This is a genomic window from Kribbella sp. CA-245084 (assembly GCF_050942355.1).
Classification (GTDB): domain Bacteria; phylum Actinomycetota; class Actinomycetes; order Propionibacteriales; family Kribbellaceae; genus Kribbella.
In genome coordinates, this window is sequence record NZ_CP192053.1 from 5251511 (window position 1) to 5482196 (window position 230686).

The 230686-nt window shown below is 68.2% G+C and carries 202 protein-coding genes (1 of these 202 only partly in view); 90 read left to right on the plus strand and 112 right to left on the minus strand.

Going from position 1 to position 230686, the window contains the following annotated elements; translation table 11 throughout:
• The 3 genes from ACQPYH_RS25140 to ACQPYH_RS25150 all read right to left on the minus strand — a co-directional run.
• A protein-coding gene (locus tag ACQPYH_RS25140; protein ID WP_432875944.1) for an NB-ARC domain-containing protein crosses the window boundary here: on the minus strand, window positions 1-3177 show its 5' portion. The gene continues 222 nt to the left of window position 1, outside the view; 3177 of the gene's 3399 nt are visible here — the first part of the coding sequence; the start codon lies at window positions 3175-3177; its stop codon lies beyond the left edge, outside the window.
• A gap of 1154 nt (window positions 3178-4331) precedes the next feature.
• On the minus strand, window positions 4332-4832 hold the full coding sequence (locus ACQPYH_RS25145) for a hypothetical protein (RefSeq protein ID WP_432875947.1): 501 nt from the start codon (window positions 4830-4832) through the stop codon (window positions 4332-4334).
• A 348-nt stretch (window positions 4833-5180) separates the two neighbouring features.
• Window positions 5181-8606, minus strand: a complete 3426-nt coding sequence (locus ACQPYH_RS25150; protein ID WP_432875950.1) for an error-prone DNA polymerase — start codon at window positions 8604-8606, stop codon at window positions 5181-5183.
• Between the two features lie 236 nt (window positions 8607-8842).
• Between ACQPYH_RS25150 and ACQPYH_RS25155 the strand changes: the two genes are divergently transcribed.
• From ACQPYH_RS25155 to ACQPYH_RS25165, 3 genes are all read left to right on the plus strand, one after another.
• Entirely contained in the window at window positions 8843-9604 is a 762-nt protein-coding gene (locus ACQPYH_RS25155) for a GNAT family N-acetyltransferase (protein WP_432875953.1), read from the plus strand.
• Between the two features lie 2 nt (window positions 9605-9606).
• The gene (infA, locus tag ACQPYH_RS25160; RefSeq protein ID WP_130447465.1) at window positions 9607-9831 is read left to right on the plus strand and encodes a translation initiation factor IF-1; all 225 of its coding nucleotides are present in this window, start codon (window positions 9607-9609) and stop codon (window positions 9829-9831) included.
• A 71-nt stretch (window positions 9832-9902) separates the two neighbouring features.
• Window positions 9903-10238, plus strand: coding sequence for a hypothetical protein (locus ACQPYH_RS25165; protein WP_432875957.1), 336 nt, complete (start codon window positions 9903-9905; stop codon window positions 10236-10238).
• A 15-nt stretch (window positions 10239-10253) separates the two neighbouring features.
• On the opposite strand, the gene ACQPYH_RS25170 is transcribed toward ACQPYH_RS25165, so the two are convergent.
• Complete coding sequence (locus tag ACQPYH_RS25170) at window positions 10254-11693, minus strand: biotin carboxylase (protein ID WP_432875959.1); 1440 nt, start codon at window positions 11691-11693, stop codon at window positions 10254-10256.
• A gap of 53 nt (window positions 11694-11746) precedes the next feature.
• Complete coding sequence (locus tag ACQPYH_RS25175) at window positions 11747-12748, minus strand: serine hydrolase domain-containing protein (RefSeq protein ID WP_432875961.1); 1002 nt, start codon at window positions 12746-12748, stop codon at window positions 11747-11749.
• Between the two features lie 17 nt (window positions 12749-12765).
• On the opposite strand from ACQPYH_RS25175, the gene ACQPYH_RS25180 reads away from it, so the two are divergent.
• The 6 genes from ACQPYH_RS25180 (at window position 12766) to lysA (ending at window position 20059) form a co-directional block, all read left to right on the plus strand.
• Window positions 12766-13953, plus strand: a complete 1188-nt coding sequence (locus tag ACQPYH_RS25180) for a serine hydrolase domain-containing protein (RefSeq protein ID WP_432875964.1) — start codon at window positions 12766-12768, stop codon at window positions 13951-13953.
• 24 nt (window positions 13954-13977) lie between these two features.
• Window positions 13978-15003 carry an agmatinase gene (gene speB / locus ACQPYH_RS25185; RefSeq protein ID WP_432875967.1) on the plus strand — a complete coding sequence of 342 codons (1026 nt, stop codon included), beginning with the start codon at window positions 13978-13980 and terminating at the stop codon, window positions 15001-15003.
• Window positions 15004-15094: 91 nt separating this feature from the next.
• Complete coding sequence (locus tag ACQPYH_RS25190) at window positions 15095-16549, plus strand: amino acid permease (protein ID WP_432875970.1); 1455 nt, start codon at window positions 15095-15097, stop codon at window positions 16547-16549.
• Complete coding sequence (locus ACQPYH_RS25195; RefSeq protein ID WP_432875973.1) at window positions 16546-17457, plus strand: universal stress protein; 912 nt, start codon at window positions 16546-16548, stop codon at window positions 17455-17457. Before ACQPYH_RS25190 ends, ACQPYH_RS25195 begins: the two co-directional genes overlap by 4 nt.
• A gap of 2 nt (window positions 17458-17459) precedes the next feature.
• Window positions 17460-18815: a pyridoxal phosphate-dependent decarboxylase family protein gene (locus ACQPYH_RS25200; RefSeq protein WP_432875976.1), complete on the plus strand. Its 1356-nt coding sequence runs from the start codon at window positions 17460-17462 to the stop codon at window positions 18813-18815.
• Entirely contained in the window at window positions 18812-20059 is a 1248-nt protein-coding gene (lysA, locus tag ACQPYH_RS25205; RefSeq protein ID WP_432875979.1) for a diaminopimelate decarboxylase, read from the plus strand. The genes ACQPYH_RS25200 and lysA overlap by 4 nt, the downstream gene beginning before the upstream one ends.
• Here lysA and ACQPYH_RS25210 read toward each other — a convergent pair.
• Complete coding sequence (locus tag ACQPYH_RS25210) at window positions 20056-21501, minus strand: gamma-aminobutyraldehyde dehydrogenase (RefSeq protein WP_432875982.1); 1446 nt, start codon at window positions 21499-21501, stop codon at window positions 20056-20058. The two genes, lysA and ACQPYH_RS25210, sit on opposite strands and share 4 nt — an antisense overlap.
• Before the next feature lie 79 nt (window positions 21502-21580).
• Here ACQPYH_RS25210 and ACQPYH_RS25215 point away from each other — a divergent pair, with 79 nt between their 5' ends.
• Window positions 21581-23497, plus strand: coding sequence for a primary-amine oxidase (locus ACQPYH_RS25215; RefSeq protein ID WP_432875985.1), 1917 nt, complete (start codon window positions 21581-21583; stop codon window positions 23495-23497).
• A gap of 3 nt (window positions 23498-23500) precedes the next feature.
• Here the strand turns inward: ACQPYH_RS25215 and ACQPYH_RS25220 are convergent, their stop codons facing one another.
• Together ACQPYH_RS25220 and ACQPYH_RS25225 are read right to left on the minus strand one after the other, a co-directional pair.
• Window positions 23501-25645, minus strand: coding sequence for a transglycosylase domain-containing protein (locus ACQPYH_RS25220; RefSeq protein WP_432875988.1), 2145 nt, complete (start codon window positions 25643-25645; stop codon window positions 23501-23503).
• Between the two features lie 21 nt (window positions 25646-25666).
• Window positions 25667-31174, minus strand: a complete 5508-nt coding sequence (locus tag ACQPYH_RS25225; RefSeq protein ID WP_432875991.1) for a carboxyl transferase domain-containing protein — start codon at window positions 31172-31174, stop codon at window positions 25667-25669.
• 179 nt (window positions 31175-31353) lie between these two features.
• On the opposite strand from ACQPYH_RS25225, the gene ACQPYH_RS25230 reads away from it, so the two are divergent.
• Complete coding sequence (locus ACQPYH_RS25230; protein WP_432875994.1) at window positions 31354-32721, plus strand: FAD-binding oxidoreductase; 1368 nt, start codon at window positions 31354-31356, stop codon at window positions 32719-32721.
• Here ACQPYH_RS25230 and ACQPYH_RS25235 read toward each other — a convergent pair.
• A complete protein-coding gene (locus ACQPYH_RS25235) occupies window positions 32673-33557 on the minus strand; it encodes an NAD-dependent epimerase/dehydratase family protein (protein WP_432875997.1) in 885 nt (294 codons plus the stop codon). The genes ACQPYH_RS25230 and ACQPYH_RS25235 overlap by 49 nt on opposite strands.
• Before the next feature lie 23 nt (window positions 33558-33580).
• Here ACQPYH_RS25235 and ACQPYH_RS25240 point away from each other — a divergent pair, with 23 nt between their 5' ends.
• Window positions 33581-34744 (plus strand): pyridoxal phosphate-dependent aminotransferase, encoded by a 1164-nt coding sequence (locus ACQPYH_RS25240; RefSeq protein WP_432876000.1) that lies wholly within the window; start codon window positions 33581-33583, stop codon window positions 34742-34744.
• On the opposite strand, the gene ACQPYH_RS25245 is transcribed toward ACQPYH_RS25240, so the two are convergent.
• From ACQPYH_RS25245 to ACQPYH_RS25295, 11 genes are read right to left on the minus strand one after another with little or no spacing between them, the layout of a single operon-like run.
• The gene (locus ACQPYH_RS25245; protein ID WP_432876003.1) at window positions 34731-35462 is read right to left on the minus strand and encodes a sugar phosphate isomerase/epimerase family protein; all 732 of its coding nucleotides are present in this window, start codon (window positions 35460-35462) and stop codon (window positions 34731-34733) included. The genes ACQPYH_RS25240 and ACQPYH_RS25245 overlap by 14 nt on opposite strands.
• Window positions 35459-36580 carry a Gfo/Idh/MocA family protein gene (locus ACQPYH_RS25250; RefSeq protein ID WP_432876005.1) on the minus strand — a complete coding sequence of 374 codons (1122 nt, stop codon included), beginning with the start codon at window positions 36578-36580 and terminating at the stop codon, window positions 35459-35461. Before ACQPYH_RS25250 ends, ACQPYH_RS25245 begins: the two co-directional genes overlap by 4 nt.
• Window positions 36577-37590 (minus strand): Gfo/Idh/MocA family protein, encoded by a 1014-nt coding sequence (locus ACQPYH_RS25255; RefSeq protein ID WP_432876007.1) that lies wholly within the window; start codon window positions 37588-37590, stop codon window positions 36577-36579. The genes ACQPYH_RS25250 and ACQPYH_RS25255 overlap by 4 nt, the downstream gene beginning before the upstream one ends.
• On the minus strand, window positions 37590-38264 hold the full coding sequence (locus ACQPYH_RS25260; protein ID WP_432876010.1) for a ThuA domain-containing protein: 675 nt from the start codon (window positions 38262-38264) through the stop codon (window positions 37590-37592). Before ACQPYH_RS25260 ends, ACQPYH_RS25255 begins: the two co-directional genes overlap by 1 nt.
• Window positions 38261-39925, minus strand: a complete 1665-nt coding sequence (locus ACQPYH_RS25265; RefSeq protein ID WP_432876013.1) for an ABC transporter substrate-binding protein — start codon at window positions 39923-39925, stop codon at window positions 38261-38263. The genes ACQPYH_RS25260 and ACQPYH_RS25265 overlap by 4 nt, the downstream gene beginning before the upstream one ends.
• Window positions 39922-40962, minus strand: coding sequence for an ABC transporter ATP-binding protein (locus tag ACQPYH_RS25270; protein ID WP_432876016.1), 1041 nt, complete (start codon window positions 40960-40962; stop codon window positions 39922-39924). The genes ACQPYH_RS25265 and ACQPYH_RS25270 overlap by 4 nt, the downstream gene beginning before the upstream one ends.
• Window positions 40946-42994 carry a dipeptide/oligopeptide/nickel ABC transporter permease/ATP-binding protein gene (locus tag ACQPYH_RS25275; RefSeq protein ID WP_432876019.1) on the minus strand — a complete coding sequence of 683 codons (2049 nt, stop codon included), beginning with the start codon at window positions 42992-42994 and terminating at the stop codon, window positions 40946-40948. Before ACQPYH_RS25275 ends, ACQPYH_RS25270 begins: the two co-directional genes overlap by 17 nt.
• Window positions 42995-43972 (minus strand): ABC transporter permease, encoded by a 978-nt coding sequence (locus ACQPYH_RS25280; protein WP_130447444.1) that lies wholly within the window; start codon window positions 43970-43972, stop codon window positions 42995-42997.
• Between the two features lie 44 nt (window positions 43973-44016).
• Entirely contained in the window at window positions 44017-44961 is a 945-nt protein-coding gene (locus ACQPYH_RS25285; protein WP_432876023.1) for an aldo/keto reductase, read from the minus strand.
• Window position 44962: 1 nt separating this feature from the next.
• Complete coding sequence (locus ACQPYH_RS25290; protein WP_432876026.1) at window positions 44963-46426, minus strand: aldehyde dehydrogenase family protein; 1464 nt, start codon at window positions 46424-46426, stop codon at window positions 44963-44965.
• Window positions 46427-46439: 13 nt separating this feature from the next.
• Window positions 46440-47384: a sugar phosphate isomerase/epimerase family protein gene (locus ACQPYH_RS25295; protein ID WP_432876029.1), complete on the minus strand. Its 945-nt coding sequence runs from the start codon at window positions 47382-47384 to the stop codon at window positions 46440-46442.
• Window positions 47385-47506: 122 nt separating this feature from the next.
• Here ACQPYH_RS25295 and ACQPYH_RS25300 point away from each other — a divergent pair, with 122 nt between their 5' ends.
• Window positions 47507-48673: an ROK family protein gene (locus ACQPYH_RS25300; protein ID WP_432876032.1), complete on the plus strand. Its 1167-nt coding sequence runs from the start codon at window positions 47507-47509 to the stop codon at window positions 48671-48673.
• Here the strand turns inward: ACQPYH_RS25300 and ACQPYH_RS25305 are convergent.
• Genes ACQPYH_RS25305 through ACQPYH_RS25315 form a run of 3 tightly spaced genes read right to left on the minus strand, consistent with a single transcriptional unit; the run spans window position 48666 to window position 52488 of the window.
• Window positions 48666-50546 (minus strand): primary-amine oxidase, encoded by a 1881-nt coding sequence (locus ACQPYH_RS25305; protein ID WP_432876035.1) that lies wholly within the window; start codon window positions 50544-50546, stop codon window positions 48666-48668. The two genes, ACQPYH_RS25300 and ACQPYH_RS25305, sit on opposite strands and share 8 nt — an antisense overlap.
• Window positions 50547-50554: 8 nt before the next feature.
• A complete protein-coding gene (locus tag ACQPYH_RS25310; protein WP_432876037.1) occupies window positions 50555-51571 on the minus strand; it encodes an SIS domain-containing protein in 1017 nt (338 codons plus the stop codon).
• Window positions 51571-52488, minus strand: a complete 918-nt coding sequence (locus ACQPYH_RS25315; protein WP_432876040.1) for an N-acetylglucosamine kinase — start codon at window positions 52486-52488, stop codon at window positions 51571-51573. The genes ACQPYH_RS25310 and ACQPYH_RS25315 overlap by 1 nt, the downstream gene beginning before the upstream one ends.
• 155 nt (window positions 52489-52643) lie before the next feature.
• Here ACQPYH_RS25315 and ACQPYH_RS25320 point away from each other — a divergent pair, with 155 nt between their 5' ends.
• On the plus strand, window positions 52644-53384 hold the full coding sequence (locus ACQPYH_RS25320; protein ID WP_432876042.1) for an alanyl-tRNA editing protein: 741 nt from the start codon (window positions 52644-52646) through the stop codon (window positions 53382-53384).
• An 864-nt stretch (window positions 53385-54248) separates the two neighbouring features.
• Here ACQPYH_RS25320 and ACQPYH_RS25325 read toward each other — a convergent pair.
• Window positions 54249-54419 (minus strand): hypothetical protein, encoded by a 171-nt coding sequence (locus tag ACQPYH_RS25325; protein ID WP_432876045.1) that lies wholly within the window; start codon window positions 54417-54419, stop codon window positions 54249-54251.
• Window positions 54420-54522: 103 nt separating this feature from the next.
• Between ACQPYH_RS25325 and ACQPYH_RS25330 the strand changes: the two genes are divergently transcribed.
• A complete protein-coding gene (locus ACQPYH_RS25330) occupies window positions 54523-54918 on the plus strand; it encodes a hypothetical protein (protein WP_432876047.1) in 396 nt (131 codons plus the stop codon).
• Window positions 54919-54965: 47 nt separating this feature from the next.
• A complete protein-coding gene (locus ACQPYH_RS25335) occupies window positions 54966-56639 on the plus strand; it encodes a hypothetical protein (RefSeq protein WP_432876049.1) in 1674 nt (557 codons plus the stop codon).
• Window positions 56640-56743: 104 nt separating this feature from the next.
• Here the strand turns inward: ACQPYH_RS25335 and ACQPYH_RS25340 are convergent, their stop codons facing one another.
• Window positions 56744-57127: a DUF5997 family protein gene (locus ACQPYH_RS25340; protein WP_432876051.1), complete on the minus strand. Its 384-nt coding sequence runs from the start codon at window positions 57125-57127 to the stop codon at window positions 56744-56746.
• A 33-nt stretch (window positions 57128-57160) separates the two neighbouring features.
• Between ACQPYH_RS25340 and ACQPYH_RS25345 the strand changes: the two genes are divergently transcribed.
• On the plus strand, window positions 57161-57853 hold the full coding sequence (locus ACQPYH_RS25345; protein WP_432876053.1) for a LysR family substrate-binding domain-containing protein: 693 nt from the start codon (window positions 57161-57163) through the stop codon (window positions 57851-57853).
• A gap of 33 nt (window positions 57854-57886) precedes the next feature.
• Window positions 57887-58405 (plus strand): VOC family protein, encoded by a 519-nt coding sequence (locus tag ACQPYH_RS25350; protein ID WP_432876055.1) that lies wholly within the window; start codon window positions 57887-57889, stop codon window positions 58403-58405.
• 4 nt (window positions 58406-58409) lie between these two features.
• Here ACQPYH_RS25350 and ACQPYH_RS25355 read toward each other — a convergent pair whose 3' ends face one another.
• Window positions 58410-60377 carry a GMC family oxidoreductase gene (locus tag ACQPYH_RS25355; protein WP_432876057.1) on the minus strand — a complete coding sequence of 656 codons (1968 nt, stop codon included), beginning with the start codon at window positions 60375-60377 and terminating at the stop codon, window positions 58410-58412.
• A gap of 79 nt (window positions 60378-60456) precedes the next feature.
• Between ACQPYH_RS25355 and ACQPYH_RS25360 the strand changes: the two genes are divergently transcribed.
• The gene (locus tag ACQPYH_RS25360) at window positions 60457-61554 is read left to right on the plus strand and encodes an aldo/keto reductase (RefSeq protein WP_432876059.1); all 1098 of its coding nucleotides are present in this window, start codon (window positions 60457-60459) and stop codon (window positions 61552-61554) included.
• Here ACQPYH_RS25360 and ACQPYH_RS25365 read toward each other — a convergent pair.
• On the minus strand, window positions 61524-62120 hold the full coding sequence (locus ACQPYH_RS25365) for a TetR/AcrR family transcriptional regulator (RefSeq protein WP_432876061.1): 597 nt from the start codon (window positions 62118-62120) through the stop codon (window positions 61524-61526). The genes ACQPYH_RS25360 and ACQPYH_RS25365 overlap by 31 nt on opposite strands.
• Window positions 62121-62145: 25 nt before the next feature.
• Window positions 62146-63156, minus strand: a complete 1011-nt coding sequence (locus ACQPYH_RS25370) for a hypothetical protein (RefSeq protein ID WP_432876063.1) — start codon at window positions 63154-63156, stop codon at window positions 62146-62148.
• A 62-nt stretch (window positions 63157-63218) separates the two neighbouring features.
• Between ACQPYH_RS25370 and ACQPYH_RS25375 the strand changes: the two genes are divergently transcribed.
• A complete protein-coding gene (locus ACQPYH_RS25375; RefSeq protein WP_432876065.1) occupies window positions 63219-63824 on the plus strand; it encodes a TetR/AcrR family transcriptional regulator in 606 nt (201 codons plus the stop codon).
• On the opposite strand, the gene cpt is transcribed toward ACQPYH_RS25375, so the two are convergent.
• On the minus strand, window positions 63809-64345 hold the full coding sequence (gene cpt / locus ACQPYH_RS25380) for a chloramphenicol phosphotransferase CPT (protein WP_432876067.1): 537 nt from the start codon (window positions 64343-64345) through the stop codon (window positions 63809-63811). The genes ACQPYH_RS25375 and cpt overlap by 16 nt on opposite strands.
• Window positions 64342-65697 (minus strand): MFS transporter, encoded by a 1356-nt coding sequence (locus ACQPYH_RS25385; protein WP_432876069.1) that lies wholly within the window; start codon window positions 65695-65697, stop codon window positions 64342-64344. The genes cpt and ACQPYH_RS25385 overlap by 4 nt, the downstream gene beginning before the upstream one ends.
• On the opposite strand from ACQPYH_RS25385, the gene ACQPYH_RS25390 reads away from it, so the two are divergent.
• From ACQPYH_RS25390 to ACQPYH_RS25410, 5 genes are read left to right on the plus strand one after another with little or no spacing between them, the layout of a single operon-like run.
• A complete protein-coding gene (locus ACQPYH_RS25390) occupies window positions 65665-67605 on the plus strand; it encodes a potassium transporter Kup (protein WP_432876071.1) in 1941 nt (646 codons plus the stop codon). The genes ACQPYH_RS25385 and ACQPYH_RS25390 overlap by 33 nt on opposite strands.
• A 2-nt stretch (window positions 67606-67607) precedes the next feature.
• The gene (locus ACQPYH_RS25395) at window positions 67608-68456 is read left to right on the plus strand and encodes a DUF6597 domain-containing transcriptional factor (protein ID WP_432876073.1); all 849 of its coding nucleotides are present in this window, start codon (window positions 67608-67610) and stop codon (window positions 68454-68456) included.
• The gene (locus tag ACQPYH_RS25400; protein WP_432876075.1) at window positions 68437-69672 is read left to right on the plus strand and encodes an FAD-binding oxidoreductase; all 1236 of its coding nucleotides are present in this window, start codon (window positions 68437-68439) and stop codon (window positions 69670-69672) included. Before ACQPYH_RS25395 ends, ACQPYH_RS25400 begins: the two co-directional genes overlap by 20 nt.
• A complete protein-coding gene (locus ACQPYH_RS25405; protein ID WP_432876077.1) occupies window positions 69669-70229 on the plus strand; it encodes a dihydrofolate reductase family protein in 561 nt (186 codons plus the stop codon). Before ACQPYH_RS25400 ends, ACQPYH_RS25405 begins: the two co-directional genes overlap by 4 nt.
• Window positions 70230-70236: 7 nt before the next feature.
• Window positions 70237-70896, plus strand: coding sequence for a DinB family protein (locus ACQPYH_RS25410; protein WP_432876079.1), 660 nt, complete (start codon window positions 70237-70239; stop codon window positions 70894-70896).
• Here the strand turns inward: ACQPYH_RS25410 and ACQPYH_RS25415 are convergent.
• Window positions 70836-71450, minus strand: a complete 615-nt coding sequence (locus ACQPYH_RS25415; RefSeq protein WP_432876081.1) for a maleylpyruvate isomerase family mycothiol-dependent enzyme — start codon at window positions 71448-71450, stop codon at window positions 70836-70838. The two genes, ACQPYH_RS25410 and ACQPYH_RS25415, sit on opposite strands and share 61 nt — an antisense overlap.
• Before the next feature lie 87 nt (window positions 71451-71537).
• On the opposite strand from ACQPYH_RS25415, the gene ACQPYH_RS25420 reads away from it, so the two are divergent.
• The 7 genes from ACQPYH_RS25420 (at window position 71538) to ACQPYH_RS25450 (ending at window position 81859) form a co-directional block, all read left to right on the plus strand.
• Window positions 71538-72752, plus strand: a complete 1215-nt coding sequence (locus ACQPYH_RS25420) for a helix-turn-helix domain-containing protein (protein ID WP_130447418.1) — start codon at window positions 71538-71540, stop codon at window positions 72750-72752.
• Window positions 72753-72936: 184 nt separating this feature from the next.
• Window positions 72937-74766 (plus strand): PQQ-binding-like beta-propeller repeat protein, encoded by a 1830-nt coding sequence (locus tag ACQPYH_RS25425; protein ID WP_432876083.1) that lies wholly within the window; start codon window positions 72937-72939, stop codon window positions 74764-74766.
• Complete coding sequence (locus ACQPYH_RS25430) at window positions 74763-76691, plus strand: hypothetical protein (protein ID WP_432876085.1); 1929 nt, start codon at window positions 74763-74765, stop codon at window positions 76689-76691. Before ACQPYH_RS25425 ends, ACQPYH_RS25430 begins: the two co-directional genes overlap by 4 nt.
• A gap of 16 nt (window positions 76692-76707) precedes the next feature.
• Window positions 76708-77940, plus strand: coding sequence for a DegT/DnrJ/EryC1/StrS family aminotransferase (locus ACQPYH_RS25435; protein WP_432876087.1), 1233 nt, complete (start codon window positions 76708-76710; stop codon window positions 77938-77940).
• The gene (locus tag ACQPYH_RS25440) at window positions 77937-78665 is read left to right on the plus strand and encodes a hypothetical protein (RefSeq protein ID WP_432876089.1); all 729 of its coding nucleotides are present in this window, start codon (window positions 77937-77939) and stop codon (window positions 78663-78665) included. Before ACQPYH_RS25435 ends, ACQPYH_RS25440 begins: the two co-directional genes overlap by 4 nt.
• A complete protein-coding gene (locus ACQPYH_RS25445) occupies window positions 78659-79393 on the plus strand; it encodes an amidohydrolase family protein (RefSeq protein ID WP_432876091.1) in 735 nt (244 codons plus the stop codon). The genes ACQPYH_RS25440 and ACQPYH_RS25445 overlap by 7 nt, the downstream gene beginning before the upstream one ends.
• A gap of 501 nt (window positions 79394-79894) precedes the next feature.
• Entirely contained in the window at window positions 79895-81859 is a 1965-nt protein-coding gene (locus tag ACQPYH_RS25450) for a hypothetical protein (RefSeq protein ID WP_432876093.1), read from the plus strand.
• 29 nt (window positions 81860-81888) lie between these two features.
• Here ACQPYH_RS25450 and ACQPYH_RS25455 read toward each other — a convergent pair whose 3' ends face one another.
• From ACQPYH_RS25455 to ACQPYH_RS25470, 4 genes are all read right to left on the minus strand, one after another.
• Window positions 81889-82413: a GNAT family N-acetyltransferase gene (locus ACQPYH_RS25455; protein ID WP_432876095.1), complete on the minus strand. Its 525-nt coding sequence runs from the start codon at window positions 82411-82413 to the stop codon at window positions 81889-81891.
• A gap of 53 nt (window positions 82414-82466) precedes the next feature.
• Window positions 82467-82775 (minus strand): hypothetical protein, encoded by a 309-nt coding sequence (locus ACQPYH_RS25460; protein WP_432876097.1) that lies wholly within the window; start codon window positions 82773-82775, stop codon window positions 82467-82469.
• A gap of 62 nt (window positions 82776-82837) precedes the next feature.
• Window positions 82838-83455, minus strand: coding sequence for a CPBP family intramembrane glutamic endopeptidase (locus ACQPYH_RS25465; protein WP_432876099.1), 618 nt, complete (start codon window positions 83453-83455; stop codon window positions 82838-82840).
• Window positions 83456-83806: 351 nt separating this feature from the next.
• A complete protein-coding gene (locus ACQPYH_RS25470) occupies window positions 83807-84394 on the minus strand; it encodes a TetR/AcrR family transcriptional regulator (RefSeq protein ID WP_432876100.1) in 588 nt (195 codons plus the stop codon).
• 46 nt (window positions 84395-84440) lie between these two features.
• Here ACQPYH_RS25470 and ACQPYH_RS25475 point away from each other — a divergent pair, with 46 nt between their 5' ends.
• Window positions 84441-86843 carry a beta-glucosidase family protein gene (locus ACQPYH_RS25475; RefSeq protein ID WP_432876102.1) on the plus strand — a complete coding sequence of 801 codons (2403 nt, stop codon included), beginning with the start codon at window positions 84441-84443 and terminating at the stop codon, window positions 86841-86843.
• 43 nt (window positions 86844-86886) lie between these two features.
• On the opposite strand, the gene ACQPYH_RS25480 is transcribed toward ACQPYH_RS25475, so the two are convergent.
• Complete coding sequence (locus ACQPYH_RS25480; RefSeq protein ID WP_432876104.1) at window positions 86887-87843, minus strand: ArsR/SmtB family transcription factor; 957 nt, start codon at window positions 87841-87843, stop codon at window positions 86887-86889.
• A gap of 59 nt (window positions 87844-87902) precedes the next feature.
• Between ACQPYH_RS25480 and ACQPYH_RS25485 the strand changes: the two genes are divergently transcribed.
• The 3 genes from ACQPYH_RS25485 to ACQPYH_RS25495 are packed head-to-tail and all read left to right on the plus strand — an operon-like array spanning window position 87903 to window position 90557.
• Window positions 87903-89150: an MFS transporter gene (locus tag ACQPYH_RS25485; protein ID WP_432876106.1), complete on the plus strand. Its 1248-nt coding sequence runs from the start codon at window positions 87903-87905 to the stop codon at window positions 89148-89150.
• Complete coding sequence (locus ACQPYH_RS25490; RefSeq protein ID WP_432876108.1) at window positions 89089-89904, plus strand: ABC transporter ATP-binding protein; 816 nt, start codon at window positions 89089-89091, stop codon at window positions 89902-89904. Before ACQPYH_RS25485 ends, ACQPYH_RS25490 begins: the two co-directional genes overlap by 62 nt.
• Window positions 89901-90557 carry a hypothetical protein gene (locus tag ACQPYH_RS25495; RefSeq protein ID WP_432876110.1) on the plus strand — a complete coding sequence of 219 codons (657 nt, stop codon included), beginning with the start codon at window positions 89901-89903 and terminating at the stop codon, window positions 90555-90557. The genes ACQPYH_RS25490 and ACQPYH_RS25495 overlap by 4 nt, the downstream gene beginning before the upstream one ends.
• Here ACQPYH_RS25495 and ACQPYH_RS25500 read toward each other — a convergent pair whose 3' ends face one another.
• Both ACQPYH_RS25500 and ACQPYH_RS25505 read right to left on the minus strand, forming a co-directional pair.
• Window positions 90558-91637 (minus strand): LacI family DNA-binding transcriptional regulator, encoded by a 1080-nt coding sequence (locus ACQPYH_RS25500; protein ID WP_432876112.1) that lies wholly within the window; start codon window positions 91635-91637, stop codon window positions 90558-90560.
• Window positions 91638-91641: 4 nt separating this feature from the next.
• Complete coding sequence (locus ACQPYH_RS25505; protein ID WP_432876114.1) at window positions 91642-94002, minus strand: glycoside hydrolase family 3 N-terminal domain-containing protein; 2361 nt, start codon at window positions 94000-94002, stop codon at window positions 91642-91644.
• A gap of 268 nt (window positions 94003-94270) precedes the next feature.
• On the opposite strand from ACQPYH_RS25505, the gene ACQPYH_RS25510 reads away from it, so the two are divergent.
• From ACQPYH_RS25510 to ACQPYH_RS25520, 3 genes are read left to right on the plus strand one after another with little or no spacing between them, the layout of a single operon-like run.
• Window positions 94271-95620 carry an extracellular solute-binding protein gene (locus ACQPYH_RS25510; protein ID WP_432876116.1) on the plus strand — a complete coding sequence of 450 codons (1350 nt, stop codon included), beginning with the start codon at window positions 94271-94273 and terminating at the stop codon, window positions 95618-95620.
• The gene (locus ACQPYH_RS25515; protein ID WP_432876118.1) at window positions 95617-96558 is read left to right on the plus strand and encodes a carbohydrate ABC transporter permease; all 942 of its coding nucleotides are present in this window, start codon (window positions 95617-95619) and stop codon (window positions 96556-96558) included. The genes ACQPYH_RS25510 and ACQPYH_RS25515 overlap by 4 nt, the downstream gene beginning before the upstream one ends.
• Window position 96559: 1 nt before the next feature.
• Window positions 96560-97447, plus strand: coding sequence for a carbohydrate ABC transporter permease (locus ACQPYH_RS25520; protein ID WP_432876120.1), 888 nt, complete (start codon window positions 96560-96562; stop codon window positions 97445-97447).
• Here the strand turns inward: ACQPYH_RS25520 and ACQPYH_RS25525 are convergent.
• Genes ACQPYH_RS25525 through ACQPYH_RS25535 form a run of 3 tightly spaced genes read right to left on the minus strand, consistent with a single transcriptional unit; the run spans window position 97444 to window position 100050 of the window.
• Window positions 97444-98217 (minus strand): FAD:protein FMN transferase, encoded by a 774-nt coding sequence (locus ACQPYH_RS25525; RefSeq protein WP_432876122.1) that lies wholly within the window; start codon window positions 98215-98217, stop codon window positions 97444-97446. The two genes, ACQPYH_RS25520 and ACQPYH_RS25525, sit on opposite strands and share 4 nt — an antisense overlap.
• On the minus strand, window positions 98214-98663 hold the full coding sequence (locus ACQPYH_RS25530; RefSeq protein ID WP_432876124.1) for an FMN-binding protein: 450 nt from the start codon (window positions 98661-98663) through the stop codon (window positions 98214-98216). Before ACQPYH_RS25530 ends, ACQPYH_RS25525 begins: the two co-directional genes overlap by 4 nt.
• 4 nt (window positions 98664-98667) lie before the next feature.
• Entirely contained in the window at window positions 98668-100050 is a 1383-nt protein-coding gene (locus ACQPYH_RS25535; protein WP_432876125.1) for a ferredoxin reductase family protein, read from the minus strand.
• A 205-nt stretch (window positions 100051-100255) separates the two neighbouring features.
• Here ACQPYH_RS25535 and ACQPYH_RS25540 point away from each other — a divergent pair, with 205 nt between their 5' ends.
• Genes ACQPYH_RS25540 through ACQPYH_RS25550 form a run of 3 tightly spaced genes read left to right on the plus strand, consistent with a single transcriptional unit; the run spans window position 100256 to window position 106175 of the window.
• Complete coding sequence (locus ACQPYH_RS25540) at window positions 100256-102547, plus strand: HelD family protein (RefSeq protein ID WP_432876127.1); 2292 nt, start codon at window positions 100256-100258, stop codon at window positions 102545-102547.
• The gene (locus tag ACQPYH_RS25545; RefSeq protein WP_432876129.1) at window positions 102544-104397 is read left to right on the plus strand and encodes an ATP-binding cassette domain-containing protein; all 1854 of its coding nucleotides are present in this window, start codon (window positions 102544-102546) and stop codon (window positions 104395-104397) included. Before ACQPYH_RS25540 ends, ACQPYH_RS25545 begins: the two co-directional genes overlap by 4 nt.
• Before the next feature lie 17 nt (window positions 104398-104414).
• A complete protein-coding gene (locus ACQPYH_RS25550) occupies window positions 104415-106175 on the plus strand; it encodes an ABC transporter ATP-binding protein (protein ID WP_432894474.1) in 1761 nt (586 codons plus the stop codon).
• Here ACQPYH_RS25550 and ACQPYH_RS25555 read toward each other — a convergent pair.
• Window positions 106166-106570 (minus strand): (R)-mandelonitrile lyase, encoded by a 405-nt coding sequence (locus tag ACQPYH_RS25555; protein ID WP_432876131.1) that lies wholly within the window; start codon window positions 106568-106570, stop codon window positions 106166-106168. The two genes, ACQPYH_RS25550 and ACQPYH_RS25555, sit on opposite strands and share 10 nt — an antisense overlap.
• Before the next feature lie 3 nt (window positions 106571-106573).
• Window positions 106574-107440 carry a helix-turn-helix transcriptional regulator gene (locus ACQPYH_RS25560; RefSeq protein ID WP_432876133.1) on the minus strand — a complete coding sequence of 289 codons (867 nt, stop codon included), beginning with the start codon at window positions 107438-107440 and terminating at the stop codon, window positions 106574-106576.
• Between the two features lie 101 nt (window positions 107441-107541).
• Between ACQPYH_RS25560 and ACQPYH_RS25565 the strand changes: the two genes are divergently transcribed.
• The gene (locus ACQPYH_RS25565) at window positions 107542-108579 is read left to right on the plus strand and encodes a zinc-binding dehydrogenase (protein ID WP_432876135.1); all 1038 of its coding nucleotides are present in this window, start codon (window positions 107542-107544) and stop codon (window positions 108577-108579) included.
• A 160-nt stretch (window positions 108580-108739) separates the two neighbouring features.
• Here ACQPYH_RS25565 and ACQPYH_RS25570 read toward each other — a convergent pair whose 3' ends face one another.
• The gene (locus ACQPYH_RS25570; RefSeq protein ID WP_432876137.1) at window positions 108740-109684 is read right to left on the minus strand and encodes a quinone oxidoreductase family protein; all 945 of its coding nucleotides are present in this window, start codon (window positions 109682-109684) and stop codon (window positions 108740-108742) included.
• A 58-nt stretch (window positions 109685-109742) separates the two neighbouring features.
• Between ACQPYH_RS25570 and ACQPYH_RS25575 the strand changes: the two genes are divergently transcribed.
• From ACQPYH_RS25575 to ACQPYH_RS25590, 4 genes are all read left to right on the plus strand, one after another.
• A complete protein-coding gene (locus tag ACQPYH_RS25575; protein WP_432876139.1) occupies window positions 109743-110348 on the plus strand; it encodes a TetR/AcrR family transcriptional regulator C-terminal domain-containing protein in 606 nt (201 codons plus the stop codon).
• Between the two features lie 97 nt (window positions 110349-110445).
• A complete protein-coding gene (locus tag ACQPYH_RS25580; protein ID WP_432876141.1) occupies window positions 110446-112854 on the plus strand; it encodes a transglycosylase domain-containing protein in 2409 nt (802 codons plus the stop codon).
• 67 nt (window positions 112855-112921) lie between these two features.
• Complete coding sequence (locus tag ACQPYH_RS25585) at window positions 112922-115315, plus strand: hypothetical protein (protein ID WP_432876143.1); 2394 nt, start codon at window positions 112922-112924, stop codon at window positions 115313-115315.
• Window positions 115316-115376: 61 nt separating this feature from the next.
• Window positions 115377-116639, plus strand: coding sequence for an aminotransferase class I/II-fold pyridoxal phosphate-dependent enzyme (locus tag ACQPYH_RS25590; RefSeq protein WP_432876145.1), 1263 nt, complete (start codon window positions 115377-115379; stop codon window positions 116637-116639).
• Here the strand turns inward: ACQPYH_RS25590 and ACQPYH_RS25595 are convergent.
• Window positions 116630-117142, minus strand: coding sequence for a PaaI family thioesterase (locus ACQPYH_RS25595; protein WP_432876147.1), 513 nt, complete (start codon window positions 117140-117142; stop codon window positions 116630-116632). The genes ACQPYH_RS25590 and ACQPYH_RS25595 overlap by 10 nt on opposite strands.
• Window positions 117143-117299: 157 nt before the next feature.
• Between ACQPYH_RS25595 and ACQPYH_RS25600 the strand changes: the two genes are divergently transcribed.
• Entirely contained in the window at window positions 117300-117953 is a 654-nt protein-coding gene (locus tag ACQPYH_RS25600; RefSeq protein ID WP_432876149.1) for an excalibur calcium-binding domain-containing protein, read from the plus strand.
• Here the strand turns inward: ACQPYH_RS25600 and ACQPYH_RS25605 are convergent.
• From ACQPYH_RS25605 to ACQPYH_RS25615, 3 genes are all read right to left on the minus strand, one after another.
• Complete coding sequence (locus tag ACQPYH_RS25605) at window positions 117911-118789, minus strand: hypothetical protein (protein ID WP_432876151.1); 879 nt, start codon at window positions 118787-118789, stop codon at window positions 117911-117913. The two genes, ACQPYH_RS25600 and ACQPYH_RS25605, sit on opposite strands and share 43 nt — an antisense overlap.
• Window positions 118790-118826: 37 nt before the next feature.
• Window positions 118827-120278 carry a hypothetical protein gene (locus tag ACQPYH_RS25610; RefSeq protein WP_432876153.1) on the minus strand — a complete coding sequence of 484 codons (1452 nt, stop codon included), beginning with the start codon at window positions 120276-120278 and terminating at the stop codon, window positions 118827-118829.
• Window positions 120279-120362: 84 nt separating this feature from the next.
• Window positions 120363-121721 carry an NAD-dependent succinate-semialdehyde dehydrogenase gene (locus ACQPYH_RS25615; RefSeq protein WP_432876155.1) on the minus strand — a complete coding sequence of 453 codons (1359 nt, stop codon included), beginning with the start codon at window positions 121719-121721 and terminating at the stop codon, window positions 120363-120365.
• A gap of 143 nt (window positions 121722-121864) precedes the next feature.
• Between ACQPYH_RS25615 and ACQPYH_RS25620 the strand changes: the two genes are divergently transcribed.
• Window positions 121865-123952, plus strand: a complete 2088-nt coding sequence (locus ACQPYH_RS25620; RefSeq protein ID WP_432876157.1) for a M6 family metalloprotease domain-containing protein — start codon at window positions 121865-121867, stop codon at window positions 123950-123952.
• Here ACQPYH_RS25620 and ACQPYH_RS25625 read toward each other — a convergent pair.
• Window positions 123920-124558 (minus strand): histone deacetylase, encoded by a 639-nt coding sequence (locus ACQPYH_RS25625; RefSeq protein ID WP_432876159.1) that lies wholly within the window; start codon window positions 124556-124558, stop codon window positions 123920-123922. The two genes, ACQPYH_RS25620 and ACQPYH_RS25625, sit on opposite strands and share 33 nt — an antisense overlap.
• Before the next feature lie 9 nt (window positions 124559-124567).
• A complete protein-coding gene (locus ACQPYH_RS25630; RefSeq protein WP_432876161.1) occupies window positions 124568-126145 on the minus strand; it encodes a peptide ligase PGM1-related protein in 1578 nt (525 codons plus the stop codon).
• A gap of 174 nt (window positions 126146-126319) precedes the next feature.
• Here ACQPYH_RS25630 and ACQPYH_RS25635 point away from each other — a divergent pair, with 174 nt between their 5' ends.
• The 3 genes from ACQPYH_RS25635 (at window position 126320) to ACQPYH_RS25645 (ending at window position 129861) form a co-directional block, all read left to right on the plus strand.
• A complete protein-coding gene (locus ACQPYH_RS25635; RefSeq protein ID WP_432876163.1) occupies window positions 126320-128353 on the plus strand; it encodes a phosphocholine-specific phospholipase C in 2034 nt (677 codons plus the stop codon).
• A gap of 129 nt (window positions 128354-128482) precedes the next feature.
• Window positions 128483-128977 (plus strand): SigE family RNA polymerase sigma factor, encoded by a 495-nt coding sequence (locus ACQPYH_RS25640; protein ID WP_432876164.1) that lies wholly within the window; start codon window positions 128483-128485, stop codon window positions 128975-128977.
• Complete coding sequence (locus tag ACQPYH_RS25645; protein ID WP_432876166.1) at window positions 128974-129861, plus strand: hypothetical protein; 888 nt, start codon at window positions 128974-128976, stop codon at window positions 129859-129861. Before ACQPYH_RS25640 ends, ACQPYH_RS25645 begins: the two co-directional genes overlap by 4 nt.
• 14 nt (window positions 129862-129875) lie before the next feature.
• Here ACQPYH_RS25645 and ACQPYH_RS25650 read toward each other — a convergent pair whose 3' ends face one another.
• The 6 genes from ACQPYH_RS25650 to ACQPYH_RS25675 all read right to left on the minus strand — a co-directional run bounded on the left by ACQPYH_RS25650 (window position 129876) and on the right by ACQPYH_RS25675 (window position 138616).
• Window positions 129876-130763, minus strand: a complete 888-nt coding sequence (locus ACQPYH_RS25650) for an ABC transporter ATP-binding protein (RefSeq protein WP_432876168.1) — start codon at window positions 130761-130763, stop codon at window positions 129876-129878.
• Window positions 130760-131572: an ABC transporter ATP-binding protein gene (locus ACQPYH_RS25655; RefSeq protein WP_432876170.1), complete on the minus strand. Its 813-nt coding sequence runs from the start codon at window positions 131570-131572 to the stop codon at window positions 130760-130762. The genes ACQPYH_RS25650 and ACQPYH_RS25655 overlap by 4 nt, the downstream gene beginning before the upstream one ends.
• Complete coding sequence (locus ACQPYH_RS25660) at window positions 131565-132440, minus strand: ABC transporter permease (protein WP_432876172.1); 876 nt, start codon at window positions 132438-132440, stop codon at window positions 131565-131567. The genes ACQPYH_RS25655 and ACQPYH_RS25660 overlap by 8 nt, the downstream gene beginning before the upstream one ends.
• A gap of 5 nt (window positions 132441-132445) precedes the next feature.
• Window positions 132446-133540, minus strand: coding sequence for an ABC transporter permease (locus ACQPYH_RS25665; protein WP_432876174.1), 1095 nt, complete (start codon window positions 133538-133540; stop codon window positions 132446-132448).
• Entirely contained in the window at window positions 133537-135375 is a 1839-nt protein-coding gene (locus ACQPYH_RS25670; RefSeq protein ID WP_432876176.1) for an ABC transporter substrate-binding protein, read from the minus strand. The genes ACQPYH_RS25665 and ACQPYH_RS25670 overlap by 4 nt, the downstream gene beginning before the upstream one ends.
• A gap of 250 nt (window positions 135376-135625) precedes the next feature.
• Complete coding sequence (locus ACQPYH_RS25675) at window positions 135626-138616, minus strand: sacsin N-terminal ATP-binding-like domain-containing protein (protein WP_432876177.1); 2991 nt, start codon at window positions 138614-138616, stop codon at window positions 135626-135628.
• A gap of 70 nt (window positions 138617-138686) precedes the next feature.
• Between ACQPYH_RS25675 and ACQPYH_RS25680 the strand changes: the two genes are divergently transcribed.
• Window positions 138687-139481 (plus strand): SGNH/GDSL hydrolase family protein, encoded by a 795-nt coding sequence (locus ACQPYH_RS25680; RefSeq protein WP_432876179.1) that lies wholly within the window; start codon window positions 138687-138689, stop codon window positions 139479-139481.
• A complete protein-coding gene (locus tag ACQPYH_RS25685) occupies window positions 139478-140056 on the plus strand; it encodes a GNAT family N-acetyltransferase (protein WP_432876181.1) in 579 nt (192 codons plus the stop codon). The genes ACQPYH_RS25680 and ACQPYH_RS25685 overlap by 4 nt, the downstream gene beginning before the upstream one ends.
• Here ACQPYH_RS25685 and ACQPYH_RS25690 read toward each other — a convergent pair.
• From ACQPYH_RS25690 to ACQPYH_RS25700, 3 genes are all read right to left on the minus strand, one after another.
• Window positions 140053-140841, minus strand: coding sequence for a GNAT family N-acetyltransferase (locus tag ACQPYH_RS25690; protein ID WP_432876183.1), 789 nt, complete (start codon window positions 140839-140841; stop codon window positions 140053-140055). The genes ACQPYH_RS25685 and ACQPYH_RS25690 overlap by 4 nt on opposite strands.
• Entirely contained in the window at window positions 140838-141002 is a 165-nt protein-coding gene (locus ACQPYH_RS25695; protein WP_432876185.1) for a hypothetical protein, read from the minus strand. Before ACQPYH_RS25695 ends, ACQPYH_RS25690 begins: the two co-directional genes overlap by 4 nt.
• 73 nt (window positions 141003-141075) lie before the next feature.
• Window positions 141076-141570 (minus strand): MarR family winged helix-turn-helix transcriptional regulator, encoded by a 495-nt coding sequence (locus tag ACQPYH_RS25700; protein ID WP_432876187.1) that lies wholly within the window; start codon window positions 141568-141570, stop codon window positions 141076-141078.
• Between the two features lie 67 nt (window positions 141571-141637).
• Here ACQPYH_RS25700 and ACQPYH_RS25705 point away from each other — a divergent pair, with 67 nt between their 5' ends.
• Complete coding sequence (locus ACQPYH_RS25705; protein ID WP_432876189.1) at window positions 141638-142444, plus strand: hypothetical protein; 807 nt, start codon at window positions 141638-141640, stop codon at window positions 142442-142444.
• On the opposite strand, the gene ACQPYH_RS25710 is transcribed toward ACQPYH_RS25705, so the two are convergent.
• The 6 genes from ACQPYH_RS25710 to ACQPYH_RS25735 are packed head-to-tail and all read right to left on the minus strand — an operon-like array spanning window position 142383 to window position 148075.
• Window positions 142383-143099, minus strand: a complete 717-nt coding sequence (locus tag ACQPYH_RS25710) for a YqjF family protein (RefSeq protein WP_432876191.1) — start codon at window positions 143097-143099, stop codon at window positions 142383-142385. The two genes, ACQPYH_RS25705 and ACQPYH_RS25710, sit on opposite strands and share 62 nt — an antisense overlap.
• Window positions 143100-143102: 3 nt before the next feature.
• On the minus strand, window positions 143103-143423 hold the full coding sequence (locus ACQPYH_RS25715; RefSeq protein ID WP_432876193.1) for a hypothetical protein: 321 nt from the start codon (window positions 143421-143423) through the stop codon (window positions 143103-143105).
• A gap of 39 nt (window positions 143424-143462) precedes the next feature.
• Window positions 143463-144464, minus strand: coding sequence for a sugar phosphate isomerase/epimerase family protein (locus ACQPYH_RS25720; protein ID WP_432876195.1), 1002 nt, complete (start codon window positions 144462-144464; stop codon window positions 143463-143465).
• Window positions 144465-144476: 12 nt separating this feature from the next.
• On the minus strand, window positions 144477-145637 hold the full coding sequence (gene xylA / locus ACQPYH_RS25725; protein ID WP_432876197.1) for a xylose isomerase: 1161 nt from the start codon (window positions 145635-145637) through the stop codon (window positions 144477-144479).
• Entirely contained in the window at window positions 145634-146797 is a 1164-nt protein-coding gene (locus ACQPYH_RS25730; protein ID WP_432876199.1) for a Gfo/Idh/MocA family protein, read from the minus strand. The genes xylA and ACQPYH_RS25730 overlap by 4 nt, the downstream gene beginning before the upstream one ends.
• A gap of 18 nt (window positions 146798-146815) precedes the next feature.
• The gene (locus tag ACQPYH_RS25735) at window positions 146816-148075 is read right to left on the minus strand and encodes an ROK family protein (RefSeq protein WP_432876201.1); all 1260 of its coding nucleotides are present in this window, start codon (window positions 148073-148075) and stop codon (window positions 146816-146818) included.
• A gap of 159 nt (window positions 148076-148234) precedes the next feature.
• Between ACQPYH_RS25735 and ACQPYH_RS25740 the strand changes: the two genes are divergently transcribed.
• The gene (locus ACQPYH_RS25740; protein ID WP_432876203.1) at window positions 148235-149458 is read left to right on the plus strand and encodes a glycoside hydrolase family 71/99-like protein; all 1224 of its coding nucleotides are present in this window, start codon (window positions 148235-148237) and stop codon (window positions 149456-149458) included.
• Here ACQPYH_RS25740 and ACQPYH_RS25745 read toward each other — a convergent pair.
• The 3 genes from ACQPYH_RS25745 to ACQPYH_RS25755 form a co-directional block, all read right to left on the minus strand.
• Window positions 149455-150201, minus strand: a complete 747-nt coding sequence (locus tag ACQPYH_RS25745) for a hypothetical protein (protein ID WP_432876205.1) — start codon at window positions 150199-150201, stop codon at window positions 149455-149457. The genes ACQPYH_RS25740 and ACQPYH_RS25745 overlap by 4 nt on opposite strands.
• A 253-nt stretch (window positions 150202-150454) precedes the next feature.
• Window positions 150455-151252 (minus strand): dienelactone hydrolase family protein, encoded by a 798-nt coding sequence (locus ACQPYH_RS25750; RefSeq protein WP_432876206.1) that lies wholly within the window; start codon window positions 151250-151252, stop codon window positions 150455-150457.
• A 9-nt stretch (window positions 151253-151261) separates the two neighbouring features.
• Window positions 151262-151630, minus strand: a complete 369-nt coding sequence (locus tag ACQPYH_RS25755) for a YciI family protein (protein ID WP_432894477.1) — start codon at window positions 151628-151630, stop codon at window positions 151262-151264.
• Between the two features lie 163 nt (window positions 151631-151793).
• On the opposite strand from ACQPYH_RS25755, the gene ACQPYH_RS25760 reads away from it, so the two are divergent.
• Entirely contained in the window at window positions 151794-154664 is a 2871-nt protein-coding gene (locus tag ACQPYH_RS25760) for a S8 family serine peptidase (RefSeq protein WP_432876208.1), read from the plus strand.
• A 49-nt stretch (window positions 154665-154713) separates the two neighbouring features.
• Here the strand turns inward: ACQPYH_RS25760 and ACQPYH_RS25765 are convergent, their stop codons facing one another.
• Both ACQPYH_RS25765 and ACQPYH_RS25770 read right to left on the minus strand, forming a co-directional pair.
• Window positions 154714-156039: an amidohydrolase gene (locus ACQPYH_RS25765; RefSeq protein ID WP_432876210.1), complete on the minus strand. Its 1326-nt coding sequence runs from the start codon at window positions 156037-156039 to the stop codon at window positions 154714-154716.
• A 5-nt stretch (window positions 156040-156044) separates the two neighbouring features.
• The gene (locus ACQPYH_RS25770) at window positions 156045-156446 is read right to left on the minus strand and encodes a VOC family protein (RefSeq protein ID WP_432876212.1); all 402 of its coding nucleotides are present in this window, start codon (window positions 156444-156446) and stop codon (window positions 156045-156047) included.
• Between the two features lie 166 nt (window positions 156447-156612).
• Here ACQPYH_RS25770 and ACQPYH_RS25775 point away from each other — a divergent pair, with 166 nt between their 5' ends.
• A complete protein-coding gene (locus ACQPYH_RS25775; RefSeq protein WP_432876214.1) occupies window positions 156613-156969 on the plus strand; it encodes a YciI family protein in 357 nt (118 codons plus the stop codon).
• A 93-nt stretch (window positions 156970-157062) separates the two neighbouring features.
• On the opposite strand, the gene ACQPYH_RS25780 is transcribed toward ACQPYH_RS25775, so the two are convergent.
• On the minus strand, window positions 157063-158652 hold the full coding sequence (locus tag ACQPYH_RS25780; RefSeq protein WP_432876215.1) for an MFS transporter: 1590 nt from the start codon (window positions 158650-158652) through the stop codon (window positions 157063-157065).
• A 244-nt stretch (window positions 158653-158896) separates the two neighbouring features.
• On the opposite strand from ACQPYH_RS25780, the gene ACQPYH_RS25785 reads away from it, so the two are divergent.
• Entirely contained in the window at window positions 158897-159811 is a 915-nt protein-coding gene (locus ACQPYH_RS25785) for an aminoglycoside phosphotransferase family protein (protein ID WP_432876217.1), read from the plus strand.
• Between the two features lie 185 nt (window positions 159812-159996).
• On the opposite strand, the gene ACQPYH_RS25790 is transcribed toward ACQPYH_RS25785, so the two are convergent.
• Together ACQPYH_RS25790 and ACQPYH_RS25795 are read right to left on the minus strand one after the other, a co-directional pair.
• The gene (locus tag ACQPYH_RS25790; RefSeq protein ID WP_432876219.1) at window positions 159997-160653 is read right to left on the minus strand and encodes a response regulator; all 657 of its coding nucleotides are present in this window, start codon (window positions 160651-160653) and stop codon (window positions 159997-159999) included.
• Window positions 160650-161792: a sensor histidine kinase gene (locus tag ACQPYH_RS25795; protein WP_432876221.1), complete on the minus strand. Its 1143-nt coding sequence runs from the start codon at window positions 161790-161792 to the stop codon at window positions 160650-160652. The genes ACQPYH_RS25790 and ACQPYH_RS25795 overlap by 4 nt, the downstream gene beginning before the upstream one ends.
• 132 nt (window positions 161793-161924) lie before the next feature.
• Between ACQPYH_RS25795 and ACQPYH_RS25800 the strand changes: the two genes are divergently transcribed.
• The 4 genes from ACQPYH_RS25800 (at window position 161925) to ACQPYH_RS25815 (ending at window position 165421) form a co-directional block, all read left to right on the plus strand.
• Complete coding sequence (locus ACQPYH_RS25800; RefSeq protein WP_432876223.1) at window positions 161925-162824, plus strand: ABC transporter ATP-binding protein; 900 nt, start codon at window positions 161925-161927, stop codon at window positions 162822-162824.
• The gene (locus tag ACQPYH_RS25805; protein WP_432876225.1) at window positions 162821-163636 is read left to right on the plus strand and encodes an ABC transporter permease subunit; all 816 of its coding nucleotides are present in this window, start codon (window positions 162821-162823) and stop codon (window positions 163634-163636) included. Before ACQPYH_RS25800 ends, ACQPYH_RS25805 begins: the two co-directional genes overlap by 4 nt.
• Window positions 163637-163760: 124 nt before the next feature.
• Window positions 163761-165260, plus strand: coding sequence for a DUF4389 domain-containing protein (locus ACQPYH_RS25810; protein ID WP_432876227.1), 1500 nt, complete (start codon window positions 163761-163763; stop codon window positions 165258-165260).
• A gap of 2 nt (window positions 165261-165262) precedes the next feature.
• Entirely contained in the window at window positions 165263-165421 is a 159-nt protein-coding gene (locus ACQPYH_RS25815; protein ID WP_432876229.1) for a hypothetical protein, read from the plus strand.
• A 65-nt stretch (window positions 165422-165486) separates the two neighbouring features.
• On the opposite strand, the gene ACQPYH_RS25820 is transcribed toward ACQPYH_RS25815, so the two are convergent.
• Complete coding sequence (locus ACQPYH_RS25820) at window positions 165487-165648, minus strand: hypothetical protein (protein WP_432876231.1); 162 nt, start codon at window positions 165646-165648, stop codon at window positions 165487-165489.
• Between the two features lie 250 nt (window positions 165649-165898).
• Between ACQPYH_RS25820 and ACQPYH_RS25825 the strand changes: the two genes are divergently transcribed.
• Both ACQPYH_RS25825 and ACQPYH_RS25830 read left to right on the plus strand, forming a co-directional pair.
• On the plus strand, window positions 165899-166552 hold the full coding sequence (locus tag ACQPYH_RS25825; protein ID WP_432876233.1) for an alpha-ketoglutarate-dependent dioxygenase AlkB: 654 nt from the start codon (window positions 165899-165901) through the stop codon (window positions 166550-166552).
• Window positions 166553-167382: 830 nt separating this feature from the next.
• Complete coding sequence (locus ACQPYH_RS25830; protein ID WP_432876235.1) at window positions 167383-167589, plus strand: hypothetical protein; 207 nt, start codon at window positions 167383-167385, stop codon at window positions 167587-167589.
• A 139-nt stretch (window positions 167590-167728) separates the two neighbouring features.
• Here the strand turns inward: ACQPYH_RS25830 and ACQPYH_RS25835 are convergent, their stop codons facing one another.
• Window positions 167729-168208 (minus strand): hypothetical protein, encoded by a 480-nt coding sequence (locus ACQPYH_RS25835; RefSeq protein ID WP_432876236.1) that lies wholly within the window; start codon window positions 168206-168208, stop codon window positions 167729-167731.
• A gap of 150 nt (window positions 168209-168358) precedes the next feature.
• Here ACQPYH_RS25835 and ACQPYH_RS25840 point away from each other — a divergent pair, with 150 nt between their 5' ends.
• The 7 genes from ACQPYH_RS25840 (at window position 168359) to ACQPYH_RS25870 (ending at window position 175426) form a co-directional block, all read left to right on the plus strand.
• Window positions 168359-169615: an MFS transporter gene (locus tag ACQPYH_RS25840; protein WP_432876238.1), complete on the plus strand. Its 1257-nt coding sequence runs from the start codon at window positions 168359-168361 to the stop codon at window positions 169613-169615.
• Window positions 169615-170253 (plus strand): MSMEG_1061 family FMN-dependent PPOX-type flavoprotein, encoded by a 639-nt coding sequence (locus tag ACQPYH_RS25845; RefSeq protein WP_432876240.1) that lies wholly within the window; start codon window positions 169615-169617, stop codon window positions 170251-170253. Before ACQPYH_RS25840 ends, ACQPYH_RS25845 begins: the two co-directional genes overlap by 1 nt.
• A gap of 78 nt (window positions 170254-170331) precedes the next feature.
• Window positions 170332-171471 (plus strand): sensor histidine kinase, encoded by a 1140-nt coding sequence (locus tag ACQPYH_RS25850; protein ID WP_432876242.1) that lies wholly within the window; start codon window positions 170332-170334, stop codon window positions 171469-171471.
• 107 nt (window positions 171472-171578) lie between these two features.
• Window positions 171579-172493, plus strand: a complete 915-nt coding sequence (locus ACQPYH_RS25855; RefSeq protein ID WP_432876244.1) for an ABC transporter ATP-binding protein — start codon at window positions 171579-171581, stop codon at window positions 172491-172493.
• Window positions 172490-173254 carry an ABC transporter permease gene (locus tag ACQPYH_RS25860; RefSeq protein ID WP_432876246.1) on the plus strand — a complete coding sequence of 255 codons (765 nt, stop codon included), beginning with the start codon at window positions 172490-172492 and terminating at the stop codon, window positions 173252-173254. Before ACQPYH_RS25855 ends, ACQPYH_RS25860 begins: the two co-directional genes overlap by 4 nt.
• Window positions 173255-173276: 22 nt before the next feature.
• Window positions 173277-173963, plus strand: coding sequence for a response regulator transcription factor (locus ACQPYH_RS25865; RefSeq protein ID WP_130447346.1), 687 nt, complete (start codon window positions 173277-173279; stop codon window positions 173961-173963).
• Window positions 173960-175426, plus strand: coding sequence for a sensor histidine kinase (locus ACQPYH_RS25870; protein ID WP_432876248.1), 1467 nt, complete (start codon window positions 173960-173962; stop codon window positions 175424-175426). The genes ACQPYH_RS25865 and ACQPYH_RS25870 overlap by 4 nt, the downstream gene beginning before the upstream one ends.
• Here ACQPYH_RS25870 and ACQPYH_RS25875 read toward each other — a convergent pair.
• Window positions 175370-176581: an alpha-hydroxy acid oxidase gene (locus ACQPYH_RS25875; RefSeq protein WP_432876250.1), complete on the minus strand. Its 1212-nt coding sequence runs from the start codon at window positions 176579-176581 to the stop codon at window positions 175370-175372. The genes ACQPYH_RS25870 and ACQPYH_RS25875 overlap by 57 nt on opposite strands.
• A 74-nt stretch (window positions 176582-176655) precedes the next feature.
• On the opposite strand from ACQPYH_RS25875, the gene ACQPYH_RS25880 reads away from it, so the two are divergent.
• Window positions 176656-177357: a FadR/GntR family transcriptional regulator gene (locus ACQPYH_RS25880; protein WP_432876252.1), complete on the plus strand. Its 702-nt coding sequence runs from the start codon at window positions 176656-176658 to the stop codon at window positions 177355-177357.
• A gap of 147 nt (window positions 177358-177504) precedes the next feature.
• Here ACQPYH_RS25880 and ACQPYH_RS25885 read toward each other — a convergent pair whose 3' ends face one another.
• Complete coding sequence (locus tag ACQPYH_RS25885; protein WP_432876254.1) at window positions 177505-177951, minus strand: DUF6069 family protein; 447 nt, start codon at window positions 177949-177951, stop codon at window positions 177505-177507.
• Between the two features lie 134 nt (window positions 177952-178085).
• Between ACQPYH_RS25885 and ACQPYH_RS25890 the strand changes: the two genes are divergently transcribed.
• From ACQPYH_RS25890 to ACQPYH_RS25915, 6 genes are all read left to right on the plus strand, one after another.
• A complete protein-coding gene (locus tag ACQPYH_RS25890) occupies window positions 178086-179228 on the plus strand; it encodes a sensor histidine kinase (protein ID WP_432876256.1) in 1143 nt (380 codons plus the stop codon).
• Complete coding sequence (locus tag ACQPYH_RS25895) at window positions 179225-179884, plus strand: response regulator (protein ID WP_130449523.1); 660 nt, start codon at window positions 179225-179227, stop codon at window positions 179882-179884. Before ACQPYH_RS25890 ends, ACQPYH_RS25895 begins: the two co-directional genes overlap by 4 nt.
• Before the next feature lie 10 nt (window positions 179885-179894).
• Entirely contained in the window at window positions 179895-180560 is a 666-nt protein-coding gene (locus ACQPYH_RS25900; RefSeq protein WP_432876258.1) for a response regulator, read from the plus strand.
• 33 nt (window positions 180561-180593) lie between these two features.
• Window positions 180594-181019 carry a hypothetical protein gene (locus ACQPYH_RS25905; protein ID WP_432876260.1) on the plus strand — a complete coding sequence of 142 codons (426 nt, stop codon included), beginning with the start codon at window positions 180594-180596 and terminating at the stop codon, window positions 181017-181019.
• Between the two features lie 76 nt (window positions 181020-181095).
• Window positions 181096-181992, plus strand: a complete 897-nt coding sequence (locus tag ACQPYH_RS25910; RefSeq protein ID WP_432876262.1) for an ABC transporter ATP-binding protein — start codon at window positions 181096-181098, stop codon at window positions 181990-181992.
• On the plus strand, window positions 181982-182827 hold the full coding sequence (locus tag ACQPYH_RS25915) for an ABC transporter permease subunit (protein ID WP_432876264.1): 846 nt from the start codon (window positions 181982-181984) through the stop codon (window positions 182825-182827). The genes ACQPYH_RS25910 and ACQPYH_RS25915 overlap by 11 nt, the downstream gene beginning before the upstream one ends.
• A gap of 670 nt (window positions 182828-183497) precedes the next feature.
• Here the strand turns inward: ACQPYH_RS25915 and ACQPYH_RS25920 are convergent.
• From ACQPYH_RS25920 to ACQPYH_RS25935, 4 genes are read right to left on the minus strand one after another with little or no spacing between them, the layout of a single operon-like run.
• Window positions 183498-184769, minus strand: a complete 1272-nt coding sequence (locus tag ACQPYH_RS25920) for a glycoside hydrolase family 125 protein (RefSeq protein WP_432876266.1) — start codon at window positions 184767-184769, stop codon at window positions 183498-183500.
• Between the two features lie 7 nt (window positions 184770-184776).
• Entirely contained in the window at window positions 184777-186018 is a 1242-nt protein-coding gene (locus ACQPYH_RS25925; protein WP_432876268.1) for an ROK family transcriptional regulator, read from the minus strand.
• 12 nt (window positions 186019-186030) lie between these two features.
• Window positions 186031-187602 (minus strand): hypothetical protein, encoded by a 1572-nt coding sequence (locus ACQPYH_RS25930; protein WP_432876270.1) that lies wholly within the window; start codon window positions 187600-187602, stop codon window positions 186031-186033.
• Between the two features lie 37 nt (window positions 187603-187639).
• Entirely contained in the window at window positions 187640-188845 is a 1206-nt protein-coding gene (locus ACQPYH_RS25935) for a cysteine desulfurase-like protein (protein WP_432876272.1), read from the minus strand.
• A gap of 121 nt (window positions 188846-188966) precedes the next feature.
• On the opposite strand from ACQPYH_RS25935, the gene ACQPYH_RS25940 reads away from it, so the two are divergent.
• A complete protein-coding gene (locus ACQPYH_RS25940; protein WP_432876274.1) occupies window positions 188967-189926 on the plus strand; it encodes a DMT family transporter in 960 nt (319 codons plus the stop codon).
• A 122-nt stretch (window positions 189927-190048) separates the two neighbouring features.
• On the opposite strand, the gene ACQPYH_RS25945 is transcribed toward ACQPYH_RS25940, so the two are convergent.
• From ACQPYH_RS25945 to def, 4 genes are read right to left on the minus strand one after another with little or no spacing between them, the layout of a single operon-like run.
• Window positions 190049-191041, minus strand: coding sequence for a DMT family transporter (locus ACQPYH_RS25945; protein WP_432876276.1), 993 nt, complete (start codon window positions 191039-191041; stop codon window positions 190049-190051).
• Window positions 191042-191089: 48 nt separating this feature from the next.
• Complete coding sequence (locus tag ACQPYH_RS25950; protein ID WP_432876278.1) at window positions 191090-192496, minus strand: RsmB/NOP family class I SAM-dependent RNA methyltransferase; 1407 nt, start codon at window positions 192494-192496, stop codon at window positions 191090-191092.
• Window positions 192493-193425, minus strand: a complete 933-nt coding sequence (gene fmt / locus ACQPYH_RS25955; protein ID WP_432876280.1) for a methionyl-tRNA formyltransferase — start codon at window positions 193423-193425, stop codon at window positions 192493-192495. Before fmt ends, ACQPYH_RS25950 begins: the two co-directional genes overlap by 4 nt.
• On the minus strand, window positions 193422-193970 hold the full coding sequence (gene def, locus ACQPYH_RS25960; protein WP_432876282.1) for a peptide deformylase: 549 nt from the start codon (window positions 193968-193970) through the stop codon (window positions 193422-193424). Before def ends, fmt begins: the two co-directional genes overlap by 4 nt.
• Window positions 193971-194131: 161 nt before the next feature.
• On the opposite strand from def, the gene ACQPYH_RS25965 reads away from it, so the two are divergent.
• Window positions 194132-195601, plus strand: a complete 1470-nt coding sequence (locus ACQPYH_RS25965; protein WP_432876285.1) for a C39 family peptidase — start codon at window positions 194132-194134, stop codon at window positions 195599-195601.
• Window positions 195601-196728 carry a hypothetical protein gene (locus tag ACQPYH_RS25970; RefSeq protein WP_432894480.1) on the plus strand — a complete coding sequence of 376 codons (1128 nt, stop codon included), beginning with the start codon at window positions 195601-195603 and terminating at the stop codon, window positions 196726-196728. The genes ACQPYH_RS25965 and ACQPYH_RS25970 overlap by 1 nt, the downstream gene beginning before the upstream one ends.
• Before the next feature lie 21 nt (window positions 196729-196749).
• Here the strand turns inward: ACQPYH_RS25970 and ACQPYH_RS25975 are convergent, their stop codons facing one another.
• From ACQPYH_RS25975 to ACQPYH_RS25985, 3 genes are all read right to left on the minus strand, one after another.
• Window positions 196750-197292 carry a DUF1707 SHOCT-like domain-containing protein gene (locus ACQPYH_RS25975; RefSeq protein ID WP_432876287.1) on the minus strand — a complete coding sequence of 181 codons (543 nt, stop codon included), beginning with the start codon at window positions 197290-197292 and terminating at the stop codon, window positions 196750-196752.
• Between the two features lie 19 nt (window positions 197293-197311).
• Window positions 197312-197920 carry an HAD family hydrolase gene (locus tag ACQPYH_RS25980; protein ID WP_432876289.1) on the minus strand — a complete coding sequence of 203 codons (609 nt, stop codon included), beginning with the start codon at window positions 197918-197920 and terminating at the stop codon, window positions 197312-197314.
• A 113-nt stretch (window positions 197921-198033) separates the two neighbouring features.
• Window positions 198034-199056 (minus strand): Lrp/AsnC family transcriptional regulator, encoded by a 1023-nt coding sequence (locus tag ACQPYH_RS25985; RefSeq protein WP_432876291.1) that lies wholly within the window; start codon window positions 199054-199056, stop codon window positions 198034-198036.
• 96 nt (window positions 199057-199152) lie between these two features.
• Here ACQPYH_RS25985 and ACQPYH_RS25990 point away from each other — a divergent pair, with 96 nt between their 5' ends.
• Window positions 199153-200466, plus strand: a complete 1314-nt coding sequence (locus ACQPYH_RS25990; protein WP_432876293.1) for an MFS transporter — start codon at window positions 199153-199155, stop codon at window positions 200464-200466.
• On the opposite strand, the gene ACQPYH_RS25995 is transcribed toward ACQPYH_RS25990, so the two are convergent.
• Window positions 200399-201610 (minus strand): MDR family MFS transporter, encoded by a 1212-nt coding sequence (locus ACQPYH_RS25995; protein WP_432876295.1) that lies wholly within the window; start codon window positions 201608-201610, stop codon window positions 200399-200401. The two genes, ACQPYH_RS25990 and ACQPYH_RS25995, sit on opposite strands and share 68 nt — an antisense overlap.
• Before the next feature lie 65 nt (window positions 201611-201675).
• On the opposite strand from ACQPYH_RS25995, the gene ACQPYH_RS26000 reads away from it, so the two are divergent.
• Window positions 201676-202665, plus strand: a complete 990-nt coding sequence (locus ACQPYH_RS26000) for an ArsR/SmtB family transcription factor (protein WP_432876297.1) — start codon at window positions 201676-201678, stop codon at window positions 202663-202665.
• Window positions 202666-202668: 3 nt separating this feature from the next.
• On the opposite strand, the gene ACQPYH_RS26005 is transcribed toward ACQPYH_RS26000, so the two are convergent.
• The 3 genes from ACQPYH_RS26005 to ACQPYH_RS26015 form a co-directional block, all read right to left on the minus strand.
• Window positions 202669-204696: a primosomal protein N' gene (locus ACQPYH_RS26005; RefSeq protein WP_432876299.1), complete on the minus strand. Its 2028-nt coding sequence runs from the start codon at window positions 204694-204696 to the stop codon at window positions 202669-202671.
• Between the two features lie 230 nt (window positions 204697-204926).
• The gene (gene metK, locus ACQPYH_RS26010; protein WP_432876301.1) at window positions 204927-206120 is read right to left on the minus strand and encodes a methionine adenosyltransferase; all 1194 of its coding nucleotides are present in this window, start codon (window positions 206118-206120) and stop codon (window positions 204927-204929) included.
• A gap of 186 nt (window positions 206121-206306) precedes the next feature.
• The gene (locus tag ACQPYH_RS26015) at window positions 206307-207419 is read right to left on the minus strand and encodes a winged helix DNA-binding domain-containing protein (protein WP_432876302.1); all 1113 of its coding nucleotides are present in this window, start codon (window positions 207417-207419) and stop codon (window positions 206307-206309) included.
• Window positions 207420-207515: 96 nt separating this feature from the next.
• Here ACQPYH_RS26015 and ACQPYH_RS26020 point away from each other — a divergent pair, with 96 nt between their 5' ends.
• Window positions 207516-208427 (plus strand): GNAT family N-acetyltransferase, encoded by a 912-nt coding sequence (locus ACQPYH_RS26020; protein WP_432876304.1) that lies wholly within the window; start codon window positions 207516-207518, stop codon window positions 208425-208427.
• Window positions 208428-208443: 16 nt separating this feature from the next.
• On the opposite strand, the gene coaBC is transcribed toward ACQPYH_RS26020, so the two are convergent.
• The 7 genes from coaBC to ACQPYH_RS26055 form a co-directional block, all read right to left on the minus strand.
• A complete protein-coding gene (gene coaBC / locus ACQPYH_RS26025) occupies window positions 208444-209661 on the minus strand; it encodes a bifunctional phosphopantothenoylcysteine decarboxylase/phosphopantothenate--cysteine ligase CoaBC (RefSeq protein ID WP_432876306.1) in 1218 nt (405 codons plus the stop codon).
• 129 nt (window positions 209662-209790) lie between these two features.
• Window positions 209791-210093, minus strand: coding sequence for a DNA-directed RNA polymerase subunit omega (gene rpoZ / locus ACQPYH_RS26030; RefSeq protein ID WP_131514893.1), 303 nt, complete (start codon window positions 210091-210093; stop codon window positions 209791-209793).
• Window positions 210094-210095: 2 nt separating this feature from the next.
• A complete protein-coding gene (gene gmk, locus ACQPYH_RS26035) occupies window positions 210096-210719 on the minus strand; it encodes a guanylate kinase (protein ID WP_432876308.1) in 624 nt (207 codons plus the stop codon).
• Window positions 210720-210783: 64 nt separating this feature from the next.
• Window positions 210784-211098 (minus strand): integration host factor, actinobacterial type, encoded by a 315-nt coding sequence (mihF, locus tag ACQPYH_RS26040; protein WP_329000601.1) that lies wholly within the window; start codon window positions 211096-211098, stop codon window positions 210784-210786.
• Window positions 211099-211214: 116 nt separating this feature from the next.
• Window positions 211215-211589: a hypothetical protein gene (locus tag ACQPYH_RS26045; protein ID WP_432876310.1), complete on the minus strand. Its 375-nt coding sequence runs from the start codon at window positions 211587-211589 to the stop codon at window positions 211215-211217.
• Window positions 211590-211740: 151 nt separating this feature from the next.
• Window positions 211741-212124: a hypothetical protein gene (locus tag ACQPYH_RS26050; RefSeq protein ID WP_432876312.1), complete on the minus strand. Its 384-nt coding sequence runs from the start codon at window positions 212122-212124 to the stop codon at window positions 211741-211743.
• Window positions 212125-212132: 8 nt separating this feature from the next.
• Window positions 212133-213104 carry an EamA family transporter gene (locus tag ACQPYH_RS26055; protein ID WP_432876314.1) on the minus strand — a complete coding sequence of 324 codons (972 nt, stop codon included), beginning with the start codon at window positions 213102-213104 and terminating at the stop codon, window positions 212133-212135.
• Window positions 213105-213173: 69 nt separating this feature from the next.
• Between ACQPYH_RS26055 and ACQPYH_RS26060 the strand changes: the two genes are divergently transcribed.
• Window positions 213174-214034 (plus strand): LysR family transcriptional regulator, encoded by an 861-nt coding sequence (locus ACQPYH_RS26060; RefSeq protein ID WP_432876316.1) that lies wholly within the window; start codon window positions 213174-213176, stop codon window positions 214032-214034.
• Here ACQPYH_RS26060 and ACQPYH_RS26065 read toward each other — a convergent pair.
• From ACQPYH_RS26065 to pyrR, 9 genes are all read right to left on the minus strand, one after another.
• On the minus strand, window positions 214013-214966 hold the full coding sequence (locus tag ACQPYH_RS26065; RefSeq protein ID WP_432876318.1) for a DUF4037 domain-containing protein: 954 nt from the start codon (window positions 214964-214966) through the stop codon (window positions 214013-214015). The genes ACQPYH_RS26060 and ACQPYH_RS26065 overlap by 22 nt on opposite strands.
• A 132-nt stretch (window positions 214967-215098) precedes the next feature.
• A complete protein-coding gene (gene pyrF, locus ACQPYH_RS26070; RefSeq protein WP_432876320.1) occupies window positions 215099-215956 on the minus strand; it encodes an orotidine-5'-phosphate decarboxylase in 858 nt (285 codons plus the stop codon).
• Window positions 215953-216984 carry a quinone-dependent dihydroorotate dehydrogenase gene (locus ACQPYH_RS26075; protein WP_432876322.1) on the minus strand — a complete coding sequence of 344 codons (1032 nt, stop codon included), beginning with the start codon at window positions 216982-216984 and terminating at the stop codon, window positions 215953-215955. The genes pyrF and ACQPYH_RS26075 overlap by 4 nt, the downstream gene beginning before the upstream one ends.
• On the minus strand, window positions 216977-220279 hold the full coding sequence (carB, locus tag ACQPYH_RS26080; protein WP_432876324.1) for a carbamoyl-phosphate synthase large subunit: 3303 nt from the start codon (window positions 220277-220279) through the stop codon (window positions 216977-216979). The genes ACQPYH_RS26075 and carB overlap by 8 nt, the downstream gene beginning before the upstream one ends.
• Window positions 220279-221400: a glutamine-hydrolyzing carbamoyl-phosphate synthase small subunit gene (gene carA / locus ACQPYH_RS26085; RefSeq protein WP_432876326.1), complete on the minus strand. Its 1122-nt coding sequence runs from the start codon at window positions 221398-221400 to the stop codon at window positions 220279-220281. Before carA ends, carB begins: the two co-directional genes overlap by 1 nt.
• Window positions 221397-221888 (minus strand): hypothetical protein, encoded by a 492-nt coding sequence (locus tag ACQPYH_RS26090; protein WP_432876328.1) that lies wholly within the window; start codon window positions 221886-221888, stop codon window positions 221397-221399. The genes carA and ACQPYH_RS26090 overlap by 4 nt, the downstream gene beginning before the upstream one ends.
• Complete coding sequence (locus ACQPYH_RS26095) at window positions 221885-223177, minus strand: dihydroorotase (protein ID WP_432876330.1); 1293 nt, start codon at window positions 223175-223177, stop codon at window positions 221885-221887. Before ACQPYH_RS26095 ends, ACQPYH_RS26090 begins: the two co-directional genes overlap by 4 nt.
• A complete protein-coding gene (locus ACQPYH_RS26100) occupies window positions 223174-224109 on the minus strand; it encodes an aspartate carbamoyltransferase catalytic subunit (RefSeq protein ID WP_432876332.1) in 936 nt (311 codons plus the stop codon). Before ACQPYH_RS26100 ends, ACQPYH_RS26095 begins: the two co-directional genes overlap by 4 nt.
• Window positions 224106-224699, minus strand: a complete 594-nt coding sequence (gene pyrR / locus ACQPYH_RS26105; protein ID WP_432876334.1) for a bifunctional pyr operon transcriptional regulator/uracil phosphoribosyltransferase PyrR — start codon at window positions 224697-224699, stop codon at window positions 224106-224108. Before pyrR ends, ACQPYH_RS26100 begins: the two co-directional genes overlap by 4 nt.
• 205 nt (window positions 224700-224904) lie before the next feature.
• Here pyrR and bldD point away from each other — a divergent pair, with 205 nt between their 5' ends.
• Complete coding sequence (bldD, locus tag ACQPYH_RS26110; RefSeq protein WP_130449595.1) at window positions 224905-225420, plus strand: transcriptional regulator BldD; 516 nt, start codon at window positions 224905-224907, stop codon at window positions 225418-225420.
• Between the two features lie 261 nt (window positions 225421-225681).
• Here the strand turns inward: bldD and nusB are convergent, their stop codons facing one another.
• Both nusB and efp read right to left on the minus strand, forming a co-directional pair.
• Window positions 225682-226092 (minus strand): transcription antitermination factor NusB, encoded by a 411-nt coding sequence (gene nusB, locus ACQPYH_RS26115; protein WP_432876336.1) that lies wholly within the window; start codon window positions 226090-226092, stop codon window positions 225682-225684.
• A 36-nt stretch (window positions 226093-226128) separates the two neighbouring features.
• On the minus strand, window positions 226129-226662 hold the full coding sequence (gene efp, locus ACQPYH_RS26120) for an elongation factor P (RefSeq protein WP_238174252.1): 534 nt from the start codon (window positions 226660-226662) through the stop codon (window positions 226129-226131).
• Between the two features lie 159 nt (window positions 226663-226821).
• Between efp and ACQPYH_RS26125 the strand changes: the two genes are divergently transcribed.
• Entirely contained in the window at window positions 226822-227595 is a 774-nt protein-coding gene (locus tag ACQPYH_RS26125; RefSeq protein WP_432876338.1) for a hypothetical protein, read from the plus strand.
• On the opposite strand, the gene ACQPYH_RS26130 is transcribed toward ACQPYH_RS26125, so the two are convergent.
• Window positions 227592-228089: a MarR family winged helix-turn-helix transcriptional regulator gene (locus tag ACQPYH_RS26130; RefSeq protein WP_432876340.1), complete on the minus strand. Its 498-nt coding sequence runs from the start codon at window positions 228087-228089 to the stop codon at window positions 227592-227594. The two genes, ACQPYH_RS26125 and ACQPYH_RS26130, sit on opposite strands and share 4 nt — an antisense overlap.
• A gap of 73 nt (window positions 228090-228162) precedes the next feature.
• Between ACQPYH_RS26130 and ACQPYH_RS26135 the strand changes: the two genes are divergently transcribed.
• Both ACQPYH_RS26135 and ACQPYH_RS26140 read left to right on the plus strand, forming a co-directional pair.
• Window positions 228163-229068, plus strand: coding sequence for an EamA family transporter (locus tag ACQPYH_RS26135; protein WP_432876342.1), 906 nt, complete (start codon window positions 228163-228165; stop codon window positions 229066-229068).
• Between the two features lies 1 nt (window position 229069).
• Complete coding sequence (locus ACQPYH_RS26140; RefSeq protein WP_432876344.1) at window positions 229070-229672, plus strand: NAD(P)-dependent oxidoreductase; 603 nt, start codon at window positions 229070-229072, stop codon at window positions 229670-229672.
• A gap of 38 nt (window positions 229673-229710) precedes the next feature.
• On the opposite strand, the gene ACQPYH_RS26145 is transcribed toward ACQPYH_RS26140, so the two are convergent.
• Complete coding sequence (locus ACQPYH_RS26145; RefSeq protein ID WP_432876346.1) at window positions 229711-230436, minus strand: helix-turn-helix domain-containing protein; 726 nt, start codon at window positions 230434-230436, stop codon at window positions 229711-229713.
• Window positions 230437-230686: the final 250 nt, after the last annotated feature.

Genomic DNA, 230686 nt, shown 5'->3' on the forward strand with positions numbered 1-230686 from the left:
CGGACCATCGTGAGCGTTCAACCGCAGCCGGTTCATGCCGGTCGCAAACTCCCAGATCAGTACTGCCCCATCGGCGTCGGCCGTAGCCAGCCAACTGCCGTCCGGCGACGCCGTAACCGCGAGGACGTCGCTTCGGTGACCGGCCAGCTGCCGCTCCACCGCGCCAGTGTCGACACTCCAGATCACGACCATCGGGTCGCTCCCCGCGGTTGCCAGCCGCGTGCCGTCCGGCGACACCGCTACCGCGAACACGGAGCGTTTGTGACCGACGAGTCGACGGCGGATCTGCCTGAGGTCAGGGTCAAGGTTCCAGATCATGACAGTCGGATCGCTACCTGCGGTTGCCAACCAAGTGCCGTCCGGCGACACCGCCATAGCGTGAACCTCACCTTTGTGGCCTGTCAGTAGCAGCGGAAATAGCAGGCTTGGGCCGATTCTCCGTAGCCGTATCGTCAGATCGAAACCTGCGCCTGCTAGCCAGCTTCCGTCTGGAGTTACAACCAAAGCCTGCGCCGGCCCGACATGTCCTGCCAGGCTCGGCCGCAACTGGCCGTCGGCGGTATCCCAGATGCGTAGCCTCGAATCGAGGCTGCTACCTGCCACCCAGCTGCCGTCCGGTGCCACAGCTAACGCCACCAATGCGTCTTCACGGCCAGTTGGTAGCCTGCGATTGTCCACTGCGGTGCTGTCCCAGATCCGCACGATCGAATCGGCGCCTGCGGCGGCAAGCCAGATGCCGTCTGGTGAGACAGCCATCGACAACAATCGGTCTGCGTGGCCGGTCAGCTGGGTCTTCAATTCGCCGGTGGCAGCATCCCAGATTCGTACAGTTGGATCTCTCCCGGCCGAAGCTAGCCAAGTGCCGTCTGGCGAAATGGCCACCAGGAGTACATCACGGTCGTGACCACCCAACTCTCTTCTCAACTCACCAGTTGACGCGTCCCAAGTCCGCACAACCTCGTCACTGTCGCCGGTGGCCAGCCAGGTCCCGTCCGGAGAGATCGCCATCGCGAAAGCGCGGTGTCTGTGACCAACCAGGCGGTTCTTCCGCTCGCCGGTGGACGTATCCCACAGCTGCACCGTCTCATCGCTATCAGCCGTCACGAGCCAGGTGCCGTCCGGAGAGACCGCCATCGACAACAGTGTGCCGCCGTGCTCGGACAGGCGTTTCCTCAGTTCGCCGGTGGACACATCCCAGATCCGCACGGTCCCGTCTCTGCCGGCCGTTGCCAGCCAGTCGCCATCCGGCGAAATCACCACCGTGAATGCCTCGTGTTCGGGACCGACCAACGACCACATGTGCCCGCCAGTGGTCGCATCCCACATCCGCACCCCTCCGTCGCTGTCGGCGGTGGCCAGCCATCTTCCGTCCGGCGAGATCGCCAGCGCCAAAGCTTCATACTCGCCACCGCTTAGCACGTTGCGTAGTTCGCCTGTGGCGGCATCCCAGATCCGCAGTGTTCGATCGCTGCCGGCCGTGACCAGCCACGCGCCGTCCGACGAGATAGCTACCGCGCGGACTGAACCCTCGTGTCCAGAGAGACTGAGGCGCAGCGCGGGATCAGGAACGTCGGGTAGATGCCAGGTGTTGGTGAGTGATGGGTACTTTCGCATGCTGCCGAGGAGCGCAGCTTGTGGCCCCCAGTCAACATCGTCGCTGACACGGCTGTACAAGATGTCAATGAGTGAGCGCGGCGGATCAGTTGCCTTCAGCAAGTGCCCGATTTGCCTGACGAGCCGGGCGAGACGAGCACACCGCGGGCTGTCGATCCTGGCGAGGTCGGAGTACGGGCCAATCGGTCCGCTGTTCTCTAGCCGCGATGCCACCCAGCGCAGATCCGCGGCGACAGTCTCAGCCTCCGATCGCAGATCGGCTGCGAGAAGATGCTCAACTAGATGCTCGCGCAGATATCGAGCCGTGTGGGGCAGGCGCCACCAAGCCACTACCTGTTCGTGGGTTGCGCGGCCCCACTCGGGTGAATCTGCTAGCGGTAGCTCCGTCGCAAGAGCATCAATGAACATGCGCTGCATCCGGACGACCGTCGCTGCCCCGAGATCGTCGTTGAGATGGTCACGGACAACGTCATGCAAACTGATGACACCGCCATCGCTGGTCGGAGTCAGCGTCAGCAGGGCCAGGTCAGCAAGTCGAGCGCAGAGAGCTCTGCTGGCGGCGGGGCTCAACCTTCCGGTACGGCGCCATAGCGTGATCGTCAGAGACACGGGTATGGTTTCGTCTTCCACAAAGACCGCGAGTTCACTGAAGCGGGCATACTCGTCTCTAGTCAGCAGACCCGTGCTCGCCTGGATCGTCGCAGCTACCGCGTTGTTGCGCTGATCAGGATCCGAGATATCCAATTGCTGGGAGGCTGCACCGGTCAGCTCGTCCACCTGCAGCATTCCGTAGCGTCGCAGCTGATGCAATAAATCCTGAGATACAGTGGTGATATCGGTGGACGACTTCGTCTGATCGACCATGATTTTGTTCACCAAACGGAGCAGCAGCGGCCAACGGCCAATTTCCACCAACAGTTCGTCGACCACCCCCGGTGGTGGAGACATGGTGAGATCCGCCGTAAGTACCATGCGGGCTTGCTGCGAGGACATCTGATCGACCTCAATCGGGATCGCCTCACTCGACACCAGCGAATGAATCCGAGTGGTCACCAGACGCGCGCATCGACCAGCGACAGGGAATGCTTCCAGCTGATCGCTGAACCAGACATCGTCGAGGATCACGAGCCGACGAGGACCGACGGCCAGGACTGCGGCCAGATGCTCTGCAGCCTGCCGCACGTCGGTGAAAGGCTGTCCTCGCTCTGGATCGACTCTGCGCACCAAGTCGTTGACTTTCTCCACCAATGCACCGCGGCGCGCATCCCGACCAAGCGTCACCCAGTACACCCGTCCGCCGAACCGGCGAAGGGTCCTACGATCTGAGCGCACCAACCGAGCGATGGTGGTCTTGCCGAAACCCCCAGCTCCGTGGACAGCTGTCGTGATCCCCACTGTCGCAGGACCACGCGTCCGCAGTGCCTGGACGATCTTCGACAACTCGACCGGCCGGTCGATCACCCACGGCTCGGGCCGCTGTGTCGCCGGGACCAGCTGCGCGAGGTGACGCTCGTACGACCGCTGCGCCCACCACATCAGCAGGCCGGCGGCCGCTACCGCCACCGTCGCACCGAACGACCACCACCAAGGACTCCGCTGTATCAAGGGAAACCGATCAGCTGCACCTCCAGTTGCCACATTCACCGCAACCGCCAGTACGGTCCCGGCCGCAGCTACGACACCGCCGGCAATCGCAAGCAACAGAAGGCGCCACCTCCGCACCTTGCCCCCTCTCACGAAGACCACCTATCTAACCTCATACAGACAGACCCGTGAAGACGTCAAACGCGCGAAGTCTCGTCAGATGCCCGCCACGGGAAAGATGCCGCAGCGACTGATGGATTGGTGCCAAGAAATGGTCCTTGGAGTGCCACGTCCATCGCATCCGGACGATTTCCGGCCAACCTACCGATTTGTCCAGTCATGTCGACCGGATCGACATCGATGGCTGCGGACACCATACATCACACATCGACCGCTGGGCGCTCAAACCATTGCTTTGGTTGGAAGCATGCAACCGACCGAAGCGTCCGGCATGGCATCAACCCGGACGATATGACGGCTCAGCCGTTCGTCGTCGGGGCGTCACCTGTGACCGGCTCAGCATCATTAAGCCCGCAGGCAGCAAGCCGCGAAACATCAGGCGCGAGATAGCCCATCGTGTGATCCACAGGATTCAAAATTAGTCGAACAATTACGAGGTTAACTGCTCAGGCGAATCCGAGGTCCTTCAAGGTCAGATGCCGACATATCTTCGCGGCCGGACATGTGCCCCGAACATTGCAGTCGGCTCCTAATGTCCTCGCCTGGAACACGGACGGTGCGCACGTTTACCCGGCCATGCAGAATTGAGTATGTCACTTCCAAATTGCGCGTCTGGGGCTCGCCGGATCCCGTGGCGCTGCGGTGGTAGGCAAACCCGGCTCCCAGTAGGTCTGTCGACCGCCAACGCTTGGACCGGATGAAGAGCCACAGCGGCCTGTCGAAGGTCGGAGTAAGGCCAAACACGAAGCCCCACAACTACCAGCGAACCGGAAGCAGACCAACCGACCTTCAGGACGCTGCGCCTGACCGGTCTGCGGCCAGACGTCCAGCGAACGGTAGGAATGGCGTGAACGTTGGCCGAAGACCCAACAGTGCGTACGCCTTCGATGTAGTTGCCTGCAGTTGTGGTCCAGCGCTATATCGCTCGCCAGAATCTCAGTTCCGCGGAAGCCTCAACGTGGCACGAGTGCTACGACGGCGGCGATTGCGCTGACGACGGTGGCGATCAGCATCACCAGGTTGTAGGCACCGCGGGTGGCATTCGCTTCCCGGCTGGCCTTGTCGCGGGGCGGGCGCGCCGGTACCGGCATGGGTGAGGTGGCAGGCGCGGACCACATCATTCGAAACCGTTGCCCCGGATTCCGCCTACCGACTGTTGCGAAGATCGCGTCCCGCTTCCACCGGCCATGGTCCCGGCAACCACGGGCCTTCCCGCGGACGCTGCGATCACAGGGCTTGAGCCGCTGAGTCATGTAGTCGCACTTAGTCGGCATGAGGAACAAGAACCAGAACATCAAGACGGCCGGTACGCCGAAGATCCATGCGAGCAGGTTCTGCTTGGGTGGGTAGCTGTAGTAGGTGACCACGCCAACACAACTGAGCACGATCAGGTCGCCGACCTTTGTGGGCCGCCCCTTCTTCTTCGCCACCCGCATCACCCCCGGTCGCGTCATCACAGAGTGTAGTTGGTTGGCTGCTGGCCCTCCGGCGCTCGCGTGTCGCGGTCCACACGCAAGAGCGCCTGGCACTCCAACCTCACCGACTTCAGCGGGCAAGGTGAGCATTCCCTCTTTGCAGTCGAGCTCAAGGCCAGCACGTGCTGATGTTCGGGCGACCCATGTATCTGCGCCCATAGATCTCGTGATTACAGCTCGTCCGCGAAGCGTCCCCGTTCGGGCCACCAATTGCAGCTGCCCCCGCCGAACCCGCCCCCGCGGGCAACGCTCTGCGCGCCGCCGAAGGCGGCCAATAAGACAGCCGCCGCGAAGCGGTGTCCTTTCGTGGGTGGGCGGTGGTGTTGGTTAGCGGAAGTCTCGGGATTTGGTGCGGGCGGCTAGGGGGAGGCGTTCTAGGTGTTCGGCGGAGAGGTTGGTTACTTCGCCGGCGCGTTCTACGCGGCCTCGGATGATGAGGGCGGCGGCGTTGCGGGCTACGGCGGCGTGGTGGTGCCAGCAGCCTACGGTGATGACGATGTTGGCCATGCCGGTCTCGTCCTCGAGGTTCATGAAGGTGACGCCGGAGGCGGTGGCTGGGCGTTGGCGGTGGGTGACGACGCCGGCTACCCGGACGCGCGTGCCGTTGGGGGCTTCGCGGAGTTGGGCGGCGGACAGGATGCCTTCGGCGCGGAGTCTTTCGCGGACGCGCTCCATCGGGTGGCTGGTGGTGGTGATCGAGGTGGACCACAGGTCGGCCATGTCGGCCTCGATGTCGCTCATGCCGGGCAGCGTCGGCGGCGGACCGGCCGCGGTGATGCCGGCCAACTGGCCGGGGCGCTCCTCGGCTGCGCGGCCTGCTTCCCACAATGCCTGCCGCCGGTCGAGTCCGAAGCAGTCGAACGCGCCGGCTGTCGCGAGCGCCTCGACCTGGGCCGCGGTGATCCCGGTACGCCGGACCAGGTCGGCCATCTCGGTGAACGGCCCGCCCCGCTCCCGCTCCTCGACGATCAGCTTCGCGCCCTTCTCCCCCACCGTGCGTACTTCGGACAACCCGAGCCGGACCGCGAACACACCGTCCCGGCGATGCGCGGCGTTGTCGAACGGCGCCTTCGGATCGAACGGACCCACCAACGGCTGCGGGTCCGCCAGACAGTCCGGCGACCCGGTCGGACCGGTGCGCTCCTGCCCGTCGGCCAGGAACTCGAGCCCCGCGTCGACGCCCGAGAGATGCAGGTGCGGACGGCGTACTTCGACACCGTGGCGGCGGGCGTCGGCCACCAGGGACTGTGGCGAGTAGAACCCCATCGGCTGGGCCCGTAGCAGCGCGGCCAGGAACGCGGCCGGGTAGTGCAACCGCAGCCAGGTGCTGGAGTAGACGAGCAACGCGAAGCTGATCGAGTGCGATTCGGCGAACCCGAAGTTCGCGAACGCTTCGATCTTCTCGTAGATCTCGTCGGCCAGGTCGCCGGAGATCCCGTTGCCCGCCATCCCGGCGTACAGCTTGTCCTTCAGGGACGAGATCTTCTCGATGCCGCGTTTGGAACCCATCGCCCGGCGGAGCAGGTCGGCCTCGTCGCCGTCGATCTCGCCGACCGCCATCGCCATCTGCATCAGCTGCTCCTGGAACAGCGGCACGCCCATCGTCCGCTCCAGCACCGGTCGCAGCTTTGGGTGCAGGTAGGTGATCGGCTCCTCCCCGGTACGGCGGCGGATGTACGGGTGGACGGCGCCGCCCTGGATCGGGCCGGGGCGGATCAGCGCGATCTCGGTGACGAGATCGTAGAACCGTCGCGGTTTCAGTCGCGGCAGCGTCGCCATCTGTGCGCGGGACTCGACCTGGAACACGCCGACCGAGTCCGCCCGGCACAGCTGGTCATAGACACCGGCCTCCTCCCGCGGGATCGTATGCAGCTCCCACGACTCGCCGATCTGCTCACGGACCATGTCCAGGCAGTACTGCAGTGCGGCCAGCATGCCGAGGCCGAGCAGGTCGAACTTCACCAGCCCCATCCATGCGCAGTCGTCCTTGTCCCACTGCAGGACGGTCCGTTTCTCCATCCGGGCGTGCTCGATCGGCACCACCTCGCCGACCGGGCGCTCGGTCAGCACCATCCCGCCGGAGTGGATCCCGAGGTGCCGCGGGAACTTCAGCAGCTCGGTCGCCATCGCCACCACCTGCGGCGGGATGTCGTGCTCGGTCGAGGTGATCTCCGGACTCCAGCCGTCCACCTGTTTCGACCATGCGTCCTGCTGACCGACGGAGTACCCCAGTGCCTTCGCCATGTCGCGGACGGCGGACTTCGGGCGGTAGGAGATCACGTTCGCCACCTGGGCGGCGTTGTGCCGGCCGTACTTCTCGTAGACGTGCTGGATCACCTCCTCCCGCCGGCCGGAGTCGAAGTCGACGTCGATATCCGGCTCCTCGGCCCGGGTGGTGGCCAGGAACCGCTCGAACGGCAGGTTGTAGAGGATGCTGTCCACCGCGGTGATGCCGAGCGCGTAGCAGACCGCCGAGTTCGCCGCCGAGCCGCGGCCCTGGCAGAGGATCCCGTTGTCGTGCGCGAACCGGACGATGTCCTCGACGATCAGGAAGTACCCCGGGAAGCCCTTCTCCTCGATGACGTCGAGCTCCCGCTCCAACCGCTCATAGGCATCCGGCCGCTGCGCACGAGTCCCGTACCGCCTCGCGGCGCCGGCGAACGTCAGCTCCCGCAGCCACGACATCGGATCATGACCATCAGGTACGTCGCGCAGCGGCAGCTTCGGCTTCGCCCTCGCGAGGTCGAACGCGAGCTGGTCGGCCAGCGTCACCGAGCGCCCCACTGCCCCGTCGTACCGCCGGAAGCGAACCGCCATCTCCTCCCCCGAACGCAGGAACGCCATCCCGCTCGGCGGCAGCCAGCCGTCCATCGAGTCCAGGTCGCGCCTGGCCCGCACCGCGGCCAGCGCCGCCGCCAGCTTGTGCTTCGCCGGGGTCGCGTAGTGAACGTTGTTGGTGGCAACTACCGGAAGGCCGCGGTCGGCGGCCAGATCGGCCAGGATCCGGTTCCGCAGGGTGTCCGCGGGCAGGTGGTGGTCGATCAGCTCGACAACCACGCGGTCCTTGCCGAACAGCCCGGTCAGTCGATCCAGCTCACGCCCCGCGGCGGCCGGACCGTCGGCGTGCCCACCGAGCTCCAACGCCTGCCGGACCAAGCCTTTACGGCAGCCGGTGAGGATCAGCCAATGGTTGCGGCCAACATCAGCCAGCTCCTCCAGCACATAGACCGGCTTTCCTTTCTCCCCTCCGGCCAGTTGCGCCTCGGTGATCGCGCCGGCCAGCGTGTGATAGCCGTCCTGCCCCTCCGCCAGCACCAGCAGGTGACTGCCCTCGGGGTCGGCCACGCCGTTCTGCGGGCCGGTCAAACCCAGCGACAGCTCGGCACCGAAAACAGTCGGCATCGAGTACGCCGCTGCGGCCTCGGCGAACCGCGCGGCGCCGTAGAACCCGTCGTGATCGGTCAGCGCCAGCGCATGCAGCCCCTGGCGGACCGCGGCCTCGATCAGATCCTCCGGCTGGGATGCGCCGTCCAGGAAGGAGAAGTTCGAGTGGGCGTGGAGCTCGGCATACGGCACGGCGTGCTCGGGGCGGTGCACGGCGTCGGGGACATACGGCCCGCGATGCTGTGACCACGCCGGGCTGTCACCGCCGTCGCCCGTCACCGGCCGGCCGCCGTGGCTGCCCGGGCGGGAGCGGTCCGACAGCTTGCGCTCCAGCTCCGACCACTTGATCGGCGGATTGTTGTAGCCCATCGCACCCACCTCCCGTCGGGAACAAGACTAGAACATATGTTCGACAGCACGCAAAATGAGTGGCAGACGGGATGAGCGGATTGATACTTTGCCGTGGTCCGTGACACCACACCCGGAGGTGATGCCCCCATGAACGCTGCAGAGCAATGGGTGCTCCCCCTGTCGTGGTCACGGGCGGGCGACTGACATAGGTGTCAGCCGGGAGCGCCACGACAGGCTCCCGAAGGGAAACACCTATGAACACTTTGACGCTCTCGCGTGTCGCAGAGAATCAGTGGCACGCGATCGAGAACGATCTGGTCGTCGGCCGCGGACACGCTGCACGGCGGCTCGACGGCAGGACGTTCCTGAGCATCGACACCTGGCGCGACGCGGTCTTCGACCGGCTCGCCGCCGCAATGCTGGCCGATCTGGCCGATCAGGAGGCACCGCAGTACACCGTGGTCGACGAGACCGACCGCGATCTCACCGCCAACTGGGAACGCGCCGGATTCACCCGCGAACGTCGCGAGTCGGAGTTCGTCGTACCCACTGAGCTCACGCCGGTGGACGCGCCGTCCGGAGTGGTCATCACGACCGCATCCGAGGCTCCGCTGCGCGAGCTGGACCGCGCAATCCGCGCGGAGATCGAGGCGACCGTCGGCTGGCAGACGATGCCCGCGGAGGTGCTGCCCTGGCAGGGCGGCACGAGACCGCTCGACCCGTCGAAGTACATGGTCGCGGTGCGGGACGGTCGGTACGTCGGACTGGTCCGCGTGGCGACGATGACCCGGCGTCCGCGTATCGGGCTGGTCGCAGTACTGACCACTGAGCGGCGGCACGGCATCGCCCGCGCCCTGCTGACCCAAACCCTCAGCGGGCTGCATCAGGCCGGCTTCGAAGCGGCCACGGCGGAGGTCGACGAGACCAACACGGCCGCGCTGGCGCTGTTCGACAGGCTCGGCGCCAAACGCACAGGCGGCAGTCTGGAACTCATCAGCCGGCCGGGAAGGGTCTGATCATGCCTAGAACAGCAGGCGGCATCGAGGTCGAGGGCACCGTCGTCGAGTGCCTCCGCAACGCCAACTTCCGGGTCGAACTCACCAACGGCCACAAGGTCCTGGCGCACATCAGCGGCAAGATCCGCAAGAACTACATCAAGATCGTCCTCGAGGACCGCGTCCTCGTAGAACTCAGCCCCTATGACCTCGACCGAGGCCGGATCATCTTCCGCTACCGGAACTGACACCCATCTCACACACCTCCCGTCGACATCAAGACTAGAACATATGTTCGATCAAGCGCTAATCTGAAAACATGCTTGGTCGGTTTACGGTTCGCCCGGCCGACGACGGATCCAACGGGTTCGGCGTCTGGGACGGTGCGGTCAACGGGTGGCGTGCGACAGGGATCAATGATGAGGAGAAGGCCTACGAGTTAGCCTCCGATCTCGACGTCCAGTACGACGCCCACGGTCCACGTGCCGCCGACAAGGTCCGGCACGTGGACCCGGCGCAGCCGGTTCAGCGTGCCGCCTGGGCAACCGGCGAGCTGGACGTCTGGATCAACGACAACGGCCAGTGGCTGGGTCGGGTCCGGGACAAGGACGGTCACATCACCTGGGTCCCGGGCACCGACCTGCGCCCGCTATAGACCGCTATAGCCCGGCTACTTCACGTAGCTGATCGGCGTCACCGTCGGTGCCTCCGGCAGCGGTTCGGACAGGTAGTGCCCGCGGATCCCGTTGATGTAGTGCCGGCTCCGGTTCGTCAGACCGTCCGGCGTCTGCATCCGGCCTTTGGTCACCAAGATGCCGAGGTCGGCGCCCTTGAACCGATAGTCGCCCGGCCCGTACACGCGCAGGTAGAACGCCTCGTCCTCATGCGTGACGTCGTGCCAGTCGTTGGCCGCACCCGCGAATACCAGGCCGCCGTCCTCGGTCAGGTGCCAGGTGCCGGTGCGCGGCGCCTCGATGATCCGCTCGACCCGGTCGGTCGGTTCCTTCATGATCAGCTGCGCCCACACGTCGACCGCGGCCAGGTCGCGCCAGCGCTCGTTGATCTCCGCGACGTCGATCGTGTAGTCCGCGTCCATGAACTCGAGTAGATGGAACAGGAACAGCGGCACATCGGCGTACGCCCCGGCAGTCACGTTCGTCATCGACGACGCGCCCGAGATCCGCGGGTTCAGCTCCCCCAGGTAGACCTCGTCGGTGGCCAGGTCCACCAGTACGTCGATCTCGAGGAAGCCGAGGTACCCCTCGACCGCGAGCCGATCCCCCAGCCGTTGCACGTGCTCGATCGCGAGCGCCCGCTGCTCCACAGTCAGCGCCTCGGGGAACAGGTCGTTCCCGCACCAGCCGCCCTTGTACGGCGTGAGCTCCGGGTAGCCTGTGAGGTCGGTCATGAACGGCCCGACGATCGTGCCGTGCCGGGTGATGCAGGCCTCGACCGCGGCGGCCTTGTTGTCGATCCGCTTCATCACCTTCAGCTGCTCGCCGATGATGTCGGCGGCATGCTTCTCCCAGTCCTTCTTGCGGGCCAGGAAGAACGTCGTCTTGCCGGAGTCGCCGTACGGCGTCTGGACGACGAGGTCACGGCCGAGCCCCGCCGACTCGGCGAGCTCCTTCAGCTCCTTCCATGACGACGCCGTGCCGATCACGTTCGGCACCGACGGCGCGCCGGCCTCGTTGCCGAGCTGGGTGGTGACGATCTTCGAGTCGAGCCGCCGCCGCAGTTCGTCCGACGGCAGGATCAACTGATAGCCGAGCTCACGGCAGATGTCCTCGGTCTCGGAGTCGAAGAACACCATCACGATCATCGGCGTCCCGCCGCGCTTGCGCAGATACGCCTGTACCTCCGGATCGCGGAGCAGGTAGTTGTTGATCTCCTCGCCGGACTCGAACTCGACGTACGGCCGTTCCTTCGGCGCGAACACCCGCGGATGCGCGCCGTCCCAGGAGTCGTAGTAGACGACGTACTGGAAGTTCCGCACCCACCGGTCGATACCGAGCAGGTTGAACGCGGTCGGCCCGAAGAAGTAGATCGGCTGGGTGTTGGTCCGGAAGAACGTGCGGATCTCGGCGATCCCGTTCAGCTTCTGGTTCATCGCCCTCCCTCGACCTCCTCACAGTAAGGCGGGAACGGCGCGCTGTCATCGCGTCAGAGGATCGAGCTGCGCGGCCGCGGTGCGATCGCGTCGAACGTGCGCAGCGTGTCCTGCAGGTACGCCGGATGCTGGGCGTCGGGCCAGCTCGACAGCTTCACGCACACGGTGCGGGTACGCCGTCCGACGTACAGCATCTGGCCGTGGATCCCCAAGCAGAGCAGGACATTCCCGGACGGACCGGCGCGGAACCAGAACTGGTTGCGGTGCCACCCGCCGGGGAACGACGCCGCGGCCGGTGACGCCAGGAAGTCGGTCCGTGCCGCCGCGTCCACCGCCCACGCGCGCCGCGACCACTTCGGCGCGTCCAGCAGGAACAACCCGAAACGCACCACATCCAGAGCTGTCGCCGCCAGCCCGCCGTCGTGCACAGCGGTGCCCTGTGCGTCGGTCAGGAACTCCGCATCATGCTCCGCACCCATCGGCGCCCACACCAGCTCCGACACCAGTTGAGCCATCGATGTCTCACCTGCGCGCTCACACACCCACCCGAGTACGTCGGACTCCGCCGACCGGTACAGGAACCGGCTGCCGTGCGGCGCCTCCGCCTCCAGCTTGGTCAGGAACTCGTACAGCGGGTGCTTGTCCGCCAGCCATCGATCGAGCCGCCGCACGTCGGACGACGGGTCGCTGTAGTCCTCCACGAACCGTACGCCGCTACGCATGTCCAGCACATGCCGCACGGTCGCACCGGCGTACCCGCTGCCGGCCAGCTCCGGGACGTACGACGTGACCAGTGCGTCAAGCTCCAGCCGACCGCGCGAGACCAGGATCGCCGCCACACAGCCGACGACCGACTTGGTGATCGAGAACAGCGCCTGCGGCTGGTCGAGCACCCCGCCCGAGGCGAGTACGACGCCGTCGTGCGCGATCACGAACGCGTCGGTATGCGGGTCTGCCAGCGCGGGCAGCCCATCCAAAGGCCGTGACGGAAGCGCCCGCACCGGACCGTCCCCGCGGGAGACACGCTGGGTCGGCAGTGTGCCCGGCCAGAGCATGGTGCGATCGTAGTCGCATGGCGACCACCGACGACCGGATGACCGGCTTCCCGCCGTCGGACGAGTCACTCGTCGATCTGTCCGGCTGGCAGGATGCACCGAACGTCCGCTGGGCCTTCCGGCACATGCGCGAACTGATGCCGACGCACGCGATCCCCGGTGACCCGGAGTACGTCCGTCCGCTCCCCTCCGCGCTCGACCCGTCCGTCTGCACGACGCCCGTCACCCGCCTCGACGGCAGTACGGCGACCGCCGACGACGTGTGGGCCGACACCTGGACCGACGCGCTCCTCGTCCTGCACAACGGCACGATCGTCGACGAGCAGTACCTGTCCGGCATGACCCCGCACACGCCGCACCTGCTGATGTCGGTGAGCAAGTCGATCGTCGGCTGCGTCGCGGGCATCCTCGTGCAGCGCGGTGTCATCGACCCGGACGCTGCGGTGACGAAGTACGTGCCCGAGGTGGAGGGCAGCGGGTACGGCGGCGCGACCGTCCGGCACGTGCTGGACATGCGGACCGGCGTGGCCTTCCGGGAGACGTACCAGGCCGCTGACGCAGAGGTGCGCGTGATGGAACGGTCGATGGGCTGGCGTCCTCCGCAGGACGGCGATCCGGTCGGCGCGTACAACTACCTGACCACTCTGGGTACGGCGTCCGAGCACGGCGGACCGTTCACGTACCGGTCCGCCGACACCGACCTGCTCGGCTGGGTGTGCGAGCGTGCGACCGGGACACGGATGGCCGACCTGGTCTCGCGGCTGGTGTGGATCCCGATGGGCGCCGAGTGCGCCGCGGACATCACCTGCGACCCGGTCGGTACGGCGGTCCACGACGGCGGGATCTCCGCGGTCGCACGGGACGTGGCCCGCTTCGGACAACTGCTCCTCGACGGGCACATCGTCCCGCCCGGCTGGCTCGACGACGCGTGGCATCCGCCCGCCGACGTACGGGACGCCTTCGCGGGCACCGACAACGAGCCCGTCCTCCCGGGTGGGTGGTACCGCAACCAGTTCTGGTTCGTGCCCAACCATCGTGGCACAGCCCTTGTCTGCTTGGGGATTCACGGTCAGATGGTCTATGTCCACCGCGAGACCCGGACCGTCGGCGTGAAGCTGTCGAGCTGGCCGGACCCGCAGAACGCGTCGTACCTGATCGACACCCTGCGGACGTTCGCGGCGATCGGCGCGGCTCTGGACGGCTGATTGTTCGGATGCCAAACTCCGAAGATGAGCCGCTACGGTCAGCAGTTCGGCCCGGACTTCACGTTCCTCGGCGTCCCGGTCTGCGATCTCGACGACCCGGCGTCCTACGCGGACGCCCAGGTGGTGATCCTCGGCGCGCCCTTCGACGGCGGTACGTCGCACCGCCCCGGAGCCCGCTTCGGCCCGATGGCGATCCGGATGCGCGACTATCTCGGCCACGACGGATCCCGGCCGAGCCTCGCGCTGCGCACCGACGGCCTGGTCGACCTGAACGTCGTCGACGCCGGCGACGTCGAGATGTACTCCGGTGACATCGAGGTCGCGCTGCCCGCGCTCGAAGCAGCCGTGGAGAAGGTGACCCGTTCCGGCGCGATCCCGATCGTGCTCGGCGGCGACCACTCGATCGCGTTCCCGGACGCGAAGGGCGTCGCGAACGTGCTCGGCCACGGCCGGATCTCGATGCTCCACTTCGACGCGCACGCCGACACCGGCGACATCGAGTTCGGCTCGTTGTGGGGCCATGGGCAACCGATGCGCCGGCTGATCGAGTCCGGCGCGCTGCGCGGCGACCGGTTCCTGCAGATCGGTCTGCGCGGCTACTGGCCGCCACCGGACACGCTCGACTGGATGGCGCAGCAGAACATGCGCTCCTACGAGATGACCGAGATCGTGCACCGCGGGCTGAACGAGTGCCTGACCGAGGCGTTCACGATCGCCACCGACGAGTGCGACGGCGTGTTCCTGTCCGTCGACATCGACGTCTGCGACCCCGGCCACGCTCCCGGCACCGGCACGCCCGAGCCCGGGGGTCTGTCCGCGCGCCAGTTGCTGGACGCAGTGCGCCGGATCTGCCTCGAACTGCCCGTCGCCGGGATGGACGTGGTCGAGGTCAGTCCGCCGTACGACCACGCCGATATCACCGCCGCGCTGGCCAATCGCGTCGTACTGGAAGCGGTGTCGGCGATCGCCCGCCAGCGCCAGGACGAACGGGACGGGACCCGGTGGGATCCCGCCCAGCCTTTGTTAGGTAACCGACCAAAGTCGGTCTGACCTGTTCCCAGCACCGGCAGCCGAGTGCCACACTCCGAGGAGGATGGCAGGTGGCGGGGACGGGCGGGCACCTCCATCGAGGGGAGGCACCATGGCGATGACCGTGCAGCAACTGTTCCGCCGTAAGCCGGTTCCGGAGATGTCGCAGGAGAGCGGAACCGACACCGGCCAGAGCGAATTGGTCCGAACGATCGGCCTGTTCCAGCTCTCCATGTTCGGTATCGGCGCCACGATCGGCACCGGTATCTTCTTCGTTCTCGCACAGGCCGTGCCGGTCGCCGGGCCGGCGGTGATCTGGTCGTTCGTGATCGCCGGTGTGGTCGCCGGACTGACCGCGATCTGCTACGCCGAGCTGGCCAGTGCGGTCCCGGTGTCCGGTTCGTCGTACTCGTACGCCTACGCGACGCTGGGCGAGCTGCCCGCGATCGGTGTGGCCGCGTGCCTGCTGCTGGAGTACGGCGTGTCGGCAGCGGCGGTCGCGGTCGGCTGGTCGCAGTACCTGAACGAGTTGTTCGACAACCTGTTCGGCTTCACGCTGCCCGACAAGTTGTCCCAGGCGCCTGAACAGGGCGGCGTCTTCAACCTGCCCGCGGTCATCCTGGTCGGGCTCTGCACGCTGCTGCTGATCCGCGGCGCGAGTGAGTCGGCCAAGACCAACGCGGTGATGGTGTGCATCAAGATCGGCGTGCTGATCCTGTTCATCATCCTCGGGCTGAAGGGCTGGGACTCCAACAACCTGTCCGACTTCGCGCCGTTCGGCATCACCGGAATCACCTCGGCGGCCGGCATCATCTTCTTCTCCTACATCGGTCTGGACGCCGTCTCGACCGCCGGTGAGGAAGTCAAGAACCCGCGGCGAACGATGCCGCTGGCAATCTTGATCGCGCTCGTCACGGTCACCGGGCTCTACATCGTGGTCACGCTGGTCGCGGTCGCGGCCCAGCCGTCGGACCAGTTCCAGGACCAGGAGGCCGGGCTGTCGGCGATCCTGGAGAAGGTGACCGGATCGTCGTGGCCGGCCACGGTACTGGCCGCGGGCGCGGTGATCTCGATCTTCAGCGTCACACTGATCGTCATCTACGGGCAGACCCGCATCCTGTTCGCGATGGCTCGCGACGGCATGATCCCGGAGCTGTTCCACCGGGTGAACCCGCGCACCCACACCCCGGTGCCGAACACGCTGATCGTCGCCGTACTGATCGCGCTGCTGGCCGGGCTGATCCCGATCAACTTCCTCGCCGAGATGACCAGCATCGGCACGCTGGTCGCGTTCCTGGTGGTGTCGATCGGCGTCATGGTACTGCGCCGTACGCACCCCGAACTGCCGCGTGGCTTCAAGGTTCCGGGCTATCCGGTCACGCCGGTGCTGTCGATCCTGGGCTGTCTGTGGATCATCAAGGACCTGCGTGCGGTCACGATCTATGTGTTCCTGATCTGGCTCGCCGTCGCCCTGATCTGGTACTTCGTCTACGGCTTCAAGCACTCGCATCTCGGCCGGCACGAACACGTCGGGCTGATCCAGGACGAGGACGGACAGCAGCCATGACGATGATCGTCGGCTACGCCTCCGACGAGCGGGGCAAGGCCGCCCTGCACCTGGCCGGCATGCTGGCCAGGTCCGCGGGCGACGACCTGATCGTCTGCACCGTCGTACCCGCGCCGTGGGTGCCCGGGATGGCGCGGGTGGACGCGGAGTATCAGGACTTCCTGGCACAGAGCGCCGACCAGGCGCTCGAGCGAGCCCGGAGCTTTCTGCCGACCGACGTCCCCGCGACGTACGTCCGGCACAGCGCCCGGTCGGCGCCGGCCGGGCTGCTCGAGATGGCCGAGCAGAACGACGCCAGACTGATCGTTCTCGGGTCGTCGTCGGCCGGCGTGTTCGGGCACATCGCGCTGGGCAGCGTCACCGACCGGTTGCTGCACAGCTCGCATGTCTCGCTCGCGCTGGCCACCCGCGGCTTCCGCTGCCCCGGGGACCGCAAGGTGTCCCGGGTAACGGCGGCCTTCGGCGGCACGGAGACCGCCGAGGACTTGGTCCTGGCGGCGGCCTCGGTCAGTGCCGACGTCAACGCATCGTTGCGGATAGCAACGTTCGCGGTCTGGGCCCGGCCGGCCTACACGACCAGGCTGGGCACCGACTCCGAGGACCTGGTGATGCAGGAGTGGCGGTCCGAGCTGAACAAGACCGTGGCCGCAACGCTCGCACAGATCAAGGAGCACCCGGGCGAGGTCGAGACCGTGATCGGGTCCGGTACGACGTGGTCCGAGGCGATCGACGAGATCGGCTGGGAAGCGGGTGACGTCCTGGTGATCGGGTCGAGCGAGCTCGGGCCGGTCGCACGGGTCTTCCTGGGATCACGGGCGACCAAGATCCTGCGGCACTCCCCCGTCCCGGTGCTGGTGATCCCGCACCGGCGCGCCGAACAACTGGCCGAACAAGCTGAACAGGACTGACCATGCACGAGGTCGACCAAACCACCGAGCAGATGGTGCGCAGCGTCCTCGCGTACGCCGAGAACCGGCTGCGGATGAACCCGGTCCCGCTGGACAAGTCCACGATGCCCGCGCACGAGCTGTACGAACGGCTCGACGGGCTGATCCGGGACGCGCCCCGGCAGCCGGACGAGGTGCTCGGCGTCTACTCGTCGGTGATCGCGCCGAGCGTGATCTCGGCCGACAGCCCGCGCTTCCTCGGGTTCATCCCGGCCGCACCGACCAAAGCCAGTCTGCTGTTCGACATGCTCGTCTCGTGCGCCTCGATCCAAGGCATCTCGTGGCTCGAAGCGTCGGGTGCGATCGCGGCCGAGAACACCGTACTGCGGCTGATCGCCGACGAGGCCGGACTGCCCGCCGGCGCCGGCGGCTGCTTCGTCTCCGGCGGATCAGCGGGCAACCTGTCCTCGCTCGCGGTCGCCCGTGAGACCGCGAAGAAACGACTGGGCACCGATCGACGGCTCCGTGTGGTCGTCGGCACCGACGCGCACTCGTCGATCGTCAACACCCTGCGCCTGCTGGAAATGGACGCGCTCGTCGTCGACACACCCGACCACCGGCTGACCGCGGAGACGGTCCGGGCCGCGGTCGAGGCGGACCCCGACCCGTCGGACGTGGCCGCGCTGGTGTGTACGTCGGGCACCACCAACGCCGGCATCATCGACGACCTGGCCGGCTGCGGCGCGTTCGCGCACGAGCGCGGCTGGTGGTTCCACGTCGACGGCGCGTACGGCGGCTCCGGCATCTTCGCCCGCTCGCTGCGCCCGAAGTACGACGGTATCGAGCAGGCCGACTCGTTCATCCTGGACCCGCACAAGTGGCTGTTCACGCCGTTCGACTGCTGCGCCGTGCTCTACCGCGAACCCGAGCTGGCGAGGGCCACGCACACCCAGGACGCGTCGTACCTCGACGTCATCCACGTGTCCGACGGCGAATGGAATCCGACCGACTACGCCTACCACCTGACCCGGAGGGCCCGCGGTCTGCCGCTGTGGTTCTCGCTCGCGGTGTACGGCGTGGACGCCTATCGGGAGGCGATCGAGAAGGCGGCCTCGCTGGCGCGGGAAACGGCCGCGCTTGTCAAGTCGATGGAGCATCTGGAGCTGATCCGCGAGCCCGACCTCGGTGTCGTCCTGTTCCGCCGGGTCGGCTGGTCGGGCAAGGACTACGACGAGTGGGCCCGGCAGTTGCACGAGGACGAGGTCGCGTTCATCCCGCCGAGCAAGTGGGAGGGCGAGACGATCGGCCGGTTCGCGTTCCTCCATCCCGACACCACCCTGGACCTGGTCCGCGAGGTGCTCGCCCGGACGAAACCATGAGCGACCTCCTCGAGCTCTTTCCGGCCGGCAGCCGGCTCGATGCCGACGGCACCTTGATCGTCGGCGGCTGCCGCGCGGACGACCTGGCCGCCGAGTTCGGTACGCCGGTCCTCGTCGTCGCCGAGCAGGCACTCCGCGCCCGCGCCCGCGAGTACCGCGACGAACTCACCACCCGCTGGCCGAACTCACGCGTCGTCTTCGCGTCCAAGGCCTTCCCCAGTACGGCGATCCAGCGCGTGATGGTCGAAGAAGGACTCGGACTGGACGTCGCGGGCGGCGGCGAGATCCTGACCGCGCTCAAGGCCGGTGTCGATCCGGCGCTGATCGTCCTGCACGGCAACGCCAAGAGCGACGAGGAGATCGCGCTCGCGGTCGAGCGCGGCATCGGCCTGGTCGTGGTGGACAACGCCGACGATGTGGACCGGCTCGAAGCGACCGGTCGCCCGCAGGACGTGCTGGTGCGGATCATTCCGGGCGTCACCGCGGACACCCACGCGCATGTGCTCACCGGACACGAGGGCTCGAAGTTCGGCCTCGCCCCGGCGGACGCGGCCAGGTTGATCCAGCGGATAGAGCACAGCCCGCGGCTGCGGATGCGCGGTCTGCACGTCCACGTCGGTTCACAGATCCTCGACGTCGAGCCGTTCGCGGAGTCCGTCGCGCCGGTCGCCCGGCTCGGCGAGTTCGAGGTCTACGACCTGGGCGGTGGGCTCGGCGCGCGGTACACCTGGGCGGACAAGCCGCCGAGCGTGGCGGCGTACCTCGACGTGCTGATCGGCGCGGCGAAGCAGCACCTCCCCGCCTCAGCGCAGCTGATCATCGAACCTGGACGCAGCATGGTCTGTACGGCGGCGACCACGATCTACCGCGTCACCACGGTGAAACGCGGCGCGATCACGTTCGTCGCGGTCGACGGCGGGATGGGCGACAACCTGGAGGTCGCGTTGTTCGAGCAGCGGTTCGAGGCGGGCATCATCGGGCGCTTCGACGAACCTGGCGAGACCGTGACGGTGGTCGGCCGGCACTGCGAGAGCGGCGACGTCCTGGTCGACGGCGTACCGCTGTCCGATCCGAAAGTCGGCGACCTGCTCGCGGTGCCGGCGACCGGGGCGTACTGCTACACGATGGCGAACAACTACAACGGCAACCGCCGGATCCCGGTCGTCTTCGCGAACGACGGCGTCCCACGTCTCGTCGTACGGCGGGAGACGTGGGACGACCTCATGGCACGAGACGTGGATTAGCCCTCGAAGCCGTGATGGAGCATGACGTGCTTGATCCGCGTGTAGTCCTCGAGACCGTACATCGACAGATCCTTGCCGTAGCCGGAGTGCTTGAAGCCGCCGTGCGGCATCTCGGCGATCAGCGGGATGTGGGTGTTGATCCAGACGCAGCCGAAGTCGAGCCGGGCCGACATCCGGGCCGCGGTGGTGACGTTGGTCGTCCAGACCGAAGAGGCCAGACCGTACTCGCTGTCGTTCGCCAGCCGCAGCCCTTCGTCCTCGTCGGCGAACTTCTGCACGGTCATGACCGGACCGAAGATCTCGGTCCGGATCAGCTCGTCGTCCTGCTGCAGGTCAGCGACGATCGTCGGCTCGTAGAAGTACCCGCGGTCGCCGACGCGGTGGCCGCCGGTGGTCACCCGCGCGTGATCGGGCGCCCGCTCGACCAGGCCGGCCACGTGCCCGAGCTGGTTGGCGTTGTTGATCGGCCCGTACAGGATGTCCTCGTCGGCCGGGTCGTACCCGGTCCGCGTCGCCCGCGCCGCATCGGTGAGCGCGGCGACGAACTCGTCGTAGATCCCTTGCTGCACGAGCACCCGGGTAGCCGCCGTACAGTCCTGACCGCCGTTGAACAGGCCGGCCACCGAGATGCCTTCGATCGCGGCCGGGATGTCCGCGTCGTCGAACACCACCACCGGGGCCTTGCCGCCGAGCTCGAGGTGAGCCCGCTTCACGTCGGCCGCGGCCGCCATCGCCACGGCCATACCGGCCCGGGTCGAGCCGGTGATCGAGACCAGCTGCGGGACCTTGTGCTTGGTCAGCGCGGCACCGGTGTCGCGATCGCCGCAGACCAGGTTGCAGACGCCCGGCGGGAAGATCTCCTGCATCTTCTCGACCATCCAGTACGACGATGCGGGGGTCGTGTCGGACGGCTTCAGGACGACCGTGTTGCCGGCGGCCAGCGCCGGGGCGAACTTCCAGACCGACATCATCATCGGGTAGTTCCAGGGCGCGACCTGGGCGACCGGGCCGATCGGCTCGCGGCGGATCGACGAGGTGAAGCCGCGCATGTACTCGCCGGCCGACTTGCCCTCCAGCACCCGGGCGGCGCCGGCGAAGAAGCGGATCTGGTCGACCATCGGCGGGATCTCCTCCGACCGGGTCAGCGCGACCGGCTTGCCGGTGTTCTCGCTCTCGATCGCGATGAGTTCCTCGGCGCCGGCCTCGATCACGTCGGCGAGCTTCAGCAACGCGTGCTGCCGCTCGCTCGGCGTCGACCAGCGCCAGGTCTCGAACGCACTCGCCGCAGCCGTGAAGGCCTGATCGACGTCGTGTTCGTCCGAGTTCGGCGCGGAGGCGTACACCTCGCCGGTCGACGGGTTGACGATGTCCATCATCGCCCCCGACGCGGCGGCCTGCACCTTCCCGTCGATGACGTTGTGGAAGACCTTCTTGTCCGGCATGAGACCCATCCCTCCGCAGCAGACGATCCGTCCCCCAGTTCTCTCAATCTAAAGCTCACCCACTGACGAGGAGAAGGCCATGACTCATCAGGCGACCCATCCGCTCGAACCACTGGATGAGCACGAGTTCCGGCAGACGGCCGCGATCCTGCGCCGCGACGAGGAGCTCGGCGGGTCCTGGCGGTTCGCAGGGATCGAGCTGCTCGAGCCGGACAAGACGGCCGTGCGGGACTGGCGGCCCGGTGACGCCGTACCGCGAGCCGCGTTCGCCGTCCTCTGGAACCGGGCCGACAACCAGACCTGGGAAGCCGTCGTCGACCTGACCGGCGACCGGGTGGTGTCCTGGACTCACGTTCCCGGCGTGACGCCGAACTTCACGACCGACGAGTACCACGAGGTCGACGAGGCGATGCGGGCGCACCCGGACGTCGTCGCCGCCCTGGCCGCGCGTGGCATCACCGACCTGTCCCTCGTGCTGATCGAGGTCTGGACGTACGGGAAGGCGCTGATGCCGGAGAAGTACCGCGACCGCCGGCTCGGGTGGTGTGACATCTGGTACCGCGACACGCCGGAGAGCAACGCGTACGCGCACCCGGTCTCCGGTCTCAAGGTCGTCGTCGACGTGAACACGCTCGAGCTGCTCGAGCTCGAGGACGACCACGACCACGGCCAGCCCGAGGTCAACGCGGAGTACGCCCCCGGCCCGTGGACCGGGACGCTGCGCACCGATCTCAGGCCGCTGGAGATCACCCAGCCCGAAGGCGTCTCGTTCACGCTCGACGGCACCGAACTGCGGTGGCAGAACTGGAACCTGCGGCTCGGGTTCAACCACCGCGAAGGGCCGGTGATCTACCAGGTCGGCTACGGCGGCCGCGACATCGCCTACCGGATGTCGTTCGCGGAGCTGATGGTCCCGTACCGCGACGCCTCGTTCGACCACTACCGGCGTACGGCGTTCGACATCGGCGAGTGGGGTCTCGGGTTCATGACCACGTCGCTCGAGCTGGGCTGCGACTGTCTGGGCGAGATCCGCTACCTGGACGCCGTACTGCATGACACCCGCGGCGAGCCGTACACGATCAAGAACGCGATCTGCCTGCACGAGGAGGACAACGCCGTGCTGTGGAAGCACGTCGACCACACCAACGGCGCCGAGGTACGCCGGATGCGCCGGATGGTCGTGTCGTGCCACGTGACGGTCGCGAACTACGAATACCTCGTGTATTGGCGCTTCTACCAGGACGGCAACATCGAGTGCGAGGTCCGGGCCACCGGGCTGATGGTGACGACGCCGTTCGCCGCGGACGGTGCGCCGCCGCAGACGGGGACCGTGGTCGACAAGCAGACGTACGCGCCGTTCCACCAGCACTTCCTGGTCGCGCGGCTCGATCTCGACGTGGACGGCGACGGGAACACGGCGTACGAGGTCGACTCGCGCGCGCTGCCGGTGTCGGACAGCAATCCGTACGGGCTGGCCGTGGTCACCGATGCGACGCCGATCCGCTCCGAGTCCGAGGCTGCCCGGGACTTCAATTGGTCCACCCAACGATCGTGGAAGGTCGCGAACCCGAACCGGGTGAACGCGCTCGGCACCCATCCGGCGTACAAACTCGTCCCGAGCGCATCGATCCCGCCGCTGATGGACCCCGGTACGCCGCAGTTCCTGCGCGCGCCGATCATCGGCCACACGCTGTGGGTGACCCGCCACCACGACGAGGAACGCTGGCCGTGCGGCGACTACCCGACCCAGTCCAGCACCGACGACGGCATGACCCGGTGGATCGCCGACGACGAGTCGCTGGAGAACACCGATCTGGTCCTCTGGTACGTCTTCGGCATCCACCACATCACCCGGGTCGAGGACTGGCCGGTGATGCCCGCCGACACGATCTCGTTCTGGCTCAAACCGTTCGGTTTCTTCGACCAGAACCCGTCGATCGACGTACCGCCCTCGGTCAAGGCGGACGGGGAGGTCTGCCGGCACCACCCGGAGTGAGGCTCAGCGGGGAGCGGTGTTCGGCCTGGGCTTGGGGATCGGTTTCGTCCCCGGCTTCTTCCCCGAGTCGGGCGGCTTCGGGTTCGGGTTGCCGATCATCTTCTTCGGCGGGTTCACGAAGCGCTCGACCGGCAGGCCGCGGATCGCGCCCTGCATCGCCGATTGCCAGAGCGGGCCGGCGGTGCCGGAGCCGGTCGGGTCGGCGATGTCCACGCCGTTCAGCGTGTGCCGGAACATCAGGTTGGTGTACGGCAGGGTCGCGTCCGCGACGACCGCGGCGGCGGCGAGGTTCGGGGTGTAGCCGGCGAACCAGACCGCGAGGTTCTGCTGGATCGTGCCGGTCTTGCCGGCCATGTCGCGGGTGCCGAAGCGCAGGCGGCCGCCGGTGCCGCCCGGCATCATCACCTGGCTGAGGACCCGGTTGACCCCGTCCGCGACCGCACGCGGCAGCGCCTGCCTGCAGTCGAAGGCGGGACCGGGGATCGGCTTGCCGGAGTTGTCCCGGATCGACGTGACGACCAGCGGCTTGCAGTACTTCCCGCGGGCCGCGAACGTCGCGTACGCGTTCGACAGCATCAGCGGCGTCACGTACCCGACGCCCAGCGTCATCGACGCCACCTGGTCGAGCGGCTCGCCTGTCTGGCCGTTGTACACCCCGAGCTTGGCCGCGATCTTCGCGATCGGGCACAGCCCGGTCCGCTGCGACAACTGCAGGAAGTACGTGTTGGTGGAGAACCGCGCCGCCTCGACCATGGTCAGGTCACCGCTGTGCGTCGAGTTCTTCGGCTGGTACGTCGGATCGCGCGTATACCCCGTACAGGTCTTGAACTTCTTGTTCCGCAGGTCGATCTGCTCGGGCGAGTTGATCCGGTAGTCCATCGGGATGCCCCTGGACAGGGCCGCCGCGATCGTGAACGCCTTCATCGTCGAGCCGTTCTGGAACCCGCCGAACCCGCCGGCGTACGACTTCTCGACGTTGTAGTTGTAGTTCGTGTGATTGCGCCCGTTGCCGTACGGCTTGCTCTGCACCATCGCCTTGACCAGCCCGGTGCCCGGCTCGACCACCGTGATCGCCGCGACCGCGGTGTCGGTGCGCTTGCTGTGTTTGTCGATCGACGCCTGTGCGGCCGCCTGGATCCGCGGGTCGATCGAGGTCCGGATCAGCAGTCCGCCGGTCTTCAGGTAGTGGTCGCGGTCCTTCGGGGTCGCGCCGAGCGCGGGGTTGGTCAGCAGCTTGGCGACCACGTAGTCGCAGTAGAACGGGTACCGCGAGTTGGCGCAGCCGTTCGGCACCGGCTCGACCGTGGCCAGGTTGATCACCGGCGTCCGCAGCGCCTGGTTGGCCTGGTGGAGCGTGATCACGCCGAGTTCGAGCATGCGCTTGATCACGACGTCGCGGCGCGCCTTCGAGCGGGCCATGTCGTTGGTCGGGTCGTACCCGGTCGGGTTCTTCACCAGGCCGGCCAGCAGTGCCGCCTGCGGGAGCGTGAGTTTGTCGGCCGTGGTCCGGAAGTAGTGCTGTGCGGCCGCCTGGACGCCGTACGAGCCGTCGCCGAAGTTCACCAGGTTCAGGTACCGCTCGAGGATCTCGTCCTTGGACAGCTGGTCCTCGATCGCGATCGCGTAGCGCAGCTCGGCCAGCTTGCGTTCGTAGGTGACCGCGGTCGCCGCGGCGCGCTCCGCCGCGGTCCGGGCCTTCTCGACCAGGCTCATCTTGACGTACTGCTGGGTGATGCTCGACCCGCCCTGCTGCACCTCGCCCTCGGTCTGGTTGCGCAGCATCGCGCGCAGCGTGCCCTTCAGGTCGAGCGCGCCGTGGTCGTAGAACCGGGAGTCCTCGATCGCGACGATCGCCTTGCGCATGATCGGGCTGATCGTGCTCAGCGGGACCGGGACGCGGTTCTGCTCGTACAGCGTGGCGATCAGCGTGCCGTCCGCGGCCAGGATCCGGCTGCGGACGGCCACCGGATCGACCTCGAGCTCCTTCGGCAGGTTCTCGACGGACGCCGCGACCTCAGCCGATCCGCGTCCGGCGAACCCGGCGAAGGGCACCGCAAGCCCCGCCGCCAGGGCACCTGACAGCACGCTCACGCCGATGAACGTGATCAACGACCGAGCCCAATTGCGACCGCCCCTGCCGGTACGCATACCTCCAGGCTAGACGAGGGATCAGCTTCCGGGTACCCCGGAAATGATTGCCTCGATCAACTTTGGCCGCAATTCCCTTGCACTGATGACCGCATCGACCGATCCGACGTCACGCGCCCGCTCGATACTGTGCACGCGATCGAACTCGGTCGCGACCTCGCCCAGTTTCTCTGCCCGTACGACGGTTCGCACGTCGGCGAGCTCCGTCGCCAGCGCGGCCCGCTCCGCTCCGGTCGCCTCGCCGACCCGCTCGGCCAGCGTCGCGACCCGCGGATCCGCAGCGGTCCGCGCGTCGACCTCACCCGCGAAAACGACCGCGGCCGCCGGCGCGCCGCCGAGCACCGACGCGAACGAGCCCTCGACCGCGAGCACCGTCATGGACGGATTCAGCGATTTCGAGAACACCACGAACGCGCCGCCGTGGTACCGCGAGACGACGCAGAAAACGATCGGTCCCCGGAAGTTCACGATCGCGCGGCCGATCTCGGCGCCGTACTCGAGCTGGAGGTTCCGCATCGAGTCCGGTGATCCGTCGAAACCGGACAAGTTCGCCAGCACCACCAGCGGGCGGTTGCCGCTGGCCGAGTTGATCGCCCGTGCCACCTTCTTCGACGACCGCGGGAACAGCGTGCCCGCGGTGTAGGTGTCCGGGCCGTCGGTGGGAGGGAATCCCCGGCGCGGGACCGACTTGGACTCGATCCCGACCAGGCAGACCGGGAACCCACCGAGCCGGGCATCCTGCACGACCGCGGTATCGGCGTCGGCCATCCCGGCCCAGCGCTCCAGCATCGGGTGGTCCTGGTCGGTGACCGCCCGCATCAGCGTGCGGATGTCGAACGCCTTCTTCCGGTCCGGGTTCGTCGCAGGCGAGAAAATCTCGCCGACAGTCTTGAAGTCGCTCCCGGCCACGTCATGCGGGTACGGCGTGACGTCGCGATCCACCGGGTCCGACGTCGAGGCCCGGCGCGGACCGCTCTCCCCCGGCAGGACGTACGTGTGGTCGTAATGGGTCATCAGCACGTCGCGGGCCGCCTTCAGGTCGGGCGCCCAGTACTGCGCCTGGCCGTTCGGGCCCATCACCCGGTCGTACCCGCCGATGCCGAAGTTGTCCTCGGCCGACACGCTGCCGGAGAAGTCCAGCGTCTGCTTGCCGGTCAGCACCATCGCGCTGTCCGGCGTCATCACCAGGATGCCCTTGGTGTGCATGAGCATCGTCGCCTCGGCGTTCCAGTACGGCTGGGCGCCGACATTGATCCCCGCGACCACGACGTTGATCTCGCCGCCGTCCTGGGTGAACTCGACGATCCGCTTCAGCGCCTTCGCGACCCAGTCCATGTTCTCGGTGCCGGAGTCCATCGAGATCCGGGCGCCGGCCGACAGCGAGTACCACTCGACCGGCACGCCAAGACGTTCCGCCAGGTCGAGCGCCGCGATGATCCGCGAGCACTCCCCCTCGGCGACCGCGCCGAGCGCCATCGTCGGGTCGCCGCTCATCGCGACCCGGGTGACGCCCTCGGGGTACCGCTCGCTGGGCGTGGTGACGATGCCGACGATGATGCCGGCCTTGTTCAGGCCCTTCGGCCGCTCGACCGGGACCAGGTTGCCGGCGTCGTCGAGGTCGTGCTCGACGAACGAGCCGCCCTGGCCGGCGACCATCCCGCTGACCTCGTACGGGTAGATCGTGTTGCGTCGCCGGGACCGCTGCACCTTCTGGGCATAGTCGTCGAGCGGCATCAGCCGACCGGTCGGCGGCTGCTCGATCGACGTGACGACGCCCGAGCCGTGCTGGTAGTAGAACCGGGCCGCGACCGGGTTGATCGAGCCGTCCGGTGCGACGACGTCGCCTTGGACCAGGACTTCCTCGATCCCCGCGCCCGCGGTCATCGGGGCGATGTTGCGCTGCAACGCGGTCACTTCGTCGACCTGTACGTCGACCACCGGCCAGATCTGCACCCAGACGTGGTTCATGTCCAGCTTGGCGCCGGCGGCTCCGCGGGCCGAGCGGGCCCGGCGGATCGCCTCCAGGCAGTTCGAGATAGCGCGCTCGGCGTGCGGCAGCGACGTGACCTGGCCGTCCTCGTCCCGGACCACGGCGAACTGGCGGACCTGGGCCAGCGCGACGAGCCGCCGGTCGGCCGGGTTGTCCCGTGCGACGCAGTAGTAGAGCAGGACGTCCTCGGGTGCCTCGAGGCGGGTGATCCGGAAGTCGCGCAGCCGCCACAGGTTCAGGCGGCGGCCGACCATCGGGTGTACGCCGCGGACGTTGTCGTCCTCGGCCATCGACCCGCCGGCCGGGCGATAGGTGAAGTACGACACCGCGTGATCCAGTCCCGTTGCGACTGCGACCGAGATCCGGCGTACGCGCTGGGCGACCGGGAGGTCGGCGACCATCCGGCGGTACAGGTCGGAGGCCTCCTGCTGCGACTCGGGCAGGTCCGGGCCGTACAGGTACAGCTCGACGACGGCCTCGTGGCCAGCCGTGCGGGCGTCGACCTGCGCGGTCAGTGCGCGCGATAGGGCACTGTCGCGGTCGGCGAGCTCGGCCACCGTCCCGACCGTCGTGACCAGGTGGCTCGGACGGTCGTCGATCGAGTAGTCGGCGGTTGCGACCGGTCGTCCGTCGACGGCGAACTCCCGCAGGTCGTGCAGCTCGTACTCGCGGTAGTGCCGCCGGACGAGCACCTCGAGCATCGGCTCGCGGTCGCCCCAGCCGCCCGCGAGCCGCCGGGCGAGGAACCGGACGATCGGCTCCGGGATCGCGGCCAGCGCGTCGATCCGCTGCTGCCGGTCCGGCGCATCCGGATGCGCGGCCAGGTCGGCGACCTCGTCGCTCACCCCGGCGATGATCGAGGCGCGCTCGGCGTCGACCTGCGGCTGGTCGAACCAGCGGAACCGGACGCTCCGGGCCAGGTCACCGACGACCGGGAACCGCAGCTGCGTCGCCGGCACCAACCGGTCAAGCAGCTCGTGCACCGACTCGTCGAGCGGCGACTCAGGCAGCGGCTCGGCGATCCACCGCTGCAGCACGGAGGTGACCAGCACTACGTCGGGATTCGACCGCTGCTGCGCCAGGAAGATCCGGAAGACCGCCTCTTCCAGCTCAGGGCTCCGCTCCAACCCGGTCACGCCGTAGTTGCTCAGCACCCGCGTCAACCGGGCCTGGAACTCGGCCGGCAAACCGCCACGGTCCGGGTCGAGGCTCTGCAGGTAGGTGTAGAAGTACTCACGTGGGCTGTGGACGCGGTTCTCGATGCTCGTGTCCGTGCCGGCCGGACGGTTCCGGCTCAACTCGGCGAAGTCCGCGAACACGCTGAGCAGCTCGATCTCGGGCCCGACCGGAGGCCCAGCCTGCTGATGTGCGAGCTCGGACCGTGCGGCGAGGTAGTCGGCCAGCATGCCGCCCTCGTCCTGCGGGTCGATATCGAATCCGAGCAGCATGCTCCGCAGGTCGTCCAGCCCGCGCTCCACCCGCTCGGCCGCGGACTTCTCCCCCGTCCCGTTCGGCAGATCCAGCTGTACGCCGTTCTGAACCGGAGCCGCCTCCTCGGGGCTGTCGTCTGCCACCGGCTCCAACCGGAGCAGCGGCGCACCGGTCTCCACCTGGCTGCCGGTCGAGACCAGCAGCTCCTTCACGGTCGCCTTGAACGGCGCGTACAGCACCGTCTCCATCTTCATGCTCTCGAGCACGAGCACCGGCGCACCGGCCTCGATCTCGGCACCCGTCTGCACCGGCGTCGCGACCACCAGCGCGGGCGCGGGCGAACGCAGTACGCCGCCCTCGTCGCGGCTGACGCGGTGGGTCACGCCGTCGACCTCGATCAGGTGGACCGGGCCGTGCGTCGCGGTGACCAAGCGGAACCGCTGCCCGCCGACGACGAGCCGGCTCCGGTAGTCGTCCAGCCGCTCGAGCTCGGCGTCGACGATCTTCAGGTGCCCGTTGCCGACGCCGACCCGGAACCGCTCGGGGCCGATCCGGGCAACCGTCACCTGGTAGCTCGCGCCGCGCAGCTTGAGGTCGATCGCGCGACCGACCTCGTGCTGCACCTGCGGACGACCGCCGTGCGCGGTCTCCAGCAGCCGGGTCCGCTCGACGGCCTCGGAGTCCTCGTACCCCTCGATCGCCGCAGCGACCAGCGCGATCCCGGAGTGCCGGTGCGAGATCAGCCGGCCCTCGCCGCGGACCCGGTCGATCCAGCCGGTGTCCGCGCTGCCGTCGATGACCTCGGGCTGGTCGAGCAGCTCGAGGATGAAGCTTTTGTTGGTCGCACCGCCCTCAATCAGCACGGTCGTCGCCTGCATCGCGCGCCGCAGCCGCGCCAGCGCCTCCTCGCGGGTTCGCCCATACCCGATGATCTTCGCGATCATCGAGTCGAAGTCGGCGGGGATGCTGTCGCCCGCGCTCACCCCGGTGTCGACCCGGATCCCGGGACCGGCCGGAAGATCGAGTACGGCGATGCGCCCGGGCGACGGCGCAAAGTCGCGATCCGGGTCCTCGGCGTTCAATCGCGCCTCAACTGCGTGACCGCTCTCGGCCGGCTTGACGCCGTCGAGTCGGCCACCGGAGGCGACGTGCAACTGGGCCTTCACCAGGTCGAACCCGGTGGTCAGCTCGGTGATCGGGTGCTCGACCTGAAGACGCGTGTTCACCTCGAGGAACGCGAACGACTTCTCGCCCGGGTGGTACAGGAACTCGACCGTCGCGGCGCCCTTGTACCCGACCGCGAGCGCCAACCGCTCGGCGGAAGCCTTCAGGTCATCGACCTGCGACGCGGACAGCAGCGGGGACGCCGACTCCTCGATCACCTTCTGGTTGCGTCGCTGCACCGAGCAGTCGCGTACGCCGAGCGCCCACGCCGTACCCTGACCGTCCGCGATGACCTGCACCTCGACGTGCCGCGCGCCGGTGACGAGCCGCTCCAGGAACACGACGCCGCTACCGAAAGCGCGGGCAGCCTCGTCACTGGTCCGTGCGTACGCGTCGGACAACTCGTCTGCTGAGCGGACCACCCGGATACCGCGGCCACCGCCGCCGGCCGTTGCCTTGAGCATCAACGGGTAACCGATCCGCTCGGCCGCCGCCAGCGCGGCCTCCAGCGACTCGACCGCACCGCGGCTCCACGGCGCGACCGGTACGCCGACCTCCTCGGCGATCAGCTTCGACCCGATCTTGTCGCCGAGCTTGCGCATCGCCTCGGCCGACGGACCGATGAAGGTCACGCCGATCCGGTCGCACAGCTCCGCGAATGCGGGGTCCTCGGCAACGAAGCCCCAGCCGACCCAGGCCGCGTCGGCGCCGCTGTCGCGCAACGCCCGCTCGAGGACGGCGAGATCCAGGTACGGCCGGGCCGATGCCGGGCCGAGCGGGTAGGTGATGTCCGCCGCGCGTACGAAGGTCGCGGTCCGCTCGCCGTCAGTGAACAAGGCCACGGTCTCGATGGGGTCACCGCCTTCGGCGTTGACTTCCCGGACCGCATTGATCAGCCGCATGGCGGCCTCGCCCCGGTTCACAATCGCGATACGCTTGAACATCGACCGCCTCCGTGTCTCACCCTGCTTGTACAGAAGGGATCGCCCTCTGCTGGCACAGGTTTTCAGCCCAGGGCCGTTACCGTCGAGTCGGCCCCCCTTTCAGGCGTGTTCGAGCCCGTTTTCGAGCCTGACCCCGGCCCGGTGAAAGACTTCCGGGCAGTCGACGGAGGGGAAGCATCGTGTCGGATGAATTGATCGGCCGGCTACGGGGAGCGGTCGCGGGACCTGTGCTGGGGCGCGGGGACGACGGCTTCGCGGAAGAGTTGTCGGGGTTCAACCTGGCGGTTACACACAGTCCTGATGTGGTGGTCGGCCTGACGTCCGAGGACGACGCCGTGGCCGTGGTCCGAGCAGCCGCAGAGACCGGTACGCCGGTCCGCGTGCTGGCGACCGTGCACGGCGTACCGAACCCGATCCAGGACGGGATCGTGGTGACGACCTCCCGGCTCAAGGGCGTGACGGTCGACCCGGACACCAAGATCGCGCACATCAACGCCGGTTCGGTGTGGGCCGACGTCATCAGCGTCGCCGCGCCGCACGGACTCGCGCCGATCGCGGGCGCTTCCGACGTGGTCGGCTGCATCGGCTACACGCTCGGCGGTGGACTCGGGCCGCTCGCCCGGACCTACGGCTTCTCGTCCGACTGGGCTCGCAGTTTCCGAGTGGTCACCGCGAGTGGGCCGGTGACGGCCAATGCCACCGAGAATGCAGACCTGTTCTGGGCGTTGCGCGGCGGCAAGGGCGGGTTCGGCATCGTCACGGCGATGGACTTCGAGCTCGCCGAGCTCAGCACTCTGTACGGCGGATCGGTGTTCTTCGACGCGGAGCACATCGCTCCCGTGCTGAGCACCTGGACCGAGTGGACCAAGACGTTGCCGGAGAGCGCGAACTCGTCGGTCGTGATCCTGCGCCTCCCGCCGCTGGAGTTCATCCCGGCCCCGCTACGTGGCAAGACCGTGCTCAGCGTGCGGTTCGCGTCCGTCGGTGATGTGGCCGAGGGCAAGCAACTGTTCCAGCCGATCCGCGACGCCGGTACGACGCTGATCGACGCGGTCGGCGAGATGCCCGCGAGCGACATTCCGCTGATCCACAACGACCCGAAGGCGCCGACGCCGTCATGGGATCGCGGCATGATGCTCAACGAGCTGGACGCCGACTTCGTCGCGGCGTTCCTCGGGGCGGCCGGTCCGGAGCAGCAGATCCCGTTGATCGCGGTCGAGATCCGGCACCTCGGCGGCGCCACCGAACGCGACGTGCCCGGCGGAAGCGCGGTCGGCGGCCGCGGCGGGGCGTGCACGATGACGCTGATCGGCGTACCGGACCCGAGCCTGTTCGAAAAGGTGCTGCCGGCAACGGTTGACGAGTTGCTGGCCCCGCTGCGGCCGTGGATCTCGGCGGCGAACACGCCGAACTTCGCCGGCGGGTTCACGGTGCCGGGATCGTTCGAGGCGTCGTGGCCCGCCGAGACGTTCGCGCGGCTGGCCGAGATCCGGGCCGCCTACGACCCGGACACGCTCTTCCCGTTCGGTCCGCGCCAGGAGAACTGAGGTTCGTAGCCGAGCAGACGCCGCGCCTTGTCGATCGAGAGTAGCGTCTCGTTCGGCCCGAACGGCCGCTTGACCTCCACGCCGGGGAACACCTCGGCGAGCAGCTCCTCGTTCGGCCGGGACATCACGGTGTCGGCGTTCGCGACGATGAAGACGTCGGTCCCGGTCACGCCGTACTCGAGCGCCTTGCGGACTGCCTGTGCCCCGTCGCGGGCGTCGATGTAGCCCCAGAGGTTCCACTTGCGAGCCTGGGCGTCGGCGTCGAACGACGGGAAGCGGGCGTAGTCCTCGGGGTACATCACGTTGGAGAAGCGCAGCCCGATCAGCTTGAGGTCCGGGTGCCACCGGCACAGCTGGCGGGCCAGCTCCTCCTCCAGCGTCTTGACCAGCGAGTAGGTGCTGTTCGGCCGCGGCGGGTAGTCCTCGTCCACCGGCACGTACGGCGGGAACTCGTCGAACGGCAGACCGAGCACGGTCTCGCTCGACGCCCACACGATGTTCCGGACGCCGGCCCGCAGCGCAGCGGAGAACACGTTGTACGTCGCGGTCATGTTGTTGTGGAACGTCGCCGCGTTCGGCCGCAGACCCGGGGCCGGGATCGCGGCCAGGTGCACGACCGCGTCGACGCCGTCGTGCCGGTCGTCGATCCCCGCGATCGCCTCGTACGTCTGGCCGAAATCGGTCAGATCCAGCCGTGTCGACGTCACGTCAGCGCGCGCCGGAGGAGCCTGGTCGAGGGCGACCACGTCCCAGCCGTTGTCCGCGAGGTGGTCGACCACGGCGCGGCCCAGCTTGCCGCTGCTTCCTGTCACCGCTACCCGTGCCATGTTCTTCATCGTTGCAGATTAGGATTTGCCTTGTGAAACTTGCTCAGCGGATGGGACGACTGGGGACCGAATCGGCCTTCGAGGTGCTCGCCAAGGCGAAGGCGCTGGAGGCGCAGGGTCGCGAGATCGTGCACCTCGAGATCGGCGAACCCGACTTCGACACCCCGGCGCATGTGATCGCCGCCGCCCAGCAAGCCCTGGACAAGGGCTTCACGCACTACGTGCCGGCGCCGGGGATCCCGGAGTTGCGGACCACGGTGACGGAGTTCCTCGAGCGCACCGGCCGGATGCAGACCTCGCCCGACCGGGTGCTGATCACGCCGGGTGCGAAGCCGATCATGTTCTTCACGATCCTCGCGCTGTGCGAGGAGGGCGACGAGGTCCTCTACCCCGACCCCGGCTTCCCGATGTACGCGTCGATCGCCTCGTTCGCCGGCGCGAAGCCGGTGCCGGTGCCGCTGCGGGAGGAGAACGGGTTCGTCATCGACCCCGACGAGCTCCGGTCGCTGGTCACCGACCGGACCAAGTTGCTGATCCTCAACTCCCCGCACAACCCCTGCGGCAGCGCCTCCACCCCGGAGCAGCTGCAGGCGATCGCGGAGATCGCGATCGAGCACGATCTCGTCGTACTCAGCGACGAGGTCTATTGGGCCTTGCGCTACGACGGCCAGCACCACAGCGTCCTCGATGTCGACGGCATGCGCGAGCGGACGATCCTGCTCGACGGCTGGTCGAAGACGTTCGCGATGACCGGCTGGCGGTTGGGCTTCGGTGTGTTCCCGGAGCCGCTGGTCGAGCCGGTGACGCGACTGATGATCAACTCGGTCTCGTGTACGTCGGCCTTCAGCCAGTACGCCGCGATCGCCGCGCTCGAGGGACCGTGGGACGACGTCGACCGGATGCTGGACGCGTTCCGCGAACGGCGCGAGGTGATCGTGTCCGGCCTGAACGCCGTACCGGGTGTGTCCTGCGTCGAGCCCGGCGGAGCGTTCTACGCGTTCCCGAACATTAGCGAGCTCGGCCTGTCGGCATCGGACCTGGCTGATCGCCTGCTCGACGAGGCGGGCGTCGCGTGTCTTCCGGGCACGTCATTCGGTGTGTACGGCGAGAACCACCTGCGCTTCTCGTACGCGAACTCGGTGGAGAACATCCGCCGAGCCCTCGACGCGTTCACGGAACTCGTCACAGCGCGTTGAGATAGTCAAAGCTCTCGCGCAGGGCGGTCATCACGTCGGTGTCGCAATGGTCCAGCTCGACGATGTGCCAGGCGACCGACGGGTTCGCGTCGAGGATCGCCGGGATGTCCAGGCGGCCCTGCCCGAGCGCGACCATCGCGTCCTCAGCCGTCTTCGCCGGCCCGTCCCGGAGGTGCAGGAACCGGACCCTGTCGCCGTACTCGCGCACGACCGCAGCCGGATCCGCGCCCGCCACCGCCGCCCAGTACACGTCGAGCTCCAGCAGCACGTCCGGGCTCAGCCGCTCCTGCAGTACGTCGTACGCGCGTCGCCCGTCGGCCAACCGGGAGAACTCCGACCAGTGGTTGTGGTACGCGATCTGCATCCCGTACGCCTTCGCGTTCGCGGCGCCCTCGTTCACCCGCTCGACCCCGCGCGCGATGCTGTCCTCGGTGGCGAGCTCCTCCGCTTCGAGGCTCCACGCGAGCACCGGCGTGCCGAGCTCGCTCTGCTCGTCGAGGATGCGCCGCGCATCCGGTCCGGCCGGGAACGGCGCGTGTGAACTGAACAGCTCGAGTCCGAGGTCGTCGAGCAGTTGCCGGACGACGGTCGGCGACAGCTCGTGCAGCCCGAACGCCTCGACTCCGGCGTACCCCATCTCCCTGAGCTGCCGAAGTACTCCGGGAAAGTCGTCCAGCGTGAAGACCGACCAGAGCTGTACTCCAATCGGACGCTTCATTCGGGCAGGGAGAAGGTCGTGGTCAGCTCCTGCGCTTGACCGGTGCGCGCGGCCTCATCGGCCTTCAGCATGATCTCCAGGACGTGCCGGGCGTGCTCGAGATTCAGCAGCGGCCGCGTCCCGGAGGCGACACAGTCCGCGAGGTGATCGACCAGAACTGCGCGGTGCAGCCCGACCAACCGCCGCATGGGCGCATCGCCGTCAGGCATGTCCGGAGCGATCCAGCCCCGGAGTCCGCCGACCGCGTCCAGCCGGAAGATCTCCAGCGGCGGTCCGTCGCCGCCGAAGGGTCGTCCGCTGAGGTTGATCGTCCCTTCCCGGCCGTAGATCTCCAGCTTCGGCCCGCGGGCGGCGTTCACGTTGAACGTCCCGTCGACGACCGCGAACGTCGACTCGCCGAAGTCGAGCAGCATCAGCACGTTGTCGTCCGCGGTGACGTCGATCGTCTTCCCCTCGAACGGCCCGCCGCGAACCGTGCGGGTCGGCTCGGTGATCCCCGCGAAGGCGACCACCCGACGAGCCGGCCCGAGGATCCCGGTGATCTCGTGGATGCCGTAGACGCCCATGTCGAACAACGGCCCGGAACCCTTTTGATAGAACCACGTCGGGTCCGCAGGCCACGCTCCGGAGGCCGGCCCGCCGTGCGACGACCGCACCCGCGCGAACGCAATCTTGCCGATGGCACCTTCCCGGACCAGCCGGCGAGCCTCGGCCCGATCCGGATAGAGCATGTTGAACGGCGCGCAGACCACCGTGAGGTCGCGTTCGGCGGCAAGCTCACAGATCCGGTCGGCGTCCTCCATGCTGGTCGCGAGCGGCTTCTCGGTCGCGAGATGCTTGCCCGCAGCAAGGATCTGTGCACAGGTCTCACCATGTACCGGAATCGGCGTCAGGTTGACCACCGCATCCAGCTCGACGCCGTCCAGCATCGCCTCCAGACTCGTGAACGCGTGCGGAATGTCGAACCTTCCGGCGACAGTCTTGGCCAGATCAGGGACGACGTCTGCGATCGCGACGACCTCGGCCTTGTGCCGGATCGAGTCCAGGTTGGGCAGCACTCCCCCGCCCCCGGTGGCGATCATCCCCGCACCGAGTACGCCGATCCGCAACGGGCTCATGCCACCGCCTCCCGTACGGACTCGTAGAAGGCAAGGCAGGCCGCCAAGTTGTGCCACGCATCGTCGACAGTTGCGACCGGCTCAGCCTCTCCGTTGATGACAGCGGCCCAGTGATCGAGATCCGCCGCCTGATCATGTCTGCCCGGAGGCGCGACCTCCACCCATCCACTGAAGGGCTCGACCTCCCCACTGACCAGAAGCCGCCCTTGAATGCCGTCCATCCGTACGGCGCCACCGCTGCCGACGAGCGTGTAGCTGGACTGGAACCCGCCGTCCGGTGCGGTCCACGTGTTCTCCAGCGTGGCCACCGCTCCCCCGGCGAACGTCGCCGTCGCCACCCCGTAGTCCTCGACCTCGAGCTCGGGATGAGCGTGCTTGGCCGTCTGCCCGCTGATCGCGACGACCTCCTCGCCGAGGAGCCAGCGCAGCAGGTCGATCTGGTAGATCGAGTGGTCGACCCACCCGCCGCCGACTGTCCGCGCCGGGTCGACGAACCATCCCGGCGTGCGGTCGTCCGGCCATTGCGCCGGCAGCCCGGCCCAGGTCGTCATCGCCGCGCTGGTGAGCTGACCGATCCGGCCGTCCTTCACCCATTGCCGGAGCCACTGCGCGTTCGGACCCAGCCGCTGCCGCGACTCGGCCGGCAAGAACGTCACTCCCGAGCCGCGGACGGCGTCCATCACGCGCGAAGCATCCTCCAACCGGAGCGCCAGCGGCTTGTTCGCGATGATGTGCTTCCCGGCCTTGGCCGCGGCGACGCACACCTCGTGATTGAGGTCAGGGCTGACGAAACTCATCACCGCGTCGATCCCCGGATCATCCACCAGCGTGCGCCAGTCCGCCTCGACGCGGCCCACGTCGTACCGCTGGCCGACGTACGCGGCGCGGACCGGATCGGCGTCCCAGACGCCGGCCAGGCTCAGCCCAGCTCGCGCCCGTGTTCCTTCCGCGAGTGGAAGCGCCGAGTACCAATGGTCCACACCCACCAGGGCGACCCGAAGTTCCGTCATCAATCCTCCGTTGCTACCCACGCGACCGCGTTCGCGATCACCTTGCGTACTTCGGACTGCCGGTACACCGGGTACTGCTGATCACCCGGACTGAAGTAGAAGATCCTGCCGTTCCCGCGACGGAAACAGCACCCGCTGCGGAAGACGGCCCCACCACTGTAGGAGCTGATGAACACGAGCTCATCCGGCTCCGGCAAGTCGCACGGCTCGGCGTACAACTCGTCCATGGGGATGACGATCGGCGACGGCACCCCTTCGGCGATCGGGTGCCCGCGCTTGACCGTGTAGACCTGCTGCTCGTTGTTCGGCGCCCAGTGATCGAGGGCGCAGCTGGTGCCGAGCAGCTTGAGGCTGACCTTCGAATAGAGGGCCGAGTGGAGCAGGACGAGTCCCATGCCCTGCTCCACTCGCGCGATGACCCGGTCGACCACCTCGTCGTCGACCTGGTCGTTCGCGATGTGCGACCACCAGACCAGTACGTCGGTCTGCCGGACGACGCCGGCCGGCAGACCTTGCCCGGGCTGGTCAAGGGTTGCGGTGCTGACGACGGCATCGGGACCAAGCCCGGTTCTGATGCCGTCGGCAACCACCTCGTGAATGCCTTCCGGGTAGACCCGTTGGACACTCTCGTCCTTGCCCTCGTGCACGTTCTCGTTCCACACAGTTACTCTCATGCGGCCGGCTTCAACCGCAGTACGACGATCTCAGCGCCCGGTGTGTACGGCGCAGCCGGCGCGTACGGATCCTCCGCGGTCGGCCAACCCGTCACCTTCGCGGACCTGTACATGGCCCAGTCAACGGAGTACACGAGCGGAATGATCGGCGTCTTCTCGACCATGACACCTTGCAGACCGTGCAACGCCGTCAGCCGAGCGTCATCGGTCCCGGCGGACTGGTAGTCGGTCAGCAACTTCTGCGTAGCCGGGTCGTTGAACCGCTCGACGTTGGTCGTGGCGTTCGAACCGACCGGCCCGGACTGGCTGTTGTCGAGCCAGCCTTGGTACGCGACGAACGGCGAAGCGCCGGTGTTCGACGACCCGAGCGTCAGGTCGTAATGCCCCTGCGCGACGCGCTGCGACCAGTCGTCACCCGAGACGCCCTTGACGGTCACCGAGATGCCGACCGTCTTGAGTTGCTGGGCGATGATCCCGGAGCTGTTCATCCAGTCCTTGTAGCCGGACGGAACGGTCAGCGTCAGCGAGATCGGCTTCCCGCCCTTCTCGTAGATGCCGGACTTGTTCAGCGTGAAGCCGGCGCCCTCGAGCAACTGCTTGGCCTTCGCCTTGTCCTCGACGATCTGCAGATCCTTGTACTTCGGGTCGAGGGCCGAGTCGTAGTTCGGCAGCAGTAGACCCGTGGGTGTCTTCACCGGCGGGTTGAACGTGTACTGGCCGAGATCGCAGATCTGCTGCCGATCGAGGGCGGCGCTGATCGCCTGCCGTACCGGTAGCTCGCTCAACGGCCAGACAGTGTTGTTCGGCACCAGCGAGACGACGCCGGTCGGCGGGTACCAGAAGTGGTTGTCCTTGTTCTTGTTGACGAACTCCTTGTTGCTGCCGGTCGTGAAGAAGTAGTCCGCCCAGTCCAGTTCGCCCGACAACAGCTGGATGCCGGCCGTCTCGAAGCTCAGGCCGTGATAGTTCAGCTGCTGGACCTCGGGCTTGCCCGGCTGCCAGAACTTGTCGTTCTTGGTCAGCACCAGCAGCTGCGGGTTGTACGACTTGTAGACGAACGGCCCGGTGCCGATCGGATTCGGATCCAGGAACTTGGTCGGATCCGGTACGGCGGACCACTCGTGCTTGGACACGATCGGGGTCAACCCGGCGATCGCATACAGCTGGGTGAACGCCGGCGTCTTGAACGTCATCACGACCGTCTTGTCGTCCGGGGCGGAGACCGTCTGGAAGTCGACGCCGTTCACGTTCAACGCGGCGTACTTCTTGATCAGCTCGAAGGTGAAGACCACGTCGGCACTGGTGAACGCCTGGCCGTCGGACCACTTGACTCCGTCGCGGAGCTTGAAGGTGAGCGTCTTGTCCCCGTCGGACCATGTCCACGCCGTCGACAGCCAAGGATAGGTGCCGCCCTCCTTGAGGATGTTGAACTGGACCAGCGGCTCGTAGATCATGTTCACCGCGCTGTAAGCGTTCAGCGCGCTGGTCGGCAAGAACGGGTTGAAGTTGGCGGCCGGACCGCCGCCGGTCCCGGTGATCTCCAGGGTCGGCAACGAACCCGCCTTGGCCGGCGGCGCCTCTTCAGTGCACGCGGCGGCGCCCAGTGCGAGGGCGACCCCGGTGACAAGGCAGGCGATCGTTCTCCTACGTCGAATCTTCATGTCAAGTGCTCCTTGCTGGCTGCTGAGGAGGTCTCGGCGCTTGCGCTGTACAGCCAGCACCTCGTCCAATGGCCGGGGCGCAGCTCGGTTGTGCCGGGCGCCTCGGTGCGGCAGATGTCCATCGCGTGCGGACATCGCGGATGAAAACGGCAACCCTCGGGCGGGTTGACCAGGCTCGGCGGCTCACCCGCGTCGAGCAGCTCCGGATCGCGGCCGGCGCGATCCGGATCGGGGGCGGACGCGAGCAACAACTGGGTGTAGGGATGTGCGGGACGCTGGACGAGCTCCTCCGACGGCCCGCCCTCGATCACCCGGCCGGCGTACATGACGAGCGTCGTCGTCGCGAAGTACCGGGCCGAGGCGATGTCATGGGTGATGTAGAGCATCGCCAGGCCGAGCGACTTCACCAGGCCGGCGAGCAGGTTGAGGATGCCGAGCCGGATCGACACGTCGAGCATCGAGACGGGTTCGTCGGCGAGCAGCACCTTCGGTTCGGCCGCCAGCGCGCGAGCGATCGCGATCCGCTGGAGCTGGCCGCCGGACAGTTCGTGCGGGTACTTCGCCAGGTACTGCTCGGCCGGCGTGAGGTTGACCTGTTCGAGCAGCTCGACCGCCGCGGCCCGGGTTGCGGCCCGGTTCTTCGCGAGACCGTGCACCTTCAGGGGACGGCGCAGGTGATACGCGATGGTGTGAACCGGGTTCAGCGAGCCGAACGGGTCCTGGAAGACCATCTGGACGCGACGGACATGCTCCCGGAACAGCCGGCCCCGTGTCGCCCGTACGGTCGCACCTCCGATCGAGATCGTCCCGTCGGTCAGCGGGTAGAGGCCGGCCAGCAGCCGAGCCACTGTCGACTTGCCGGAACCGGACTCGCCGACGAGGGCGGTGACCTCTCCGGAGCGCAGCGTCAGCGAGACATCGTCGACGGCGTGCACGACCTCACCGCGGCCGCGCAGCCGCTGCCGGATCCGATGCACCGGGAAGTGCTTGACCAGACCCTGGGCCTCCAGGGCCGGCGTTTCAGAGCTGACCGTCATCGTCACTCCTCGGTTGTGTCAGCAAGCAGGCGACCTGGTGACCCTCTGTTGTTGCCAACAGCAACGGCATGGTCGTGGTGCAGCTCGCGATCGCCTTGCTGCACCGAGGTTGGAAGGGACAGCCGGGAGCGATGAACCGCAGGTCCGGCGGCGTGCCGGGGATGCCGGTCAGGACCTTGCGCGGTCCGTGCAGATGCGGGAACGAATGCAGCAGCCCGTCGCTGTACGGATGCTGCGGTGACCGGTACAGCTCCGTTGCGGAGCCGGTCTCGATGACGCGACCGGCGTACATGATCGCGATCCGGTCCGCGACTTCGATCAGCAGCGACAGGTCGTGGGTGATGAAGACGACCGCGAACCCGAGCTGCTCGCGCAGGGCCATGATCTGGTTCAGGATCTGGCGTTGTACGACGACGTCCAGCGCCGTCGTCGGCTCGTCGAGGACCAGGACGTCAGGCTCGAGGACCAGCGCCATCGCGATCAGCGCGCGTTGACGCATGCCGCCGGACAGCTCGTGCGGGTACGCGTCGGCGCGATCGGCCGGCAGACCGACCATCGTCATGACCTCGACGACCCGTGCATCCCGTTGCTGGGTGCTCATCCCGGGGCGATGCGCGGTCAGCGAGTCAGCCATCTGTACCCTCAGCGTCAGCACCGGGTTGAGCGAGTTCATCGCGCTCTGGAAGACGATCGCCAACTCGGCCCATCGGAACGCGCGCAGTTCGTCCGGCGACATCCGCAGTACGTCGACCGGCTCCTCGCCGCGCGGCCAGTAGTGGATCGAGCCGGACACGACCTCACCCGGAGGACGCAGCAGCCGGGTGATCGCGTAGGCCAGCGTCGACTTGCCCGACCCCGACTCACCGGCAATGCCGAGCACCTCGCCGCGACGCAACACCAGGTCGACCCCGTCCACAGCTTTCACCGCGCCAGGCCCGTCGCCGTAGTTCACATGCAGGTCAACCACCTCGAGCACCACGCCAGCACGCGCTCCCCCCACCCCCAGGCCGCCCGCCTCTGTCCCTCCCACGGCCAGGCCGCCCGCCTCGCTCCCTGCCACCGCCAGGCCGCCCGCCTTCCCCCCGCCCGTCCGCGCGGCCCCACGTCCCCCCTTCTTTCTTTCCTTCCTTTTCTGCACCCGGAGCCGAGGGTTCACGAACTCATCTATGCCGAAGTTGATCAGCGCGAGCGCCATGCCGATCAGGGCGATGCACAGCCCCGGCGGAACGAACCACCACCACGCGCCGGACTGCAGCGCCTGGTTGTTCTGCGCCCAGTAGAGGATGCCGCCCCACGACCAGGTGGTGACGTCGGACAGCCCGAGGAACGCGAGACCCGCCTGGGTCAGGATCGCGAAAACGATCGTGAACAGGAAGCTCGAGGCAACGATCGCGAACTCGTTCGGCAGAATCTCGAACAGGATGATGCGGATCGGGCGCTCACCGGTCGCCCGCGCCGCTTCGATGAAGTCGCGCCGCCGGATCGACAACGTCTGGGCTCGCAGGATCCGTGCACCCCACGACCAGCCGGTCAGACTGATGACGACCGCCACGGTCAGCGAGCCGCGCGTCGGTAGGTAGCCGGCCAGCACCACGACGAGTGGTAGCGCCGGGATCACCAGGAACACGTTGGCGAGCGCGGAGAACAGTTCGTCGGTCAGCCCACCGACGTACCCGGCTGTCAGTCCGACGAGCAGCGAGAGGACAGTCGCGAGGACGGCCGCGGTCACGCCGACGAGCAAGGACACCCGGGTCCCGACCAGCACCTGGGCGAGGATGTCCTGGCCGGTCTGGGTAGTTCCGAACCAGTGCGCGCTCGACGGCGGCTGCAGAATGTCGTTCGACAGCGCCGACGGATCCTTCCGCCAGAACACCGGGCCGAATGCGCCGGCGAGGACGAACACACCGAACATGACAAGTCCGGTCATCGTCTTCGCCGATCGCAGGCCGGCGAACCGGGAGCGCGTGGACGCCTTCGGACTCGGCTGTGCGGCCGGCTCCGGCACCGCGTCGGCTATGGCCTCAGCAGACATCTACGCCTCCACCCGGGTCCGCGGATCCAGCCAGACGTAGACCAGATCGGCCAGGAAGTTCGCCAGCAGGACGACGAACGTGATGATCAGGAAGATCCCTTGCATCAGCGGGAAGTCCTCGTTGATCACTGCCTGGTACAGGTTGTTCCCGATGCCCGGATAGCCGAAGACGATCTCGGTCAGTACGGCGCCGCCGACGACGAAGCCGAGCGACATCGTGAACGTCGCCACCGACGGCAGGATCGCATTCCGGGCCGCGTAGTTGAGCATCACCCTTCGCGGGGACAGCCCCTTCGCCTCGGCCAGTACGACGTAGTCGTCCGACATCGTCGTCACCATCATGTTCCGCATCGGGATCAGCCAGCCGGCGATCGAGGCGATCACAATCGTCAGCCCGGGCAGGATCGCGTGCTTGAAGGCGCTCGACAGGAACGCCCACGAGAAGTCCACCGACAGCCAGGACGAGTACCCGCCCGAGAGCGGGAACAGCCGCAGCTCGCCGCTCAGGACGAACAGCACGATCAGCCCGAACCAGAAGTACGGGATCGACGAGAAGAACGTGGTGACCGGCAACAGGTGATCCCACCGCGAACCGCGCTTCCAGCCGGCGATGATCCCCAGCAGCGTCCCGATGACGAAGCTGACCACCGTCGCGATACCGACCAGGACGATCGTCCACCACAGGCTGTCCATGATCACCGTAGAGACCGGCGTCGGGAAGAACGTGAACGACAGTCCGAAGTCGCCCTTGCTCAGATCCGCCAGATAGGTCCGGTACTGCGACCACATCGACTCGTCGTTCAGCCCGAACATCGCGGTCAGCGCCTCGGTGGCGCGCGGGTCCAGCCGGCCGCGGAAGCGGGACAGCAGCGCCTGCGCCGGATCCCCCGGCATCAACCGGGGAATCAGGAAGTTCAGCGTGAGCGCCGCCCAGGCCGTGATGAGGTAAAAGGCGAAGCGCCGAGCCAGATAACGCATTCGGTCCTCCCTGATAGCAACCGTTCATCGCTATGTTCGGTAGCTTAACAAACTCCCAGAACGTTGTCGATGGCCCGTAGTTCGGATTCGCCGGGCCGCCAACCGACAGCGTCGACGTTGGCGCGCAGCTGCGCCGGCGTACTCGCTCCGGCGATCACCGAGCCCACGCTGGGCTGCGCCGCCAGCCAGCCGATCGCCAACTCCAGCAGGGTGCGGCCGTTCGCTTCGCACCACTTCGTCAGGCGGTCGACCTGGTCGAGGCGCTCCTCGGTGACGAGGTGACTTCGATCCGCGATCCGCGATCCATCGGGCAACGGCTCACCACGGCGTACCTTGCCTGTCAGCATGCCTTCGGCGAGCGGGTAGTAGGGCAGGACGCCGACGCCGTAGTGCTCGGCGGCGGGCACGAGTTCGCACTCGACGTCGCGGACGAGCAGCGACCAGTTGTTCTGTGCGGAGATGAACGGCGTGAGCCCGTTCTCGCGGGCGAGATGATCCGCCTGCGCGAGCTCCCAGCCGGCGTAGTTCGAATGGCCGAGATAGCGGACCTTGCCCTCGACAACAAGTTCGTGCAGCGCCGCCAGCGTCTCGACGATCGGCGTGGCACGATCGGGCATGTGGATCTGGTACAAATCGATGTAGTCGGTGCGCAACCGGCGCAGGGATCCCTCCACCGCGCGCCGGATGTAGGCCCGCCCACCCTTGGCGCCGGCCGCGGGCCCGAATCCCAGGTCGACCCCGGGATGACCGAACTTCGTCGCCAGCACGACCTGGTCCCGCCGGCCCGCGAGCACCTCCCCCAGCACGCGCTCGGAGCCGCCGTCCGGACCGTAGATATCGGCGGTGTCGAACAGGGTGACGCCGAGGTCGATCGCGGTGTCCACGACCGACCGGCTGGCGTCGACGTCCATCCGGCCGCCGAAGTTCAGGCAGCCGAGGCCGACCACGGAGACGAGCTGGCCCGATCGTCCGAGCGCGCGGTACTCCATGTCAGTAGGGGTAGTGCGCCGGGCCGCCCGCAACGGTCAGCCAACGACGTTCGGTGAACTCGTCGAGGTTGGAGTCACCACCGGCACGCCCGCCGAGACCCGAATGCCCGGTCCCGCCGAACGGCGCCAGCGCTTCGTCCTGTGGTGTCGCATCGTTGATGTGCACCATCCCCGCGGACAGCTTGCGTGCGATCGCGAGGCCACGGCTCAGGTCCGCGCTGAGCACGGAGTCGACCAGCCCATAGCTGGTGTCGTTGGCGACTTCGAGCGCTTCCGCATCATCGTCGACGACCAGCACCGGCGCGATCGGCGCGAAGATCTCCTCGGTCCACAGCCGCATCCGGGGCGTCACGTCGACGACCACAGTCGGCTGGAAGTACGGCGCCGTACCGGATCCCCCGGTCACGATCCGCGCCCCTTCGGCGACGGCTTCGACCAGCAGTTCGTGCGCCCTGGTCCGTTGTCTCGCATTGATCATCGGACCGAGCCCGACCGACGGGTCAAGCGGATCCCCGACCGTGATCGCCTCCGCGCGAGCGGACAGGCCGGCGACGTACCCGTCGGCGATGTCGCGTTGGACGATGTGGCGGCCGGCGGTGATGCAGGTCTGTCCCTGGTAGTGGAAGCTCGACCAGGCTCCGATCATCGTCGCCTGCTCCAGGTCCGCGTCGTCGAGCACGATGAGCGCATTGTTGCCGCCGAGCTCCAGCGACACCTTCTTCAGCAGGCTCCCCGCGGTGGCAGCGATCTCGCGGCCGACCTTGGTCGAGCCGGTGAAGTGGATCATCGAGATGCCCGGGTGCTCGACCAATCGGCGACCGACCTTCTCCTCCCCCGGTACGACGTTCAGGATCCCCGCCGGAGCGCCCGCCCCAGCGAACAGGTCCGCGATCGCGAGCCCGCCACTGATCGGCGTCTCCGGCGACGGCTTGAGTACGACGGCGTTGCCGAGGGCGAGCGCCGGTGCGATCACCCGCATACCCAGTACCAGCGGGAAGTTCCACGGGGTGATGACGCCGACGAGTCCGACGGGGATCCGTTCCGACAATGAGAGTCGGCCGGCGTGGTTCGAGGCGAGCACCTCACCTACTGGGCGGGATGCCAGGCTTGCGGCCTCCATCAATTCGCTGCCCGCAGCGGAGATCTCGTAGTCCGCTTTCCCTGCAATACAACCTGTTTCACGGATCAGGAGCTCACGGAAGTCCGACGCACGGTCGGCGAGCACGGCTGCCACGGAGCGCAGTACGTCCGCGCGTTCGGCGTACGTCCGCTGTGCCCAGTCGTGCTGCGCGACAGTTGCTGCCTCGACCGCGTCGTCCACGTCGGACGGATCGGCGAGTCCGGCGGTCGCGAACACCTCACCCGATGCCTTGTCCCGGACGTCGATCCCGGCCTTGCCGGCCGGTTGCCGGAACTCCCCGTCGACGAACACACTCTGCTGCCACTGCTGGTCCTGGATCGTCACGTGCGTCTCCGTATCAGTGGTCGTTGCCGGGGGCAATCGATCGGACCAGCGCGGCCGCCTTGGCGATACCGTCGTCGTCCGGGAAGAGCGGATCGCCCTGCTCGATGCACAGGTCGCCGGTATAGCCGATCTCCACCACGCTGGCGACGAAGTCCTTCCAGAAGTCGACGCCGTGCCCGAAGCCGAGCGTGCGATGCACCCAGGTCTTGTCGGCCCAGGCCTGGCCGGCCACCGGGTTCAGTACGCCGGCCCGGTCCAGGTTCTGCGGCTTGAGCTGGCTGTCGTTCAGATGAACGCGATGCACTGCGGGGCCGAGGTACCGCACGGCGGCCGGGATGTCGATCTGTTGCCAGAACAGGTGACTCGGATCGACCAGCGCACCGACGGCCGGACCGACTGCGTCCCGTAGCCGCATCAGCGTGCGCGGATTGAAGACGACGCTGCCCGGATACAGCTCGAGCGCAACGCGTACGTCGTGATCGAAGGCGAAGGTCGCAGCCCGTTCCCAATACGGCAGGACCCGCTCCGACCACTGCCAATCGAGGATCTTCGCGAAGTCGTCGAGCGCCAGCATCGAGATCCAGTTGGGGTAACGCGCCTCCTCGGAGTCGCCCGGGCACCCGGCGAACTCCGTCACCGTGGGTACGCCGAGCAACGCGGCCAGCTCGACCGTCTTGTTGAACCGGTCCTGCTGACGCAGGGCCCGTCCGGCATCGGGATGCAACGGGTTGCCGTAGCAACCGAAGGCGCTGATCTCGAGACCGGCCGCCTCGACCCGGTTGAGCAGCTCCTTGCGCTGCCGCCCGTCGGCGAGCAGATCATCCAGCCGGTACTCGAAGGCGACGAACTCGCCGAACGTCCCGACCTCGAGGCACTGTACGTCCTGCTGGGAAAGGAAGGTGAGCGCATCGTCCAGCGCCCAACCGCGCAGACACTCCAGGAACACTCCGGTCTTCATCACAAGCCTCCTGGGCTTCAGTGTTCGGTAGATTAACAAACTCAGGCTGCCGCAGCAACAGCTTGTTCTTGCGTTAATATGGATAGGCTTTGCGTGATCACGTTCGATGTCAGGAGCCTGTTGTGAACCCAGCGCCGACGCCCCCGAGCCGACTGGACCTGCCGGAGAGTTCGCGCGGGGTGCTCCGGAGGCTGGCAACGCACGGGCCGGCGACCCGGCCGCAGCTCGCCAGGGTCCTCGGGCTCTCCCGGCCCACGATGTCGGCGGTCATGCCTGAGCTGATGAACCTCGAGCTGGTCAGCAGCGGAGGCTCCTCGCGCGGTGCCACCGGTCGCAGCGCCGTGCTGTACTCGCTGGCCGCAGGCGCCGGTCACGTTCTCGGTGTCGAGGTCGGCGCGACCCGTGCGCGCGTCGTCGCCCACTCGCTGGACGGCGAGCAGATCGCCGCACGGGAGGAGCGCATCTCGGCCCGCCGACGTACCATCACCGACGCTGCGGTCTCCACCACGATGGAGCTCTGCGAGAAGGTGCTGGCCGAGGTCGGCGACGGTCACGGTCCGCTGCGCGACGTCGTGATCGCCGCACCGACCAAGCCGAGCACGAAGCCGACCTCCGTCAGCACGAGCGGTCTGCAGCCCGACGGTGTCGAGCAACTCGCCGCCGCGTTTCCGGTGCCGGACGACGTACCCGTCATCGTGGAGAACAACGTCAACTGCGCCGCCATCGCCGAGCACCGCCTCGGCGCCGCGCAGAACCAGGACACCTTCGTCTATCTGCAGGTCGGCGTGAAGATCGGTCTCGGCATCGTGGTCGACGGCAAGCTGATGCACGGTGCGCACGGCGCCTCCGGCGAGGTCGCGATGATGCCGTTCCCCTGGTCGCCCGGCGAGGAGCCGACCCGCGCCGGCCTCGAGGAGTACCTCGGGTCCGAGGCGCTGATGGCCCGCTGCGCCGAGGTGTGGACCAGCGGCAACGGGCCCGTGCCGAAGGACGCGGAGGCCCTGTTCCAGGCCGCGGCGCGCGGCCAGTCGACCGCACGGCGGCTCGTCGATCAGCACGCCACCGATATCGGTCGCCTGGCCGTAGGCGTGATGAGCGTCCTGGACCCCGGCCTCGTCGTACTCGGTGGCGGCGTGGGTCAGAACCAGTTGCTCCTTCCCGGCGTACGGCGGGCAACGACCGCGCTGGCCTGGGACACCGAGATCACCGTCGGCGCCCTCGGCGAGCACGCCACGGTCCTCGGCGCTGTACACATCGCCATCACGCGGGCGCTGGACCGCCTTACCTGACTTGGTCATGGCAGTGCCCGCTCTCCGGCGCCGGGACGTCGAGCGTGGGGTTGCGATCGAAGAACCCTGACGGCCGCAGGGTGAATCCGCAGCGTTCGACCGGCATGACCGGCCAGTCCTCTGTGCGCGGGAAGTGCGTGGGCCCGAACGTGTGCCAAACGACGATGTCTTCGCCGTCGATGGCGCGGTCGGCCGCGATATAGCTGGGGAGTCCGGCGCCACCCGGATGCTGGTTGACGTAGTCACCCGCCGGATACCGCTCATCCGGGTCGTACTGCGTGACCCAGAGATGCTTGGTGGCGAACGCGGCTCGCCGGTGCAGCGTCGATGATTCAGCGGCGAGGAGCGGTGGCGCCGGCTGCGGATGCAGTGTGTACGCGGTCGGCCGTCCGAGCCGGTTGTTCTGCTCGGTGTTGACGATGCTCCAGACCCGGCCGCGTTCGGTGCTTGCCAGGCGGGTCGCGTCGGTCTCCTTCGACAGCCGGGTGATCGTTCGGGTCAGCGCATTGCCGTACGGATTGTCCGGCCCGATCGGCTGTCCTTGGACGTCGATCTCGTCGACCGCGTTCGTCGTCCCGTCCACCATCATGTCCAGCCGTACGCCGAACAGGTGTTGATGTGCCGGGGCGCCGAGCCCGGGTGCGACCTCCGCGCCGTACCGATAGTCCTGCGGGTAGCTGGAGGTCCAGATCACGCCGGTCAGCTTGATCTCCAGCTCGATCGTGCCGTCCAGGTACAGGTACCAGTAGTAGCCGTAGTCGTAGTTGCCGACCGTGGTGAAGAACGAGATCACCAGCCGACGCTGACGCCGCGTCTGGGACGATCCGTTGAAGATGTCGGTGTGCTTCCACAGGATGCCGACGTCCTCCTCGTGGATGCAGACGGCATTGCGGATCGTCTTCGGCCGGCCGTTGTCATCAGCAACGATCGCGTCCAGGTAGGAGATCTCCCCCAGGCAGTCGCAGCCGAGTTCGAGCGAGTTGGCGAACTTGCCGATCAGGTACTCGCCGTTGTCGAAGTACGTCTGGAAATAGCGCGCCGGTCCGGGATCGCCGTACGGGACGACCATCTCAGGGACCGAGGCGCGGTAGATCACCGGTCGGCCGTCGACACCGAGCTGGTGCAGGGTGAGGCCTTCACGGGCGTCGAAGCCGATGCGGAGCGACCAGTTCTGCCACTCCAGCAGGTGGCCGTCCAGGGTGAAGCTCGGCCCGTCCGGCTGGGTGATCTCGATCGGCTTCAGCGTGGTCCGCGGCTCGACGGCGGAGTAGTCACCGGACTCCGCCGGGATCGGCAGGTCGGCCTCGTCGATCAGCTGGTACACGCGCCCTTCGACCAGATCGACGTACGCCGCCAAGCCGTCGATCGGATGCGCCCATGCGAGATCCGACTCGTGCTCCTGGACGAACGCGAGCACGCGGACGATCCGGCGACCTTCCTCGCCGGCGTGCCCGTACCAGCCGGCCGTCAGCGGGCACACCCGGACCGTCGACGGATCTGTCACGCCACGACGCAGTACTGCCTTCTGCCACTCAGGGTCCGCGTGCACGATCTCGTCGACCCGGGCGAAGTCCTCGTCGAGAATCGGCAACTGCCCGTCCCGCGCAGGGTCGAGCGTCCGTTGCCGGATCACCTCACCGCGGCTGATCGACACCACCACATCAGCGAGCTCGCCGGTGGCGACATCGATCAAGTACGCCCGGATCCGGCGCTCGGTCGACGTACCGTCCAGGACCTCGCGCTTGGGTGGCTCTTCCAGGCCGACGTACGCGAACCGGGTGCTCGGCTTCAACAGGCCGGCATCGTCCAGTACGGCGCGTGCTGCTGTGTACTCGTCGGCCGAAACCGGGTCGAGCGGGTGACTGCTCGCCATCACGTCTCCTAGGTTCGGGCCGGCACCTTGGTGTCGTCCTGGTGATGGAGGAACCCGTCGATCGCCAGCCCGCGCAACCGTGCCATCTCACCAGCGAGCAACTGCACCGGCAGAATCTCGAGCACGGCACGGGACATGGTCGGTGCCTGGGGCACCATCATCACGACGAGGTTGTCCTCCTCGTCGACCGATGCCGGTGTCACCAGTACGGTCGGAATCCCGGCCCGCGCGAGGTACTGCGCAAGGGACACCTCCCGCCCGTCACCGATCAGCAGACACGCATTCGCCGACGGCCTCAGCGGCTCCATCGGACCGTGCAGATACTGATAGGTCTCGTACGTCGAAGTGCAGATCCTGGTCGACTCCCGGAGCAACAACGCGGCCTCAGCTGCTGCGGCGTACGATCCAGCCGCTCCGACGACGTCGATCGATTCGGCCAGGGCGAACACGGCCGCTGCCTCTGAGGCGGCCGAGACCTGACGGTCCAGCGTCCGGGACGCCAACTCAGGCAGGCGATGCCAGTCGTCACCATCGTCGCGGCCGACCAGGACATCGGCGAGCAGTCCACACGCCTGCAAAGTCGTCGTGTAGCCGACGGTGTAGACCCGGCTGTCCTCCCCCGCCTCCAGCGCCAGGATCGTATCGACGTGCTCGGCCATCGGGCCGTCCGGAACGTTGGTCAGTCCAAGCTTGGCGCCCATCGGGACCAGATCGGCGGCCTCGATCGTCTCGCGGCTGCGACCGCCTTCCGAGATGAACAGGTACGAATCCGCCGGCCCCGCCAGCAGACCCGAGCGAGCTAGCGCGACGGCATCCGACCCGGCCAGGTTGACCGCTCGCCGACCGTCGCGCGCCAGTCGGAAGACCAGGGCATTGCCGGCGTGGGTGCTTGCGCCCATCGACACCACGCCGAACGTTCCCTGCCGCCAGGCGTCGAGATCGAGGTCGTAGAGCTGCTTCCGTACGGCGGCGGCCGAACGCTCCAACGCCTGCGGCTGACCGGCGACCGCTTCGTAGTAGTCCATCAAGATCCCTTCAGTGCTGTCAGGCTGTCCCCGAGAGCGAGGGCTCCGAGGACCGGTGCACGATCAAGAAGGTGGACGGTCACGTCCGGGTGGCGTCCGCGCAGAGCAGCCACGAACGCGTCGTGCAGCCGGCGTTGCCCGAGCAACACGCTGCCTCCGGCAACAACCTGGTCGGCGGCGACACCGCGGTGCAGCAACCGATCGACGAGAGCGGCCAGTTGCCGCCCGGCTTCGCGGATGACTTCGGCGGCCAACGCCGACCCTTCGTCGGCGGCGTCGAAGATCTCGATAGCCCATTCGCCGAGCCACGCCGGCGAAGTCGAGGCAGTGACCGCCATCGCCAGTTGGGCGCCGTCGGTGGCCTCGAAGACGGTCAGGAGTCGGCGGCCCAGAGGATCGGCCGGCTCACCACTGTCCAGTTGGCCGAGCACTGCGCGTGCGGCCTCACGTACGAGTCCGGCCGCGCCGCCCTCATCGCCGAGAACCCAACCCCAGCCACCAGCGGTGACCAGTCGACCATCCATCCGCGCGACCGCGATCGACCCGGTGCCGGCGATCAGCCCGATGCCGTCGCGCTGGGCCGCGGCCGGGACGAGCAGCTCGGCATCGTTGACGACCAGGACACCGCCGACGAAGTACTGACGGAGGGCGGTCGCGAAGTCGTCGCACTGCTCGGTGCTGTCGCAGCCGTGCGCGCCGACGACGAGTGGGAGACGCAGCGCCTGCGGGCCGAGCCATTCAATGACGAGGCGGTGCAGGCCCGCCGCGTTGTCACGGAGCGAGTGCGTTCGCCACGTCGGCGTACTCACGGTCCATTCCTTCGTGACGCTCTCGCCGTACCCGAGCGCGAAGTGGGTCTTGGTGCCGCCGACGTCAACGCCGACGACCTCCCGCGGGTGGGGCGAGGCAGCTGCCATCGTTCGATCACCGAACCCTCGATTGGTCCTCAAGAGAGGAGAGCCCCATACCTGCAGACGTCCATCGCGGCGAGCGGTGTGTTGCCTTGCTCGCTATGTTCGGCAGCTTAACAAACTTAGGCGAGTGGCGACAAGGGTTGCTAGATTCGGGAGCTATGAGCGGCGAGGGGAATCAGCACGGGCACACGCATCGGCTGGATCTGGACGATGCGTCGGTGCGGGAGTGGGATGCGACGGTCGTCGGGGTGGATCCGGAGCGCGGGATCGTGCTCGACCGGTCCGCGTTCTATCCCGGTGGCGGCGGGCAGCCGCCGGACGAGGGCGTGCTGCTGTGGGGCGGCGTACGGACCCGGATCGTCGGGACGGTCCGCGGCGACGACCTCTATCTGGTGCCCCAGGACGGCGACCCGGTGCCGCCGGTCGGTACGGCGGTGCGTGGGGCGCTCGACGATGAACGGCGTACTCAGCTGATGCGGACCCACTCCGGGCTGCACGTGCTGACCGGGGTCGTGTTCCGCGACTTCGACGCGCTCGTGACCGGCGGGAACATGGAGCCACTGTCGGCGCGGATGGACTTCGACCTGGCCGAAGTACCGCCGGACTTCAAGGAGCGCGTCGCGGAGGCGGTGAACGCGGAGATCCGCACCGACCGCCGGATCACGGTCAGCAACCTGCCGCGCGAGGAGGCGTTCGCAATCCCGGACATCATCCGCACCGCGACGAACCTCCTCCCACCCGACATCGAGATCGTCCGCATCGTCGACATAGCCGGCCTCGACACCCAAGCCGACGGCGGCACCCACGTAGCCTCAACCGCCCTGATCGGCCACCTAGAAGTAGTCAAAATGGAAAGCAAAGGCAAAGGCTTCCGCCGCCTCCGAGTCAGAATCACCTGAACCAGAAGAGAAAAGAAGAGATAGAAGGGCAGTTGGGTGCACGGCTGGGTCCGGCGGTCCAGTGTCAGTCGGCAGGTGCTGTCCGGCCGTCCGGCGACCGAAGTCTCCGACTTCCCCCGGGAACTCAGGGCGCGCTGTTCGGTCGGCGCGCTTCGAGCGCTGGCGTCGTCGCAGGAGCCGGGCCTGGAGGCAACCTCGGACCTGGGCCACCGCTGGCTTCGGTCTCACAGGTGTTGGGGTCAAGGGTCCATCCCTCGGGTTTGGCCCCCCAGATCTGCAACTCGACAGGAGGTGTGATGGCGTCGGGCTCGATCTCAGACGTACGCGAGGACCCGGGGCCGGCCATTGGAGGCACACGTCCTGTCCAGATGCAGACCAACCAGCAGGATCACACAGACCCGGCAGATGCCCGACCGGCACTGCCGCTCCCCGGCAACCCAACCGTCCGCGCCACGGTCGGCTGGTTCGCCGAGTCGTGGAGAAGAGCCCCAAGCCGGTACGCCGAGTCGTGAACAGTGGCTGCAAAATATCGCCAGAACCCACGACTCGACGAACCCGACACCGGATCCGGCTGATGTCGGGGCAGGCTTGGTCTTCAAGCTCTTCCCAGCATCCCACCGCGCCCCCACCACGCGGACTCACCCAGCACTTCTGAATAACCCTCAGAGAAGAAAAGCAACCTAGTGTGGTGGTTGGCCTGTGCGGTCCACCGGACGTCTATCTGAGCGCCGACGCACGCCCAGAGGCTCTCCTTCGAACTTCGGGCCCCGGCTCCCAGGTCCTCGCCGGACCTCTGGAGCGGCTGATCGCCGAAGCCAACCACTACTAATTTCTCTTCCGTCTTTTTGATTCTTCTCAAGACCTCTAAGGCTGCTTCTGCTTCTGTTCGGCGGCTTGACGGCGGACCTCGGCTTGGGCGGCGCGTTCGTGTTCTAGCCAGTCGGCGCCTTGCACGACGCTGGCCCGCGTCCACGTCGAGCACGGGAATCCCGCCGCGCCCAACCGGTCCTCGCAGAGACTACTGACCTCGACCATGAGACCTGACCGCCTTGGCGGGGATACGTTCGCCTTGTAAACAAGGGGTTTTGGCGGTCGGGACGATTTGGCAGGCGCGCGATAGACAGGTAGAATCGAACACATGTTCGAGAACGATCTGAGTGAGCTCTCCACGGCCGACCTGCTCGAGTCCGCCGCCGAGCACCGCGCGATCGCCAACCAGGCCGATGCGCGGCTGCTGCAGCACGCCCAGATCTACGCCGACCGCTTCCACCCCTCCACCTGCCGCATCCGGCCCGGCCGCCGGACCTGTGACGGGCGAGAGCGGGCCGTCGTGTTGGGTGGTGACGGCTGCCCGCCGATCGCCGAGTTCGCCGTCACCGAGTTCGGCGTCATGCTCGGAATCTCACCGATGGTCGCACGCCAGTTCCTCGGCGAGGCGCTGGCCCTGCAGCACCGGTTCCCGTTCACCTGGGCCCGCGTCCAGTCCGGCGACGCCACCCCTGGAAAGCCCGCCAACTCGCCACGCTGTGCCTGAAACTGTCCGAACAAGCCGCCCGGTCCGTCGACCGGCGCGTCGCACCCTTGATCGACTCCATCACCCCGTACCGCCTGAACAGGATCATCCGCGCCGCCAAGGCTCACGCCGACCCCGACCTGGCCCGCGACGAGGCCGCCGAAGCGGCAAGCGAGCGTGGCGTGTTCGTCGGCCGCAGCGACAACCACGGCAACAAAACCATCTACGCCAAGGCCCCGGCCGGCGCGGTCATCCGCCACGACGCAACCATCGCCGCGATCGCCGAGGCGCTCAAGACCTTCGGCGACACCCGCCAGGTCCAACACCGCCGCGCCGACGCGATCGGCATCATCGCCGACCCTCGCTTCACCCAGGAACTCCTCACCCAAGCCCGCACGCACCCAGCGCCGACCACCACCCCGACCACCACCGCCCCAACGCCGTCGGCCAACACCGCCGCCTCCGCAGAACCCTCGCGCCCAGCCTCGACCCCTGGCAGGCGTTCGGCGAACACGAGCTCCGAAGCCGCCACTGGCCCGCACCCGACAGCAACAGACCCGCAAACGGCCGTCGGTACGCGATCCGCAAGAGCGGACTCGCACGTAGGCGCCGGCACGGGATCCGCGGCAGCGGGCTCGACGTCAGGTGCCGGCACGGGATCGGCGGCAGCGAGCGCAACCTCAGGTGTCGGCGCGCGGTCGGCGGCAGTGGACTCGCAGGTAGGCGTCGGCACGCGATCGGCGGCTGCAGGCCGCGGCGCGTTCGGTCGGCTCGACCGTTCGAGCGACGCGTCGTGTACGTCGGCGGACCCGGCACGCGGTGGCACTACGGCGTTCCCAGCAAGGTCGGCAAGCCCGTCGTACGACGGCCCGCACGACCACTCGAACGACACACCCTGTACGTCAGCGGACCGGGCACGCGGTGGCACTACGGCGTTCCGGGCGAGCCCGTCGTACGAACGCCCCGATGGCGGTGACGCCCGACTGGCTGAGTCGGTCGCTGACCCGGTCGAGCTGTGGGAACCTCCGTTGGCCGATGGCGCGGGACCGTACGATCCTGATCCGCCGAGTGATCCGTTCGACAGTCGACCGATCGAGTACATTCCCGGGCCGCGGACCGAGACCGACGAAGGTGTGCCGATGGATGCCGCCGCGCGACGGGCTCTCGACGCACGCCTTGCGCAGATCAAGCGAGACGCCCACACCAACCCCGCGAGTTCCAACGGTGGACAGGTGCGTCCCGGGCAGACCGAGGTCTTCGTGCACCTCACCGACCTGACGCTGGCCACCGGTAACGGGGTGCTGCGTGCCGAGGGGATTGGTCCGCTGCTGGCCGACCAGCTCACCGAACTTGTCGGGCACGCGCCGTACACCGTCAAACCTGTGATCGACCTCAACGACGCTGTGAGCGCCGACGCCTACGAGATCCCGACCCGGATCCGCGAACGGGTACGGCTCACCTACCCCGTCGAGCTGTTCCCCTACGGCACCCGCGAGACCCATCGCAGCATCGACCTCGATCACATCGAGCCCTACGACCCGTACGGCCCGGGCGGGCAGACCAGCACTCGCAACCTCGCGCCGCTCAGCCGGTTCGCGCACCGGGTGAAGACCCACGCCCGCGGTTGGGACGTCCGCCGCGTCGATGTCAAGACGCTGGAGTGGACCACACCGCACGGCTTCACATTCCAGGTCGACCCGACCGGGACACACCGCCTACCCAACCCCACACCCGACAGCTGACCCGAGCTACCCGGAATACCCGACCGCGCAGCTCGGTGATCTCGTCGTGGTCGAGCCCCGCTGGAGGACCTTCGGCTGTCCACTGAAACCAGCCGCTACTACCTCTAAGGCTTCTGCTGCTTCTGTTCGGCGGCTTGGCGGCGGACTTCGGCTTGGGTGGTGCGTTCGTGTTCTAGCCAGTCGGGGTTGTCGGCGCGGATGGCCTCGATGTCGTCTGTGGTCAGGGCCTCGGTGATGCCGGCTCGGGCCAGGCCGCTGATCGAGACGCCGAGCCTGGCGGCAACCACAGAACGTGGGTGCGGGCCGGTACGCCGGAGCTCCCGGAGCCACTCGGGCGGGTCGGTCTGTAGCGCGTTCAGCTCGTCGCGTGACACGACGCCCTCCTGGAACTCCGCCGGGGTGGCCGGGAGGTACACGTCCAGCTTCTTCGCCGCCGTCGAGGGCTTCATCGTCTGCGAAGTCTTCTGGGGTGCCTTGCGCGCTGTCATGACAGCAGGGTAACGCCCGGTAACCTGTGAGCCGTGACCGGATTCCGGCTGGGCTATGTTCCCGGCGTGACCCCAGCCAAGTGGGTCCGGATCTGGGCCGAGCGCCTCCCCCGCGTCCCGCTCGAGCTGATCCAGGTCACCGCCGCCGACGCTCCGGACCTGGTACGCCGTGGCGAGGCCGACGCGGTGCTCCTGCGCCTGCCGATCGACCGCACCGGCCTGCACGCCATCCCGCTGTACGTCGAGCAGACCGTCGTGGTGGTGCCCAAGGATCACGTGATCACGGCCGCCGAGGAGATCACCGTCGACGACCTGGCCGACGAGCTGGTGCTGCACGCGCAGGACGACGTACTCGACTGGGAACGACCGCCGGGGCGGCTGATCGAGGAACGGCCGGCGCGCACCGGGGACGCGATCGAGTTGGTTGCCATGGGCACGGGGCTGCTCGTCGTACCGCAGTCGTTGGCGCGGTTGCACCATCGCAAGGACCTGACCTACCGGCCGCTGACCGGCGTACCGGAGTCGCAGGTCGCATTGAGCTGGGCGGAAGCGGACGAGACCAGTGAGCTGGTCGAGCATCTGATCGGCATCGTCCGCGGCCGGACCGTCAACAGCACCCGCGGCCCGGCACCGAAGACGCCGAAGAAGGCGGCTCCGAAGAAAGCAGCTTCGGGCAAGAAGGCCGCGTCGAACACCCGGCAGCAGAAGCCACGACGCCGTCGCTAGTCTCAAGTTGAGTTCTCAACTACTATCGTGAGTATGGCGATCTTCCGGTTGAACCACGCGGTCCTGTACGTGCGCGACGTCGCGGCGAGCGTCGCGTTCTACCGAGACGTCCTCGGCTTCGGCTACACCGAGTCCGGTGACGCGATTCCGGGCGCGGCGTTCCTCCGGGCGCCGGGGTCGAGCAACGATCACGACCTCGGGCTGTTCCAGATCGGGTCGCAGGCGGGTTCGTCCGGCGCGGGCCGGACGACGGTCGGGCTGTACCACCTGGCGTGGGAGGTCGACACGCTCGGCGACCTCGAGGACCTGGCCGGCAAGCTGAGCGAGCACGACGCGCTCGTCGGCGCCTCGGACCACGGGACGACGAAGTCGCTGTACGGCAAGGACCCCGACGGGCTCGAGTTCGAGATCGTCTGGATCATCCCGGCCGACCTGCTCACCGACGACGACCGCAACAAGAACGGCATCGCCCGCCTGAACCTGGCCGCCGAGATCGAGAAGTACGGCCGCGAAGCCCGCAGCGGCGTAGGAATCTCCCGCACGCTCGCCTGAGGCGTCAGCCCACGATCTGCCCGGCGATCCGCAAGGAGTTGGCGAGGACGGTGAGGACTGGGTTCACGCCACCGTTGGTGACGTGGAGGGAGGCGTCGGCGATCCAGAGGTTGTCGTGGCCCCAGACGCGGCCGTTCGGGTTGGTGACCGAGTGGGCGGGGTCGTTGCCCATGCGGCACGAGCCGGCCTGATGTTGTCCGGTACTCGCGTGGCCCAGGCTGACGCCGCCGACAGCTGTCCTGAGAGCCCCTGCTTCCTCTAGCCAGGCCTTGGCCTTGGCGCTCATGAAGCCGTGCGCGCGGACGTCCTCCGGATGGATCGACCCACTGGTCACGACGACCGGATTGCCGAACCGGTCGACCACCGACGGATCCACGCGGACGCGCGACTCGGCCGACGACACCTCCTGGATCGGTCCGACCACGCGCAGCATCCGTCGTACCTCGTGCCGCATCGCCTGCTTGCTCGCCAGACCGCCGCGCGGGATGAGCCCGGCCCCGGTCAGATAGTCGTACGTCGCTGCGGGTGTCGGCACGAACTCGTTCGCGAGCATTCCGCCGCCGATGATCCCGTCGTTCCCGTGCCGGAAGTCGCAGGTCGCGATCGACGCACCCGGCCCGACGAGATCGACCACCTCGTCCTCGAACAGGCCGATCGCACCGGCGTACACGTGGGCCTGCAGATGCCGCCCGACCTGGTCCTGGTTGTTGCCGATCCCGTGTGGCTCGCCGTCGTGCGCGCTGTTCAGCAGCAGCCGCGGCGTCTCCGATGCACCCGCGGAGACCACAACCTCGCCGCAGGAAACGGTCCGACGCCACCCGTCGCTGGCGACCAACGCCACACCGGTGACACGGCCGCCCGAGGTGACCAGCCGCTCGGCCGTTGTCTCGGTGACCAGCGTGCAGTTGCCGGTCGCGAGCGCGGCCGGGAGCGCGGTGTTGTGTGTCCCGCCCTTCGCGTCGACCGGACAGGCGAAGCCGACGCACTGCCCACACCGCACGCAGCCTGAACGCCCTTGGTAGTCGACCGAGTTGATCAGCAGCGGTACGTCGAGAATCCCCCAGCCCAGCCGCTCTGCAGCCGCGGACAACAGCTCAGCCGGCCCGGTCCGCGGCATCGGCGGCATCGGCAGCGGGATCGATCGCGGCTCGTGCCACGGATCCGCCCCGCCACCGCTCACCCCGAACCGCTGCTCGGCCAGCGAGTAGTACGGCTCCAGGTCCTCGTACGAAATCGGCCAGTCGGCGAGCGCGCTCCCCTCCGGTACGCCGTACGTCGTCGCCATCCGGAAGTCCCGCGGCACGAACCGCCACGCCTGCGCGCCGTACACCCGCGTCCCACCGCCCACTGTGAACGCGTTGTTCCCCCACCCGCCATCGGGCGGCAGGACCTCACTGCGCACACCGTCCACGACCGAGATCCGCGGCCGCCCCGCCGGATCCGGATCCGTCAGCGCCGGCAGCCCCGCCACCGACCGCGGATTCCGCAGATGGTCGTGCGTGAGCGATTCCGTCGTCGGATAGCGCCCCAGCTCGACGACCAGCACCGACCGGCCCGACTCCGCCAGCACCTGCGCGGCCGCTCCCCCACCAGCACCCGAGCCGATCACGATCGCGTCGTACCGATCCGCCAGCGCCGACCGCGGCGTGATCGTCAACTCGGTCTGCACCGGCGAGAAGTCACCGGTCTGCCAACCGACCATCCCCCACGCCGCCGGCTCCGCGTAGTACCCCTGGGCCACCAGCCGAACCAGCCAGGCAGCATCCGCATCCGCCAGCACCGCATCGAGGTCCGGCACGGGCCCAGCCACCTCGAGGGCCCGCTCGACCCGCGGCTGCCAGTCCGGCCGATCCTCAGCCAGCACCCGCTCCACAAACTCCACCGCTCCCACCGCCGCCGGGTACTCATCCGCCGGTACGGCGACCTCCGCGAGCCGCTCGAGCACGATCCGTTGCTGTTCAGAAAGGGCCACGAACAAATCCTTTCACGCAGCACGCCAGCTCGCACAGTTTGTACTTGCCGGTCCATTTCTGCCGAGCAACGCTGTGGGCATGGCACTTGACGACTACTACTTGCTCGGGCGGTCGGGGCTGCGGGTCAGCCGGCTGGCACTGGGCACGATGAACTTCGGACAGGCGGGCTTCCACGCGCCGTACGGCAGGACCGAGGACGAGGCGGGGGCGATCTTCCGCGCCTACATCGATGCCGGCGGCAACTTCATCGACACCGCCGACTTCTACACCGCCGGTGAGAGCGAACGGATCCTCGGCCGGTTGATCGCCGAGGCGGGCGTGCGGGAGCGGATGGTGCTCACCACCAAGGCGACCAACAGCCTCGACTCCGGCGACCCGAACGCCGGCGGCAACAGCCGCAAGCACCTCATCCGCGCGCTCGACGAGTCCCTGCGCCGGCTCGGCACCGACTACGTCGACCTGTTCCTGCTGCACACCTGGGACCGCATCACCCCGATCGACGAGGTACTGCGGACCCTCGACGACCTCGCCCGCGCCGGAAAGATCCGGTACGCCGGCCTGTCCGACGTACCGTCCTGGTACGCCGCACGCGCGCAGACGCTGGCCGACGCGCACTCGCTGACCCCGATGGTCAGCCTGCAACTGCCGTATTCGCTGGCCGAGCGGGCGATCGAGACCGAGCACGTCCCGATGGCACAGCAACTCGGGCTCGGCATCACCGCGTGGAGCCCGCTCGCCGCGGGCTTCCTGACCGGGAAGTACCAGCGCGACGACGCCAAGCAGATGGCCGGCGAGGGCCGTCTCACCGGAGCCGGCGCGGCCGGACAGTCGTGGTCGGACCGGCAGTGGGAGCTGCTGCCGACGGTCCGGGACGTCGCGGACAAGCTGGGCGTGACGATGGCTCAGGTCGCGGTGAACTGGGCCGCCACGCAGCCTGGAATCGCCTCGGCGATCGTCGGCGCGAGCAATCCGAAGCAGCTCGAGTCGAGTATCGAGGCGCTCAGCTTCGAGCTACCGGTCGAGTTGCGGGCCGCGCTCGACGAGGCAAGCGCCGTACCGCCGGTGTCGGTCTATCGGATGTTCACGCCGGAGTACCAGAGCTGGCAGATCAACCCCGGCACGAAGGTCGCGGACAAGCCGGCCGGCTACCGACCGCCGGTGGTCAACTGGAGGTAGTCCAGGCAGAGGTCGAGGGCGTACTCCAGATGCGTCGACGAGCCTGACGACATCAGGATCACCACGCCGCCCTGGATCGCGGCGATCAGCGCGGCCGCAGCGCGGGCGGGATCCACGTCGGCACGGATCTCGCCCGCAGCCTTCATCTCTTCGATTCCGCGCTCCAGCCGGTGCTGCCATTGCGCAAGCAGCTTCCCGGTCACCGCCTGCGCCGCCGGGGTGTGCCGCCCGATCTCGGTGATGAGGACACCGAGCGGGCAGTGCACTCCCTGGCGCCGGTACTTCTCCACGACGACGTCACGCCACTCGGCCCAGGCGTCCCAGCTGGTCAGCTGCCCGAGGTGCGGCTCCTGGTCCTCGAGCACCTGCTCGGCCTCGCGCTCGGCGACCGCGAGCAGCAGCTGCTCCTTGCCTTCGGGGAAGTAGTGGAACAGCTGGCTCTTCCCCGTCCGGCTGCGCCGACCGATGTCGTCCAGCTTCACCGCGCTGATCCCACGCTCGCGGATCTCGGCAGCGGCGGCCGCCACGATCCTGTCCCGCGTCGCCGCGCCCTTCGCTGTCAGCACGCGGTCAAATGTACCCGCCGGTCCATCAGCTCCGGCCGGCGTTGAGCTCCGCGAGCTTGCCGAACACCTTCTTCGGCCGCCACTGCCCGTCGTCCCCGACCGCGACCAGCCCGTACGACGAGAGGTCGAGATCGTGCCGTGGATCGTCCTCGCGGTGCGGCAGCTCGAAGCCCGCGAAACTGAACCAGAACGCCGCCGCCAGCTCGATCCGGTCGAACTCCTCGACGAGCTCGAACAGATACTCCACTTGCTCCTCCTCGTCCCGCTCGTACGAACCGTTGATCACCGGCGGGTCGACGCTGCGGTCCACGATCATCCAGCCTGTCCCGCCGCGCTCGGCCGCGCCGCGGTACGCGCAGCAGCCGAACTCGGTGGCCACGACCGGCTTGCCCCACTTCGATCGCGACGCCAGTTCGTCGGCGAAGGTCGCCGCGTTGGCCGCGTCCCGGTACGCGTCGACGCTGACGATGTCGAACAGGTCCCAGTTCACGTCCTCCCACATGCCCGCCGCGTAGGTGATCTGGCCTTCGAAGACGTCACGAGCAGCTCCGGCCAACTGCGACTGCACCGAGCCCCACCGCTCGAGCCCGGCCTGCAGTTCTGTGAGCTTGGCCGGGTCGGTCCAGGTCGCCGGGTCGCCCATCAGCGCGAGCCGCTCCCCCGTCGTCTCGCCCGGCACGAAGCCCTTGCAGAACACGGACAGCTCACACCCGAGCACGAGTACGACGTCGCCGCGCGCCGACTGCCGCAGTACCTCGGCCTGTCCGGCGCAGTCGGTGAGGAACGCGACGAACTCGGACGGCTCGAGGTTCATCGGCATCGGCGAGAACCACAGATCCAGCCCTGCCGCCAACGCCGCCTCTCCCGCCACCACCAGCCGGTCGAGCTCGGTGCCCACCACTCGCACCGCGGGAGCATGCAGCTCGTCCGCGATCACCGCCATCTCGCGGCGTACCGCGTCGGCGTCGAAACGGTTGCGGGTACTGCGGCCGTCGTACCGCAGGCCGGTGTCGTAGTTCACCCCGATTGATTGCATGACCTTCAGCCTAGCAAGTGAACTCATACTCGGTACATCTTTTTATCCGGTATGGTTAAACAGTGCATCACCAGGGCCGCCGGGAGCGGAAGAAGGCCGAGCTCCGGACCCGGATCTCGGAGGTCGCGACCACGCTCTTCCTCGAGCGCGGCTTCGACGCGGTGTCGGTGTCCGAGGTAGCCGAGGCGGCGGACGTCGCGCGGCCGACCGTGTTCGCGCACTTCGCGCGCAAGGAGGACCTGCTCTTCGACCGCTACCCCGAGGCGGAGGCCCTGGTCGTTGCCGCGGTCAACGACCGCCCGGCCGGAACGTCCGCAGTCCAGGCGTTGTCCGATCTTCTGGTCGCGCTGGCCGACGAGGGCAACCCGCTGTCCACGATCCGCGGCACGTTCCGCCGCTTCTGGGAGGTCGTCGCCGAGTCCCGGGCCTTGCAGAACCGCGCCCGCGAGCTACTGCAGGAGATCGAGCAAGCGATCGCCGGAGCGATGGCGCACACCGGCGTACCCGATCCTCAGCTGACCGCCGCGCTCACGGTCGCCGCCTACCGCGTCGTCCATCTCGAGTCGGTACGCCGGATCTTTGCCGGCGACGATCCTGACGTCGTGGCTGCGGAGCACCGCGAACGCATCATCAGCGCGCTCGCCGTCGTCGATCAGGCCTTCAAGTAGGCGGCGATCGTGCGCGCGCAATCGACCGAGTCGGTGTGCGACGTGTCCACCTCGAGGTCGTACGTGATGCCCTGATGGACGATCAGCGCCTGTCCTTCGGCCATACCAGGTGGCCGGTCACCGCGCGCGAGTTCCCGTTGGGCCGCGATCGCCGGGTCGCAATGGACACCGACCCACAGCGTCTCGAGGTCGCCGATCGCGTTCCGCCAGCGCTGCTGCGAGGACGGACCGCCGAGGAAGACGTCGTCCATGACGACTCGGCCGCCGGCCCGGCACATCGCGACGATCCCGGCGGTCCACGCCGCCTCGAGGGAGCGGAAGGCGGACCCGACCGACACCTCGCCATCCGGACCGATCACGATCCCGTCTGGAGACCCTTCCAGCTTGGCAGGCAGCGCGTCGACGAAGTCGTCCACGCTGAACCCGAGCCACGGCTCGTCCAGCACCTCCTGCAGAGCCCGCACGATCGCGGTCTTCCCGGAACTGGAGCCGCCGTTGAGGATGATCAGTCGAACCGTCACGCCCGCAAGGCTAGAGGCTGATCCGGCGTCACTTCGACGGCTTTACGGCGAGCCAGCGCGAGGAACGGCACCGCGAGCACCTGGATCCCCGCCGCCAGCAGGTACGCCTGCCCGTAGCCCCACAGGTCCGCGGACCGGCCGAGCCCCGGCTGGATCACCACGCCACCGGCCGAACCGAGCAGGTTGTCGAACGACAGCACGGTCGCCCGCTGCGCCGACGGGATGTGACTGTTCAGGTACGCCTGCCGCACCGGCGTCATCGCGGCGAACATCGTGCCCCACACCATCAACAGACCCAGCGCGGCCCAGAACGACGTGACCAGCCCGATCAACGCGATCACAGCCGCGGACGTGGTGATCGCCCCGATCAGGATGACGATCCGGTCCCGGAAGATGCGCGCGACGTACGACGCCGACGCGCCGCCGGCGATCTGCGCACCGGCAACGATCCCGGCCGACAGACCCGCGATCCAGTACGAATCGGCGTGCCCGTACAGCTGCAGGAGATAGGGCTGCGCGGCGTAGAAGCCGTACACGCTGACACCGGCGGTGAACGGGCCGGCCAGCATCACCCAGCGCACCGGCGGATTCAGCAGCCCGTGCCGCAGCGACGCCCGGACGATCCCGCCCATCTCGCCGCGCACCGAGACCCGCGGTTTCGGCGTGAACCCGAGGTCGCGCATCGCCCGCCACGCCACCACGAAGGTGGCCCCGAGCAACAACGCGCGGACGACGTACGGCATGCCGAGATTCGTGACCTGGGCGAGGAAGCCGCCGCCGATCGAGCCGCCCATCATCGCGATCCCGCTCGCCACCTGCCCCTTGGCGAACGCCGCGTCGAGCGACCCGCGGTACCCGGTCGCGTGCAGCCCGTCGACCAGCCACGCCTCGGTCGCGCCGCTGAAGAACGTGAATCCGAGCCCGAGCAGCACCGACACCACCGCCCACAGTACGAACGGCGCATGCGCCCGCCACAGGAGCAGGTAGAGCAGCGTCGACCCGAACAGAGTGGCTGTGCCCAGAAGGTACGACGCACGCCGGCCGACTGTGTCCGCGATCACACCGGTCGGGACCTCGAACAGCACCATGCCGGCGGTGAAGAACGCGTTGGCCGCGAAGGCCTTCCCGATGCTCAACCCCGCGTCGAGCAGGAACAACGTGTTGATGCCCCAGATCATCGACGATGCACCCGTCGACACCGCGACCAGCGTCACGTAGGTCCGAAGTACCCGCTCCGGCGTCATGGTGTGTACCTCCTCCGTCGTCAAGAGGTACGTCGGAGTCGCGGCAACGGTCTCGACATCGGTATCGTCCGGGCCGTGACGATTCAGCAGGACGGCGCCACGAGCCATACGCCGAATGTCCACGACACCGTCAAACTCGCGGTGGTCGTCGGGGCACTCGGTGTGGTGTTCGGGGATATCGGGACCAGCCCGATCTACACGATCCAGACCGTGTTCAACCCCGAGGACCCGCACCCGGTGCCGGTCAGCGACTACAACGTCTTCGGGGTCGTCTCGCTGATCTTCTGGTCGGTGATGATCGTCGTCACGATCACCTACATCCTGCTCGCGCTCCGCGCCGACAACAACGGCGAGGGCGGCCTGATGGCGCTGATCACGATGCTGCGCCGCTGGGCCCGCCAGCACCCGGAACGCAAGGGCGCGGTCGTGCTCGCCGGTCTCGGCCTGTTCGGAGCGTCGCTGTTCTTCGGCGACAGCATGATCACCCCGGCCATCTCGGTCCTCTCGGCGGTCGAAGGCCTGAAACTCGTCGAGCCGTCGCTGGGCGAGTACGTCGTACCGATCACCGCGGTCATCATCATCATGCTGTTCGCGGTCCAGCGGCGCGGCACCGAGGCGGTCGGCCGGGTCTTCGGACCGGTCATGATCGTCTGGTTCGTGGTGATCGGGGCGTGCGGGATCGGCGGGATCGTCGAGCACCCGGGCATCGTGAAGGCGCTCTCGCCCACGTATGCGATCGGGTTCCTCACCGGGCATTTCCATATCGCGTTCTTCGCGCTGGCCGCGGTCGTGCTCTCTATCACCGGCGCGGAGGCGATCTACGCCGACATGGGGCATTTCGGCCGGAAGCCGATCTCCCGCGGTTGGTTCTTCCTCGTCCTGCCCGCCCTGGTGCTCAGCTACCTGGGTCAGGGCGCGCTGGTGCTGAAGGACCCGTCCAACCTGAGCGGTCCGTTCTTCCTGCTGGTCCCGGACTGGGCTCGGCCGCTGCTGGTCGTGCTGGCGACCGCGGCGACCGTGATCGCGTCGCAGGCAGTGATCACCGGCGCGTACTCGGTCGCGTCGCAGGCCGCGAAGCTCGGCTACCTGCCGCGCCTGCGGATCGCCCACACCTCGGCGACCACGGTCGGCCAGATCTACGTGCCCTGGATCAACTGGCTGCTGCTGGTCTCGGTGCTGACGCTGGTGTTCGCGTTCCGCAGTTCGGCCGGGTTGGCCTACGCGTACGGAATGGCCGTCACCGGCACGATCACCGTCACCACGACGCTGTTCCTGTACGTCGCGCACTACCGCTGGAACATCCCGAAGTGGCTGGTCGGCATCGGCGCGGCCCTGCTGCTCTCCATCGACCTGCTGTTCGTCGCGGCCAACCTGACCAAGATCATCCACGGCGCCTGGTTGCCGCTGCTGATCGCGCTGACCGCGTTCACGATCATGACGACCTGGCAACGTGGCCGCCAGGTCGTCACGGCCGAGCGGGAGAAGGCAGAGGGGTCGCTGCAGGAGTTCATCGACCAGCTCGGCTCGGGCACCATGCCCGTCCGGACAGTGCCCGGTACGGCGATCTTCCTGAACCGCGGCGGCGTCAGCACCCCGCTCGCGCTGCGGGCGAACGTCGAGCACAACCAGGTGCGCCACGAGCACGTGGTGATCGTCGCGATCCAGACCGAGGAGATCCCGCGCGTCCCCGAGGACCAGCGGGTGATGGTCAACGATCTCGGGTACGGCGATGACGGGATCACGCACGTCACGATCAAGTTCGGATACATGGAGTCGGCGGACGTCCCGAGCGCTCTGGCTCTGCTGGACCCGGCCGCGACCGAGGGCCCGCTCGATCTCGACAACGCGTCGTACTTCCTGTCGAAGATCGAGCTCCGCCGCGGCAAGTCCGCCACGATGGCCGGCTGGCGCAAACAGCTGTTCCTCGCCACGTCGCACATCACCGCGGACGCCGCGGAGTACTTCGGGCTGCCGCGCGACCGGACCGTCATCATCGGATCACATATCGAGCTGTAGCCGTGGACCAGACCTACGACGAGCTGGCGCCGGTGCCTGCACTGGCCGGTCTCGTGCGTACTGTCTGGATCCAGCGGACCGGGGCTGTCGCGTATGTGCAGCGCGACCTGCCGACGGGCGGGGTCGAGCTGCACTGCCCGATCGGCGGGGTGCCGCGGGTAGTGGGGCCGTTGACCCGCGCGCAGGTACAGGTGTTGCGGCCGCGGACCACGATCGTCGGGGTTCGATTCATGCCCGGGGCGGGGACGGCGTTGCTCGGCGTACCGGCTGATGAGCTGGTGGATCTCTCGGTGGAGTTGTGGGGTCCGTCGGCCGACGCGCTGGGGACTGTGGTCGCTTCGGCGGCGTCGCCAGAGTCCGCTTTGCTGGGTGTGCAGCAGTACTTGGTCGGGCAGGAGTTGCGGCCGGATCCGTTGGTTGCGGAGATGGTGCGGCGGCTGATGCCGTGGGATCCGACCGGGATCGCGTCGTTGGCTGACGATCTCGCGTTGTCGGAGAGTCAGTTGCGGCGCCGCAGTCTTTCGGCGACCGGCGTCGGACCGAAGACCTTGCAGCGGACGTTGCGCTTCCAGGGGTACCTGGCTCTCGCCCAGGCCGGCTACGGGAACGGTCTGGCCGACCTGGCCGCCGAGACCGGGTATGCCGACCACGCTCATCTCACCCGCGAATGCGTCCGGCTGACCGGTGTCACCCCGCGTGACCTGTTGGGGGCCAAAGCCGACTGTTGCGACTGCGGCCACGACCACTCCGCGTCGTACCGCCCGTTCCTGGCCGGCTGGTATGACCGTTTCCTTCAAGCCCAGTCGTCGCGACACCGTCTACCGTCACTCCATGGAGCTGATCGGCGCTGACGACCCGCGGTACGACGACCTCCGCCGGCCCGCTCTGCCGCAGTACCAGCACGTCCGCCCGTCGGCGATCGCTCGCTGCGGCTCCACGGAGGACGTGGTCGAGGCGCTCGCCTATGCACAGTCCGCTGGTCTGCCCGTCGCTCCACGCGGAGGCGGCCATTGTTTCGCGGGCAGCTCGTCGACCACCGGGCTTCTGCTCGACCTGTCGGGCCTGAACGCGATCTCCGCAACCGACCAGGTGACGACCGACTCCGGGGGCCGGGCGGCTGTCCCGTCGGCAACGATCGGGGCTGGAGCTCGGCTCGCTGCGGTCTACGACGGGCTGCACGAGTACGCGCTGACGATTCCGGCGGGGTGTGGGCCGACTGTTGGGATCGCTGGGCTGACGCTTGGTGGTGGGCTCGGGTTGCTGGGGCGGCGGTACGGGCTGACCTGCGATCGGCTTGTCGGGGCGACGGTTGTGCTTGCGGATGGTCGGGTTGTGGAGTGCTCTCAGGCGCAGGAGCCGGATCTGTTCTGGGCGCTGCGCGGAGCGGGTGGTGGTCAGTTCGGCGTGGCCACGTCGCTCGTGTTCGCCGCCGTACCGTCGCCGACCGCTACGCGCTTCACGATCACCTGGCCCCGCACCCACGCCGCCGAGGTGATCGCTCTGTGGCAGACCTGGGCTCCCGACGCGCCAGACACCATCACAGCCAGCCTCGCCGTGACTGCCGACGAGGTACGCGTCTTCGGCGCAACCCTCGCGCCCTTCGATCCCGGTCCCCTGAGCGGTCACGTCGAACTCCGCGACGGCCTCAGCTGGCCCGACCTCAAACGCAGCTTCTCCGACGAGGACGTTCAAGACGACCGCATCGTCTACAGCAAGTCCGAGTTCTTCAGCTCACCGCTCCCCCACGACACCATCACCGAACTGCTGACCGCCGGCTGCGAGCTCAACTTCACCCCGATGGGCGGCGCCTACAACCGCGTCCCTTCCGACGCAACCGCCTTCGCCCACCGCACCGAACGCTTCCTCCTCGAACACACAAGCACCAACCAACCCGCCGTACGACGCTCCTGGTCGATCGCCCACCCCCACGCCTCCGGCCACCTCTACCCCAACTTCCCCGACCCCGACGTCACCAACCCAACCGCCTACCACGCCGACAACCACATGCGCCTGCGAGCCATCAAACAGACCTACGATCCCCACCACCTCTTTGGAGACGTCAGATGATCGTGCTCTATATGACGATGTCGCTCGACGGGTACGTCGTCGGGCCGGACGACAGCATGGACGAGCCGATGGGCCGCGGCGGCTTCCGACTCTTCAACTGGCTCGACGACCGCAACTCCACCGGACCAAGCGGCCAGGTCTACCGCGAGGCACTCGCCACCGGCGCCGTCATCGCCGGCCGCCGCACCTTCGAACACGCCGCCCGCTGGCAGGGCGACCACCACGACGGCGTACCGATCTTCATCCTCACCCACCACGTCGACGAGAACGACGTACCGCCGGGAAGCGCCCGCTTCGTCACCGACGTAGCCGACTGCGCCGCCCAAGCGAAGGCCGCCGCAGGCGACCGCAACGTCCTGGTCCACGGCGCCGGCGCCGCCCAGTCCCTCCTCCAAGCCGGCCTCCTCGACGAACTGGAACTCCACGTAGTCCCCGTCCTCCTAGGCCAAGGCCGCCGCCTCTTCGACAACCTCCCCGCCACCACCACCGAACTAGAACAAGTCCGCCAACTCCCCACCCGAGACGTGACCCACCTCCACTACCGCGTCGTGAAATAGTCCGCGGATGGACGAGAAGGCGCAACTGCTCAAGCACCTCGACGAGATCCAGCAGTCACTGCTCTGGAAGGTGGAAGGGCTGAGTGACGCGGAGCTTCGGCGGCCGATGACGGACACCGGGACGAATCTGATCGGGATCGTCAAGCACCTGACCGGCATCACCTACGGGTACTTGGTCTCGGCGTTCGGGCGGGAGCGGGAGCCGTTGCCGATCGAGGACGACGAGGAGTTGTTCTTCGGGCTGGACCTGTGGGCGACGCCGGACGAGTCGACGGATGAGATCGTCGCCGTCTATCGGCGTGCATGTGCGGCGGGCGCGCAGGCGATCGAGGAGCTTGACCTCGACACGTCAGGCACGCATCACTCCGGTTCGACCGTCACGCTGCGGGAGATGGTGTTGACCGTGCTGCTGGACACCACTCGGCACGCTGGGCATGCGGATGTCGTGCGGGAGATGGTCGACGGGCGGGTTGGGAGTCGGCCCGGAGACCCGATGTCGCCGGACGATCCGGAGTACTTGCGGATGTACCGGGCGCGGATGACCGGCGAGATCGATCGGGAGACCTGGATGGCCTACGTGAAGGGTCGGCCCGACTGGCGGGAGGCTCAGAGCCAGGGTGGTAATGGCTCGGCTGGGCGGCCGTCGGAGGTGAGGACGTCTGAGTAGGAGCGGCCGGCTAGGTAGGCCGCGAGTTGCGGGAGGGTGGCGGTGACTGCGGGTACGTCGCCGCGTTTGGTGCGGATGTCTTTGCAGAGGGCTTCGAGGAAGTCGGGTGGGAGGTCGGCGAAGGTGATGCCGGTGCCGAGGTCGACGGCGTGGATCATGACCTCGCGGCTGCGCATCCAGGGAATGTCGGTGGCCGGGACCGGACGGCCTTGGGCGGTGCGGATCGTGGCGTTCCAATGCTCGGAGCTCAGCGCGGCCATGACCTCGTTGAGCGTCGCGGCAGACGAGTCGAACCACGTCCGCAGCTCATCGACCGGCCGGAGGGCACGAGCCTCGATGTCGGCGTTGCGGGCTTCGGGGGACGGGTACATCGGGCGTTCTTCGCCGGTGCGGGCCCAGTGGACGAGGTTGCCCAGGGCCTCGGCGTTGAGCGACAGATGGGCCGCGACATGCCGTCGTTTCCAGCCTGGTAGCGCCGATGGCGCGTCCAGGTCGATCAGTGCCTCGCGGCACTTCGCCGTACCCTCGTCGATCCAATCGTCAACCCGAGCCATGAGGGGAACGTAGCCGACGACGGCGCGGGTTCTTGCAGCGGTGGGGTGATGTAGTGAGACTGAGCCGATGAAGGAGGGGGTCCCGCCATGGTGACGTCGATCGGGGTGGTGGGACCGTCAGACCTGGTCACCTCCACCAGCCGGATCCTGAAAGGGCTGCGTGGGGTCGAGATCGTCCCGCTGCGGTACCGGCGGGAGACCGATACGCCGAAGGTGATGGCCAACGCGCCGGGCAGCGTCGACGCGTGGCTGTTCACCGGTGTTGTTCCGTACCAGATGGCCGCGGCGCAGGGCCTGCTCGACCGCCCTGCCGCACACGTCGAGTACACCGGCGCCACGCTCATGCGCGCCCTCGTGCAGCTGCTCAGCGAGGGGCGCGACGTCACCTCGATCAGCATCGACGTACTCGACGAGGCCGAGGTCCGCGAGACGTTCGACGAGGTCGGGCTGCCGACGAGCGGCGTACGCGTGCTGCCGTATCGCCCCGGGCTGAGCCTCGAGGAGATCCTCGCGTTCCACCACGAGGCCCGCGCGACCGTCGCGATCACCTGTCTGCGATCGGCGTACGAGAAGCTCCGGACCGAGCAGACCACGCTGCGGCTGGCCCCGTCGATCCACTCGGTGCGCAGCGCGGTGAACAGTCTGCTGCTCGTCCATGACGCTTTGCGCAGTGACGATGCGCAGATCGCCCTCGGCCTGGTCGAGATCTCCCCCGACGCCGAGAGCGCCCTGCGCCGCGAGGCCGGGTCGCTCGGCGGCAGCGTCATCCGGTACGACGACAAGCGGTGGCTGGTCATCGCGACCCGCGGACCGCTCGAGCAGGCGACCGCCTCGTTCACCGAGCTGGGCATGCTGACCCGGTTGAAGGAACAATTCGGACCAGTCCGGATCGGGTTCGGCATCGGCGGATCCGGCACCGAGACCGAGGCGTTGGCGCGCCGCGCCCTCGGCCGTGCGAGGACTGCGGGCCGTACGGCGGCAGTCGTCTCGCTGCGCAACGACATCGATCTCGTGCTCGTCGGCGGGGCAGCGCCACGGGCTCAGCAGCGGTCGAAGCTGCAACTGCTCGCCCAACGCGCCGGCCTCTCGAAGGCAACCCTCGAGCGCCTGCAGGAACTCGTCCACGCCACCCCCGAGGACGGTCTGACCACGCGCTCGGTCGCCGACTACCTCGGCATCCAGCCGCGTACGGCGCGCCGCGTCCTCAACCGCCTCGAACGCGCCGGCCTGGCCGATGCAACTGGCACCCAGCTCGGCACCGGAAGCGGCCGCCCGCTCGTTGTGTACCGCGTTCATCTCTGATTGTTACCCGAGCGGTTGACGCACTGACGCACGTCCGGCTAATTTCAGCCATGACCGTAATTCAGTGCGTACTGTCCCGGGAGGCCTTGTGGACAAGCGAATCGCACGGGGAATGATCGTTGCTCTGGTCATCTGCGCAGGACTGGTGTCCGTTTCGGCGCCAGCTGGCGCCTCTATTCCGGCTGTGACCGAAAGTCCAACGGTCACCAACCTCGGTCCGGCGTCCGCCGTGACCTCGACGAGCGTCGCCGAGCAGGTCGGCGACCGGATCTGGACCATCACCTCCGGCGTCTCGCCCGTCCAGGTCGGCGCGTTCGACCCGGTCAGCAAGACCGTCGACCGCAAGTTCTCGCTGCCGACCGGCGCCGGCGCGTGGGCGATGACCCACCTCGGCACCGACCTGTACATCGGCCTGTACACCCCCGGCGACGTCTACCGAGTCGACACCACGACCGGCACCGCGACCAAGGTCACCCAGTTCGGCTCGTTCATCTGGTCGATCGCCGCGACACCCGACGGCAAGATCGTCGCGGGCACCTACCCGGACGGCGCAGTCCACGAGTACGACCCGGCCACCGGCGCCACGAGGTCGTACGGCGCTGCCGTCGCCGGCGAGCAGTATGTCCGCAGCATCGCCGCCGACGCGACCACGATCTACGCGGGTGTCGGCACCAAGGCGCACCTCATCGCGATCGATCGCGCGACCGGCGAACGGCGCGACGTACTCCCGGCCAAGTACGCCGACCGCACCTTCGTCGCCACCCTCGCCCTCGACGGCACGAAGCTCGCCGCCAGCCTCTCCCCCACCGGGACGATGCTCGTCTTCGACACCGCCGACCTGAGCAACCCGGTCGAGGTCCAAACACCCGGCGGCGACCAGTACATCACCGCGATCACGATCGACGGCGCCGACATCTACCTCGGCACGCGCCCGTCCGGCACGCTCTACCGCTACCGCGACAACGCCCTGACCAGACTCGGTTCGCCGTACGACGGGGCGTACTTCAACCGGATCTTCGTCAACGGCTCGACGATCCGCGCCGAGCTGACCAGCCAGGTCGTCGACTTCGACGAGGCGACCGGTGAGTTCACCGGGACCGATCTCGGTCAGGCCGGTCTCCCGCCCGCGCCCGAGCAGGCGATGGCGATCGCCGCGACCCCGACCTCCGTGCTCGTCAGCGGCAAGGCCGGCATCCAGGTCCACGACCTCGCCACCGGCGCCAGCACGCGCACGTTCCTCCCCGGCGAGGCGAAGACGCTGACCCCGATCGGCCGAGACATCTACCTCGGCGTCTACACGCTGGCCCGTCTCTGGCAGATGAAGCCCGACGGCGCCGACCTGCACGAGCTCGGCCAGATCGGCAACGAGCAGACCCGCCCCACCGACGCCGCGTACGACGCCCGGTCGCGCACCTGGCTGATCTCCACCGAACCCGACTACGGCAAGTACGACGGCACGCTCGTCGAGCAGCATTTGAGCACCGGGCAGCGCGAGGTCCACCGCGGCGTCGTACCGCAGCAATCGGTCCGCTCGGTAACCACGACCGACGGCATCGCCTACTTGGGCGGCGCGACCCGGAACAGCCTCGGCACCGACCCGATCTTGCCCGAGGCAACCGTCGTCGCGTACGACCTGCGCCGCAACAAGACACTGTGGGAAACCGCTCCGCTCTCCAAGGCGCAGAGCTACAGCGATCTCGTCGTCTATCGCGGCCGCCTGTACGCGACCACCGACGACGGGCGGCTCGCCGTCCTCGATCCGCGCACCGGCAAGCTCGTCAACAGCGCCACGCTCGGCACGACCCAGAGCCGCCTCACGATCGCCCGCTCCGGCCTCTACGGCACCGACAACAACCGCGTCTTAAAGATCACGCCGGCCCTGACGATCACCACCGTGGTCGACGGCCTAGGCGCCCAGATCTACAGCTATCCGCTGATCACCACCTCCCCCAACGGCGACGCGCTCTACACGATCAAGGGCCGCGACCTCGTCCGTATCGGAGGACTCCGATGATCATCTCCCGCCGTACTGCGCTTGCCGGTGCGCTGGCAACCGGCGCCCTCACCACCCTGCCCACCACCGCCCACGCGGAGGACAGTCCCATCGACGGATCCACGCTGCCCACCGCCGGCCCCGCAGTCGTGACGGCCGCTGTCGTCGCGATGGCGGTCCACGCCGGCCACGCCTACCTCATCAGCCGCGGCATCGTGCCGCCCCGGCTGACCGAGATCGACCTGACCACCCGTCTGGTGACCAGGACCGTCGAGCTGCCGACCGGCGAAGGCGGCTGGGGTATCACTGTTGCCGGAGGCAAGGTCTACGCCGGGCTCTACCCCGTCGCCGACGTCTACTGCTTCGATCCCGCCGACGGCTCCGTGACTCACGTCGGGACGCTCGCCGGTGCCGGCGGCTTCGTCTGGGACATGACGACGGCGCCCGACGGACAGGTGTTCGCAGTCAGCTATCCCAACGGCGCCGTCTGGCAGATCGACCCGGCGACAAACACCCCGACCCAGCTCGGCGCGCCGGTGCCCGGGGCGCAGTACGGACGGTATGTCGGTGCCGCGGGCAACTACGTGTACGCCGGGATCTATACGCCGTCGCAGCTGGTCGGGTATGACCGGAGTACGAAGGTCTTCAAGGACCTCACGCCCGACGCGTCCCGCGGGCAGAACTTCGGCCCGTTCGCGGCGACGGACGACCGGATCTTCGTCGGCAGCAGCCAGGCGGTGGTCAGCATGGCGCTCGACGGCAGCGATGTCCGCAGTACGCCGCTCCCCGGCGGCGAAACGGGGGTCGACGCGATAACAGTCGCCGTTGACGGCACGGCATACCTCACCACGAGGACCTCCGGAACGGTCTGGAAGTGGGGGTCGGACGGGCTCATCGCGGTGGCGACGCCGGCGCCGCAGGACGAGCACCGCAAGCTCGAGTTCCTCGACGCGACGACGTTGCTCGGCGCGACGGGGTCCGGCGTGCTCTGGTGGCTGGACGTCGCCACCGGTTCGTTCGAACTGCTCGACCTGATCGATGCCGGGTTCACGCCCGCGCCGGACAAACCACAGTCGATCGTGCTCGGCGACCCGCACTTGTACGTCGGCGGTCACTGGGTGATCACCGAGCACGCCGGTGACACAACCCGCCGCCTCCGCGTCGCGGGCGAGGCGAAGACGCTCACCTGGATGCGCGGCGAGCTGTACTCCGCGCTGTACCCGAGCACCGAGGTCGTCCGCGTCAACCCGCGGACCAAAGAGGTCCACAGCTTCGGCACGATCGATCACGAGCAGATCCGTCCCTGGCAGGCGGCGTACGACGAGAAGTCCAAGCTGCTCGCCATCGCGTCGGCGCCCGGCACGGGAAAGCTCACCGGAGCCCTCACGCTGCTGGACGTGCGCACCGGCGAACTCGACGTGCACTACGGGATCCTGCCCGACCAGAGCGTGATGACGGTCTCGATCGTCGACGGCATCGCGTACCTCGGCGGAGACGTCGTGGGCGGTGGCGGCATCACGCCGACCCGCACCTCGGCAGCGATCGCGGCCTTCGACCTCTGCAGCCGCTCATTGCTCTGGACGGTCGAGCCCCTCGCCGGCGAGCGGTCCATTCAGAGCGTCGCCGTGCACGACGGGGTCCTGTACGGCGTACTCAAACGAACCAGCGGCGCGTGGTTCCGGTACGACCTGCGCACCAAGACCGTCGTACGCGGTGAGAACAAGCTGTCCGGCTACGGCCAGATCCACACTGACCGGACCGGCGTCTACTGTGAGACGAACTTCGGCGGGAACCTGTACCAGCTCGGCCCCGGCCCGGCGAAGCTGCTGGTGAACAACCTGGGCGACGGCTGGTACACCGTGCCGCAGCTGACCCCGGTCCGCGGCGCCCGGCACAGCGTGTGGGGTCTCGCCGACCGCGATCTCGTCCAACTACCGTTGCCCTAAGCAAAGGATTTCTGCGATGGAGAACAGTCAGCTCGCCCGGGACGGCGGTACGCCGGTCCGTACGGACCCGCTGCCGTCGGTGATGAACGCCAGCGGCCGGCGCTTCGGCGACGACGAGGTCAAAGCGGTCGAGCGGGTGCTCCGCAGCGGCATGCTGTCGGCCACCTGGGGCACCGAGGTGCCTGCGCTCGAGCTGGAGTTCGCCTCGCTCCTCGGCGCCGGGTACGCGGTCACCTGCAGCTCGGGTACGGCGGCCCTGCACTTGGCCGTCGCCGCCGTGAACCCCGCGCCGGGTGACGAGATCATCACCACGCCGATCAGCGACATGGGCACGGTGTTCCCGATCATGATGCAGAACGCCGTACCGGTGTTCGCGGACGTCGACCCGATCACCGGGAACCTGACGCCCGAGACGGTCGCGGCCGCGATCACGCCGCGGACCAAGGCGGTGATCGTCGTGCACTTGTTCGGCAAGCCCGCCCGGGTGCGCGAACTGCGGGAGCTGTGCGACCAGCACGGAATCCTGCTGATCGAGGACTGCGCGCAGGCGTACCTCGCGCCGGTCGGCGACTCGTTCGTCGGGCGGATCGGGCACATCGGCTGCTTCAGCCTGCAGCAGACCAAGCACATCAGCGCCGGCGACGGTGGCCTGACGGTCACCGACGACGCGCAGAAGGCCCGGCGGATGCGGCTGTTCGCGGACAAGGGCTGGCCGCGCGACACCGACGAGCGGACGTACCTGTTCCTCGCGCTGAACTACCGCATGACCGAGCTGGTCGCCTCGGTGACGAGAGCGCAGCTGAACCGGCTCCGTGGCGTCATCGAGGACCGTCGTACGGCGGCTCTCCGCGCGACCGCCGGGATCGAAGACCTCGCCGGCATCACGCCGCCACCCGACGGACACGACCACGTGTATTGGCAGTACCCGCTGATCATCTCCGAAGCGGCCGGTGACATGCGCGAGTGGGCCGCGGCGCTGACGACAGAGGGCATCCCGGCGAACGGCGGGTACCTGACCAGCCCGCTGTACGCCGCGCCCGCCGTCCGCGAGCGGATCACGTACGGCGACTCCGGGTTCCCGCTGCAGGACGTGTCGTACCCGGTCGGCCTGTGCCCGAACGCCGAGGAGCTGATCAACAACCGCCTCCTCGTCCTGCCCTGGAACGAGAACTACACCGAATCCGACGTCGACGACATCGTCGCCGCGATCCGCAAGGTGCACAAAGCCCTGGCCCGGGAGGCCTCATGACCGACACTCCCCTGCTGCTCGATTGCGACATCCTGGTCGGGCACGACGTCACGACGGGGCGGTGGGGCCGGCCCGAGAAGGTGCGGGAGGCGCTCGACGCGAGCGGGCTTTCCGGCGGGGTCGTGTCCGCGCTGCGGGCGGTGCACTTCGACGTACCGTCGGGGAACGACGAGGCACGGAAGGTTGCTGATGGCAACGGGTGGACGTCGTGCCCGGTGCTGGATCTGCGCGATCCGCTGGGCGCCGAGAAGGAGCTGGAGCGCCTGCTGTCGGGCGATGCTCCGCCGCGAGCGGTGCGGTTGGCGCCGACCGCCCAGAGCGTCGAGCCGAGCTTCCCTTCCTTCGGTCACGTCGTGCAGCTGCTGGTCAACGCCGGCGTGACGATCTTCACCGAGGGCGACGTACGCAAGGTCGGACCGGCGCTGCGCGGGCTCGGGGCGCGGGTGGTCTTCCTCGACACACACTTCTACTACCTCGGCGACTTCGTGATCCTGGCCCGCTCGGAGCCTGGCTTCCACACCTCGACCCGGATGCTGACCGGACCCGACTCGCTCGAGATCGTGGCCGCGGAGGTCGGCGCGGAGCGGCTCGTGCTCGGCTGCCGGACGCCGTTCCACGAGACCCGCTCGGTGGTTCGCCGGCTGCTGACATCCAAGCTCAGCCCGGACGAGATCGCGCAGGCCGGCAGCCGCAGTCTCAAGACCCTCCTGGAGCCCGCATGCTGATCGACGTACACGCCCATTGGGGTCCGTGGTTCTTCTCGATGGACACCGCGAGCATCGACGTCAACGTCGACCTGATCGACCGCTTCGGCATCGACCTCCAGCTGGTCTCGTCGATCGAGGGCATCGTGTACGACGCCCCGCTCGGCAACCGCTCCCTCGCCGAACAACTCCCGGTCGACGAGCGGCTGCGCGGCATGATCGTCGTCGACCCGCGCCGCCTCGACGAGGCCCGGACCGACCTCGACGTACTGCTCGCCGGGGACGGGAGGTCGCGGTGGGTCGGCGCGAAGATCCACAGCGAATACAGCCGTACGCCGATCAAGTCGCCCGCGATGCAGGCGGCGATCGAACTCACCACGGAGTACAGGCTGCCGACGCTTGTGCACACCTGGGGCGACACCGTGGTCGACCTCGCGGACGTCGCAGCCCGGGTGCCGGAGGCGCGGGTGCTCGCGGGTCACATGGGCGCGAACGGCTGGCCGCGGGTGCCCGAGGCGGCTGACCGATCCGACCGGATCTGGTTCGAGCCGTGCTGGTCCGCTCCGGAGGCAAACCGGATCCGCTGGATCCTCGACCAGATCGGCCCGAGCCGCCTGATGTTCGGAACCGACGCGACGTTGATCGACCCGTCGATCGCGCTAGGCGCCCTCGAGGCCGCCAACCTCACCCCCGCCGAATCCGACGCCATCCGCTGGCAGAACGCCACCACCCTCTTCGACCTCTCATAGGAAAGATCCGAGACTGAAGAAAGAGCAAAGAAGAGAACAGAGATTTAGAGTGGTGGTCGCCTTCGGTGACCGCCCGCAGGTTTGCTGTACTGCGTCGCGTGTCGGATAGACCTTGATCGACCGTGGCCGAAGAAGTGGAGTCGCGACGCGCTCGCCAGCCTTCGGTCTGCGCCGGCCGGCACCGTGAGCTGGCCTGTGGTCAGAGGTTCATCCAGGGGCCGCAGGGCACAGAGGCTGAGCGCCACCCCGCACGACGATGTCCTTTGCCCACGCTGAGGACGGATCCTGTCGCGCTGCGAACGATTAGCGGATTCGATCAACCGGCTCCGGCCCGGCAGAGGCCGCCGCCATCCACTCCTTGCCCACAGCAACGATCGGTGAAACGTCGGCCTAGATCCGCGCTGTAGCGGCGCAATCGCGTCGCAGTTCCCCTTGCAAATAGAGGGTTTCGCCGGTTGCGGCAATTTGGTGGACAGGCGTCGAGAGGGTAGAATCGAACACATGTTCGACACAGATCTGGAGATGCTGTCGACGGCCGACCTGCTCGAGTCGGCCGCCGAGCACCGCGCGATGGCCAACCAGGCCGACGCGCGGCTGCTGCAGCACGCCCAGATCTACGCCGACCGCTTCCACCCGTCGGTCTGTGGTGTCAGGCCCGGTCGCCGGACCGCCGACGGACGCGAGCGCGCGGTGGTGCTCGGCGGTGACGGCTGCCCGGAGATCGCGGAGTTCGCGATCTCCGAATTCGCTCTGATGCTCGGCATCTCCTCGACAGTGGCCGCCGGCTTCCTTGGCGAAGCGCTCGCGCTGCAGCACCGGTTCCCGCTCACCTGGGCCCGTGTCCTGTCCGGTGATGCCACACCGTGGAAAGCCCGCCAACTCGCCACGCTGTGCCTGAAACTGTCCGAACAAGCCGCCCGGGCCGTCGACAAACGCGTCGCGTCGCTGATCGACTGCATTACGCCCTACCGGCTGGACAGGATCATCCGTGCCGCCAAGGCACACGCCGACCCCGAACTGGCCCGCGACGAGGCCGCCGAAGCAGCCGACGAGCGGGGCGTGTTCGTCGGCCGCAGCGACCCCCACGGCAACAAAACCATCTACGCCAAAGCCCCCGCCGGCGCCGTCATCCGCCACGACGCCACCATCACCGCCATCGCCGAAGCCCTCAAAACCATCGGCGACACCCGCCACCTCCAACACCGCCGCGCGGACGCGATCGGCATCATCGCCGACCCCCGCTTCACCCAAGAACTCCTCACCCAAGCCCACAACCACCCCACCCCAACCACCACCCCGGCACCGGCACCGGCTCCGACGCCGACGGCCAACACCGCCGCCTCCGCAGAACCCTCGCGCCCAGCCTCAAGCCCTGGCAGGCGTTCGGCGAAGGCGAGCTCCGAAGCCGCGGCCGGCCCGCACCCCGCAGCAGCAGACCCGCAAACAGGCGTCGCCACGCGACCTGTAGACGCAGACGCGGTGACAGGTGTCCGCCCGCGGCCGGCGGCCGTAGGCGGCGACGCGTTCGGCCTGCCCGGCCGGTCGAACCACGCACCACGTACCTGCGCAGACCCCGATCTTGGCACCAACCCGGTGCGCGCCGAGAATCCGTCCTACGAACGCCCGGATGCCGGTGACGCCGACCTGGCCAGTTCCCTCCCTGATGCCTTCGCCGGTCCCATGGCTGAACCCGTCGAGTTGCGCGAGCCGCCATTGGCCGAAGGCGAGGGGCCGTACGATCCTGATCCGCCAAGCGACCCGTTCGACAACCGAGCACCGGGATACATCCCCGGTCCACGCAGCCAACCCGACCACGGCATACCCATGGACACCGCCGCCCAACGGGCCCTCGACGCGCGCCTCGCGCAGATCAAACGCGACGCCTACACCTTCCCCGCTGCCTACGCCAGCCCTGCCGGCCCCGCCGACCCCGCGCGTGGCGGTGGACGGGTGCGTCCCGGGCAGACCGAGGTCTTCGTGCACCTGACCGACCTCACCCTGGCTACCGGCACCGGAGTACTGCGTGCCGAAGGGATCGGGCCGCTGCTCGCCGATCAGCTCAGCGAGCTGGTCGGCCACGGCCCGTACACAGTGAAGCCGGTGATCGACCTCAACGATGCTGTCAGCGTCGACGCGTATGAGATCCCGACCCGGATCCGCGAACGGGTGCGACTCACCTACCCGGTCGAGTTGTTCCCCTACGGCACCCGCGAAACCCACCGCAGCATCGACCTCGACCACATCCAGCCCTACGACCCATACGGCCCCACAGGCCAGACCAGCACCCGCAACCTCGCACCGCTCAGCCGGTTCGCCCACCGGGTGAAAACCCACGCCCGCGGTTGGGACGTCCGCCGCGTCGATGTCAAGACGCTGGAATGGACCACACCCCACGGCTTCACGTTCCAGGTCGACCCCACCGGGACCCACCGCCAGACCAACCCCACACCAGGCAGCCGAACCTGAGGTGACCAGTGCGTTCGCCAACCGCGGCGTCAGGGGCCGGAGGTGAAGACGAGGATGTCGGTCTCGGGGCCGCGGAGCTCGGGCTCCTGCCAGCCGAGGTGGCGGTAGAACGCGATCGCGTCGTGGTTCTGGTTCCAGGCGAGGAGCCAGGCGCGGGAGCGCTCACGGGTGGCGGTTTCGAGCAGGCGGCGGGCGAGGCCGGTGCCGCGGGCGTGTTCGAGTACGCCGAGCTCGTCCACCTCGAACGCGCCGAGGAGGAGTTCGTCGACCTGCTCAGCGCCGATCCGGTCTCGGACGCTGCCGTACGACCGGTCGGTGCGGAACGGCGCCGGCGTCGTCCAGCCGGTCACGAACCCGGCGATCCGCCCGTCGCCCGTACGCTCGATCCACGCCTGGAAACCGTCCCGCTCGACGTCCCCTTCGAGGCGCTTGCGGAAGGAGATCCGGGTCGCCTCCGGATCCCGGTGCTCGAACGGCGGCCCGGTGAACACCTCGACGTACGCCGTCGTCAGTTCGTCCGCGATCTCCAGCAGGTCCCGCCCGTACGTCTGCACCGCTCCAACCTAGCGTCGGAGCGGTGCCTTCTGCGACCGGGTTGCAGGAACTGTCAGCTGGTCGGTGCCGGCTCGAGGTCCACCGCGGGTGCGGTGATCGTGGGGTCTGGCATGGAGGCGATCGTCTCGAGTTCGGTGCGGAACTGCGGCAGCATCCAGCGCAGCGGCTGGTCCAGGACGCGCGCGATGGTTGTCTCGTCGACCCGTAGCAGGTCGCCGATCCGGGCGAGCGCGTCCGGCTCGTCGGAGGCGGCGTACAGCAGGTGGACGACCTCGTGCCGGTGCGCGAACACAGCGAGCGCCGCGGCGGCCAGACCGGCATCGATTTCGGGCGGACTGGTGATTTCCCCGTTGACTGTCACGACAACCTCAACCCGTCAGGGCCCCAATCGGTTACGTGTCAGTCTTTACACTTGTCAAGTTTTCAACTGGGTAGCCAGGAAACCTTGCCCAGCAGGTACGTCGCGCCGATCAGCGCGGCGGTGTCGATCAGGGTGTGGGCGACCACGAGCGGCATGACCCTGCCCCAGCGGCGGTACAGCCAGGTGAAGATCACGCCCATGATCACGTTGCCGGCGAAGCCGCCGAGGCCCTGGTACAGGTGGTACGAGCCGCGGACGAGCGAGCTGGTCACGGTCGCGCGGCGTACGGACCAGCCGAGTTGGTCGAGCCGGTGGTTGAGGTAGCCGAGCACGATGACTTCCTCGAGTACTGCGTTCTGCGCGGAGACGGCGATCAGGATCGGGATCCGCCACCAGTAGTCCGGCAGCTGCGACGGGTCGACGGTCAGGTTGGCGCCGGTCGCATGTGCACCGATGTAGAACAGCAGGCCGGCGCCGCCGATGATTGCCGCGATCGCCGTACCGCGCCCGAGATCCCGCAGCCGGTCGCGCAGATCGAACCCGATCGTCCGCAGCGTCTCGCCACCCCGCGCGAGAAAGTGCCCTACGAGCGCAACCGGCACCAGCGCGGTCACGATCGCGAACACCTGCCAACTCAGATCCAACCAAGGCCGCCCCGGCGCCCGCGACCCCACGATCACCGCCGTCTGCCCACCGATCGGCTTCCCAGACGTCAAAACCCCCGCGAACGAAATAACCGCCGCCACCCCAGAAGCCCCGAGAGACAGGGCGAGCACAAGCCAGATCTCTTTGGAAAGCACCCGCCGGCTAACGCCGACGGGCGCAGGAGGAGCAGGCAGTCCACCAGCAGTCGCGGAAGCCGAGCCGACTCCAACCACCTGCGCCGACGGCGCACTCCCATCCGCCGACGCGGGGGACGAAGGCCCCGCCTGTCCGACTTCGGGCGCCGGAGGCGGGTGCGGGGTGGGGGTGGGGGTGGGGGTGGCGAGCTTGGCCGGGGTGGTGGGGTCTTCGGCTGGGCTCGTCATGGTTCAACTATCTCGCGTGGGGCCAGTCAGTAGGTCGAGGAGGTGGGTGAAGAGGTCTGCCGGGGAGGCGTCCAGGTCGAACTGCGATTGGATCTGGAGGCCGTCCGAGAGCGCGATCAGCAGGGCGGCGACAGTTTCTGGTTTGGCTGCTGGGTTGAACGTCCCGGCGGACTGGCGGGCGCGGATTGCTTCGGCCAGGGAGGCTCGGATCGCGGCGTAGCGGTCGACGAAGTAGTCGTGGGAGTTGTGGTCGGGGTCGCCGGCCTCGGCGGAGAAGGTTGAGTAGAGCTCGACCAGGCCCGGGACGGAGCCGTTGTGGCGGACGGCGGCTGCCAGGAGGTCGATCGAGTCGGCGACGTCGGCGAAGCGGGAGCGGTCTGCCTCGTCGCGGGCTCGTAGTACGGCCTCGAAGAGCTTCTCCTTGGAGCCGAAGTAGTGCAGCAACCCCGCCTCGCTGAGCCCGACCGCGGCGGCCAGTTCACGCGTCGACGTCTTCCGGTAGCCGTGGCGCGCGATCACCTCGAGCGCGGCCCGCAGGATCTCCTCCCGCTTCGCGACACCCTTCGCATACGGACCTCTGGAAGTTGCCATACCCAAAACCTAGCATCACTCGGTTTTCGCACGTACAGTCTTCGCCATGAACTTCGACGACCTGCTCGGCCGGCTCACCCTCGAGGACAAGGTCCGGATCCTCACCGGCCAGGACTTCTGGTCGACCTACGCGCTGCCCGCGATCGGCCTCCGCTCGATGGTGCTGTCCGACGGCCCGAGCGGCGTCCGCGGCCCGGTCTGGGACGAGCGCGACCCGTCGCTCAACCTCCCGTCCGCCACCGCCCTCTCGTCCTCGTGGGACGTCGAGATCGCGCATCGGTACGGCGTGGTCTCGGCCCTCGAGGCCCGCCGGAAGAACGTCGACGTCGTGCTCGGCCCGACGATCAACCTGCACCGTTCCCCGCTCGGCGGCCGGCACTTCGAGGCGTTCAGCGAGGACCCGGTGCTGACCGCGGAGCTCGCCGCGGCGTACGTCGCCGGCGTCCAGGAGCTCGGCGTCGGCGCCACCCCGAAGCACTACGTGGCGAACGACTTCGAGACCGACCGCTTCACCGCGAACGTCGTCGTCGACGAGCGCACGCTCCGCGAGGTCTACCTGCTCGCGTTCGAGAAGGCCGTGACCGAGTCGAAGGCATGGCTCGTGATGAGCGCGTACAACTCGATCAACGGCGCGACCGCCTCCGAGAACGACCTGCTCGAGACCCCGCTCAACACCGACTGGGGCTTCGACGGCGTCGTCGTCAGCGACTGGACCGCAGTACGCAGCATCGAGGCCGCCAAGCACTCCCAGGACCTGGCGATGCCCGGCCCGATCGGCGCGTGGGGCGACGCACTTGTCGAGGCCGTCCGTTCCGGCGACGTCAAGGAGGACGCGATCGACCGCAAGGTCCTGCGCATCCTCGCCCTGGCCGCCCGCGTCGGCGCCCTCGAAGGCTACGAGAAGCCGGCCGACGTACCGCAGGTCGACGGCGTCGCTTTCGCCCGTACGGCGGCCGCCGAAGGCACTGTCCTGCTCACGAACAAGAGCGAACTGCCGTGGGCCGAGCTCCAGCGCGTCGCCGTCATCGGCCACAACGCCCGCGACGCCCGCACCCAGGGCGGCGGCAGCGCGACCGTCATCCCGTCGGCCGTCGTCTCCCCGCTCGACGGAATCCGCGAGGCGCTCCCGAACGCCGAGGTCACCTACTCGATCGGCGCCGTCGTCCAGGAGGGCGTCGCCGAGTTGCCACCGGCAACCATGACCAACCCGCAGACCGGCGAGCGCGGCGCCCGCGTACGCTTCCTGACCGCCGACGGCACCGAACTGTACGCCGAGGACCGCTTCTCCAGCGCACTCGTCTACCTAGGCGGCGACGCGCCGATCGCCGAGTCCACGGTCTTCGAGTTCCGCACCACCTGGACACCGGCCGAATCTGGCGCGATCCAGCTCGGCTTCGCGTCGGTCGGCCGCGGCCGGATCTTTGCCGACGGCAACCTCCTCCGCGAGGACACCGCGATTCCGGTGGGTACCGACCTCGGCGCCGCGCTGCTCTCACCGCCGTCGATCTCCACACCGCTCGAGGTGACCGCCGGTACGCCGGTCGACATCCGCGTCGAGCTCGAGCTGCCCAAGCTGGAAGGCGGTCTGAGCAACGCGTTCGGCATCGTCGTCGGCGTCGAGCCGAGCAACGACGACCCGCAGGCCCTGATCGACGAGGCCGTCGCAGCAGCCCGCGCTGCGGACGTCGCACTGGTTGTCGTGGGCACCAATTCGAAGGTCGAGTCCGAAGGCTACGACCGTACGTCGCTCGCCCTGCCCGGCCGCCAGGACGACCTCGTCCGCGCGGTCGCGGCCGCCAACCCGCGCACGGTCGTCGTGGTCAACGCCGGCTCCCCCGTCCTCCTCCCCTGGCGGGACGACGTCGCCGCCGTGCTGGCGACGTACTTCGGTGGCCAGCAGTACGGCGACGCCCTCGCCGACGTACTCCTCGGCCGGACCGAACCGGGCGGCCGCCTCCCGACCACTTGGCCGCGCGAGGAGGCCGACGTACCGGTCATCGACGTCACCCCGAAGGACGGCGTCGTGCGGTACGACGAGGGCATCCACATCGGCTACCGCGCTTGGCTCAAGGCGGGCACCGAGCCGGCGTACGAGTTCGGCCACGGCCTGGGGTACACCGCCTGGGAGCTGTCCGACCTCCGCGCCAACGACCCGACGTCGGTCGCGCTGACCGTCCGCAACACCGGCGGCCGCGCCGGCAAGCACGTCGTCCAGGTGTACGCCGAACGCGCCGACAGCACGGTCGACCGGCCGGTGCGCTGGCTGGCCGGCTTCGCCGTCGTACGCCTCGACGCCGGTCAGGCGCGCGAGATCACGGTCGGCCTGCACGACCACACCTTCGAACACTGGCAGGACGGCTGGACCACCGAGCCGGGCACCTTCACCCTCCGAGCCGGCTCGTCCGTGTCGGATCTCGCACTCACGGCCGAACTGGAGATCCTGCGCTAGCTGCCCAGCTGGGCGAGCCCCGGCGTTCGTTCGACGGACGCCTTCAGCCCGACACCGGCCGTCCGACCACGCGACGGCCGGTGTCGGACTGCCAGTACAAGACCGACCGCCCGGACCGGCGGCGTTCCAGCAACCCGCTGTCGGTCAGCACCCGGAGATGGTCGGAGATCGTCGCCAACGACAAACCGGTCGTCGCGACCAGCAGCGTCGTACTCACGGGTGACGCAGCCTCGACCAGGATGCGCGCACGGTTGCGCCCGAGCAGCTGCACCAACGGCTCGTCCGGCGTCGCCGTCGTCGCGAAGATGCCGGTGACCGGGTAAGCCAGCGCGAAGCGATCCGGCAGCCGCCAACTCACGTTCACCCGCTGCGTGTGTGCCGCGATGAACATCAGGTCCCGTCCGCGAACATCGGTCGGCGGATAGTCCCAGCGGTTGACCTGGATCCGCCCTTCGCCGAGCCACCGTACGTCCGGCCCCAACCCGCGGAGCACTCCCGACCAGCCCTGCTCGCTGAGCCGCGACGTCCGCGACACGATGTCGGCCTGCAACACCCGCAACCGCCGCGGCCACTCCGGCTCGATGGTCGCGCGCCAGATCCACCGCAACAACTCAGCAGCCTCCGCGGCCAGCCCGGACGACGAGAGCAGGATCGACGGCAACGGCGTGCGTACGACGCTCAGATCCGCGCGGATCCGCTCATCGTCCAACGAGGTCAAGTACTCGAGCTCCGTGTCCAGGGCAAGGTCCGGCTCGAGGGGCGGGACGGTGAAGAAGTCGGCCGCCCAACTGGTCCCGAAGGCGTTGTCGACGATCGCCGCCCAGACCGGGTTCGCCGCCAGCGCAGCCTGGTAGGCGGCGGTGTGCGCGTCCTTCCACGGCCGGTACCAAGGCTCCACCGGCGCCCGCAGTAGCTTCAGCGCCGACACCGTCTCGGTGAGCTGCGACGTACCGAACCGGGCGTTCACCAGGGTGTCGGCATCGACCAGGAATTCGGACAACGTTTCGCCTCCATCCGAAACTGTAGGCGGTCGGCGGACCGCGGTCGATCCTCCATGACATGAGCACGTATACGCAGATCTTCGCCAACCGCGAGTTCCGCAACCTGTGGATCGGCAGCGCGTTGGGCAACGCGTCCTCGACGATGACCAGCCTGACGCTGGCGATCGTGGTCGACGCCACGACCGGATCCGCGCTGCTCGCGGCGACGATCATGTTCGGTCCGTCGCTCGCCCAGGTGCTCGGCGTCTCCACGCTGATGTCGGCTGCGGACACCGCCCGGCCCCGCCGGATCCTCACGCTGCTCGCGGCCGGTTCGGCCGTTGCGGTCGGCATCCAAGCCGCCCTCGACCTCTCCCCCGGCCTGCGTCTCGTGCTGTCGCTCACCCTCGCCTACGGCCTGTCGATCGGCGCAGGCGTCCGGTACGGGCTGCTCGGTGAAGTGGTGCACGACGACCAGTTCATCCTCGGCCGGTCCGCGATGAACCTGTCGGTCGGCGCCATGCAGATCGCCGGCTTTGGCATCGCGGGCATCCTGCTGCAGGCTGTCAGCCCGTCCACCGTCCTCTGGATCGCGACCGGCTTCGCCACCCTCGCCGTACCGGTCGTCCGGTTCGGGCTGCAGGATCGTCCGCCACGGCGCGTCGCGCGGACCGGTCTCGCCGAGACCTGGCGCGGCAACCGCACGCTCCTCGCCCAGAAGCGCACCCGTCCGCTCCTACTCGCGCTGACTCTTCCCAACGGCCTGATCGTCGGCTGCGAGGCCCTCTTCGTCCCGTACGCCGGATCCCGCGCGGGCTGGCTGCTCGCCGCGGGAGCCGCCGGGATGATGAGCGGCGATCTCACCGTCGGCCGCTTCCTCAACCGCAACGGCCGCCGCGTCGCGGCACGGTGGCTCCGGTTCGTGCTCGCCGTACCGTTCCTGGGCTTCGCGTTCCAGTTGCCGATCGCAGTGCTCTGCGTGCTCGTCGCCGTCGGGAGTTTCGGCTACTCGGCATCCCTTGCCCAGCAGGAAGTTCTCGTCGACCTCACTCCGGCGGAGCTGCGCGGCCAGGTGCTCGGGCTGGAGTCCGCACTGCGCGGTACGACGTTCGGCGTGGTCGCGATTCTGGCCGGTGCTCTGGCCGACCTGACCTCGGCCGCCCCGGCGATGACGGCCTTCGCAGCCGCCTCCCTGATCGTCTCGGCGATCCTCTCCCGCCCGCTGTCCCGGGTGATGCGGCCCGCCGGATCGCTAGGCTCACGGCATGGAAGTGGTCCGGCTGCGGAAAGTCTCGAAACGGTACGGGCGGCGGGAGATCCTGGCTGACGTCGACCTGCAGGTGAACGCGGGCGAACTGCTCGCACTGGTCGGCGCCAACGGCTCCGGCAAGTCCACCGTCCTCAAGTTGATGGTCGGCCTGTCCCGGCCGTCGGGCGGATCGGTGCAGCGCAACGCCACCGTCGTCAGCTACGTCCCAGATGTCTTCGCGTCGCACGATCGGCTCTCCGCGTCGGCGTACCTGAGGCACATGGGACGGATCCGCGGACTCAGCACGCGTACGGCGCACGCGCGCGCTCACGAGCTACTGGACCGGCTCGCACTCTCGGGCGGTGCGGACACGCCGATGCGGAAGCTGTCGAAGGGCAACGCGCAGAAGGTCGCGCTCGCACAGGCACTCCTCAGACAACCTGAGCTCCTCGTCCTCGATGAGCCGTGGGCCGGTCTCGACGCGACCGCGCACACCACGTTGCGCGAGCTCCTCACCGAGACCGCCGCCCAAGGCGCCGCCGTCGCCTTCACCGAGCACTCCGCCCAGGTGGTCCGTTCGACGGCGACCCGGGTCTGCGAGATCGAGCACGGCCGGCTGACAGCCTTCACCCATCAGACAAGTTTGACCGAGATCTCGATGGTTCCGGGCGCCGAGATCGATTGGTCGCGGTACCCGGACGTGGTCGAAGTACGACCGCACGAGGCAGGCGTCACGGTGATGGTGCCGACCGGTCGCCACGACGCGACGCTGCTGACGGCCCTGCAACACGGCTGGTCGGTCACGACGGTTCGCCAGGTGAGGTCCGAGTGACTGCCCTCTACCGCTACCTGCTCTCGAGCGTCCTGCTCTCCCAGCGCTACCTCCCGCCGACACTGATCTTCCTTGCCGCGATGGCTGTCGGTACGACGTCGGACAACGGCCCACTGCAGTCGTCGTACGCGTTCTGCGTGCTCGCGATGCTGGTCTGTACGACGTGGTTGACCGTGAGCATCGTCAATCACGAGGACCCGACGCAGCGGCAGATCACCGTCGTGACGATGGGGAGCTCGCTGCGAGTCCTCGCGACGACGGTCGCGGTCGTCGTGACGTGGTGCGTGCCGCTGCTGATCATCGGGTTGGTCTACCCGATCGTCACGGGGAAGCACGTCGTCACCGCGGGCACGCTCGCGGTCGGTGCGGCCGCACAACTCGGCGCGGCGCTGATCGGCGCGGCGATCGGGTTGTTGTGCTCGCGACTGGTGATCCGGCGGATCGGGATCGCGATGCTGACCGCGGCCGCAGCGATTCTCGCCGTACTGCTGCTGCGCTGGATCTCCCCGATCCGCCCGATCATGACCGTGCTGTCGAACGACAAGACGGCAAGCGCCAACGCCGTACCGCTCACGCTCCTCGCTGCGCTGTCCGTGGTGTTACTGGTCGCCGCGGTGTTCGTGACCAAGGCCCTGGCGGACCGGAAGGAATGATCAGGAGGCCGCGACGGACGACAACTCGAGCGGCGCGGCCGAGCCGCGGACGATCAGGGTCGTCGCCAGCTCGACGTGGTGCGAGGCGACCTGCTCGCCGGCCGCCAGCTGCAGCGCCGTACGGAGCGCGACCGCGCCCATCTCGCGCAGCGGCTGCCGCACCGTGGTGAGCGGCGGCGACGCGAGCCGGGCTACCTCTGTGTCGTCGAAGCCGACCAGGCTGAGGTCCTCGGGCACCCGCAGACCGCGCGCCCGCGCTGCCTCCAGGATCCCGAGCGCGACCTCGTCGCTCCCGGCGAAGATCGCGGTCGGCCGGTCCCGCAGGTCCAGCACCGAGGAGCCGCCGGCGACGCCGTCGTCGTACAGGAAGTCGCTCAGCCAGACGTACTCCGGTGGCACGGTCGCGCCGACCGCGTCCATCGCGCTGCGGAAGCCGCTCATCCGGGCCCGGTTGCACCCGGAGGTCGGCTGGCCGCCGACGTACGCGATCCGTCGGTGCCCGAGCGACAGCAGGTGCTGCGCCGCGGCCATCCCGCCGGCGAAGTTGGTCGAGCCGACGCTGGTCACGTCGGGCTCCGGCGTGTTCGCAGGATCGATGACCACCAACGGCACGCGCGCCCGGGCCAGCGCGGCCAGATCAGCATCGGACAACTCGCTGGTGAGGCCGATCGCGGCCCGGCGGCCGCTGGCGATCAGCTGCCGGATCCAGCGCGCCGCCCGGCCTGTGCTCGCGGCCGTGATCCGAGTGTTCCCGTTGGTCCCGGCGGCCGGCGGATGTTTCGGGCGGGAGTTCAGCACGATGTCGACCCCGGCCGCCTGACCGGCCTCGACGACGCCCTGGATCACCTCGACCGAGTAGGCGTTGACCACGCCCTGGTAGAACAGCTCGATCGTGTCCCGGTGGACCGGGTCCGGCCGGCGACCGACGTACCCGTGCTTCTGGAGGATCTCCTGGACCCGCGCGCGGGTGACCGGCGAGACGTCGCTGCGCCCGTTCAGCACCTTGGAGACCGTGGCGACCGAGACACCGGCAGACCCGGCCACCGTCGCCAGGGTGACGCGACCCTTCAATCGAGTCATCTCGTCACCCTCCTCCTGGATCCTTTGCGATGGTCACCGGCGTCGTCAGGACCCGGTCGTGTCCTACCACCCTCACATCCCCGGTGATCCGCACCGAAGCGCGACACGGCAGGTCAAGTGACGACGTGCCCATCATCACTTCGAACTCCCCGGGCTCGACGATCCGTCTCAAATCCGGGCCCGTGTACGCCGTGCGGTCGGCGTGCACCTGGAACGTGACGTCGACCGCCCGCCCCGGCTCTAGCGACACCCGGGCGAACCCGGTCAGCAGCTTCAACGGCCGCGCGACCCGGGCGACAACGTCCCGCAGGTACAACTGCACAACCTCGTCACCTGCGCGGTCGCCGGTGTTCCGCACCCGCACCGTCGCGGTGAACTCGCCGTCACTGGCGATCTCCGGCGTGCTGAGCCGCAGATCGCCGACCTCGAAGCTCGTGTACGACGCCCCGTAGCCGAACGGGTACAACGGGCGCACCTCGAGCCCGCTGATGCCGGCACTCTCCACACTGCCGAGCGCCGGCTGCAGGTACGTACCGGGCTGCCCGCCGATGTGCCGCGGAATCTGCACCGGCAACTTCCCGCTGGGCACGATCCGCCCACTCAGCACACCAGCGATCGCCGCCGCGCCCTGCTGCCCCGGGATGAACGCCTGCACCAGCCCTGCAGCCCGATCCGCGAACAAACCCAACGCATAGGGCCGACCCGAAATCACCACCACGACAACCGGCTTCCCGATGTCGAGCAACGCGTCGAGCAGGTCGCCTTGTACGCCGGGCAGCCGCAAGTCCTCAGCGTCACACCCTTCACCGGACGTCCCGTGTCCGAACAGACCGGACAGATCACCCACGAAGGCGACCACCGCATCGGATTCCTGAGCCGTCGCAACAGCCTCGTCGAACCCGGAGCGATCGTCCCCGATGACCTCACAACCCTTTGAATACGAGACGTCCACGCCGGCCAACTCGTTGCGCAAGGCATCAAGCGGCGTCGCGATCTCGATCCCCATCCCCCGCTCCGGGTACCGCGGGAGCACGTGGTTCGGGAACGCATAACAGCCCATCAAGGTGCGCGGGTCATGCGCCACCGGCCCGACGACGGCAACCTTGGCAAGGTTGGTCAGCGGAAGAGCCGTTCCCGCGTCCAGCAACACCACAGACTTCTCCGCCAGCTCGGCGGCAATCGCACGGTTCTCCACCGAGTCGAGCTCGACGGACGCCCGCACCGAACCCTCCGGCGTCCAGTCCTCGTCGAGCAGGCCGAGCTCGACCTTCTGCAGCAGCAACCTCCGCGCCGCCCGGTCGACGAGTTCCTCGGACACCTCGCCCGACTTCACCTTGTCCACCAGCCCGGCGAACCCGATCGTGTCCGGCAACTCGACATCGGTCCCAGCCGTCAAGGCCAGCGCACCGGCGTCCGCATTGTCTGCCGCGACCCGATGCATCGACGCCAGGAACGGCACTGCCCAGTAGTCCGAGACGACGGTCCCCTCGAAGCCCCACTCACCACGCAGTACATCGGTGAACAGCCACGGGTCCGCACTCGCGGGCAGTCCGTCGAGGTCGGAGTACGAGCTCATCACCGACCCGGCGCCGGCCGTCGCGATCGCGGTCTCGAACGTCGGCAGGATGATGTCGAGCAGCTCCCGCTTGCCCATCGACACCGGACCGTGGTTCCGGCCGGCGCGCGAGGCGGAGTACCCGGCGAAATGTTTCAGCGTCGCGAGCACGCCCGCGCTCTGCAGACCACGCACGTACGCCGAGCCCAGGATCCCTACCAGGTAAGGGTCTTCGCCCATCGTCTCCTCGACGCGACCCCAGCGATAATCGCGGACGACGTCGAGCACCGGCGACAATCCCTGATGTACGCCGACAGCTGCCATGTCCCGGCCGATCGCGGCTGCCATCCGCTCGACCAGCGACGGGTCGAACGTCGCACCCCAGGCGATCGACGCCGGGTAGACGGTCGCGCCGTACGTCGTGAAGCCGGTGAGGCACTCCTCGTGGACCAGTGCGGGGATGCCGAGTCGTGAGTTCTTCAGCACCACCTCGTGCTGCCGGATCACCTCGGCGATGCCCTGCTCGACCGACAGCGGGTAGCTGCCCCAGACCCGGGTGAGGTGACCGAGGCCGTCGCGGCTCGCGTCCTCCAGCGACTGCGAACCGCCGGCCGAGAAGACGTCCTCCATCGGCGCGACATTGATCGTCTCGTCCTCGGGCAGCTCGCTGTCGGCCATGTCGTTGCCGGCCCAGCGACTGCCCAGCTGGGCGACCTTCTCCTCCAGCGTCATCGCCTGCAACAGCAGTCCGACCCGCTCGGCGGCTGGGAGCGCCGGGTCGCGCCAGGGCCGGTCAGTCGAGATGGACAAGAAAATCTCCCTTGATGATCGTTCTTTTCGGTGAGCAATTATCGAAAAGTTTTCGAAGCTCCCCTGTCGCACCTGGCGATCCGCCCCTGATCTGTGAATCGCCTGCTCAGCAGGCGATTGCGTGACCTCACTGTGACCCCAAAGTCGACTTTGTTCAAGTCTTGACAGCACTATCTCCGAAATCTATGTTTCGAAAACAAGTCACATCGGCAGGTGCCTTCCGCAACCTGTGGGGGCAGCACGGAGTACGGAGATCACAGTGGATCCCATGACGACATCCCGGCGTACCTTCCTAGGTTTCGTCGGTGGCGGCGCTTTGGCGGCCGGCCTTGCCGCTTGCGGCAGCTCCGGCCCGAGTAGCACGCCCGGTTCCACCACCGGAGCAGCTGCGGCCGGCACCGGCACGACCTACTGGTTCCTCACCGGTCAGCCGCAGCAGGCGATCCGGGAGGCGCAGGTCAAGCGGTTCAACGACGCGAACTCGGGCAGCAAGATGAAGACCACCGAGTTCCAGAACGACGCCTTCAAGGCGAAGATCAAGACCGCGATCGGTGCCGGGCAGGGCCCGACGCTGATCTGGGGCTGGGGCGGCGGCGGCCTGAAGTCGTACGTCGACGCCAACCAGGTGGAGGACCTGACCGGCTGGTTCGGCGACAACGCCGACCTGAAGAACTCGATCTTCCCGTCCGCGTTCGGCGCGGCCTCCGTCGGCGGCAAGATCTACGCGATGCCGGTCGAGACCGTCACGCCGATCGTGCTGTTCTACGACAAGCGCTCCTTCGAGAAAATCGGCGCCGAGCCGCCGAAGTCGTGGCAGGACATCATGGCGCTGGTGCCGAAGTTCAACGACGCGAAGATCGCGCCGTTCTCGCTCGGCGGGCAGTCGCGCTGGACCAACATGATGTGGCTGGAGTTCCTGTTCGACCGGATCGGCGGCAGCGAGGTCTTCCAGAACATCTACGAAGGCAAGAAGGACGGCTGGTCCGACCCGTCCGCGCTCAAGGCGCTCGAGGAGATGCAGAACCTGATCAAGGCGAACGGCTTCATCAAGGGCTTCTCCTCGATCACCGCCGACTCCAACGCCGACCAGGCCCTGCTCTACACCGGCAAGGCAGCGATGATGCTGCACGGTGCCTGGACGTACGGCAACATGAAGTCGTCCGGCAAGGACTTCGTCACCGGCGGACACCTCGGCTACATGAACTTCCCGCCGTACGAGGGCGGCAAGGGCGACCCGAGCGACACCGTCGGCAACCCCGGTCAGTACCTCTCGATCTCGTCCAAGGCCAGCCAGGCCGACAAGGACAACGCGAAGAAGTTCCTGCAGAACAACACCCTCGACGACACCTCGGTCGACGCGTGGGTGAAGTCGGGCAACATCGCGGTCGCCAAGAGCTCCAAGGACAAGCTCTCGTCGATCACGGACAAGAACGACTCCGAGTGGCTGAACTTCGTCTACGACACGGCGGCGAACGCGAAAAACTTCGCCCAGTCCTGGGACCAGGCCCTCAGCCCGACGCAGGCCGAGACCCTCCTCGACAACATCGCCAAGCTCTTCCAGCTGTCCATCTCTCCGCAGCAGTTCGCCGACAACATGAACGCGGTGATCGGCCAGTGACTGTAGCCGCTCCGCCCGTCGCCCCGGCGACCGGCCGCAATGTCTCGTCCGGCGCCGGGGGGTCCCGGGTCGGGCGGAGCGGTCCGGTCACCTGGATGGTGCTGCCCGCGCTGTTGCTGTTCGTCGTGTTCGGGGTCGTCCCACTGATCGGCGTTGTCGCGCTGAGCTTCACCCAGTGGGACGGCCTCGGCCCGATCCACGCGAACGGGTTCGCGAACTGGCGCTCGGTGCTGTCCGATCCGCAGACGTGGCACAGCGTCCTCGTGACCTTCGAGATCATGATCCTGTCCTGGGCGGTGCAGACCCCGATGAGCCTGCTGCTCGGGACGTTCCTGGCCGGCCGCCAGCGGTACCGCGCGTTCCTGGCCGTGCTGTACTTCATCCCGTTGCTGCTCAGCTCGGCAGCGATCGCGATCACCTACAAGGCCCTGCTCGATCCGAACTTCGGCCTCGGCGCGGGTCTGCACATCGACTTCCTCACCCAGGACTGGCTCGGCAAGAGCAACCTCGCGATCGGCGTGGTGGTCTTCATCGTGTCCTGGCAGTTCATCCCGTTCCACTCGCTGATCTACCAAGGCGGCGTACGGCAGATCCCGACCACGATGTACGAGGCGGCCTCGATCGACGGCGCCGGCCGGATCCGGCAGTTCTTCAGCATCACGGTGCCGCAACTGAAGTACACGATCATCACGTCGTCGACCCTGATGGTGGTCGGTTCGCTGACCTTCTTCGACCTGATCTTCGTGCTGACCGCGGGCGGTCCCGGCGATGCGACCCGGGTCCTCGCCCTGGACATGTACAAGCGCGGCTTCATGTCCAACCAGATGGGTCCCGCCAGTGTGATCGCGTCGATCATCGTGCTGCTCGGCCTGGCGCTCGCGCTCCTGCTCCGGCGGCTCGGCGGCAGTGCAACGGCCAGCCAGCAGGAAGGTGCCTGAGATGGCGATCGCAACCACCTCGAGTACGACGACCCGCCGTGCACGCGGCGGACCGGTGCGCGCGCACAAGCTGCTCCAGCTGAACTGGTTCGGCGGACTGGCCGGCTGGATCTGGCTGGCGATCGTGGTGATCCCGCTGTACTGGATCGTCGTCACCAGCTTCAAGGACCAGAGCGACTACTTCAGCCAGAACCCGTTCGCCCTGCCGTCCGCGCCGACGTCGGAGAACTACAAACTGGTCATCGAGTCCGACTTCCCGCGGTACTTCATCAACAGCGTGATCGTCACCCTGGGCACGATCATCCCGGCGGTCGGGATCTCGTTCATGGCGGCGTACGCCATCATCCGCGGCGCCGGCAGCAAGTTCCTTGCCGGGGTCAACGGCCTGTTCCTGATGGGGCTGGCGATCCCGCTGCAGGCGACGATCATCCCGGTCTACCTGCTGATCATCAAGATGCACCTGTACGACAGCCTGCTCGCGCTGATCCTGCCATCCGTCGCGTTCTCGATCCCGCTGTCGGTGCTGGTGCTGTCGAACTTCATCCGCGACGTACCGAAGGAACTGTTCGAGTCGATGCGGGTGGACGGCGCGACCGAGTGGGGCATGCTCCGCACGCTCGCGTTCCCGCTGACCCGGCCGGCGCTCGTGACCGTGAGCATCTACAACGGTCTCGCCGTCTGGAACGGATTCCTCCTACCGCTGATCCTGACGCAGAGCCCCGACAAGCGCACGCTTCCGTTGGCGCTGTGGACGTTCCAGGGCCAGTACAGCGTGAACGTCCCGGCGGTCCTCGCCTCGGTCGTCCTCACCACCCTGCCGATCGTCATCCTGTACGCCGTCAGCCGCCGGCAACTGCTCTCCGGCCTGACCGCGGGCTTCAGCCGCTAGATCCACTGCCGGTGCGCCGCGGCCTTCGAGGCCGCGGCGCCGAAGACCTGACGCGTGCCGTCCGCGAGGACGACCAGGCCGGTCCGACCTGGTCGTGACTGCAGCCAGGTGAGCGCGTCAGGTCCGAGCGCGAACGCTGCTGTCGCGTCGATATCGGCCTGCGTGAGCGACCGGTGTACGACGGTCACCGACGCGAGCGCTGTCGGCGTGGTGCCGGTGCGGGCATCGGTGATGTGCTCACCGCGACGGTGCAGGCCAGAGGTGGCGATCGCGCCGTTGCGGATCGGCACGACGGCAACCAGCTTGTCCGGGTCGTGCGGGTCCTCGATCCCGATCCGCCAGGCCGGCGCGTTCGGTCCGGCGACACGACAGATCATGTCTCCCCCGGCGGCAAGGCAGTAGTCCGTGCCCGGCAATCCGTTGAGCGCGTACGCAGCCCGTTCGACGGCCCAGCCCTTCACGACACCACTCGGATCCAGACCGCCAGAGCGACGTACGTCGAACGCGCCGCCGGACTCGAGTCGCGCCTGCTCGCCGAGGGCGAGGACCTCGGCGACCTCGGGCGGGCAGTCCGTCACGGTCACCTCGCCGCGGTTCACACGGGAGACGTACGAGTCCTCGCGGTAGGTACTGAAGATCCGGTCGGCTGAGCGGAGAGATTCGAGGGCGCTCGCCCATGCCTGGGTTGCCGCCTCGTCATCGGCGTGGCGGCCGCGCAGCGCGAGGCTGATCGGCATGCCCATCACGTGTTCGACGTACCGGGTTGTCATTTCACGTGATCCAAAGCGCTTTGCAGGGAACGGATGTAGCCGTCGCTGGTCACGGTCGCCCCGCTGACCATGTCGATCTGGGCACTCTGGGCCTGGACGGTTTCGTTGATCAGGATCGGCAGCGCGTACTCGTTGATCTCGGCATCGCGGTGATTCCCGTTCGGGTACTGCGGAACGCTGACGGCCGTGATCTTGCCGCTCTGCACGGTCAGCTGGACCTGCACCGGTCCCCACTGCGTCTGCGCCACGTCACCCGTCGCCGTTGACGACCCCGCCACGGACGGCTGCGCCGACGCCGACGCCGACGGCGAGGTGGTGGGTGGCGGCGTGAAGGTGCCCGCGGGGACGGGTGTCGTCGCCTGCGGGCCGGAGGTCGACGTGTGGTAGCCGAACATGAGGATGACGGCCGACGCCGTACCGAGGAACCAGAGCACGATGCGTTTCACGGAGTCACCACTTGAAGGTTTCGAGGTGGAGCCGTTCGGCCGGGAGGCCGGCGGCGTCGAGGGTTTGCGTGACCAGCTGGGTCCACGCGTCGGGTCCGCACAGGTAGACGTCGCGGTCGGCGATGTCCGGAATCCAGTAGCGAAGGGCTTGCAGGTCGTCGAGCTCGCCGGGCACCGGGCCGAACCACGAGTCGGGGCTGCGCCGATGCCCGGGCAAGGTCAGCAGGGACAGGCCGCGCTGGTGATGAAGCGCCTGCAGTTCGTTCCGGAACAGCTGGTGCTCGGTGTAGCGCTGGATGAGCACGGCGTCTCCTGGCGCGTAGTCGAGTCCCTCGGCCAGGGCACGCAACGGAGTGATGCCGACCCCTGCCCCGATCAGCGCGATCCGCCGCTCGGTGCGGGCTCGCGCGCTCAACCGGCCGAACGGTCCCTCGACCAGAACCCGCGTACCTGGCCGTACGCCGCGAAGCGCCGCGCTGCCGTCACCTGCTTCCTGGACGGTGATCCGCAGGTGCCGGCCGTCCGGAGCGGCAGACAGCGAGTACGGGTTGGCGCGCGTCCAGCCCGGCCGGCCGAGGAATCGCCAGGAGAAGAACTGCCCCGCCTCGGTCCGGAGCTGATCCAGGTGCCGCCCGGCGACGTACACGGAGACGACTCGATCGCCCTCGGGTACGACGGCCGTGACCCGTAGCCGGTGTCGCGCGTTGCGCCAGATCGCCGCAGCGATCCGGAAGACCAGGATCGCTGCGGCGGCCACTGCCCAGGCGGTCCACCAGAACACGGTCCGGCTGGTCGACGACAGGAACTCCTGGCCGGTCCACAGCTGGTGCGGGAGCGCGAGTCCGACGCCGAGGTAGGCGTACAGGTGCAGCAGATGCCACGACTCGTACCGGAGCCGTCGCCGCGCCGCCTTGACGCTCGTCAGCACGCTCAGGCACAGGCCCGCCGTACCGGCGACGGCGAGCAGCATCCCTGGGTAGTCGACCGTGAGGTCCCACAGCATCGCGGGCGTCTTCCCCAGCTCCCCCGCCGCGTAGCCCCAGGTGATCAGGACCAGGTGCACGAGCATCAGGTTGAACGACGTGAACCCGGTCAGGCGGTGGATCCGCGCCAGCCGATCCTGCCCGTACGCCGCCTCGAGCACCGGGACGCGGGCCATCAAGATGACCTGGGCCAGGAGCAACGCGGCGGCGAGCAGGCCGGTGAGCCGACCGAGTGACGTGAGGCCGGTCGCCCAGCCGGCCAACTCCTGGACACCGCCGCCGGCCACCCACCAATAGGTGACCAGCAGCAGGCTCAACCACAGCGTCACGAACGCGACGGTCCGCACCGTGCTGTCGACGTTGGCCCGCCGGCCAGGCAGCACGGCGGCGGGCGACTCGGTCATGGCGACTCCTCGAGGGTGGCGGATCCACCTCAGTGTCGAGTCGCCGGCTGAGCGCGGCCTTCGGCTTACCTGGGAGCCGGCTGTGAAGCGGTCGTTTCAGGAATGCCGTTCGCTGTTGCCCGCAGCCGAGGAAATGGCTATTGTTGAGTATTTGTACGGGCAATAAAAAAGACGCCCTCTCGGGCATCTGTTTACAGATTAGCAGATGCGATCGGGGTTTCGCAAGAGCTTTGGGGGCAGCGTGACGGATCAGCTACTCGCGGACGAGATCACCGCAGAACAAGGAGAAGTGGACCGGATGTACGACCGGCTGGACATCCTGCGGGAACGAGCCAAGAGCGAGCTCGACCGGGTACAACTCGAGGAAACCACCGGCACCGAACAGTCCTACACCGAACGAGAATCGTTCACGGATCTGTTTTCCGGGCGATTCTCACAGTTGTCGTCGGTTGAACGCGGATTGTGTTTCGGGCGGATCGACGAGACCGCCGGCGAACAGTTCCACATCGGCCGGATCGGATTGTTCGACGACGACTACGAACCGATCCTGGTCGACTGGCGGACGCCGGTCGCGCAGGTGTTCTACAGCGCCACCGCCGCCGAGCCGCTCGGCGTCAAACGGCGCCGGCACATCCGGTTGCACGGCCGGAACGTCGTCGGCGTGGACGACGACCTGCTCGATCTCGAGGCGTTGGGTGACGGCGAACGCAGCACGCTGATCGGCGAGGCCGCGCTGCTCTCGTCGCTGACCGCGAGCCGCACCGGCCGGATGAACGAGATCGTCGCCACGATCCAGTCCGAACAGGACCGGATCATCCGGGCGAGCCTGCCCGGCGTCCTCGTCGTACAAGGCGGTCCTGGTACGGGCAAGACCGTGGTCGCGCTGCACCGAGCGGCGTACCTGCTCTACACGCATCGTGAGCAGCTCGGGCGCAGCGGCGTACTCGTCGTCGGGCCGAACAGCACGTTCCTGCGGTACATCGACCAGGTGCTGCCGTCGCTCGGTGAGACCGATGTCGTGCTCGCGACGATCAGCGAGCTGTACCCCGGCGTCTCGGCGACCGCGTCGGAGTCGGCCGAGGCGGCGCGGATCAAGGGCGACCTCGCGATGGCCGACGTACTCGCGGAGGCGATCAGCCGGTTCCGCGTCGTACCGGCGGCGCCGATCAAGCTGAAGGTCGACCAGCACGAGCTGGTACTGCGGCCGAGCGCGATCCGCAAGGCCCAGCAGAGCGCGCTGACGGCCCGGGAGCAGCACAACCGGGCACGCCCGCTCTTCGTCCGACGGATCCTGAAGACGCTGACGAATCAGATCGTCGACCGGATCGGACGCCAGTACGTCGGAGCTGTCGACATCGAGGACATCGAGAAGGAGCTGTCCGAGGACGACCGCGTCCTGGAACTGCTCGACCGTCTCTGGCCGGAGCTCACACCGCAGCTCCTCGTCTCCGTGCTGTTCTCCTCGGCGGACCGGTTGGCCGCCGCCGCACCACAGCTCACCGACGACGAGCGAGCCGCCGTACTGCGTCCTGTGACGGCGGACTGGACGCAGTCCGATGTCGCATTGCTCGACGAGGCGGCCGAGCTCCTCGGCGAAACCAGCAGGGTCGTTGCCGGACGCAACCGTCAGGCGGCCGAGGAAGCCGCCGCGGTCGAAGCCGACCGCGAGTACGCGCACGGCGTGATCGACATCGAGCTGACCGCCGAGCGGATCGAGATCATGCCCTGGGAGATCGAGCAGTTCAAGGACCTCGTCGCCCAACGCACACGACTGATCGACAACCCCTTCACCCTGGCCGAACGCGCAGCCTCCGACCGCACCTGGGTCTTCGGCCACGTCATCGTCGACGAGGCGCAAGAACTGTCCGCGATGGACTGGCGGATGCTCATGCGCCGCTGCCCCCGCCGCTCGATGACCTTGGTCGGCGACATCGCCCAAACCGGCTCGGCCGCCGGCGTCCGCTCCTGGTCCGACCTCCTCGACCGCTACGCCCCACGCCGCTGGCGCACCGCCGAACTAACAGTCAACTACCGCACGCCCGCCGAGATCATGACGGTCGCCGCCGACATCCTCACCACCATCGACCCAACCCTCACCCCACCAACCTCAGTCCGCAAAACCGGCACCAAGCCCACCATCCTCAACACCCCCGCCGACGAACCAGCTCTCCGAGCCGCAATCAAGTCCGCCCAAGCCTCAATCGCCGACGGCCACGTAGCAATCATCGTCCCAACCTCCCGCTACGCCACCTTCGCCGCCGCCCTACCGGACGTCGCCCACACCCACGACCCCTCAGTCCTCGACGCCCAGGTAGCCCTCCTCGACGTAGCCCAATCCAAAGGCCTCGAGTTCGACGCCGTCGTCATCGCCGACCCCGCCACAATCGTCACCGACTCTCCCCAAGGCCTCTCCGACCTCTACGTAGCCACCACCCGCCCCACCAAACACCTCACCATCCTCGGAGACCTCCCAGAGGTCCTCACGCGGACCTCATGATCGGCCGCGTACTCGATGGACTGTCCCGCTACCTGGAGCACACACGCGTGCTCTGGCGTGCGTCGCCTGGCTGGTCGACGTTGGCATTGGCGTTGACGGTGCTGGAGGCGGCCGTCCGCACGCTGATGATGGTCGGCATTGGGCAGTTCATCGGGTCCGTTCCTGCGTCTGTCCAGGCCGGTGCCGGATCCGAGGCCGCCGCGCGCACCTGGCGTTGGTTCCTCATGCTGGCGGTGCTACTGCTCATCGGGCCGGTCCTCCAATCGTCGCTGTCCACAGTCACGGCCAGGTGCTCGTCGGCGTACCTGGTCTATGTCCTCGGGCTGGTGACCGAGGTCGGAGTGCATCCGCGCGGGATCGGGCATCTGGACACACCAGGGTCGTCCGCCCGGATCCGGGCGGTGGTGGATGCCACCCGGGACTGGTCGTTCGTCGCCGGCGCCGGTGCCACGTGGTCGATCATTGGTCCCCGGCTCGCCGGTCTGGGGGCGATCGCCGTACTGCTGTCGTGGCGCTGGTGGGTCCCGCTGGTGGTCGCAGCCTCGTTCCTGCTGGTCTCGCACGTCTTCATGAGCTGGATCAGCCTCGCCTTCGACAAGTTGCTGGAGACGACCGGAGACGATCGCCGCCGGGCGAGCTACCTCCGCAGCCTCCTGACCAGGACCGAGTCCTCGAAAGAGGTTCGGTTGTTCGGTCTGACCGATTGGCTGGCCGACGCGTACCGCGCCACCTGGTTGGAAGCGATGACGCCGCTCTGGCGTGCCCGACGCGGCGGCCTCGGGCCGGTCCTGCTCGCATGTCTCGCGATGGCTCTGACGGTCGGCTGCTCCTTCGCATTGATCGGGATCGACGTCGCAGCCGGAACGGTCTCGCTAGCCGGGGCGATCACGATGGCGCAGGCAATCCTGCGTCTGCAGAACTTCGGTGTCCTCGGTGATGCCGGTACGGCGCTCGCTCGGAGTACCTCCTTGCTTCGTGCACTGGCCGGCGTTCGCCAGGAGCTCGGCCTCCCGGCGATCAAGCCTGCCGCGCCGGCAGGTTCCGACAACTCGACCGCGGCAACAGGTGCGGCGGAGGTTCGTCTCGACGGAGTGAGTTTCGGCTACCCGAGCCGCCAGACGCGTGCGGTGAACAACCTGGAACTGCACATTCCCGCCGGCCAATCGATCGCGATAGTCGGCGTCAACGGCGCGGGGAAGTCGACATTGATCAAGCTCCTCTGCGGCCTGTACGCACCCGATCAAGGGGCCGTTCGAGTGGACGGAGCGGATCCTGCAGTCGATGATGCCGCCCGCTGCCGCGTGGCGGTGATCTTCCAGGACTTCGTCCGCTACCACCTTCCGCTGCGCGACAACGTCGTACTCGGTGCCTCGAGCGGCGATCACGCCGTACTGCGACAGGCCCTGACGGACGCAGGCGGGCTGGCGCTGACGGAACGTCTGAGCTGGGAGACAGTGCTGTCCGCTGAGTACGACGGCGGCACGGACCTGTCAGGTGGTGAGTGGCAGCGGGTGGCTCTGGCGCGCGCACTAGCCGCAGTGGCCCGTGGTGCCGGCGTGTTGGTGCTGGACGAACCGACTGCCGCACTGGATGTGCGTGCCGAGTCCGCGCTGTTCGAACGGTTCCTCGAAGTTACTCGAGGCGTGACCACGATCCTGGTCAGCCACCGGCTGTCGAGCGTTCGGCAGGCCGACCGGATCGTCGTACTGGCCGATCCGGCCGAGGACGAACACGGCGTCGTCGAGGACGGTAGCCACGACGAGTTGATGCGTCTTGGCGGCCGGTACGCCGACCTGTTCGCGCTGCAGGCCCGACGATTCACTCAGGACGACGAGGCAACGATCCGATGAGGCCGGCATGGCGTGGGATGGGGCTGGTGCTCGCTACGTCCTTCCAGGTGAGCCCGTGGCAATCGGCGCTGTGTCTGTTCGAGATGCTCGGCAAGGTGCTCGCGGCGCTGGCTCCCTTGTTCGTCGGAATCTTCGCCGCCGGCGCGCTCGAACGGGATCTCGGCCGGATGCTGTTCGCTGCCGTGGCGCTGGTCGGTTCGACCGCTGCGAACACGGCGCTGCAGGCCGTCGGAGTCAATGCGCGCGTTCGGCAGATGGAGGTCGTCGGCCACACGTTCGATGCGCGGATCGCCGACCTCACCGCTCGGATTCCGACCCTCGACCATCTGGAGAGCGCTCGCTACCTGGACAAACTGCAGATCCTGCGCGAGAACGAGAACACGCTGGGCGGAGCACTCAACACCTTGCTCAACACGGCGAACACTGCGGCGTACGGCATCAGCGTGCTCCTCGTCGCCGTCACCGCGGATCCGCGACTGCTGATCCTGATCGCTGTCGGCGCCGTACGGCTGATCACCGCGAACTGGTCGATGCAGTGGGAGAAGGCCGCCGAGGAGGACAGCGCCGCACCCGGCCGTTTGACCCGGCACCTGATCGATCTCGCCATCTCGCCGTCCGGTGGCGCCGAAACCCGGGTGTTCAGCCGCCAGGGCGAGCTGCGCGAACGCATCGGACTCGCTGCCATCAGTTGGCGACGACCGGCCGTCCGCTCCGCCGACCGCAACGCTGCTCTCGCGCTGACGAACTCGGGTCTCTTCTTCGCGACCGCCGTGATCCTGCTGCTGTGGATAACTCACGACGTGATCGCCGGAACGGTCTCGGTCCAGTCCCTCGTCGTGGCGGTCGCCGTACTGCAAGCACTGCAGAACGTGAGTTCGTCGTTCGTCAGTGCAATCGGCGGCATCACCAAGGCCGGGCGGAATTGCGCCCGGTTCGTCTGGCTCCGCGATCATGCCGATGAGGTGGACGCCGCGCACGCGGGCCGCAAACAACCACCAGACCGCCTGTACGACGGGATCCGGATCGAACGACTGAGCCATCGCTACGGAGACTCCGGACGGAACTCGTTGACCGCCGTCAGCCTGGACCTGCCGGCCGGCTCGGTCGTGGCGATCGTCGGCGAGAACGGTGCCGGCAAGTCGACGTTGGTGAAGCTGCTCGCCGGACTCTATCGGCCGACGTACGGCTGCATCCTCGTCGACGGCCGGGACCTGGACGAGATCGACCTGACCGCCTGGCGATCCCGGATGTCCGCTGCGTTCCAGGACCACACCAACTTCGAATTCACTGCGCAGCGATCCGTCGGTCTCGGAGACGTCGACGTACTGGACGACTCGGAACGCGTTCGTCAAGCTCTCCATGACGGTGCCGCCGACGACGTTGTGACCGCGCTGCCGGACGGGCTCACGACCCAGCTCGGCACCACCTGGGCCGGCGGGGTCGACCTGTCCGGTGGCCAATGGCAACGACTGGCGATTGCCCGCGGCATGATGCGTCTGTCCCCGCTCCTGCTCGTCCTCGACGAACCGACAGCTGCCCTCGACGCGACGACGGAACACTCATTGTTCGAGCGGTACGCCGCGGCCGGCCGCGAGGCAGGGCGACACGGCGGAGTGACGCTGCTCGTGACGCATCGGTTCTCCACGGCGGCTGCGGCCGACCTCGTCGTCGTACTCGACGAGGGGCGCGTCATCGAGGTCGGTTCACACGCCGAACTGATCGCCTCCAAGGGCCACTACGCCACGCTGTACGAACTCCAAGCACGCGCCTACCGCTGAGGTACGACGTACTCCGCTTCGGTGACGTGGTTGGCCCATTCGGTTTCGGGGTCGTTGGTGGGGGTGGCTTCCCAGATTGCGGTGTGGGTCATGAAGGTGGTGGGGCAGGCGCCGTGCCAGTGCCATTCGCCGGGTGGGGTGTAGATGACGTCGCCGGGGCGGATGAGGGTGACCTGGCCGCCGCGGGACTGGATGAGGCCCAGGCCTTCGGTGACGTGGAGGGTTTGGCCGGCGGCGTGGCGGTGCCAGGCGGTGTGGGCGCCGGGGGCGAAGCGGACGGTGTTGACGCGGACGCGGGAGGGTGCCTCGCCGCGGATGATCACGTCGAACCAGACGTCGCCGGTGAACCACTCGGCCGGTCCTTTGGCGGTGGCGGGTTTGGGGAGGATCTGCACGGACTATTCCTTGTCTTGAGCAACTGTTTCCTGGGTGGCGGCCCAGCTGGCGAGGAGTTTGAAGGCGTCGCCGGTGGGCGAGCCGGCCGGGGCGGTGTAGACGACCATGGTCAGTCCGGGGTCGGACGGGAACTCCATCGCCTCGAAGTCGATCTCGAGGTCGCCGACGACCGGGTGGTGCAGCTTCTTCCGGCCGGACCGGTGGAAGCGGACGTTGTGGGCCGCCCACCGGGTCCGGAACGTCTCGCTGCGGGTGGAGAGCTCGCCGATGAGCTGGGTCAGGGCCTTGTCGTGCGGGTTCTTACCTGCCTGCAGGCGCAAGGACGCCGCGATGTCGTCGGCCGCGCGCTCCCAGTCCACGAAGAACTCCCGCGCGGCCGGGTCGAGAAACGTGAAGCGGGCCGTGTTCGCCGGCCGGTGCGGGTCGGCGAACATCGCCGCGTAGAGAGCGTGGGACAGCCCGTTCGCAGCGACGATGTCGAAGTTGGCGTTGCGGATCCACGCCGGTACGTCGGTGATCGAGTCCAGGATCTGCTGGAGCGCCGGCCGAAGAGCCTTCACGGGCGTACGTCGACGTACCGGAGCGGCGTCGGACTCGCGGGCGAGTGCGTACAGGTGGTCCCGCTCGGCGTCGTCCAGCTGCAACGCCCGGCTGAGCGCCTCGAGAACACTCTCGGACGCGCCGGCCAGATTCCCGCGCTCGATCCGCACGTAGTAGTCCACCGAGACACCGGCCAGCAGCGCGACCTCTTCGCGACGCAGGCCCTTCACGCGACGGTTCCCGCCGTACACCGGCAAGCCGGCCTGCTCCGGTGTCAGGCGGGCGCGCCGGGAGCTGAGGAACTCCTTGATCTCGGCTCGGTGGTCCATGCCGTCAACAGTACGGACCGCCGCCGCGCCCAGGGAGGCACTGGTATTACCTGGAACGACAGGCACTGCCACGGGCGCGCGTCGCCGCCTTCACTGGAGCCATGAGAGCGACTTACCTGTACGGCGCCGGCGACGTCCGCGTGATCGACGTACCGGATCCGGTGATCGAGCAACCAACAGATGCGATCGTGCGGGTGGTCGGGTCCTGCATCTGCGGCAGCGACCTACACCCGTATCACAACCTGCCCGTCACCCCCAGCGGCAAGACCATGGGCCACGAGTTCGTGGGCGTCGTCGAGGACCTCGGCCAGGACGTCACCACGCTGCGGAAGGGCGACTTCGTCATCGCGCCGTTCGCGTGGTCCGACGGGACCTGCGACTTCTGTCGCGAGGACCTGCAGACGTCCTGCCGCCACGGCGGTTTCTGGAACGCGAACGGTGTCGCCGGCGGTCAGGCCGAGGCCGTCCGCGTGCCCTTGGCCGACGGGACACTGGTCAAGGTGCCCGGCGGCGAGGACCCTGCCTTGCTTCCCTCCTTGCTGACGCTGTCCGACGTCTACGGGACCGGATACCACGCCGCGCTCAAGGGCGGCGTCTCGTCGAAGACCACCGTCACCGTGATCGGCGACGGTGCGGTCGGGCTGCTGGCGGTCCTCGCGGCGCGGCAGTTCGGCGCAGAGCGGATCGTCCTGATGGGCCGGCACAAGGACCGCACCGACCTCGGTGTCGAGTTCGGCGCGACCGACGTGGTGGCCGAGCGCGGTGACGAAGGCATCGCGACGGTCCGTGAGCTCACCGGCGGTGACGGCACCCACGTGGTGCTCGAGGCGGTCGGCCACTTCCCGGCGTACGAGCAGGCGCTCGGCGTGGTCCGCGCCGGCGGTGTGATCAGTCGCGTCGGCGTCCCGCAGTACGACGAGGCGCCGATCGGATTCGGCACGCTCTTCCTGCCGAACATCACCCTGACCGGCGGTCCCGCTCCGGCCCGCGCGTACATCGAGCGGCTGCTGCCGGGCGTCCTCGACGGAACCGTTGCCCCTGGCAAGGTATTCGACCGGACCGTCGACTTCGACGGTGTCGCGGACGGCTACCGCGCGATGGACGACCGCGAGGCCCTCAAGGTCCTGATCGAGCCCTAGTGTCCTGAGTCGGAGATGCGACGAGCGATTTCGGTGTTCAGGTGCGTGCATCGTGGTGCTTGCTCAGTGGCCTCGATGCGGAGCATCGTGGGCGCTGGGCAAGTGCCGCGAGGTGCGTGCCTGGGCGCCGAAAGCGCCGTCGCATCTCCGACTCAGGACACTAAGGCTGTACGACGAGCCGGCGGCCGCGCGAGCTGCCACGCTGCCACGCGGACTCGATCTCGCTCAGCGGCACGCGATCGATCGCGAAGGTGAGCTCGCCGGCGCGGGTCCAGTCGACGACCTGCTGATACGCCTCGCCCATCGACTCCGGGCTCAGGTTGCGCCCGGCGCCGTAGAGCTCCACACCGGACGTCCGCAGCGCATCAGCAGGTACGACGAGGTCGGGGCCGGCGACCTCGCCGACCTGGACGATGCGGGTCGGCGTACCGAACGCGAACGTGTCGGGTGTGAGCGCACGCAGCAGGATCTCGGTCGGGCGACCCCACAGGAAGTCGAGGACGACGTCGTACGCGCCGGCCCCGTCATACGCCTTCTGCAACGCCTCATCGGAGACCGCTGTGTTGATCGTCGCATCGGCCTGCAGTTCGGCGAGTTGGGTGTCGTCGCGGCCGGTTGCGACGATCCGGCCGGCGCCGAGCAGACGGGCGACCTGGATCGCCAACCGCCCGGCGACACCCGTCGCGCCCTGCACCAGGACCGTCTCCCCCGGCTGCAGACCGGCCGCGGTCTTCATCGTCAGGGCGGTGATCGCCGACGCCATCACGGTCGCGACGGCCGGATCGATCCCGTCGGGGATCGGCGCATACGCCCCCTCCGGTACGACGGTCTTCTCCGCGAGCGCGCCGTACGGCGAACGCACGTTGCCGAAGCCGACCACCGTCCCGTCCGGCAGTCGCCCGATCCCGTCGAAGACCGGGATCATCGGCATCGTGGACAGGTACTTCCCGCTCGCATAATGCTTGCCGGCGGCAATCGCCTTGTCGACGTTCTCGACCGCGGCCGCGAGCACCTCGATCACCACCTCGCCCTCGGCCGGCACCGGGTCCGGGAACTCTTCGAACCGCGGGACGCCGCCCACCTCGTGCAGCACAGCAGCCTTCATGACACACCCCTCTCCCTAACACCGTTAGAGCCACTCTAACACTGTTAGAATCGATCGCGTGAGCCTCGACCGGACCAAGATCGTCGACGAGGCGGTTGCGCTGCTCGACGCCGAAGGACTCGACGGGGTCACCCTGCGGAAGCTGGCCGCCCGCCTGGGCGTGCAGGCGCCGACGCTGTACTGGCACCTGCCCAACAAGGCCGCCCTGGTGACCGCGATCGCCGAGGCGATCGTCCCGGACCCCCAGCCGCCCGCTCCGGACCAGCCGTGGCAGGAGTGGCTGACCGACTTCGCCCTCCAGCTGCGGGCCGCCCTGCTCGCCCACCCCGACGGCGCCCGCGTCGTCTCGATGGCGCAGCTCTCCCGCCAGACGGCGGCCTGGTCCGAGCTCGCGATCAGCACGCTGGCCGACCGCGGCATCCCCCTCCGCGACGCCCGCATCATCGTGCTGACCGTCGAGCGCTTCACGGTCGGTCACGCACTTGAGGAGCAGTCACCCCCGCCGGACACGGCCGATTTCGACCTCGAGCAGTACTCCGCGGCGTACCCGGTCTCGATGCGCGCGATCACGGAGTACTTCACGCCCGGCCGGAACGTCGACGACCTGTTCCGCGACTGCCTCGAAGTGGTCGTCGAAGGGGCCGCGGTGATCGCCCGGCAGTGATGGCACAGTCACTGTTGGTGAGATCGCTGGGCAAATGTGTAAATTCCGTAACGGGAAGTGTGCCGGAGGTCCTCCACCTGACGTAATCTGCCCAACCATGCACAGAGGCGAACGGCGGGCCAAGCGGCCCAACGTCGTGATGTCGGTGTTCGTGTTCCTGCTGGTCAGTGTTCTCGCCGGGGCACTGTTCGCCGGACTGGCCCTCCCCTTCGCCGGTCTGGTCGGCGTGACGACGGCCACCGCCCACGACACCGTGCAGTACCTGCCCCAGGACCTGAAGACCGCTCCGCTGGCCGAGAAGACGATCATCCAGGACGCGGACGGCAAGACGATCGCGACGCTGTACCAGCAGAACCGCACGCCGGTGACGCTGAAGCAGATCAGCCCGGTCATGCTCAAGGCGATCGTCGCGATCGAGGACGACCGGTTCTACGAGCACGGCGCGATCGACGCCAAGGGCACACTGCGCGCCATGCTGCGCAACCAGTCGTCGGGCGGGGTCCAGCAGGGTGGTTCTAGCATCACCCAGCAGTACGTGAAGCTGAATCTGATCAACAAGGCCCGGACGCCGGAGGAGGTCAAGGAGGCCACCGCCGAGACGTACGAGCGCAAGATCGCCGAACTGCGCTACGCCATCGCCGTCGAGAAGGAACTGAGCAAGAGCCAGATCCTCAACGGCTACCTGAACCTGGCCTTCTTCGGCGACCGCTCGTACGGCGTCGAGGCAGCGTCCATGCACTACTTCGGCGTCCACGCCGCCAAGCTCAACCTGCCGCAGGCCGCGATGCTGGCCGGCCTGGTGAAGAACCCGACCGGGTACGACCCGATCGACCAGCCGGCCCGGGCCAAGGCGCGCCGCGACGTCGTCCTGCGCCGGATGCAGGAGCTGAACATCATCACCGCCAAGGAGTCGGCCGCCGCGATCAAGACGCCGGTGATCGACCCTGCGAAGGTCCGGGTCGCGCCGAGCGGGTGCGCGAACTCGAAGTACCCCTTCTTCTGTGAGTACGTGGTGTCGAAGCTCAAGGAGAACACGGCGTTCGGCAAGACGCCCGAGGAGGCGGAGAACTACATCGAGACCGCCGGCCTGGTGATCAAGACCTCGCTCGACCAGCGGATCCAGGCGGCCGCGCAGACCTCGATCAACGCGCACTCGAAGGCCGGCGACCAGGCCGTTGCCGCGATCACGATGGTCGAGCCCGGCACGGGCCTGGTGAAGGCGATGGCGCAGAGCCGTCAGTACGGCAGCAAGAAGGGGCAGACGGCGTACAACTACAACGTCGAGAAGTCCTACGCCGGCGGCTTCGGCGGGTTCCAGAACGGGTCGACGATGAAGGCCTTCACGATCGCCGCGGCGATCGGCAAGGGCGTGCCGACGACGTACCGGATCAACTCACCGCAGACGATCAGCCTGGGCGGCAAGGAGTTCAGCACCTGTAGCGGCCCGATCTCCGTCGATTCGTACAACCCGAAGAACTCGACGAAGACCATCGCCGACCCGTCGATGGTCGACGCGGCCCGCGCCTCCACCAACACCTACTTCCTGCAACTGTCGCAGCAGATCGGTCTCTGCCCGATCGCCACGATCGCCAGCAAGCTCGGGATGTACGACGCGCAGACGATGAAGCCGCTCGTCCAGGTGCCGTCGTTCACCCTCGGTTCGGTCGGTAGCATCACGCCGCTGATGCTGTCGAACGCCTACGCGACCTTCGCGGCCCGTGGGATGTACTGCAATCCGCAGATCGTCACCTCGATCACCATCATCAAGACCAAGAAGGCGCTCCCGACGCCCGGCCCGAACTGCCACCGGGTGCTCTCGCCGGGGGTAGCGGACGGCGTCAGCTACGTGCTGCACCAGGTGATGCTGAGCGGCGGAACCGGCGCGAAGCTGAACTTCGGCAAGAACGACCTGGCCGGTAAGACCGGTACGATCCAGAACAACTTCGCCGTCTGGTTCGCGGGCTATTCCTCCCAGCTCGCCTCCGCGGCGGTCGTCGCCGACGCGGATCCGAAGTACGAAGACCTGGCCAGGCTGACGCTGAACGGCAAGAAGATCGGGGACGCGTCCGGTTCGGGGACCGCCGGGCCGGTCTGGGAGACCGCGATGCAGGGTGCCCTGCAGGGCCTCCCGACCACCAAGTTCACCAAGCCGAGCGACCTCATCATCCGCGGCAACGTGAAGGACCTGCCGTACCTGAAGGGCATGACGCCCGCCGAGGCCGGCGCCAAGCTCCTGTCGATGGGCTTCAAGGTCGTGATGTCCCACGGCGACCGCGTCGACTCCGACGCCCCCGCCGGCACCGTCGCCTGGACCACCCCCCGCCAGGAGGACGGCGCACCAGCCGGCTCCATCGTCACCCTGATCATCTCCAACGGCAGCAAGGCCCAGCCGCCGGTCACACCACCCGTGATCCCACCGGTCATCCCGCCCACAATCAAGCCCCCACCCAACATCCCCACCTGCATGCCCTGGGACCCCAAATGCCACCCCCGCCGCGGCGGCTGACCACAGTTATCCACAGGTTTGATCTCGACGCCCCACGGCGGTTCTGACTCTCCGTAAACTCCTGGCCATGAAGCGCCTGGGGCTCCGCGTCATCACCACCTGTCTACTGATCGGCCTGGCCGGCTGTACGTCGTCATCCGGCTCTGGCCAACTCGTTGCCGACCGCCCGGTCGCCAAGCCGATCGACTTCAACCAGCCGGCAACACCGCAGGCGGCTGAGAAGGCGTATCCGGTCGGCGACCGGACCGAGCAGGCCTTGCAGGCTGTCGCGGCCCGCGGCCAGCGAGTCGTCGCCGTCGGGTTCGACGAGTCGGCCAACGTCAGCCGGGCCTTGTTCCTCAGCAGCGACGACGCCGGCAAGACCTGGACCCGCCGCCAACTCGACAAGGATTCGCTCGAGCGGTCGCAGACCTTCGAGGGCGCGACGGACATCGCGGGCGGCCCGGCCGGATTCGTTGCCATCGGCGACGGACCCAGCACCGTGCTGTGGCACAGTCCTGACGGGACGACGTGGCGACGGCTGCCGGAGGATCCCAAGGTGATCCGGAAGACCGACTACCTGCGGGCGATCACGGCCACCGGGTCGGGCTTCGCGATCGTCGGTGGCAGCACTGTCGGCGGCAACCACCTCGTCTACTGGCAATCCGCCGACGGCGTCGCCTGGCGCCGGACCGAAGGCCCCTCGATCGGTCTCAAGCAGACCGTTCCGGGCGAGGTCGCCGGGGACCAGATCGTTGCCTCCGGCAAGACAGTGGTGATCGCGGGCAATCTGTCCACGCCCGAGAGCAAGCAGACGGACCGCCTGCAGTATTGGTACTCCACCGACGACGGTCGGCACTTCCGGACCGCGGTTGTCCGCGGCGACATTGCGACCGATTACAGGGTCTACAACAACGCGCTCGCCGTCGGCGACGGGAAGTTCGTGGCGCTGGTCCAGGGCAGCGGATTCGACGAGGAGAACAACTCGTGGGACTCGGTCGTCGTCGAAGGCGGCGCCACCGGAGCCTCCTGGCAGGTCGCGGCCAAACCGTGGATGCTCGGCACGGCGTTCGACGACATCCCCGGCACCCTGGTCAAGGCGGGGACGGACTGGGTCGCGACCACCCAGGTCAGCTCCCCCACGATCGACACGACCGTGGCGGTGGGGCCGACCTGGGCCCAGTTCGCGGACGGCACGGACGCGAACAGCCAACGCGCCCGGGGCACCCAACTGGTCACCGATTCGGTTGCTGTCGGCAATGACGTCGTCATGGTCGGTTCGAACGACCGCACCGGATCGACGGAGCCGGCGATCTGGCGGTACGCCGAGTCGCGGGTGTCGCCAGTCGCGCTGCCGGCCGAGCTGTCCGGCGGCCGGCCCTCCTCACATGTGAACCTCTTGATCCGCGCCGGTAAGGAGCTCGTCGCCGTCGGCGATGTCTCGAACGCTCCGACCGGATGGACCCACTCAGGCTCGACCTGGCAGGCGACCACCTTGCCCGGGCGGAAGAACGGCGTGACTCCCACCGTGCAGAACGCCGCCACGAGCGCCGACGGGCGACTGGTCGTGGTCGGTCAGAAGACTCTGCCGATCGGCCGCCGGGCGGCGGTGTGGATCCGAGGGACGAACGGACAGTGGACCGAGGCCGATTCACCCGTCCTCGGCGTCGGGGCACGATCGCCGTACGGCGGACCGAGTGCCAGTGCGATCGCCGTCGGTGCGTCGGGATGGGTGATAGTCGGGCAGCGCGAGGATGGCGACGGGCACACCGACGCGTGGTCGGCGTACTCGAAGGACGGCAGGGCGTGGGTCGAGGGTGTGGGTGGCAAGGCGCTGCCGTCGAAGGCCGATGCGGACGACCGGATCCGCCGTACGGTCGGGCAGAACCTGCGGACCATCGGCACCGGTGAGGCTGGGATGACGACAGTGCTCGCGGTCGGCTCGCGATTCGTGGCCGGTGGCGATCGTGGCGACGGGACCCCGGCGGTCTGGTTGTCGCCGGACGGCAGTGACTGGAAGACCGTGGTGAACCTGCCGCTGGCGAAAGGCGTGCACTCGGCGAACGTCTTCGGCCTGGTGCGGCTCGGGAACACCCTGGTCGCCTTCGGCGACTACGACCGCAACGAGGACGACAGCGACGGAGGCTGGGTCACCTGGACGTCGAAGGACGGCGGCCTGAGCTGGACCAACCAGATCGCCGCGCCGGCCAAGGCATTCGCCGCGGAGCTCGTGCCGGTTCCCGATGGGCTGGTCGCGCTCGGTAACACGGGCACCGACGACGATACCGATGCGGCAGCCTGGTTCAGCCGGGACGGTAGGACGTGGAAGGCAGTGCCGGTGCCGGGTGATCGGGCGAAGGGGCGCGGGCGACAGGGATTGGTGTCCGGGGTCGTCGACGGGAGCAAGGTGTTGGCGGTCGGGTTCGACATTCCGCCGGCCGGGGGTGGGTACTACGCGCTCGAGATGGACATCCCGAAGTAAGGACCGCGGTGGGGATCATTAGGCTGGGGGCAACACCCAGTGCATGTGAAAGGACTCCCCCGTGAGTGTGGATGAGTTGGTTGGTCAGGTTGAGCGGGCGCGGCAGGATTATGAGGCGCTGGTGGCCAAGGGGCTCAAGCTTGATTTGACGCGGGGGAAGCCTTCGCCGAAGCAGCTGGATGCGGCTAATGGCGTGTTGGGGCTGAGTGGTGAGCCGGTGGCCGCGGACGGGACCGACCTGCGGAACTACGGCGGCCTGCACGGGCTGCCGGAGGTGCGGGCGATCTTTGCCGAGGATCTGCAGGTGCCGGTCGGTCAGCTCATGGCCGCGGGGAACTCGAGCCTCGAGCTGATGCATGACGCGGTCGTGTTCGCTCTGCTCGGGAAGGTGCCGGGCGCCGAGCAGCGCTGGGCGGATGTCGAGGGGCTCGCGTTCTTGTGCCCGGTGCCGGGGTACGACCGGCATTTCGGGATCTGTGACCGGTACGGGATCAAGATGATCCCGGTGCCGATGACGCCCGAGGGTCCGGACATGGATGTCGTCGAGCGGCTGGTCGCGGAGGATGCCGCGATCAAGGGCATCTGGTGCGTGCCGAAGTACAGCAACCCGGACGGCACCGTGTACTCCGACGAGACGGTACGACGACTCGCCGCGATGGAGACCGCTGCGCCGGACTTCCGCATCTTCTGGGACAACGCGTACGCCGTACATCACCTGACCGACTCCCCCGCCAAGCTCGCCGACGTGCTCGCACTGTGCGCGGAGAACGGCCACCCGGACCGGGCGTTCGTGTTCGGGTCGAGCTCGAAGATCACGTTCGCGGGTGCCGGTGTCGCGTTCTTCGGGTCGTCGCCGGCGAATATCGAGTGGTGGCTGAGCCACACGATCAAGCGGAGCATCGGGCCGGACAAGATCAACCAGCTCCGGCACGTGCAGTTCCTGCGCGACGCCGACGGACTGCGCGAGCACATGCGGACGCTGGCCGAGCTGATCCGGCCGAAGTTCGACGCTGTCGACAAGATCCTCACCGCCGAGCTCGGCGGCACCGGACTCGCGTCGTGGAACGCTCCGGCCGGCGGCTACTTCATCAGCCTGGAGGTCCCGGAGGGCTGTGCCAAGGAGGTCGTCGCGAAGGCGAAGGCCGCCGGTATCGCCATCACCCCGGCCGGCGCCACCCACCCGTACGGCGACGACCCGACGGACCAGATCATCCGCATCGCCCCGACGTACCCCGAGCTCCCCGAGGTCGAGGCGGCCATCACCGGCCTCGCCACCTGCGTCCGCCTGGTCGCCGGCGAGAAGCTCCTGGCCGATCAGGCCTGAGGCGGTAGCTCGAAGATCAAGCAGGTCGACGTTGCGTGGGCGAGGAGTTTGCCGCGTTCGTCGTACAGGTGGGACTCGGCGACCGCCGTACGACGACCGCGGCTGATGATCGCGCCCTCGCAGCGGAGGACGCCGGAGTCGACCGTGACGGGCTTGATGAAGCGGGTCATCAGGTCGAGCGAGGTGTAGCCGACGCCGGCCGGCAGGGTCGAATGGACGGTGCAGCCGGCGGCGGTGTCGAGCAGGGTTGCGATGACGCCGCCGTGCACCGAGCCGAGCGGGTTGTAGTGGAACTCGGCCGCCGGCATGTACACGGTGACCTTGCCCTCCTCGGGCTCGAACCCGGTGGCCCCGACCAGCTGCAGGATCGGCGGCGCCGGGATCAGCCCGTCGCGCATCGCCTGGAGCATCTCCAGCCCGGACGAGCCGCCGACCCGCGCGGCCGTCTCAGCCGGATCCGTCCACGTGAAGGTCCGGCTCCGCGCCGCCTGAGTCTCCGTCATGGATCGAGCCTCACACCCCCCACCTGAGTCTGTCAACGAGACCTAGCTCCCATCCGGGGGCGACAGCGGGCAAACGTATAAGACAAAGGGTTTTCGGTGGACCGGGTGTTTCGTGTCGCGACGTGGCGGTTAGGCTGCCATCCGGGGAGGACGGAAAGTGCGGCAGTTCAATACACCACCTGAGTGGCCTGATCCACCTACGCCTGGTTGGCGACCACCGAGGCGGTGGCAGCCGCCCAAGTCCTGGCCGAAGGCGCCGGACCGCTGGGTGTTCTGGGTCGACGAGCACGGCCGAGCGGTCCGCGGACCGATCGGGAGGTACGGCGGACCGCGCCGGCTGACGACCTTGGCGATCGTAGCGGTGCCTACCGCGCTGATGGTGCTCGTGCTACTGAACCCGTTCAGCAGCAGCGAATCCACGAGTACCACGCCGGTTCTCCTGCCGACTGTGCCTGCGTCGACGGCCCAGGCGGAGCGCAGCGAGAAGCCGGCCCGAGCGGAACGGACGCCGACGATCGCGCCGGTCAGCACCCGGCCGTCGACACAGACGACGACAGAGGCAACGCCACGATCAACGCCGGGAACCGAAGCCCCGGTGACCACGCCCGCTCCGGCTACGACGGCTCCGACGCTCCCGACGCTCCCGACGCCCAGCGCAGTACCAACGGCGTCGTCCACGACCGTGGCGTTCCAGGACTGCGCCGAGGCCCGCGCCGCCGGCAAGGCGCCGCTGCACCGCGGCGATCCGGGCTACTCGCCCGCGCTCGATCACAATGGCGACGGCGTGGCCTGCGAGCGCGGCAACTCCTGACGGATCCCGTCGTTCCACAGCTCCTGCGTCTGGCTGATCCAGAAGGCCGCGAACAACACGATCAGCGTGCCCTCGATCCACAGCACCGCGTGGTCCCAACCGAAGGCCTTCTTCCACACGAACATCAGGAGCGGCACGAGCACCATCGCGATCGCGATCACGGAGTACCTGTTGGCCGGTGAATGCGGTACGGCGTGCTTGCGTTGCTTGCGCCGGAACTGCTCCGCGTTCAGCAAGACCACCGCGACGATGCAGACGAACATCACGATCGCCGCCGCGTAGTGCGCGTGCCCGATGAACCCGGACCGGTCGGCGAAGAACCAGACCAGCCCGCCGCCGAAGATCAGCACCGCGACGCCCAGGCCGAGCAGGTACATCGGAGTCCAGCGACCCGGGTTCTCGATCCGGTCCCGGACGATGAAGACCGCGGTCAGGATCAGGCACGGTACGCCGACGACGAACAACGCGAGCATGTTGTTCGCGACGTTCGCGGCTGCGTCACCGAGCGCCACCGGCACCGAGTGGCACGTACCCTGCCCAGGCGTCGGCACCAGCGCGACCGCGGGCGCGAGAATGCCGGCCACGTTGAGCAGGATGTCCTCCGGCTCGGAGTTGCCCTTCAGCACCACCATGCAGACGCCGATCGTGATCAGCGCGCCGACGAAGATCGCCCGCACCGGCGTGTAGTAGTAGGCGCTGATCGACGTCTGCAGGCAGCTCGGATCGGTCTTGGCCCACTCGATCACCACCGCGGCGCCGAGCAGGACGATCATCGCCACCATCGCCATCCGCAGGTAGCGGTAGGTCTTGATGGAGTATTCACCAGGCACTGTCATCAGCGGTCCCCCCTCGCTCACTCGCAGTATGCGCGGTTCACGGCCTCACGACGAGAGGTTGGAACGCGGACCGGATCGTGGCGGCGGTCGGCTTCACGTCCTGCGCCGTGTCGGGGAAACCCACGCCGTTGTACGTCGTGTACGAGATCGTCGCGGGACAGACCGACCCGCTGATCTGCACGTTGCCGGTCCGGATCAGTCGGCCGGTGCGCAGTTCGTACACGCGGACCGGAACCTGGATCTTGTAGAACGTCACCCAGGTGTCGGTTCCACTGGAGCCGATGAAGGGCGTGTACCGGCAGGTGCGCACGGCCGACCCTTGCGTCTCCTCCCCGGCGCAGACAACCAGGGCAGCGTTGTCGGCCGTGGTCCCCTTCCACTGCGACGGCAGCTTGCTCGTGTAGTCGCTTGCTCCGGAGAACACCGCCCGGTTGACGCCGCCGCGAAGCCGCGGCGCGGGGCTGTACTTCGCGGGCGTCGAGCAGTAACCGCCGGACGACACCAGGCCGCGCACCCGCGCCAACTCCGCCCGGATCTTCGCCTGCAGGATCTGGTAGTTCGCGTTCTGTACGCCGGCGCGAGCCCGGACCGCCTGCTTGGCCTGCGGGTAGCGGGTCACCAGCAACTGGTACGTGCTCCGCGCGCCGGCCCACTCAGCCTTGGCCGCCTGAGCGTCGGCGCAGCCGAGCAGCGCGTTCGGCTCGATCTTCGGGACGAGCGCTTTCGGCCGGTCGAGGACGTTGCCGACCGGCTTCCGGGTCCGCAACCAGTCGGTCACCTCGAGACTCGCGCAGGAATCCTTCAGCGGAAACCTGGCCACGAATTGGTCGACGGCCCTGCCAACGGTCTGCTGCTGGTTCGGGTCCGCGGCGACGGCCGACAGCTGGTCGAAGCCCGCCTTCATCCTGGGTACGTCGATCAGCGTCGTGGCGCTCTGCAGCCCGTCCGCGGCGGCGTCGATCCGATCGCACGCCGCGACATCGCCCTCGACGCGGACGGTCCGCGGCGCGTCGCCGATCCGATGCCCGAGGTTGTATTTCGCCTGTGCCGCCCGTACGCCGCCGCAGTCGCCGGCCGCGCGCGCCGCGACGGCCTGCTTGTCGATCCGCTGCGCGTCGTACCGTCCGAAGGCGATGCCGCCGAGGACCACAAGGGTGACGCCGAGGGCGACCAGCCGCTTGGTGAGACTGGCCGCCTGCAGGCGCTGGCTACGGGCCAGGAACCAGCCGTGCACGATCTGGAGCACGCCCCACCCGAGCAGGGCGAACTCGTAGCCGGTCTTCCGTTGAGTGCACAGCAGGACGACGAGGATCGCCGTACCGACGAGACCGAGAACGCCGAACAGCCGGCGGCGGATCAGGAAGTAGCCGAGGCCGAGGAACGAAGCGTTGCCTAGGGCAACGGCTAGCGGATCGTGCGGTCCGAGCTGCTTCGGCGGCGGTCCCGGGTACGGCGTACCTTGCGGGGGCGGAAACTGCTGGTAGCTCATATGCATCGCTCTCGGTCACGGGGCGTCAGCCCAAGTGTGACCGGGCCCGCGGGGTCACCGCACCTCGATGACCGGTTCCTGACATCAGAGCCGGATCGACTTCTTGTTCATGAATTCCTCGATGCCGGCCGGGCCGAGTTCGCGGCCGAGGCCGGAGCGTTTGATGCCGCCGAACGGGAGGTCGGCCTGGGAGCCGCCCGCACGATTGAGGTAGACCATGCCGGCGTCGATCTGGTTTGCCACACGGCGATTGCGGTCGGCGTCGGTGCCCCAGACCGAGGCGCCGAGACCGAACGGCGTGTCGTTGGCCAGCCGGACCGCGTCGTCCTCATCGGAGGCCCTGAAGACGATCACGACCGGGCCGAAGATCTCTTCGTAGTACGCGTCCATCTCCGGGGTGACGTCGGTGAGGACGGTTGCTTCGAGGTACGCGCCCGGTGTGATGCGGCGACCGCCGGCGCGGAGAGTCGCGCCTTGCTCGATTGCCTTAGAAACCTGCCCGGCAACCTCGTCGGCGGCCGCAGTCGAGGCGAGCGGCGGGAGCTTGGTCGACGGATTGGACGGGTCGCCCGGAACGTAGTACTCCGCGACGCGTTTGGTCAGGCGGTCGACGTACTCGTCGTAGATGTCGGCGAGGACGATCATCCGCTTCGGCGCGTTGCACGACTGGCCGCAGTTCCGCATCCGCGCGGTCGCCGTGGCGTTCACGGTCTCGTCCATGTCGTCGGTGTCGAGGATGACGAGCGGGTCGGAGCCGCCGAGCTCGAGCACGGTCTTCTTGAGGTTCTTGCCGGCCTCGGCCGCGACCGAAATGCCGGCCTGCTCGCTACCGGTCAGCGAGACGCCCGCGATCCGCGCGTCGGCGAGGATCCCGGGGATCTGCCGGCTCGACGCGAACGTGTTCACGTAGACGTCTTCCGGCACGCCGGCCGCGTGCAGGATCTCCTCGATCGCGCGCGCCGACCGCGGGCAGATCGAGGCGTGCTTGAGCAGGATCGTGTTACCGAGCACGAGGTTCGGCGCGACGAAGCGGGCCACCTGGTAGCACGGGAAGTTCCACGGCATGATCCCGAGCAGCGCGCCGATCGGGCCTTTGGTGATGACGGCGTTCCCGCCTTTGATCTCGATCGGCTCGTCCGCGAGCAAGGCCGGGCCGTGCTCCGCGTAGTACCGGAAGATATCGACGACGATGCCGACCTCGCCCCGGCCCTCGTTGATCCGCTTCCCCATCTCCAGCGTCATGATCTGCGCGAGCTCGTCCGCCCGCTCCTCGAAGAGGTCGGCCGCCCGCGCCACGATCGCGGCCCGCTCCGGTACGGATCGACGTCGCCAGTCGGGGTACGCGTCGTACACCCGCCCGATCGCGACCCGCACCTCCTCCTCGGTCGAGTTGGCCACTTCCTCCACCAGCTGCCCACTTGCCGGGTCGGTGACTGAGTACATCGCTCCTCCATCCAAAGCCGGGACACCGCTCACCATCGCCACCATACTGTATACAGTCATCCGAGCTGTTGTGGTCAGGCGTCTCGCCAGGCATGCTCATGACTTGTTCGATGTCCCGCCCTTCGTCGATCGGATGCCCGCCCGTGTCTGAGCAACGGAAAGTTCGTCGTGTCCTGCGGCTGGTCGCAGTGCTTGCCGCTGTCTCGGTGCCTTCGATGGCGCTCGCCGCACCGAGCCCTCCCCCTGACCCCGTGAACGCCTGGCAGTACCCGCACTGGCCGCAGAAGCAGCCGTGGCAGGAGTCGGGGCAGGACCAGCGCGTCGCGAAGACCGTGTCCAAGGGTCTGCCGGGTCCGATCGACCCGCAGAACTGGGAGAACCCGGACCACATGACGTGGGACGACTACACCAAACCGCCGGGGACGAACTGGGCCGACCCCGCGGTGAAGGGATCCCAGCGGACCTTCAAGGGTGCGCTCGTGCTGCTCGACTACCCGAACCAGGACTTCGTCATTACTAAGCCCAAGGGCTCGACCGTCTTCGGCAATCCCAGTGCCGCGGCGAACGGCGTACCGCGGGATCAGGTCGCGTCGTTCTACCACGACTTCCTGAACAAGCCCGAGCCGCTGAACCACGGGCACACGCTGCACGAGTACTGGATGGAGGACTCCGGCGGCCGGTACGGCGTCGACCTCACCGCGTTCGGCCCGTACCGGATGCCGGGTAAGTCGCACGAGTACGGCATGGAGTTCCAGAGCCCCGCGGAATGCCCGGCCGGCGACAACTGCGACCGCGACATCCGGACCGACGGCAAGGCCGCGTGGGTCGCCGACCAAGGTCCCGAAGTACCGGCCGGCTATGACTTCGTGTTCTTCCTCAGCGCCGGGCAGGACGAATCGTCCACCTGGCAGGAGTTCGGGATGATGAAGTTCCCGACCAAGGAGGACGTCACCGACGACTTCGGCCCGCCGGACCCGGCGCTGCCGAACTGGTCCGACACCCGGTACGTCGACTGGACGTCGTGGGCCGCCGGCTCGTCGATCTGGCCGAATGCCGGCGGCGGCTCGTCGACGCAGGCCGAGAGCTCGGGCATGGGGGTGTTCGCGCACGAGTTCAGCCATATCCTCGGGATCGGCGACAACTACAACAACCCGTACGGCGTACCGCCGAGACGCTCGTACACGGGGATCTGGGAGATGCTGTCCCGGGGCAGCTTCAACGGCCCGGGCGGTCCACACAGCCGGTGGATGATCCCCGCGACCGGCGGCGCCTCGATGGGCGCGCAACACATGCTCCGCAACAAGATCAAGCTGCAGATGGTCGACGAGCAGAACGTGCTCAGGCTCTCCCGCGAAGCCCTCGCGTCCTCAGGGCTCGTGATCGCGAACGTCACCGCGCGCAGCGTGAACCCGGGCGCGAAGGACCTGTCCGGGATCAACATCGAGCTCGGCGGCGCCGGTGATCTCGACGCACCGTGCGACGCTGCGACGGATCCGTTGTGCGACGGTCGCGGGTACCAGAACTACACGGTCGAGGTCGTCGATCGGATGGGCACAGACTCGTTCACGCCCGATTCCGGCGTACTGCTGGCGAAGACGAAGAACCAGGACCGGGCGCCGTTCGAGTGGGTCGTCGACGCGAACCCGCAGGACATCAACCTGACCGACTACGTCCTGCCCGACGGCACCAAGGTCCCGATCACGATCGGCGACTACCGCCAACTGTCGGACGCGCTCTTCCACGCGGGCACGAACTCCGGCAGCGAGTACGAGTACACCGACACCGCGAACCGCCTGCACTTCTACATCACCAACATCCACCGCGATGGCAAGGGCGTGCTGTCGTACACGGTCGCGATCCGCTCGCTCGACGGCTCGGGCGCGCAGAGGCGCGGCGTACGCGTCCTGCCCACGGTCGCGAAGCCGGACCGCAGCGGCGTACAGACCTGCAACTTCAGCCTGACGAACACCGGCAAGGCCGGTACGACGTCCGGGCCGGAGGACATCACGCAGTACCTGAAGGGCGACGTCTACCGCCTGTCCGCCAAGGCCAACGGCTGGTCGATCGCCCTGCCCAACGCCCTCGCAACCGCCAACGCCGGCCAGCAGGTCACCGTCCCCGTCTACACCAAGCCCGGCACCGGCCCGATCGGCAAGATCACCCTCACCGCCACCTCCGAAAGCGACCCCACCAAAACCTCAACCGCGACCTGCATCGCCATCAAGCACTGACCGCAACGCGCCGGGCGTCCACCCCAACTGAACGCCCGGCGCCGCATGCAGGTACTCGACCACGCGATCGATCCCCCAGCCGTGCGCCTCGACCAGGCCGGTGGCTATCCAGTGCAGGTACGCCGCAGTCGGCGCGGATGGCTCGAGGTCGGTGACGGTTCCGTGTGTGACGGTGAACATCGGTACGCCGTCCCGCTCGCCCAGCCGGGCCACTGTTTCGTAGCGGCCTGGGCCCATCGTGTGCAGTGAGTCGACGACGGGCAGCAGACCGGCGAGGTCTACGGCGAACTCGCCGCCCGGCTCGCGGCGCATCTCCTGGGCGGCGACGTCGCCGAGCTGGTCGGGCGTCAGGAGGTAGGCGCGGCCGGCGACGATCCCGTCAGCGCTCGCGTCGTAGAAGGCGGAGCCCCCGCCCCACACCTTCGACGTACCGGAGAAGACGAGGCCGCCGGGGACCTCGACGCCGGCGATCTCCTCCGGTTCGCTGTGGTCTCGGCAGCCCGGATACACCCGTGCTCCGCCTTCGGGGCGGCCGCCGGAGAGGTAGCAGCGGAATCGGGCGAGGGCGAGGTTGGATCCGTAGGCGACGTACCAAACTCGCTGCATGTAAGCCCTTCAGAGCGGGAGCGGGCGTTCGGCGAAAGCCTTCTCGGCCTCGGCGAGCACGATGCGGGAAGCATCACGGTACCGGCGGTCCGCTTCCGCCGGGCTGTCCCCCACCGCGGTCAGTCCGAGCCGGCCGCACTCGGTCAGGCAACTGATCATGTGGAAGACGATCCCGACCTGCCGCGACTGGTCGAAGTGCAGCCCGTTGCGCGCGACGACGTCGAACAGGTCGGCCGGCCCGAGCCCGGTCAGCAGCTCCGACTCGAGGTGATCCGTCGCGACCAGGTGCTTCTCATGGCCTCCTGGCGTCAGGAACATCGCCGTCCGCGGGTCGTACCGCCCGTCGGTCAGGAACTGCAGCGTGAGGAACGGATGCGTCGTACCGCCCTTGCGCAAGTTGAGTTCGATCGCGTACGCCGTCCAGCCGCCGTCCGTCCCACGCACCACGACGAAGTCGACCGCGAACCGCCCGAGCGCACCCTCGTCCGCCAGCCGCTGCCCGATCGTCGCCGCATGCTCGGTGATCATCCGCGCGTACTCCGGGGCCGCCGGGAACACGCAGCCCAGATAGCTCTGCCCACTCGCGCCACCGAGCAGCTGATCGTGGGTCGACAGCAACTCGACCTTGCCACCGGGCACGACCCGCAGCTGGACACTCGGACTCCGCAACTCGTCGCCGACGATCCGCTCCTCGACGATTCCGCCGTTCTCCGCGAACTTCGCGACGTACACGTCGAACGGCGTCGTCACGGACTCCAGCTCCATCTCGCGGAGGCGCTGCAGCACCTCGTCCCGCTCCCCCGGCGAGCCGGGCGTCGGCAGCCCCTTCAGCCGAACCACCGCATTGCCCTCACCGGACACGCCTTCGTTGAGCTTCACGATCACGCTGTCCATCGCAGGCCGTTCGGCTCGCATCGTCAGCAGTGCGTCGGCGAGCTCGTCCATACTCCGCAGGTCCTCCTTGCCCAGCGGATGCGGTACGCCGACCTCCGCGAACATCCGCCGGCACCCGGACTTCGACCCCAACGGCGCGAGCCGCGGATCGGCGGCGTACATCGGGATGCCGAGACTGATCGCGACGTCCCGCTCGAGCTCGGTCGTGTTGTAAGGGATCAGATGCGACCGCATCCGGTTCGGGATCAGGTCGGCGATCCGTTGCAGTAGCCGCGGCCGAGCCAGCAACTTCTCGCTGAGCGACACCGGCGACGCATCATCAACCGAAACCAGCGATAGCCGCGCCCGCGCATGACTCGGAATCACCCCGGGCAGCAACGACAGGTAGTACTCGATGATCTCCGGCGCGATCGGCATCGAGGTCACATACACCATCCGCAACCGCGGCTCCCGCAACAAAATCAACAGGAACAAAAACCGCTCCTCGTACGCCTGCATCAGCGTGCCGGACTCGGCCTCGGTCGCGTCGACGGTCAGCGACGGTACGACGATCACCGACTCGTCGGCGTAGTTGCGGCCGATCGCGTCCCACGCGCCCGCCATCCGCTGTTGCAGCAGGTCGAACCGGTCGTACCTCTCACTCTCGGTGAGCGCCGACAGCACAACGCCGTCCGCGGATCTTCCCCCACTCATCGCAGCCTCCCCCAAATCCCCCAGGCCGCGTTGGTCCAGTCTCACGCCGATCGCCGGGCGGAGCAATCGGGGCAGAGTTCATCTTCCATCGTTTAAACGTTCAGATTAGGGTGCCTCCGTCGCAGTGCTGGTGTTTCAGACTCCATCCGCCCCACCGCCTGTCAGGAGACTTGCATGCCAGACATCAATCGCCGGAGGTTCCTCCAACTGGCCGGAGCTTCGGCCGCGTTCGCCGCGATGGCGAACAGTATCGAGCAGGCGGCCGCCATCCCGGCGCATCGCCGGTTCGGCACCATCCAGGACGTCGAGCACATCGTCGTACTCATGCAGGAGAACCGGTCGTTCGACCACTACTTCGGCACGCTCAACGGTGTCCGCGGGTTCGGTGACCCGCGACCGGTGACGCTGCCGAGCGGTCAGCCGGTGTGGCACCAGAAGAATGCCCTCGGCAAGGAGATCCTGCCGTTCCACCCGGACGCCGACGACCTGGGCCTGCAGTTCATCCAGGACCTCGCCCACAGCTGGGGCGACGCCCACCAGGCCGTGAACGGCGGCAAGTACGACCAGTGGATCCCGGCGAAGACGTCGACCACGATGGCGTACCTGACCCGCGAGGACATCCCGTTCCACTACGCGCTCGCCGACAAGTTCACGCTCTGCGACGCGTACCACTGCTCGTTCATGGGCTCCACCGACCCGAACCGGTACTACATGTGGACCGGCTACACCGGGAACGACGGCACCGGCGGCGGCCCCGTCCTCGGCAACGACGAGGCCGGCTACGGCTGGACGACGTACCCCGAGCGGCTCGAGCAGGCCGGTGTCTCGTGGAAGATCTACCAGGACATCGGCGACGGCCTCGACGCGGCCGGCGGCTGGGGGTGGATCGACGACGCGTACCGCGGGAACTACGGCGACAACTCGTTGCTGTACTTCGACAACTACCGCAACGCCTCGGCCGGCAACCCCTTGTACGACAAGGCTCGCACCGGCACGAACGCGAAGGCCGGCGAGAGCCTGTTCGCGCGGCTCGCCGCCGACGTAAAGAACAACCAGCTGCCGAAGATCTCCTGGATCGCGGCACCGGAGGCGTTCACCGAACACCCGAACTGGCCCGCCAACTACGGCGCCTGGTACATCTCGCAGGTCCTCGACGCGCTCACCGCGAACCCCGAGGTGTGGAGCAAGACCGCGCTGTTTATCACCTACGACGAGAACGACGGCTTCTTCGACCACGTCGTACCGCCGTTCCCGCCGCTCGACGCGAACCAGGGTCTGTCCACGGTGGACCCCGGGCCGGACCTGTACACCGGCACGAAGGTCGCGCACGGAGCGTACGGTCTGGGCCAGCGGGTGCCGATGCTCGTCGTCTCGCCGTGGAGCACCGGCGGGTACATCTGCTCGCAGACGCTCGACCACACGTCGATCATCCGGTTCATGGAGTCGCGGTTCGGCGTCCACGAGCCGAACATCTCGCCGTGGCGCCGCGCGGTCTGCGGTGACCTGACGTCCGCGTTCGACTTCGGTACGACGGCCACGCAGCCGGCCAAGCTTCCCGACACGACCGCGTACCAGCCGCCGGACAACAAGCGGCACCCGGACTATGTGCCGACGCCGCCCGCGGTCGGCAAGGTTCCGGTGCAGGAGCGCGGCTGCCGCCGTACCCGGCCGTTGCCCTACGCACCGGTCGTCGACGGAGCGGTTGCCGACAGCAAGTACAAGCTGACCTTCAGCTCCGGGCCGCACGCCGGCGCGCAGTTCCTGATCACGTCCGCGAACCGCACCGACGGCCCGTGGACGTACACCGCCGAGGCCGGTAAGACCGTGGCCGACAGCTGGAACCCGGTCTACTCCGGCGGCGTCACCGACCTCACCGTGCACGGCCCGAACGGCTTCCTCCGCGCCTTCAAGGGCAAGCCCGCGACCGGCCTGGAGATCACCGCCCGCGAGAACGCCGGCACCGGCAACGTCGACCTCACCATCACCTCCGACGCCGCCCGGAACATCACGATCGCCAACGCGTACGACGGCAGGAAGAAGACGCTCAGCGTCCGCAAGGGCAAGACCACCTACACGGTCACCACCACGAGCCACTGGTACGACGTCTCGGTCACCACCGACGCCGACACGACCTACCTCCGCCGCTACGCCGGCCACGTCGAAACCGGCGCCCCCGGCCAGAGCGACCCCGCCATCAAGACCGCCTGACAGCACGGCCGAGGGCCCCGATCCAGAGGATCGGGGCCCTCGGTGTCGGTAAAATTCCTCCCTCCTGCGATGCAACCGGATTCGCCCCGGTAGGCGTGTTTAACCCGGGAATCGAGGATGGGAGAGCAGATGAGTGATCGGGACGCCGAGTTCGAGGCGTATTTCGCGGCACGTTCCGATGCCATGCGCGGCACGGCATACCTGCTCTGCGGGGACTGGCATCGCGCGGAGGATCTGGTCCAGCAGACGTTCACGAAGATCTACCTGGCGTGGCGCCGGATTCAGCGGCACGGGGCGATGGACAGCTACACCAGGCAGACGCTCGTCCGCACATTCCTGTCCGAGCGGCGCCGAGGGTGGTTCCGGCACGAGTCGGTCGGGTCCGAGCAGGCCGACCGGGCCGTGCCGTCACCCGACCTCGCCGACGAGCGGCTCCTGTTGCTGGAGGCACTCGTGAAGGTGCCGCCGAGGCAACGCGCCGTGCTGGTCCTGCGGTACTGGGAGGACCAGTCGGTCGAGCAGACAGCCGCGCTGCTCGACTGCTCGGCCGGAACGGTCAAGAGCCAGGCCGCCCGCGGGCTGGCAACGCTGCGGGGGTTGCTTGAACAGGAGAGGGTTCGATGAACGAAGAGGATCTGAACGAGGCATTCCACGACGTGATCGTGCGCAGCCGTCCGCCGGAGTCGATGGATCCTGGGCGCGTGCTCGAGCAGGCCCGCCGGGCGCGCAAGCGGCGCCAGGTGACCTGGGCCGGGGCCACCGTCGCCGCGCTGGTGGTCGTCGCCGGGGCCGGTCCCGTGCTGATCGCGAACTACGCCGGCAACCGCTCGACGGGCCCGATGGTGGCAGGCGTCACCACCACGCCGCAGCCACCGTCCACCTCGACGCCGGTGACCACCACCCCGTCGCCGGTCGGCACCGTGGCCCCGAAGACGCGGAAGTCCAACGACCCGTGGCCGGAGGGCCAGGTGGACCGTACGGCGACCACGGGTCCGCGCGCCGAACGGGCCGTCACGCTGATGAACGATCTGAGCTCCGCAGTACCGGCCGGGTTCAGCCAGCCGAACCTGAAGTTCCCGGACGGCAGATCGATGAGATGGCCGCAGAGCCAGTACGCCTCCAACGACGGAGAGCAGGACTACTGGGAGTACGCGGCGACCATCCCGGTGCAGAAAGGCGACCGGGTCGGGCAGGTGTTCGCGCAGTCGACCACGCCCGACGGGAAGCCGGCGACGACCCCGTGCAAGCTCGCGCAGAGGTTCTGGGGCGGGACCGGAGCCTGCAGCGTCATGGACGTCGGCGGCAAGAAGGTCGGCGTGCTGACGACCAACGGGAAGGGCAGTTACGACCAATGGGCCGCCTACCGGTATGCCGACGGCACCGTCGTGTTCGTCGCACAGGCCAAGAAGAGCGACCAGTCGGGGCGGTCGCCGCTCACGCAGCCGGTGTTCACCGGCCGCCAGCTGGCCGAGCTGGCGACGTCGGCGAAGTTCAAGATCAGCGCCTGATCAGGCCGCGGGGATTAGAGGATCGGCGCCTCCGGCTTGGTGGCGTCGGCGGGGACGTTGTCGTCCAGGCGTTCGAGTTCGTCGACCTGGATGCGGGTGGTCCAGCGCTGGTCGGGGTCGGGGGACGGGATCGAGTCGAGCAGGAGCTTCGTGTACGGGTGTTCAGGCTCGTGCATAACCGTGGCGACCGGGCCGCGTTCGACGATCTGGCCCTTGGTGATGACCATGACCTCGCCGCCCAGGTAGTACACCGTTGACAGGTCGTGGGTGATGAACAGCGTGGTCATGCCGTGTTCGCGCTGGAAGTCGAGCAGGATGTCCAGGAAGTGCTTGCGGACCTGGGCATCCAGCATCGACACCGGCTCGTCGGCGATGATGAACGACGGGCGGAGCATGTGGACCCGGGCCAGCATGATGCGCTGGCGCTGCCCGCCGGACAGCTGGTGCGGGTACCGTCCGAGCACGTTCTCCGGCTCCAGCCGGACCGCCTGCAGGGACTCCTCGATCAGCTTCAGCCCCGCCTCGCGGGTGGAGGCCAGCTTGAACTTCTTGACCGCCTTCCACAGCACGCGATCCACCCGGTAGAAGGGATTGAAGATCGCGTACGGGTCCTGGAAGACCGGCTGCACGTCGCGCCGGTAGGCGTCGTACTCCGACCGGCTCAGCTTGAAGATGTCCTTGCCGCCGTACAGCACCGAGCCGGCCGTCGGCTTCTGCAGGCCGAGCACGTTGCGGGCGATCGTGCTCTTCCCGCTGCCGCTCTGACCCACCAGGCTGACGATCTGCGGCGGCGACGCGGCGAGGCTGAAGCTGACGTCGTCGACCGCGGTCACATACCCGTCGGCGACCCCACGGGCGTGGAATCGTTGCTGTACGCCACGAAGTTCGAGTTCTGACTTCACGATGCCCTCCGTCCTACCTGCGGGATGGATTCGATCAGCTGCCGGGTGTAGGGATCGTGCGGATCCTTGAACACCTGGCGTACGTCGCCGACCTCGACCAGCCTGCCCTCGTACATCACCGCGACCCGGTCGGCCAACTGCGCGTGCACACCCATGTCGTGCGAGATCACCATCAGCGTCACGCCGAAGTCGGTCCGCAGATCGGCGAGCGACTGCAGGATCACCCGCTGGATCGTCACGTCGAGCGCGGTGGTCGGCTCGTCCGCGATCACCAGGTCGGGTTCGAGTGCGACCGCGATCGCCATCAGCACCCGCTGCTTCATCCCGCCGGACAGCTCGTGCGGGTACATCCGGGCCACCCGCGGCTCCAGACCGACCTGGCCGAGCAGCCGCGGGATCATGTCGCCGACCGCTTCCTTCCGGTTCGGCGCGTGCTCGACGATCACGTCCTTGAACTGGTCGTGGACGCGCATCACCGGGTTGAGCGAGCTCATCGAACCCTGCGGGAGATACGACAGCGCGCTCCACCGCAGTACCCGCAGCTCTTCGCCCTGCACCTTGAGCAGGTCCACCGGCGACCGGCCGGCGGGGTGGAACATCACCGAGCCGCCGGTCACCTTGCCCGGCGCCTTCAGGAGCCGCAGCAGTGCGACCGCGAGCGTGCTCTTGCCGCTGCCCGACTCCCCCGCGATCCCGAGGATCTCACCTCGACGTACGTCGAGGTCGATCCCGCGGACCGCCTGGACGTCGCCGCGGTTGGTGGAGTAGATGACCTCCAGGCCCTTGATCTCCAAGACCGAGTCACTCACCGGCCACTCCCCTCAGTCGCGGGTTGTAGACCTCTTCGAGGCCGATGTTCACCATGTTCAGCGCGGCGAACAGCAACGTTAGCAGGCCGATCGGTACGACGAACATCGGCCAGGCGCCCAGCGTCAGCGCGCCGGTGCCGATCGCGTTGAAGATGATCTGGCCGAGGTCGATCACGCCGCCCGGCCCGAGGCCGATGATCTCCAGGCCGACCAGTCCGAAGATCGCGCCCAGCGCCGACGACGCGAAACCGACGCCGATGAACGGCAGCAGGTTCGGCAGCAACTCGGTGACGATGATCTCGATGTCGCGCGCCTTGCTGACCCGCGCCAGGTCGACGTACGGCCGCGTTCTCAGCGAGAGCACCTGTGAGCGGATCGTCTTGGCCGCGAACGGCCAGGAGAAGATCGAGATCATCACACCGACCTGGAACAGGCTCACGTTCTTCGCGTACGCCGACAGCGCGATCAGCAACGGGAACGTTGGGATGACCAACAAGATGCCGGTGAACGTGGAGAGCACGTTGTCGATCCAGCCGCCCTTGTACCCGGCGACGAATGCGACGATCACGCCGACCACCGTCGAGATCAGTCCGGCGATCGCGCCGATCTGCAGCGAGACCGACAACGCCTTCACCACCATCGCGAACACGTCCCGGCCGAACTGGTCCGTGCCGAGCAGATGCTGTGGGCTCGGCACCTGCCACTTCTCGTAGGCCGCCAGCTCGATCGGGTCCTGCCCGCCGCCGATCGCCTTCACGATCAGCGGGCTGAACAGCGCGATCAGGACCAGCACCGCGAGGACGGTGAGCCCGGTCGCCAGGCGACGGCTGTTGCGGATCGTCCGCAGTACCGCAGTCAGAAGTCTCATCGTCATCACTTCCAGTACTTGACCCGCGGGTCAAGCAGCGGGAGCAGGAGGTCGAGGAGCAGTACGGCCGTCAGCACCGAGAAGATCGCAATGTCGGTGACGCCGAGGATCGTGTTGAAGTCGAGCTGCTGGATCGCTGTGACCAGCGTCGTGCCGAGCCCCGGATAGTTGAACAGCTGCTCTACCAGCACGTTGCCGTTGAAGATGAAGCCCAGCGAGATGCCGAACGCGGTGATCTGCGGCAGGTAGCAGTTCCGCAGCGCATACCTGGTCAGGATCCGCGAGTTCTTCAGGCCCTTCGCCTCGGCGTACACCAGGTAGTCCTCGCCGAGGATCGGGATCATCAGCATCCGGGTGGACAGGATCCAGCTGAACGTCCCGATGATCACGATCGACAGGCCGGGCAGCAATCCGTACTTCAGCACGCTGCCGATGAAGGCCGGACTGAACCCGGGATTGATGTTGGAGTCGTACGCCGATCTCGCAGGCAACAATCCCATCGAGTACGCGAAGACGTACACCAGAATCAGGGCGACGAAGAAGTACGGCACGTGCGACAGCGCGATCGACAGGTTGGTGGCGATCGCGGAGCCGAGCTTGCCGCGCCGCCAGCCGGCGATCGCGCCCATGATCACGCCGAGGATCCAGGCCAGCACGGCCGAGATCCCGAGCAGACCGATTGTCCAGGGCAACGATCGCAGGATCACCGTCTGGGCCGGCGTCGGGTAGTTGATCAGGCTCGGCCCGAGATCGCCGTGCAGGATCAGCTTCTCCATGTACCGCAGGTACTGCGTGAGCAGGTTGCCGTCGAGACCGAACTCGTGCCGGTACCGGGCGATCAGCTCGGCACTGGCCTGGGCGTTGTAGACGTAATTCTGCTGCAGCGTCTGGATCAGGGTCTGGATCGGGTCACCAGGCATCAGGCGGAAGAAGAAGAACGCGATGGTCAGCGCTCCCCACAGCTCCACCAGGTACAGCCCGAACCTCCGGATCGCATACGCCGCCAGCGGATGCCGGGACAGCCAGGCCCGCACCCCCGAGACGGGTGCGGAGTCCTGGCTCTTGTCGACAGCTACCACTGGCGGGGCTTCCGCCGTCACGCCGGTCCCTTCTGCCCGGTGGCGCTGATCTTGCCGAGCACGAAGATGAAGTGCGGCCACCAGTTCAGCGGTACCTCGTACACGTTGTCGTCGGTCGGCCAGTCCTTCCAGAACGCCGTGTTGAAGTACGACGGGTAGCCGGTCTGGATCGAGGCGAGCAACGGCAGTTGCTGGAAGTAGATCTCCAGCGCCTGGTCGAGCAGCGGCTTGGCCTCCGGCGAATCCGGGTTGAGCTGGCCCAGCTGATCGATGATCTTGTCGAAGTCGGGGTTGCGGAACCGCATCTTGTTCTTGCCGGCCGAGTTCTTGCCGATCGGCTGGTACTTGTCGCTGGTCCAGTCGGTGTACAGCTGGACCGGGTCGATCGCGAAGCCGGCCCAGTTGGAGTCGATGTCGTACTGGCCGCGCTGGAACTTGTCGTCGTGGACGCTTCCGGCCAGGCTGCGCAGCGTGGCCGGGACGCCGACCTTGGCGAGCGCGGTCTTCAGCACGTTGGCGATCGCGTACTCGCCGCCGTCGACCGGCGAGACCGTGATGATCTCGAGGTTGATCTCCTTGCCCTTGTACGTCCGCTTGCCGGCCGCGTTCTTCGGCGCGATCTCGTCCAGCATCTGACTCGCCTTGTCAGGGTTGAACTCGAACTTGTACTTGTTCGCGAGGTCGTCGTTCTTCCACTTGTCGTTGGTCGGGTAGTCCGCCCACGGGTACTGCGCCGGCGGCACCTTGACCGGCCAGATCGAGTTGCCGATCTTCTCCCGGTCGATGCAGTAGTTGATCGCCCAGCGCATCTTCGGCTCCGCCATCACGCCGCGCGCCGGGTCGCAGTTCAGCCAGAAGACCCGTGGGTTCGGGTCGTGGAACTGCGTGGTCACGAGGTTCGGGTAGCCGGTGTTGCGCAGCTGCTTGGCATGCGGCTCGTCGACCGAGCCGACATCGAACTCGGCCCGTTCGAAGGCCAGCGACGCCTGGTCGAGCTGCTTCGACGTGCTCTGGTAGACCGCGTACTGCGGCTTGACGTCGAGCTTGTCCTTGTTCCAGTAGTTCGGGTCCTTCTCCCAGACGAACATCTTCTGGTTCCGGATCGCCTGCTTCAGCTTGTACGGGCCGCTGCGGACCGGCGGGTTGTCCTTGTACTTCGTCGGGTCCTGCGACTTCCAGATGTGCTCGGGCATGATGTTGTTCGGAGCACCGGCGATCGCGGCGATGAAGTTGTAGTGGAAGCGCGGCGCCGGCTTCAGGAAGGTGACCACCGCCGTCTGCGGGTCGGGAACCGCGACCGACTTGACGAACTCCTTCAGGTCACCGCCGCCCCCGAAGAGGTCCGGCCGGTCCTTCAGCAGCATCACCGTGAACTTGAAGTCGTTCGCCCCCAGCGGCTGGCCGTCGTTCCAGTGAGCCTTCGGGTCGAACTTCAGGGTCAGCTCGGTGAAGGCGTCGTTGTACTTGTACTCCGTCGCCAGCCACGGCGTGAGCTTGCCGGTTGCGAAGCTGAGGAAGAACAACGGCTCGGTGGCCAGCTCCACGCCGGCGCCCGACGGCGAGCCGTTCGGGATCATGCCGTTGAAGCTGTCGAAGACGGTGTACTCGACCTGACCCACGATCACCGACTGGTCGCGTGGGACCGGGATGTTGGCCTTGCCGATCTGGATCGACTTGGTCGCCACCGGCTTGTTGTTGTTGGCGGGCTTGTCGGAGTACGAGCCACCACCGGAGCAGGCCGCGAGGAAGGCGGTCATCGCCGCCGCGGCACCTCCGCCGACCATGCTTCGCCGACTCAGCTGATAGCGGACGACATCTTGGACGTCTTCGAACTGTGGGCGCGGTGCTTCGTTCATGACGAAAGTCACCTCCGTTTCCGTTGCGCGGACGAGCTGTTCACCGACCGAGAGGTGCCACGGACTATAAGTAGCGTTGACAACGTTGGCAAGAGTTCGTTGCCACGTTGGAAAAATGAAGTCATATCCGCAGATCAGTCGATATACCAACCTCTGACAACGTTGGTTCGCTCTGAGTGACGCCCGGAGGCGGAAACGCTTCCAACGGCGGTCACAGGGTGTGCTGATCCGCCGCCGCGGCCGGTTCCGGTCAGTCGTAGACGGCGTCGACCAGAAGTTCGGTGCTGCGGTCCGGTTCGTTGAGAACCGCGCGGATCACATGCCGCCGGTCCCACCGGCCCGCGGACCAGGCCAAGGCCTTCGCGAGGCCGTCGAACGTCGCCGCGTGCGGGGCGCCGTCGGCGTCCACCCACCACGACACCTCGACGCCATCGACCGTGAGCTCCTCGTGCTCCCACCAGGTCGCCGGCACCTCGGGGACGAGTTCGCGGACGATCGGCGGTACGTCGGCCGCCGTCCCCTCGCCGTCGATCTTGCCCTCGGCAATCTCTTGCGCCATCGGTACGTCGAGGAGGTCGCTCAGCCCGTCGGCCGCGGCGCCGGACCCGATCACGAACCCGCCGAGGTCCTCCCGCTGCACCCACATCGGCCCGTCGACGACGACGGCCTGGTCCGCGTCGATCACCCGGGTCACGCCGTCCGCGTCGAGCACCCGGGTCTGCTCCGGCGCATCGCCGGGGAACAGTGCGAGCGTGCCGAGCCGGGTCCACAGCCGCAGGATCGAGGCCGCGTCGACGTCACGCTCCGGGTCGACCAGTCGGTCCAGGACGAGGCTGATGCCGTCGGCGTCGAGGTCGCCGACGTCGCGGACCAGCCCAACCGCAGTACGCACCTCTGGATCGAGGGCGGCGGTCCAGGCAGGCGCTTCGTCGAGGAAGGTCGCGAGCACCGGCTCGGCTTCGGGGTCGGCACGTCCGGCGAGCGGTTCGCCGTCGTCGAGGATGACATGCTCGCGGATCCACCAGGCGGCGTACGACGGTACGCCGAGCGGCCGGTCGTCCGGGCCGACGACGCGGACCTGGGTGACGAGTGCGCGACGGAGATCCGGCTCAGAACCCATGATGTGCAGGGCTTTCGGCCAGTTGGCGTCGGTGATCCAGTCGAGGTCGCGGATCGCCTCGAGTTCGCCGACGGTTGCGCCGTACCGGGAGCCTTCGGGTGCGACGTCGTACGCCCAGTCCTCGATCGCGTCGAGGTCCTGGACGGCTTCGGGGAGTTGGTCGAGCGCGACATCGGAAGCGGCGACGACGCCGAGGGTCGCGAGCACGCCGACGGCTTCGAGCGCGGGCAGGCCGTAGCGCTCGAGCACGTCGCCGGCGATGGGCGCGACCTCGTCGGGGTCGAGGATGGCTTGTGCGTCAGAACCCTCGACAACCAAGGCGTTTGCGGGGACCAGCTCGCCATCGGCGTCGCGCAGTACGAGGTCGTTGAGCCACCAGAGGCCTCCGGCTTGGGCTGGGTCGGCAGCGACGAGGCTGAGTACGGCGTGGGCGATCGCGTCGGGGTCGTCGGACTCGGCGCAGTGCTCGACCGCGGTGCGGACGGCGCTGTCCTCGAGGAGAGATCGCGGGGTGGCGGGGATCGCGCCGAGCCGTTCAAGTGCTGGGTCGACGGCGTCGGGATGCACGACGCGTACGCCGTACTCGCCAAAAGCGGCCAGAATGTCGACCGGGATCTCCGGGCCGGGCAACAGCAACCCGCGTGCGCCCCGCACCAGCCGCCCGTCAGCAAGCGGCACAGGAAGCGTGCCGAGCGACTCCCGGATCAGCGCATCGGTGACCATGCTGGTGAGCGAGCTGTACAGCCCTCGCCACCACTCGGCCGGCTCCTCTCCCCCAAGCTGATCCACAACTTCGACCAGCTCCAAACGCCTTACCTGCAAGGCATCCAGCGCCAACCGATCCTCCCGCCGCGACCTGATCAGGCCCGGCACGATCGGCGCCAGCTTCTCGTTGAACGCGTCGTCCGCGCCCTCCACCACCACTGCGTCGCGCGGCCGTAGCAGGGTCGTGCCCTCGACGGCCCTCACCATCGGCGTAGCCGGCAGACGACTCAGAATCTCTTCCCGCAGCATCCGGTCCAGCACCCCGGCCGCGAGCCCGGTCGGCACCAGCCGCAGTACGTCGTCGCCGTGACCGGCTCGCTGCCTCAGGAGGTCGGCGAACGAGCCGGCCGCCTCCCGGACCAGGCGTTCGGTCAACGGGCCTTTGGCAACATGCCGTCGGGTGGAGTCGAGCGGGAAAGTTGCCAACAGCAACGCACCGAGCGACACGGGCTCGTCCGTGGGCGTGGGCGCATAGGCAACTGCGGGCACGACCGCCGGCATACCCGGCGCACCCTGCAGCTGCGGCGGCTGCGGGACGCGGGGTAGTGCCCAGGTGACCGACCAACTCGGGCGAGAGCGTTCCTCGGTTGGGCGGTCCGCGAGCAACTGCTCGCGTTCAGCGGTGTCGAACACACCGCCGGTGCGGTGGATGTGCCAGCGGGACTCAGCGTCTTGGAGGACTCGGTGGTCGTCGTCGGTCTCGATTTCGATGCGGTGGAGGCCGGGCAGGGCGAGGAGAAGTGCGTCGTCGGCTTCGGCGAGCAGGCGCCGGACGAGCGCGGCGGCCGCCTCGTCGCGGAGGGGCAGGATGACGGCTGTGTCGTAGTCCGCAGGCGGTTCGCCGTCCGCTTCGAACGGGAGGCGAAGAACAGGAACCTGCCCGTCACGTCGCCGTACCTCGGTGTCGAGATCAGCTGCGAGCCCGGCGATCGCGGCCGCGGTGTCGGCCTTCGAGAACCGCACCCCGCCGGTGCGCGACAGCACGACCGGTTCGTCGGTCACCGCAAGCACAGCCGAGAAACCGACCCCGAACCTGCCCACCGAAGGCTCTTCACGCTTCGCCGATGCCCTCAAGGTTGCCAGCGACTCAACGCCCTCCGCGTCCAACGGCGCACCGGTGTTCGCCACGACCAGCGTGTTGTTCTTGAACTCGAACAACACGCGCCCTGGTACGCCGGCGCGTGCGGCCGCATCGGCGGCGTTCTGGGCCAGCTCGATGACGAGCCGATCGACGTACCCGCCGAGGGCCAGCTCCTCCTCGGCGTTCGCGTCTTCGCGGAATCGCACCGGTGCGGCCGCCCATCCGGCCAGCACCCGTTCGCGGATCCCCGCCGTACCGAACACGTCATCAGTCACCGACGAAGTATGACGTTCACTGGAACGAACACCCCGGGTTGGGTGCGTCTTCATCATCTATCGTGGTCCGGTGATCGCATCTGGGAGTCGGTACGTCGCCCTCGGTAGTTCGTTCGCGGCTGGGCCGGGGATCAGCCCGATCGTGCACCCGCCCGCAGGCCGTTCGGGCAACAACTACGCGCATCTGGTCGCCGCAGAGCTCGGCCTCGAGCTCACGGACGTCTCGTACTCCGGCGCCACCACCGCACACCTGCTCGACACGGCGCAGGACGACGCTCCACCGCAACTCGAAGCGGTTACCCCGGAGACCGCGCTCGTCACGATCACCGTCGGCGGCAACGATCTCGAGTACGTCGGCACGTTCCTGCGCGGGAGCTTCCTGAACACGATCGCGAAGCCCGCCACGATCCTCGGCCGCCGCGTCGCGAACCGGATCCGCGCGCGGGTCAGCTACCTCAAGGACGAAGCGTCGTACCAGACCGTCGCGGACTCGCTGACCAAGGTCGTCGAGCAGGCGCAGGAGCGTTCACCGAACGCGCGGATCCTGCTCGTCGACTACCTCAGCCTGGTCGGACCGGGCACGCGGGCGCGGCTCGACGTACCGCTGAACGAGGAGCAGTTGCCGAGCGTCGCGATGATGGCGGACGGTCTGGCCGGCGCGTTCGCGAAGGCCGCGGCGGCAACGGGTGCCGACCTGATCGCGGCGTCGGCCGCGAGTAGCGATCACGCGATCGGTTCGCCAGAGCCGTGGACGACCGGGTTCACGATGTTGCCGCCGAACCTCGGCGGCTTCGTTCCGTACCACCCGAATGCGGCGGGCATGCGCGGCGTCGCCGACCTGATCATCGAGGTACTGCGGACATGAAGGTGCGTGAGGCAACCGAATCGGACGTCGACGCGGCGGTCGGAACGCTCACCCGCGCATTGTTCGACTATCCGATGTCCCGGGCCTGCCTCGACCCGGACGGGTACGACGAACGACTCACGGCGTACCACCGGCTGTTCGTCGAAGGGATCGGCCTGCCGCACGGGCGGATCTGGGTCACCGACGACGTGAGCGCGGTCGCGCTCTGGTTCCCACCGGACATGCCGGCGGACGCGTTCGCGCCACATGCCGCCGCGTTCGAGGAACTCACCGGCTCCCGCGCCGCGCTCAACGCGGAGTTCGGCCAGGCGATCGGGGCCTTCCACCCGCGCGAGCCGGTCTGGCTGCTCGCGCTCGCCGGGGTCGATCCCGATCGCCAACGCCAAGGCCTGGGCCACGCGGTCATCGAACCGGGTCTCGCCGCGGCCGACGCCGCCCACTCCCCCGCGTTCGTCGAGACCCAGGACCCCGCAAACGTGGGCTTCTACGAGTCCTTCGGCTTCACCACGACCGCCGAACTGGAGCTCCCGCACCGCGGCCCCACGCACTACTCGATGTACCGCGCCGCCCGCTAGGCCGGCTTGTGCACGTACGGCGTCGTGGTGGTGACCGCGAGGAAGCCGAGGCGCTGCAGGATCGGGGAGCTGTCGTCGGACGCGTCGACGTGGAGGTACTTGTAGCCGAGCTCGACCGCACGGGCGGCGCGTACGGCGACGAGTGCCTTGTAGATGCCCTTGCCGCGCCACTCGGCGAGCGTTGATCCGCCCCACAGGCCGGTGAACTCGGTGCCCTTCTTGTACACGGCCCAGGCGGCAGACACCACCTGGCCGTCGACCTCGGCGACGAAGATGTCGGTGCCGGCGGCGTGCCGGCGTACCAGGTCGTCGGTGAGCCAGGACCAATCGTCGTTCCAGACGGTCGACTCCATGGCGGCGATCCGCTCGAAGTCGGCGCGGTCGGAGACCAGACGGATCGTGACGCCATCGACCGCGTCGCGGCCGCGGAGGCGCTCGGCGATGTCGGCGCTCTCGGCGACGAGCACGGTCTCCTGCTCCTCGGGCTCGAACCCGGCGGCGCGCAGCCGGTCCGGCAGGTCGGCGGGCTGGTCGTGGCCGCGGAGCTTCCATTCGACCGCTTGGCCCTTCGCCGCGAAGTAGTCGCGCTGGCGGGCGATCAGGGCGTCGATCTCGGCGCTGTCGAGGCCGTCGAGCGTGCGGTAGCTGACGAACCCGCGGCTCGGGTACTCGACCCGGATCACCGGGCCGTCCATGCTCGTCGGCACGTCCGCGCTCTCACTGGTTCCGCGCAGTTGGTCGTCGTACACGGCGAGCAACTGCTCGCTCTTCGAGGCATCAGTCACGAAAGGACTCTGACACGCGATCGGATCACCCACCAACTGCGACGACGGGCGCTCTTGTTCGTGCGGCGACGGCGACCGGCGCCTTCGCTCAGGCCGTGCTTGTGGTCGCGGTTGTCGTTGGCGAAGTGGCTCAGCGAGACCATCAGGTTCAGCGGTTCCATCGGTCGGTCCTCCAGGCTCTTGGCGCTTACACCCCTACGTCGGAGCCGACCCGCTGAGATTGACATGCCTCGGCTAAGAATCTTTCTCGGCGAGGACAACCAGCTGCCGAAGGAGATCGTTGAGCAGGGTGCGGTCAGCGCCCGGCAGTTGATGGACCAGCTCCTCCTCGACCCGGCTGATATCGCCGATGGCACGCTCCCAGAGGTCGCTCCCGGTCCGGGTGAGTGTCGCGACCACCTTGCGCCGGTCGTCACGGTCGTGCGCGCGATCGATGAATCCGCGCCGCTCCAGCGCATCCAGCCGATTGGTCAGCGCCGCCGCGGACATCCCGAGCTGCTTGGCCAACCCGCCCGGCGTCTCGCGGTACGGCGTACCGCCGCGCCGGAGCATGTGGAGCGTCTTGAACTCCCACAACTGCAGTCCGTACGCCGCGAGCACGGCCTCACGCCGGCGCTCGAGGTACCGCGTCAGGACCTGCATGCGGACCGTGATCCCCTCGACCTCAGGATCCAGCCCGGGCAACTGACCGGCCCAGAGGTCGACATGTGCATCCACAAAGTCCTTCACCCGACTAACTTTTCAGCCGGTGAAGGTTAGTTGTCAAATATTTCGACGTCGAAATACCCTTTCGGGCATGAGCCAGCTTGCAGCCGCAGATGTCGTCACCGCCGCCACTCACCTCATGCGCGCCGGCCAGTGGCCCGCCGCCACCGCCCTCCTGAACGCAGCCCGAGCCGACGATCCCGCCGAGAAGGTCACCCTCGCGCTGGCCCGCGCCGAGGTGGCAACGGACCAGGACTTCGCGCAGCAGACCGACCAGGCCCATGCCGCGATCGCGGCCGCGGAAGCCGCGTTCCCGGCCGCCCGAGCCGCCGGGCCTTCTCTCGCGCAGTGCTGGGATCTGGCGATGATGAAGCTTCGGAAGGACTATTCGACCGTCCTGTTCGGTTCGCGTGCCGACGACGGGACCCTCGCGCGACGCGCCCAGCAGCTCATTGCGGACGCTCCGGACGATGCCCGCCGCGGAGCCGTCACCTTCTATGCGGGTGTGATGGCGGACAACCTCTACGACCAGTCGGCGGAGGCGTTCGCGCACTACACAACGGCGTACCAACTGGGCGAGAAGGCAGGCGACGAGTTGCTGATGTCGCTCGCGCTCAGGCATCTCGGCGACCACGCGCACACCGCGGGAGACCTCGCGCTGGCGAGACAACACTGGGAGCGATCGACCGAGCTGCGGCAGAAGGTCGGCCATCTGCTCGGTGCGCTCGCCCAGCAGACGCTGCTCGCCGTACTGCTGCGCGACGAGGGCGACACCGCCGGCTCGCAAGCGCTGGCAGCCGAGGTCAACCGCTGGGCGACCCAGGTGGATCTGAAGTTCATCGTCCGGGAGACAGCTGCCCTGATGGCAGACCGAACGCAGCAGGCACCCCAGCGCTGAACGCGACATGATCCGGCGGCCGCTGCGGAGGCACCAGACCGACGGACTTCAGCAAGGCGTCAGCGTCCAGCGAAGTGAGCGTCGCGGAGTGCAGGATCCACGGAGGATGCTCGTTGGGCAGGTACCAGGTGCGGCCGGCGCGCTCGATATGCAGACCCCAGCGCGCGGTGAGGAAGTCTTCGAGCGGCCCGACAGGCAAGCGCTCCCCCAGCGAGATCCCGACAGCTGACTCGATCCCGCGCAACCTCGACGTGTAGGTGTGGTGGTCGCCGTCGCGCACGTGACTCATGTGGGCCCACCGATACGGCAGTCCGAAGACAGTCCGCGCCGCTGCGACCACCGCCAGCCGGTTCGCGTCGAGGCTGAGGAACACGACACCACGCCGACCGGTCTCGTCGATCGAGTAGAGCCGGATGTTCGTCTCCAGGAACGAGCCGAAGTACGGCACGCCCGGACCGTGCGGCAGCCCGGTGTCGACCATGCGGAACGGCACGAGACCGACGTACGTGCGTCCCTCGAACGTGTCCGGACGCGTGCCCGGCGGGAAGAAGTGCGCGACCGCAGCCGGCTCGACAGCCCAATGCAGGAAGGTCAGATCGAGCCAGCGCTGCCGCAGGATCCGCGGTCGTCGGAGCGTCGGAGCCGCCGGCCACATCAGCTAGTCAGCTGTGGGACGGACCTCGCAGGTCGGCCGCCCATCGTTCAGTTCACACACGATGTACGCCGTACTCCCGGCCTCGGCCGGCTTCCACGGCATCACCGCATCGCCGGCGAGCAACGCGTCCAGCGTCTGCAGCTCGGGATCGCGCTGCTCGGCGTGGTGGTGATACCCCGCAGCGCCCAGCGCCAACGCGATCGACATCCCGAGCAGGTTCACCTCGTTGGGCCCGTCCGGGACGGTCGTACCCTCCACCGGCTCCAACTTGATGCCGTGGTCCGGGACCTCCACGATCTGCGCGGCGTACTTTCCAGCACTCATAGGCCGAGCGTAACCGTTGGAGGTCCCGGATCTACGACACTAGGACGAGAACGCCGCGTCGAAGGATGCGGTCGGGGCGTCGAAGGCGAGGGAGCGGACGAACTGGACTGCTTCGGCCGCGCCGACCAGGCGGTCCATGCCGGCGTCTTCCCACTCGACCGAGATCGGGCCGTCGTACCCGATCGTGTTGAGCATCCGGAAGCACGCCTCCCACGGGACGTCGCCGTGACCGGTGGAGACGAAGTCCCAACCGCGCCGCGGGTCGCCCCAGGCGAGGTGCGAACCCATCCGCCCGTTGCGGCCGTTGCCGACCTGACGCTTCGCGTCCTTGCAGTCGACGTGGTAGATCCGGTCCTTGAAGTCCCACAGGAACCCGACCGGGTCGAGGTCCTGCCAGACGAAGTGCGACGGGTCCCAGTTCAGCCCGAACGCCGGCCGGTGCCCGATCGCCTCGAGCGTGGCAGTCGTCGACCAGTAGTCGTACGCGATCTCCGACGGGTGCACCTCGTGGGCGAACTTCACACCCACCTCGTCGAACACGTCGAGGATCGGGTTCCACCGGTCCGCGAAGTCCTGGTACCCGGCCTCGAGCATCGCCGGCGGCACCGGCGGGAACATCGCGACCGTCTTCCAGATCGACGATCCGGTGAACCCGACCACCACGTCGACGCCGAGCGCACGCGCAGCCCGAGCGGTGGTCTTCATCTCCTCCGCCGCCCGCTGCCGGACACCTTCCGGATCACCGTCACCCCAGATGTGCGCGGGCAGGATCGCCTGGTGCCGCTGGTCGATCGGATCGTCGCAGACCGCCTGCCCGAGCAGGTGGTTGGAGATCGTCCACACCTTGAGGTTGTTCTTCTCAAGGATGTCGAGACGGTCCTGCACGTACGCCGGATCCTCGGCCGCCCGCCGTACGTCGAGATGGTCGCCCCAGCAGGCGATCTCGAGACCCTCGTAGCCCCATGAGGCCGCCAGCCGGGCCACCTCTTCGAACGGCAGGTCGGCCCACTGCCCGGTGAACAACGTGATCGGTCGAGCCATGTCGTCTGCTCCTTACCGGACGCCGAGGAGGTGTTCCATCGCCAACTGGTCCAGACGTTCGAACCCGAGACCGCGATTTCCCAGCGCATCCGGATCGTACGACGCACTGCGGATGTCGGCCAGGGACTCGCCTTCGGCGAGCGTCGGCTCGTTCAACTCCCCGACCCGCGCGGCTGCGAGCGCCTCGACGACCTCCGGGTCGGCCCGGAACGCGTTCACCTTCTCGCGCAGGATCAGGTAGTTCCGCATGCAACCGCGCGCGGTCTCCCAGACGCCGTCCTCGTCCTCGGTCCGCGGCGGCTTGTAGTCGAAGTGGATGTGCCCGTCGTACGCCGGGTAGCGTCCCGCCCCCTGCAGTACGTCGACCGTCCAGAACGCCTCGCGCAGGTTGCCGGCGCCGAACCGCAGGTCCTGGTCGAACCGCGGACCGTGCTGCCCGTTGAGGTCGATGTGGTACAGCTTCCCGTGCCACAACGCCTGTGCGATGCCGTGCGCGTAGTTCAGCGACGCCATCTGCTCGTGCCCGACCTCGGGGTTGATACCGACGAGCTCCGGGTCGGCGAGGTCGTTGATGAAGGCAATCGCATGGCCGATCGACGGCAGCAGGATGTCGCCGCGCGGCTCGTTCGGCTTCGGCTCGATCGCGAACCGGATGTTGTACCCCTGCTCGCGGACGTACGCGCAGAGCAGGTCCATCGACTCCTTGTACCGGTCCAGCGCGGCCCGCACGTCCTTCGAACCGCCGGACTCGGCACCTTCACGACCGCCCCACAGCACGTACGTCGTCGCGCCCAGCTCGGCGGCGAGATCGACGTTGCGCAGCACCTTCGCCAACGCGTACCGGCGTACCTGGCGGTCGTTGGCGGTCAGGCCGCCGTCCTTGAAGACGGGGTGGCTGAACAGGTTCGTGGTCATCATCTCGACGCCCATGCCGGTGTCGGCGAGCGCCTTCTGGAACCGCTCGAGCACCTGCCCGCGCGTGCTGTCATCGGGCACGACGTCGTCGTCGTGGAACGTGACCGCCGCGGCGCCCAGTTCCGCGAGCTTCTCCACGGCGTGGACCGGATCCATAGGCGGGCGGACCGCCGTACCGAAGACGTCGACGCCCTGCCATCCAACCGTCCAGAGGCCGAAGGAGAACTTGTCGTCCTTGGTCGGGGTAAAGCTGTTCATGCTGGAATCTCCTGCCATTGACGGGATGTAGAGCTGGTCTCGACCGCGGCCAGCACACGCTGGACCTGGAGTCCGTCCGCGAACGACGGCGCCGGATCGGCGCCTTCGGCAATCGCGGTGACGAGGTCGACGACCTGGTGGGTGAAGCCGTGCTCGTAGCCGAGCAGGTGGCCCGGCGGCCACCACGCACCGACGTACGGGTGGTCGGGTTCGGTGGCGAGGATGCGGCGGAAGCCGGCCGTCCTCGAGTCATCGGTTGCGTCGTAGTAGTGCAGAAGGTTCATGTCCTCGAAGTCGAACGCCAGACTGCCGAGGCTTCCGTTGATCTCGATCCGGATCGCGTTCTTCCGGCCGGTCGCGAAGCGGGTCGCCTCGAAGACACCGAGAGCGCCGGAGCGGAACGTCGCCAGGAACACCGCCGCGTCGTCAACGGTGACCGGTCCGCGCTCGGTGCCCGCCGTACCCGCGAGGCCAGAGTGCTCGGCCGCGACCGGGCGCTCCTTGACGAACGTCTCGAGCCGCGCGCTGACCTCGCCGATGGTGTCACCGGTGATGTACTGCGTCATGTCGATGATGTGCGCGCCGATGTCACCGAGCGCACCCGAACCGGCCTTCGACTTGTCCAGCCGCCACGACAGCGGCGCCTCCGGGTCGGAGATCCAGTCCTGCAGGTACTGGGCGCGCACGTGCCGGATCGTCCCGATCTTGCCCTCGGCAACGAGCTGCCGGGCCAGCGCGATCGCGGGCACCCGGCGGTAGGTGAACCCGACCATCGACCTGATCCCCTTGGCCTTGGCCGCTTCGGCCGCCGCGGTCATCGCCTCGGCCTCCTCGACGGTGTTGGCCAGCGGCTTCTCGCAGAGGACGTGCTTGCCGGCCTCCAGCGCGGCGATCGCGATCTCGGCGTGGCTGTCCCCCGGCGTACACACGTCGACCAACTGGACGTCGTCGCGGCCGAGCAGCTTGCGCCAGTCGGTCTCGGTCTCCTTCCAGCCGAGCTTCGTCGCGGCCGCTTGGACAGCGTCGGCGTTGCGACCGCAGAGCACGTTCATCTCCGGGTCCAACGGCAGGTCGAAGAAGCGCGGCGCGCTCCGCCAGGCCTGCGAATGGGCCGCGCCCATGAACGCGTAGCCGATCAGGCCGATGCCCAGGTTCGTCATGACTCTCCTTAGCTCTCGTTAACGTCCGACCAGGGTCGGGTCGACGAACACCTGGTCGAGGGAGATCTGCGCGCCGCCGCGGACGGCTGCCGTGAAGCCGAGCTCGGAGCGGACGACGCGGCAGCCGCCGCCGTCCGGTGCGATCGCGCGGTCGCGGATCGCCTTCTCCAGTGGCTCTTGCAGCCACGGTCCGAGGACGGCGAAGTACCCGCCGAGCACGAGCACGTCCGGGTTCAGGACGTTGACCAGGATCGCTCCGCCGACGCCGAGCCAGCCGCCGACGTCCTTCAGCGCGTCGAGTGTGCGGCTGTCGCCCGCCTCGGCGCGCCGGGTGATCTCGGCCAGCCGGCGCTCCACGTCCAGTGACGGGTCGCGGACCGGATCATCCTTATCCGTTGCCTTGTGCAACAGTGCGCTCAGCCCGACGACGGTCTCCCAGCACCCGGTCCGGCCACAGCCGCAGGTCCGCCCGGGCGGCGCGACCGGCATGTGCCCGACCTCGCCGCTGTACCCGTGCCCGCCCCGCAACAGGTGCCCGCCCGCGACAACTCCGCCACCGACACCCACCGCTCCGGTGAGCAACACCAGATCGTGGGCCGAGTTGGATTCCTCGGCTCGCCCCAGTTCGGCGTACGCCGCGAGCGTGGCCAGGTTTGCCTCGTTGTCCACGTGCAACGGGTACGACGGTTCGCCGAGCCGGGCTCGCATCTCCTGCGTCACCGACACTTCGACCCAGCCGAGGTTCGGTGCGAGTCTCAGCTCTCCGGTCGCGCCTTCGACCAGACCCGGGACCGCCAGCGTGACGCCGGCGACCTGTCCGCCCTTTGCTGTGACGGCTGCGACGGCTTCTTGGATGAGCTCCGCCAGGTCGTCGAGCGTCGTCGCCGGATCGAGGTCGGCGACGTCGATCGGGACACGCTTTTCGAAGACCACGCCGCCGGCCAGGTCGAGAGCGGCGACTGCCAGGTAGTCGACGTTGATCTCGGCGCCCACACCGCAGACGCCTGAGCCGTCCAGCTCGACGAGCAGCCCGGGACGACCCAGGGCACGGGAGGAGTCCGCGGAGCCTTCGCGCAGCAATCCACGCTCGACGAGCTCGGCGACGAGGCTACTGACGGTCGCCTTGTTCAGCCCGGTCTCATCGGCGATCCGCGCCCGGGACCGCGGGCCGAGGTCGCGGACGTGCCGCAGTACCACCGAGAGGTTATTGCGCCGGAGCGAGACGTGATCGGCGGCGACACCCCGGCTGCCCGGCCGGCGACCGTCGGTCAACGTCATCCTGGTGCCTTTCCCGCCGACTTTGTCTGTTGATCCAACAAACTAAGTTCAGGCCGACCGCACGTCAAGAGTTCCGCAACCGTGAAGTTCTTGCAGGACTTTGTCCAGATTTGTACGCTCGCGGCGCACCTCCTGTCCGCCCCCTCCAGGAGCACACTCATGAAACTCACTCGCCGCACCCTGCTCGCCACCACCGCCGCAGCTGCCTTGGCCGGCAGATCCCAGCTCTCGTTCGCGGCGAGTCCGCCCGGAGACGTGGTCGGCAAGATCACCGTCGGCTATCAGGGCTGGTTCGCCTGCCCGGGCGACGGCGCCCCGATCAACGGGTGGTGGCACTGGAGCAGCAACTGGGGGCAGCCGCCCTCGCCGACGAACACCGCGATCGTGAGCTGGCCGGATGTCCGCGACTTCGGCTCGACGTACCAGACGGCGTACGCGAACCTCGGCAACGGGCAGGCCGCCAAGCTGTTCTCGTCGTACGACCAGCAGACCGTCAACACACACTTCCAGTGGATGCAGCAGAACGGCTGCGACACGGCCGCGCTGCAGCGGTTCAACCCGACCGGCGGCGAAGGCCCGACCCGCGACGCGATGGCCGCGAAGGTGCGCCAGGCAGCCGAGCAGTACGGGCGGAAGTTCTACATCATGTACGACGCGACCGGCTGGACGAACATGCAGTCGGAGATGAAGGCCGACTGGACCGCGAAGATGAGCGCCTACACCTCGTCACCGGCGTACGCGCGGCAGAACGGGAAGCCCGTGGTGTGCATCTGGGGGTTCGGGTTCGACGAGGCGAACAAGGACTTTCCGGCGTCGGTGTGCCTCGATGTCGTGAACTGGTTCAAGGGCCAGGGCTGCTACGTGATCGGCGGCGTGCCGACGCATTGGCTGCCGGGGAACGAGGACTCGAGGCCCGGGTACCTGGACGTGTACCACGCGTTCAACATGATCTCGCCGTGGATGGTCGGCCGGATCAGTGACCTCGCGGGCGCGGATCACTACTACAACAACGTGAATCAGCAGGACCAGGCCGACTGCAACGCGCACGGGATCGACTACCAGCCGTGCGTCATCCCCGGCGATCTGCAGTCAGGGCACCGGCTGCACGGCGAGCTGATGTGGCGGCAGTTCTACAACCTGACGCGCGTCGGCGTACAAGGCATGTACATCTCGATGTTCGACGAGTTCAACGAAGGCAACCAGATCGCGAAGACCGCGGAGAGCGGCTCCTGGGTGCCGGCCGGCTCCAACATCCGTGCGCTCGACGAGGACGGTACGGCGTGCTCGTCGGACTACTACCTCCGGCTGACGAACGACGGGGGTCGGATGTTCAAGGGCCAGGCGCCGTTGACCTCGGTGCGGCCTACGCCGCCTCGGGGCTAGAACAGCTCCATGCTGTCGGCGGTTGCGGTGATGACGGGGTTGTCGAAGTACATCCGGCAGGCGATGGCGTGGCCGGAGCAGGTGAGCAGGGCCGGGCCGGCGGCGTCGACGACCTTGTAAGCGACCGGGTGCTCGCAGCGCTCGACCTCGCCCTCGTTCTGGCGGCCGCAGCCGAGTACGTGGCAGGTCGCGGTGTCGCCGATGTTCATCAGCGTCAGGCCGTGCTCGGGGCAGACGCCCCACCCGACGCCGCAGACCTGGCCCTCGTTCGCGGCCAGCCGGACGAGCTTGCCGGCGGTGGCCTCGAGCTTGGACGCCATCTCGCGGAACGTGGTGGCGGCCTGGTCGAGCTCGTGCCGGAATCGCCGCAACTCGGTGGAGTCCGGCATGCTCTGCGTCGCTGCCTGCAGGTCCTCGGCCAGCGTCATCGCGGCAACCGCGATCTCGTCGACCCGGACCGGGGTGTTGAACTGACGCAGCGTCGCGCCGTTCTGCACCCGCGGCCGATCACGTACCTCGGACAGCCAGTCCGAGCGCGGCGGCTGGTCGGTGCGGATCTCGGCGACCTGCTCCCCCGGCTGCCAGTTCGGCTGCTTCGGCTGAGGATTTTCGTCCACCGGACCGTCGGACTGGTCCGCGGCCGGTGGTTGAAGGTGAGTCTTTGATTGCTGACCGTGACCGTTCGTGCCTTTGGCCGACCCGTTCACCGGGATTCGGCTCTCCTGCGCAATCCGCCCGTTCATGCAGCCTCACTCATCCAGTGCCTGGCACCCGCCATACGCGATGCGTCCCCTGTTGTGCCCTCGGTGGCCGATCGTGCCATGTCTCAGGTACCCACGACCAGAGGAAAAACAACGGCGTCACCCACCGCGCCCCCGTACTTGCAGACCGCAACGATCAACCCCCAGGCATGAGTACATTCCCCCGCCTGAACGCAACCGAATCACACCGGACGAGTTACTCAACGTGGTTTTGACATTTCCGCACGGAATGTCGTCAAGCGGTCGCTGTGAGGTGTTCTTTGAGGAATTCGACGGCCCGGGCGCGAGCAGTGAAGGCCGAGTTCGGCGGATTGTCGCGAACCTCGGCGGTGAGCACCGCGTGTGCGCCTTTGCCGTACCCGTCGGGGTTGCCCGGCGACGAATCGAGCTCGATCACCTCGAACGCATCGCCCAGGTGGGTACGCAGCGTATTGAACCGCTCGGGCGGCACGGCGCGGTCGCCGCTGAACCGCAGGCCCAGCACGCACAACCCGTCGGTCCGGGTGCGCTCCTTGACGACCTCGAACTCCTCCTGCGACAGACCCGGATCGCGACGCATCCTCGCGCTGACCGGGAACGGCACCGCGGGCTGGCTGAGCACCGACGCGTTGACGACGTCCTCGACGGCGGCAGCGAGCGCGAATCCCCCGGTGAAACACATGCCGATCACGCCGACGCCGCGGCCCGGCGTACGCGCGGCCAGATCCTTCGCGACGGCACGCAGGTACTTCGTGATCGGCCGCTCGGCGTTCACCGCGAAGCTGCGGAACTCCTTCGAGACGCAGAGCCGCGCAACGACTCCCAACGTGTAGCCGGTCGTGATCGGGCGTCCCGGCGTACCGAACGGCGACGGGATCACGACCGTGAAGCCCGCGCCGACGAGATGCTCGCCGAACTCGGCCACCTCGGGACTCAGACCCGGGATCTCGGGGATCAGTACGACGCCCGGCCCCTCGCCCTTCTCGAAGCAGTCGTAGGTCAGGCCGCCGCCGGTGAACGGCGCCCTCCGCCAGGAACCCAGGTCCACAGTCATGGGCTGAGCTTAGGGTGCGCGGTCGGCGACAGCCTGTTGTCCGAGCGACGACAACTCTTCGACGATCGGGCGAATCTCGACCATCCCGGCCTCGGTGACCGGATGACCGGCAGCGATCTCGACTGCCTCGGCGAGGGTGTCGCACTCGATCAGGTCGAAGCCGCCCATCTGCTCCTTCGACTCGGCGAACGGGCCGTCGGTCGTCACGACGTTCGCGCCCTGCCGCCGTACGCCGGTCGACTGCGCCGGCGGATAGAGCGCACCGCCGGTCAGATGGACGCCGCGGGCCTTCACCTCGGCGACCCAGGCCTCGGTCTTCCGGATCGTCTCGTCGGGCACGCCGTCGGGGTAGTCGTTGTCGGGCCGGATCAACAGCATGTACTTCACGGATCACCCTCCGTTGCTCCTGCGCCGGATGGCCGGCGCTCGAGTGGAACGTCGTTGCACGATTGCAGCTTTGGACATCGATTCCGGTCTGCACTGGAGTTCCGGGCTCTGAAATACTCCGCAGGTCTATCACTTTGACCTGCTGGGGGGTCCTGTGAGTTTCCGCCCTGCTCATCTGCTGCGCCTCGGGGTGCCTGCTGCCCTGGTCGCCGGTTCGCTGATCGTTCTGACCGGCTCGTCCGGTTCGGCCGCGCAGCCGAAGCCGTACAGTCCGCCGTTCACCGCCCACCCGTCGGCGAAGGCCGAGTTCGAGCCGAACGCGGTGCTGGTGAAATTCAAGCCCAAGGCAACGACCGCGGCCCGCCGGGCCGCCGTGTCGAAGGCCGGCGGCAGTACCGAGGACTCGGTCACGTCGAACGTCGTGAAGGTCAAGGGCGAGCTGTCCGCACCCGACCTGCTGAAGAAGATGAAGGCCGACCCGAACGTCGAGCTGGCCTCGCTGAACTACAAGCGCTACATCTCAGCGGTCCCGAACGACGAGTACTACAACACCGACCAGAAGACGTACCTGGGCACTGCCCGGGTGCCGCAGGCCTGGGATCTCTCGAAGACGACCGGCAGCCAGATCGTCGCCGTACTCGACACCGGCGTCGACGCAGGCCACCCGGACCTCGTCGGCCATCTGGTCACCGGCTACAACGCGACCTCGCCGAACCGGGGCCCGATCGACGACAACGGCCACGGCACCATGACGCTCGGCATCATCGCCGCGGCCGCCAACAACGGCGTCGGTGTTGCCGGAGTCGGCTGGAACGTGAAGGCTATGCCGGTCAAGGTCCTGGACTCCAACGGCGGCGGGTACGACGTCGACATTGCCGAGGGCATCGACTGGGCGGCGGCACACGGCGCCAAGGTGATCAACATGTCGCTCGGCGGACCGGGCGACAACCCTGTGCTGCACGACGCCGTCAAGCGCGCCGTCGCCAAGGGCGTCACCATTGTGGTTGCTGCCGGCAACAGCGGGACCGATGAGCTGCAGTACCCGGCGGCGTACCCAGAGGTGATCGCGGTGGCTGCGACCAACGCCGGCGGTGTGCTGACCGACTTCAGTTCGTACGGCGACTGGGTCGACGTCGCCGCACCGGGGTGGAACATTCTCAGCACTGGCCCGCGGGACCTGACTCCCCCGCAGTACGCGCCGTACTGGTACTGCACTGGTACTTCCTGCTCGGCGCCGATCGTGACCGGGATCGCGGCGCTGGTGAAGAACAAGTGGCCGACGTTCACGCCGGCGCAGGTCGCGCAGCGGCTCGAGGTCCTCGCCCGCGATGCGGGTCCGCGCGGCATCGATCCGTACTACGGACACGGGATCGTCGACGCGTACGCCGCCCTTGGGGGGCGTTTCGCCGCGGACTTCCCGGTCAACCCCGAGGACGGCAACGACCAGCCTGCACGGGCTGCGAAGGTCACAGTCCCGGCCACGGTCAGCGCGCCCATCGGTGTCGAGGGCGAGGTCGACTGGTACCAGGTCACCTCTGACACGGACCGCAACCTCAAGGTGTCGGTGACCGGGCCAGAGTTCAGTTGCGGCTACTCGGTGAATTTCGGACCGCGTATCGCTGTCTACAACAGCAACCTGCTCCCGGTGGGTAGCGCGGTGAACCCATATCCGTCGACACCGACCGACCCCGCCACCGGTTGCCCTCAGGCCACTACCTTGACCGCGTCGGTGATCGTCAGCGCGGCGGCGGGCACGACGTACATTGCTGTGCGCAACGACAACGGGTCGCGGGACACGCGCAAGTACACGATGACCGTCTCGCAAGATGCCGGGAGCGCGACGCCGAGCGGGATCGCGCACCCGGTGCGGGACGTGAAGCCGAACGACCTGTCTGCGAATGCTGCGCTCACCGCGACGCCGACGGTGACGTTCGCGCGGGCAGTCGTTGCTGCCAGCATCAACTCGACGACGGTTCGGCTCGTGAACGGCAGGACGGGTACGACAGTCGGTGCGGCGGTCTCGTTCGATGCCGCGAGCAACGTGGCCACGATCGCGCCGACGGTGCCGTTGCTCGACAACACGCCGTACCGGATCGTCGTCAGCGGCGTACAAGGGGACGGCGGGACGATTGCGCCGTTCACCAGTGTGTTCTCGACGGTGGACCAGGTGCCGGCCGCGGTCGGTTCGTTCGATGCTACGGGCGCCTATCTCGCCGCGAACCTGGCCTGGAAGGTGCCGCCGACCGGCGACCTCGACCAGGTGATCGTCCGGCGGAACCCTCTGAGCAAGCCGCCTACGCTGACCACGGGGACGCTGGTTTACGCGGGCACAGGTTCGGCGGTGAAGAACACCGGGCTCGCGCAAGGCGTGACCTACACGTACGCCGCCTGGGTCAAGGATCGTGGCGGCAAGGTCAGCCCGATGGCGACGACGCAGTTGCTCGGCATGAAGACCGCGATCTCGACGACGTCGACGCTGATCAACTACGGCGGGACGATCACGCTGCGCGGAAGCACGCTCCGGATCGACAACAAGGCGTACGCCGGGCTGCCGACCAACCTGTACGTGCGGCCGCAGAACTCGTCGAAGTTCACGCTGCTCGCGGCGCTGAAGACCTCGTCGACGGGAGCCGTCAGCTTCGCGTACAAGCCGTTGGTGTCGTCGGTGTTCATGATGACGTTCCCGGGCAACACCGATCTGATGGGGACGCGGACGCCGGACATCACCGTCCAGGTGGCGCCGACGATCTCGGCCACGATGACGCCGACGTCGATCAAGCTCGGAAGCACCACGGCGATCAGCGGGTACGTCGCTCCGGCGCATGCGGGCCAGTCGGTGTACCTGCAGCAGTACGGGAACAAGGTGTGGAAGTCGATCGCCTCGGTCAAGCTGATCTCGTCGGGCAAGTACGCGTTCGGCATCCGGCCCGCGGTGCGGGGCCAGATCGCGTATCGGATCTGGTTCCCTGGCGACGCCGATCATGCGCAGGCGTTCTCCGCGAACAAGATCGTCACGATCAGCTGAACGTCTCGTCGTGCATGCCCCGGTCGCTGCGGCCGGGGCATGCGTGTTTTCAGGGCGCGTAGTGCTGGATCGCGCCGCCCTTGGAGAGGTCCACGAGTGTGTGAGCCAAGGATTTCGCGTCGGCGAGGACTTCGACGAGATCCATCATGGTGAGTTGCCGGTCGCGGACCACGACCTTGCCTGCGACGAGAACGGTGACGACGTCGGAGGCTCGGACGGAGTACACGAGGGCGGCTCGTGGGTCGTGGACCGGTTGGTTGTGGGGCGCGCTGAGGTCGACCAGGGCGATATCCGCTTGGCGGCCTGGCTCGACGACGCCGACCTGGTTCTTGAGGCCGGCTGCTGCGGCGCTGCCGCGGGTGGCGAGGCGGAGGGTGTCGGACAGGGGCATCCATTCGGCGTCGTGCTCGCGTTGCTTCTGGGTGAGGGCGACCATGCGGATGGCTTCCCAGACGTCGAGGGTGTTGTGTACGGCGGCTCCGTCCGTGCCGATGCCAACGTGTACGCCGGCTGAGCGGAGGCCCTTGATCGGCGTGACCTCGCCCATCGCGAGCTTGAGGTACACCTTCGGGCAGGACGCGACGGCGGTGCGGTCGGCGTACTGCTGGAGAATCGGGAGGTCGTCGTGGCGGATGCCGCAGCCGTGGGCGATCAGCGCGCCGGCGTCCAGTACGCCGGTCCTCTCGAGCACCTGGATCGGCGTGACGCGGTAGCTGTCGAGGGACGCTTGCGTTTGGTCGTCGGTCTCCGCGGCGTGCAGGTGGATGCGGAAACCCTCCGCCCGCGCGATTTCCGCCGTACGCCTCAGGTCGTCGTCGGTGACCGTGTTCGTCGCGTGTGGTCCGAGGCTCGCGGTGATGCGCGGATGGAGCCGGCTGAGCTCGCGGGTGGTGTCGATGGCTGCGTTGATTCCGTCTGCGCCCGCGGAGGAGAAGTACGTCGGCGCTAGATCGGCGCGGATGCCGGACTCGATTGCGGCGGCCGCGATCTGGTCGGCGTGGAAATAGTGGTCGACGAACGTGGTGACGCCCGCGAGCAGCATCTCTGCGCAGGCAAGTCGCGCACCTACTCGCACGCGCTCCGGCGTCAGGTTCACCTCCATCGGCCAGATCCGTTGGTTGAACCAATCCTCGATCGACAGGTCCTCGGCCGCCCCGCGCATCATCACCATCGGGCTGTGCGTATGGGAGTTGATCAACCCCGGGACCGCAACCAGCCCCGTACCTTCGATCACCTCCCCGTCTGTCGGACCGCCGGCGGTTGTCGGGGTGATTGCGGTGATGCGGTCGGCCTGGATGTGGATGTCTTGGGCCTCGTCGACTCGGCACTCGCCCTGCTCAGGGACCACCAGCACAGCTACATTTCGGATCAGCATGCGAATCAGGGGTGTCGGCTCGCGAGGATGCAGAATTCGTTGCCCTCGGGGTCGGCGAGCGTGACCCAGCTTTCCTCGCCCGTCTGACCGACGTCGGCGGGGCGGGCGCCGAGGTCGAGCACCCGACGTACCTCGGCTTCTTGATCTGTATCGGTCGGGTTGAGGTCCAGGTGGAGCCTGTTCTTGATCGTCTTGCCCTCCGGCACCCGCGCGAACGTCAACGTCGGCGGCACCGGACCGGGACGGCTCCTGCCTTCGGGCATCAGCGGCGAGCCGATCGTGACCACGCCTTCCTCCCCGTCCTCACCCTCGTCCAGCACCTCGTAGCCGAGGACCGCGCACCAGAACCGCGCCAGGCCGCTCGGATCGGCACAGTCGATCGCCAGCTCGGTGAACTTGCTGGTCATTGCACGACCTCCAGGTCGAGTAGCGGGACGTCGAAGTCACCAAACTACGGCGAAGGTGTACTACGAGTGGTGCGAATTTCCGTCGACCTGTCGGATTCGATGCCTCGGGTTCGTTGCAGGGATGAGAGGCGGCCGGCGGGAGGCCGTCCGGACAAGGAGTGCTGAGATGACCGAGTACCTGATCTCGTTCGGCATGAACGCGATGGACTTCCCCGAGGAGGTCATGCCCGAGATCAGCCGAGCCGCCCGCGCGGTGATCAAGGAAGCCATGGATGCCGGCGTCTACGTCTTCACCGGCGGCCTGGACCCCGACGAGGACCCCGCCACCGTCGCCACGGACGGCACAGTCACCGAGACCATGCTCACCGACGGCCCCTATCCGGAAAGCAAAGAACTCCTCGGCGGCTTCACCATCATCGACGTCCCCACGCGAAAGGAAGCCCTCGAGTGGGCCGCCAAGATAGCCACCGCCTGCCGCTGCCCCCAAGACGTCCGAGTCTTCCAGCCAGGCCCCAACAGCTGACCGGAACCACTCACCGGGGCAGCCTCCCGCACCGGCAGCAGCCATCGGCGCATGCCAAGCTAGCCGCCGCTGACCTCGGCCGGGCGAACTCCGCTACGACCGCGGAGCGGTGGGCTCGGCGACGGCTGTGGGGCGGGTCGGCGCCTGCTTGGATGGGTCGGGTCCGAAGGCGAATCCGACAATGGCTCCGAGCGCCGCGAACGCAGCTGCGGCGAGCAGCACGTCGTTCAGCCCGCTCGCCGTGCCGACACGGGCCGCATGGGCGACCGCGGCGCGGATATCGGGCGGCAGACTGGCGGCAACCCGGGTGCCCGCGCGGGAGGCGACTGCGGCCGCCAACCTGTGGATCGCATCGGGGCGCAGGGCCACCCCCGCGAGGGCGTGCACCGTGGCTGCGTTGACTCGGTCCGCATAGAGCGCCCCGAACACGGCCACGCCGGTCGCTGTGCCGAGCTGGCGCAACGTGTTCGTGAGGCCGGCGGCCATCCCGGCTCGCTCCGGCTCCACCGCTCCCAGCGCAGCCGAGGCCAAGGCGGTGGAGGTGATCCCCAGGCCGATCCCAGCCAAGATCAAGCCGGGCAGCAGCACAAGCCAGCCGGACGTGGCGGTCAGATGAGCCATCGAGGCCAACCCAGCGGCGGCCGAGGCCATGGCGCCGCCCAGCAGTACTCGCATCGGCACCTTGCCGATCAACCGGCCGGTCAGGAGAGCGACCGCGAACGATGCCACGAACATAGGCACCAATCGCAGCCCACCCTGCACTGGAGAGTTGCCGAGGGTGTTCTGCACGTAGAGCGAGAGGTAGGTGATCGTGCCGATCACAGTCGCCGAGATCGCGAACCCAACGAACCCCGTCACCGCGAAGCTGCGGCGCCCGAACAGCCGGAGGTCGGCCATCGGCGCGGCCGCGATGCGCAACTCATAGAACACGAACGCCGCAAGGGCAACGGCCGCGATCGTGAACAGCGTCAGGATCTCCGGGCTCGCCCAGCCCGAGGAGTTGCCGCGGATCAGCGCGAACATCAGCGCGGTGAGCGCCACGACGATCAGGCCTGTTCCCACCCAATCGGCTCGGCCTCCGACCGGGTTGCGGGACTCGTGCAGTTTCGCCCATCCGATCATCAACGCGATCACGCCGACCGGCAGGTTGATGAAGAAGATGGACCGCCAGCCCAGGGTGTCGGTCAGCGCCCCGCCGACCAGCGGCCCGATAGCGCTGGCGCCGCCGAGCGTCGCACCGAACGCGCCCAACGCCCGACCCAAGGCTCGACCCGAGAACTCCGCACGCAGCAGCGGCGTGGCGGAGGCGAACAGTGCCGCACCGCCGGCTCCTTGCAGCGCGCGGAACAACTCGAGCGCGAGGGCCGTCGTCGCCAAGGCGCTCGCCAGCGACCCGATCGTGAAGACGACCATGCCGACCAGGAACACCCGGCGACGTCCTATCCGATCGCCCAAGGTGGCCGCCGGCAAGAGCAGCACGGCCAACGCCAGGGCATAGGCCGCGCTCACCCACTGCAGATCCGCCAGACTCGCACCCAGGTCACGCTGAATCGATGGCAGCGCCACACTCACCACGGTGATGTCCAACAGCAACATGAACGCAGCCGTCAACACGAGCAGAAGCGTCCACCGCTGTCGCGACGAGGTCGACCTTGCGTACTGGTTGATCTCACTGGTCGTCATGTCCTTCTCCTCCGGGTCGCCGATGTGCTGTTGATGTTTCAACTATCGGCTGTCACGGTCCCCGTCACGCCAGTGGAATCCACTGGCCGGGGCACTGGTCCGCGTCAACGACATCTGCCATGCCGCAGGACATCGGTGACGGTTCGGGCGATGTTGGTGGTGACACTTCGTAGCCCGCCCGGCCTGCCTGCTGCTGGTCCACCCGATCCGAAACCGGTTGACAGCGCACGGGGCGACCGGTCCGATGGGGCTCGTGAGTCCCCGCAAGGTGTACGCCGATCAGGCCGACATCGACGTACCGCTCGTCCGCGAACTGGTGGACGCGCAGTTCCCGCAGTGGGCCGCGTTGCCGCTGGAGCCGGTCGACTCCGGCGGATTGGTGAACGCGATCTACCGCCTCGGTCCGGACCTGTCCGTACGGCTGCCGCTCCGGCCCACGAACATCGACGCCGTCCGACGGGAGCAGGCGAAACTCGCGGCACTCGCGCCGTACCTGCCTGTGGCCATCCCCTCTGTCGAGGCGATCGGCTCACCCACCGATGCGTTCCCGGGCGAGTGGTCCGTCCACCGCTGGCTCACCGGTACGCACCCCTCCCCCGACGCGCTCGCCGACCCACGCGGGCTGGCGACCGACCTCGCGGCGTTCGTCGACGCGTTTCGGCGGATCGACCTGCCAGACCGGCCGCCGGCGTACCCGGGCGAGCGCCGCACGCGCGCTCCGATGGTCGAGATGGACTCCTCGACGCGGAAGGCGATCGGCGAGCTGGACGGCCTGATCGACACTCACGCAGCGCTGGCGTCATGGGAGGAGTCGCTCGCGGCGCCGTACGACGGGCGCGAGGTGTGGGTGCACTCGGACCTGACGCCGGGCAACCTGCTCGTGTCGCCGGACGGCCGACTGACCGCAGTACTCGACTTCGAGACATGCGGTGTCGGCGATCCGTCGTGCGACCTCTTCCCCGCATGGCACCTACTACCCGCGAACGTCCGCGACGACTTCCGTACGCCGCTGAACGTCGACGACGCAACCTGGCTCCGCGGCCGCGGTCGCGTGCTCTCCCAGGCCGTCATCGTCTGGTCGGACCGAAAGGACACCAACCCAGCGATCGCGACCCACGCCCGGCACGTCATCGCCAAGGTGCTCACAGCTCCTCGATGAGGTCTCCTGCGTGGGCATGTCATGTCTCAAGACATCGGTGACCCTGCGAATATCGGGATGGGCAACGGCACCCAGCTCACCGCACACGCGATGCGCGGCTGGCGCCGCATCTCCTTGACGAGACCGCGTTCATCGAAGCCTGCTTGCTTGGCGGAACGGCTTCTCCGAGTGCTTGGACGGCGGCTTCAGTCCCCCACCCGGCCGGTGTCGTAGGCCCACATCGCGATCTCGACCCTGTTGCGGGCGCCGATCTTGGTCAGCAGGCTGGCGACGTGGGTCTTGGCGGTGGTCAGGCCGATGAAGAGGTCGGCGGCGATCTCGGCGTTCGTGCGGCCGCGGGCCACCAGTGCCAGCACCTCCTCCTCGCGTTCGGTGAGCGGCTCGATCGGTTGGGTACGTCGTTTCGACGGTTCCCTGGCGGCCAAGGTGGACAGCAGCCGTCGGGTGATGTTCGGCGCGATCAGGGCGTCGCCGACGGCGGCGGCATGCACGGCCTGGACGAGCAGCTCCGGCCCGGCGTCCTTGAGCAGAAAGCCTCGGGCGCCGGCCCGGAGCGCGCCGTGGACGTACTCGTCGAGGTCGAAGGTCGTGATCACCACCACCGCCATCGGGTCCGGGACGCCCCGCCCGGCGAGGAGCTCGGTCACCTCGATGCCGTCGAGCCCGGGCATCCGGATGTCGACCAGGCACACGTCGGGGTGGAGCCGACGCGCCAGCTCGACAGCGGCGTGGCCGTCGGCGGCCTGGCCGACGACCTCGATGTCGGGCTGGGCGTCAAGGATCATGGACAGGCCGGTACGCACCAGGTCCTGGTCGTCGGCCACCAGCACGCGCACCGTCATCGGTGTGCCTCCGTCGGCAGTTCGGCGTCGACCGTCCACCCGCCCCCAGGCGTCGGCCCGGCGCGCAACGTGCCGCCGAGCAGCTGCACGCGCTCGGTCATCCCCAGCAACCCGAAGCCGTGGCTCGCCGGCCGCGCCGGGTCGATCTGGCCGTCGTCGGTCACGCGGAGCCGGAGCCTTCCTCCACCCTCGACGACCCTGATCTCCACGCGCGAGGCGTTGCGGGCGTGCCGCAGCGCGTTCGTCAGCGCCTCTTGCGCCAACCGGTAGACGGCCGCGTCGACCTGGAGCGGAAGTTCGTCCAGGTCACCCGGCACCTCCACGTCGACGACCGGCACCGGGTCGCGGCGGGCGAGGGACGCCAGGTCGGCGACGCCGAGCCGGGGGGTGTACTCCGCCGGCGCTCCGTCGCGCAGCACCCGGACCATCGCCCGCATCTCCGCCAGGGTCCGCGACGCTTCCCCTTCGATGACCGCCAGTGCCTCGAGTGCCGCATCAGGTCGCTGCCCGGCCATCGCCTGGCCCGCCTGCGCCTGAACCGCGATCGCCGAGACGTGGTGGGCGACCATGTCGTGCAGCTCGCGCGCGAGGCCGACCCGCTCCTGGCTGCGGACCTGGTCGAACGCCCGGCGCCGACTCTCGGCCCGGTAGCGGAACGCCGCTCCGCCTGCTGCCGCCGCCGCCAGGACGGCCAACCCACCGAAGAGCTCGGCCGGCCCGGTGTAGTCGGTCGCAATGCTGAATATCGCAGCGACCGCCACCATCGCCAGCCCGATCACGATCTCGCGCCCTGAGCCCCAGCGGACCAGCGCGTAGACGAGCACCAGGACGTAGGTCATCGTGTTCAGGCCCACGCCCGGGATCCCGGCCAGCTGGCTCGCCAGTCCCAACGCCGTCGCGGTGCCGAAGCCCACCACGACGCAGGCCAATGGGTGGGTACGCCGCCACAGCAGCACCGGCGCGAGTCCGACCGCCACGATCGTCGCGAACGGCCGCCAGGCGACGTCGTCCTGGAGGACTCCCTCGAGCAGCGCCGTGACCATCAACACCCCGACCAGCACCCAGTCGCGCGAAACCCGTTCGGGAGCGTCGGCGGCGCGGGGCTCGGCCCACAGCGAGCGCAGGGCGTTGGTGATCACACCACCTAGCCTAGGGACCGCCGAGGCGTCGGGGACCGACCGAAAGAACGAGACCCCGCTCCTCCCAGGGGCGGAGTGCGGTCCGGCCTCGACGCCGATGTGGGCACGCCGCGACGCGGCGAGTGTTGTCACATGATCACTGTTGAGTCACTGACCCGGAGGTACGCCGGCTTCACCGCCGTCGACAATGTCTCCTTCACTGCCCTGCCCGGTCGTGTCACCGGCTTCCTCGGCCCGAACGGCGCCGGCAAGTCCACCACGATGCGCGTGATGGTGGGTCTGACGGTCCCGACGTCCGGCACCGCGACCATCAACGGAGAACGGTTCGCCGACCTCCCCAACCCCGGCCTCGAGGTGGGCGTCCTCCTGGACGCCTCCGCCCAGCACGCCGGTCGCACCGGACGCGAGATCCTCACGATCGCCGCCGACACCATGGGCCTGCCCCGCCGCCGGGTCGACGAGATGCTCGAGATCGTCAGCCTGACACCATCGGAGGCCAAGCGCCGGGTGCGCAACTACTCCCTCGGGATGCGTCAACGCCTCGGCATCGCCACCGCACTCCTGGGAGACCCCAGGGTGCTGATCCTCGACGAGCCCGCCAACGGGCTCGACCCCGCGGGGATCCGGTGGATGCGCGACCTGCTGACGGGCTTCGCCAGCCAGGGCGGCACCGTGCTGTTGTCCTCACATCTGCTGCACGAGATCGAGGTCATCGCCGATGACCTGGTCGTGATCGGGAACGGCAAGATCGTCGCGTCCGGCACCAAGGAAGAGCTGCTGGCCGCAGCGGGGACGCTCGCCCGCTCGACGTCACCGCGCGACCTCGCGCACGCACTCGAGCAGGCCGGGATCCCCTGCACGCTCGCCAGCGACGGCTCGGTCCGCACCGATGCCGACCCCGCCCGGGTCGGGGCCGTAGCCCTGACAGCCGGCATCGCCCTCACCGAGCTCCGCCCCGCCGAGGGCGCCGGCCTCGAAGACATGTTCCTCTCGCTCACTGCCGACACCCAACGCGAAGGAGTTGCGGCATGACCACCACCATCGTCCCGGCCACTGGCACCACGGAGGCCGCACCGGCCCGCCGGACCGCCCGTCCCATCCCGGCCACTCGGCTCGTCAAGGTCGAGCTCCGCAAGATGTTCAACACCCGCTCCGGGTTCTCGATGCTCGTCAGCATCGGCATCCTGTCGCCCATCTCCGCCGGCTCACTCCTCGTCTTCGGCCTTAACAGCGACGTGACCTACCAGAACTTCGTGAGGGCGAGCGGGTTCCCGATGTCGGTGATCTTGCCGATGATCGCGATCCTGGCCGTCACGGGTGAGTGGAGCCAGCGAAGTGGGCTCACCACGTTCACGCTGGTGCCGAGCCGCGGACGCGTGATCGGTGCCAAGGCGATCGCGACCCTCCTGGTGGGCCTCAGCGCCGTTTCCGTCGCTTTTGCCGTTGGCGCCCTCGGCAACGTGGCCGGTTCCGCACTCGCCGGCGTCGACACCGTGTGGGACATTTCGTTGTCCATGGTGCCTCAGATGGTGCTCTACAACCTGGTTGGCATGGCCTTTGGCTTCGTCCTCGGTGTCGTGCTACGCAACTCCGCGGCCGCGATCGTGGGCTACTTCGTCGCCTCACTGGTCGTGCCAGGCATCCTCGCGCTCCTGGCCCAGGTGCGCTCGGGGTTCGAGGACCTGCAGCCGTGGATCGACTGGCACTACACGCAGGCGGCGCTCCTCGAAGGTGCAACGAACACGGGTAAGGAGTGGGCGACGCTCGGCTCGACCACGGTGATCTGGATCGTCATTCCCCTCCTCGTCGGGCTGCTGTTCCTGCGCCGCTCCGAGGTCAAGTAGACACACACACGGGCGGCGCTATCCCGAACTCATCTGTGCTCTCCGGATACCGCCGTTTCGTGCTCGCTCGGCTCAGCGCCGCAGTGATGGGCGTCGCCCGGCGACGAGAAGGGAGACCACAACCATGACCACCTACACCCCGACACCTGAACCACGCCGCACCGCTTCACGCAGGACCCGCCCGGTCCCCCTCGTCATCGGCATCCTGCTCGCGCTCGTGGGCTTCCCGCTGCTGCTCGGAGGCCTTGGCCTCGGCTGGGCGATGGCCACCCAGCGCGACGACGACGGGTTCTTCAGCACTCCGACGGAGCAGCTCACGACCGAGACGGTGGCCCTCTCCAGCGAGGTCGTGAACTTCGGCGAGGCCGGCTCCGACGACTGGTGGGCCGACGGTGACCTCGCCACCGTGCGGCTGAGCGCTCGGTCCGCGGACGCATCGGCCGTCTTCATCGGGATCGCACCGAGCGCCGACGTCGTGCGCTACCTGGGCAGCGCGTCGTACGACGAGATCAGCGACCTGCGCACCGACCCGTTCGACTACTCGGTGACCCGGCGTGGCACCGGCGGTGACCTGAGCGCGACTCCCACGGACCAGGGGTTCTGGACCGCGCAGAGCAGTGGCCCCGGCACGCAGACGCTGACCTGGGACCTCGAGCCCGGAACCTACACCGCCGTGGTCATGAACGTTGACGGCTCCCCGGAGGTCACGATCGACCTGTCCGCGGGCGGACGCGTCGGCTGGCTCACACCTCTGGCATGGAGCCTCAGCCTGCTGGGCGGCGCCCTGATCCTCGGCGGCGCACTGCTCGTCGTGTACGGCGCCAGGGCGCCCGGACCGCGAGTGCCCCGCCAGGCCGCGCCCGGTCAGCCTCCGGAAGCCGTCCGGGCCGACACCCCCGTGACCCTGGTCGGCGCGATGGACCCGCAGTTGAACCGTGGGCTCTGGCTGGTCAAGTGGTTCCTGGCGATCCCGCACTTCGTCGTGCTCGCGCTGCTGTGGCTGGTCTTCGTGGTGCTCACCGTGGTGGCGTTCTTCGCGATCCTGGTCACCGGCCGCTACCCGCGCGGCCTCTTCGACATCAACGTCGGCATCCTGCGGTGGAGCTGGCGGGTGCAGTTCTACGCGACGGCTGCGATCGGCACCGACCGCTACCCGCCGTTCACCCTCGACCACACCGACTACCCGGCTGACCTCAACATCGCCTACGCCGAGCGGCTCTCGCGCGGGCTGGTGCTGGTCAAGTCGTGGCTGCTGGCGCTGCCGCACCTGATCGTGCTGGGCGCGCTCGTGGGCACGTGGCAGTTCAGTGACGCCGATGGCTCCCAGCTCGCCGTCGGCGGTCTGATCGGCGCGCTGACGTTGGCTGCCGGACTGTTGTTGCTGTTCACGGGCCGCTACCCGGCGCCGTTGTTCGACCTGCTGGTCGGCCTGAACCGGTGGGTCTACCGGGTAACTGCGTACGTCGCACTGATGACCGACACCTACCCGCCGTTCCGGCTGGACCAGGGCCCGGCGGACCCCAGAGGCGTCGCGCCCACGTCGAGCCCCCCCGACGCGCCGGCCGCGACGGGTCTGGGCAGGCCGGCCGAGGAACGTCGTCCTGACCGTGAGGTGGAGGTGTGACGATGCCTGCCGTCTCTGCGCTCCCCGCGAGCACCCGGCCGGGCGGTGTCGGGTCGACGGAGTCGTCGCGGCCCTCGGCGGGCCTGGTGGTCCTGCTGGCCCTGCTGGGGCTCGGCGCGATGGCCGCGGCCCTGCTCGGGCCGCTGGCGCTCGGCTGGTGAGCGTGGCGAACTTCAGCCGGTTCGGCGGCAGATTGTTCGCGCGGATCGCGGCATGTGCGTGCCAGTCAGGACTCGACGAGCACCCAGCCGAACTCCTCGGCAAAGTCTGCGCAGCAGTCATCACAGACCCACTCGTAGTCGGCGCCTCGGATGAACTCAGCCGTGGTTGCGTAGCCCTCGGTTCGCACGTCCTCGTCCGCCAGGGTCGGCAGGACCTCAGGCGACACAAACTTGACCTGGCAGAACGAGCAATGGTCGTGATCCCACCCAGGCCGAGGGGCCTTGTAGACCCTTCGGATCATCGTCGTCCCCGGCGTCAGTGACTGCTCTTGACCCATCCGACGTCAATCGTCCGCACTCGCTCCCACCGGGTCAAGACAGCGGTAGCGGACAGCCTTCCGGCTGATACACGCACACTGGGTGGGCATCGTTCGCTGACAGGGGAACAGGTGTTCGAATTTCAGGTATGGTGGGGGCATGGGTGCTGATCTCCAGGGCTCGTTGCTGGATGCTTTCGAGGATCCTGCGTTGGGTTCGTTGGACGGGCTGACGCGGACCGAGTTGGGCCGCGGGGCCTGGATCGATGTGCTGCCGGGGTGGTTGACCGGCGCCGATCAGGTGTACGGGCGGCTGGCGCGGGATGTGCCGTGGCAGGCGGAGCGGCGGCAGATGTACGACCGTGTGGTCGACGTACCGCGACTGCTCTGCTTCTACGGGGAGAACGTCGACCTGCCGCTGCCGATCCTGGACGAGGCACGGGACGCGCTGAGCGAGCGGTACGCCGACGAGCTGGGCGAGCCGTTCCGCACGGCGGGCTTGTGCTTCTACCGCGACGGCCGGGACAGCGTCGCGTGGCACGGCGACCGCATCGGCCGCGGCGATCGCGAGGACACAATGGTCGCGATCCTGTCAGTCGGCGAGCCGCGCGTACTGGCGCTGCGCCCACGCCCCGGCGGATCGGGCGGGGCGAGCGGGCCAGTCGGCTCGACGGTTCGCTATCCGCTGGGACACGGCGACCTCATCGTGATGGGCGGCTCGTGCCAACGCACCTGGGAACACGCAATCCCCAAAGCCTCCGGCCGCATAGGCCCCCGCATCAGCATCCAATTCCGCCCCCGCGGCGTCCGCTAACCGCAGCACGAACCCACACCCGGCACGCAGGAACAGCAAGCCGCATCACGCAGCAGCTCGCGGAGCCAGCGGCTGCACGCAGAAGCACCGCGCGGCAGCAAGCACCAGCGCAGCAGGTCGCTCCCGCAGAACGGTCGGCGTCATTCGTCGCAGGCATTCGTACCGCGCCACGCCTTCGCCTCCCCGCAGCAACACCCGTCAGCAGCACGCACACACAGCAGCACCCGTCGGCAGCACGCACACACAGCAGCACGCGGCGCGCGGGAGCAGCACGCGGGAGCTCGCGACGTACCGCAGCACGTCAGCCCCGGGAGCACGGTCGGCCTCAGCATCCCCTGCATCCCCGGCATTCGTACGGCGAATGCGCTGACGCCTCCGCACGGCAAAATGCGGCAGCCGACACGCGACGTACAGCAGCACGCGGCACGCCCGCGCAGCACGGCAGCACGCAGAGGCACACGCAGTACGGCGGCACGCGGCGAGGCACAACCGCAGCAGGGGACACGACCAAGCGGCACGCCGGCGCGAGGGAAGCCGGCGCCGGGGAAGGGCAGCGCGAGGGATCGCGAGCGGCTCAGCGCGGCGTACAGCGGCACGGAGCCGCACCGTGGGGGCATTGAGCGGCAGCGAACGGTACGACGGCCCGGGCAGGGCGAACGGTACGGCGGCCCGGCCCGGCCCGGCGCGGCGCGAGGCGGAGCAGCACGGCGGCGCGGGCACTCGAGCGGCCGGAGTACGAAGACACGGACTACGAAGACACAAGGCGGAGCAGCACGGGGGCGGCACCCGCGCAGTGCGGCGGGCTGGAACGGCACACGCAGTACGGCGGGGTGGGGTGCAGGCGCCGTACGGCAGCACACGCAGACGACGAGGCCGGGGCGGCGGACGCGGTGCGGCGGCACGCGACGGCACACGCAGTACGACGGGCCGGGACGGCACACGCAGTACGACGGGCCGGGACGGCACACGCAGTACGACGGCAGGCGGGCGGCGATCGGCGGGTGGGCGAGCCGGCAGGCGGAGCGCGGAGGGTGTAGGTCAGGCTGCGGGCGCGGCGGTGAGGGGCTGCGGGGTGAGGGGCTGCGGAGTGAGGGGCTGCGGAGTGAGGGGCTGCGGAGTGAGGGGCTGCGGAGTGAGGGGCTACGGGGTGGTGGAGACGTGTTGGGGGTGGGTGAGTTAGGCGGCGGTTGAGGTGGGGTGGGGGTGGTTGGTTGGGGGGTGGGTGGTTAGTGGCTGGTAGACGGCTTCGGGGGTGGCTATGTGGAAGCTGAGGAGGTGGAGGTGGGTGGCTTGGCAGATGTTGGTGGCGGCGGTGGACCAGTCTTGGTCCAGGGCTGGTGAGTGGGCGGGGCCTGGGCGGCCGAGGGCGAGGATTACGGGGGTGTTGGGGGCTGTTTGGATTGCCGGGATGATCGGGCTGAGGGCGGTTGAGCAGAGGGCGTGGGTGTCTCGGGGCGGGGCCAGGCGGTCGAATTCGGATGGTAGGTCGACGGTGATGGTGGCTCGGTAGTGGTCGTTGGGGTCGCAGAGGATTACTGCGAATGTGCCGCGGTGGCGGTCGCCGAGGGTGAGCATCAGGTCTACGACGTCGGCGGCGACGTCGGGGTCGGTGAGTGGTAGGTCGGTCCAGGTGGGAGGCAGGTCGAGGAAGGTCATGCCTAGAAGGTGCCGTGATTCCGGCGCCGGATCCGAGTTGTCCACAGATCTTTCTAGACCCGGCCACGCTGGCAGCGGGGAGAAGTGGCCCAACGTTTTGTGCGCAGAGTGGACCTGACTGGTGGGCCGTTGAGTCCCTAGGCTCGAGTTATGAGCAGCAGAATTGGGCAGATGCTTCCTCCGGTCGGAGCGCCGCGGGATCTGGCGATGGCGCAGTTGGCGAACTCGGTCGGCGACGGGGCGTTCGTCGTCACCTCGGCGTTGTTCTTCACTCGGGTGGTCGGCCTGTCGACCGCGGAGGTTGGCCTCGGGCTGACCGTCGCGTGGCTGGTTGGCTTCCTGACGGGCGTCCCGCTCGGCAACCTCGCCGACCGGCGTGGGGCGCGCGGCACCGCAGTACTCCTGGCGCTCATGACCGCCAGCGGCGTCGGAGCGTTCCTGTTCGTCCGGAGCTTCGCAGGCTTCCTGATCGCAGCCATCGTCTATGCATGCAGCCAGACCGGGCTCACCGCAGCCCGCCAGGCGCTCCTCGCGGGCCTGGTGCAGCCGGCTGAGCGCACCCGCATCCGCGCCTTCCTGCAGTCGACGGTCAATGCCGGTCTCGCGGTCGGCGCGCTCCTCGGCGGTATCGCGCTCCGCTTCGACACGGAAGCGGCGTACCTGACTGTCTTCGCGATCGACGCGCTCAGCTTCCTGATCGCCGCCGCGCTGATCCGCCGGGTGCCGTCGATCGCGACCACGATCCGGGCCAAGGGCGAACCGCGCCTCGCGGTCCTGCACGACCGTCCGTACGCCGTCCTCGCGCTGCTCAACGCGATCATGCTGCTCTTCATGCCGCTGATCAGCCTGGTCGGTCCGCTGTGGATCGTCACCCGGACGAGCGCACCGAGCTGGGTCGTCGCCTCGCTGATGATCGTGAACACCCTCGGCGTGACGTTCTTCCAGGTCCACATCGCCAAGCGCGTCAAGGACCTGCGCACGGCCGCCCGCTCGGTCCGGTACGCCGGAGTCGCGATGCTGGCCGCCTGCGGCGTGTTCGCGACGACCGCCGCCCACCTGACCCCGGCAGCCACCGCGGGAATCCTGGTGGTCGCCGCCGCGCTGCTCACCCTCGGCGAGATGAAGCTCGCCTCCGGCGCCTGGGAAATCAGCTTCGGACTGGCCCCCGCCGACAAGCAGGGTCAGTACCAGGGCTTCTTCGGCACGGGCCCCGCGATCGCCAGGATGCTCGGCCCGGCGCTGCTCACCACGGTCATCCTCGGCTGGGGTCCGATCGGCTGGATCGTCATCGGCGCCCTGTTCCTGGGGACCAGTTGCGCAACTGGTCCCGCCGTACGATGGGCTGCACGGACGAGGGCCGTCAAGGAGGACGCCACGCCGTCGCTGGTAGAGGAGAACGTCGCCTGATGGAGATTCCAGGACTGGTCGAGATCACGTCGTACGACGAACTGCGCGAGCTCGTGCCGCAGCCACTGGCAGCAGCCGCGGCCAAGGAGCGCAAGGAGCTCCATGACCTGGATCTGCAGTGGCTCGACGCCTCCCCGTTCTGCCTGATCGCCACCTCCGACGCCGACGGCAACTGCGACGTCTCCCCCAAGGGTGACCCGGTCGGCTTCACCAAGGTCCTGGACCGCTCCACGATCGCGATCCCCGACCGGGCCGGCAACCGCCGCGTCGACGGCTTCACGAACATCCTCAGCAACCCGCACGTCGGCCTGATCTACTTCGTCCCCGGCCGCACCGACACGCTGCGGATCAACGGCCGCGCCCGGATCGTCAGGGAGGCGCCGTTCTTCGACGACATGATCGTCAAGGGCAACCGCCCCCAGCTGGCGCTGCTGGTGGAGATCGAGCAGATCTTCCATCACTGCTCGAAGTCGTTCCTGCGCTCGAAGCTCTGGAAGCCCGAGACCTGGAACCCCGACGCCCTGCCGCGCCGCGCAGTGATCTCCCAGACCCTGGAGCGTCCGGACGACGACCTCGAGACGCTCGACAAGCATTACGGCGCTCAGTACGAAGAGTCGATCTACAAGGTTAAGTACTGAACTACTGCAGGAGGAGCAGGCCGAAGTACTCCGTGGCGACGATGACACTCGGCCTGCCGCCCTCTACGGTTTCGTACTGTGAGCACGACTGAGCCCGTTGACGTCCCGACCTTCGGGGCGCGGTCGCGTCGTGTCCTGCTGCCGTTGGTGCTCTCGTTCATCACGGTGATCGGGACGTTCGGCTCGGCCGAGGGTCAGCCGGACCGGCGCCAGCCCGACTGGTTCATGGTCGTCCTGCTGCTGATCGGCACGATCTCGCTCTACTGGCTGCGGACCCACCCGGTTCCGGTGCTGTGGACAACCGTCGCCACCACGCTGGTCTACATGCTCCGCGAGTACCCGTGGGGTCCGGTCATCCTGACCTTCGTGATCACGGTCTTCACCGTGATCCGGCTCGGCCACAGGATGGCCGGCTGGGCGGGCATCGTCTCGCTGTACGGCCTGCATGTCGGCGGCCGGATGGTCCTCGGCATCAACCAGAACGGCGTGTATCAGGTCCTACTCGTCGGCGCCTGCTTCTGCGTCCTCGGGTTCGTCGCAGAGCTGTTCCGCGCCCACCGCGACAGGGTGATGGCGGCGGCGCGCACGCGTAAAGAGGAGGAGCTGCGCCGAGCTGGTGAGGAGCGGCTGCGGATCGCACAGGAGCTTCACGACGTCGTGGCCCATCACATCTCGCTCATCAACGTGCAGGCGGCCACCGCGCTCCACCTGGTCGACCGGCAACCCGAGCGGGCCGCTCCGGCGCTCTCGGCAATCAAGGACGCGAGCAAGGACGCCCTGGTGGAGCTCCGCTCGATCGTCGGCATCCTGCGGCAGTCCGACGAGTCCGCGCCGCGCCAACCGGTCGCCGGCCTCGACCACCTGGACCACCTCGTCACCCGTACGTCGCGGGCCGGCCTCGAGGTGCATCGCATCGTCCACGGCGAGCCGCGTCCACTACCGACCGGGCTCGACCGCGCCGCGTTCCGCATCATCCAGGAGTCGCTCACGAACGTCGTGCGCCACGCGAAGGCCACGTCGGCGACTGTGAGGATCCAGTACGGCGAACAGGCGCTTGTCCTGCAGATCGACGATGACGGCCAAGAGCTCACCGCACCGCCGAAGGAAGGCAACGGCATCGGCGGCATGCGGGAACGGGCGACCGCGCTCGGCGGCACACTGTCGGCGAACCGCACACCCTCTGGCGGATTGAGGATCACGGCGACCCTGCCGCTATAGGTTTCCTGTGAATGCGCGCGGCCGTACGACGCCGCCCCGCTGAGATTCACAGAGTTCTCCCAGAAACTCCCACTGGACACCCAGATCGCCCGGTCAGGCTTCGAGCCATGACAACGATCGAAGTGCGAGGGCTGACCAAGCGATACGGCTCCGACCTCGTCGTGGACGACCTGTCGTTCTCCGTCGAGCCCGGTCAGGTCACCGGGTTCCTCGGGCCGAACGGCGCGGGCAAGTCCACGACCATGAAGATGATCATCGGCCTGGCCGCACCGACCCGCGGTTCGGTCACCGTCGGCGGCCGGCGGTACCGGGACCTGCCGGTGCCGCTGACCGAGGTCGGTGCGCTGCTCGACGCGAGCGCGGTCCACGGCGCGCGGACGGCGTACAACCATCTGCTGGCGCTTGCCGTGAGCAACGGTCTCCCGAAGCGCCGGGTCGGTGAGGTGCTCGCGCGAACCGGCCTCGAAGGGGTGGCCCGCAAGCGGGCCGGCGGGTTCTCGCTCGGCATGCGGCAGCGGCTCGGGATCGCCGCGACGCTGCTCGGCGATCCGCGGATCCTGATCTTCGACGAACCCGTCAACGGGCTGGATCCCGAAGGCATTCGGTGGATCCGCGACTTCATGCGTTCGCTGGCCGCCGAGGGCCGGGCGGTCCTGGTGTCGAGTCACCTGATGAGTGAGATGGCACAGACCGCGGACCACCTGGTCGTGATCGGACGCGGTCGCCTCATCGCCGACATGGGGATGGCCGACTTGATGCACGCGAACGGCGACGGGACGGTCCTGGTCCGCACTGCCGATCCCGGTTCGTTCGCGTACCACCTCACTGCGGCCGGCGGGAGTGTGCGGGACGGCCTCGAGGGGTCGCTCGTCGTCACAGGTCTATCGGGTGAGGAGATCGGCAAGCTGGCGGCGTACCACGGCGTACCGCTGAGCGAGCTCACGCCGCAGCGGGCGTCGCTGGAAGACGCGTTCATGGAGCTGACCAAGGACAGTGTCGAGTACCAGGGGGCGGTCGTATGAGGACGGTGCACGCCGAGTGGATCAAGCTGCGCAGCCTGCGATCCACCTGGTACACGGTGAGCTGCCTGTTCGTGGTCGGGCTCGGTATCACGACGCTGTCGACGCTCGGGGCGAACAAGGATTACTGGGGCGGGACGGCCGCCGATCGAGCTGCGTGGGATCCGACCGGCCGCAGCCTGAAGTCGTTCATCGTGGCGCAGTTGGTCATCGGCGTACTCGGCATCCTGGTCGTGACGTCGGAGTTCGCGACCGGGCTGATGCAGACGACGCTCGCCGCCACGCCTCGTCGCAGCCGGCTCCTGGCCGCGAAGGCGATCGTGGCCACCGCCGTTGCGGCGGTGGCCGGACAGGTGTTGATGTTCGCCGCGTTCTTCCTCGGCCAGGCGGTGATGAGCGGGCGGGACGTCCCGTCCGCACACCTCGGCGATCATCGAGTGCTGGCGTCGATCGTCGGCGGCGGTTTGTATCTCTCGGCGATCGGCTTGCTGGCGGTCGGTCTCGGCACGATCATGCGAGCCACCGCGGGAGCGCTCGCGACGTTGGTGGGCATCGTGTTCCTGGTTCCCGCGCTCGCAGGGCTCTTTCCGTCGTGGATGCAAGGAATCTTCGACTTCTGGCCGACCCTCGGAGCAGCGGCGATCTTCGGAACCGTGCCGGATACGAACTTCCCCCATCCCTGGGTCAATCTGGGTGGGCTGTGGCTCGGCGTCCTCGCGATCCTGACCGCCGCGTTCGTCGTCTTCCGACGAAGAGATGTCTGAGCGCGTCCGTATTCTGGCGACCATGACCCGGCTACTCGTAGTTGACGACGAAGCAACGGTGCGCGAACTGCTGTCCGCCACGCTGCGCTTCGCCGGCTTCGAGGTGACTTCCGCGGCGACCGCTACCGAGGCGGTGGCCGCGGCCGTCGAAGAGCCGCCGGACCTGGTGCTGCTCGACGTGATGCTGCCGGACCTCGACGGTTTCGAAGTGGTACGACGCTTGCGCGAGCAGCCGACCGCTGCCGGGCCGGTGCCCGTATTGTTCCTGACCGCCCGCGACCGACAGGCCGACAAGATCCAGGGCTTGTCGTTGGGCGCGGACGACTACGTCACCAAGCCGTTCGACCTGGAGGAGCTGATCGCTCGCATCCGCGCGATCCTGCGACGGACGACCGGCCAGCACAGCGACGTACTGACGGTCGGGCCGCTCACACTCGATGCCGAGGGCCACCAACTGACGCGGGCCGGCGCTCCGCTCCGCGTCTCCCCCACCGAGTTCCGGCTGCTGCATTACCTGATGGAGAACGCCGGACGGGTTGTCTCCAAAGGGCAGATCCTCGAGCGGGTCTGGCGGTACGACTTCAACGGAGACACGAGCATCGTGGACACCTATATCTCGTACCTGCGCCGCAAGGTCGATGACGAAGAGCCCAAACTCATCCACACCGTGCACGGCGTGGGCTACGTGATGCGGGCGCCGAAGCCGTGAAGCGACTGTCGCTGCGAGCCAGATTGCTCTTGCTGACGACGGCGCTGCTGCTCGCCGGCTTGAGTCTGATCAGCGCCTTCGTGTCGCACCAATTGGAGCGGTACCAGCTCGACCGGCTCGACAGTCAGCTGCGATCGTTCACCGAGATCATCGCGCAGGTGTCGCCCAACGGACCGGATCGGAGTCAGCCGGCGCGACCGCAGCTGATCGACCCGGCGCTGGACCTGATCGGCGCGCCGTACCTGGCCTATCTCGACTCGAACGGCGCGGTTGTCGGGACACTCCGCTCGTCGCGGGTTGCCGCGGACTCCTTCCCCAGCGACGCGGCGTTGCGCTCGATCCCCGCCGACACCACGGCCGTCGTCCTCCAGTCAGCCAACGAATCCGGCCGCTGGCGGGCAGTTGCACGCCCAGCCGTCGGCTGGAAGGGGACGGTCATCGCGGCGGCGCCACTCTCCGAGGCCGATGCGACGATCGCGCAATTGCGGACCAGCAGCCTGATCAGCGGTGCCGCGCTGCTCGTCCTGCTGACGCTGGTCGGATGGTGGGCGCTCGGGCGTGGACTGCGTCCGCTGCGGCGGATCGAGAACACGGCCGCTGCGATCGCCGACGGCGATCTCGCACAGCGAGTGCCAGGGCTGGCTGCGCCGCAGACGGAGATCGGCCATCTGGCGACCTCGTTGAACACGATGCTCGGGCAGCTGGAGCAGGCGTTCGCGGACCGGTCCTCCGCCGAGGCGCGGATGCGCGCGTTCCTGTCGGACGTGAGCCACGAGCTTCGTACGCCGCTTGTCGGGATCAAGGGATCGACCGAGCTCTACCGGATGGGCGGATCGGGCGCGGACGAAGCGATGGAGCGGATCGATCGAGAGGCGACGCGGCTGACGCGGCTGACCGAGGAGCTGTTGTTGCTGGCGCAGCTGGACGAGGCGCCGGAGGGCCAGGTCGACCCGGCGCCGATGGATCTGCGCACGCTGGCGAACGACGCCCGGCACGACGTACGGGCGTTGGATCCGTCGCGGCTCATCAGCCTGACTGGGGTCGACGGCGAGGATGCGCCTGGACCCGCCGCGGTGTTCGGTGACGAGGATCGGCTTCGGCAGGTGGTGAGCAACCTGGTGGGGAACGCGATCGCCCATACGCCGGCCGGGACAGCGGTGCGCGTCGGTGTGGGGACGGTCGACGGAGATGCCGTGCTGGAGATCGCGGACGACGGGCCGGGCATGACCGAGGAACAGGCCGCCCGGGTGTTCGACCGGTTCTATCGAGCTGACCGGTCCCGCAACCATTCGGCAGGCGCTGGGACCGGTCTCGGGCTCGCGATCGCCCGTTCGATCGCGCGGGCGCACGGCGGCGATCTCGTCGTACGGACGGCGTTGGGCAAAGGGTCGGCGTTCCGGCTGGTGTTACGGCAGGCGGACGTGGGACGGGTTGAGGTCGGCAACGCTCGAGACGCCGAGTAGCGCCATCGTGCGGCGTACCTCCTTGGTCAGGATCTCCGCAGCGCGGGCGACACCGCGCTGGCCGCCGGCCATCAGGCCGTACAGGTACGCGCGGCCGACCAGGCAGGCGTCGGCGCCGAGCGCGATCGAAGCGACGATGTCCGCGCCGGACATGATGCCGGTGTCCAGGTAGATCTCGGCGTCGCTGCCGATCGCCTTGCGTACGTCGGGGAGGATGCGCAGCGGTGTCGGCGCCCGGTCGAGCTGACGCCCGCCGTGGTTGGACAGCACGACCGCGTCCGCGCCGGCGTCGACCACACGGCGCGCATCCGCGACGGTCTGGATGCCCTTCACGATCAGCGGGCCGTCCCAGATCGAGCGGAGCCAGGTGAGGTCGTCGATCGTCATGGTCGGGTCGAAGAGCTTGTCGAGAAGCTCCGCGACCGTGCCGTCCCAGGTGGACAGCGAGGCGAACGTCAGCGGTCGAGTCGTCAGCAGGTTGGCCCACCAGGCCGGGTGCAACGACGCGTCCAGGACCGTCTTCGCAGTGAGCGATGGCGGGATCGTGAAACCGTTGCGTACGTCGCGAAGGCGAGCGCCCGCAACCGGTACGTCGACCGTCAGCATCAACGCCTCGTATCCCGCGGCGGCCGAGCGCTTCACGAGGTCCTCGCCGGCGTCGCGGTCCTTCCAGACGTACAGCTGGAACCACTTCCGCGCGTTCGGAGCGGCGGCCGCGACATCCTCGATCGAGGTGGTGCCCATCGTGGACAGCGCGTACGGGATACCGATCTGCTCGGCGACCTTCACGACCGCGCTCTCGCCCTCGTGGTTCATCATCCGGGTGAAGCCGGTCGGCGCGAACGCGAACGGCAGCTCGGAGCGGCCGCCGAGGATCGACGTACCGAGGTCGATCTCGGAGACGTTGCGCAGGATCGACGGCTGCAGCTCCATCTCCGCGAACAACTGGCGGGCGCGGCTCAGGCTGATCTCGGCCTCGGCGGCGCCGTCGGTGTAGTCGAAGACCGAGCGCGGCGTACGGCGTTTCGCGATCCTGCGCAGGTCCGCGATCGTCAGCGCCTTGTCCAGCCGCCGCTCAGTGGCGTTCACCGTGATCGGCTTCGGCCGCAGCAGCGGCTTCAGCTCGGACCATTTGGGCATCTGGCGATCGGTCATCACAACTCCTGGGTCAATCTGTGGTCGGACCACACCCTACCCTGTGGTCCGACCACACCGGTAGGCTCGTCCATATGAAGAACTACGAGCTGGTCCTGCACCGGGTGGAGGCCGATCTGGCCGCGGGGCGGCTGCGGATCGGCGGGCGGTTGCCCGGGGAGCGGACGCTGGCCGAGCAGCTCGGGATCAGCCGGCCGTCGGTGCGCGAAGCGGTCCGGGTGCTCGAGGCGATGGGAGTCGTGCGGACGGCGACCGGGTCCGGACCGGAGGCGGGTGCGGTGATTGTGGCGGAGCCGGTGTCGCCGCTGACCGCCGTACTGCGGTTGCATCTGGCAACGAATCACCTGCCGATGGGGGACGTCGTACAGACGCGTCTGCTGCTCGAGTCCTGGTCGGCACGGGAGGCTGCGGAGCGTGAGTTGGGGGCAGACGAGCTGAAGGCGGCAGAGGAACTGCTGGATCGGATGGACGACATCGGGTTGTCGCCGGAGGAGTTCCATCTGCTCGATGCGGAGTTCCACGTCGCGCTGTCGGGGTTGGCCGGGAATGTGTTGATCGCGGCGGTGATGACCTCGCTGCGGTCGGCGATACACGGGTACGTGCTGGCTGCCGTACCTAATCTGCCCGACTGGGAAGCGGTGGCGGTCGGGTTGCGGGCCGAGCATCGCGAGATCCTGGCCGCGGTCCGGGGTGGCGAGCCGGAGCGCGCGGCCTCGTTGGTGACCGCGCATATCCGGGGGTTCTATCAGACCGCGCAGTTAGGTCCTGGCTGGTGATCCAGCGCCGTAGCGAGGAGGTGCTCGGTGCGGTGCATCGGCGCGCGGGGGCGAAGGGGTCGATGCGGAGCATCGTTCCCTTCGCACCCGTGCGGCGAGGTGCCGTGCCGAGTGCCCCGCAGTAGGCGCTGGATCACCAGGCAGGACCTAACACCGTTCGGTGGCGGAGAGGGAGGTACGGCGCAGGCCGAGGATCACAATCGCACCGACGATCAGGTGGAGTGAGGCCAGGCCGAGCTTGGCGCCGAGGCCGATGCCGTTGGTGAGCGGACTGCCGAGGGACAGGACGCACACGATGGTCGCGATGACGGTCCAGGTATCGCGGGCGCGCGGGCTGCGGCGTTCGAGGATGGCCAGGAGGCCCCAGCCGGCGAAGGCGACGACGACGGTGGCTGCCAGAACGGCCGCGGCGCCGATGTGCTGGATGCCGCCCTGACGTGCGGTCAGGGCGAGACCGGCCAGCGGCGCGAGGATTGCCCAATCAGCAAGAGCCGCAGCTGCAGCCACCGCGACCACGACGAGCCGGCTACGCCCGGGAACGCGCCGCGAATCCGTGGCCGGAGTGGGGTCGGAGATCTTGATGGGAGTTGGCATTGTGGGCTCCTTCGGCGAAGTTGGTGGGACCACAATGCGGGACTCGGGGCGAGGGCGGCATCGGTCGGCTGGCCGGGGTGGGTTCGACTTTGGTCGGTGGTGGAGACGGCGGCGGGCCGCTTAGTCTCGGCGGCATGGAACAGTCGTGTGCCCGGCGGAAAGCGCCTTGGTGGGTGAACGCCGTGGCGGTCGGATTGATCGGCGTGCTCGTCGCGATGACGATCGTCGGCCGGGCGTCCGATCCCGAGCACCGGAAGTTCTTGGTGCTCGACATCGCGGTCGGCGTCGTGTCGGTCGCGCTGGTCCCGATCATGTTTCGCCGCCCGGTGCCGGGCGCGATCGCACTGGCCGCGCTGGCCGCCCTCTCCCCCGCCGCCACTCCGCCATCCACCGTCGGCACCCTGAACGTCGCCCTCACGCGCCGGTTCCGCACCGCCGCTCTCGTCGCACTCGCCGGCACCGTCGGCCACTTGATCCAGGGCCTCTGGCAACCGATCCACGGGCTGCCGTTCCTCTGGTTCGCGATCCTGGACGTCGTCGTCCACGCCGCCCTGCTTGGCTGGGGTCAAGGTACGCAGGCGCGCCACCAACTGCTGGAGTCGCTACGCGAGCGCGCCGACCGGGCCGAGGCCGAGCAGGGCCGCCGGGTCGCCGAAGCGCGCACCCTCGAACGCACCAAGATGGCCCGCGAGATGCACGACGTACTCGCGCATCGCCTGTCCCTGCTCGCGACGTACGCCGGCGCGCTCGAGTACCGCCCCGACTCGTCACCCGAGCGCCTCGCGAAGGCGGCCGGCGTGATCCGCACCGGCGTACATCAGGCGCTCGACGAGCTGCGCGAAGTCATCAACGTCCTGCGCGACGAGGATGTCTACGAAGGCCGGCCGCAACCCACCTTCGACGACGTCCGCGCGCTGGTGGACGAATCCCGAGAGGCAGGTACGACGGTCGCGTACGAGGACCATGTCACGGATCCCACCTCATTGCCCCCGGCAACAGGACGTACGGCGTACCGGATCGTGCAGGAGGGACTGACCAACGCGCGCAAGCACGCCGCCGGGCGACCCGTGACGGTCACGGTGGACGGGCGGCCGGGCGACGGCTTGCGGATCGAGCTGACCAACCCGGCGTCGAACGGGATCACGGTGACACCCGGAAGCGGGACCGGCCTGGTCGGACTGACCGAGCGCGTGCAACTGGCCGGCGGGACACTGGACCACGGGCAGGTGCCCGGTGGCGGGTTCCGGCTCGAGGCCTCGCTACCGTGGCCCGCATGAGCGAGCAACCGACGATTCGTGTGCTGGTGGTGGACGACGACGCGTTGGTCCGAGCCAGCCTGGAGATGATGCTCGACGGGACGAACGGGATCTCGGTGGTCGGTCAGGCCGCCGACGGTGACGAAGTACCGGCCGCCGTCGACGCGCACTTCCCCGACATCGTGCTGATGGACCTGCGGATGCCCCGGGTGGACGGCATCGTCGCGACCCGGCGGCTGCGGGCGCGGACGAATCCGCCCGAGGTCGTCGTACTCACGACCTTCGACACCGACGAGAACGTGCTGCACGCGCTCCGCGCCGGGGCGAGCGGGTTCCTGCTCAAGGACACCCCGCCGGCCCAGATCGTCGAGGCCGTACGACGGGTCGCGGCCGGCGATCCCATCCTGTCGCCGGCGATCACCCGCCGCCTGATGGACCGCGCCGCCACGCAGGCCGACGCCCACACGATCGCGCAGGACAAACTCCAGCGGCTGTCACCCCGCGAGTACGACGTGATGCTTGCGGTCGCGCAGGGTAAGGCGAACGCGCAGATCGGCACTGAGTTGTTCATGAGCCTCGCGACGGTCAAGGCGCACATCTCCCACATCCTGACCAAGCTGGAGCTCGGCAACCGCACCCAGATCGCCCTCCTCGCCCATGACGCCGGGCTCGCATAAGCTCCAGCGCATGATCAGGGTGTTGCTGGCGGACGATCAGGCGTTGGTGCGGGCCGGGTTCCGGTCGTTGCTGAACGCCGAGGACGACATCACGGTGGTCGGCGAGGTGGCCGACGGCGCGGAGGCGGTCTCGGTCGCGCGCGCCGAGAAGCCCGACGTCGTGCTGATGGACATCCGGATGCCTGGCACTGACGGTCTCGAGGCGACGCGGCAGATCGGCGCGGACCCCGAGCTGGCCGACGTACATGTGGTGATCCTGACGACGTTCGACCTCGACGAGTACGTGTTCGAGGCGTTGCGGGTCGGGGCGAGCGGGTTCCTGGTGAAGGACACCGAGCCGGTCGAGCTGCTGCAGGCCGTCCGGGTGGTCGCTCGCGGCGACGCGCTCCTCTCCCCCGGCGTCACGCGGCGGCTCGTGGCCGAGTTCGCGTCACGCAGCCGGCAACCGCACGCGAGCAAGGAACTCGACGTACTCACGGAACGCGAGAAGGAGATCGTCGCGCTGGTCGGCGAAGGCTTGTCGAACGACGAGATCGCCGAGCGGCTCGTGCTCAGTCCGGCAACCGCGAAGACGCACGTCAGCCGGGCGATGATCAAGCTCGGCGTCCGTGACCGCGCGCAACTGGTCGTCGTCGCGTACCAGACCGGGCTGGTCCGTCCCGGCTGGCTGGGTTGACCTTCCAGCTACTCGAAGCCCGAGGCTGCTCGCATGATGCACCTCGAAGAGATCACGGCCGCCGTCTCGCTGGGTCACGCCGGTGACCGCTCGGCCGCCCGTACGCAACTGACCGCGCTCTGGGACGCGACCGCCGACCGGCAGACGCGCTGCGCGATCGCGCACTACCTGGCCGACGTCCAGGACGAAACCGCGGACGAGTTGATGTGGGATCTGCGGGCGCTGGAGGTGGTCGAGGACCAGCAGTGGCTGCCGTCTCTGCACCTCAACCTGGCCGACGACTACCGCCGGCTCGCGCAGCCCGCGTTGGCGCACGAGCACCTGACGGTCGCGCGGGAGCATCTCTCTCGCCTACCTGAGGACGGCTACGGTCAGCTGATCCGGAGCGGGGTCGAGCACGTCGCGGACGCACTCGCGGCGGGCAGCGTGCAACGGTTGGAGACCAGTCCGAGCACCTGAGTACTCCGTTCGGGGTAGGTGCGGTCACTCCCCCGAGGCGACGCGGTACGGCGGGGTCGACCGCCAGGCTCTAGGTATGGATGCGCTAGTTGAGATCAGTGGACTGACGAAGAGATACGGCGACACCCTTGCGGTCGATGGTGTCGATCTGACAGTGCTGCCGGGCGAGGTCTACGGATTCCTCGGACCGAACGGCGCAGGCAAGACAACCACGCTCCGGATCCTCACCGGGCTGATCGCGCCGACGAGCGGCGACGTACGCGTGCTGGGCGGGAAGCCCGGGCAGGCCGACGTACTGGGACGGACCGGGTCGATGATCGAGTCGCCGGCGTTCTACCCGTACCTGTCGGGCTTGGACAATCTGCGGCTGCTGGCCGAGTACGCCGGGGTGTCGCGCCGGCGGATCGACGAAGTACTCGAGCTCGTCGACCTGGCCGATCGCGCCAAGGACCGGTTCTCGACGTACTCCCTGGGGATGAAGCAGCGGCTCGGGGTCGCGGCCGCGCTGTTGAAGGATCCGGAGCTGGTGATCCTCGACGAGCCGACCAACGGGCTCGACCCGGCCGGTATGCGCGACATGCGCCGGCTCATCCGCGAACTCGGCACCGGCGGCCGCACCGTGGTGCTGTCCAGCCATCTACTCGGCGAGGTGCAGCAGATCTGCGACCGGGTCGGGATCATCAACTCCGGCCGGATGGTTGCCGAGCACAACGTCGAGGAACTGCGCGGCGAACAGGAACTGGTCGTCCGCGCCGACCCGAAGGATCAGGCGCAAGCGATCCTGACCCGCTTCGGCAACGTGCACCAGTACGACGACACGCTGCGGGTGACTGTTGACCCGGCGCGGGCGGCCGAGGTGAACAGCGTGCTGGTCGGCGCCGGGATCGCCGTGTCCGAACTGCACATGACCGAGCGAGCGCTCGAGGACATCTTCTTCGAGCTCACCACCGAGGAGAAGGCTGATGTTGGGTAGCTACCGAGCGGAGATGCTCAAACTCCGCAAACGATCCGCGGTCTGGGTGCTGTTCGGCGCCGGGCTCGTGCTGAGCCTGATCTTCGGGTATCTGCTGCCGTACCTGAGCTACACGACCGGCGACGAGAACCCGTCGACCGGCGGCGTGCCACGTGCGGAAGTCCTCCGCGGGATGCTTCCCGAACGCGTTATCGACAACACCATCGGCGGCTATCCGATCTTCGCCGGCGCTCTGGCACTTGTCCTGGGCGCGATCGTGATCGGCGGCGAGTACACCTGGGGAACGCTGAAAACCATCCTCACCCAACGCCCACGCCGCGGCACAATCCTCGGCGCACAGTTCCTTGCCCTGGGCACCATGATCGCGTTGTGGGTGCTCGGCATCTTCGTCGCCTGCGCGTTGTGCAGTATCGGCATCGCCGCCGCCGAAAGCGGTTCCATGACCTGGCCGAACATCGGCACGCTGCTGCAGGGTCTCGCCGGCGGCTGGCTGGTCCTCATGACCTGGTGCCTGGCCGGCGCAGTCCTAGCCGTTGCCTTCCGCAACGTAGCCCTACCGATCGGCCTAGGCGTCGTCTGGATCCTAGGTATCGAGACACTCCTGGCCGGGGTCGTCAGCAGTCTCCTCCCAGGCCTGAAATGGCTAACCAACACCCTCCCTGGCACCAACGCCGGCTCCCTGGTCTTCAGCGTCACCGGCATGGCGTCATCCGACGCCCCACCCGGAGTACGAGACGCGGTAGGCGGCAGCCGAGCCCTCCTAACCCTCTTCGCGTACTGCGCCGTCTTCGCCGCCCTATCCCTCTGGACCACCCGCCGCCGAGACATCACCTAACCCCGGTGGGACGCTCCACCCACCCGAGCGTCCCACCGCGCATTCCACCCACCTCCGCCGCCACCTCACGAACCTCCACCGCGCCAGGTGCGCTTGCCCACAGCAACAGCTCACGCACCACCTAAGGCGGCCAACAGAACAGCCGGTGACCACTCCACAACCCACAGCCGAACACGCGGCTCCCCCACGCACGTCCTCCGGCTGGCGACTCCGCCGCCTTCCCCGCCACCTCACGGACCTTCAGCGCCCGACGCGCTCACCCAGGGAGAGCTCGCGCCCCGCCGAAGGCGGCCGACAGACAGCCGCCGCGAAGCGGCGACCGCTCCCCAACCCACACCAGAACGCGCAGGCCCCACCGGCCGGCGACTCTGCCGCATTGCCCCGCCACCTCACGGACCTCCACCGCGCCGGAGCGCTCGCCCAGGGAACAGCCGCGCGCCGCCGAAGGCGGCCAACAGAACAGCCGCCGCGAAGCGGTGACCGCTCCCAACCCACACCAGAACAGGCGGGCTCCCCCCACGCACGTCCTCGGCTGGCGGCTCCGCCGCATTCCCCGCCACGTCACGGACCTTCACCGCGCCGGGTGCGCTTGCCCACAGCAACAGCTCACGCCCGCCGAAGGCGGCAACAAACAGCCGCCGCGAAGCGGTGTCCTTTGACGGCTTCCTACCTAGCTTTTGAGGGTGGCGTGGACCAGGGCTAGTTCGCAGAACATGGCATTGGCCCAGGAGAACCAGTCTCGGGTGAATTGGGTGGGGTCGTCTACGTCGAAGCCCTCGTGCATCTGGCCGGTGCCACCCGTCGTGTCGCGGAGTAGCTCCAGGAGACGCTGGCGTTCCTCGGGCGATGTGCTCGAGATGCCCTGGACCGCAAGGGCAATGTGCCAGATGTACCGCGGCGGCGTATGCGGGCTGCCGATCCCCGCCGCGCAAACACCGCTGTAGTAGTACGGGTTCTCCGGGCTCAACAACAGCTTCCGCGTCGCAAGGTACGTCGGATCGTCGGCCGCGGCGTACCCGGTCAGCGGGATCGACAACAGGCTAGGCATGTTCGCGTCGTCCATCAGCAACGACTCCCCCAAGCCGTCGACCTCATACGCGTACACCTGCCCGTGCACCTCATGCTCAACGACGCCGTACGAAGAGATCCCCTCGTCGATGTCCGCCTTCAGCGCCTTCGCCCGGTCGGCCAGCTCCGGGTCCCGCAGTACCTCGGTGGCGATCTCCTCCAGATACCCGAGCACGACCGAAGCGAACATGTTGCCCGGCACGTTGAAGCCCAGCTCGGTCGCATCATCGCTCGGCCGGAAGGCGCTCCACGACATCCCGGTCGGCCGCGTCAGCCGCCCGCGCCCCTCGCGCACCAGCGTGTCCGACGGCCGGTCGTCGAGCCGCTGGAACCGGTACGGCGACCTCGCCTCGTGATCCTGCTCGACGGTCCACAACTCGACGATCGCCTCCGCCGCCGCACGGAACCGCTCGTCGATCACATCCGCCCGACCGGTGATCCGCCACAGCCGGTACGCCAGCTCGAGCGGGAAGCACAGCGAGTCGATCTCGTACTTACGCTCCCACACCCACGGCGACATCTCGGTCTCGTCGGTGACATGCCCCCAGCCATTCGCCTCCTTGTTGAAAGCGTTCGCATACGGGTCCAGTACGACGTACTCGAGCTGCCGGTGCAGTACGCCGATCAGCGTGTCCTGCAGGCCCCGATCGTCCTTGCACAGCAGCAGGTACGGACGCATCTGTGCCGCGGAGTCGCGCAGCCACATCGCCGGGATGTCGCCGGTGAGCACGAACGTCGTCCCGTCCGGCAACTGCTCGGCGACCGCGGGCAGGTTGCCGGCCATCGAGCGCCGGAACATCTCCGCGATCACCTCGTCGCCGGTGGCCTGCTCAACGGCAGCAACGGCTCGGGCGAGGACCTCGGGGTCGATCATCAACAAATCACCTTTCAGCGACAACTGAACTGCTCTGCAACGACAAGGAAGGGTTCGGAGAGAACGTCTGATCGAGGACCAGGCAGGCGGCGCCGATCGCGCCGACGTCGGTGCCGAGCGCAGTACCGGCGACCTCTAACGGATGTACTGCGCGCACCAGGAACCGGCCTTCGAGCGCATCGCGCACCGCATCGCCGAGCACCGGCGCAAGGTGTTCCCAGTGCGGACCACCGAAGACAACCCGCTCCAGATCAAGCAGATTGGCGACGTCCTCGACGACCTTCGCGATCCGCCCGGCCAGCGCGACGATGATCTCCCGAGCAACACCAGGACCGTCCGCAGCCAACGCACTCAGCTGAGCGAACGCCGCATCCACCGCCGGCCGATCCTCGACATCGATGCCTTGGGCAAGTACGCCGGCCTCGACCGCCTGCTGCACGAGGTACCGCGGCTGACTGGTCTCACCCACACACCCGCGCCGCCCGCAGTAGCAGACCGGACCGTCGGGATCGACGATCACATGACCGATCTCGCCGACATTGCTGGACGAGCCGCGGACGATCTCGTCACCGATCACCAGCCCCGCGCCGACACCGGTCCCGAGGTAGAAGAACAAGAAACTGCCGCCCTGCCCAGCCCACTTCTCCGCCGACGCAGCCGCGGTCACGTCCTTGTCCAGCAGGATCGGCAGACCGGTCCGCTCCCGCAGCTCGTCGCGCAACGGGACCAGATGCCAGGCCGAGAGGTTCGGCGGATCGACGACCACACCGCGCTCGACATCGATCGGACCGGGGGCCGCGATACCAACGCCGGTGACCCGATCGCGCACAGCACCGGACTCGGCGATCACGTCCTCGATCGTCTTCGCGATGCCGTCGATGAGTACACCGGGATCGTCGGCGTCCTGATCGACGGGCCGCCGCGCGACCACCTCGCCGGTGAGATCAAGCAGTACGACGGTGACCACGGACGGATCGAGATGCACACCGACGGCGTACTGACCGGTGGGCTCGAGCTCGAGCAACGTCCGCGGTTTGCCCAGGCCCGCGCCGCGCAGCCGGCCCGCCTCCCGCACGAGTCCGGCGTCGAGAAGACGGCGGGCGATGTTGGAGATGGCCTGGCCGGACAGCCCGGTGGCTTCGGCGAGCTCGACGCGGCTGAGTTGCTCGCTGCGGCGGATCGCATCGAGCACGACGGCATCGTTGAAGCCGCCGACCCGATCGAGATTCGTACCCCGCCGTACGCTCACAAGGCCCCCAGGTCAGTTGGCGGTCGGGTCCGCACCCCACGGACGAGACCAGTCGTAGTGGATGGCCTCGTCACCCGCCTGCCAGGCGTTGGGCGTGGTGTTGACCAGCCAATCGGTCGGCTCGATCCCCGCCGCCGCACCACCACTGAGCGCCAAATGTATACCGTTCCGCAACGCCTGGTCGGACCGCTCGGTCCGGGCTGCTGGATCGATCGACAAGAACAGCGCCGTACCGGATCGCGCGACCAGGTCGAGGAAGCGCTCGTTGAGCTCCCAGGGCGTCTGCGGCGTGCACGGAACGCAGTCCGCGTCGACGGTGAAGAACCGGTTGTGCTGCGGGAGCCGGAACGCGAGCGTGTTGATCCCCATCTTCCGGGTCCGCTCCCAGTCCCGCCCGGACGTGTCGTCACCGGTCCGCTGTACGTCGACGAGCCCGGCGGCGAGGTGGCCGACCGTGTTGCACCCGATCAGTACGACGCCCTCCGCCGCGGCCCGGATCTCGCGGTAGAACGCGAGGATGATCTCGGCCGTCGTTCGCGAGGTGTCGTGGAGTTGCCAGCCGCCGCGGGTCAGCCGCGAGCCCATCGCCGGGCCGAACGCGCCGAAGACGTCGTACGTGCTGAAGTCGTGCTTCACGAGTTCGAAGCCCCAGGACCGGAACCGCTCGAGGTCGGCCCGCACGCCGTCCAAGACCTCGGGGTACGACGGATCGAGCGCGCGACCGGGCTTGTCGTGCGGTCCCTTCGACGCGAACGAGCCGGGCTCGCGGACCAGGAGCGGGCGGAACCACAGGCCCGGGCGCGCGCCGATCGCCTTGATCGCGGCCGCCGTACCCGCCATGTCGTCGAAGACACCCGGCGTACCGCGGTCCCAGGGCCCGCCGGAGCAGACGCCGCCCGGGTACCAGCCGTCGTCGACGACACTGAACGGCTTGACCGGGTGGCCGTCAGCGAGTTCGACGATCGTGGTCGCGTCCTGGAGGACGGCCTTCTCGTCGAAGTTCTCGCCGTACGCGTAGTACCAGTTGTTAGCCCCGACCACCGGCGCGGGCTCAGGTCGCGCCGGTAGTCGGGTGCTCATGGTGGCGACCGCTGCGTTCAGGGTCTGCCAAGGTGTGCCGCTGTCCTTGAATAGTCGCACGGTCGCCGCAGTCAGCGTCCGGCCCCTCAAGTGTGCCGGACCGCCGCCGTTGCGCAGGTCAAGCCAGAGCGTGAAGCCGTCCGCGTCGACCGTCCAGGAGCAGAACGCGCTCGGCTGCACGTCGACGCCCGCACCGGTCGTGCTGCCGGTCTGCGGGTCGTGCACGAGGAAGTACCACGGCAGCAGCCGCTCGGGTTGGACGTGCCGCCACTGCAGGTCGCCGTACGAACGCTCCCAGGCGTCACCGAGGATCAGCGCATCCGCCGGGAGCTTCGAGGTCCAACGGAGCGCGACGCGGGAGATCGTCGTCGCGGTGACCTCGACGGTCCCGTCGTTCCAGCTGACCTCGGAGCCGGCCGCGGACCAGGTCGAGCCCGATCTGACCGCAGTGGTCAACCCGTCCGAGAGATCCGCCTGGACGAAAACAGCAGTCGGTTCTCTCACCTGGCTCCTTCGGGGCGGATTACTTTCCCCACAGACTTTAGTTAGTGCTTCTGACGCCGGTCAAGGCGGCTACCGCGGCGACGAGACGGTCGACGTCCGACTGGTCCGTGTACGGCGCGAGGCCCGCGCGGACCGCCCCGGCCGGACCGAGGCCGAGGACGCGAGCAGGCTCGTACGCGTAGAACGAGCCTGCCGGAGCGTTGACGCCCGCCTTCGCAAGATGCTCGGCGACGGCTGCCGGGCTGCGCCCCTCGAGGTTGAAGAGCAGGGTCGGCGTCCGGTTGGCCGCATGACCGTAGAGCGTGACGCCGGGGATCGCGGCGAGGCGGGACTCGAGGTCGTCGCGGAGGTTGTCCTCGTGCTCCTCGACCAGCTCGAGTGAGCTGACGAGCCGCTCGCGACGGGTGGCCCCGGTGCCACCGAGGCCGGCCAGGAAGTTGACGGCAGCGGTCGTGCCGGCCAGCAGTTCGTACGGCAGCGTGCCGAACTCGAAGCGCTCCGGTACGACGTTCGACGACGGCATGAGCTTGTCGGGCTTCAACGTCTCCAGCAGCTCCGGCGATGCGGTCAGCGTGCCGAGGTGAGGCCCGAAGAACTTGTACGGCGAGCACGCGTAGAAGTCGACGTACGCGGCGTCGACCGGCACGTGCGCGGTGAGGTGTACGCCGTCGACGTAGATCAGCGCACCGGCCTCGTGGACCTGGTCGGCCATGCGTCGCGTGTCGGGCCGCGTGCCCAGGAGGTTCGATGCGCCGGTGACCGCGACCAGGCGGGTGCGGTCGGTGAGGAGTGGTGCGACGTCGTCGAGCTCGGAGGTCTCGGGATCGAACCCGAGCCATTTGATGGTCGCGCCGGCGGCCTCGGCGGCCTGCACCCAGGGGCGGACGTTCGCGTCGTGGTCGAGACGCGTGACGATCACCTCATCGCCCTCGGACCAGTTCTTGGCGAGCGTGCGCGAGAAGTCGTATGTCAGCTGGGTCATGCTGCGACCGAAGACGATGCCCTGCGCGGTCGTCCCGAGCAGGTCGGCCATCGCCTCCCGGGCGCCGACGACGATCTCGTCGGCGCGGCGCTCGGCAGCCGTCAGCTGACCTCGGTTCGCGAGCGCCGAGACCATCGTCCTCGCCACCGCGTCGGCGACGGCCTGGGGCGTCTGCGAGCCGCCCGGGCCGTCGAAATGCGCCGCTCCCTCGTCGAGCGCGGGGAACTGCTTCCGGACCGCCACCACCTCGAAGGCACTCATGAGCGTCATCCTCTCTCGCCCCTGACACTCGCCGCTATGTGCTGTCCATTACTGACCGCCAGCTGCCCGAATACGGATAAATATCTCCGGAATGTCGGTGCCGTAGTGCAGGATGTCAGGAGTGAGTACCGTTACGACTCCTGACAAGGCTCCGGTGCGGGCCTGGCTCCCGGTGATGCTGGCCCTGGCCGCGATCTGGGGCTGCAGCTTCCTGTTCATCTCGGTCGGCGTGCGGGAGCTGCCGCCGCTCTACCTCGCGCTCGGGCGGGTGATCGCGGGGTCCGTCGTACTGCTCGCGATCCTGGCCGTGAAGCGCGAGTCGCTGCCGCGCGATCCGCGGCTGTGGGCGCACTCGTTCGTCGCCGGTGCGATCGGCTCGGCGATCCCGTGGACGCTGTTCGGGTACGGCGAGGAGCGCATCCCGTCCTTGCTGGCCGGCATCTGGAACGGGATCACCCCGTTGATCGTGCTGCCGATCGCGGTGCTGATCTTCCGGACCGAGGTGTTCTCGGTGCAGCGCGGTGTCGGCCTGCTGATCGGGTTCACCGGGATGCTGGTCGTCCTCGGCGCGTGGCGGGTGGACAGCGGAGCCGACCTGGTCGGGCAGGGGCTGTGCATGCTCGCGGCGGTCTTCTACGGACTCGCGATCCCTTACCAGAAGAAGTTCCTGGCCGGGACGACGTTGTCCGGCACCTCACTGTCGGCGGCCTTGTTGCTGTGCGCAACTGTTCAGCTGGCGATCGTCGCGCCGATCGTGACCCGGCAGGCACCGCCAGCGCCGTGGTCGTTGTCGATCGAGGTCGTGCTCAGTGTGATGGCGCTCGGTGCGCTCGGCAGCGGGCTCGCCTTCGTACTCAACATGCGCAACATCCGGCTGATCGGCGCGAGCCGCTCGTCGATGGTCACGTACCTGATGCCGGTCTTCTCGATCCTGGTCGGCGTGATCGTCCTGCACGAGCACATCACCTGGTACCAGCCGGTCGGCGGCCTAGTCGTCCTGCTCGGCGTGGCCGTCTCCCAGGGCCTGCTCACTGTGCGCCGCAAGCCGGTCGTCACCGCCGAAGCACCGGCGACGACCTGACCCCTCGGACCTCCGCCACTGACTAACCCTCGGCGAGGCGCTGTCTGAGCCCACCGCTGAGCGTGAGGCGCGTGAGTGGCGCGCAGTTGGTCAGTGCTGGAGGTCCGCGCCGTCGCCCAGCCTCAGGCGCGGCGGAGGTTGGGGATGGCGGCGACTGCCACGGCCACAAGGGCGAGGAGGGTGCCGGCCACGACCGGGGTTGTGATCGGCTTGTCCGCGACGGGGACGAAGATGTCGATGAACAGGCTCGCGATGAGTTGGCCGGCGATCGTGCCGAGGCCGAGGACGAAGACGCCGACGACCCGGACCACTGCGGCCGCGGCGCTGATGAAGATCACGCCGCACGCGCCACCGAAGTACAGCCAGGGCTCGCTCGGGAGGTGCCGCGGTGCGCCGCGGAGTGCGAGGTCGACCAGGAAGACGACCAGGAGAGCTGTGAAGCCGACCAGGAAGTTGACCACCCCGGCCGCGACAGCGCCGTACGCATCGGTGGAAGCGGTCCGCGCGACCCGGCCGTTGATGGCCTGCTGTACGGCGGTGCCGACGCCGCCGAGCGCGGGCAGTACTGCGAGCAACAGGCCGTCGGGGTGACTCAGCTGGTCCGATACCGCCAGGCCGACCGCGACCAGAGCGACCATCGCGCCGACGATCCGCATCGTGGTGAGCGGCTGCGGTCCGGCCGGTCCGAAGCCGAGCCGGTCGACGACGAGGCTGCTGATCGCCTGCCCTGCCACGCCGGCCACCAGGAAGACCGCGACGCCGATGATGGAAACGGTGATCGACTGCGTCGCGACGAGGAACGCGCCCGCGAGCCCGCCGAGGCATTGCCACCAGCGCAGACCGCCGTACCCGCGCATCGGCGTACGGATCGTGCGCCAGACGTTGCCGAGCCCGCGACGCACCGGCGGCACCACGGCGGTCGCGACCAGCAAGATCAGCAGGCCGGTACCGAACGAGATCAGCGCCGCCGGGATCCCGTCGCCGAGGATGCCGCCGAGTTCGCCGTTCAACCGCGACTGAACCGCGACGAGCATGCCGATCCCGAACGCCGAGACGAGGCCGACGAGGTGGTGCTGCCGGGTCGAGACGGCGGGAGGCGTGGCGGTTGTTGTCACCTCACCATCATGACCGTCCGGCCAATAGCGCCTGACAGCAGGTCCGCATCATGACCGGCGGATCAGCGCCAAGTACATCGCGTCGGTGCCCTGCAGATGCGGCCACAGCTGGACATCCGGTCCGTCGCCCAGATCCGGTACGCCGGGGAACAGCGCCCGTGCATCCTCGAGGGACGCGTCGTCGCGGCGACCCAGGACGGCGTCGACCACCGCACGCGTCTCGTCGGGATGCGGCGAGCAGGTCACGTACGCGACCACGCCGCCCGGCCGGACCGACGTGATCGCGGAGTCGAGCAGCGCCTCCTGGAGCGGACGCAGCTGGACGACGTCTTCCGGCGTACGGCGCCAGCGGGCTTCGGGGCGACGCCTGAGCGCGCCGAGCCCGCTGCAGGGGACGTCGGCCAGCACGCGGTCGAAGGACCCAGCCAGCCAGGTCGGCTTGGTCCCGTCCCCCACGAGCACCTTGTGATTGCCGGGAATCGCGCGCAGGTTGGAGCGGACCAGCTCGGCCCGGTGCTTGAGCGGTTCAACCGCGGTCAGCTGACCATCCTGCATGAGCGACGCGAGCAGGGCCGACTTCCCACCCGGTCCCGCGCACAGGTCGAGCCAGTTGGTGTCCTCCCCGTCAACCTTCGCCGAAGCCAACGCGATCGCGACCAGCTGCGACCCTTCGTCCTGCACGCCGGCCCTGCCACTGGCAACCGCGTCGATTCGCCCCGGATCACCGCCACCCTCCAGCACAGCGCCGTATGGCGACCATCGCGCGGGAGTCGCCCCGGCAGCCACCAACTCGTCAAGCTCGGCCAGCCCAGGCCGGGCCACCAGCGTCACCCGCGGAGGCTCGTTGTCCGACACAAGCAGGCGCTCGAGCTCGATCTCGGCATCACCCTGCGGGGCGGCTCCCGGCCCATCGGTCAGAGCTCGGTCGAAAGCTTCGATCACCCAGCGCGGGTGCGCTTCGGCGATCGCCAGGAAGCCGAGGCGGTCCTCGCCCGGGGACGGGGCGACTGTGTCGATCCACTGATCGAGCGTACGTTGGCTGATCTTCCGCAGTACGGCGTTGACCAGGCCGGTGCGTTTCTGGCCGAGTTCAGAGCGGGTCAGCGTGACCATCTCGTTGACCGCGGCGTACGAGTCGACGCGCATGTTGAGGAGCTGGTGCGTGCCGAGACGGAGCAGGTCGAGGAGCTCGGGGTCGAGGTCCGCCAGTGGGCGGGAGACGCTGCGCGCGAGGCATGCGTCGTACGTGCCCTGCCAGCGCAGCGTTCCGTGGACGAGCTCGGTGCAGAACGCGGCGTCGCGACCGGACAGGCGTGCATCGCGGAGTGCCTTGTTGAGGGCGAGGTTGGCGTACGCGCCCTCGGCGGTCACCTGCCGGATGACCTGGAACGCGACCCGCCGTACCCGATCCGGCTGGACCTGCGGCGCACGATTGCGAGGAGACCGATCACTCACGCGGACGGACCCAACCGATCGTCACCAGTCAGGCGAATCCCACGCGCCCAGTCGGCGGCGGCCATCGGCTTCTTGCCCTGCGGCTGGACCGTGACCAGCTCGACCGCGCGGCTGCCGGTGCCGACCGTCACGCTCGACTTCGTGGCCTGCAGCTCGCCGGGCTTCAGCTCGTCGTCGGTCAACCGCACGGCGAGCACCTTCAGCCGCTCGCCCCGGAACGTCGTCCACGCCCCCGGCGCCGGGTTGCACCCGCGCACCAGCCGATCCACCCGCTGCGCCGGCGCGTTCAGATCCAGCTCGGCGTCCTCGACCGTGAGCTTCGGCGCGAGCGTCACGCCGTCGGCCGGCTGCTCCCGAGCCTCGAGTACGCCGGCCTCGATGCCGTCCAGCGTGTCGACCAACAGCTTCGACCCCGACACAGCCAGCCGGTGCAACAGATCACCCGAGGTGTCCGAAGCGCCGATCGGCTCGGTCAATACGCCGTACACCGGTCCCGCGTCGAGCGCCTTCACAATCCGGAACGTGCTCGCGCCGGTAACGTCGTCGCCCGCGATGATCGAGTGCTGCACCGGCGCGGCTCCACGCCACGCGGGCAGCACCGAGAAGTGCAGGTTGATCCAGCCGTGCTGCGGGATGTCGAGCGCGGCCTGCGGCAGCAGACCGCCGTACGCGACGACCGGGCAGCAGTCCGGCGCGATCTCCCGCATCCGGGCCAGGAAGTCCGGGTCGCTCGGCTTGACCGGCTTCAGGATCTCGATCCCGCCGAGCTCCTCGGCGTACTGCGCGACCGGCGAGGCGACGAGCTTCCGCCCGCGGCCGGCCGGCGCATCCGGGCGGGTGACGACGCCGACAAGTTCGTGGCGGCTGGCAACGATCGCCTCGAGTGCGGTGACGGCAGGTTCCGGCGTACCGGCGAAGACGACTCTCACAGACCGAATCCGTTCGTGGGGTGGGGTGAGACCTTGAGCTGGGGCGGGCCGCTCAGGCCGGACCAGTCGGATTCGCGGATTGCCTTCATCGCGAGCTTGCGGGTCTCTCGGTCGAGCCGGTCGACGAACAGGATGCCGTCCAGGTGGTCGGTCTCGTGCTGGATGCAGCGGGCGAGCAGCTCCGAGCCCTCGATCACCACCGGGTCGCCGTACATGTTGAAGCCCTTGGCGATCACGGACTGGGCGCGGCGGCAGTCGAAGGTCAGACCGGGGATCGACAGGCAGCCCTCGGGGCCGAACTGCTCGTCGGTCGAGAGCGACAGTTCAGGGTTGATCAGGTGCCCGAGCTCGCCCTCGACGTGGTACGTGAACACGCGCAGCCCGACGCCGATCTGCGGCGCGGCCAGGCCGGATCCGGGCGCCTCCTGCATGGTGTCGGTGAGGTCCGCGACCAGGCGGCGCAGCTCGGCGTCGAAGTCGACGACCGGCTCGGCCTTGGTGATCAGCACGGGGTCGCCGAACAGGCGGATGGGTTGGACCGACACAGACTCTCCACACGGGTTCCACGGAGCAGGACCGGGCAAGTCTAGTTGGCTCGTGGAGTGGATTCAGGGCGGGAGGCCCCTCCCGTTTGTTGCCCCAAGCACGTACTGTGGTCTCAGGCGTACCCTCAGTCACTGCCGTCACACGCCGCTCGGGAGACCCAATGCTCACTGCAGCACGGGGGGCAACTCTGATCCTCCTGGGTGCACTGCTTGCGCAGGCACCCCTCACTGCCCAGGCCTACCAACCGCGCGAGCCCGAATACTCCGGGCCGCCCAGCACCACCGCTTCCCCCACGCCGACGCCCACCTCGGCGCCTACCTCTGCGCGCACCGTCGAGCCGACCACGACGGCCACGCCGACTGCGAGTCAGCCGGTGGACGAGCCGGCGGCGCGGTCGTGGAGCGAGGTCGTCAAGCAGGTGACCGAGACGTCACCGGGTGATCTGCAGGTGCGGTCGGCAGACAAGACCGAGCAGGCCGAGTCCATGCTCAGGTGCTTCAAGCTCGACACCGAGAACTACTGCCTCGGCCTCGGCTTCGTCGACAAGCTCCCGACGGGTGCCCAGCTCCAGTCGCTCGTGAGCCCGCCGACCCTGCGCGCGGCGGACGAGGTCGGAGTCGAGCAGGACATCCCGACCGGTGACCTCACCCCGGCCGATTTCGTCGCCCAACGCGCGGCGATGCCGAAGAGCACCCGCGTCACCGCCGAACTCGACGAGATGCAGGCGGCCTGGGACGGCCGCGAGAAGGCCCGCGAGCTCCGCGAGCTGGTTGCCGCCAACACACCTCCGGTGAACCCGGCCGACTCGCCTACGGCGAGCGAGGATGGGGTGGGGGACGGAGCGGCGCCTACGTCGGCCGGGGACGGCACGACGGCTGCGCCGACGGGGACTGCCGGGAGCGCAGGCGAGCGTGGAACAGCTGCGCCGAAGGCGGACGCATCGACGGCAACGCCGGGAGCGGCTGCGCCGACACCGACGGCGACGCCCACTGTGGCGCCTACGGTTGTTCCTACTCGGACCGCTCCGACGGTTGGGCCGTCCAAGCCGGTGCCGCCGCAGACGCCGGCTGCTCCGGTGAAGACGCCGGCTTCGGCGTACATCATGAAGGGTTTCCAGACCTCGCAGGAGAAGGGGTACTGGTGCGGGCCGGCGACGTTCCAGTCGATCGACTGGGCCGACGACAACCAGAAGGACACCCAGGCGTCCTGGGCGAAGGACCTCGGCTCGACCACCGGCGGTACTGCGATCTCGGCGATGGTGAAGCAGACCAACGTGAAGACCGCCTGGCCGAAGTCCGCCGGCACGTACGTCGTGCAGAACGTCTCGGACTGGAACGCGCAGACGTTCTTCGCCGTCCACCAGAAGCACCTCGGCGTGTACAAGGCCCCGGTGATCGAGCACGTGCAGCTGCTGAAGCGGTACTTCCCGTACCTCGCCTTCAACCACAGCGGGCACTACCAGGTCGGCCGCGGCTACGACAAGGCGAACGGCACGATCGCGATCTTCGAGGTGTTCAACGAGCGCCGGTTCAACAGCCGCGGCAACGTCACCGACGGCCCGCGGAACATCCCGGCGAGCGCACTGTTCAACGCCACCCTGGCCAACTCCTTCCAGAACATCGGGCTGTGATGCGTCGTCGTACGGTTGCCGCAGGCACCCTTCTGGTCCTGCTGTTGGCCGGATGCTCATCAACCACCCCGAGCACAGCGCCAACCCCCACCCCCACACCAACGCCGAAGCCGTCAGTCACTCCAACAAGGCCGACGGACAGCGGTACGGCGATCCCGGTCTGGGCGAATGTCCTGCGGCAACCGGTCGACGGCCAGCACCTCGTCACCCAGCAACACAAGTACGTCGTCACGCGCGGCAGCGACGAAGCCGGTACGACGACGATCACCGACCGCACCAGCAAGAAAGCCGTCGTCCACCACGTCCCCGCGACCGGTTTCGTTGCCCAGTCCCCCGTTGTGATCGACGACCACTGGGCGCTGATCGAGGACATCCGCTCCGACGGCCCGGATCCGCAGATCAAGGTCGTCCGCTACGACCTCACGACCGGCAAAGGCACGACACCCGCAGGAATCCCACCCGTCTCCGAGCCCGAGATCGGCGCCTACAACGGCACGTTCGCCTACAGCTCCACCGACGCGAAGAACCGCTCCTGCCTGATCGTCGCCGACCTTGCCACCCTGAAGTCGCGGCCCGTGACTTGCGTAGACGCCCCCGGGTACGTCGCCGATCCGGTCGTCTCCGCCGACACCGTGACGTTCAGCGAGATCATCGCCCCGGAGACCGCACACCGCTGCAAACGCATCCTCTCCGCCTCCCTGACCAACGGAACGGCGAAACCGGTGCCAGCAGCAACCAACTGCATCCAGTGGAGCGGGGCGACGATCGCCGGCGCAACAGTCTGGTCCGAGGTCGCCGCCGCGGACCCCGACCAATACCAGAGCAAGGCGTACGTCCGCGAGTCCGGCGACTCCCCCGCCCGCCCGCTCGGCACCGTCGTCACCGACACGATCCTTGCCTGCGGCAACTGGATTCTCTGGGAGGTTCGCACGGTCAGCGCGACCGGCGAGGAGACCTACCAGATCAACCGCTGGCGTCCCGGTCTCGCCACCCCGCAACGCATGTACGCCGCCAAACCCGGCGTCGCGCTCACGCCGATGACCTGCCAGGACAACACGGTGTACGTCGAAGCGGCGTACCTCGCGAGCACGCCGACGTACACCGAGACGATCTCGGCGGCAGTCTGAGGGCAGCAGTCTGAAAGGGGGCTACCAGCGCGCGTGCCGGATCCGCACCTTGCCGAACCCGACCGCACCGGTGATCCGGATCCGCGGGCCGGTGCCGGTGGACCCGCGCGGCGGTTTGTACTGCGAGTCCTTCCAGGTGGTGTGCAGACCCTCGAGCTCGACGATCGCGTTGCGCGGCACCCGGATCTTCGCGCCGCCGGTGCCGAGCTTGAGCTCGATGTCGACCTCTTGGTGCTCGAAGATCGCCCGGGTCAGATCGAGCCGGACCCGGCCGAATGCGGAATGCACCTTCAGCTTCCGCGGCACCCGCCAGACGCCGACGCGGGTGATCCGCCCGGACGCCGCGCCGATCGTCGCGGACCGACCTGGATCCGGCGCCGGCAACGAGGCCAAGGCCCGGTCGATGTCCCGACGGGTCCTGGCGCTGAGCACCTGGTGCAGCCGGGCGTCCATCTCCTCGTGGGTGAGGATCCCGTCCGTATAGGCCTCCTGCACGCGTCGCACCGCGGTGTCGCGATCCACGTCCCCGACGGCGGGCGAGCGGTCTCCAGGTACGAACGTCACCAAACCACTGTAGTACTCGCTACACCGCCAGACCGCGGGCCCGGAGTTGCGTGCGAAGGTCGGCCGCACCGGTGAAGACCTCGGCGTCGAGACCGACCGCGCGAGCACCGTCGACGTTGTACGCCATGTCGTCGGTGTAGAACGTGCGCGCCGGGTCCAGACCGAAGCGGTCGATCAGGATCCGGTAGATCTTCTCGTCGGGCTTCGCGGTCTGCTCGACGCCCGAGACGACCTCACCGTCGAACTGCCTGAGGATCGGGAACGCGTCCTTCGCGATCTCCCACTTCTCACCGGAGAAGTTCGTCAGCGCGTACGTCGGCAGGCCGAGCGCCTTGATCTCGGTGAGCACCGCGGCGGTGTCCTCGAACACGCCCTTGACCATCTTCAGCCAGCCGGTGTCGTACGCCTCGATCCACTCGGTGTGCTCCGGGTGCAGACTCGTCAGCTCCGCAACCGCCTCAGCCCACGTGCGGCCCTCGTCCTGCTTGTGGTTCCAGGCCGGCGTGGCCACGTTGGTCAGGAAGTGCGACCGCTGTTCCTCGTCGGGAATCAGGTCGGCGTAGAGGTAATTGGGGCTCCAGTCCAGCAGCACCCCACCGATGTCGAACACCACCGCGTCGATCGTCATGTCCGCAACCCTAGTGCCCCGCGTCGCTCCTCCCTCGAGTGATTCCGGTGTCCAGGTGCGTGCATCGCGGTGCTTGAGGAGCGTCCTCGATGTGGGTTTATCGTGGACGTTCCTCAAGTGCCGCGAGGTGCGTGCCTGGGCGCCGGAAGCGCCGAGGGAGGAGCGACGCGGGGCACGAGGAGACCCGGTGAGAAGGGCGCTGCGGCCTTGACCGTACGGAGGACCGGGACGGTCTCGATCGCGGTGATGTGTTCGATGGCTCCGATGCGTGCGGTCAGGTAGGTGTGGAGGGCGTCGGGGCTCGCGCAGAGTGCTTGGGTGACGAGGTTCGTCCGGCCGGTGGTCGCCGCGACGAAGCCGAGCTCGTCGTGCTCGGCCAGCGCTCGCCCGACCGCGTCGAGGTGCGCGGGCGGAACGGACAACCACAACATCGCGCTGGTCGTGAAGCCGAGCGCGCTCGGATCGACGTCGACATCGAAGTAGATCGCGCCGGTCTGCTGCAGCTCGTCAAGCCGGCGCGCGACAGTCGCCGTCGACCAGCCTGTGCGTACGGCGAGGTCCGCGTGTGTGGCGCGACCGTCCTCGCCGAGCGCGGTCAGCAACTTCGCGTCACCGTTGCCCAGCGGCTTGACGGGTCCTCGATCGGTCGGCGTCGTGACGAAGGCTGCCTCCTGCACCGACGTCAGGCTCTTGGCGCGACCACGCCAGGCGGTCGGACCACCGACGTACATGTGCAGCAGGTACTGCGCGGAGACCGACGTGATGCCGGTGGTCCGTGGGAGGTCGTTCAGGAGGAGCGCGCTGCCGTCGGTCGGGGTGCTGTTGACGATCGACACGATCTCGGTCCCGCCTGCGGCGAACTTGATCCAGCTGGTGTCGGAGCGCCGAGCAAGTGCAGCAGCGAGATCCTGCGCGACCTGCGGAGCCGCGGTGAGGCGAACCAGCCAGAGCGCCCGCCCGGCCGTCTGCGGATCCGGCAGACCGATCACCCGCAGGCCGGCCTCGGCCCGCAGCCGGTTGAAGCGGCGTGCGACCGTCTGCGTCGAGACGCCGAGGACTTCACCGATCCGGCTGTACGGCGCACGCCCGTCGAGCTGCAGCGCGTGGATCAGGGCCCGGTCGATCGTGTCCAGCATGTGAAGATTGTCGCCGACAATGCATCTGTATGGAAGATTCCTGAAATCTCGCATGCATATGTGGAAGGTTGAGTGACCGGATCCGACTGTTGTGGCATGACGAACAAGCGATGGATCGGGCTGATCGCCCTACTCGTGGCCGAAGCCATGAACCTGTTGGACGCGACGATCGTGCAGGTCGCGGCGCCGGTGATCCACAGTGACCTCGGCGGACGGACCTCGGACATCCAGTGGTTCAGCGCGGCGTACACGCTGCCGTTCGCGGCGCTGCTCATCACCGGCGGCCGACTCGGCGATCGGTACGGCCGGCGGCGGGTGTTCCGCGTCGGCGTTGCCGCCTTCGTGCTCACCTCGACCGCGTGCGCGCTGGCGATTTCACCCGGCCTGCTCATCGCGTCTCGGGCGATCCAGGGCGCGGCGGCGGCGCTGGTGATTCCGCAGACGATCGGATTGATCAAGGCCGGGTTCACCGGTGGCGCGCTCGCGAAGGCGCTCGGCACGATCGGTCCGGTGATGGGGCTCGCTGCGATCTCCGGCCCGGTCCTCGGCGGGTTCATCACCGAGGTCAGTACGTGGCGCGGGGTCTTCCTCGTCAACGTGCCGCTGGGGCTGGCCGTACTCGCCCTTTCGCACCTGCTACCCGAGTCGGCCGCTCCGCAGCGACCGCGCGTCGACGTACTCGGGACGGCGCTGCTGGCCGGCGGCACCGCGCTGATCGTCTACCCGATCTTGCAGTCCCGCAGCTGGTACCTGTTGATCGGCGGAGTGGCGCTGCTCGGTCTGTGCCTGTTGCGCGGCAACTTGATCGAGACAAGTCTGTTCGCGCATCGCGGGTTCGCTCCCGCGCTTGCGACGTCCACGCTGTTCTTCGCGGTGATGAGCGGACTGACGCTGGTCGTCGTACTGCATCAGCAACTGACGCTGCACCACAGCGTCATGCGCGCCAGCCTCGCGCTGCTCCCCTGGTCGGCCGCGACCGGAATCGCGTCACTCGTCGCAGGTCAGTGGCTGGTCGCCCGCTTCGGATCACGGCTGATGTACGCCGGTCTCGGCGTACTGCTCGTTGGACTCGCGACCACGCCGTACGCGCTTCTGCCTGCGTTGGCCGTTGGGGGCTTTGGGGTCGGGCTGTTCACGACGGCGTTCTTCACCGAGGCGTTGCATCGCGTGGAGCCGCACGAGACCGGCTCCGCGGCTGGGCTGCTCAACGCAGTACAGCAGTTCGGTGGGACGCTCGGCGTTGCGGCGTTCGGCACGATCTTCCTGCGCCACCCGGCCTCGCTCGACCGTGCTGCGTGGGTTGCGGTCGCGGTCGTCGCCGTGACGATCGCGACCGCTCACCTCATGCGGTCGCCGCGTTTGTTGCAGCGCGGGCGTGGAGCGCCGGCGCCAGCGAGTACTGGCCGATGAAGATCACCACACCGAGTACGGCGCAGCCGAGCCAGGTGGCTGTCGGGCCGAGGTGCTCGAGGGCGTTCGTACCGGCCAGCGGACCGATCACCGTGCCGACGCCGAACGCCATCCCGGACAGACCCATGTAGCGGCCGCGCAAGTCGATCGGCGCGAGGTCTGCGAACACCGCGCCGATCACCGCGGCGAAACCGATCTCCCCGATCGTCCACACCACGACCGACACCGCGTATCCCCACCAGCTGTGTACGACGGCGCCGACGCCGAAGCCGAGTCCGACGACCAGCATCGAGGCCGCGAGCAGTTTCGGCCGGTCGAGCTTGACGAACCACTTGCCGAGAAACGGCTGGACGAGCACGATCACGACACCGTTGAGCGCGATCACCAGGCCGTACGTCCGGGACGAGAGGCCGTCGTCCGACATCGCCAGCGGCAGGGTCGAGTAGCCCTGCATGTAGATGGTCGCGTAGCCGATCTGGATCAGGATCATCAGCAGGAACACGGTGTCGCGTACGACGACCGGCAGCAGCGCCCGGCGTACCGAATCCTCCTCGGGGGCCGGACGGCTCTCCGGCACCATCATCCAGATGACCAGGCCGGCGATCACCGACGTGGCGGCATTCACCCAGAACAGCAGGCCGTAGCCGAACGATGCGAGGACGCCCGCGCTGACGGTCGAGACGGAGAAGCCGAGGTTGATCGCCCAGAACAGCAGGCCGTACGCGCGGACCCGTTCGGTCGGCTGCAGCAGGTCCGCGACCGTCGCCTGGACAGCCGGGCGGAACAGGTCGCTGAGCAGGCCGACCAGGAAGGCGGTCACCCAGACCAGCGCCATCGAGCGGGCGGATCCGAGCAGGATCAGCGCGGCGGCGGTACCGAAGAAGCAGATCAGCATGGTCACGCGGCGGCCCACTCGATCGGCCAGCCAGCCGCCGACGAGTTGCGCGCAGACAGAGCCGGCGCCGACAGCGGCCGCGACCGCTCCCGCCGTACCGGCCGAGAGGTGGCGGTCGTGGGTCAGATACAGGACGAGGAACGGTTGCACGAAGCTGCCGAGCCGGTTGACCAGCTGGCACACCCACAGCGCCCAGAACGCCCGCGGCAGGGCGGTGGGGGCGGCGTTGTCGATGGCGACTGCACTCATGGGATCAACTCTCGGGTCCCCGTCGGCTGTTGTCGATGATTAGGGTGAGGACTAATCTTGTCCGGGTGATCACGATCAGGCTGAACGCCGGGGACGTCGGGCGGATCCGGTTCGCGCTGTCGCCGGTGTGGGAGACGATGACGAGTGTGCGGGCGTTGAGCAACAACACCGCGCAGAGCGTGCACGGTCCGTGGCTGCAGAAGGTCCGGCCGACGATCGCGGGCGACGACCTGACGTTGCTCAGGGCCCTCATTCCGCCGTACGGCTATATCCCTGATTTCATGACGCCCGCGCCGCCACGGCGGTCGACGAGTTTCGAGTCCGGCCTGGCCGCGATCGCCGCTACGCCGCACGAGATCGTGGCGGACGAGCTCGGGAAGCTGCATCACGACACTCCCCACCCGCTGTTGCCGGAGCTGATCGCGCATCCGGCGAAGGCGCTGGAGGTGATCACGGCGGCGCTGGAGACGTACTGGCGCCGGGCGATCGAGCCGGAGTGGCGGCGGATGCGGTCGCTGCTGCAGGAGGACCTCGCGTTCCGGCTGGACGAGCTGGCGAGCGGCGGGATCGAGCGGCTCTTCCGCAACCTGCATCCGTCGATCAGCTACCGCGGCGATCGCGTCGAGATCGACCGCCCGTACACCTGCGACGGCGAGCCGATGGCCGGCCAGGGCCTCCTGCTCGTGCCGTGCGTGTTCACCTGGCCCGCTGGGCTTGCGGTCACTGGCGCGCCGCACGTGCCGACGATCACCTACCCACCACGCGGCCTCGGCCGCCTGTGGGAGGACCGCCAGGACACCACGGACTCACCCCTGGCAGACCTCGTCGGCCGCACCCGCGCCGCAATAGTCAGCCACCTGGACCTCCCGATGTCCACCACCCACCTGGCCCACCAACTAGGCGTCTCGGCCCCGACCCTCAGCGTGCACCTGAGCATCCTCCGCAACGCCGGCGTAGTCACCTCCCACCGCGACGGCCGCACCGTCCTCTACCACCGCACCCCCCTCGGCCACCAACTCCTCGCCGCCGCCACTCCGCTGGCAACCTCCGCCTGACTCTCAACCGAAGCTGGGTGGGTCTACCTGGATTCGGACTGTGCCGGGGTTTTTCTTGGTGGTGCGGGCTGATTGGGATTCTTTGAGGGAGCGGACGAGGGTGGGGCCGTGTTGGCGGGGGGTGCGGACTACGGCTCGGACGGTCTCTTCGTCGAGGTCTACGGGGCCGAGAACCTCCAGGCCGGCGGATGGTGGGACCAGGTCGCGGAGGCGGGTGATGAGGTCGTTGACGGCCTCGGAGGGGCCGGTCAGTTCGGCCAGTTTGGCGGCGGGGGCGAGGCGGGCGGTACGCCGTTCTTCGATCTCGCGGGTGGCGTAGCCCTCGGGGCTCCAGCGGACGATTGCCTGGAGTGGGAGGGCGGTCGGGTCGCCGACGAGGATCACCGTGCCGCCGTCGCGGGCCGATCGGACCAGGGCGGCCGCGTTGAACCATCGGCGTACGGCTTCTTCGGGAGCTCGTAGGTCTTGGCGGGCGAGCATCAGCCAGGTGTCGAGCAGGACGGCTGCGGCATACCCGCCCTCGGCGACCGGCTCGGCCCCGGGCGTGCTGACGATCAGCGCCGGCGCATCGGACACGACGTCGAGCATGTTGTCGCCGCCCGACGTACGCACCACGACGCCGGGAAACGCCCGCCCCAACTCCTCCGCCGTACGACGAGCGCCGATGATCGCAGCCCGCATCCGGGTGTCGCCGCACTCCGGGCATCGGTGGTCGACCGCCGGTCGCCCGCACACACTGCAGCTCGCGGGCCCGGATCCGCCCGTACGACGCAACGTCCCGCCACAGGTCGAACACCTCGACGGCGCCCGGCACGTCTGGCACACGAGGCTCGGTAGATACCCGGCCCGCGGCACCTGCACCAGCACAGGCCCCGATCGCAGGCCGTCGCGCGCGATCTCGAAGACCCGGTGCGGCAACCGCGCCGCCCGCGCACTCGGATCACGGGCCAGCTCGTGATCCGACTCGCCCGCGATGTGCACCGACGGCGCCGCCGCGCGGATCACCTTCCGGTCCGCGATCAGCTCATGCGCGAACCCGGACTCGATCAACGCCGCGGCCTCGGCCGACCGCGCGAACCCACCGAGCAGTGCCGCACAGTTCTGCCGGAACGCCCGCAGCAGCAGGACCTCACGCGCATGCGGGTACGGCGCGCGCGGCTCGGCGTACGACTCGTCGCCGTCGTCCCACATCGCCACCAACCCCAGCTCCGCCACCGGGGCAAATGCCGCCGCCCGCGTGCCGATCACGACGCGCGCACATCCGCGAACCGCGGCGAGGAAAGCGCGATAGCGAGCCGTCGGGCCGAGGTCGGCCGAGAGCGTGACGAATCCAGTCGGGCCGAGGACGGCTTCGCAGGCGGCCGCCAATCGCTCGAGGTCGCGCGCATCGGGGGCAAGCAGCAGGGCACCACGCCCAGATGCAGCACAAACGGCCGCGGCCTGCGCGAACGCGAGCGCCCAGTCGGCGCCCGGTACGGCGGTCCACACCGCCCGCGGCGGCTCCCCGCGCGCGATCGCATCGAGGAATCCAGGCGGATACGGCGACCACTCGGACCGTGACGTGGAGACCGGCGGACGCGGTGGCTGATCGCAGCGCAGCGGCTCAGCTTCGACCTTCGCGTGCCGCGGCGGGACCGCCAGCCGCGTCACATCCGCGAGCACCCCGGCGTACCGATCGGCGACCGCACGGCAGAGGTCCGCGATCTCCGGCGTCAGCACTCGCTCGGGCGAGACGACCTTGCGCATCCTCATCAGCTTGCCGTCGTGATCCGACTCCGCAAGCCGCTCCAGCACGAACCCGTCGAGGTCCTTGCCGGCAAAACGAACCTTCACCCGGGCGCCCGGCTGAGCCGCCTCGGCCATGTCCTCAGGGACGAGATAGTCGAACGGCCGGTCCAGGTGCGGGAGGGAGACATCGACCGCGATCCGTGCCACCGGCAACGTCTCGGTGATCTCGGCCGGCTCTTTGGTCCGGGATTTGCGCACGGCGTCCCGCAGCAGCGTCAGTTGCTCCGGCGAGTCCGATGTCACCGGGAAATGCTAGGGCATGGCTCCTACTCGCACGCCGTAGCGAGCAGGTGCTCGGTGCGGTGCATCGGCGCGCGGGGGCGAAGGGGTCGATGCGGAGCATCGTTCCCTTTGCACCCGTGCGGCGAGGCGCCGTGCCGAGTGCCGCGCAGTAGGCGTGGGAGTGGGAGCCATGCCCTGGGTCGCAGGGGACGACAGTGCGCTGACGCACTGCCGTCCCCTGTGGACAACTACTACTTGTTGACCGCGGCCTTGAGGGCCTCGACGCGGTCGGTGTGCTCCCAGGTGAAGTCCTCACCGGTCCGGCCGAAGTGGCCGTTGCGGGCGGTCTGGGCGTAGATCGGGCGGAGCAGGTCCAGGTCGCGGATGATCGCGGCCGGCCGGAGGTCGAACACCTCGCGGACAGCGTCGGCGATCTTGGCCACCGGCACCTTCTCGGTCCCGAACGTGTCGACGTAGAAGCCGACCGGTGCGGCCTTGCCGATCGCGTACGCGACCTGGCACTCGACCCGGTCCGCGAGCCCCGCGGCGACGATGTTCTTCGCCACCCAGCGCATCGCGTACGCCGCCGACCGGTCCACCTTGGACGGGTCCTTGCCGGAGAACGCGCCACCACCGTGCCGCGCCATCCCGCCGTACGTGTCGATGATGATCTTCCGCCCGGTCAGCCCGGCGTCGCCCATCGGGCCGCCGATCTCGAACCGGCCGGTCGGGTTCACCAGCAGCTTGTAGTCGGTCGAGTCGATGTCGAACTGCTCGAGCACCGGGTCGACGACGTGCTTCTTGATGTCCGGGGTCAGCATCGACTCGAGGTTGATGTCGGCCGCGTGCTGGCTGGACACCACCACGGTGTCGATCCGGACTGCCTTGTCACCGTCGTACTCGACCGTGACCTGGGTCTTGCCGTCGGGCCGCAGGTAGGCCAGCGTGCCGTTCTTGCGGACCTCGGACAGCCGCTCGGACAGCCGGTGCGCGATCGTGATCGGCAGCGGCATCAGCTCCGGCGTCTCGTTGGACGCGTAGCCGAACATCAGTCCCTGGTCGCCTGCCCCCTGCAGGTCCAGTGCGTCCTCGGACGCGTCCGAGCGCGTCTCGTACGCCGTGTCGACACCCTGTGCGATGTCCGGCGACTGGCTGCCGATAGCGACCTGCACCCCACAGGACGCGCCGTCGAAACCCTTCAAGGACGAGTCGTAGCCGATCTCCAGGATGCGCGCGCGCACGATCCCGGGGATATCGACGTACGCCGTCGTGGTGACCTCGCCCGCGACGACGACCAGACCCGTGGTGATCAGGGTCTCGACCGCCACGCGGCTCTTCGGGTCCTCGGCCAGCAACGCGTCGAGGATGGAGTCGCTGATCTGGTCAGCGATCTTGTCCGGGTGACCTTCGGTCACGGACTCGGACGTGAAAAGGCGCCTCGCCACAGTTCTCCCTCGGATTCCTCTCGTGCCGCACGACCGTTCCCCACAGTCGCACGGTCCCCCCATGCACCGACGGTTGGCGATGCATCTTGGGCAGTATGCCAGCAGTTTCCACCGGAATCCCGGTAACGCTCCGAATTCATCCAGCATACGGGATTACTGATCATATTCTGGACCTCGACCCTGGTTTCAGGCGTGAGCGCCGACCGTCACGTCGCCGAGTGTGAGCGACGGCGCACCACCGAGGATCTCCCCCAGCCGCTCCACCTCGGCGTCCAGCAGTTTGCGGCGGCGACGGTTCAGCGGGGTCAGTGCCTCGACGGTGACGTGCAGTGTCCGGCCCGCCTTCTTCTGGTGCCAGACGCCCGCGACGATGCCGTCGACGAGCAGCAGCGGGTAGTTGCCGGCCTGCCCGCGGGCGGTCGCGCGATCGAAGGCCTTGCCGGGGAAGAGCGGTTCCCTCGGGTAGCTGCCGACGCCGTACGCATCGAAGTACGGCAGGAGCCGTACACCCTCGGCCCGCTCATCCGGGAAGTCACCGTCACCCGGGGCATACCATACGGTATGGTCTGCCAGCGTCGCGTGCGGTAGGTCGTCGAAGTACGGCTTGATCCTGGTCGGCGTGGTGCTCAGCCAGCGGGCGAACTGCTGCGGGGTCGCCGGTCCGTAGGAGTACAGGTATCGGTGCAGCAGCTCGGTCATCGCCTTCTCGGCCGGAAGCGGCTCGAACGGGCGGAGGCGATGCGGGTTCGCGTACGTCATCAGCCGGCCGCGCATCGGGCCGTGGCACAGTACGCCGGCATTCGCCGCGACCGAGGTCGCCTGCCGCCACCGCGCCCACGCACCCTGGAAGGCCGGGATCGTCGGCTTCCGGGCCCACTCACCGGTCCGCCGTACGACTTCTTCGGTCAGCTCGTCGACGGTCAGATCGTCCTGCGCGAGCGCTTCCCCGATGGCGACAATCACCTGGTCGACCTCATCCGGCGACATCCGAATCGGCACGGGCTGACTACCAGCACCCGGTAGAGCCGACAACGCCCCGGTCCACATCGGCAGATCCTCGAGCGGCAACAAGTGCACAGTCCCCCGCGGCCCGAACGTCTTCACCAGCCCCTCATCCTGCTGCACCGTCTGCCGAGTCGCCCCCGCCACGCGAATCGCCACCGACGCCTCCCCCGCCGTCGCGATCTGCGCGTGCGCCCCACACATCGCCCGCACAGCATCAACCGGCGACTCGGCGTCCTCGGTCAGGAAGTGCCGCCGCATCCGCCGCGCAACCACGGCCTCCCACGTGATCTCCATTCCGATGACCCTAAACACCGAAGAGGACAACTGCTGACCTCGGGGACCAGAGAAAAGGGTGAGCGGTGCGGGGTGGAAGTACGGCAGGGTGAACGCATGACGACGACTATCCGGACGGCCCTCACCGACGCCGACTACGAAGCCTGGCGCGCCGTGCGGATCGCGGTGATGCCGTACGAGCGCTGTCCCAGCGTCGCGGAGATGCGCGAGCGCGACCGCCCCGGTCGCCTGCTGGTGCTGGCGGAGGTTGACGGCGAGGTGGTCGGAAGCGGACTGGCGGATCGTTCGGGCAGCGGTGAGCGTGCGTCGCTGGCGGCTCGTGTCCACCCGGACCACCGCCGGCGCGGAGTGGGCACGGCGGTGCTCCGGGTGCTCGCCGACCACGCCATCGCCCAGGGCTACGACGAGGCAGGGACCAATGTCGACGACGAGGAGTCCCGGCTCTTCGCGGAGCGGTTCGGCTTCAAGGAGACGAATCGGGAGGTCGAACAAGTACGGCAGATCGGGCACGAGCCCTGGCCGGCGCCGCCGACGGAGTACACGATCGTCTCGGTCGCCGAACGCCCGGAACTCTGGGCGGCGGCCTATCACCAGGTCGCGCTGCCGACCATCCCGGACATGGACCACCCGGTGCCGCTGAAGGTTTCGGAAGCTGACTGGGAGACGGAATGGATCAACGACCCGGCCGCCATGTTCGTCGCCGTCGCCGGTGACGAGGTGATCGGCGTCGCCGGCCTGAAGCTCGACTCCGATCGCCCCGAGCGGGCGGAAGTCGGATACACCGCCGTACGCCGGGAGTGGCGCGGCAAGTCGGTCGCTGCGACCCTCAAACGCACCAGCATGGCATGGGCCGCCGATCACGGAATCACCGAGATCTACACCTGGACGCAGCGCGGCAACGACTCGATGCGCCGCCTCAACGAACACCTCGGCTTCACCTACGGCATCGTCAGCCTCACCCTGCGGGCGCCGCTCCCGCTGACCGGAGAGTCCTCACCGGCTCGGTGAGCCCAAGCTCGGCGGGTCAGTGCCAGTGGGTTGCGACCAGGTTCCAGATGACGCCGGCCAGGGCGTCCTTGCTGCCGGACGGGAACGGCAGAGCGGTGCCGTTGCGGTCGATGATCACTGCTTCGTTGACGTCGCTGCCGAAGACCTTGCCGCCCGAGACGTCGTTGATGACCAGAAGGTCGCAGCCCTTGCGCTCGAGTTTGGCTCGGCCGAGCTCGAGGACCGTGTGCTCGGCGTCGCCGGTCTCTGCGGCGAAGCCGACGATGACCTGGCCGGGGCGGGCGCGGTCGTGGGAAACGGTCTTCAGGATGTCCGGGGTCTGGACCAGGTTGACCGCGGGGACCGCGCCGTCGGCGGTCTTCTTGATCTTGTGCTCGGCGAAGTCGGCCGGGCGGAAGTCCGCAGGCGCGGCCGCCATCACGATCGCGTCGGCGTCGGCGGCCCGCCCGGTGATCTCGTCGTACAGGTCGCGGGTGGACACGACCGGGACCACCTGCACCCCGGCCGGGTCGGGCAGCTCGGAGTTCGCCGCGACGAGTGTGACCTTGGCGCCGCGGGCGGCGGCGATCCGGGCGAGCGCGTAGCCCTGCTTGCCGGACGACGAGTTGCCGAGGTACCGGACCGGGTCGAGGTGTTCCCGCGTGCCACCCGCGCTGACCAGAACATGCTTGCCGGTGAGGTCGGCGACCGACTGCCCGGCAGCACGAGCGGCCTCGTCGGCGAGCATCAACTGGCTGATCGCGAAGATCTCCGACGGCTCGGGCAGCCGTCCGCGGCCTGTGTCGGCGCCGGTCAGCCGGCCGACAGCCGGGTCGAGAACCGTGATACCGCGAGAACGCAACACAGCGACGTTCGCCTGGGTTGCCGGGTGTTCCCACATCTCGGTGTGCATCGCGGCCGCGAACAGGATCGGGCAGCGTGCGGTGAGCAGGGTGTTCGTCAGCAGGTCGTCGGCCAGCCCGTGGGCGGCCTTGGCGATCAGATTCGCGGTCGCGGGCGCGACGACGACCAGCTCAGCGGCCTTGCCGATCCGGACATGCGGCACTTCCTCGACGTGGTCGAACGGGTCGGCCGTCACCGGCTTCCCGGACAGCGCCGCCCAGGTCGCCGCGCCGACGAACTCCAGCGCGGCCGCCGTCGGCACCACCCGCACGCTGTGCCCGGACTCGGTCAGCCGCCGGAGCAGATCACAGACCTTGTACGCCGCGATGCCGCCGCCGACGCCCAGCACCACGTTGGGCTTGTGTTTGGCGGATGCGGCGGGAACGACAGAGTCCCCCGGGACAGCTGTGGTCCCAGGGGGTTGCACTTCACCGGATCCGGACATCAGCTGACCCCGTTCCCGGTCGTCATTGCGAGTGGGTTACTCGGACTTCTCCGCGGCAGCGGCTTCCGCCTCGGCCTCGGGGTCGATGTCGGTGCAGGTCAGCACGCCGTCGTTGATCTCGCGCATCGCGATCGACAGCGGCTTCTCCTGGACGTGCGTCTCGACCAGCGGTCCGACGTACTCCAGCAGGCCCTCGCCGAGCTGCGAGTAGTAGGCGTTGATCTGCCGCGCGCGCTTGGCCGAGTACAGCACCAGCTTGTACTTCGAGTCGGTGCGGGTGAGCAGGTCGTCGATCGGCGGCGAGGTGATGCCGATGGCGACGGGCTGGTTGCCAGACAAAGTCAGCTCTTTCCAGAGATGGAGGGTGATCGAATCAACTTTACCAACTGATCGGCAGCCTCCCGAACCGAGGCGTTCACGATCGTCACGTCGAACTCCTTCTCGGCCGCCAGTTCCAGTACGGCGGTCTCGAGCCGGCGCTCGCGCTCTTCCTGCGTCTCGGTGCCCCGGCCGACCAGGCGGCGTACCAGCTCGTCCCAGGTCGGCGGCGCCAGGAACACGAACTGTGCCTCCGGCATCGTCTCGCGGACCTGGCGTGCGCCCTGCAGGTCGATCTCCAGCAGGGCCGGCCGGCCGGCGGCGAGCTTGTCGAGAACCGGCTGCTTCGGGGTCCCGTAGCGGGCTGCCTTGTGCACCACCGCCCACTCCAGCAGCTCACCGTCCGCGACCATCCGGTCGAACTCCGCGTCGGAGACGAACAGGTAGTGCACGCCGTGCGCCTCGTTCGGCCGCGGCTTGCGGGTGGTCGCCGAGACCGAGATCCAGACGTCGGGATACCGCTCGCGGATCTCCGCCGCGACCGTCCCCTTGCCCACCGCGGTGGGTCCGGCCAGCACGGTCAACCGCGCCGGGCCGGGATCGGCGGCCATCGGCTCGTTCGCAACATTGTCAGGGTGCGTGGTCATCGTCACACCAGTGTCCAACGAGCCGGGATGGATTTCGGTCTGGCTCACACTGAATCACCCAGCGTCACTCAGCGAATTCGCGCTCGAGCGCGGCGATCTGGTTGGAGCCGAGGCCGCGCACCCGCCGCGTCTCCGAGATCCCCGCCCGCTCCATGATCTGCTGGGCACGGACCTTGCCGACGCCCGGGATGCACTGCAGCAGCTGGTTGACCCGCATCTTGCCGATGACCTCGTTGGTCTGGCCCTCGTGGAGCACCTCCGTCGGAGACGCTCCCGAGTGCCGGATCCGGTTCTTGATCTCGGCTCGTTCACGCCGCGCCGCCGCGGCCTTGTCCAGAGCAGCCGCACGCTGCTCCGGGGTCAAAGAAGGAAGTGGCACCGTTTCACCTGTCCCGTTGTATGGCTTCGCAAGGGAACCTAACACGGCTCCAGCCCGCGATCAGGACGCGGTGAGCAGAGTCGCGGGACGGGCGGCGGATTGGAACGATCAGTTGATCAATTCAGCGCCGGCAGGTCGACCTTGCAGCTGTCCTTGGCCTGGCTGCTGATGTTCTTGTACGCCGTCATCACGGCGCCGGTCTGCTTGCTGAGCTTCGCGAGCTCGACCCGGTCCGAACCGGCCGTCTTGGCCTTCTCCGCGAACGTGACGACGACACCCCAGTCGTCCTTCACGTCCTTCGGCGCAGACTCCTGGAGCTTCTTCGCCTCGTCCAGGATCTTCACGTAGTCGACCGGCTTCTGCGGGTCGACGTCGACAGCCTTCGCGGCGTACTTGGCGAGATCGACGCAGTAGGCCTGCTCGTCGGTGCAGGCGGTCAGCACACCAGCGGTGGCGGCCACGGTCGCAACAAGGGCGAGAACACGTTTCACGGCTTCATCCTCGGGGGTCGGGAGGTCGTGTGCGAACGACGCTACCGGGAGTCACCAAACTATCCGAAACGAATACGTTCCGCTGTCGGGTGGTGTCGCCGTGGGGCCGGCGGGACGGCGATGCGACGCCGCCCTGCCGGCACCGCGGGCGTCAGTTGGTGTTGCCTGCGCCCGGGAGGTCGATCTTGCAGGTGTCCTTCGCCTGCTTGGTGATCGCCTGCATGGCGGGCGTGATCTTGTCGCCGTCGGCCTTGGCGAGCTCCACCAGCTTGTTCGTGTCGCCCTTGGCGTCCTGCGCCTTCTCGGCGTAGTCGATGACGGTCTTCCAGTCGTCCTTCAGGTCGTCCGGCGCCGACTTCGACACCTTCTTGGCCTGGTCCAGCATCTTGCCGACGGCGTCGGCGTTCTTGATGTCCAGGTCCTTGGACGAGTCGACGTAGCCCTTCAGGTCACCGCAGTAGTCGCCGCCGGAGCATGCCGTCAGGACACCGGCACTCATCGTCACTACGGCCGCGAGGGCTGCCAGCTTCCGCATTCTGTTCCTTAACAAGTCGCGCGGGAAGACTGTGGCTCCCCGTCCGCCGACACCTTTCCGAACGCCGGGGTCACCGCGAGCTTCGGCACGCCGTGAACAAGATCGCACGGCTCGACTGGAACCGGGTTGTGATGTGCCGCGTCGTCGCGCCCGCCGAACGAGATCGCGACCGCGTTCGCCCCGACGATCACCAGGATCGCTGCCCAGTCGAGGATCGCCAGCTCCTGGTGCAGAACGACGAGACCGACCATTGCCGCGAGCACCGGATTCACGCTCATGAAGACGCCGAAGAATTGCGCCGGCACGCGCCGCAACGTCAGCAAATCAACGAGAAACGGCACCGCGGACGACAGCACGCCGGCAACCAGCGCGTACGACGCGGCCGCGAGCGTCGCCGGATGGTGCAGCAGGACGACCACGCCGACGGGGATGTAGGCGAGTCCGGACAACGCGGCCGCGGCCGCCGAACCCGTTGCGCCCGGCAACTCTCGACCGACCTTGCGGTTGAGCAGGATGTAGAACGCCCAGCCCATCGCCGCCAGCAAGCCGAGCCCGATGCCGAGGTAGTCGGTCGTCGCCTGAGGTCGCGCCAACAGCACCACTGCGGGCGCGGCGACGAGCGCGCACACCAGGTCGAGCACGCGACGTGAGCCCAGCAGCGCAACAGCGAGCGGACCCAGGAATTCCAGCGTGACAGCCAGGCCCAGGCCCACTCGGTCGATCGCTGTGTACAGGGACAGGTTCATGACTGCGAAGACCATCGCCAGCCCGATCACAGGGCGCCACTGGCGGGCCGTGATGGATCGCAGACGCGGGCGACCGACTGCGAGCAGCACGATCGCGGCGACCCACTGACGGATCGCCACTACGCCCGCCGGACCGATCACGGGGAACGCGAGCGCCGCCACCGACGCACCGACCTGCGTCGACAGCCCGCTCCCGAGCATCATCGCCACTCCGACCAACCGTTCTCGCCTCACGGACACGAGCGTCCGCCCAGCGGGCGGCATCACAAAATGCAGCTGGCCGCCGATCTATACGCTGGAGTCATGGATCTCGAACTGCGGCACCTGCGCTGCCTGGTCGCGATCGTCGACAACGGGACGTTCACCGACGCGGCGATCGAGCTCGGGATCTCCCAGGCCGCCGTGTCGAGGAGCCTGCTGGCTCTCGAGCAGCGGCTCGGCGTACGCCTGCTGCATCGGACCAGCCGGTCCATCACGCCGACGACCGCGGGCGTCCAAGTCCTCGCACGGGCCCGGCAGATCCTGGCCGAGATCGACGTACTGGTGACTGAGGCGACCAGCGGACACACCCGGCTGCGCGTCGGGCATGCGTGGTCGGCGTTCGGCCGGCATACGACGGAGTTCCAGCGCCGCTGGGCTGCCGCGCACCCTGAGGTCGAGCTGCAACTGATCCGCACGAACACAGCCACCGGCGGCCTCACCGAGGGCCTGTGCGATCTGGCCGTCGTCCGGACCCACCTCGACTTCAGCAGGTTCGGCCACGTCCTGCTGACCCAGGAGCCGCGGTACTGCGTCCTGCCCGCCGACGACGCACTGGCCCGCAAACGATCGCTCACGCTCGCGCAGATCGCCGACCGGACGATCGTGATCGACCGCCGTACCGGGAGCACCACGATCGAGCTCTGGCCGGAGGACGCGCGACCGCGGATCGAGCTCACCCACGACGTCGACGACTGGCTGGCCGCCATCGCATCCGGCCGCTGCGTCGGTGTGACGCCCCAGGCGACGACGACGCAGTACCGGCGGGACGGTGTCGTCTATCGCCCGCTACGCGATGCCCCGCCGGTCGACGTACACCTCATCTGGCATCGCGAGGACCCGCACCCGGCCACCCAGGCAGCCGTCGGGCTGCTCACAGAGCTCTACCAGAAGTCCAACGCCTGACGGCGATCCGCAGCCTTCCACAGCTGGTTGCGGATCTCGTCGATCCCGCCGACGGGCCACCGCTTCAGGAGCCGCCGTACGTCGGGGTCCTGGATGTCGGCGGTGAGTACGCCGATGAAGTCGCCCCACACGACCTTGAACGGCCGGCCGACCATCCGCTCGACGCCGAGCTCGATCGGCTCGGTGATGCCGAGCCGGTTGTGCAGCTCCCCCACCGCCCGGTACGCCGCTCCGAGCGCCTCCTCACGCTCCTGCCAGCTCGTCGTCCGCAGTACGTCGCGCAGCAGCGGCCCGATCGTCGGCCCACAGGACAACCGGCTGAACGCACTGCCGAACCACTTCGAGTACGGCGCGTACCGCCGTTCGATCAGGAAGCACAACCGCATCAGATCACGTACGAGCTGCGATCCGATGACCGCGGAGCCGAGCTCGTCGCCGACATATCCCGACCGCCCGACGAGGTTCATCTCCGGATGCACGCGCCACCAGGTGGTGATCATCAGGTATCGCCAGAAGTCGTCCGGGTAGTACGCCAACCGATCGCGCACCGCCTGCAGACCGAGCTCGTCGTGGAACACGCCGCCGGCCGTCATTTGCAGCAGATTGGCCTCCGGAAGAATCAGCCAGTCCCGGATCGTCAGCTCGGACTCGGTGTCGATGCTCAATTGGTCCCGGAAGTACTTGCGGACGGTGTGCACCTCGACCAGCGCCGCACGTCCCTCGAAGGTGTCTGGCACCTCCAGGTGGAGCTCCGCGCCCTCGGGCACGAACACCAGCGCGCGGGCCTCGCAGTTGTGGTCGGTCGACATCTCGTCGTCGTACCCGAGCACCTCCGAGCCGCGCCCCAGAAGCGCGGCGCTATGCGGCACTTCCACCCCCGGCGCGACGACCTCCACGTAGAACCGCCGGCACAACTCCAGCCCCCAACCCATGCACAAGAACATCGCACGCCGGCGGATGTTGTGCATCTCGACAGGAGGTGTCGGCTCTCTGGGCCCGTTGGAGCGTTCGGCTGAGCGTGACGTTGTCCGGGGGGACCGGACACCTCCTGTCGAGCTGACACGTCAGTAGCCGAGAACAGTCCGATACGCGTCGTTTGCCCGGTCGGCCGCGTCTTGCAGCCCGGTTGGACCTGCGCCGAGGATTTCCCGGGAGCTGGACGGGACCACGTTGCGGACTGCTGTGCCGAAGACCTTGGCGAGGCCCTCGGCTGTGCCGCCCTGGGCGCCGAGGCCGGGGGCGAGCAGCGGGCCGTTGATGTCGAGGTTCTCGTCGGTGGAACTGATGGTCGCACCAACGACTGCCCCGAACGAGCCGAGGTCGTCGGAGTCGGCGTTCAATCCGCGCAGGCCGTCGAGGACCGCTCCGGCGACGGTCGAGCCGTCGGCAGTGCGGGCGGTCTGGAACTGCGGGCCCTCCGGGTTGGACGTCAGCGCCAGGACGAACAGGCCGGCGCCGGACTCGCGCGCCACGTCGATAGCCGGTTGCAGAGAGCCGAAGCCGAGGTACGGGCTGACCGTCAGCGCGTCGCACGCCAGCGGACCCTTCTCCGCCAGGTACGCCGCCGCGTAGCCGCCCATCGTGCTGCCGATGTCACCGCGCTTCGCGTCGATGATCACCAGCGCGCCGGCGTCCCGCAGCCGGATCGTGGCCTGCTCGAGTACGGCGATGCCGGCCGACCCGAACCGCTCGAAGAACGCGGACTGCGGCTTGAACACCGCGACCCGGTCGGCGAGCGCGTCGACGACGCCGTACGTGAACGACGCGAGGCCCTCGGCCGTGTCCGGCAGGCCCCAGGCGTCGAGCAGGTGCTGGTGTGGGTCGATGCCGACGCAGAGTGGCCCGCGGGTGTCCATGGCCGCGCGCAGACGCGCGCCGAATGGCTTGTTACGCATGTCGCTCCCCGATGGTTGGTTGCTCATGGCAAGCTCCTGTTGATGGCCCGGATCAGGCCGGGGCCGCGGTAGATCAGCCCGGTGTAGACCTGGACCAGGCTGGCGCCGGCGTCGAAGAGGCGGGTGGCGTCGGACGGTTCGACGATCCCTCCTACTCCGATGATCGGCAGCGCTCCCCCGGTCTCGTTGTGGATGTGGGCGACGGTCTTCGCTGCGATCTCCGCCACCGGGCGCCCCGACAGGCCACCGGTCTCGCGAGCCAACGGATGATCCGAGACGCCCGCGCGATCGATGGTGGTATTGGTGGCGATGATGCCGGCCACGTGCTCGTCGGTGCAGACCTGGAGGAGTTCGTCGATCGCGGACGTGGTCAGGTCGGGCGCGATCTTCACCAGGATCGGTTTCGGATCGAGCCCGGCCACCGTCAGCGAAGCGGCCTCGGTGTGCAGGGCGGCGAGCAGTTCGCGGAGGTGGCCTGCGTCCTGGAGCGAGCGCAGTCCTGGGGTGTTCGGTGAGGAGATGTTGACGGCGAAGTAGTCGCCGTACCGGTAGAGGCGGCGGAGGGAGGTCACGTAGTCGTCGACCGCCTCCTCCAAAGGCGTCACCTTCGACTTGCCGATCGAGATGCCGAGCGGATAGCCAAGTGAGCCGTACGCGTTCAAGCGGGAGGCGAGCGCTTCGGAGCCGAGGTTGTTGAAGCCCATCCGGTTGATGACGGCCTCGTGCTCGACCAACCGGAACAGTCGCGGCTTCTCGTTGCCGGGCTGCGGATGCGCTGTGACCGTGCCGACCTCCACGAAGCCGAAGCCGACCGCCGGCCACGCGCGCAGCGCGATCCCGTTCTTGTCCATCCCCGCGGCGAGCCCGACAGGTGAGGGGAACGTCAGGCCGAAGACCGAACGCGGTGACGCCGACCCGAACAGCCGGGACCCGAGCGCGGGACCGCCCGGGATGCGCCCCAACAGGCGCATCCCCTTGAGCGTCTGCTCGTGGGCGACCTCGGCGTCACCACGACCCAACCGGTACAGGACCGGTCGGATGACCCGCCTATACACCGTGGATCCTCGGCACCCAGTCCTGGAGCGACCGTACGCCGATGTCGCCGGCCCGTTGCGCCTCGATGCCCTGTACGGCGGCCGCCAGGCCCTGGACCGTCGTGATGCACGGGATGTTCCGTGCCACCGCCGCACTCCGGATCTCGTAGCCGTCGAGGCGCGGCGAACCGCCCTGTGTGATCCCGATCGGCGTGTTGACGATCAGGTTCAGCTCGCCGTCCTGCACCATCTGGACGATCGTCGGCTCGCCGTTCGGGCCGGGGCCCTGGCTGCTCTTGCGGACCGTCACGGCCTCGACGCCGTTGCGCCGCAGTACGTCGGCCGTGCCTTCGGTCGCGTAGATCTGGAAGCCGAGATCCGCCAGCCGCTTGACCGGGAAGATCATGTGCCGCTTGTCCCGGTTCGCGACCGAGACGAACACCTTGCCGTCGATCGGCAGCGGCTGCGACGCTCCCGCCTGCGACTTCGCGAACGCCGTACCGAAGGTGTCGTCGATACCCATCACCTCGCCGGTCGACTTCATCTCCGGCCCGAGCACGGTGTCGACCGACGAGCCGTCGATGGTCCGGAACCGGTTGAACGGCATCACGGCTTCCTTCACCGCGATCGGCGTGGTCGTCGGCAGCGTGCCGCCGTCACCGGTGGCCGGCAGCATTCCCTCTTCGCGCAATGAGGCGATCGTTGCCCCGAGCATCACCCGGGCCGCGGCCTTGGCCAGCGGCGTCGCAGTCGCCTTCGACACGAACGGCACCGTCCGTGACGCGCGCGGGTTCGCCTCCAGCACGTACAGCACATCGCCGGCGAGCGCGTACTGGATGTTGATCAGCCCACGTACGCCGACCCCGCGTGCGATCGCCTCGGTGGACGTGCGGAGCTTCTCGATGTCCGCGTTCCCGAGCGTGATCGGCGGCAGCGCGCAGGACGAGTCGCCCGAGTGAACCCCGGCCTCCTCGATGTGCTCCATGACGCCACCGAGGAACAGCTCCTCGCCGTCGAACAGCCCGTCCACGTCGATCTCGACCGCGTCGTCCAGGAACCGGTCGATCAGCACCGGGTGCTCGAACGCCTCGCCGCCGCCCAGCCGCTCCAATGCGGCCGACAGCTCGGCGACGCTGTAGACGATTTCCATCCCGCGTCCGCCCAGCACGTACGACGGCCGGACGAGCACCGGGAACCCGATCTCCTCGGCCACCGCCTGCGCCTCGTCGGCCGACAGCGCCGTACCGTGCTTCGGCGCCGGCAGCTGTGCGTCCGCGAGCACCTTGCCGAACGCGCCCCGCTCCTCGGCCAGGTGAATGGCCTCCGGCGAGGTCCCGACGATCGGTACGCCGGCGTCCGCGAGCCGCTGCGCCAACCCCAGCGGCGTCTGCCCGCCGAGCTGCACGATGACGCCCGCGACCGGGCCCGCCTGCATCTCGGCGTACACGATCTCGAGCACGTCCTCGCAGGTGAGCGGCTCGAAGTACAGCCGGTCGGAGGTGTCGTAGTCGGTCGAGACCGTCTCCGGGTTGCAGTTGACCATGATCGTGCAGTAGCCGGCCTCGCGCAGCGCCATCGACGCGTGCACGCAGGAGTAATCGAACTCGATCCCCTGGCCGATCCGGTTCGGCCCCGAGCCCAGGATCAGCACGGCCGGCTCGGTGCGCGGCGCGACCTCGGACTCCTCGTCGTACGACGAGTAGTGGTACGGCGTCTCGGCCTTGAACTCGGCCGCACAGGTGTCGACGGTCTTGTAGACCGGCCGGATGCCGAGCGCCTGCCGTACGCCGCGGACGACGTCCTCGGTCAGCCCGCGGATCTCGGCCAGCTGCAGGTCCGAGAACCCGTGCCGCTTGGCCAGCTTGATGACCTCGGGCGTGAGCCGCGGCGCGGCCGCCACCTGCAGAGCGGTCTCGTGCAGCAGATACAGCTGGTCCACGAACCAGGGGTCGATCTTGGTCGCGTCGAAGATCTGGTCCGGCGTCGCGCCCGCGCGGATCGCGTCCATGATGATCCGCAGCCGCCCGTCCTGCGGCGTCTTGATTGCCTCCAGCAACGGCTCCAGCTCGCTGGCCGGGTGACCGGCCCAGGAGAACCTGGCCTCCGGCTTCTCCAGCGACCGCAGCGCCTTCTGCAGCGCCTCGGTATAGTTGCGGCCGATCGCCATCGCCTCGCCGACGCTCTTCATGTGCGTGGTCAGGGTCGCGTCCGCGGCCGGGAACTTCTCGAACGCGAACCGCGGCACCTTCACCACCACGTAGTCCAGCGTCGGCTCGAAGCTGGCCGGCGTCTGCTTGGTGATGTCGTTCGGAATCTCGTCCAGCGTGTAGCCGATGGCAACCTTCGCGGCGATCTTCGCGATCGGGAAGCCGGTCGCCTTCGACGCCAGCGCGGACGAGCGGGAGACCCGCGGGTTCATCTCGATCACGATCAGCCGGCCGTCGGCCGGGTTCACCGCGAACTGGATGTTGCAGCCGCCGGTGTCGACGCCGACCTCGCGGATGATGCCGATGGCAAGGTCTCGCATGACCTGGTACTCGCGGTCGGTCAGCGTCATCGCCGGCGCGACCGTGACCGAGTCGCCGGTGTGCACACCCATCGGGTCGACGTTCTCGATCGAGCAGATGATCACGACGTTGTCGGCCTTGTCGCGCATCACCTCCAGCTCGTACTCCTTCCAGCCGAGGATCGACTCCTCGATCAGCACCTCGGTCGTCGGACTCGCGTGCAGGCCGGCCCCGGCGATCCGGAGCAGGTCGGCCTCGTCGTACGCCATGCCGGAGCCGACGCCGCCCATCGTGAACGACGGCCGCACGACCAGCGGGTACCCGAGCTGGCCGGCCGCGCCCATCACGTCGTCGAGGGTGTGGCAGATGACCGAGCGCGCCACCTCCGCGTCGAGCCCCTCGACGATGTGCTTGAACGACTCCCGGTTCTCGCCGCGCTGGATCGCGTCGACGGATGCGCCGATCAGCTCCACGCCGTACTTCTCGAGGACGCCGTTCTCGTGCAGGGCGATCGCCGCGTTCAGCGCGGTCTGCCCGCCGAGGGTGGCGAGCAGCGCGTTCGGGCGCTCCTTCTCGATCACCTTCTCGACGAACTCCGGCGTGATCGGCTCGACGTACGTCGCGTCGGCGAACTCCGGGTCGGTCATGATCGTGGCCGGGTTGGAGTTCACCAGGACGACGCGGAAGCCCTCTTCGCGCAGTACCCGGCAGGCCTGTGTGCCGGAGTAGTCGAACTCGCAGGCCTGACCGATCACGATCGGGCCGGAGCCGATGACCAGCACCGACTCGATGTCTGTACGACGCGGCATCAGGCCCGTCCTTCCATCAGCTCTACGAAGCGGTCGAAGAGGTACGCCGAGTCGTGCGGACCGGCCGCCGCCTCGGGGTGGTACTGCACCGAGAAGGCGAGCACGCGCCCGTCCTTGCCGGTGAGCTTGAGCCCTTCGACCACGTTGTCGTTGAGCGAGACGTGGCTGACCTCAGCCGTCCCGTACGGCGTCTCGATGCTGCTGTCCAGCGGCGCGTCCACCGCGAATCCGTGGTTCTGTGCAGTGATCTCGACCTTCCCGGTCGCCCGGTCGAGCACCGGCTGGTTGATCCCGCGGTGCCCGTACTTGAGCTTGAAGGTCCCCAGCCCGAGCGCGCGCCCGAAGACCTGGTTGCCGAAGCAGATCCCGAAGTACGGCTTGCCGCGCTGCAGCAGCTCCTTGAGCAGCGTGGTCGGGTGCTCGGTGGTCTCCGGGTCGCCGGGACCGTTGCTCATGAAGATGCCGTCCGGGTTCACCGCGAGCACCTCGTCCAGCGACGCGGTCGCCGGGAACACGTGCACCTCGATACCGCGCTCGGCCATCCGCTTCGGCGTCATCGCCTTGATCCCGAGATCGAGCGCGACCACCGTGAACCGCTTCTCGCCTTCAGCCGGTACGACGTACGGCTCGAAGGTGGTGACCTCGGCGGCGAGGTCCGCGCCGACCATCGGCGGCTGCTCGAGCACCTTGGCCAGCAGCGCCGCCGGGTCGAGGATCTCGGTCGAGATCCCGGCCCGCATCGCGCCGCGCTCACGCAGGTGCCGGGTCAGCGCGCGGGTGTCGATCCCGGAGATCCCGACGATGTTCTGCGCCTTCAGCTGGTCGTCGAGCGAACGCTTCGCGCGCCAGTTGGACGGGACCCGGGCGGGGTCGCGGACGACGTACCCGGAGACCCAGATCTTCTGCGACTCGTCGTCCTCGTCGTTGATGCCGGTGTTGCCGATGTGCGGCGCGGTCTGGGTGACGATCTGCCGGTGGTACGACGGGTCGGTCAGCGTCTCCTGGTAACCGGTCATCCCGGTGGTGAACACCGCCTCGCCGTACGTCTCGCCGGTCGCCCCGTACGACGTGCCGGCGAACGACCGGCCGTCCTCGAGGACGAGCAGTGCGGGCTGGCTCATCTTTGCTCGGCTCCGATCAGTGTTGCGATGGATTCGGTCAGGGCGGCGGTGTCGGCCTTGCGACGCGGGCGGAACCCGGTGTCGAGCTCGCGGCCGTCGTGTGTCCAGGTGACCACGACCAGGCCGGACTTCTCCGCGGTCACCTTGCCGGCGATCCCGCGGTCGGTCCGTACGCCGGTCAAGTGGTCCGCGGGGATGAACACATCCGTCGCGCCCTGCCGGTGGAAGATCAGGCCGGCCTCACTGACGGCCAGGTCCGCGATGCTGCGGACGCCCAGTTCGTGCACGGCGATCCGGTCCATCCAGTCGCCTGCGCTCGTGGTTGCGACGTACACACCTTCGACGCCGCGCACCTTCTCCTCGGGGACCGCGGGCAGCGGCGCGAGGTCGGCCTGCCGGGACTGACGGTTCCGCCAGCCCCGGTACATGCCGAAGTAGCCCACTGCCAGGACCAGCAGCGTGCCGAGAATGCCCAGGAAGGCCTTCACCGGGTCAGCTCACCGTCCAGGACGACCGGCGTACCGCGGAGGAACGTCGCGACCACCTTGCCCGGCAGCGTCATCCCCTCGAACGGCGTGTTCCGCGACAGCGACACCGACTCGTCCGGTACGACGGTCCGCTCGACCCTGGGGTCGTACAGGACGACGTTCGCCGGCACGCCCGCCTTGAGCGGACGGCCGTGGTCGGAGATCTGGCCGATCGAGGCCGGGCGGTAGCTCATCCGGTCGGCGACGTCGGCCCAGGTCAGCAGCTTGGTGTCGATCATCGAGTGCTGTACGACGCTGAGCGCCGTCTCGAGCCCGGTCATGCCGAACGCGGCCGCGCTCCACTCGCAGTCCTTGTCCTCCACCGGGTGCGGCGCGTGGTCGGTGGCGACGATGTCGATCGTGCCGTCGGCCAGGCCCTCGCGGACCGCCTCGACGTCGTCCTTGGTGCGCAGCGGCGGGTTCACCTTGTAGACCGGGTTGTACGAGGCGGCCAGGTCCTCGGTCAGCAGCAGGTGGTGCGGCGTCACCTCGGCGGTGACCTCCAGCCCGCGGCCCTTGGCGGCGCGGACGATCTCCACCGAGCCCCTGGTGGACAGGTGGCAGATGTGCAGCTTCGACCCGACATGCGCGTTGAGCAGGATGTCGCGGGCGATGATCGCCTCCTCGGCGACACTCGGCCAGCCGGTCAGTCCGAGTACGCCGGACAGCGCGCCCTCGTTCATCTGCGCGCCCTGGGTGAGCCGCGGCTCCTGCGCGTGCTGGGCGATCACACCGTCGAACGCCTTCACGTACTCGAGTGCGCGCCGCATCAGCGCCGCGTCCCAGACACAGTCGCCGTCGTCGGAGAAGACCCGGACGCGGGCGGCCGAGTCGGCCATCGCGCCGAGCTCCGCGAGCTGCGTGCCCTTCCGGCCGACGGTGACCGCGCCGATCGGGTACACGTCGGCGTACCCGGCGTCGCGGCCGAGGCGCCAGACCTGCTCGACGACGCCGGCGGTGTCGGCGACCGGGTCGGTGTTGGCCATTGCGAACACCGCGGTGAACCCGCCCTTGGCCGCCGCCCGCGTGCCGGTCAGCACGGTCTCGGCGTCCTCGCGGCCGGGCTCGCGCAGGTGCGTGTGCAGGTCGACCAGACCCGGCAGGGCGATCAGGCCCCGCGCGTCGACGGTCGTCGTACCTTCCGGTGCTGCGAGATCGGTGCCAACGGCAACAATTTCGCCGTTGTCGATCAGCAGGTCCGCCACCTCACCGCCGACGATGCTCGCTCCGGTGATCAGGTATGCGGTCATGCGGTCTGCTCCTCTTCGTTACTACCTGACAACAGCAGATAAAGGACGGCCATGCGGATGGCCACGCCGTTGGTGACCTGCTCGACGATCACCGAGCGGGTGGAATCGGCGACCTCGGCGCTGATCTCCATCCCGCGGTTCATCGGGCCGGGGTGCAGCACGATCGCTTCGTCCGGCAGCTGCGCCATCCGGTAGCGATCGAGGCCGTACCGCCGCGTGTACTCGCGGGCGCTGGGGAAGAACGCGTCGTTCATCCGCTCCCGCTGCACCCGCAGCATCATCACCGCGTCGGTCTTGGCCAGCGAGCCGTCCAGGTCGTACGACGTCGCGCACGGCCAGCTCGTCATGTCGACGGGCAGCAGCGTCGGCGGCGCGACCACGGTCACCTCGGCGCCGAGCGTGGACAGCAGCAGCACGTTCGACCGCGCGACCCGCGAGTGCAGGACGTCGCCGACGATCGTGATCCGGCGCCCGTCCAGCGAGCCGAGGTGGCGGCGCATCGTGAACGCGTCGAGCAGCGCCTGGGTCGGGTGCTCGTGGGTGCCGTCACCGGCGTTCACCACCGAGCCGGTCATCCAGCCGGACTTCGCCAGCAGGTGCGGCGCGCCGGACGAGCCGTGCCGGCAGACCACACCGTCCGCGCCCATCGCCTGCAACGTCAGCGCGGTGTCCTTCAGGCTCTCGCCCTTGCTCACGCTCGATCCCTTGGCGGAGAAGTTGATCACATCCGCCGACAGCCGCTTGGCGGCCGCCTCGAACGAGATCCGGGTCCGGGTCGAGTCCTCGAAGAACAGGTTGACCACGGTCCGCCCGCGCAGCGCGGGCAGCTTCTTGATCGGGCGGTCGGCCAGCGACCGCATCTCCTCGGCGGTGTCGAGGATCAGATTGGCCTCGTCGCGGCTCAGGTCGCCGGCACTCAGCAGATGCTTCATTTCGCCCCCTTGTCGGCGATCAGCACAGCGTCCTCGCCGTCGAACTCGGTCAGATGGACCGTGACCCGCTCCACCAGGGAGGTGGGCAGGTTCTTGCCGACGTAGTCGGCGCGGATCGGCAACTCGCGGTGGCCGCGGTCGACCAGGACCGCGAGCTGGACCGCGCGCGGGCGGCCGATATCGCCGAGCGCGTCGAGGGCCGCGCGGATCGTACGGCCGGAGAACAGCACGTCGTCGACGAGGACGACGACCTTGCCGTCGATCCCGTCCGCGGGGATATCGGTGTGTTCCAGGCCACGGGGCGGCTTGAGGCCGATGTCGTCGCGGTACATGGTCACATCGAGTGACCCCGTGGGCACGCTCTGCCCCTCAACAGCCTGGATCCGGGCGGAGACGCGCTGCGCCAGCGGGACTCCGCGGGTGGGGATGCCGAGCAGGACGACCGGGTCGGCGCCGCGGTTCCGCTCGAGAATCTCGTGGGCGATCCGGGTCAATGCCCGGGAAATGTCGGAAGCGTCGAGAACTTCACGACCGCTGCGTTGCGGCGGCTGCGTGAACTCGGGTTGCTCTGCACTCTGGGCAGGGCTCATCGCTACCGTTCCTCCTTTCCCGCCTCTCTGGACGGGTCTTTAAAGGACGTTCGGACTGCTTGACATGGTATCGGATGTGACACGCCGTCTTGACGCTGGCCTCGCACCCAGAATATTGTTACTCTGTGTAATCGAGGGGGGTTTCACCTTTCGGGCCGTACCCTGCGGGCCGGACAAGACGAAACTAGTCGGAGGGAAGACCAGCGTGCCTAGCGAATACGCGAAGACACTGGGTGGCAAGCTACGCGCCATCCGCCAGCAGCAAGGCCTGTCGCTGCATGGTGTGGAAGAGAAGTCCAAGGGTCGCTGGAAGGCGGTCGTCGTCGGCTCTTACGAGCGCGGCGATCGAGCCGTCACGGTCCAGAAGCTCGCGGAGCTCGCCGATTTCTACGGCGTGCCGATCCGTGAACTGCTCCCTGGTTCCGCCAGCGCGGCCGCAGCTGCTGCTGCTCCGCCCCGGTTGATCCTCGACCTGGAGGCCCTGCAACACCTCGACGCGAGCGAGGCGGGTCCGCTGACGCGGTACGCCGCCACGATCCAGGCTCAGCGTGGGGACTACAACGGAAAGGTGCTGTCGATCCGGCAGGACGACATGCGGACGCTCGCCGTGATCTACGACGAGTCGCCGACGACGCTGACCGAGCGTTTCATCTCCTGGGGCGTGCTGAACCCGGAGGCGAAGGGCGAGGTCGAGGAATCGTCCGAGGCAGCCGGCGCCTGACGCGTTAGCGTCAATCGAAGGCATTAGACGGTCGGGGCTTGTAGCAGCTGGCCCGCGGCCGCCCGCCTTCTCCATCTGACCCGACAGAGCAGGACAACAGCAGTAGGAGCGGCAGGTAACACCTCACCCGCCGCGCACGGGGACGCATCGGCGGCCCGGGACCGTACCGAGACGGTCACCGGGCCAGAGACACAGAGGAACTCGGAGAGGGCTCGCCCCCCTCGTTCCTCGAACCGCCCGAAACTCAGCCGCCCGAATTTCTCAGACGCCCAGTGTGGGCTTCAGCTGCAGCAGTCTCGCCAGCAGCCCGTTCACGAAGACCGGCGACTCGTCCGTCGACAGATCGCGCGCCAGCGCGACCGCTTCGCTCACCGCGACCACGTCCGGGACCTGGTCGTCGAACAGCAGCTCGTACGCGCCGATCCGGAGGATGTTCCGGTCGACGGCCGGCATCCGGTCCAGCGTCCAGCCCACGGAGTGGGTCTCGAGCAGGTCGTCGATCTGCTCGCTGTGCTTCGCGACACCTTCGACCAGCGCCACGGTGAACTCGTTCACCGGCGGGTCGTTGTCGGCCACCCGGTCGGCCAGGGTGCCGCCGACCGGCAGCCCCCTGACCTCGGACTCGAACAGCACGTCTAGTGCGCGCTTGCGGGCCTTGCTACGGGCAGACATGTTCTGTTGTCAGCTCTCTCAGGGTCGGTCAGGGCCTCAGGAGGTGACGCGGCCGAGGTAGTCCCCGGTGCGGGTGTCTACCTTGACCTTCTCACCGGTGGTCAGGAACAGCGGGACCTGGATGTCGTACCCGGTCTCGAGCTTGGCCGGCTTGGTGCCGCCGCTGGAGCGGTCGCCCTGCAGACCCGGCTCGGTGTACTCGACGGTCAGCTCGACCGACGCCGGGAGCTCGACGTACAGCGGGAGGTCGTCGTGCACGGCAACGATCGCGTCCTGGTTCTCGAGCAGGAAGTGGACGGCCTCGCCGACCACCTCGGGCTGGAGCTGGAGCTGCTCGTACGTCGACTTGTCCATGAACACGTACGCCGTGCCGTCGTTGTACAGGTAGGTCATGTCACGCTTGTCGACCGTGGCCACGTCGACCTTCACGTCGGCGTTGAAGGTCTTGTCCACCACCTTGCCGGACAGCACGTTCTTCAGCTTGGTCCGGACGATGGCGCCGCCCTTGCCCGGCTTGTGATGCTGGAACCACACGACGGACCAGAGCTGGCCGTCCAGGTCGAGCACCATGCCGTTCTTGAGGTCGTTCGTCGATGCCACGCGGGTATGCCCTTCGAATTCGATCAGCGGTAACACGAGATTGTAGCGGTCGCTTCCGGATTCCTCCGACTCCGCGCACCCGGGGGGCTCTACGCTGAGAGCCGGACCGTCCACGGGAGGAGGCCTGCGATGACCGGATTCATCATCTTCATCGTGGTGATGATCGTCGTGAGCCTGATCAACAAGGCCAAGCAGCAGTCCAACCGGAACAGCGGGAAGGTGAGCCCGCGGGTCCAGGCGCTGGTCGAGAAGATCCAGGCCCAGCAGGGCGGCAACCAGCCCGCCCAGTTCCAGGGCCAGTACACGCAGCCCGCGCGGCAGGGCGGTCCGCCGCCCAACCAGCCTCCGGCGTACCCGGCCCAGACCGGCAACCCGCCGGGCAGCCAGCAGGTGGCGGCGGCGCTGTCACAGCTGCTGCAGAGCGGCCGTCAGCCCACCCGTCCGGGCGAGTGGACTCCCCCGGGCCAGCCCGCCAACCCCACGCCGTACCAGCCGCCGGCGCACCGCCCGCAGCAAAGCCAACTGCCTGTCTCTAACCAGGACCTGGACACCCAGGTGCGGACGCTGATGAACGCGAACAACGAGGTCGGCGCGATCCGTCTGCTGGGTGAGAAGCGCGGGCTAGGCATCCTCGAGGCACAGAAGTACGCCCGCTCGCTCGTCGCTCCCAAGACAGCTCCCCGCTCCACCGACGCCGACGAATCCGACGGACCGGACGAGGACAACGGCCGGTACGTCGGCTCCGCCGCGTTCGCGGAGTCGATCTTCAACCTCGACGACCGCGAAGAGAACGTCTGGGCCAGCGGCTGGGTCGACAAGCCCGAGCCAGAAGACCGTTCCGACATCGAAGAACTCTGGCAAACCGTCCGCAACGCACCGCGGCCCGGGACGACTCCGAGCTAATCCCGCTTGTCCCCAAGGGATTCCAGCAAGGTGCGGAGTAGGCCGGCCAGGTGATCGCGTTCTGCGGTGGACAGGCCGGAGAGCAGTTGGGCCTCGGTGTCGACGTGGGTCGGCAGGACCTTGTCGATCAGCTTGAGGCCCTTGGCTGTCAGCGTGACCTGTACACCGCGGCCGTCGGTCTCGCTGGGCGCGCGCGTCACCAGACCGCGAGTCTCCAGTCGATCCAGCCGCTGACTGATCGCCCCTGACGTCACCATCGACGAATGCATCAGCCCGGCCGGCGTCAGGCTGTGCTCCACGTTGCTGCGCCGCAGTGTCGCCAGTACGTCGAAGGACGCCCGGTCCAGCTCGTACTTCGCGAAGTTCCGCCGCAGCTCGGCGTCGAACAGCGCACTGAGCCGGCTCAACCGGCCGATGACCCCCATCGGCGACGGATCGATATCCGGCCGCCGCGCCCGCCACTGCTCGAGCACCACGTCGACGTGATCTGCCATCCGCCCAGCCTACTGCCGAATTGCTTAGCGCTGAGGGATTGCAAGTAGCTTAGCGCTGAGATACTTTATCTTAGTGCTAAGCAATCGAGTTTCCCTTCTTCTGGTTACGGCGATCACGCCGCTGCTCTGGGGTACGACCTACCTGGTCACGACCGAGTTCCTCCCACCTCATCGCCCGCTGCTGGCCGCGCTGCTCCGCTCGCTGCCGGCCGGCCTCCTGCTGATCGCGATCACCCGCGTCCTCCCCCGCGGCAGCTGGTGGTGGCGCTCGCTGGTCCTCGGCACGCTCAACATCGGTGCCTTCAACGCACTGCTCTTCATCGGCGCGTACCGACTGCCTGGCGGCGTGGCCGCGACAGTCGGTGCGATCCAGCCACTACTCGTCGCAGTACTGTCGGCCGGTCTGCTGCGGCAGCGGCTGTCTCTGCGCACTGTCCTCACAGCCATCGCCGGCGTGTTCGGCGTCGGCCTGCTGGTACTGCGGGCAACTGCACAGCTCGACATGCTGGGTGTACTCGCCGCTGTCGGCGGTGCGATCGTGATGGCGTTCGGCGTCGTACTCAGCAAGCGCTGGACGTCACCCGCTCCCCTGCTGGCGACCACAGGCTGGCAACTGGTCGCCGGTGGACTGGTACTGCTGCCAGTGGCCCTCCTGGTCGAGGGCGCACTACCTGACTTCACCCTGCGGAACCTCGCGGGCTACTCCTACCTGGCACTGTTCGGATCCGCCGTCGCGTATGCGCTGTGGTTCCGCGGACTCCGTGAGCTCGCTCCGACCGAGGTGACGTTCCTGGGGCTGCTCAGCCCGGTCATGGCGACGACACTCGGCTGGCTGGTGCTGGACCAGCAGCTGTCGGTCTGGCAGGCCGTTGGCGGTCTGATCGTCCTCGGTGCGCTCGTGACCGCCCAGGTACGCCGGAAGGTGCGGCCAACGCCCGCCGCCGAAGCTCCTGTCCTCGTCGCAGCCGGCGAGCGGTGACATGCGAATCCTCGTCTGGGGTGCGGCCGGCGCCGTTGGCAGTCGGGTCGCGCGAGAAGCAGTTGCCCGCGGCCACCAAGTCACCAGCGTCGGCCGCTCCGGACCGGTCCGCGGTGACGCGGCTGACCCGGACGACGTCGCTCGACTGAGCGCCGGGCACGACGTGGTGATCAGTGCGACCCGGCCGCGTCCAGGAAGCGAAGGTGAGCTCGTCGCTGCAGCCAAGGGGTTGCTGATCGGCCTGCGCGGCAGCGGCGTACGGCTGATTCTCGTCGGCGGTGCAGCCAGTCTGATCGTGCCGGGGGCAGAAGTGCAGTTGGTCGACTCGCCCGGCTTCCCGGTTGAGCTTCGCCCGATCGCCCTGGCCTGCAACGAGCAGTACGACGTCGTGCGGGCAGCCGGCGACCTGGACTGGACGTACGTGAGCCCTCCCGCGCTACTCGAGCCCGGCGAGCGGACCGGTCGCTATCGGAAGGGCTACGACCACCTGGTGACCGATGCGCACGGCAACTCGACCATCTCGATGGAGGACTTCGCGATCGCGCTCGTCGACGAGGCCGAGCGAGCCGAACACGTCCGGCAGCGCTTCACCGTCGGGTACTGAACAGCCGGCCCCCGCTACTCAGCGGGGGCCGGCTGTTTTCAGATGAGGCCTTCGCGCAGTGCGTAGGCGACGGCGTGTGAGCGGTTCTTCAGCTGGAGCCGACTGGTCACGTCGTGCAGGACGTTCTTCACCGTCCGCTCCGAGTAGGACAGCTCACGAGCGATCTCCTGCGTGTCCTTGCCGTCGGCCACCAGCCGCAGTACCTGCGTCTCGCGGTCGGACAGACCGGTGTGGGACAGCCCCCGTGGTGCCAGCACATGCCGCTGCATCCGTGACACCTGTCCCAGCAACCGGCCAAGCAGATCTGGCGGCAGGCTGCCGTCCCCGGCAGCGGCAGCCTGCACCAGATGCACGATCCGGTCAGCGGTCGCCTCAGTACGACGCAGTACGCCGGACACCCCCAGCTCGACCGCAGTCATCAGCGCGTCGTCGTCGATCGCGCCGCCGATCAGCACAGTCCGGCGGCAACCGCGCTGGGTTGCCGCTCGCAGTACCTGGACGGCCCCGGCGTCCAGCGAGTCGACGGCGATCAACGCAACCACTGGCGGGGTGGTGCGCTGGTCGCCTGACTGCGTGGACCCGGGCAGGCCTGACAGCCCGGACTGCCCCGGCAGCCCCGGCAGCAGGGTGGTCAGGTCGGTGTCGTTGATCAGGCTGATCTCCGGCCGCTGCCGGAGCGTGTGCACCAGCCCGAACTGCGACAGCGGGTCCAGTGCCTTGACCCAGACCGGAATGCTGTGTTGCCCGTTGATCGGCGTCGTCATACCTGTCACTCCCCCAGAGCGTTGTTGAACGGAACGGATCGAATCCGTAGTCACACGAACCCCCAAGTCGTCGATTTCCTCCCGATCGTGCGTCCGGCCGGCCGGCCTTTCGGACCGGTGACAGCTGGTGTCACGACCCAACGCCTAGGGTGACGTACCGGCGTTTCACCGGCATCTCACCCGGGCTCTTGGCCGTCGGCTGGTGAACTGTGCCCGCTCGGCGGGTTGAAATCTGCCCACAACTACCTGA

Coding starts and splice junctions, on each gene's coding strand:
- ACQPYH_RS25630 (WP_432876161.1), bottom strand. CDS start 126,145: ATGAGTGGGGGAAGATCCGCGGACGGCGTTGTGCTGTCGGCGCTCACC.
- ACQPYH_RS25410 (WP_432876079.1), top strand. CDS start 70,237: ATGGACGAGAAGGCGCAACTGCTCAAGCACCTCGACGAGATCCAGCAG.
- ACQPYH_RS25420 (WP_130447418.1), top strand. CDS start 71,538: ATGGTGACGTCGATCGGGGTGGTGGGACCGTCAGACCTGGTCACCTCC.
- ACQPYH_RS25485 (WP_432876106.1), top strand. CDS start 87,903: ATGAGCACGTATACGCAGATCTTCGCCAACCGCGAGTTCCGCAACCTG.
- ACQPYH_RS25210 (WP_432875982.1), bottom strand. CDS start 21,501: ATGCCGGACAAGAAGGTCTTCCACAACGTCATCGACGGGAAGGTGCAG.
- ACQPYH_RS25635 (WP_432876163.1), top strand. CDS start 126,320: ATGCCAGACATCAATCGCCGGAGGTTCCTCCAACTGGCCGGAGCTTCG.
- ACQPYH_RS25825 (WP_432876233.1), top strand. CDS start 165,899: ATGGGTGCTGATCTCCAGGGCTCGTTGCTGGATGCTTTCGAGGATCCT.
- ACQPYH_RS25520 (WP_432876120.1), top strand. CDS start 96,560: ATGGCGATCGCAACCACCTCGAGTACGACGACCCGCCGTGCACGCGGC.
- ACQPYH_RS25750 (WP_432876206.1), bottom strand. CDS start 151,252: ATGACTGTGGACCTGGGTTCCTGGCGGAGGGCGCCGTTCACCGGCGGC.
- nusB (WP_432876336.1), bottom strand. CDS start 226,092: ATGTCTGCCCGTAGCAAGGCCCGCAAGCGCGCACTAGACGTGCTGTTC.
- speB (WP_432875967.1), top strand. CDS start 13,978: ATGAGCCGCTACGGTCAGCAGTTCGGCCCGGACTTCACGTTCCTCGGC.
- ACQPYH_RS25985 (WP_432876291.1), bottom strand. CDS start 199,056: ATGCTGGACACGATCGACCGGGCCCTGATCCACGCGCTGCAGCTCGAC.
- ACQPYH_RS25880 (WP_432876252.1), top strand. CDS start 176,656: ATGAAGAACTACGAGCTGGTCCTGCACCGGGTGGAGGCCGATCTGGCC.
- ACQPYH_RS25305 (WP_432876035.1), bottom strand. CDS start 50,546: ATGGCGAGCAGTCACCCGCTCGACCCGGTTTCGGCCGACGAGTACACA.
- pyrR (WP_432876334.1), bottom strand. CDS start 224,699: ATGAGCCCTGCCCAGAGTGCAGAGCAACCCGAGTTCACGCAGCCGCCG.
- ACQPYH_RS25640 (WP_432876164.1), top strand. CDS start 128,483: ATGAGTGATCGGGACGCCGAGTTCGAGGCGTATTTCGCGGCACGTTCC.
- ACQPYH_RS25605 (WP_432876151.1), bottom strand. CDS start 118,789: ATGACAGTGCCTGGTGAATACTCCATCAAGACCTACCGCTACCTGCGG.
- ACQPYH_RS25595 (WP_432876147.1), bottom strand. CDS start 117,142: ATGACGGAGACTCAGGCGGCGCGGAGCCGGACCTTCACGTGGACGGAT.
- ACQPYH_RS25155 (WP_432875953.1), top strand. CDS start 8,843: ATGAACACTTTGACGCTCTCGCGTGTCGCAGAGAATCAGTGGCACGCG.
- ACQPYH_RS25875 (WP_432876250.1), bottom strand. CDS start 176,581: ATGACCGATCGCCAGATGCCCAAATGGTCCGAGCTGAAGCCGCTGCTG.
- ACQPYH_RS25745 (WP_432876205.1), bottom strand. CDS start 150,201: ATGAACGGGCGGATTGCGCAGGAGAGCCGAATCCCGGTGAACGGGTCG.
- ACQPYH_RS25235 (WP_432875997.1), bottom strand. CDS start 33,557: ATGAAGAACATGGCACGGGTAGCGGTGACAGGAAGCAGCGGCAAGCTG.
- ACQPYH_RS25585 (WP_432876143.1), top strand. CDS start 112,922: ATGAAGCGCCTGGGGCTCCGCGTCATCACCACCTGTCTACTGATCGGC.
- ACQPYH_RS26065 (WP_432876318.1), bottom strand. CDS start 214,966: ATGGGTTGGGGGCTGGAGTTGTGCCGGCGGTTCTACGTGGAGGTCGTC.
- ACQPYH_RS25770 (WP_432876212.1), bottom strand. CDS start 156,446: ATGACCAGCAAGTTCACCGAGCTGGCGATCGACTGTGCCGATCCGAGC.
- ACQPYH_RS26125 (WP_432876338.1), top strand. CDS start 226,822: ATGACCGGATTCATCATCTTCATCGTGGTGATGATCGTCGTGAGCCTG.
- ACQPYH_RS25815 (WP_432876229.1), top strand. CDS start 165,263: ATGCCTGCCGTCTCTGCGCTCCCCGCGAGCACCCGGCCGGGCGGTGTC.
- ACQPYH_RS25740 (WP_432876203.1), top strand. CDS start 148,235: ATGAAACTCACTCGCCGCACCCTGCTCGCCACCACCGCCGCAGCTGCC.
- ACQPYH_RS25895 (WP_130449523.1), top strand. CDS start 179,225: ATGAGCGAGCAACCGACGATTCGTGTGCTGGTGGTGGACGACGACGCG.
- ACQPYH_RS25535 (WP_432876125.1), bottom strand. CDS start 100,050: ATGACCGAGTCGCCCGCCGCCGTGCTGCCTGGCCGGCGGGCCAACGTC.
- ACQPYH_RS25995 (WP_432876295.1), bottom strand. CDS start 201,610: ATGAGTGCAGTCGCCATCGACAACGCCGCCCCCACCGCCCTGCCGCGG.
- ACQPYH_RS25285 (WP_432876023.1), bottom strand. CDS start 44,961: ATGGAGTACCGCGCGCTCGGACGATCGGGCCAGCTCGTCTCCGTGGTC.
- gmk (WP_432876308.1), bottom strand. CDS start 210,719: ATGACCACGCACCCTGACAATGTTGCGAACGAGCCGATGGCCGCCGAT.
- ACQPYH_RS25450 (WP_432876093.1), top strand. CDS start 79,895: ATGTTCGACACAGATCTGGAGATGCTGTCGACGGCCGACCTGCTCGAG.
- ACQPYH_RS25550 (WP_432894474.1), top strand. CDS start 104,415: ATGGGGCTGGTGCTCGCTACGTCCTTCCAGGTGAGCCCGTGGCAATCG.
- carB (WP_432876324.1), bottom strand. CDS start 220,279: ATGCCGCGTCGTACAGACATCGAGTCGGTGCTGGTCATCGGCTCCGGC.
- ACQPYH_RS25660 (WP_432876172.1), bottom strand. CDS start 132,440: ATGAGACTTCTGACTGCGGTACTGCGGACGATCCGCAACAGCCGTCGC.
- efp (WP_238174252.1), bottom strand. CDS start 226,662: ATGGTGCTCGACCTGGACGGCCAGCTCTGGTCCGTCGTGTGGTTCCAG.
- ACQPYH_RS25835 (WP_432876236.1), bottom strand. CDS start 168,208: ATGACCTTCCTCGACCTGCCTCCCACCTGGACCGACCTACCACTCACC.
- ACQPYH_RS25415 (WP_432876081.1), bottom strand. CDS start 71,450: ATGGCTCGGGTTGACGATTGGATCGACGAGGGTACGGCGAAGTGCCGC.
- ACQPYH_RS25615 (WP_432876155.1), bottom strand. CDS start 121,721: ATGTACTCAGTCACCGACCCGGCAAGTGGGCAGCTGGTGGAGGAAGTG.
- ACQPYH_RS25670 (WP_432876176.1), bottom strand. CDS start 135,375: ATGAACGAAGCACCGCGCCCACAGTTCGAAGACGTCCAAGATGTCGTC.
- ACQPYH_RS25270 (WP_432876016.1), bottom strand. CDS start 40,962: ATGACGGTCAGCTCTGAAACGCCGGCCCTGGAGGCCCAGGGTCTGGTC.
- ACQPYH_RS25780 (WP_432876215.1), bottom strand. CDS start 158,652: ATGACGACCAGTGAGATCAACCAGTACGCAAGGTCGACCTCGTCGCGA.
- ACQPYH_RS25275 (WP_432876019.1), bottom strand. CDS start 42,994: ATGTCTGCTGAGGCCATAGCCGACGCGGTGCCGGAGCCGGCCGCACAG.
- ACQPYH_RS25710 (WP_432876191.1), bottom strand. CDS start 143,099: ATGTGGCCGGCGGCTCCGACGCTCCGACGACCGCGGATCCTGCGGCAG.
- ACQPYH_RS25475 (WP_432876102.1), top strand. CDS start 84,441: ATGAACTTCGACGACCTGCTCGGCCGGCTCACCCTCGAGGACAAGGTC.
- ACQPYH_RS25885 (WP_432876254.1), bottom strand. CDS start 177,951: ATGCCAACTCCCATCAAGATCTCCGACCCCACTCCGGCCACGGATTCG.
- ACQPYH_RS25775 (WP_432876214.1), top strand. CDS start 156,613: ATGACCGAGTACCTGATCTCGTTCGGCATGAACGCGATGGACTTCCCC.
- ACQPYH_RS25570 (WP_432876137.1), bottom strand. CDS start 109,684: ATGAAGGCTGCTGTGCTGCACGAGGTGGGCGGCGTCCCGCGGTTCGAA.
- ACQPYH_RS25525 (WP_432876122.1), bottom strand. CDS start 98,217: ATGACAACCCGGTACGTCGAACACGTGATGGGCATGCCGATCAGCCTC.
- xylA (WP_432876197.1), bottom strand. CDS start 145,637: ATGAACAGCTTTACCCCGACCAAGGACGACAAGTTCTCCTTCGGCCTC.
- ACQPYH_RS25225 (WP_432875991.1), bottom strand. CDS start 31,174: ATGTTCAAGCGTATCGCGATTGTGAACCGGGGCGAGGCCGCCATGCGG.
- ACQPYH_RS25715 (WP_432876193.1), bottom strand. CDS start 143,423: ATGAGTGCTGGAAAGTACGCCGCGCAGATCGTGGAGGTCCCGGACCAC.
- ACQPYH_RS25440 (WP_432876089.1), top strand. CDS start 77,937: ATGACCGACACTCCCCTGCTGCTCGATTGCGACATCCTGGTCGGGCAC.
- ACQPYH_RS25180 (WP_432875964.1), top strand. CDS start 12,766: ATGGCGACCACCGACGACCGGATGACCGGCTTCCCGCCGTCGGACGAG.
- ACQPYH_RS25145 (WP_432875947.1), bottom strand. CDS start 4,832: ATGACGCGACCGGGGGTGATGCGGGTGGCGAAGAAGAAGGGGCGGCCC.
- ACQPYH_RS25990 (WP_432876293.1), top strand. CDS start 199,153: ATGACGAACAAGCGATGGATCGGGCTGATCGCCCTACTCGTGGCCGAA.
- carA (WP_432876326.1), bottom strand. CDS start 221,400: ATGAGCCAGCCCGCACTGCTCGTCCTCGAGGACGGCCGGTCGTTCGCC.
- ACQPYH_RS25580 (WP_432876141.1), top strand. CDS start 110,446: ATGCACAGAGGCGAACGGCGGGCCAAGCGGCCCAACGTCGTGATGTCG.
- lysA (WP_432875979.1), top strand. CDS start 18,812: ATGAGCGACCTCCTCGAGCTCTTTCCGGCCGGCAGCCGGCTCGATGCC.
- ACQPYH_RS26050 (WP_432876312.1), bottom strand. CDS start 212,124: ATGCGGAAGCTGGCAGCCCTCGCGGCCGTAGTGACGATGAGTGCCGGT.
- ACQPYH_RS25855 (WP_432876244.1), top strand. CDS start 171,579: ATGACAACGATCGAAGTGCGAGGGCTGACCAAGCGATACGGCTCCGAC.
- ACQPYH_RS25790 (WP_432876219.1), bottom strand. CDS start 160,653: ATGACGGTGCGCGTGCTGGTGGCCGACGACCAGGACCTGGTGCGTACC.
- ACQPYH_RS25320 (WP_432876042.1), top strand. CDS start 52,644: ATGAGCGGCGAGGGGAATCAGCACGGGCACACGCATCGGCTGGATCTG.
- ACQPYH_RS25785 (WP_432876217.1), top strand. CDS start 158,897: ATGGGGCTCGTGAGTCCCCGCAAGGTGTACGCCGATCAGGCCGACATC.
- ACQPYH_RS25510 (WP_432876116.1), top strand. CDS start 94,271: ATGACGACATCCCGGCGTACCTTCCTAGGTTTCGTCGGTGGCGGCGCT.
- ACQPYH_RS25150 (WP_432875950.1), bottom strand. CDS start 8,606: ATGGGCTACAACAATCCGCCGATCAAGTGGTCGGAGCTGGAGCGCAAG.
- ACQPYH_RS25625 (WP_432876159.1), bottom strand. CDS start 124,558: ATGCAGCGAGTTTGGTACGTCGCCTACGGATCCAACCTCGCCCTCGCC.
- ACQPYH_RS25845 (WP_432876240.1), top strand. CDS start 169,615: ATGGAGATTCCAGGACTGGTCGAGATCACGTCGTACGACGAACTGCGC.
- ACQPYH_RS25405 (WP_432876077.1), top strand. CDS start 69,669: ATGATCGTGCTCTATATGACGATGTCGCTCGACGGGTACGTCGTCGGG.
- ACQPYH_RS25920 (WP_432876266.1), bottom strand. CDS start 184,769: ATGATCGACCCCGAGGTCCTCGCCCGAGCCGTTGCTGCCGTTGAGCAG.
- ACQPYH_RS25400 (WP_432876075.1), top strand. CDS start 68,437: ATGGAGCTGATCGGCGCTGACGACCCGCGGTACGACGACCTCCGCCGG.
- ACQPYH_RS26145 (WP_432876346.1), bottom strand. CDS start 230,436: ATGACGACGCCGATCAACGGGCAACACAGCATTCCGGTCTGGGTCAAG.
- ACQPYH_RS25765 (WP_432876210.1), bottom strand. CDS start 156,039: ATGCTGATCCGAAATGTAGCTGTGCTGGTGGTCCCTGAGCAGGGCGAG.
- ACQPYH_RS26100 (WP_432876332.1), bottom strand. CDS start 224,109: ATGAAGCATCTGCTGAGTGCCGGCGACCTGAGCCGCGACGAGGCCAAT.
- ACQPYH_RS25245 (WP_432876003.1), bottom strand. CDS start 35,462: ATGAAGCGTCCGATTGGAGTACAGCTCTGGTCGGTCTTCACGCTGGAC.
- ACQPYH_RS25685 (WP_432876181.1), top strand. CDS start 139,478: ATGAAGGTGCGTGAGGCAACCGAATCGGACGTCGACGCGGCGGTCGGA.
- ACQPYH_RS25970 (WP_432894480.1), top strand. CDS start 195,601: ATGCGTCGTCGTACGGTTGCCGCAGGCACCCTTCTGGTCCTGCTGTTG.
- ACQPYH_RS25730 (WP_432876199.1), bottom strand. CDS start 146,797: ATGACGAACCTGGGCATCGGCCTGATCGGCTACGCGTTCATGGGCGCG.
- ACQPYH_RS25435 (WP_432876087.1), top strand. CDS start 76,708: ATGGAGAACAGTCAGCTCGCCCGGGACGGCGGTACGCCGGTCCGTACG.
- ACQPYH_RS25865 (WP_130447346.1), top strand. CDS start 173,277: ATGACCCGGCTACTCGTAGTTGACGACGAAGCAACGGTGCGCGAACTG.
- ACQPYH_RS25190 (WP_432875970.1), top strand. CDS start 15,095: ATGGCGATGACCGTGCAGCAACTGTTCCGCCGTAAGCCGGTTCCGGAG.
- ACQPYH_RS25175 (WP_432875961.1), bottom strand. CDS start 12,748: ATGCTCTGGCCGGGCACACTGCCGACCCAGCGTGTCTCCCGCGGGGAC.
- ACQPYH_RS25445 (WP_432876091.1), top strand. CDS start 78,659: ATGCTGATCGACGTACACGCCCATTGGGGTCCGTGGTTCTTCTCGATG.
- ACQPYH_RS25840 (WP_432876238.1), top strand. CDS start 168,359: ATGAGCAGCAGAATTGGGCAGATGCTTCCTCCGGTCGGAGCGCCGCGG.
- infA (WP_130447465.1), top strand. CDS start 9,607: ATGCCTAGAACAGCAGGCGGCATCGAGGTCGAGGGCACCGTCGTCGAG.
- ACQPYH_RS25370 (WP_432876063.1), bottom strand. CDS start 63,156: ATGCAATCAATCGGGGTGAACTACGACACCGGCCTGCGGTACGACGGC.
- ACQPYH_RS25560 (WP_432876133.1), bottom strand. CDS start 107,440: ATGGACCACCGAGCCGAGATCAAGGAGTTCCTCAGCTCCCGGCGCGCC.
- pyrF (WP_432876320.1), bottom strand. CDS start 215,956: ATGAGCAACCAACCATCGGGGAGCGACATGCGTAACAAGCCATTCGGC.
- ACQPYH_RS25470 (WP_432876100.1), bottom strand. CDS start 84,394: ATGGCAACTTCCAGAGGTCCGTATGCGAAGGGTGTCGCGAAGCGGGAG.
- ACQPYH_RS26020 (WP_432876304.1), top strand. CDS start 207,516: ATGACGACGACTATCCGGACGGCCCTCACCGACGCCGACTACGAAGCC.
- ACQPYH_RS25255 (WP_432876007.1), bottom strand. CDS start 37,590: ATGACGGAACTTCGGGTCGCCCTGGTGGGTGTGGACCATTGGTACTCG.
- ACQPYH_RS25220 (WP_432875988.1), bottom strand. CDS start 25,645: ATGCGTACCGGCAGGGGCGGTCGCAATTGGGCTCGGTCGTTGATCACG.
- ACQPYH_RS25810 (WP_432876227.1), top strand. CDS start 163,761: ATGACCACCTACACCCCGACACCTGAACCACGCCGCACCGCTTCACGC.
- ACQPYH_RS25915 (WP_432876264.1), top strand. CDS start 181,982: ATGTTGGGTAGCTACCGAGCGGAGATGCTCAAACTCCGCAAACGATCC.
- ACQPYH_RS25800 (WP_432876223.1), top strand. CDS start 161,925: ATGATCACTGTTGAGTCACTGACCCGGAGGTACGCCGGCTTCACCGCC.
- ACQPYH_RS26060 (WP_432876316.1), top strand. CDS start 213,174: ATGGATCTCGAACTGCGGCACCTGCGCTGCCTGGTCGCGATCGTCGAC.
- ACQPYH_RS25265 (WP_432876013.1), bottom strand. CDS start 39,925: ATGAAGATTCGACGTAGGAGAACGATCGCCTGCCTTGTCACCGGGGTC.
- ACQPYH_RS26095 (WP_432876330.1), bottom strand. CDS start 223,177: ATGACCGCATACCTGATCACCGGAGCGAGCATCGTCGGCGGTGAGGTG.
- ACQPYH_RS25805 (WP_432876225.1), top strand. CDS start 162,821: ATGACCACCACCATCGTCCCGGCCACTGGCACCACGGAGGCCGCACCG.
- ACQPYH_RS25385 (WP_432876069.1), bottom strand. CDS start 65,697: ATGGCTCGTGGCGCCGTCCTGCTGAATCGTCACGGCCCGGACGATACC.
- ACQPYH_RS25540 (WP_432876127.1), top strand. CDS start 100,256: ATGCGATCGGGGTTTCGCAAGAGCTTTGGGGGCAGCGTGACGGATCAG.
- ACQPYH_RS26140 (WP_432876344.1), top strand. CDS start 229,070: ATGCGAATCCTCGTCTGGGGTGCGGCCGGCGCCGTTGGCAGTCGGGTC.
- ACQPYH_RS25360 (WP_432876059.1), top strand. CDS start 60,457: ATGGCACTTGACGACTACTACTTGCTCGGGCGGTCGGGGCTGCGGGTC.
- ACQPYH_RS25315 (WP_432876040.1), bottom strand. CDS start 52,488: ATGGCAGCTGCCTCGCCCCACCCGCGGGAGGTCGTCGGCGTTGACGTC.
- ACQPYH_RS25250 (WP_432876005.1), bottom strand. CDS start 36,580: ATGAGCCCGTTGCGGATCGGCGTACTCGGTGCGGGGATGATCGCCACC.
- ACQPYH_RS25490 (WP_432876108.1), top strand. CDS start 89,089: ATGGAAGTGGTCCGGCTGCGGAAAGTCTCGAAACGGTACGGGCGGCGG.
- ACQPYH_RS25645 (WP_432876166.1), top strand. CDS start 128,974: ATGAACGAAGAGGATCTGAACGAGGCATTCCACGACGTGATCGTGCGC.
- ACQPYH_RS25325 (WP_432876045.1), bottom strand. CDS start 54,419: ATGGTCGAGGTCAGTAGTCTCTGCGAGGACCGGTTGGGCGCGGCGGGA.
- ACQPYH_RS26130 (WP_432876340.1), bottom strand. CDS start 228,089: ATGGCAGATCACGTCGACGTGGTGCTCGAGCAGTGGCGGGCGCGGCGG.
- ACQPYH_RS25295 (WP_432876029.1), bottom strand. CDS start 47,384: ATGAAGACCGGAGTGTTCCTGGAGTGTCTGCGCGGTTGGGCGCTGGAC.
- ACQPYH_RS25910 (WP_432876262.1), top strand. CDS start 181,096: ATGGATGCGCTAGTTGAGATCAGTGGACTGACGAAGAGATACGGCGAC.
- ACQPYH_RS25905 (WP_432876260.1), top strand. CDS start 180,594: ATGATGCACCTCGAAGAGATCACGGCCGCCGTCTCGCTGGGTCACGCC.
- ACQPYH_RS25565 (WP_432876135.1), top strand. CDS start 107,542: ATGAGAGCGACTTACCTGTACGGCGCCGGCGACGTCCGCGTGATCGAC.
- ACQPYH_RS26015 (WP_432876302.1), bottom strand. CDS start 207,419: ATGGAGATCACGTGGGAGGCCGTGGTTGCGCGGCGGATGCGGCGGCAC.
- ACQPYH_RS25900 (WP_432876258.1), top strand. CDS start 179,895: ATGATCAGGGTGTTGCTGGCGGACGATCAGGCGTTGGTGCGGGCCGGG.
- ACQPYH_RS25860 (WP_432876246.1), top strand. CDS start 172,490: ATGAGGACGGTGCACGCCGAGTGGATCAAGCTGCGCAGCCTGCGATCC.
- ACQPYH_RS25965 (WP_432876285.1), top strand. CDS start 194,132: ATGCTCACTGCAGCACGGGGGGCAACTCTGATCCTCCTGGGTGCACTG.
- ACQPYH_RS25215 (WP_432875985.1), top strand. CDS start 21,581: ATGACTCATCAGGCGACCCATCCGCTCGAACCACTGGATGAGCACGAG.
- ACQPYH_RS25200 (WP_432875976.1), top strand. CDS start 17,460: ATGCACGAGGTCGACCAAACCACCGAGCAGATGGTGCGCAGCGTCCTC.
- ACQPYH_RS25195 (WP_432875973.1), top strand. CDS start 16,546: ATGACGATGATCGTCGGCTACGCCTCCGACGAGCGGGGCAAGGCCGCC.
- ACQPYH_RS25545 (WP_432876129.1), top strand. CDS start 102,544: ATGATCGGCCGCGTACTCGATGGACTGTCCCGCTACCTGGAGCACACA.
- ACQPYH_RS25890 (WP_432876256.1), top strand. CDS start 178,086: ATGGAACAGTCGTGTGCCCGGCGGAAAGCGCCTTGGTGGGTGAACGCC.
- ACQPYH_RS25260 (WP_432876010.1), bottom strand. CDS start 38,264: ATGAGAGTAACTGTGTGGAACGAGAACGTGCACGAGGGCAAGGACGAG.
- ACQPYH_RS25350 (WP_432876055.1), top strand. CDS start 57,887: ATGGCGATCTTCCGGTTGAACCACGCGGTCCTGTACGTGCGCGACGTC.
- ACQPYH_RS25500 (WP_432876112.1), bottom strand. CDS start 91,637: ATGACTCGATTGAAGGGTCGCGTCACCCTGGCGACGGTGGCCGGGTCT.
- ACQPYH_RS25720 (WP_432876195.1), bottom strand. CDS start 144,464: ATGGCTCGACCGATCACGTTGTTCACCGGGCAGTGGGCCGACCTGCCG.
- ACQPYH_RS25310 (WP_432876037.1), bottom strand. CDS start 51,571: ATGGACTACTACGAAGCGGTCGCCGGTCAGCCGCAGGCGTTGGAGCGT.
- ACQPYH_RS25430 (WP_432876085.1), top strand. CDS start 74,763: ATGATCATCTCCCGCCGTACTGCGCTTGCCGGTGCGCTGGCAACCGGC.
- ACQPYH_RS25755 (WP_432894477.1), bottom strand. CDS start 151,630: ATGCTGTTGATCCGGCCCGACAACGACTACCCCGACGGCGTGCCCGAC.
- ACQPYH_RS25170 (WP_432875959.1), bottom strand. CDS start 11,693: ATGAACCAGAAGCTGAACGGGATCGCCGAGATCCGCACGTTCTTCCGG.
- ACQPYH_RS25280 (WP_130447444.1), bottom strand. CDS start 43,972: ATGCGTTATCTGGCTCGGCGCTTCGCCTTTTACCTCATCACGGCCTGG.
- ACQPYH_RS25980 (WP_432876289.1), bottom strand. CDS start 197,920: ATGACGATCGACGCGGTGGTGTTCGACATCGGTGGGGTGCTGCTGGAC.
- ACQPYH_RS25705 (WP_432876189.1), top strand. CDS start 141,638: ATGAGCCAGCTTGCAGCCGCAGATGTCGTCACCGCCGCCACTCACCTC.
- ACQPYH_RS25330 (WP_432876047.1), top strand. CDS start 54,523: ATGTTCGAGAACGATCTGAGTGAGCTCTCCACGGCCGACCTGCTCGAG.
- ACQPYH_RS25340 (WP_432876051.1), bottom strand. CDS start 57,127: ATGACAGCGCGCAAGGCACCCCAGAAGACTTCGCAGACGATGAAGCCC.
- ACQPYH_RS25935 (WP_432876272.1), bottom strand. CDS start 188,845: ATGAGTGCCTTCGAGGTGGTGGCGGTCCGGAAGCAGTTCCCCGCGCTC.
- ACQPYH_RS25610 (WP_432876153.1), bottom strand. CDS start 120,278: ATGAGCTACCAGCAGTTTCCGCCCCCGCAAGGTACGCCGTACCCGGGA.
- ACQPYH_RS25735 (WP_432876201.1), bottom strand. CDS start 148,075: ATGACGTTGACCGACGGTCGCCGGCCGGGCAGCCGGGGTGTCGCCGCC.
- ACQPYH_RS25695 (WP_432876185.1), bottom strand. CDS start 141,002: ATGGAACCGCTGAACCTGATGGTCTCGCTGAGCCACTTCGCCAACGAC.
- ACQPYH_RS25165 (WP_432875957.1), top strand. CDS start 9,903: ATGCTTGGTCGGTTTACGGTTCGCCCGGCCGACGACGGATCCAACGGG.